The organism is Streptomyces sp. NBC_00670, assembly GCF_036226765.1.
Classification (GTDB): domain Bacteria; phylum Actinomycetota; class Actinomycetes; order Streptomycetales; family Streptomycetaceae; genus Streptomyces.
The window spans coordinates 7,068,847-7,298,196 of sequence record NZ_CP109017.1 but is presented as its reverse complement, the minus strand read 5'-3'; the positions used below and the strand labels follow the sequence as shown (position 1 = coordinate 7,298,196).

The window sequence follows — 229,350 nt, the reverse complement described above, 5'->3', positions numbered from 1 at the left end:
GGTGGATCGCCTCGGCGAGGGCCTGCGGGAGGGGGTTGGCGGCGGTTCCGAAACGGGTCTGGAAGCCGCGCCAGCCGTTCCTTACGGCGTCCGGGGGCGCCCCGAGCCGCCGCCAGAAGCCGATCCAGGGCTCGGCGTCGAGGGCTTCGAGTTCGATGGGGATGCCGTCGAGAGAGACTAGGTGGTGGGGGCTTGTCGCGCAGTTCCCCGCGCCCCCGAGAGGAGCGCGGGGAACTGCGCGATCAGCCACGGAGCCACCCGCACCCGCCGTACGACCCCGGTCCCCCGAGCTATTGGGCGCCCCCGCCGTCGCCGCCGCCAGGTACTGGGCGACGGACATCAGCGCACCGTGTGCCACCGATGTGCGCACCGCGCGGATCCCCGCGCCCCTCGCCCTCGCGAGCAGCGCCGCCGTCACGCCCTGGGCGGCGAGGACGCCCGCCGTCGTGGACGCGTAGTCCACGGCCAGCGGTACCGGCTCGCCGGTCGCGCGGCCGTGGACGTGCATGAGGCCGCAGGCCGCCTGGACGGCGCGTTCCTCGGACAGGGCGAGGTCCAGCGGGCCGGCCCAGTCGACGGCGCAGGTGACGGCGGCGGTGTCCCGGTCGCCGACCAGGGCGAGCAGGTGTTCGGCGACCCGTGCGGCCACGGGCGGTCCGGTGACGGCGGGGGGCGTCATCGGACGTGGCCACCGTCCGTCAGGGGGCGGCGGGCCCGTACCGAGTACATGACGCTGGAGGCGGCCCGGAAGGAGGGGTCGCTCATCAGCGCGCGCACGCGGTCCAGTTGGGCCTCCGTCATGCCCACCGCCAGCAGTCTGTCCCGCAGGTGGTAGGTGTGGTGGAGCTGCAACCGCAGGCCGGGCGAGTCGGCGGTGCGCAGTTCGAGGCGCGGCCTGGGGTCGATGTCGACGAGTCCGGCCGCGCGCATCGCGGCGGGGACGCGCCGGCCCCACTCGGGGTCCCCGCCGCCGGCCCGCATGACGGCGCACTTGGCGGCGAGGAACGTCTCGTACAGCCGCGCCGACTCCTCGTCGGGGGTGAGCAGCGGCGGCTCGTACGACGTGTCGAACTCCTCGATCAGCAGCCGGCCGCCCGGTTTCAGGGCGCGCACCAACGTGTCCAGGACGGCGAGCCGTTCGGGTACGTGCTGGAGGACGAGGCGGGCGACGACGAGGTCGAAGGCGGCCTCCGGGAGCGGGTCGGTGACCACGTCGTGGCGCAGGACGGTGAGACCGGGCCGTTGCGGAATGTGGTGCGGTTTGACGTCGGTGGCGACGACCTCGCCGTCCGGTGCCACGCGGTCGGCGAGCCAGCGGGCGACGCTGCCGCCGCCGGAGCCGATCTCCAGGCAGCGCCAGCCGCGCGTGACGCCGGTATCGGCGAGCCGGGCGAAGGTGGCGGCGTCGTAGGCGTCGGCGAGGCAGCGGTGCTGTTCGCGGCTGTGCACGCTGTCGTTGTCGAAGACGTAGCCGGGGTCCTCGACCGGGTGTGCGAGCATGCGGTGGTTTCTTCCCTTCCTCGGTGCGGGTCCCTTGTCAGGAGACCTCGTCGCGGCCTGGTTCACGTCCAGCGGCCCGAGCCGCTGGTTGCGGCCGTGCCCGTGAGCTGCCGCAGCAGTGCCGTGCGGCGGACCTTGCCGGTGTCGGTGCGCGGGACCTGCTCCCAGCCGAGGGCGACGGGTTCGGCGAGGGGCGGCAGTCCGTGCGTCGCGGTGCGCCAGCCGTCCTCGTCGAGGCGGCCGTCGGGCGTGACGACGACGGGCAGGGGCGGGCCGTCGGTGCCGGTCAGGACGACGCACTCCAGCGCCCATGGCAGCCGCTCCTCCAGCAGGTCCTCGGTTTCGAGGCAGCTCAGCGCGGGCCCGTGGTCGACCTCGCGGTCGAGCAGTTCGACGCTGCCGTCGCGCCGGACGACGCCGATGTCGCCGGTGTTCCACCAGGCGCCGAGCTGTTTGGCGGACCAGCGGGCCTCCTCGCCGACGTAGCCGAGGGCGCGGGCCCCGGTGCGGGCGAGGACGAGTCCGGGGCGGCCCCGGGGCACCGGCCGGAAGGTGTCCGGGTCGACCACTCGCAGCCGCGTCTTGACCGGTACCGGCCGGCCGAGGTTGCGGCTGCCGGGGCCGCGCCCCTCGTCGGTGCTCGCCCGGGTGTGGAACCGGAAGGTGAGCGGCCCGGTCTCGGTCTGGCCCCAGCCCTGCATCCACAGCGGGGCCCGGTGCCGGCTGGCCGTGAGGTAGGCCCGGACGGTGGGCGGATGCACGGCGTCGTAGGTGCTGGTGAACAGGCGGGTGTCACGGAACGGGTTGTCGAGCCGCTCGGTGAGGGGCCGGAAGCGGACGTAGGTGGCGGGCATCGCCTCGACGACGGTGGGCGGGTGGGCGCGCAGCAGCGGATCGGCGAGGTCGGGGTCCTGGCCGGTGACGACGACGATCTCCGCGGGGGCCAGGCAGAGCGCGCTCGCGGTCCAGCAGAACGTCCGCCCGTGGGCGAAGGAGTTGGCGTTGAGCAGCGTGTCGTCGCGCCGGACGCCGATGCGGGGGTAGCGGACGCTCTCGAAGCGGGCCAGTTCGCCGATGATCGTGCGGGTGGAGTGGAGGACGAGTTTGGGCACGCCGGTGGTGCCGGAGGTGTGGTTGATGACGAGCGGCCGGTCGTCGCCCCGGCGGACGGGGGCGGGCACGGGGTGGCCGCGTACGTCGTCGGGGCCGAGCGTGCCCGGCACGTCGGCGTCGGGGTCCAGGACGAGGGTGGTGGTGGCCGCGGCGGTCGGGTCGGTGTCCTCGCGGCGGGCGCGTTCGAGGACCCGGGCGGAGGTGACGAGGAGGGCCGGACAGAGCCGGGCGAGCAGGGTGACGAGCGCCTGTCCGGACAGACGTGCGGACAGTTGCGCGGGGACGGCGCCGATGCGGACGGCGGCGCAGGCGAGCAGGTCGTAGTCCCAGTGGTTCTCCTTGACGATCGCCACCCGGTCCCCGGGCCGGACCCCGGCGGCGGCCAGTTGTCCGGCCGTCTCCCGTACGAGTGCGGCGAGTTGGGGCACGGTCCAGTGGGTGCCGCGGTCGGGGGCGAGGTCGAAGGGGCGGTCCAGGTGGACGGTGGTGCGGTGGCCGTGTGCGGCGCACTCGTCGAACAGGACGCCCATGTCATGCGGTTTCACGGGCCTCGCTCCTGGGGGCGGGGACGGCCTGGCGGGCCGTGCGGACGGTGGTGGGGGCGGGGCGCAGCCGGCTCAGCACGCGGGAGGCGGCGAGCGCCCCGGAGCGGACGGCGGCCTCACTGGCGGGGCGCAGCATGACCCAGTCGCCGGCGTACTCCACCGGGCGCGCGGGGCGGGCCAGGAAGCCGGACCGGCGGCGCAGCGCCTCGGGCGTGGCCTCGGGCAGGCCATGGGCGAAGGTGTGCACGAAGTGGCGGCGGGTTGCTTCGCGCAGGCCGGGGAGGTAGCGGGTGGCGGCGTCCACGAGCCGGTCGGTGGTCTCCCGTTCGGAGGCGCCGCGCAGTTCGGGGATGCGGCGCGGGTCGGCCATGAGGGTCAGTAGGCCCTTGCCGGCGGGGGCGCGGCCGGGGTGTTTGGCGTGGTCGACGAGGATGCCGGAGAGCGTGTCGTCCTCGGCGTCCGGGGTGAGGAGTGCGTACAGCGGCGTGGGCGAGGCGGGGGCGAGCGGCCGGTCGAGCAGGCAGCTCACCTTGAGGGTGGGGGTGAAGGTGCAGGCGGTCAGGTGGGCGCGTTCGTCCTCGGGGGCGGTGGCGTGCAGCCGGGCGGCCACGGGTGCGGGGACGCACAGGACGGCGGCGCGGGCGGTGACGGTGCCGTCGGGGCCGTTCAGCCGGACCCGGTCGCCCTCGGTGACGACCTCGTGCACGGGGCGGGCGGTGGCGACGTCGAGGCCGTCGGCGAGCCGGCGGGCGAGGAGGTCCATGCCGTCGTGGTAGGTGCGCCAGGTGGAGACGGGGCCCACCGAGTGCATCAGGCCGATCAGGGGGGCGGCGGCGGAGCGGGCGGTGTCCCAGCCGAAGAAGCAGCCGGCGACGGGCTGGAGCAGATAGTCGTGCAGGTCGCGGTGGTAGCGGCGCGCGAACCGGGCGACGGTGTGGCCGCCCGCCGGGGTGCGCTCGGGGTGGTCGCCCTCGAAGGCGCGGCGGTGCAGTGCCGTCCAGGCGAGGAAGCGGGCGAGGTCGGCGCGGGCGCGCGGGGAGAGTCCGGCGCCGGTCAGGAGGGCGGAGGGGTCGGCGACGCCGGGGTGGGCGCGGCCGTCCCGCCACACGCCGATGGCCCGGCCGATGCGCGGCACCTCCCGTTCGGTGACACCGAGCCGGGCGAGCAGTTCCCAGGTGGCGCGGTAGCCGCGGGTGGGGATCTGTTCGGCGCCCTCGTCGATGACGTAGCCGTCGTGGCGGAAGGAGTGCATCCGGCCGCCCACGTACGGCCGTTCCTCGAAGACGCGGACCTGGAGCCCGGCCCGCCGCAGTTCGTGCGCGGTGGTCAGGCCCGCGACGCCCGCGCCGACGACGGCGACGTCGAGATCGGGGCTCATGCGACGGCCTCCGCGCCGGCCAGGAGGTTGGCGGCGATCAGCAGGAGGAATCCGACGCGGTGGGTGCGGAAGCCGATCCGGCGGGCCCGCATGATGTCCCCGGTGCGGAAGCCGACGAGGTACTGGCGGGTGCGCAGGGCGGTCACGGGCAGCATCAGCAGCACGAACCACCAGGGGGCCAGGCCGGTGGCCGAGGCCGCCGCGCCGAGCAGGAACTCGGCGGCGGACAGCGCCCCGACGAAGACGGCGTTGCCCCTGGGGGAGGTCAGCGCGGCCACGGTGGGGCGGCCCACGGCACGGTCGCCGGGGATGTCGTTGGTGTTGGAGTAGACCCCGAACATCAGCGGCCCGAAGCCGAACAGGACGGCCTGCACGAACAGGAACCCGGAGAAGTGCCCGGCGGCGAGCCCGTAGGTGGCCATCACCATGCCGACGCCCAGTCCGCAGATGAACGCCTCCTGGAAGCCGTGGTAGCTGATCTTCAGGCCGTAGGAGTACTGGAGCGAGACCACGAACAGGGCGGCGAGCAGCACCAGGGTCCAGATGGGCCGGTGCGGGGCGGCCAGGCCGGCCGCGGCCCACAGGACGGCGCCGACGACCGCGGTGACCAGGGCGAAGCGCAGTGCCTGGCGCACCGTCAGCGTTCCGGCGACCAGTGGTTTGCGGCGTTTGTTGCGCAGGGGGTCGTCCGGGCCGTAGTTGGCGATGTCGCTGCCGTCGCGGTAGCCGGTGACGTCGTCGAGCGCGACCATCGACATGATGACGAAGACCGAGCCGAGCAGGAACAGGCCCGAGGCCGTGAGCTCCCCGGCGGTGAGCCGGCCGGCCGGCAGCAGGAGCGCCGACAGGGCCACGGCGATGGCCGGGTAGTAGTCGTAGACGTCGAGCTTGCCCAGCCGGGCGTAGGCGCGGAGCCGGCCCTCGGCGGGCGGGACGGCGGCCTGGAACTCATTGATGTCTGCATCATTGGCCGGAGAATCACCGACGCGTACATCCTTGGCCGGAGAATCACGGATATCCGAATCGTTGGCCGGGGAATCACTGATGCGGTAATCACTGGTCACAGAATTCACTCCGGGTACATGCGGTCGCGGGCTGAACGGTGTTTCACAGAATTCCGTCCGGAATGCCGACAAGCACTTTATGGCCGGGGCGGGACGGCTTCGCACCGAGGCCCGGAGGTGTTCCTCCCAACGAGTGACGCCGGCCGCCCCCGGAGCCGTTCCCGACGCTCCACGAGGCCGCCGCAGGGCTTGGACGATCCACCAAGGCACACCAGTTGAAGAGGGAAGACGCCCGAAGGGCAAAGGTTCCCCTCTCGCACACACGAGCGACCTCACGCCACCCCCCGCTCACTCGTACGGGCTATCCGTTGTCGGGCGAGTTCGGCAGGCGAATGCCTGGGTAATTCTGCGTTCGTACGATTCACCCCCCATGCCGCACGGCGGCGGCGGAGGAATTGGGGCGCCACATCGAAACGGTCCCGAATTCCCTCCCCGCCGTGCGGCGAGAAGGAGAGAGATGTCCCTCAACCCCGTCCAGAAGAAGCGACTGGAACAGCGCTTCGACCTGTACGACACCAACGAGGACGGACGCGTCGACCGCAAGGACCTCGAGGAGGAGGCCAAGCGCATCGTGCGGGCCTTCGGGGAGCACGAGAGTGCGCCCCGGGCCCAGGCCCTGCTGCACGCCTACCCGCAGATGTTCGACTACCTGGTCGCGCGGGCCGGCCTCGGCCCGGGGTCGTCCATGACCAAGGAGCAGTTCGTCAACGTCGCCGGTCAGGAGATGATCCAGCACGGGGCGGCCGGCTTCGGCAGGGTGTTGCGACCCAGCATCCGCGCGATGGTCGACCTGTGCGACCTCGACGGCGACGGACAGGTCAACCCCGTCGAGTTCGGCAAGTGGCTCGAGGCCATCAGCGGCGACATCGACGCCGAGGAGGCCTTCCGCGCGATCGACGCCAACGGCGACGGGCAGCTCACCGTCGACGAACTGGTGACGGCGGTCGGCAACTACCACGAGGGCAAGCAGGACGCTCCCCTCCTCGGCGTCTGACCGGGGCCGGAGAGCGGGCGGGCCGGACACCTCCGGGCCCCGCGGCGCGCCTACGAGGCCGTCGCCTGCTGTGGGCCCGGGGCTGTCTGGCGGCCCTGGCGCTCGGCGAAGGGCTGCCGGGCGCCTGGGCGCTGTTCCTGCCGCACCGCTTCTACGACGCCTTTCCGCTGCCGGGCCACCCCTGGGTGGCGCTGTTCCCGCCCTACAACGAGCATCTGGTACGCGACTTCGGCGGGGCGGTGCTCGCGCTGGCGGTGGTGCTCGGCTGGGCCGCGTGCGTTCCGCATCCGTGGCTCGTGCGGGGCGCGGCGGCGGGGCTGCTCGTCTTCTCCGCTCCTCATCTCGCCTATCACAGCGCACACCTCGGCCGCTCCCACGTCACCGAGGTGCCCGCGCAGGTGGCCTCGCTCGTGCTGCCCCTCGTCCTCGCGGGGATCGCGCTGGCGGCGACGGCACCGCCACGACTCCGTACGGGCCGGCGCACGCCCGCCCGTACGGAGCTGCGCACGGTCATCCGTGCGCCTCATCAAGAAGGCCGACGACGAACCACGGAAGAAAGAGGATCCACCATGTCCCCCACCCTCCAGGAAGAGCGACTCCAGCGGCGCTTCGAGCTGTGGGACCGCGACGGCGACGGCCGGATCGACCGCGGCGACTGGGAGCACGAGGCCCGCCGCATCCTCGCGTCGTTCGACGAGTCACCCACGTCGGACAAGGGCCACGCCCTCCTCGAGGCCTACCTCGGTATGTGGAACTACCTCGCCGGGCACGCCCAGCTCGGCCCGAACGGCTCCCTCGACCGGCAGAAGTTCCAGGACCTGGCCGACCGGCAGATCCTCGCCCGGGGGCAGTCGGGGTTCGACGAGGTGGTGCGGCCCACCATCACCGCGATCCTGAGCCTGTGCGACACGGACGGTGACGGGAAGGTCAGCCCCAAGGAGTTCCGCTCCTGGATCAGGGCCATCGGTGCCGACCAGTCCACCGCCGACACGGCGTTCCAGGCCATCGACGTCAACCGTGACGGACAGCTCAGCGTCGAGGAGCTGGTGCACGCCGTGCACAGGTACCACGCGGGCGAACTCGACGTCGCCCTGCTCTGACGGCGGCGCCGCCGACGCGCATCGGGAACGGTCCCTTCCCCGCCGGGGGAGGGGGCCGTCCCCTGCCCCGTGCCCTTCCGGGGGCCGTCCCTGCCCCGTGCCCTTCCGGGGGCCGTCCCCTGCCCCGTGCCTTTCCCCCGTACGGAGAACATCCGCCGCCGACCCCGAGGACCCATGGACTTCACCGCAGCCGGCCCCGCCGCCGGCCCGGCACCGGACCGCACCCGCCCGGTGCCGTTCTTCGGTCAGGCCGCCTCGTTCGAGGACGCCTGGCCCGACATTCGCGCCCGTGTCACCGAGGTGATCGACGACGGCAAGTACTCGCACGGGCAGCAGGTCGGCAGATGGGAGGCGGCGCTCGCCGAGTGGACCGGCGCCCGCCACTGTGTGGCCGTCAACAGCGGAACCGACGCGCTCGTGCTGCTGCTGCGGGCCTGCGGGCTCGCTCCGGGCGACGAGGTGGTCGTGCCCGCGTTCAGCTTCATCGCCACCGCCTCGTCCGTCGTACTGGCCGGGGGCCGGCCGGTCTTCGCCGACATCGACCCGGTGACGTACACGCTCGATCCCAACTCCGCGGCGGACGCCGTCACCGGGCGCACCACGATGCTCATGCCCGTGCACCTGTTCTGCCAGCTCGCCGACATGGACGCGCTGACCGGGGTGGCCGAGCGGCACGGGCTGACGCTGGTCGAGGACAGCGCGGAGGCGATCGGCATGCGCTGGAACGGCGTCCACGCGGGGCTGCTGGGGGCGGGCGGGGTGCTGTCCTTCTTCCCCACCAAGACGCTCGGCGCGCTGGGGGACGCGGGCGCGATCCTCACCGACGACGCGCGGATCGCCGAGGCGGCCTCCGCCCTGCGCCACCACGGGCGCACCGGCCGCACCCTCGCGCACTTCCCGGGCATCTCCCGGGCCACCGAACTCAACGGCGTCAACAGCAAGATGGACGATCTCCAGGCCGCCGTCCTGCTCGGCAAACTCCCCCGGCTCGCGGCCGCCGTCCGCCGCCGGGCCGAGCTGGCGGCGGCGTACACCGAGCGGCTGCGTGACGTGCCGGGGCTGCTGCGGCTGCCGACCGTGGCCGCGCGCGAGGCGGACACCAACCCCGTGTTCTACGTGTACCTGGTGGAGGCCGAGCGGCGGGACGCGCTCGCCGCGTACCTCGCCGACCACGGCGTGGGCACCGAGACGTACTACCCGGTGCCGTTGCATCTCCAGCCGTGCTTCGCCGCACTCGGCTACAAGCAGGGGCAGTTCCCGCACGCCGAGGCCGCGTGCGCGCGCACCCTCGCGCTGCCGTTCCACCCGGACCTGACGACGGCCGACATCGACACGGTGTGCGCGCTGGTCCGCCACTTCTTCACCGGGAGGGCCGCATGACCGTGACCCGCGGGAGGACGATCCCGTTCTTCGCGCCCGATCTGTTCGAGGAGGACCGTGAGGTGCTGCTCGACCTCGTGCGGCGTACCGGTACGGTCGCCGGGCAGCGGTTCATCCTCGGCGAGCGGACCGCCGCCTTCGAGGAGGCGCTGAGCGGGACACTGGACGGCGCCGAGGTGGTCGCCTGCTCCAGCGGCACCTCCGGGCTCGGTCTGATCCTCACCGCGATGGGGGTGGGCCCCGGGGACGAGGTGGTCGTCCCGGCCTACGGCTGCGCCCCGCTCGGCAACACGGTGGCCAACCTGGGGGCCACTCCCGTCTTCGCGGACATCGACCCGGTGACGATGGTGGTGGACCCGGCGGAGGTGGAACGGGCGATCGGCCCGCGTACGAAGGCGGTGATGCCGGCGCACATGTTCTCGGTGATGGCGGACATGCCACGCATGCGGGAGATCGCGCGGCGGCACGGCGTACGGCTGGTGGAGGACTCGGCGGTCGCGCAGGGCGGGATGCTCGACGGGCGGCCGGCGGGGACGTGGGGCGAGGCGGGGGTGTTCTCCTTCGTCCAGGTGAAGACGTTCGGCACCGCGGGAGAGGGCGGTGCCGTGGTCACGCACGACCCCGAACTGGCGCGCGTGGTGCGGGCGTTGCGCAACCACGGTCAGGAGGGGCCGCGGTTCGTGCATCAGCGGGTGGGGCTCAACAGCCGGTTCGACGAGCTGCAGGCGGCGTTCCAGCTGCACCGGCTGCCCGGACTGGCCGCACGGCTGGAGCGCCGGGCCCGTATCGCCGCGTACTACACCGAGCGGTTCGCGCCGCTCGCGGAGCGGGGCGTCGTGCCCCCGCCGCCGGGACGCAACGGCCGCTGCTACTACGTCTATTCGGTGCTGGCGGACGAGCGGGACGCGCTCAAGGGGCATCTGGCCGCGCACGGGGTGGCCAGTCACGTCTACTACCCGCTGCCGCTCCCCCACCAGCCGGCCTTCGCCCGCTTCGCGCCGCCCGGCCGGGAGTGGCCGCACGCGCTGGCGGCGAGCCGCCGCCAGCTGGCCCTTCCCATCAACCCGCACCTCACGGACGCGGAGACCGAGCACATCGCCGACGCGGTGTGTGCCTTCGCGACGGGGCGGCGAGCGGCATGAGTCACGTCGTTTGCCCCCGGCCGGCGGGTTCACAGCACATGCGTCGTGCCGTCGCGCAGCCGGCCGCGGGTGTCGAGCAGCAGGGGCGCCCAGCCGGGCAGCCGCTCCACGGGCAGGACGCCGTGGTCCTGGAGCAGGATGGTCAGATCGGCCTCGGCCGCCGCTTGCCGCAGCCGCGTGGCGCGGGGGACGGGCTCGCCGTCGACGGTCCAGGCGTCGGCGAGCGGGTCGTGGTAGCGCACGTGTGCGCCGGCCCGGCGCAGCAGCCGGGTCAGGGGCGTCGCCGGGGTGCAGCGCAGATCGCGGCTGTCCCGCTTGTAGGTGACGCCCACCAGCAGCAGCCGTGCGCCGCCCAGTTCCTTGCCCGCGTCACGCAGCAGTTCGCCGGCCCGGTGTACGACGTGTGCGGGCATGGCGGCGTTGACCTGCTGGGCCAGTTCGACCAGATGCAGCGGGCGGCCGGCGGTGCGGGCCCAGTGGGTGAGGTAGGCGGGGTCGACGGGGATGCAGTGGCCGCCGACGCCCGGGCCGGGGCGGAACTGCTGGTAGCCGAAGGGTTTGCTGGCGGCGCAGTCCAGGGCGTCCCACACGTCGACGCCCAACGCGCGCCCGGCGACGGCGAGTTCGTTGACGAGGGCGATGTTGACGCTGCGGTAGACGTTCTCCAGCAGTTTCGCGAGTTCCGCCTCGCGGGCGGAGCCGGCCTCGACGACGCGGTCGCACAGCCGCCGGAAGAAGCCGGCCGCGGCGGCCGTACAGCTCGCCGTGCAGCCGCCGACGACGCGCGGGGTGTTGCGGATGCCGAAGCGGCCGTTGCCCGGGTCGATGCGCTCCGGGGAGAAGGCCAGGGAGAAGTCCGTTCCGGCGGTGAGGCCGGAGGCCTCCTCCAGGAGAGCGCGCACGACACCGTCCGTGGTGCCCGGATAGGAGGTGGACTCCAGTACGACGAGGGTGCCGGGTTTGAGATGGGCGCCGACGGCGGAGGCGGCCCGCCGCACATGCGACAGATCGGGCGCGCCGGCGTCGTCCAGCGGTGTCGGGACGCAGATGACCGCGGCGGTGGCCTCGGCGAGTAAGCCCGCGTCGGTCGTGGCGGTGAATCCGGCGGCCGCCATCCGTGCGAGATCGGCGTCCGTCACGTCCGGCACATGGGAACGGCCGGATTCGAGAGCGGCGGTCACGACGGAATTCTCGTCGAGGCCGACCACATGCATTCCGGCCGCACACGCCTCACGCGCCAGCGGCAGCCCCGTGTACCCCAACCCGACGACCGCGACAGTCTCCACCGCATTACTCCCTCTGCTCACCCCGGACCGAACCTCTCCTCGACCACTTTAAGCAGGTCAGCGCGGTCACATGCCCATCAGGAAAGCATGTCACCCGGAATAGTGAAAAGAGTACGGAGTGAGGTCATATTGTCTTCCCAACCTGCCCGGAAATGTTTCGTCGCCTTATTCGGTGTCCGGAATCCCACCATTCTCCGGCGCATTCATCTGTTCATGAAACCCGGCGCGAAGGCCGGTCGAAAGGGGTGGCACCGTCATGCTGCGCACACTGCTCCTCGGGCTCGGACGCGCCGGGGCGGGACTTCATCTGCCGGTCCTCGCCCGCGCGCGGGCCACGCATCCGGGGCTCTTCGCCGGGCGGCCCGTCGTCGGCGTCGATCCGGGCCCCCGGCCGGTGCCCGGCGGCGGTCCGCCCGGGCCCGGCGCGGACCGGCTGGTGGTCGCGGAGTCGTTGCAGCGCGCCCGCCGCCATCTCGACCCGGCCGTCACCGTGGTCCATCTGTGCACCCCGCCGGCCGTGCGGGGCGCGCTCCTCGAGGAGGCCGCGCAGCTCGGCTACCGGCGGTTCGTGGTGGAGAAGCCCCTCGCCGCCGACCGTACGGCGCTGCGCCGGGTGCTGGAGGTCGTGGACCGCCACGGGCTGCGTGTCGAGGTCGTCTCCCCGTGGCTGCACAGCGCGCTCACCGACCGGCTCGCCACGCTCCTCGCCACCGTCGGTGAGGTCCGCTCGGTGACCGTGACGCAGGACAAGGCCCGCTTCCGCCGCTCGCTGACCGGGGGCAGTCACACGCACGCCTTCGAGGTGGAGGTCCCGCACGCGCTGGGCGTGCTGCTGCGGCTCCTGGGCGACGCCGAGGTGCGCGAGGCCTCCTGGACCGATCTGCGGCTGGGCGAGCGGGTCGTGCCGCACATGGGCGGCGCCCGGCTGACCCTGCGCCACGGCGGCGGGGCGTTCGGCCGCGTCCACTGCGACCTCACCTCGCCGGTGCGGCGGCGGCGCATCACCGTGGACGCGGCCGACGGCGTACGGCTCGTCGGCCACTACCCCGTCGCGCAGGACGACGACGTGGCCCGGCTCGACCTGTGGCGCGACGGGCGCCGGACGCGGGAACTGTTCGAGGACGACGCGCTGCACCGGTGCCTGGTCGCCGCCTACCACCGGTTCGCCGGGGACGATCCGCCCGGCGCGGCCGGCGGCCTGGAGGTGCACGCGCGCACCGTCGAACTCCTCGACGACGCACGGCGCTCGGCCGCGGGCGACGCCCTGCCTCCGCTGCCCGCTCCCCTCTCCCCGGAGGCCCGCCATGCCGGCTGACCCCCGCCCGGCCCCGGGCCCCCTCACGACGGCCCCCGCCGCCCCGCCGCCCGGCATCCGCTACGCCGGCATCGGCGACGAGGCCGCCTTGGACCTCGCCGGACAGCTCGCCGCCCTGCGCGAACTGGGCTGGACGGCGCTGGAGTTGCGCAGTGCCGACGGGCGTGCCCTCGCCGATCTCGACGACCGCGCGTTCGGACGGCTCGCCGAACGGATCGCGGCCACCGGCACGGAGGTGGTCTGCGTCGATTCACGGATCGCCGACTACAACCGGCCCGTCACCGGCCCGTTCGCGCGCGACACCGACGAGCTGCGGGTGCTCGCCCGCCGCTGCGCCGCCCTCGGCACCCGGTACGTACGGGTGATGTCGTACCCCAACGACGGTCTGGGCGAGGCGGAGTGGGCCCGCCGGGTACGGCACCGGATGACCGTGCTGGCCCGGCAGGCCGAGGACGCCGGGCTCGTCCTGCTGCACGAGAACTGCGCCGGCTGGGCCGGCACCCGCGCCGAACGGATGCTGGACCTGCTGCACCACGTCGACAGCCCGGCGCTGCGACTGCTGTTCGACATCGGCAACGGCGTGCCGTACGGCTACGGTTCGGCGGCCCTGCTGGACGCGGTCGCCGCCCATGTCGAGCACGTCCACGTCAAGGACGCCGTACGCACCCGGACGGGCGAGGTGGCCTACGTGCTGCCCGGGCACGGCCACGCCGAGGTGCGCGAGTGCCTCACCGCGCTGCTGCGGCGCGGCTGGCGGGGCACCTGGTCCATCGAGCCGCACACCCATCTGCGCCCGCACGACGGCACCGACGCGCGCGGCGACAGCGGTGCGGCGGCGTTCGTCGCCCACGGGCGAGAACTGGAGCGGCTGGTGGCCCGCGAGGTCGCGCCCGCCGTCCACGGGGGCCGACATGGCTGACGCCTCCCGTCCCCCGAGGGCCCGGCTCACCGCCGAGGACCACGCCCTGCTGCTGCGCCTCCTCGGCATCCCGACCGCCGGCCCGCTGGAGACCGGCGACACCGGCGCCGCACGGCTGTGGGAGGCCGGGCGCGCGTACGCGGCGGCGGCGCGGCGGTTCGGCATGTCGGTGGTCCGGCACTCGGCACCGCCCGGGACCGTACTGCTGCGGGACGACGTGCCCCTGCCGGTCCGGGAGGCCGCCGCGGACCCCGCCTTCCTGGTCTGCCAGCCGAGCCTCGTGCTGCGCCTCGGGCCGCCCCGCGTGCCGCGCGCGGCGACCGTCATGTTCAACGTCCACCTCGACACGGTGGCCGGCTGGTGGCCGCCCTCGTTCGACGGCGCCCGGTTCGGCGGGCGCGGGGCGATCGACGCCAAGGGACCGGCGGTCGCCCTGCTGGCCGGCATCCGGGCGGCGCGTGCGGCGGAGCCGGCGGTGGGCGGGCGCATCGGGGTCCTCGTCCAGGCGGTGGCGGGCGAGGAGGGCGGTGCGATGGGCACGTTCGGCACCCGGCCGCTGGTCGAGCAGGGCTTCGTCGGACGGCTCAACGTGTTCTGCGAGCCCACCGGGCACCGGTACCTGACGCGGTCGACGGCCGGCATGACCGCGTGTGTGCGGGTGCGCGGCGAGGACGCGGTCGACGACCGCCCGGAGGCGGGCCACAACGCCACCGTGCTGCTCGGCTTCCTCGCCCACCACCTGGCGACGGTACTGCCGGCCCGTACCCCCGGCACGCGCGTCTGCGTGGCCGGACTGCACACCGGGGAGCGGCACAACAAGGTGTACGGGAACGGGCAGTTGCTGCTCAACCTCGCCTACGCCGACCGGGAGCACGGGCGGGCGGCCGAGGCCGCGCTGCGCCAGACGCTCCGCGAGGGCCTTGCCGCCTTCCGCACCACCGCGCGCGGTCGCCCCCACCTGGCCAGGACCGCCGACGACGCCGACGCGATCACCTCGCTGCGGTGGCTCAAACGCGGGCTGCCCACGCTCACCGGCCCCACCGGTGACGCCGGCTGGGCCGAGCGGCTGCTCACGGAGGAGTGCGGGCTGTCGCCATGGCCCGCCGACGAGCCCGCCTTCACGTGCGACGCCCTGTGGATGGGCGGCGTGCCCGACACGTACACCGCCGTCCTCGGGCCCGGCGGTCTGGACACCAACCGGGCGCACGCGGCGGGCGAGTACGCCGACCTCACCGAACTCGACCGGTACGCCGACGAGGTGGCCCGCATCCTCGTCGCCTTCGCCCGCGGGACGCGGTACGAGGAGCAGCCGCCGCCCACGGCGGCCGGGGTGCCCCGCAACCGTACGCCCGTCGATCCGACGACCAACGACCCCCGCCCGCACACGCGTTGAAAGGCAGGACGCCATGACCACCTCCCGTTCCGGGACCACCGCCGTCACCCCGAAACCACGCCCGGCCGAGGTGTCCCCCGCGCCACCCGCGCGGGCCCCGTCGTACGGCGGCCACGTCCGCGTCCCGTACGACGGTCTGCGGGACTTCGTCGCCGGGGTGTTCCGCGCCCGGGGGCTGCCCCCGGGCCGGGCCCGGGGGGCCGCCGGGGCGCTGTGCCACGGTGACCTCACCGGCTTCACCACGCACGGTGTCACCAACCTGGCCCGGCTCTACCTCCCCCTGCTGGACGGCGGCCGCTGCGATCCGCGCGCCGAGCCGGAGCTGCTCGCCGACAGCGGCGCCGCCGTGCTGCTCGACGCGCGGAGCGCGCTGGGGCTGTGGTCGGCGACCGAGGCGATGGAGCTGGCGGTCGAGCGCGCCAGGACGCACGGCGTCGGGCTGGTCTCGGTGCGCGGCGGCACCCACTTCGGATGCGCGGGCCACCACGCGCTGCGCGCCGTGGAACACGGCATGATCGGCCTGGCCTCGTCCAACTGCGGACGGCAGCGCCTGGCCCCGCCGCTGGGCGGCGCCGCCCCGATGCTGGGCACCAATCCGCTGGCGCTGGCGGCACCCGGAGGCGCGCACCCGCCGTTCGTGCTCGACATGAGCACGACCGTCGTACCGACCGGCCGTATCCGCGCCGCCGCCCGTGCGGGCGAGCCCGTCCCGGACGGCTGGCTGGAGGACGCCGACGGCGCCCCGGTCACCGACCCGGCGGCGTACGACCGGGGCGAGGCCCGGCTGCGCTGGCTGGGCGGCTCCCCGGAGACGGGCGGCCACAAGGGCTACGGCCTGGGGCTCCTCGTGGAGGTACTCTCCGCGCTGCTGCCCGGCGCCGGCCTCGGCCCGCACCGCGACACCTCGCCCCAGCCCGACGACGACGTCGGTCATCTGCTCCTGGCGGTGGCCCCCGGCCGCCTGCGCCCCGAGACCGACTTCCTGGAGGCGGCCACCGGCCTGTTCGGCGCACTCCTGGACTGCTCACCGACACGCCCCGGCGAGCCGGTCACCTACCCGGGCCACCGCGAATGGCGACGCTCCCGGCACCGCCTCGCACACGGCGTCCCGCTCACCACGCCCCTGCACCGCGAACTGCGGGAGGTGGCGAGCCGGTTGGGCGCCCCCTTCCCCGCACCACTGCCGGACACGACCGCTCCCGCCGACACGTCCGGAGGCCCGGCATGACACCACCACGTTGCCCTCTCCGGGTCGGAATGATCGGTCTCGGGGTCATCTCCCGGTTCTACCTCGCCGCGTTCGAGCGCTCCCCGGACGTGGAGCTCGTCGCCGTCTGTGATCGCGATCCCGGTGCCTTCGCGGGGCTGCCCGCGCATCTCGAGCGGCACCCGGACCATCGCCGGCTGCTGCGGGAGGCCGAGGTGGACGCCGTCGTCGTCAATGTGCCCAATGACGCGCACTTCCCGGTCTGCCGGGACGCGCTCGCGGTGGGGCGCGCGGTGTGTGTGGAGAAGCCGCTGGCGACCGCGGTGGCCGACGCGCGGACGCTGGACCGGTATGCCCGGGAGCGCGGGGTGCCGTTGTTCACCTCGTTCCACCGGCGCTACAACGACCCCGTCCGCGCCCTGCTGCGCCGGCTGCCGAAGGGCGTGCCGGTGGAGTCGGTCACCGTGCGCTACAAGGAGACGATCGAGGAGCACGCGGGCCGTGACCGCTGGTATCTGGACCCCGGCCGCTGCGGGGGCGGCGCTCTCGCGGACAACGGGCCCAACGCCCTCGATCTCGTCCGCCTCTTCCTCGGCGAGGACATACGCGTGGAGGGCGTGGGCCTGGACCGCGACGCGCGCGGCGTCGACCGTGCCGCGCGCCTCTCGCTGCGGGCGCCCGTGAGCGGCGCGCGGGCGCGGGTCGAGCTCGACTGGTCCTACCCCGGCGAGCGCAAGACGGTCGAGGTGCGGCTTGCCGACGGCCGGGGGGACGTGGCCGACATGCTCGCCGGGCACAGCGAGTTCAAGGGGTCGTTGTGGCACGAATACGTCGGCGTGCTGCGGGACTTCGTACGCGTGGTGCGGGGGGACGGGGGCCCGGAGCCCGGGCCCCCGCCGGACGGACTGGCCGTCGCCGAACTGGTCGCCGCCTGCTACGCGGCGGCGGACGGCGACCGGCACCGAGAGGAGACCCACGCGTGAACCCCGCGGAGGACGGCGCCAAGCGCGTCGTGCACGGCCCCCTGGTGAAGGTCCTCACCCACCGCCTCGACCGGCGCGGCATGTCGCTGGAGCCGTACGCCAGCCGGTGTGTGCGGCGGGGCGAGGTGCACGAGCTGGTCACCACCGACCACACGGACACCTCGGCCGGTGCCCGGGTGGACCGGGTGGGTTTCCTGGGCTTCGTCGAACTGGCCTGCGCCGGTGTGCTGGACCGCGGGGACACGGTCCTGGCCGGGGGCCTGCCGATCGGCACGGTGCTGGGTTTCGACGCCTGCCACTTCCCCAACCACTACAACATCCTCATCCGCGCCCCCCGGCCGGTGACGGGCCTCGAACTGTCGCTGGCCCCGGAGACGGAGATCCGGTTCGAGTGCGCCTCGCCGCGCGCGCCGGGGGCGGCCGCGGACGGGCTCAGCGCGCTCCTCGGCTGAGGCCGGTGTCGACGAGGGCGGCGAAGGAACGGTCGCCGCCGTAGTCGAGTTCGTGGCGTTCGAGCACCCGGGAGCCCGGCATCAGGTCGAGGAAGTGGCTCAGGGGCCGCAGCCGCGAGAACCGGCCGACGGGGACGGCCGCGTGCTCGTACTCGATGAGCAGGAGCTGCCGGGTGCCGAGGGACAACGTGCGGAAGAGGGCGGCCAGTTCGGCGTCGTCGAGGAGGTGCATGAGCACCCATACGCACACCGTCACATCGGCCGGGCGGCCCACCAGCCGGTCGACCTCGTCCAGGGTCAGGTCCTGGGCGCGGAGCCGGTGAAGCGTCACGTTGTCGAGTCCCGCGCAGGCCGCGCGGGCCGACTTCAGCATGCCCGGTGTCATGTCGAGCGCCGCGACCCGCCCGGCCGCCGCCGCGAGGGTGGGGGTGAGCCGGCCGATGCCGCAGCCGATCTCGATCACCGAGCCGACGCCGTCGGGCAGTTCCTGCCCCGCGCGCTTCAGCAGCCGGGCGAGGGTCCGCCGGGTCTCGTCGGTGACCGCCTCGCCGAGCTCGGGCGGCTGCTGCGCGCGCATCACCCGCGCGAGCCCGTCGCGCCGCGCACGCGCGTGCCATTCCTGGGCGATCTCTTCCGGGGAGGGGGGCGTGGTGTACGTCATGTGGAGATCAACGACGTTCACCCCGAAAAGGAACCGGACGGCACCCTCGGCAACGTCCTTGACGTGCACACCTCTTGACCGACCGATTGGTTCAGTCCAATAGTGGGAACACGCGCTCACTCCCCTGAGAGCGCTCTCAACACGGCACTCTCCACCCCACACTCACTCCCCAGGAGCCCGTCGTGCTCTCCCGTCGTGCCCTTCTCACCGCCGCGGTGGCCACCGCCGCCGCGCTCCCCCTCGCGACCGCCGGCACCGCCAGCGCCGCCGCCAACCTCCCCCTCGTCCTGGCCAACAACTCCGGCAGTTCCGCGCAGGTGTACGCCTACGTCACCGGCGCCGACACCTCCGGCTGGCCCGGCTTCGTCACCGCCGACGGCGTCTTCCACCGGCTGGCGGACGTCTCCGCCGTGCAGACCCCGACACCCGACTACTCCATCGCCCTCGGCGGTTCCGGCTCCTCGCCCGTCCGGCTGACGCTGCGCGACTACGTCATCGGCGGCCGGGTCTGGTTCTCCGTCGGGAAGAAGATCCAGTTCTTCGTCAACCCGGCGAGCCTCAACGGCGGCAGGCCCGGCCTCGTGCAGCCCGGCTTCACCAGCAACGACCCCAACTGGACCACCAACTGGGGCTTCGCCGAGTTCACGTACAACTCGGCCAACCTGTACGCCAACATCAGCTACGTGGACATGGTCGCCCTGCCGATCTCGATGTCCACCACCGGCGCCGCCGGCAACCAGTCGGTGCCCGCGCTGCCCTCGACCGCGCTGGCCAACATCGCCTCGGGCCTGCGGTCGCAGCACTCGGCGGACGGGGCCCCGTGGGACCGGCTGATCGCCACCGACTCCTCCGGCGCGGTCCTGCGCGTCCTGGCGCCCTCGCACGCCCCGGCGGACTTCGGCTCGTACTGGAACCCGTATCTGACCCGCGTCTGGGACTACTTCCGCAACAACACCCTCACCATCGACGGCCAGGGCTCGATCGGCGCCTACTCGGGGCGGGTCAGCGGTGACGTCCTGACCTTCTCCGGGCTCAACACCAACGGGGTGCCGTTCACCAAGCCCTCCGCCGCCGACATCTTCGGCTGCGCGAGCGGCCCGCTGTACAACTCCGGGTCCGACGCGCGCGGTGCCGTCGCGGCCCGGCTCGCCGCCGCCCTCAACCGCTCCGACCTGCTGGTCTCCGGCGGCGCCAACCAGCCGAGCGGGGTGCGGCCCGACCAGTACTACACGGAGTCGATCACCAACCACTACGCCCGGCTGGTGCACAAGTACTCGACCGTCGGCTACGCCTTCCCGTACGACGACGTCGGCCCCACCGGCAGCGCCCCGGTCGACGGGCACCTCCAGGACCCGGCGCCCACCTCCTGGACCCTCACCCTCGGCGCCGGCTCCGGGGGCTCGGGCGGGGGCGGGGACAACGGCGGGGGCGGCGGCACCAGCGCGTACGCCACCGTCCAGGCGGAGAACTACAGCTCCCAGAGCGGCACGCAGACCGAGAGCTGCTCCGACAGCGGGGGCGGCCAGGACGTGGGGTACCTCGCGGCCGGTGACTGGCTGAAGTACGCCTCCCTGGACTTCGGCGGCTCCTCCCCCACGCAGTTCGTGGCGCGGGTCGCCTCGGGGGTCGGTGCCGGGGTGAGCGGGGCGATCCGGGTGCGGGTGGACAGCGCGACCGGGCCGCAGATCGCGGAGATCGACCTCGGTGACACCGGCGGCTGGCAGAGCTGGCGCACGATCCCGGCCAACGTCACCCGCTCGGTGACCGGCGTGCACGACGTCTACCTCACCTTCGCGGAGAGCAGCACGGAGTTCGTCAACGTCAACTGGTTCACGTTCACCAAGTGAGGTGAGCCGGCCGGGGAAACGGCGGCCGGCCGGTTCCCGCGCACACCTGCCGTGTGCGGGGAGCCGGCCGGCCGTCGTGTGCCCGCCGCGCCGGTCAGGCGGGCAGCGTCCACTTCTGGGCGGCGCTGCCGTTGCACTCGTAGAGCTGGAGCTGGGTGCCCTCGGTGGTGGACGAGTTGGGCACGTCCAGGCAGAGCCCGGAGTTGCCGTTGATCAACTGGCCCGAGGAAGTGGCCCGCCACTGCTGGGCGTTGGTCCCGTTGCAGGTGTACAGCTGCACCTTGGTGCCGTTGGTGGTGCCGCTGCCCGCGGCGTCCAGGCAGCCGCCCTTGACGCGCAGCGTGCTGTCGGCCGCCACCGTCACCGTCTGGGCGTCACTGCCGTTGCAGCCGTAGAGCTGGATCGGCGTGCCGTTGGCCGTGGCGCCTCCCTTGTCGTCCAGGCAGAGCCCGGAGCCGACGCCCGCGGTGACGGCTCCGGAGCGGGCGGCCGGGGCCGCCGGCAGGGTCCACTTCTGGGCGGCCGTGCCGTTGCAGTCGTGGATCTGGAGGTGGGTGCCCTCGGTGGTGGCGGAGTCCGGATCGTCCAGGCACAGCTTGGAATTGGCGTTCACCAGAGCCCCGTCGGAGCCCGCGGACCAGACCTGCGCGCCGGTGCCGTTGCAGGTCCACAGCCGCACCGCGGTGCCGTTGGTGGTGCCGCTGTTCGCCACGTCCAGGCACTTGCCGAGCGCCCGCAGGGTGCCGTCACCGGCGACCGTCCAGTCCTGGGCGTAGGTGCTGTCGCAGCCCCAGAGCTGTACGGCGGTGCCGTCCGCGGTGCCCGAGTGGTCGACGTCGACGCACAGGCCGGAGCCGACACCGGCGGTGAGGGCACCGGCCCGCGGGCCGGGCGGGGCGACGACGGAGCCGTGGTAGGAGGGCGGTGCCGCGCTCGCCGCGCTCGCCCAGGAGGTGTTGGCGGTGGTGCCGAGCCGGTAGGTGAGGGTGCCTCCTTCGCTGAGGGCGTTCGTGGGCGCGTACGCGTTGTTCCACGCCGCGCCGTCGAAGGTCGCGGACTGCACGTAGGGCGCGTTGTCCGCGGCGCCGTCACCATTGATCGTCAGCGTCCTGCCCGAGGGCAGGGTGACGACGGCCTGCGGGAACAGCGGGGAGCCGAGGGCCAGGTCGTCGGTGCCGGGGGTCATCGGGAACATGCCGAGCGCCGACCAGACGTACCACGCGCTCATCGCGCCGAGGTCGTCGTTGCCGTCGGCGAGACCGGCGGGGCTGTTGGCCCAGATCTGGTCCTGGACGGAGCGCACGGTGGCCTGCGTCTTGTACGGCTCGCCGATGTAGTCGTACTCCCAGGGCAGTTCGATGCTGGGCTCGTTGCCGACCCAGGCGTAGCCGTTCGCGCCGGTGTAGCTGCGCAGCACGGTGTCGAGGTAGTCGCTCATCACGGCGTTGCCGCCCTTGGCAGCGGCCAGCCCGGCCACGTCGAAGGGGACCATCCCGGTGTAGATCCAGGAGTCGGCCTCGACCATGTCGGTGCCACTGGTCGGATCGAAGCCGCCGGTCCAGGTGCCGTCGGCGTTGCGCGGCTGGACGAAACCGGAGGCCGGGTTGAGCGTGCCGCGCCAGTCCTGCGCGCGGTTGGCGTACGTGCGCTGGTGGGCGGTGTCGCCGAGCGCGCCGGCGAACGCGGAGAGTGCGAAGTCGGCGGTGTCGTACTCCAGCGTGGTGGCCACAGGGCCGTAGAAGTTGCAGCAGCCGTAGCTGCCGTCGTGCGGCATGTAGCCGGGGGTGTTGAGGTAGTTCAGGCCCGGCCGGTCGTTGTTGGTGGTGCTGGCCTGCTTGACCAGGCCCTCCAGCGCGGCGGAGGTGTCGAAGTCGCGGGCGCCGAAGGCGTGGTAGTCGGCGATGATGGCGGCCGCCGGGTCGCCGACCATGACGTAGGACTCGCCGTTGTTCTCCGACCACTTGGGGAAGATCCCGGTCTGCCGGTAGTCGTCGACCATCGACTGGGCGGTGTCCGAGGCGACTTGGGGACTGACCAGCGCCTCCAGCTGCGCCTGGGAGCGGTAGATGTCCCAGCCGGAGTAGTTGGCGTAGGCGGCGTCGTGACCGGAGTCGACGGTGTGTGTCCTGCCGTCGAAGCCGTAGTACTGCCCATTGGTGTCACTGATGACGTTCGGGTGCAGCAGCGAGTGGTAGAGCGCGGTGTAGAACATGGTCTGCTGGTCGGTGGTGCCGCCGGAGATGCCGATCTTTCCGAGCGCGCCGTTCCACGCCGTGTGGGCGGCGTTCCGGGTGGCGTCGAAGTCCCAGCCCGGCGCCTCGGCGGTGCGGTTGGCGACGGCGCCCGCCACGGAGACGTAGGAGACGCCGACCTTGGCACGGAGGGTCTGGCTCCCGGAAGTGTCGAAGGTGACGCGGGAGTTGGCGCCGGAGGTGCTCTGCGCGGTGAACGGCCGGTCGAAGACCACGTCGAAGTAGACGGTGTAGGTGTTGCCGGCACCGCAGAACTTGCCGCTGGTGACCTGGCCGCTCACCTCGGTGCTGGAGACGGCGGTGAACTTGGTGTTCGAGCCGCCGTTCTGGCTGCTGCCGAGCTTGAACAGCAGGTTGGCCTGGGTGGTGGAGGGAAAGGTGAAGCGGGCCATGCCACTGCGGGTGGTGGCGGTCAGCTCGGTGGTCACCTTGTTGTCCAGGGCCACCTTGTACGAGCCGGCCGTCGCGGACTCGGCGGAGTGCGCGAAGGAGTCCCGGGCGCCGTAGTCGACCGCGCCCACGGTGGGCAGCACCGGTATGTCACCGGCGGCGCCGCAGCCCGGCCCGGCGATGTGGGTGAGGCTGAAGCCGGTGATCGAGGAGTCCTTGTACTCGTAGCCGCCGCCGGGCGGCCGCGAGGGGGTGTCCGGGCTCCACTGGACCATGCCGAACGGGACGTCGGCGCCGGGGAAGTCGTTGGCGTCGTTGGACGTCCCGATGAACGGGTTGACCAGGCTCGCGGGGTCCGTGACGGCCGCCGCCCCCGCCGTCGCCGTCTCGGCGGACACGGCCAAGGACTGGGCGGGCACCGCGAACGTGGCGACCAGGGCCAGGCCGGCGCCCGCGCCGGTCAGGGCGACCAGGCGCCGCCCTCGCGGTGGACGCGGACGCGGTGCGCGGCGCCCGGCACCGGTCAAGAGGGATCTCATGAACCGCCTCCTGTGGAGAGGGATGAGGGGTGGGGGGTGGCCGTGCGGGCCGGGTGGGGAGCCCTTCTGACAACGTTGTCGAAGCGGCGTCCGCCGGGTCGGCGGGCACGGGTGCGGGGGCAGGCGCCGGACTCTCGGGCCGCACGGGGGTGCGGGTCCGGGGCGGGACGAATGCCGGGAAGAAGCGCTTTGCCACGCTAGGAGTTGATCATGCCCATGTCAACACGCTGGACGCTTGCGGCTCCGCGGGGACGCGGCATGCGCGGGTAGCGTGGTTCGAGCGGGGGTGACTCGACCGGAGCGGCGGCAGCCGCGGTCCCGGCACCGCACGAGGAGGTACCCATGGCAGGCAAGAGGACGGTGCACGTCCGCCGGGTCTACGAGGACCCCGAGCGGGGCGACGGCGCCCGCGTCCTGGTCGACCGGATCTGGCCCCGGGGTATGAGCAAGGAGCGGGCCCGGCTGGACGAGTGGTGCAAACAGGTGGCCCCGTCCACGGAACTGCGCAAGTGGTACGGCCACGACCCGGACCGCTTCGAGGAGTTCGGCCACCGCTACCGGGCGGAACTGAAGGACGACCCCGAGCGGGCGGACGCCCTGGCCCACCTGCGCGACCTGGCCAGGGACCGGCCGCTGACGCTGCTGACGGCGACGAAGGACCCCGCGATCAGCGAGGCAGAGGTACTGGCGGGGCTGCTGCGGAAGTGAGGGCGGGCCGCGGGGACGGCCTCGCCTCCGGTGAGCGGCCCCGGGCCCGGCGAGCGGGCCCGGGACTCGCCCGGGGGCGGCGGCTCAGCCGGACGCGGACACCGCGAGCGGCCGGAGTCCCCTGCGGCGCAGCACGTGGGTCACCAGCAGGATGACGGCCTCGGTGGCGCGCGCGGTGGTGATGTCGCCGAGGTCCTCGATCCGGTCGGCCTTCCAGCCCAGGTCTCCCAGGAGCCGGGCCGCGGTGTCCTTGGCGTCCTGGTCGTCGCCGGAGAGGTAGGCGGTGGGCGAGGTGGCCAGGGACTCGGGCGCGGTCATCACCATGTAGAGCATGGTGTTGAGGGTCTTGACGACACGCGTGGCGGGCAGCGCCCGCTGGAGCCGCTCCCCGAGGCTGCCGTCCGGGTACATCAGCTCGCCGGGGAGGCCGTCCGGGCCGTGCCGGGTGGCGTTGGAGACGTCGACGAGGATCTTCCCGGCGAGTTCGTCCCGCAGTTCCCCCAGCCGGGCGAGGGCGGTGTCGCCGGGCGTGGCGTTGATGACGACGTCGCCGGTGGCGGCGGCGGTGCGCTGGTCGGTGAACCGGATACGGGGTCCGAACTCCTCCGCTCCGCCCGGGAGTTCGGCGGCGGGGTCGCGGCGGCCGACGACGATGTCGTGACCGGCGAGGGCGAACGTGCGGGCCAGGTTGGTGCCGACGCGTCCGGCGCCGAGGATGCCGAGGGTGGTCATGCGCGGTGCTTCCTTGTCCGTTGGGGGGTCTGTCGTCGGGTCACTTGACGGGGGCCAGCGCGTCGGCGACGGCCCGGTGGACGCCCGGCGCGGCGGCCAGGAAGTCGCGGTGCGCGGGTGTCCAGGGGGCGCCGTGGAGGTCGGTCACGACACCGCCGGCCTCGGCGACGAGGAGGGCGCCGGACACCAGGCCGGAGCGCACGTCGGAGTGCTGCCAGAAGGCCTCCATGCGGCCGGCGGCGACATGGATGAGCTGGAGGGTGGCCGGGACGGAGACCCGGACCACCAGTCCGGCCGTCAGCAGGGCCGTGACCGACTCGCCGATCCGGCGGAAGGTCTCCTGGTCCTCGCCGGGCTTGGCCTGTCCGGTGCCGACGAGGGCGGCGCCCACGTCCGTCTTGGCGGAGACACGCAGGGGCTCGCCGTTGAGGTGGGCGCCGTTGCCCGCGAGCGCGGTGTAGGTGTCGCCGGTGAGCGGCAGGTGAACGACCGTCAGCACGGGGCGGTTGTCGCTCACCAGGGTGGCGGTGACCGCCCAGTCGGGCATGCCGTGGACGTGGTTGATGTTGCCCTCGGCCGGGTCGACGACCCACCACTCGCCGTCCGGCAGCGCCCCGCCCTCGAGCTCGTCCTCGGCCCACTGCGAGCCCGGGCGGGCGTCGAGGAGGGGCTGCTTCAGGACAGCGAGGACGGCGTCGTCGTTGGCCTGGAGCTCGTCGATGATCTCCTTCAGGCTGAGGGCGCGCGCGTGGGTGGTGTAGCGGTCGCGCAGGGTGGTGCCGGCCGTCTCGACGGCGGTGCGGACCTCGCCCAGCAGCACCTCGTCGATACCGGCGGTCTTGATCGCGGACATGGCGAACTCCTGTACGTCGAAGGGGAATTGAGGCGGCCCTTCGACGATGGGCCCCGATGAGGGGCCCCGACGGAGGAACCGCCGCCGTCGCCCTCACTCGCTCGGGCGAAGCGGCCTGCACACGACGTTAGGGAGCCTGCGGATTAACCACAAATGCATGTTCGTCATCTCTATGCTTACCCACATGCAATTGGACCTGAATCTGCTCACCGCCCTCGACGCGCTCCTGGAGGAGGGGAGCGTCGCCGGGGCCGCCGCCCGGTTGCATGTGACGGCTCCCGCGATGAGCCGTACGCTCGGCCGGATCCGCAAGGCGACCGGCGACCCGGTCCTCGTCCGCTCGGGGCACACGATGGTCCCGACCGCGCACGCACTGGCGCTGCGTGAGGAGGTGCACGACCTGGTGCACCGCGCCCACGCCGTGCTGTCCACCCGTCGGGAGCTCGAACTGGACACGCTGGAGCGGGTGTTCACCGTGCGCTGGCACGACGCGCTCACCGCTGCGTGCGGCCCGGCCCTGGTGGCCGCGGTGCACCGGCAGGCGCCGGGGGTGCGGCTGCGGCTGGTGGCGGAGGCCGCCTCCGACACCCCCGAGCTGCGGCGCGGAGAGGTGGACCTGGCGTCCGGGACCGCTCCGTCGGCGCTGCCCGACGTCCAGAGCCTGCTCCTCGGCGAGGACCGGCTCGTCGTCGCGCTGCGCACCGGCCACCCGCTCACCGCGCGGCCGCTGACCGTCGAGCGATACGCCGCGGCCGAGCATTTGACCGTCTCCCGCCGCGGCCGGCTGCACGACCCGGTCGACGCGGCGATGGAGGCCCTCGGGCTGCGGCGGACGGTCGTCGCGGCGGCCCCGAGCGCGGCGACGGCCCTGCAACTGGTCCGGGAGACCGATCTCCTCGTCGCCGTTCCCGGCACCATCTCCCGTACCGCGCTCGACACGCTGGGGCTGACGACGCTCGCGCTGCCCGTGGCGATGCCGCCGATCCCGGTGCACCTCATGTGGCACCGGCGCCACGACAACGACCGGGCCCACCGCTGGCTGCGCGAACAGGCGTGCGCGGCGGTGGGGGCGGTGCTGGGGCCGCCGGCCGGGACTCCTTCCGGACCGCCGTCCGAGACACCGTCCGGGGCGCCGTCCCGGTAGCCGTCCAAGTGGCCCGCGAGCGCATCACGGCCGTCCCGCGGGGTACCCACCGCCTCTGTGACACAGGAGTGAGGAGGGTCCCATGGGCATACTCAGCAAGGCTGCCGTGACCACCTCGGTGACCAAGCCGGTGCTGACCGCGAAGACCGTCACCCGGGTCGGAACCCGGGCCGGGAAGTCCGTTTCGGCCTGGTCGCTCGGGCTGGTCGGAGCCGTGGGCGGTGAGGACGCCGTCGATGTGCTCACCCGGCAGCACCGGCAGATCAAGCTCGGCTTCCTGCGGGCCGCGCTGCCCGGGCCGCCGCGCCGCCGCAACTTCGACCGGCTGATGCGGCTGCTGGCCATTCACGAGGCCGCCGAGGAGGCGCACGTCCATCCGCTCGCGCGGCGGGTGCTGCGCCACGGCCGCGAGCTGACCGCCCGCCGGCGCCACGAGGAGAAGGAGGCCAAGCGGCTCCTCGTGGCGCTGTGGCGCACCGGCCCGGACGGCCCCGGCTATCTGCGGCGCCTCAACGAGGCCCGGCGCGCGGTCACCCGGCACGCGGCGCGCGAGGAACGCGAGGAGTTCGCCGCGCTGCGGCGGGCGGTGCGTCCGTCGCGGCTGCGGATGCTGGGCAGCGAGGTGAAACTGGCGCAGGTCTACGCGCCGACGCGGCCCCACCGGTGGGTCAACAACGAGGTCATGAACAAGCTGGCGGCGCCGGTTCTCGGTCCGGTGGACCGGGTGCGGGACGCCGTGCGGCACCGGGTGATGTCCTGACGGCGCAGCCGTTCAGGACGGGGCGGGGCGCCTTATAGCTCGGGGGTTTCTGTGCGTCGGCGGCTGCGGGAGCGTCGTGGTCGCCCGCGCAGTTCCCCGCGCCCCTCAAGGAGCGCGCGGCTCGCCGCGCGCTCCTTGAGGGGCGCGGGGAACTGCGCGACCAGCCACGACGCGACCCGCAGCCGCCGGACAACGCTTATCCCCGAGCTATGAGGCGCCCTTGACCACGGCCGCGGTAGCCACCGCGAGCCCCGTCGCCGCGAGGCCGCCGAGCAGCGCACGCCGGTGCTGGGAGAGCCACAGCACGGGGTCCCGCCCGTGCGCCTGTGCGTCGAAGCCGCCGTGCGCCCCCCGGTCCTCCGTCGCGTCGGAGGGCCCGTCGATGTTGGCGCCCCACCGCGGCAGGTCCTCGTCGGTCTGCTGGCCCTTGACGACCTTGCGCCCGAGGTAGCGGTCCATGAACGCGGGGGCGAGGCGTTCGCCGAGGATGGTGTAGGCGGTGGACAGGCCCACCCACAGGTTGCGCCGCGGGTGCTCGGCGAGGAAGACGATGCCCTTGGCCGGGAGCTCCGGCTGGAACACGGGCGGCACCGGCTGGGGGTGCTTCGGCATCCGGGTGAGGTTCCAGTTGAACTGCGGGGTGTTGAGGCCGGGCAGCTGGATCATGCAGACCCTGACCTTGCTCCGCTCGTGGATCAGCTCGGTCATGACCGACTCCGTGAACCCCTTCACCGCGTGCTTGGCTCCGCAGTACGCGGACTGCAGCGGGATGGAGCGGTAGGCCATGGCCGAGCCGACGTTGACGACGACGCCCCGGTCACGGGGCCGCATGTACTCCAGCGCGGCCCGGGTGCCGTTGACCTGGCCCAGATAGGTGACCTGGGTCATCCGCTCGTACTCCTCGGGAGAGGTGTCCCAGAAGAAGGCGAGCGAGCCGGCGAAGGCCACGTTGACCCAGACGTCGATCTCGCCCAGTTCCCGCTCGACCCGCTCGGCGGCGCGCCGCACCGCCTGGTGGTCGGCGACGTCGGTGGGGACGGCCAGCGCGCTGCCTCCGGCGTCCTCGATGTCCTTCACCGCGCCGTCCAGACCGGCCCGGCCGCGGGCGAGCACTGCCACGTCGTACCCCCGGGCCGCGAACTCGCGCACGGTGGCGCGGCCGACTCCGGCGGTCCCGCCGGTCACCACCGCAAGCTTTCGCCCTGTCCTGCTCGGCATGAGTGCTCTCTCTCCCTCGCTCCTCGGCGCCCGGCCGGGATCCCCCGCCGGGGGATGCGGGGTACCCCCGGAGAGGGGGTGGGCAAACGGTCCGCGGGGGCGAAGGTGTGAACCCGCTGGGCCGACTCCACGACGAGACGGGGTAGCGCGAACCGCGCCCTCGTCGAAACGGGTACCGGAGGCAGCGTGACCCCTACGCGAACAGACGGCTTCGCCCCCTTGCGCTCCTACGCCCTCCTCGGCGACCTCCGCGCCACCGCCCTCGTCGCCTCGGACGGCGCGGTGGACTGGTTGGCCGTGCCGGCCCTGGACGCCCCGCCCGTGTGCGCCGCGCTGCTGGACCCGTCCGGCGGCGGCCGCGTCACGCTCGCCCCCACCGTGCCGTACGAGGTCACCCGCCGTTACGCGGAGGGCACCATGGTCCTGGAGACGACCTTCACGACCCGGGACGGTGTGGTCACGGTCACCGACGCCCTGAACCTGGGAGCGCTCGGTCAACTGCCGTGGACGGAACTGGCCCGGGTGGTCACCGCGGAGTCCGGCCGGGTGCCGATGGCGTGGCGGGTCGCCCCCGGGCACCGGTTGAACGCCCGCAGCAGCCCCTGGGCGCGCTTCGAAGGGGGCGTGCCCCTCCTCACGGTCGGTGACCAGGAGCTCGCCGTCGTCACCGAGGGGCTGGGCGAGCCGGTGGCCGACGGCCGGGCCGTCCACGGCACGGCGGAACTGGAGGCCGGCGCCACCGCGCTGCTCGCCCTGGCCGCGACGGACGCCGAGCCGGTGCACGTCCCGACGCCCGAGGACGTCCGGCTGCGCGTCGAGCGCACCGCCGCCGCGTGGCGGCAGTGGTCGGGCACCGTGCGGTACGACGGCCGGTGGCGGGACGCCGTCCTGCGCAGCGCCCTCACCCTGAAGGCACTGACCTCGCGCGTGACCGGCGCGATCGCCGGGGCGGCCACCACCTCGCTGCCGGAGCGGATCGGCGGGCCGCTCAACTACGACTACCGCTTCGCCTGGATCCGCGACGGTTCCTACGCGCTCGACGCGCTGTCCCGCCTGGGCCTGCCGGAGGAACTGCACGCCGGTGTCTCCTGGCTGCTGGACGCGGTCGCCCAGGAGGCACCCGGCCTGCGCCCGCTGTACGCGCTCAGCGGGCGGCCGGTGTCCGCCGAGATGACGGAGGTGTCCTGGGCGCCCGGCTACCGCGACTCCTCCCCGGTGCACGTGGGCAACGCCGCCGCCGCACAGCTCCAGCTGGGCTCCTACGGAGACCTGTTCGACGCGGTCCACCGTTACTGCGCCCGGGGCGGCCGTCTCGACGGCGCCACGAACACCCTGCTCGGCGGGATGGCGGACCGGGTCTGCGATCTGTGGCGGTCGCCCGACTCCGGTTTCTGGGAGCTGGGCGAACGGCGGCAGTACACGAGCAGCAAACTCGGCTGCTGGACGGCGCTGGACCGGGCCGTACGCCTTGCCGACCGCGGTCGTATGAGCAGTCCGCACGTGCCGCGCTGGCGTCAGGAGCGGGACGCCGTACGGGACTGGATCGACCGCTGCTGCTGGTCGGAGGCGAAGCAGTCGTACACCTTCTACGCGGGGACGGACGAGCTCGACGCGGCCACGCTGCTCGCCGCGCGCACCGGCTTCTGTGCCGGGGACGACCCCCGGCTGTCCGCCACGGTCCGGGCCGTCCGCGCCGAGCTGGGCGCCGGTGGCTGTCTGCTGTACCGCTACAGCGGACAGCGGGAGAAGGAGGGTGCCTTCCTCGCCTGCTCGGGCTGGCTCGTCGAGGCCCTGCATCGCACGGGCCGTACGGAGGAGGCCGCCGAGTTGCTCGACGACTTCACCGCCAGGGCCAACGACGTGGGTCTGTGCACCGAACAGACCGACCCCGCCACCGGCGCCCTCCTGGGCAACTTCCCCCAGGCCCTCACCCACCTGGCAGTGATCGCGGCGGCAACGGCCCTCGGCTCCGCGTGAGGGGCGCGTGGTGGCTGTGCCCGGCATGCGGCTGTGCCGCGCGGGCGCGCCCGTGGGGTTCGTTCACGTCGGGATGCCCGACTTCTCCGGCGCCGCCTCCGCCGGCGCCGGAACGGCCCGCCGCCGCTCGCGCAGCGTGACGGCCGCCCCCGCCCCCGCGATCAGCACCGACACGGCGACGAGGACACCCCCCGGCACCTTCAGCATGGACAGCCCCGACCCCGTCAACAGCACCACCAGGATCCATCGCAGCGCCGGCCCCGTGACCCGGGTCGACAGCAGGGCGCCCACGACGACTCCGGGTATCGCCCCGATCAGCAGGGTCGCCGCGAGGCCCAGGTCCGCGTCCCCGCTCACCAGGTGGCCGAGGGCGGCCGCGGCCACCACGGGGATGGCCTGCACCAGGTCCGTGCCGACGAGATGGTTCGCCTTGAGCCGGGGGTGCGCCAGCATCAGCATCACGATGATGAGGGAGCCGGAGCCGACCGAGGTCATGCCGACGACGGCCCCGCCGACCAGCCCGATCGCGAGGGTCGCGAGCGGCCGTACGGACACCTCACCGCCATCGGCCGGGGCGGCACCGCGCCGCCGGTCCAGCCACATGCGGACGAGCATGCCGACGACCGCGAGCAGCAGCGCCACGCCGATGACGTACTTGACGCGCCGCTGCAGCGCGTCGCCGTCGCCGAGCGTGCGGAGCAGGAAGACACCGCCGAACGCGGCGGGCACGGCGGTGGGCAGCAGCCAGCGCACGAGGTCCCAGCGCACCGTGCCGGCGCGCTGGTGCACGACCGCGCCGAACGGCTTCATGAACACCGAGGCGGCGAGGTCGCTGCCGATGGCCGCGGTGGGGTTGACCCCGAAGACCATCACCATGATCGGCGTCATGAGCGCACCGCCGCCCATACCGGTGAGTCCGACGGCGAGGCCGACGAGCGCCCCGGAGAGGATGATCGGCCCGGAGAAATCCATGGGCCGCACCCTAACCAGTTTTCCTATGGGAAACGTATGGAATCCAGCCCTTGGACAGCGGGGCGGCTGCCGGGACGACACCGGCCCGGCCCCCTGAGCCCCGGGGCCGGGCCGGCGTGACGGTGGCGTGCCGCCCGCGCGCTACTCGTTGTCGAACACGGCCTTCTGGACCTTGTTGGGACCGTCGAACTCGTCCGTCCCCGCGTGGGACAGTTTGTCGACGAGAGCGTCGTCGGCGCCGTTGTTCTTGGCCAGCTTCACCAGGTCCTCGCGGCTCGCGGGGTAGTCGGCGCCCTTGAGGGCCTTCTGCAGGTCGATGGGGCTGATGCTCGCCATGGTGGGGCTCCTCCTCGGAGATTTCCTGCGGGAATCCGCAGCCCCGGTCAAGTCACCGCACGGCACGGGCATAAACAGCCTACGTCCCGATTTGCCCGGCCCGCCCGGGGTACTTCCGCGGCAACGGAAATGGCCAGTGGAAGGGATCAGGGCATGCTGTCTCATGCGCTCGAGCGTGGCGTCCTCGTCATCACCGTGCACCGCGATCCCGGCCCCGCCGGACGCGCCGCGCTCGCCGCGGAGATCGGCGCCCTGGTCCACGCGTACCGGCCGATGCCCGTCGTGGTGGTCCTCGAGGAGGCCGCCACGGGCGGCGCGGCGGTCGCCTCGGTACTGCGCGCCCACCGCCTGTGCAGCAACCTCGGTGTCCTGATGTCCGTGGCCACTCACAGCGCCCCCGCGCGCCGCCAGCTCGAGGCCGGCGCGGACACCGGCGGCTGCCGGCTGGTCGTGCACGCGCGCACGGACACCGCGATCGACGCGGCGTTCATCGCCGCCGCGTGACGCAGGCCGCCTGCGGCCCGGGCCCGCCGTTCGGACCGTCCGCGTCCGCGGTGGGCCCGAACGGCGGGTCCTAGCCGCGGGCGCCCACGCTCTTTCCGTGCTCCTGGACGGCGTGGCCGGGGCGGGGTGTGCGGTCCGGGCGGTGCGTGGCGGCTCCCGCGCTGAGCGCGGACGTGAGGGCGATGACGATCAGCGCGACGGCGACGCAGGCCGCGATGAGCAGCCGTCGCCTGCGGCGCGCGGTGCGCGGGCGCGGCGGGGCGGCGGGGACTGGGGGGACCGCGGAGACGGGCGGGCGCGGGGGGCGGCGGGCGGCGGTGAGGTCTCCGAAGGTGTCCAGCTCGGCCGCGAGGTGGGGATCCTGGGTCAGGAGTTGCCGCTCGATCTCGGCCAGCTCACGTTCGTAGTCCATGAGGCGCTCCTTGAGGTGCGGCGCTGCGACGGTCGCGCCGCGCGGCGGCGGCTGCGGTCGGCCGGGTGCGGCACGGCGGGACCGGCGTGCGGCGACGCGGACCGGGCCGTACGGCCCCTCGCCGGTGAAGTACCCGGACTGGGTGAGCCGACGCCGGGCGACGGCGATTTCCCGGCCGGCCGTGTCCCGGCGGCTCACCGCCCGTACCGCGCCGCCCGCCCCGCACCGCGGACCGTCCGCCGTGCGGTGTCACGAATCGGGGGTGAGCCTGGTCTTCCTGGTGCAGACAGTCATCGCCCGTGCGGCCGTCCGGCTCCGCACCCGCGCAAGTCCCCCGAGAGGATCGCAGTCATGAAGGTCGTAGTGATCGGCGGAACCGGCCTCATCGGCTCCCAGCTCGTCGACATGCTCCGCGAGCAGGGCCACGAGGCGGTGCCGGCCGCGCCCGGCACCGGCGTGAACACGCTGACGGGTGAGGGCCTGGCCGAGGCGCTGCGAGGCGCCCAGGTCGTCGTCGACGTCTCCAACTCGCCCTCGTTCGAGGACCGGGCGGTCATGGACTTCTTCCGCACCTCGACCACCAACCTCCTCAAGGCCGAGGCGGAGGCCGGTACCGGCCACCACGTCGCGCTCTCCGTCGTCGGCACCGAGCGCCTCCAGGAGAGCGGTTACTTCCGGGCCAAGCAGGTGCAGGAGGACCTGATCAAGGACTCCGGCATCCCCTGCTCGATCGTCCACGCCACCCAGTTCTTCGAGTTCCTGAACGGCATCGCCGACTCGGTGACCGAGGGCGACACCGTGCGCCTCTCGCCCGTCGGCATCCAGCCGATGCACTCCTCCGACGTGGCCGCCGCCGTGGCCCGTACGGCGGTGGGCGCGCCGGTCGGCGGTGTGGTGGAGGTCGCCGGGCCCGAGGTGTTCCGGCTCGACGGGATCGTCCGCGAGACCCTCGCCGCGGGCGGCGACCCCCGTACCGTCGTCACGGTCCCGAACGCCCCGTACTGGGGCACCGTGCTGGAGGACACCACCCTCCTGCCCGGCCCGGACGCGCGGCTGGGCGATGTCCGGTTCGCCGACTGGCTCGCCGAGCGGAAGTAGCCGCCCGTCGGCGCCGGGGCCCGATCGGCACACGGGCCCCGGCGCCACGGGCTCCGCCCGCGGCCGACGGCTCAGGACTCCTGCTGCCAGCCGGTCCCGGCCGGACAGACGGGGTTCGTCGCCCCGGACAGGAAGCGCAGGAAGTGCTTCAGCGCGGGCGTCCAGGTCGCGAAGTCGTGGCCGCCGGGGCCCGTGCAGTAGCGGTGCGGCACCCCGCCCGCCGTGAGGTCCCCGTCGAGCGCGGTGTTCCAGGCGTACGGGTCCTCGGCCCGTCCGCTGTAGAGCAGCAGCTTCCCGCCGTACGAGCCGTAGGTGGCCGGGCTGGTCTCGGCGACCTGGGCCGGGTTGAACGACGCCCAGGCGGACCGCGGCCCGAAGACCAGCTCGGTGCGCTGCGACGGGGTGGGGTTGCCGGGCAGCAGGTACTTCCAGTAGTTCCCGGCGTCGGTGCCCGAGCCGTGCCACCAGAAGCGGGCCCCGTAGGCGGTGGTGGCCAGGCCCACGGTGCCCTGGTGGTCGGTGCGGCGCAGATCGGTGCCGCCGGAGAAGGAGCCCACGGCGTCGAACAGTCCGGGGTACTGGGCGGCGTACTTCAGGGCGCCGAACCCGCCCATGGACATCCCCGCGACCGCGCGCCGGCCCGACGTGGCCAGGTGGTCGTCGATCCAGGGCAGCAGCTGGTGGATGTGGAAGGTCTCCCACAGCGGCGCGAAGTTGCCGTACGTGTAGCCGGCCCAGTCGGCGTAGAAGCCCGCCTTGCCGCCCTCGGGCATCACCACGATGCCGTGGTACCCGGCGTCCGTCACGCTCCGCACGACGTCGCCGTCGCCGGTGGACCACTGCGTGTAGTCGCCCGCGCCACCGTTGAGGAGGTAGAGCACGTCGTACGAGCCCGCCGGGTCGTAGTCGTCGGGGAGCAGGACGCGCGCGCGGACCGGTTCGCGCACCGGGTCGATCTCCGGTGCGCCGGGGCCGCGCGGCGTGTAGAGCGCGTCGGTGGTGAACTCCGCCTCGCACAGCGGCCCATCGCCCACCTGCGTCCAGGACCCGAGGTCCAGTCCGTCCGACTCACCGGTGGCGAGCGCCGGGCAGGCGGCGTCCGCCGCGGCGGGTGCGGCGGGTGCCTGGAGCAGTGCGAGGCCGAGGGCGACGGCGACGGCCGTCGCCCAGGTTCTGGGAGTGCCGAGCCGGTGTCCGGGCAGTGGCCGCATGGGTTCCCTCTCCCCCGTTCGTCCCGTCCGTCGGTCCACCCGGTATAGCACGACGGAACGGGACTCCCGGAGGGGCCGGAGGAAACTTCTCCCGCCCCAACTCCCGTGCACTGATCGCCATTTACGGCACCAGCACGATCCGTCCCCCCGCGGCCCCGTCCGCCTGGCGCTGCCAGGCGTGGCCGGCGTCGGCCAGCGGGACGGTCTCGTGGGCGACGGAGAGCTGTCCGTCCGCCGCCCGGGCGGCGACCTCGGCGATCGCCTCGGCACGTTGCCCCGCGGTCAGTTCGTTGTTGGTGTAGCCGAGCACCCGCAGCGACCTGCTGCGCAGGGTGGCGGAGTCCAGCGGGCTGGTCTCGCCGGCCGAGCTGCCGAGGTTGACCAGCCGACCGCCGGGACCGAGGGCCCGGGCCGCGGCCGCCGCCGGGACGCCGAACAGCGGGTCGAGCACGAGGTCCACCGGACCGTCGGCCGCCTCGGCGAAGCGGGCGGCCAGTGCGGCGACGTCGTCGGTGTCCAGGGCGACGACGACGTCGGCGCCGGCCCTTCGGGCGCGCTCGCGGGCCGCCGGGGAGCGGGCCCCGGCCACCACCCGGCGGGCGCCGGCGGCGCGGGCGAGCCGGACCGCCGCCTCGCCCACCACGCCGCCGGCGCCCAGCACGATCACCCGCTCGCCCGGGGCGAGTTCACCGCGCCAGGTGAGCGCCATGTGCGCGGCGACGGCCGACAGTCCGAGCGCGGCGAGGGCCACCGGGTCGGCGCCGTCGGGGAGTGGGACGACGTTCTCGGCGCGGGCCACCGCGAGTTCGGCCATGCTGCCGTCGCCCGGTGCCATTCCGGCCGGGGTGGCGAACCACACCGGGCGGCCCTCGACGGTGCCGACGCCCTGGACGCCGGGCACGTACGGCGTGGCGGGCCGGCCGAAGTAGGAGGTCCCGGTGGCGCACAGCAGGTCCAGCGGGGTGATCGGGGCGGCGAGCACCTCGACGAGAACCTGCCCGGGCCCGCACACGGGCGCCTCCCGGTCGGCCACGACGGGCGGGCGGCCGGGCTCGCGCAGCTCCGCGGCCCTCATGTGGCGATGTCCGGGTAGGGCAGCGACATGTGCGCCAGTCTCCTCGCGTACTCGGTCTGGAAGCCCATCGGCGGGTGGTCCCGCTCGAACAGGCCGATGAACAGGGTGAGGGTGAGGAAGGGGTGCGCGCCCATCTCGAAGAGCGTGACGTAGTCGTGGGTGGCCAGCGCCTCCCGTTCGGCGTCGTCGAACCGCAGCCAGGTGGAGGACTCGCCGGTGACGCAGTTGAGGATGCGGTTGGCGTACTCCTCTTCCCACTCGGTCACCGTGGCGCGCGGGTCCTCGCGGTAGCGCTCGACCAGTTCCGGGTCGCGGTCGATGGTGAACAGGAACTTGTTCAGCAGGTACTTGCTCACGGCCGGCCGCCCTTCGGGTACCAGGTGAAGTACGCCTCCATCGTGTGGAAGAGGTCATAGGTGTCGACGTAGTCCGCCTTCAGCCCCTCCCCCGCCACGCCCATCATCAGCATGAAGTCCATGAAGCCGTGGGTGGCGTTGCCGGGCAGATGGAGGCTGTCGAGGGTGACCTCGGACAGGCAGCCCTCGATGTCGCCCGACCCGATCCACCGGACCGCCTTGCGGTCGAACTCCGGGTCGGGTCCGGTGGGCCCGAACTGCCGGGGACCGCCGAGCTCCAGGGAGAGGTGCCCGGTGCCGATCACCGCGACCCGCATGTCGGCGGGCCAGGACTCGACCAGCGCCCGGATGGCGCGCCCGAGCTGCACGAACCGTTCGGGGCGCGGCAGCGGCGGCGCGAAGATGTTGGTGTAGATGGGGACGATGGGCAGGTCGTTCTGCGGGCGCAGCGTGATGATCGGGCAGGTGATGGAGTGGTCGATCCGCAGCTCGTTGGAGAAGGCCAGGTCGAAGCCGGAGTCGAGGCCGCCGCGCAGGATGTGCGCGGAGAGGTCCTCCTGGCCCTGGAGGACCATCCTCGGCAGGCCGAACTCGCGTTCCTCGTTGTAGAAGTTGGCGTCGTAGACGGGCGCCTTGCCGACCAGGAACTGGGGCATGTTGTCCAGCCAGAGCTGATGGAAGTGGTCCGAGCCCACCATCACCAGCACGTCCGGGCGTGCTTGTGTCAGGGTCTCGCGGAACGCCTCCACCTTGCGTACCCACTCGTCCGCGAAGGGCGGGCGGTCGTCGCCGGTGGAGGTGCTGGCGCGGTAGTAGAAGGGGTGGTGGGTGGACGCGATGACCGCGACCAGTTCAGCCATGCGGACCTCCGTGGGTGGGGCCGGCGGGCGGCTCGGGGGTGTAGGGGTCGGGCGGTACGGAGCGGTTGTTGAGGTCGACGGAGAGGAACATGTCGTTGGCCACCGGGTGCCGCAGTTCCTCGGCGAGCTGTCCGATCAGTCCGGCGGCGCGGGCCAGCAGGGCGAAGCCGCGCAGCAGCTCCAGCGGCAGCCCGAGGTCTGCGAGGGCGGCTCCGCAGACCCCGGCGCCGTTCAACGGCAGGGTACGGCCGAGCACCTGCGGATGGACCCGGCCGATCGCGGTGAAGAGGGCGAGGTGCGGTCCGAGGAGGCCCTCCTCCGCCGCGAGGGCGAGCAGCCGGGGGGTGCGCGGGTCGCCGTCCTTGTGCACGTGGTGGCCGAGCCCCGGGACGAACCGGCCGCTCGCCCGCCGGGCCCGTACGGTCTCCAGCGCCACCGCGTCCCAGCCGGCGTCGTCCGTCGGCAGCCCGCCGTCGAGGCCGGTCAGCACGTCGTGCAGGAAGCGGCCGCAGTCCTCGGTGACGCCGAGGAAGCGGGAGCCGCCGCCGAGGAGCCCGGCCGCGAGGGCGCCCTGCACCGAGTCGGGCGCGGAGAGGTAGGTCAGCCGGGTCACCATCGCGGTGGGGGTGAAGCCGTGGTCGGCGAGGGCGGCGAGCACGGCCTCGAAGACGCGGGTCTCGCCGGGGGTCGGCCGCCGCTGGGTGGCCAGCCAGAAGGCCAGTTCGCCGAATCCGACCTCGCCCATGATCTCGCGGGCCAGGTCGTGGCCGAGCAGAGTGATCGACTCGCGGGAGGAGGCGCCGAGGGCCGTGGGGTAGACGGGGGGTGCGGGGTGCACCGGAGACGCGGGGGGTGCGGGGGGTGCGGGGCGTTCGTCAGCCATCGCCGTCCTCCTGGGAAGTCGGTGAAGTCCCCTCGGCCCGGGGGGCCTTGAGCCAGGCGCGGATCTCGGCGCCGTGCTCGTCGGGTTCGGGCGGGGGCAGCCGGTAGGCGGCCGGGGTCTCGGAGAAGCGGATGGGATGCCGGGTGGTCGGCACGGCGCGCTCCCCCTCGCCGACCTCCACGACCGGCTCCAGGCCGAAGCGCTCGGCCATCGCGAAGCCGCCGTCGATGGTGTTGATCGGCCCGCACGGCACCCCGGCCGCCACCAGCAGTTCGAACCACTCCAGGGCACCGCGGGTGCGCAGTCGCTCGACGAGGAGCGGCCGGAGTTCGTCGCGGCGTTCGGTGCGGTCGGCGTTGCGGGCGAAGCGGGGGTCCTCGGCGGTCTCCGGGATGCCGAGCACCTCACAGAGCTTGCGGAACTGGCCGTCGTTGGCGGCGGTGACGATGAGGTCGTTGTCGGCCGTGGGGAGCGGCTCGTAGGGGAAGACGCTGGGGTGCGCGTTGCCCATCCGGTACGGGACGACGCCGCCGGCGGCGTAGGCGGAGCTGTGGTTGACCAGTCCGGTGAGCGCCGACGACAGCAGGTTGACCTCGACGTGCTGGCCGGTGCCGGTGGCGTCGCGGTGGCGCAGGGCGGCGAGGATGCCGATGACGGCGTGGTTGCCGGCCATCACGTCGAAGACGGAGATCCCGGCCCGGTACGGCGGCCCGTCCGGGTCGCCGGTGAGGCTCATCAGCCCGGAGATGGCCTGCACCATGAGGTCGTAGCCGGGTACGTGCTTGCCGGCGCCGGTGCCGAAGCCGCTGATGGAGGCGTAGACGATGCCGGGGTTGGCGTCCCGTACGGAGTCGAAGTCGAGGGCGTAGCGGGTGAGGCCGCCGGGCTTGAAGTTCTCGATCAGGACGTCCGCGCGGCGGGCGAGTTCCCGGGCCGCTTCGGCGTCGTCGGGATCGCGCAGGTCGAGGGTGAGGGCGCGCTTGCCGCGGTTGACGCCCAGGTAGTACGTGGAGACGCCGTCCCGCACCGGGGGCATCCAGGTCCGGGTGTCGTCGCCGCGCGGCCCCTCGACCTTGATGACGTCGGCGCCCATGTCCGCGAGCAGCATGGTGGCGTAGGGACCCGCGAGGATCCGGGAGAAGTCGGCGACCAGCAGCCCCGAAAGGGGGCCGCCGCCCTGGGCGGTCCGGCCGGGCCCGGTGTCGTCTGCCATCAGGACCGCCTCCATGATTGACCGCTGTACGGACGAGTGTCCGCTCACCGATTCTGGCACGACCAACGGCACGCACGTCAAGAGGCGGCTCCGCTGAGGGGCGCGAGGAACGGGGCGTTCAGCCGTCCACACGGCGCACCCGCGCGACCACAGTCATCCCCGGCGCGGTGGGCGCACTCCCAGCCGCCCCACGTCACCGCACGAGATGAGGAGCCGTCTCCAGACGCGCGAAATCCGCGCTGATCTCGCCGGCCGCCTGCAACAGCAGCGGCAGATGGTGGTCGAGCAGCCGCTCGACGGAGGTCTCCGCGGCATGCGCGTTGACGTTCAGCGCGGCGATCACCCGGCCCGAACCGTCCCGCAACGGCACGGCCACCGAGCGGATGCCCAGGGTGAGCTGCTCGTCGGTGAGCGCCCACCCGCGCGCCCTCACCTCGCGCAGCTCGGCGTCGCGCTCGGCGCGGCCCGGCTGCCAGCGCGGAGTGAGCCCGGACCGGCTGGGCTCGGCCAGGACGCCGTCCAGCCGCTCCGGGTCGAGCGCGGCGAGCAGCACCTTGCCGAGCGAGGTCTGCAGGGCAGGGAAACGCGTGCCGATCTGGACGGCGAGGGCGACGATCTTCGGCACCGACACGCGCGCCACGTAGACGATGTCCGAGCCGTCGAGCTGGGCCGCGGACACGGACTCGCCGGTCCCCGCCGACAGCCGCTCCATGTGCGGACGGGCCACGTCCCACAACCCCATGGACCGCACATAGGCGACCCCCAGTTCCAGCACACGCGGGGTGAGCGCGAACCCTTGCGCGTCCGCCCTCACGTACCCCAGTTCCTGGAGGGTGAGCAGGATCCGGCGCACGGTGGGCCGGGCCAGACCGGTCGCCGTCGCGAGTTCGCTCAGCCCCATGACGGGCCGGTGCGGCGCGAAGGCGGTGATCACCTCCAGGCCGCGGGCCAGCGCCTCGATGAAATCCGGTCCGGTGCCCTCGCGCGGCATGACGTCTCCTCGGGGACGGTCTGACGGGACGCGCCACCCTACTGCACATATGCACGTGCACGACCGCCAGGCGGACACCCGATGCGGCCGGGAGCGTCCCCCCTGTGGCGCCACACAACGGCGATGCAGCCACTGATCAGAGGGCACAGAGCCGCCATACGACAAGCCCGGCCCCACTCCGCCCAGCCGTCATCGACGGAGGAACCGGTCGGCATGCGGACGCAGCACTCGGCGATGCTCCGTCCGGGCCCTCGAACCGAGGACGCACGGACGCTTGACAGGGCTCTGCCTGCTGCCCAGAGTGACATTCATCAACTGGTGACCGCGTGGCGGACGCTCGTCCGCCGATGTCGGTCGCGCCCGCGGTGTGAGGAGTCCACGGATGAGCGAGTCGAGCGAGTTCCAGCCGGGACGACCGGTGGTCCTGCGGGGCGGGACGGTGCTGCCGATGGACGCGTCGCGCCGGGTGCTCACGGGCGCCGACGTGCTGATCGTCGACGACCGGATCGCCGCCGTCGGGCCCGGCCTCGACGTTCCCGAGGGCACCGCCGTCATCGACGCCACGGACGGCATCGTCATGCCCGGCATGATCGACACCCACCGCCACATGTGGCAGACCGCGATGCGCGGCTACGGCGCCGACTGGACGCTCACCCAGTACTTCGTCTGGTACTACCTGGAGTCCGGCAGGCTCTTCCGCCCCGAGGACGTGCACGCCGGCAATCTGCTCGCCGCGATCGAGGCGATCGACGCCGGTGTCACCACGGTCGTGGACTGGTCGCACGGCCTGCAGACCGTCGACCACGCCGACGCCGCCGTCGACGCCCTGCGCTCGGTGCCCGGCCGGGCCGTCCTCGCCTACGGCAACATCCAGCAGCCGCCCGCCGAGTGGACGGCCACCCCGGAGTTCCGCGCCTTCGCACGCCGTATCGCCGGGGACGACATGCTCGGCTTCCAGCTCGCCTTCGACGTGACCGGCGACCCCGCCTTCCCGGAGAAGCCGGCCTTCGAGGTGGCCCGCGAGCTCGGTGTGCCGGTGACCACGCACGCCGGAGTGTGGGGCGCGACCGGCGACGACAGCATCCGGCTCATGTACGACCACGGGTTCATGACCCCCGAGACGGTCTATGTGCACGCCGCCTCGCTCTCCGCGGACTCCTACCACCGCATCGCCGCGACCGGCGGCTCCGTCTCCGTCTCGACGGAGAGCGAGCAGAGCGCGGGCCAGGGCTACCCTCCCACCTGGGCGATCCGCGCCCACGGCATTCCGGTGTCGCTGTCCATGGACACCAGCGTCTGGTGGAGCGGCGACCTGTTCTCCGCGATGCGGACCACGCTCGGCGCCGACCGCTCCCGGGAGCACCTCCAGGCGCAGGCGAAGGGCGACACCGTCACGCACGCCGCGCTGCGCGCCGAGGAGGTCGTCTCCTGGGCCACGCGCGGGGGCGCGCACGCGCTCGGCCGTGACGACCTGGGGAGTCTGGAGCCGGGCAGGAAGGCCGATGTCGTCCTGATCAAGAACGACCACTCACCGGTCTCGTTCCCGCTGCTCAATCCCTACGGCCATGTGGCGTTCCAGGCTCAGCGCGGCGATGTGCACACGGTCGTGGTGAACGGCAGGGTCGTCAAGCACGCGCACCGACTGCTGGGCGTCGATCTCGCCGCCGCGCGTCGTGAGATCGACGCCACGGTGGCGCATCTGCGCGAGTCGCTGGGCGAGGAGGGCTGGCAGAAGGGCATGAACCCGGACGTGCCGGAGACGAAGATCCTCGACAACCCGTACACGTATACGGACTACCGCAGCGGCTCCACCCACGGCGGCTGAGCCCGCCCGGCCGCGCGGGACCGGCGTCAGGCCTGCGCGGTCGAGCGGATGACGATCTCCCCGATGTCCACGCCCGCCGGCTGCTCGATCGCGTACCCGATGGCCGAGGCGACGGCCGAGGGCGGCATGGCGATCTCGTCGCGCTGCCGCACCAGTGCCGCCGCGACCTCGGGGCTCGCCGTCTTTCCCACGCCCTCGGTGTCCGTGAAGCCCGGGGAGACGAGGGTGACGCGCAGATCCGGCCCCGACTCCTGGCGCAGCCCCTCGCTCAGGATCTTCACCGCCGTCTTCGTCGCCGCGTAGACGCCCATGGGTGCCTTCACCACATGGGCCGCGGTGGAGGCCACGGTGACGAACTGTCCCGAGCGCTGCCTGCGGAAGACCGGCAGCGCCGCGCCGATGCCGTTCAGCAGGCCCGTGACATGGGTGGCGACCATGGCGTCCCAGTCGTCCTGGCGCAGCTCGTCGAACGGTGAGACCGCCATGGTGCCCGCGTTGGAGACCAGGACGTCCAGCCGGCCGAAGCGGTCGACCGCCGTTTCGGTCAGGCGCACGAGGTCCGCGCGGCGTGTCACGTCGACGACGATGCCGACCGCCTCGCCGCCCTGCGCCGTGATCCGGTCCACCACCGCGTCCAGCCGGTCCTCGCGCCGCGCGCCCAGCACCAGCCGGGCGCCCCGCGCGGCGAGATGGACCGCCGTCGCCTCCCCGATACCGCTGCTGGCGCCCGTGAGCGCGATGACCTTGCCCTTGATTCCCGACATGATGCGTCCTTCGGTAGAGGCGCAGGCCAGTCGTTGGCCTACAGTGGAAGTGGAGGCGTCCCCACTTCTCTCGAAGGCTAAGTGGGGACGCCTCCACTTAGCAAGCCGGGACATCGGGAAGGGACCACGAAGGCAGATGACCGAGGAAGCGGCACGTCCACTGCGCGCCGACGCGCGGCGCAACCGGGAGAAGATCCTCGCGGCGGCCGTGCGCGTCTTCGCGGCGGAGGGACTCGACGCCCATCTGGAGCGCATCGCCAAGGAGGCGGGGGTGGGCAGCGCCACGCTGTACCGCAACTTCCCGACCCGGGAGGCGCTGGTCGAGGCCGTCTACCGCAACGAGGTGGCTCAGCTCTGCGACGCGGCCCCCGCCCTGCTGACCGAGAAACCGCCCCTGGAGGCGCTGCACGCCTGGACCCGTCTCTTCCTCGACTACGTGACGGTCAAGTACGGCGTGATCGACGCGCTGCGCGCCATCGCCGCGTCGGGGAACGGCAACCCGTACGGCCACAGCCGGGAGTTGATCTGGGGCGCGCTCGGCACCCTCATGGACGCGTGCGTGGCCGCCGGGGCGATCCGCGCCGACATCGGCCCGGACGACATGGGCACCGCCCTGGAGGGCATCGCCCTCACCTCGGCGAGCCCCGACAAGCGCGCACAGGCGGAGCGTCTGCTGGACCTGGTCCTGGACGGCCTGCGCACCCACGCCTGATCCGGCCGCCGTACGCCTGCGATGGTGGAGAGCCGCCCCCCGAGTGCGCCCCGCCGGTCCCTCGGCGGAGGCGCAACCCCGCCTCCACCGGCGGCCCCACTCCGCCTCCGCCGACGGGGGCCCAACCCCGCCTCCCCCGGCGGGGCCCAACTGCGCCCCCGCCACGCCCCGTTGACGCCCTCCCTGCTCAGCATTACCGTCTGAGAGCGCTCTCTGTGCCGGGCGTCCCCCCAGGACGCCTTCCTGAAAGCGCTCTCCCCCCTTTCACCTCCACTCCGCTCTCACCCCACCTCCCCCGGCACCACCGTCGCGGCACGCGACCGCACGGCGCACGCCTCGACGGCCGGGACCGGGGTCCCCCCACCGAGCAGGGAGGTCCCATGACCCCCATGTCCAGACGCGGCCCGCTGCGCCGGCCCGCCGTGGCACTCGCCATGGTCCTCGGCGCCGCCCTCACTCCCCTCACCTCGACCACGGCCACCGCCGCGGACACCGCCACGACGGCGACCATCTGCAACACCTACTGCGACGCCCGCGACCCCGCCTCCTCCCCCGGCGACCGGGCGCCCGTCACCGCGAGCATCTACGGCCGCTCCCTCGTCCTGCACTTCGACGACAGCGACGCGATGGGCTGGGCCTCCCTGGAGAACGGCAGCCCCGGCGACGAGGTCTGGCTCGACCGCTCCCTCGACGGCGGCCGCACCTGGAACTCCGGCAGCAGACTCGGCGACACCACCGTGCCCGCCGGACAACGCGGGTGGCGCACCCTGATGTACAACGTCGACGACTGGAACAACCACGGCGTCGGCGCGCTGCGTGCCTGCGGCAAGGCCGGGGACCGCGGCGAGATCGCCTGCACCGCCTGGGCCCGCACCACCTGGAACGCCGGCGAGCGGCGCACCGCCGCGGCCACCGGTCTGATGAGCCTGTACAACTACGGCACCGGCCTGTTCGACACCACCGGCTGGTGGAACTCGGCCAACGCCCTGACCGCCGTCATCGACAACATCCGCGTGACGGGCATGGGCAGTTACCGCTACGCGATCGCCCGCACCTACGACCAGAACATAGGCGCGCAGGGCGGACAGTTCCGCAACGACTACATCGACGACACCGGCTGGTGGGGTCTGGCCTGGGTCGCCGCGTACGATCTCACGGGCGACAGCCGGTATCTGAACACCGCCCGGGCCGACGCCGACCACATGGCCGCCTACTGGGACGGCACCTGCGGCGGCGGGGTGTGGTGGAGCACCGCGCGCACCTACAAGAACGCCATCGCCAACTCCCTGTACATCCAGCTCAACGCGGCCCTGCACAACCGCGTGTCCGGCGACACGACGTACCTGTCCCGCGCCACGTCCGGGTGGAGCTGGTTCCAGGGGACCGGCATGATCAACGGCTCGCAGCTGGTCAACGACGGCGTCAACCTCTCCACCTGCCGCAACAACGGCGACACCGTCTGGTCGTACAACCAGGGCGTCCTGCTCGGCGCACTGGCCGAGCTCTACAAGGCCACCGGCGACTCCGGGACCCTGACCGCCGCCCGTCGGATCGCCGACGCGGCGACCACCACGTCCTCGCTGCACACGGGTGACGGCATCCTGCGCGACCCGTGCGAGAGCGGCGACTGCGGCGGCGACGGCCCGTCCTTCAAGGGCGCGGACGTACGCGGCCTGGCCCGGCTCAACTCCGTGCTCTCCGACCACCCGTACACGTCCTATCTGCGCCGTCAGGCGGACCGCGCCCACGCCGCCGACCGCAACGCCCTCGACCAGTACGGGCTGCGCTGGTCGGGCCCGCTGGACACGGTGGACGCCGCACGCCAGCAGAGCGCCCTCGACCTGCTCAACGCGGCGTCATGAGCGGCGACATGAACGACTTCACGTGCGGCTTCACGAGCGGTGTCGCGACGTACCCGCGCCGGACGACAACGTTGTCCGGAGGCACGGCACGACCCCTTCCCCTCCTTCTCTCCCTCCTGCTGATGCTCACCGGGGCCCTGGCCGGCGTCGTCGCCCTGCCCACGCCCTCCCGGGCGGCGACGGGCCAGGTCTGCGCGCTGGCGTGCGACACGTTGGACCCCTCTCGCGCGCGGAAGGAGACCTTCCCGGTCGCCGACCGCACGATCAACGGACGGGTGCTGCGGCTGCACGTCTCCGACCCGGACGACATGGCGTGGGCGAGCATCGACAACGGCACACCGGGCGACGCCGTCTGGCTGGACCGCTCCTGGGACCGGGGCGCCACCTGGGAGGGGCTGCTGGGCAGGGCGAGCATCCCCGGCACCTGGACCGGCACGCGCACCCTCATGTACAACCTCACCGACCCGGTGGGGCACCGCCGGGGCTGGATCCGCGCCTGCGGTGACGCGGCCGGGGCCGGCTGCACCGACTGGGTGTACCCCACGGTGTGCGACGGCACCCACTGCGACGGCGCGAACCCCGCCACCGCGGCGGGCGACGAGCGTCCGGTGCCGTCCACCACACTCTTCGGACGCACCATCAGCCTCCACGTGGACCAGCGGGACGCGATGGCCTGGGGCGTCATCGAGAACGGCGGCCAGGGCGACGAGATCTGGCTCGACCGTTCCTGGGACGAGGGCGCCACCTGGTCCGAGGGTTCCTCCCTGGGCCGCACGAGTGTGGCCTCCGGCGCCACGTCGACCCGTACGGCCATGTTCGCCACCCGGGATCCACGCGGTCTGCTGTACGGCGGCGCGGTCCGCGCCTGTGGCCGCGAGGCCGGGCACCAGGAGGGCAGTTGCACGGCGTGGGCCCGCCCCGCACCGACCAGGGCCCGTGCGGCGGCCGACGCGCTGATGGCGTCGTACCAGACGAACGAGGGCTGGTGGCGCAGCAGTTGGTGGAACTCGGCGGCCACGCTCACCGCGCTCGTCGACTTCGCGAAGCGGACCGGGACGCACGACTACGACTGGGCCGTCGCCCGCACCTTCGAGCAGAACCGGGGCGTCTTCCCCGCCGGCGGCCGCAGTTCCGATCCGATCGAGGGCCACTTCATCAGCCGCGCCGTCGACGACGCCGCATGGTGGGCGATCGCCTGGCTGGACGCCTACGACTACACCCACGAACAGCGCTACCTGGACGAGGCGGTGACGATCACCTCGTACATCCACACCTTCTGGGACACCGGCACGTGCGGCGGCGGCGTCTGGTGGAACCGTGAGCGCACGTACAAGAACGCGGTGACCAACGGGCTCTACCTGTGGCTCACCACCTCACTGCACCAGCGACTGGCCGGCGACACGACGTGGGGCGCCCGGGCGACCACGGCGGCGGACTGGTACCTGAACAGCGGTCTGATCAACTCCTCGGGGCTCGTCAACGACGGTCTCACCAACGGCTGCGCCAACAACGGCCAGACGGTGTGGAGTTACAACCAGGGCCTGGCCATCGGAGCGTTCACGCAACTGTGGCGGTCGACCGGGAACGACCGCTATCTGAGTACGGCCGAGCGGCTGGCCGACGCGGCCCTGTCGTCCTCGTCACTGACCCGCGACGGCGTCCTGACCGAGTCCTGCGACACCGGTACCAGCACCTGCGACGACAACCAGAAGCAGTTCAAGGGCGTCTTCGTCCGGCACCTCGCCGACCTCGCCGACGCCACGGGCTCGTCCGCCTACCGCGGCTACCTCAAGAAGCAGGCCGACACGGTCTGGACGTCCGACCGCGACGCCCTCAACCGTCTGGGCCAGCGCTGGTCGGGCAGCACCCCGAACAGCAGGGACTGGCGCACGCAGGCGAGCGCCCTGGAGGCGCTGACGGCGGCCGACAATCTCTGAATCCCCGCCTCCCACGTGCCGGGCGACACCAGCCGTCGCCCGGCACCGGCATGCCGGGCCGGCCGCCAACGCCCCGGCCCCACGACGTGTCCACCGCGGGGTGTGCTTCGATGTGCGCGACCCGTGTGATCCGTCCGTGCGTCAGGGGCGGGTGGGTCGCACGGGATTCCGAGACGTTCGGTGGAGACATGACCGAGGACGAGTTCGACGCCTTCTACGCGGCCGCGTTCCCCCGTCTGACCGGGCAGCTCTACGCCTTCACCGGAGACCTGGGCGAGGCGCAGGACGTGGTGCAGGAGGCGTTCGTGCGGGCCTGGGACCGGCGTCGGGGGCTCCTGGCCGACGAGGCGCCGGAGGCGTGGATACGCACGGTGGCCATGCGGCTCGCGGTCAGCCGCTGGCGGCGGGCGAAGCGCTGGGTGGAGCTGATGCGCCACAGTCCGCCGCCCGAACCGGAGCCGGGTCCGGGGCCCGAACGTGCCGCCCTGGTGGCCGCGTTGCGGCAGCTGCCGGAGAGTCAGCGGATGGCGATCGTCCTTCACCATCTGTGCGACCTCAGTGTCGAACAGGTAGCCTCCGAGACCGGTGCGCCCGTGGGAACGGTCAAGGCCCGGCTGTCGCGCGGGCGGGCGGCGCTGGCCCGGCGGCTGGCGGTGGACGAGGCCGAGGAGCCGGCCAGGAGGGAGAGCGGCCGTGTCGGATGAGCTGGCCACCGCGCTGCGCGAGCTGGCGACCGCACACGAGACCGCGGCCCCCGTGCCGCCCGCCGAGATCCGCGTCCGGGCGCGGCGCCGGCTGCTGCGCCGCCGGACGACGGCCGCGTTCGGCACCGCGGCCACGGCCGCGTGCGCGCTGACGGCGGTGGTGTTCGCCGTGCACCCGCAGGACCCCGGGCCGCGCCACCACCGGCAGACCGCGGCGTCCGCCGCCTCGCCCCGGCCCACGGCGGCACCGGTGCCGCGGCAGGTGGACGGCTCCCTCGACCTCCACGGGCACACACTGCTCTCCGGGAACCGGGTGATGCGGGTCGACTCCGCCTCCCTCGGCGCGTTCCCGGCCGGCGGCACGCTGACGGTCACCGCCAAGCGCCAACCGCTGCTGCTCCCGGACGACGCCGCCGCCAAGGACCGCTACGCGTACAAGGTGCCGTACGTGGTGGAGCTGCGCACGGCCGACAACACGCAGGTCTACGCCGGCGGCCTCGCCTCCGCCAAGGTCGTCGGCTCGCTCGGCTCCGGGACGGGATGGCTGGGGCTCGACGCCGGGGACGCGAAGTGGTTCTACGACCGCGCCCGCGTCGGGGACCGCATCGAGGTCACCTCCACCGCCGTGCCGAGTACCCGGCCGCCGTCGACCACGCCCGGGACGGCTCGGCGGTTGCCCACCGGGTAGTCCCGCGGCCCGCGCACCGAGCGCTGCCCGTATACCGAGACGGCGTTGCCGCACACCGATACATGGCATTTACATGCATCGTATGCAGAGCTCCCAGTCGTCCCCCACACCGGCCACCGGTTCCCCCACGGGCACGGGCGGCGGCCCGGCCCCGGCCGACCGTGCCGCCCGCCGTGCCGTCACCGTCTTCCCGCTCCTCGTCATCGCCGCGGGCGTGGCCGGTCTGCTCTTCCCCGGCACGTTCTCGGGGTACGGCACCGATGTGCCCTACCTCCTGGGCGTGGTCATGTTCTGCATGGGGCTCACGATGTCGCTCGACGACTTCCGGGGCGTCGCCCGGCGCCCCTGGGTGGTGCTGCTCGGCCTGGCCGCCCACTACGTGATCATGCCAGGGCTCGGCTGGCTCCTCGCCCACCTGCTGCACCTGTCGCCCGCGCTGGCCGCCGGTGTCATCCTCGTCGGCTGCGCGCCGAGCGGGACCGCGTCCAACGTGGTGACGTATCTGGCGCGGGGCGACGTGGCCCTGTCCGTCTCGGTGGCCACCGTCTCCACCGTCCTCGCGCCGCTGCTGACCCCGCCGCTGACGCTGCTGCTGGCGGGCGAGTACCTGCCGGTGGACGCGGGGTCGATGGTGACCGACATCCTCAAGACGGTGCTGCTGCCCGTCCTCGCGGGGCTGGTGGTGCGACTGGTCGCCGGGCGCCGGGTCGAGCGGGTGCTGGGCGCGATGCCGTGGCTGTCCTCGCTCGCCATCGCCGCGATCGTCGCCGTGGTGGTGGCGGGCAGCGCGGACACGCTGAAGTCGGCGGCGGGGACCGTCCTGCTGGCGGTCGTACTGCACAACGGCTGCGGGCTGGCCCTCGGTTACTGCTGCGGCCGGCTCACCCGCCTCGGCCGCCCCGCCGCCCGCGCGATGGCCTTCGAGGTCGGCATGCAGAACTCCGGCCTCGCCGCGTCCCTGGCCACCGCCCACTTCACCCCCCTCGCCGCCCTCCCCGCCGCGGTCTTCTCCGTCTGGCACAACATCTCCGGCGCCCTGACAGCGGCCTGGATGGCCCGCCGCACCCCGAGGGATGCGGAGGCCGCCTCCTGACAGGGAACCGACGGCACGCCCCTTCAGGGGCGCGGGGAACTGCGCGAAACACCCCACCGGCGGCCGGCCGTCGACGCACCCGCAACCCCACCCCCACCCACCGGTGCGACAATGGGGGCCGCCAAGACGGCCCCCGCCAACGCCCACACCGAAGGGACGCGCGCGTGCAAGACGCCGACGACCGCACGGCCCAGTCCGACCCGTCCGCCCCGTCCGCCCGGTCCAAGCGGTCGGACGCCCGCCGCAACGCCCAGAGCCTCCTGGACGCGGCCGCCGCGGCCTTCGTCGCCTCCGGCGTGGAGGCCCCGGTACGGGACATCGCCGCCAGGGCGGGCGTCGGCACCGGCACGATCTACCGTCACTTCCCCACCCGCGCGGACCTCATCGTCGCCGTCTACCGGCACCAGATCGAGGCCTGCGCCGAGGCCGGCCCGGCCCTGCTGGCGAGCGCCGCGACCCCGCACGCCGCCCTCGCCCAGTGGATCGACCTCTTCGTCGACTTCCTGGTCACCAAGCACGGCCTCGCCTCCGTACTGCGCTCCGACGACCCCGGTTTCCAGTCGCTGCACGCCCACTTCCTCGACCGTCTGCTCCCCGTCTGCGCCGAGCTGATGGACGCGGCGGCCGCGTCCGGCGAGATCCGCCCCGGCCCGAAGGCGTACGAGCTGATGCGCGGCGTCGGCAACCTCTGCATCGGGGCGGAACACGACCCGGACTACGACGCCCGCCGCCTCGTCGGCATCCTCGTCGCGGGGCTACGGCAGCCCGCCGACGACAGGCCCTAGCCCCGCACCGGCAGCCGCACCACCACGGCGTCGGGGTCCGCGGCGGCCCGGCGGCCGGTGGTGAAGGCGCTCACCGCGAGGACCGCCGCACCGCACCCGGCGATGATCCACCACGCGGCCGTGCGGCTTCCCGCCGCGAGTACCGCGCCGGTCACCGCGATGCCGAGGGCCGCGCCGACCTGGCGGCTGGTGGCGGCGATGGCGGCGGCCACGCCGGCCTGGGCGCGCGACAGGCCGGAGACCGCCGTGTCGGTGATGGGCGCGTTGACGAAGCCGAAGCCCACCCCGAACAGCGCGAACGCCAGGTGCAGCAGCAGGGTGGAGTGCGTGTCGGGCCGGGTGGCCGGGAGGGCCAGCAGGCCGCCCGCGGCCATGCCGGCCCCGGCGAGGAGCAGCGGCAGGCGCGGGCCGCGCCCGGCGACCATCCGCCCGGCCAGCGGCGGGCACAGCAGCGACGGCACCGCCATCGGCAGCAGATGCGTCCCCGCCGCCGGCGCACCGAGCCCCAGGTCCCGTTGCAGATGCAGGGACGCGGCGAACAGGAAGCCGCCGAGCGCGGTGAAGGCGCACACCGCCATCACCGTCGCCCCGGTGAAGGGGGCGTCGCGGAACAGCCGGGGGTCGATCAGCGGCTCCTCGCGTCGCAGTTCGTAGGGGACGAACGCGGCCGACGCGCCCGCCGCGGCGAGCAGGCAGGACAGGATCAGCGGCGAGGTCCAGCCATGGCCCGGCGCCTCGATCACGGCGTACGTCAGCGTGCCGAGCGCTGCGGTCAGCAGGAGCTGTCCGGCAGGGTCCACCCGGCGGGGGCGCGGCGCGCGCGACTCCGGGACGAACACGGCGGCGAGCAGCAGCGCGGCGAGCCCGATGGGCACGTTGAGCCAGAACACCGACCGCCACCCGGCGCTCTGTACCAGCACACCGCCGAGGATCGGCCCGGCCGCCATGCTGATGCCGACCACCCCGCCCCACACGCCGATGGCCCGGGCCCGCTCCTTCGGCCGCGGGTGGGCGTGCGTGAGGATGGCCATGGCGACCGGGGTGAGCATGCAGCCGCCCAGCGCCTGCGCCATGCGGAAGACGATCAGCCAGTTCAGCGAGGGGGCCAGGCTGCACAGGGCGGAGCCGCCGGTGAACAGCACGAGGCCGAGGTGGAGGACGCGGCGTCGGCCCACCCGGTCGGCGGTGGCGCCGGCCAGGATGAGCAGCGAGGCCAGGACGAGGGTGTACGCGTCCAGGGTCCACTGCAGTCCCGCGAGCGAGCAGTGCAGGTCCGCCTGGACGGAGGGCAGGGCGACGTTGAGGATCGTGGTGTCGAGGCTGACCAGCAGCACGCTGAGGCAGCACACGGCCAGGATCACCGTCGGTCGCCCGCGGTCGGTCGCCGGCACGTCGGTGCTCCGTCCGCCGGTCAGTGCTGCGGCCGGTGGGTGGCGTGGGCGTCGGCGAAGTCCCAGACCACCGTGAGCAGTTGCTCGGGGGTCTCGGTCTGCGGCATGTGTCCGGTGCCCCGGAGGAGCCGGAACTCGGCGCCGGGTACGGCCTCGGCGTAGGCGCGCCCGTAGTGGGCGTCGACGACCTGGTCGCTCTCGCCCCAGGCCACCAGCGTCGGGTGGGCGATCTTGGCCAGCCGGTCGGTGAGGGTGGGGTCGGCCATGGTGTGCGGGCCCGAGTAGACCTGGAGTGCGGCCCGGTTGCCGGCCATGACCGCGCGCTGTGCGTCGGTGAGCGCCGAGGGGTCGAAGCGGAACTTCGACGGGTCGTGGAAGGAGAGCCGGGAGAGCTCCACCGGCGTCAGGGGGAAGGTGTCGGCGACGGGGTGGCCGGGGACGGCGATGCCGACGGCGTTGACGAGGGTGACGCTGGTGATCCGGTCGCTGCCCAGGGCCGCCAGTTCGGCGGCGATCCAGCCGCCGATGGAGTTGCCGACGACGGCGACGTCCCGCAGGCCGAGGGTGTCGAGGAGTTCGGCGTAGATCCGGGCCAGGGTGGGGACGTCGGTGAGCCGGTCCGGGCGGGTGGTGCCGTCGAAGCCGGGGTGGACGGGGGTGAACACCCTGGCGGGGCGCTGTGCGGAGAGCAGGCCGGCGAACGGGGTGACGGTGGCCGGGCCGCCGCCTCCGTGCAGCAGGAGGAAGGGGTGGCCCTGCTCACCGTACTGGTCGACGGTGACGTCGACGGTGCCCTGGTCGAGGGTGAGGGTGTGGGTGGTGCGGGTCATGTCGGTGCTCCTTGGTGCGGCGCGGACGAGCCGCGGGAAGGGAGAGGGAGAACTGCGGGAAGGGCGGCGTCGTCAGGCGAAGTCGGTCGCCGGGACCGTGGCGTAACGGCTCATCACGGCGACCGTCGACTCCGGGGTCAGCTCCTGGCCGCCGGCGATCATGTTCCGCAGGTCGCGGAAGTACTGCACGTACAGGTCGGGTGTGAAGGTGTTGAGGAGGACGGCCGGTTCGTCGCCGAGGTTGGCGAAGGTGTGCGGGGCGCCCGGCGGGATCATCGCGAGGGTGCCGGCCGGGGCCTCGTGCGTGGTGTCGCCGACGGTGAAGTGGACGGTGCCGGAGACGACGTAGAAGCCCTCGTCGTGCTGGGCGTGGCGGTGCTGGGGCGGGCCCTCCGTGTGCGGGGCGAGCGTGATCTCACCGATGCCCAGGCGGTGTCCGGTGGTGCTGCCGTCCTCCAGGATGCGCATGCGGGTGGTGCCGAGCTGGATGCTCTCGCCGTCGTCCGGTCCGACGACGGACGGCTGGTTCGTGGCGCTCATGCCGTCCCCTTTCGCGGTTCGTGAGAGTTGACTCTCAGGAGAGTAGAGACGGGAATCCCGTAATGCAAGTGAGCTCTCATAACGAGAGGTAAGCGCTACCATGGGAGCCACCCAACAGGAGGAAGGAGCGCCCGATGACCGCACACACGGGCACAGGTGCAGCCGGCGGCCGCGCCAACCAGCGGCAGCGCACCCGGACGGCGATCGTGACGGCCGCCCGCGAACTGATCGCCGCCGGCACGGAGTTGACGATGCCCCTGGTCGCCCGCGCGGCCCTGGTCTCCGAGGCCACCGCCTACCGCTACTTCCCGGACCTGCCCTCGCTGGTCAGCGAGGCCCTGGCGGGCGCCTGGCCGCCCCCCGCCGAGGCCCTGGCGCCGGTCACGGACAGCACGGACCCGGTCGAACGGGTCGCGTTCGCCACCGAGTTCCTGCTGCGCGGCGTGCTCGCCCGGCAGGGTGCGGTGCGCGCCATGATCGCGGCGACGATCGTCCGGCCGGAGGCCGTGAGCGCCCGCCCGGGCATCCGTTTCGGACTGATCGACCACGCGCTGCTGCCGCTCCGGGACACGCTCGGGGCGAGCGACCCGGAGGCCCTCGCACAGCTGAAACGGGACCTCGCGGTGGCGGTGAGCGCCGAAGCGCTGTTCGTCCTCACCGATCTGTGCGGGCTCGATCCGGAGACCGCCGTCGCCAGCGCCGTACGCACGGCGACCACGCTGACCAGGGCCGCCGTCCCCGCGGACGCGTAGCGACCGGTACCGGGCGAATTTCCGCAACTCACCGATTCCGTCGAGTCACTTGCATGGACATGAACCGGAGGTCCGTGCTCCTATGCCATGTGCACGCTGTGCGGCCGATCATCCGGCGCGGCCCGCCCGGCGTGGACGAGCGGCATGGCCGACAGGAGAAACGGAATTGTCCATGACCAGCACCTCACCGCCGAGAAGACGACTGAGAACCGTACGACGACACACGGGGGTGGCCACCGTTCTCGCGGTCGCCGCCGCCATGACCGTGGCAGGCACCGGCGCGGCGACGGCCAAGGGTGCGCAGAGCCACCGCATCCCGACCGTCACCTCCGGTGACGCCCGTTTCCAGGTCCTCTCACCGACGCTGATCCGTACCGAGTACGCGGCCGACGGGAAGTTCACCGACGACCCGACGTTCAACGCGATCGGGCGCAGCGGGTTCTCCCCGGCCTCGTACACCTCGCGGACCGCCGACGGCTGGCTGACCCTCAGGACCAGCGCGGTCACCCTGCGGTACAAGGTCGGCTCGGGACCGTTCGACGCGAGCAACCTCTCCGTCAACGTGACGGCGGGCGATTCGCCGGTCACCGCCTCTCCCTGGCACCGTCTCACCTGCACCCTCGGCGCGCTGTGCGAGGGAGAGGACCTCCAGCTCAACGGGGTGTCCCTGGCCTCCGACCACCGGGACCACACCGGGGTCGGGTTCGCCGCGGGCTTCGAGGGGACGGGCGCCTCGGCATCGGCTGACATCGATGTCAAGGAGGCCGGGAGCTACCAGTTCGACCTGCGGTACGCCAACTCCGTGGGCGGGGACGGCAAGAACGAGACCCGCACGCTCACCCTGACCGTGGACGGCGGCTCGCCGCAGAAGATCTCGCTGCCCACCACGGGCAGCTGGGACACCTGGAAGCTGGCCACCGCCAAGGTCGACCTCGGCGCGGGCCACCACACGCTCGCCCTCACCCGCACCGCCTCGGACTCGGGTGACGTCAACCTGGACAGCGTGGCGCTGGTCCGCCCCGGCGACTCCTACCCGTCGGTCGCCACCACCGCCATCAGGGACTGCGCGTTCGGGGTGAGCTGCGAGGCGGAGGCCGGGCGGATCGGCGGCTCGGCGGCCGGCGCCACGGACCACACCGGCTACGCGGGCACCGGCTTCGTCGCCGAGCTCAACAAGGGCTCCGGTCTGACCACGCATCTGGTGGGCGTGCCCGCCGACGGCACCTACACCCTGCGGGTGCGCTACGCCAACGGCACCGGCGGCGACGGCCAGCACAAGACCCGTACCGCCTCGGTCACCGCCGGGGACGCGCACGCCACGCTCGAGTTCCCGGCGACGGACAACTGGGACGACTGGCAGACCGCCTCCGTCCCGGTCAAGCTCAGCAAGGGCGAGAACGACGTCACCCTCGGCTGCCCGGACGACGGCAGCTGCCACATCAACGCGGACACCGTCTCCGTGGCCGCCACCGGCGACCCCGCGCCCGCGCCGCATCTCGCGCTCGGCGGGTACCGCCGCGGGCTGGACGGCGTGACCGGCAGCGGCGCCGCCCCCGTCACCACGCCCGGCCTGCTCAACAAGGACGGCTGGTACCTGCTCGACGACACCCCGTCGGCGCTGTACGACACCGCCACCAAGAAGATCCGGCAGCGCCCGGAGCACAAGGGCGGTGCCTACCAGGACGGTTACCTCTTCGGCTACGGGCACGACTACAAGCAGGGCCTCACGGACCTGGCCACGCTCACCGGCCCGCCCGCGCTGCTGCCCCAGTGGGCCTACGGCGTCTGGTACTCGGAGTACATCGACCGTACGGCCGAGGACTACCAGAAGAAGATCCTGCCGGCCTTCCGCTCCGAGGGCGTCCCGCTCGACGTGCTGGTGACCGACACGGACTTCAAGGCGGTCAACGACTGGAACGGCTGGGAGATCGACCAGAAGAAGTTCCCCGACCCGAAGGGCTTCTTCACCGACTGGTCCGACGCCCAGGGGCTGCACAACACGCTCAACGTGCACCCGAGCATCCTCGGCTCCGACCCGCAGTTCGCGAAGGCGCAGGCCACGGCCAAGGGCAAGCTGAAGAAGGGCGGCTGCGGCGGAAGCGCCGGCGCCACGGGCGACTGCTACACCTTCGACTTCGGTGACCCCGACCAGGTCCAGGCCTACCTGGACCTGCACCGGACCATGGACCAGCAGGGCAACGACTTCTGGTGGCTCGACTGGTGCTGCGACGCCTCCCAGTCCTCGCTGCCGGGTGTCACCCCGGACGCCTGGATCAACCAGCAGTACGCGTCCATGACCGCCGAGAACGAGGGCCGCGGCTTCGTGCTCTCCCGTGCCTACGGCTCGCTGCAGGCGGCCGGGTACAGCGGCCAGGCGGGACTGCCGACCGGGCCGTGGGCGGACAAGCGCTCCACCGTCCACTTCACCGGTGACACCTCCTCCACGTGGGGCGTGCTGAAGATGGAGGTCGGCTACACCCCGGGCGAGTCCGCCGCGACCGGGATGGCGTCGATCACCCACGACATCGGCGGCCACAACGACACGACGGGGCTGACCGGTTCGGAGCAGTACACCGACAACGGGCAGACGCGCACCACGCACAAGCTGCCCGACGACCTGTACGCGCGGTGGGTGCAGTTCGGCACCTTCCAGCCCATCGACCGGCTGCACAGCAACCACAGCGACCGGCTGCCCTGGCAGTACGGCACGGCGGCGCGCAAGTCGGCCGACGCGTTCCTCAACCTGCGCGAGGACCTGGTGCCGTACACCTACTCGCTCGCCGAGGAGGCCAACCGCACCGGTGTGCCGATCGTCCGGCCCACCTACCTGGAGTACCCGGACGAGGCGAAGGCGTACGCCACCGCCGGCAGCGAGTACTTCTACGGCTCCGACGTGCTGGTCGCCCCGGTCACCGACCCGGGCAACTCGGCCACGACGTCGGTCTGGTTCCCGCCGGGGCAGTGGACCGACTACTTCACCGGCAAGACGTACACCGGCGGGACGACGCAGGACGTCACCACCACGCTGGACACCATGCCGGTGTTCATCAGGGCAGGTGGCATCATGCCGACCCGGACGCACGACGTGTCGTCCAACGACCACAACCCGCTGACCGACGTGACGCTGACCGTCGCGGCCGGGAAGTCGGGGTCGTACCGGCTGTACGAGGACGACGGGGTCGGTACGGGGCGGCACCACAGCGCCACGACGACCGTGCGGTACCGGGTGAAGGGTGCGCAGCACTCCGTGTCGATCGGCGGGGTGAAGGGGTCCTTCCGCGGTCAGGTGAAGAAGCGGGAGTGGACGGTTTCGCTGGTCGGGCTCGGTGACCGTGTGCCGACGAAGGTGTCGGCGAACGGGAAGCGGCTGTCGCCGAAGTCGTACCACCTGGACCGGGACACGGGGGCGTTGACCGTGACGTTGCCGAGTCGTTCGGTGCACGCGCCGGTGACGGTTTCGTTCCGGTAGCGGTACCAAGGGCGGCGGGGGCGTGCTTGCGCCCCCGCCGCCCCGTTTTCAGGGGCGCGGGGCTGTGCTGATGTGCGGCTCCGCCGCGTGGGCGCGACCAGCCACGGCGCACCCGCACCCGGCACACCACCCCGCCCACGTACTCTGTCCCCGTGCCCGACTCCGCCCTCCACCGCGTCGCCGTGCTCGTGCTCGAAGGGGCGAAGCCGCTCGACGTCGGGATTCCGGCGCAGGTGTTCACGACCCGCGCGAGCATGCCGTACGAGGTGCGGGTGTGCGGCGCGGCGCCCGGGCTCGTGACCGGGGGCGACGGGCTGTCGTACCACGTGGCGCACGGGCTCGACGCGCTCGCGTGGGCCGAGATCGTGTTCGTGCCGGGGTACCGGTTCCCGGACCGGGAGGACCCGCCGCCCGCCGTCGTCGAGGCGCTGGTCGCCGCGCACGACCGGGGCGCGCGGCTCGCCGCGATCTCCACCGGCGCCTTCGCGCTCGCCGCCACCGGGCTGCTGGACGGCCGGCGCGCCACCACGCACTGGCACTACACCCGCGCGCTCGCGGCGAAGCACCCGGCCGTGCGGGTCGACGAGAACGTGCTCTTCGTCGACGAGGGCAGCGTGCTCACCTCCGCCGGCGCCGCCTCCGGCATCGACCTGTGTCTGCATCTGCTCCGCGGCGACCTCGGGGTGGCCGCGTCGAACCATGCCGCCCGGCGGCTGGTCGCCGCGCCCTACCGCAGCGGCGGGCAGGCGCAGTACGTGCCGCGCAGCGTGCCGGAGCCGCTGGGCGAGCGGTTCGCCGCGACCCGGGAGTGGGCGCTGCGCCGGCTGGACGAGCACCTCACCCTGGGGACGCTGGCCCGGCACGCGGAGGTGTCGCCGCGGACGTTCTCGCGGCGGTTCGCCGAGGACACCGGGTACACGCCGATGCAGTGGGTCATGCGGGCCCGCATCGACGTGGCGCGTGAGCTGCTGGAGCGCTCGCAGCGCAGCGTCGAGCAGATCGCCGGTGACGTCGGCCTGGGCACCGGGGCCAATCTCCGGCTGCACTTCCAGCGCATCCTCGGCACCACGCCGAGTGAGTACCGGCGGACCTTCGCGAAGGGCGAGTAGACCACGCGCCCCGGCGCCGGCGGACTGGCACGATCCTTGCGGACCGTGGCGATCGTGCCGCTGTCCCGCGCCCCCGGGGCGCGCGAGTCTGGTGGCGAACCACGGAGAGGACCTGACACTCATGACTCGCATCGCCATCAACGGATTCGGCCGCATCGGGCGCAATGTGCTGCGCGCCCTGCTGGAGCGCGGCGGCGACCTGGAGGTCGTCGCCGTCAACGACCTGACCGAGCCCGCCACGCTCGCCCGGCTGCTCGCCTTCGACACCACCGCGGGCCGGCTCGGCCGTCCGGTGAGCGTCGACGGCGACACGCTCGTGGTGGACGGCCGGCGCATCAAGGTGCTCGCCGAGCGGGAGCCGGCGAAGCTGCCCTGGTCCGAACTGGACGTCGACCTGGTGCTGGAGGCCACCGGCCGCTTCACCTCGGCCGAGGCGGCCCGCGTCCACCTGACCGCCGGTGCGCGCAAGGTGCTCGTCAGCGCCCCCTCGGCGGGCGCCGACGTGACGCTCGCGTACGGCGTCAACACCGAGGCCTACGACGCGGCGGCGCACACCGTCGTCTCCAACGCCTCGTGCACCACCAACGCGCTCGCCCCGCTGGCCTCCGTCCTCGACGAACTCGCGGGCATAGAGCACGGGTTCATGACCACCGTGCACGCCTACACGCAGGAGCAGAACCTCCAGGACGGCCCGCACCGCGACGCCCGCCGGGCCCGCGCCGCCGGGGTGAACATCGTGCCGACCACCACGGGTGCGGCCAAGGCGATCGGCCTGGTGCTGCCGAGGCTGGACGGCAAGCTGTCGGGCGACTCGATCCGCGTGCCCGTGCCGGTGGGCTCGATCGTCGAGCTCAACACCACCGTCGCCCGTGACGTCACCCGTGACGAGGTGCTCGCGGCGTACCGGGCCGCGGCCGAGGGGCCGCTCGCCGGGATCCTCGAGTACTCGGAGGACCCGCTGGTCTCCGCCGACATCACCGGCAACCCGGCCTCGGCCATCTTCGACTCGGCCCTCACCCGCGTCGACGGCCGCCACATCAAGGTCGTCGCCTGGTACGACAACGAGTGGGGCTTCTCCAACCGCGTGATCGACACGCTGCAGTTGCTCGCCGCCGGCTGAGTCCGCGGCACGGACAACGGGGACCGGTCGCCCACGGCGGCCGGCCCCCGCCGCGTTCCCGGTCCCGCCGCGCGTGCCGCGCCGCGGGACCACCGCGTTCCGGGCCTGCCGGGGGTGGGGTTGTCCGCAGGAGGGGGTGCGGGCAGCAGGCGTGTGGGCGGCCCCCGCGGTCCCTAGCTTCTGAGGTGACGGACCGACGGAGTGGGGCTCTCACCGAGGGGGACGTGTGACGAAGCGAGTACGAGGCCGACTGCGCCGTGGAGCTGCGACGGGAGCGGTGCTGTGCGCGGTGCTGGCCGCGCCGGCCGCGCCCGCGGCGGCCGGGAACGGGACGGGCGGGAGCGGGACGGGCCGGTGTCACCACCCGGCGGCGCTCCGGGCGCTGGGCCGGCTGACCGGCGAGGACGGGATGACGGGCGCCGCCGTGCGGGTGGAGACGCCCGGGTGCCCGGCCTGGAGCGCGGCCCTCGGCAGGGCCGACGTACGGACCGGCCGCCCGATGCGCGCCGGTGACCGGATCCGCATCGGCAGCACCACCAAGACGTTCACCGCCACCGTGCTGCTCCAGCTCGTGGCGGAACACCGGGTCGGCCTGGACGACACGGTCGAGGACCATCTGCCCGGTCTGATCGCCCGCCACGGCTACGACGGCGGGCGGATCACCGTGCGGCAGCTCCTGCGGCACACCAGCGGCCTGCCCGACCACACCGACGCGCTGGACTGGGAGCACCCGGAGCGATGGCGGGCGCACGACTTCACCGCCAGGGAACTGGTGGCGCTCGCGCTGGAGCGGCCGCGTCCGGAGCGGGCCTGGTCGTACTCGACGACGAACTACGTCCTCCTCGGCATGATCATCGAGAAGGTCACCGGGAGGCCGGCCGCCCGCGAGGTCGAACGGCGGATCATCGCGCCGCTCGGCCTGCGCGACACCTACTGGCCCGGCACCGCACGCACGATCGAGGGCCCCCACCCGCGCGGCTACGAGTGGCGCACACGGGGCGGCCGGAAGGTACTGAGCGACGTCACGGAGCTCAACACGACCGTCGCGGGCGCGGGCGGCGCGCTGGTGTCCGCCGGGGCCGGGCGCGAGGCGGCGGGTCGCGGACCTGGCGCTGTGGCTGGCGCCGCTGCTGCTGCTCGCGGGGGCCACCGGGCGCGCGGAGCGGGAGCTCACCACGCGGCTCGCGGCGCTGCCCGTCGACTCCCCCCACCTCGCCCGTCCGCCCGGCGCCGCAGGCCGTCCGCCCGTCCGGGGCGGCGCGGTGTGGCGCGAGGTGGCGCATGTACTGGTCGTCGGTCCCCTGTGGGGCGCCCTCGGCCCGGTGGCCGTGCTCCATCTCCTGGCCCCTCCCCTGCTCCTCGCGTCGGCGCCCTGGTGGTACGGGTGGTCCGTGGGCAGGCCGGTGCACGCCGGGCTGTGGCGGTTCGAAGTGCCCTCCGCGGGCTGGGCGTTGGTGGCCTGCGTGGCCGCACCGCTGCTCGCCCTGCCGGTGCTGGCGCTGCTGCGCGGCCTCGCCGTGGCCCGTGCGCACACCGTCCGGTTCCTGCTCGGGCTCACCGAGGAGGCGCGCCGTGCGGCCGAACGGGAGGCGGCACGTGCCGCGGCGGTGCGCGCGCACCACGCCGACCACCGGCGCATCGAGCGCGATCTGCACGACGGGGCCCAGGCCCGCATGGTGGCCGTCTCCCTGAGCCTGGGCCGGGCACGCCGGAGGTTCCCGGCGGACCAGGAGGCGGCCCGCGTCCTTGTCGACCAGGCGTACGAGGAGTCCCGGCGCGCCCTGGCCGACCTGCGCGCGGTGGTCCGGGGGCTCCATCCGCCCGTGCTCGCCGACCGCGGCCTGGACGCCGCCGTCAGCTCGCTGGCCGCCGCCTCGGACGTCCCGGTGGACGTCCGCGTAGAGCTGGCGCGGCGGGCGCCGGGGCCGGTGGAGTCCCCCGCGTACTTCGTGATCGCCGAGTGTCTGGCGAACGTCGGCAAGCACGCCGGGGCGGAGCGTGTGCGCGTGCGCGTGGACGAGCGCGGGGACCGGATCGTCGTGCACGTGGACGACGACGGCGTCGGAGGCGCCGTCCCCTCCGCGGGCGGCGGTCTGGCCGGCTTGGCGGACCGGGTGCGCGCGGTGGGCGGGCGGCTCAGGGTGCACAGCCCGGCGGGGGGTCCCACGAGGGTGGAGGCGGAGCTGCCGTGCGGGTGGTGATCGCGGAGGATCTGGTGCTGCTGCGCGCCGGGCTGCACAGCCTGCTGTGCGAGGAGGGCTTCGAGGTGGTGGCCGCGGTGGGCGACGGCCCGGCCCTGGTGTCCGCGGTGAGGGCGCTGCGGCCCGACCTGGCCCTGGTGGACGTGCGCATGCCGCCCACACACACCGACGAGGGAGTACGGGCGGCGCTGGCCGCCCGGCAGGCGGTTCCCGGCACGGCGGTCGTGATCCTCTCCCAGTACGTGGAGGAGCGCTACGCCACCGAACTGCTGCGCCGCGGTGAGGGCGTGGGCTACCTCCTGAAGGACCGCGTCTCGGCCGTGGAGGAGTTCCGGGACGCCCTGCTCCGGGTGGCCGCGGGCGGTACGGCCCTGGATCCCGAGGTGGTCGCGCAGCTCCTGGGCCGGCGGCCCGGTGGCGGGAGCGGCACGCCGCCGGGCCCGCTGGACCGGCTCAGCGAGCGGGAGCGCGAGGTGCTGTCACTCATGGCGGAGGGCCGCACCAACACCGCCATCGCCCACGCGCTGTTCGTGACCGGCAGCGCCGTGGAGAAGCACGTCGCCGCCATCTTCGGCAAGCTCCGCCTGCCCTCGGCCGCCTCGGGCCACCACCGCCGGGTGCTGGCGGTGCTGGCCCATCTGGGCCGGATGCCGGAGCCTCAGAGCGCCGCGCCGGTGAACGGCGGGGTCAGGTAGGGTCCTTCGGCCGCCTTGCGGCGCTGCATCCGGGTCAGCCGCACCGCGAAGTGCACCGCGGCGGCCGCGGCGGCGATGTTGAGCGTGTCGGCGACCATGTACTGCGTCACCGCGGACCGGATGTCCGTCCACTGCTCGGCGTCGTCGTACTTGGTCCCGGCCACCCGGTTGAAGAGGATGCCGAACGCGAACAGGGCCCACCACAGGTGCACCGGCCACAGGCGTTCGCGGTACGGCGACTGACCGGACGGCAGCGGGGTGGCGGCCCGCCACATGTCGGTGGCGACGCGGTGGGGCAGCCAGATGTTGGCGAACGGGATGAACCAGGCGGCGATGGCCCACCCGGTCCCGTGCCGGAAGCGGTCGGGGGCCAGCGGGCCGGTCAGGCGGCGCATGTGGAAGAACCAGGTGACGAAGGCGATCGCGCAGGGCAGATAGGCGATGACCTGGTACCGGGCGACCGCGTCGTAGAAGTCGGAGGCGTCGTCCAGCTCCCGCTGCGACGCCGTGAGGAAACCGGTGTCCCCGCCCATCACGCCCCGCAGCCGTACCCCGGCGAAGATGCTCACCAGATCGGTGACGGCGACGAGGGCGAGTCCCGCGACGGCCACGGCGAGCAGCACGGAGGACGCCCTGCCCGGCGCCACCCGCGGCACGGACGCCGCGGCCCAGGCGCGCTCCCCCGGTTCCGCGGGCGGTCCCGCCGGTCTCTGGTGCGGCTCACTGGATGCGGACATGACGGCGGCGCCCCCCACGGACGAGAACGGAAGAAATGGCTCGCGGATGATCACGCGGCCGGTGAACGATATGCCGGTCGGGCACGTCTCGTCCATGTCAATGCGGGCGTCAATACCGGCATCTCTACCGGCCTCACCGGCGCGGACCTTTCCCGCCGGGGGATTTTGCAGAGTCTGCACTTTTGCATATCATGCAAGTATGTCGGAGAAGGGCGCCGCCGAGGGCGGACTGCGGGAGCGGAAGAAGCGGGCCACCCGTGCCGCGCTGGCCGAGGCCGCGATCCGTCTCGCCGCCGAGCACGGTGTGGACAAGGTGACCGTCGAGGCGATCAGCGCGGCGGCCGGCGTCTCCGTGCGGACGTTCTTCAACTACTTCGACTCGCGCGACGACGCGTTCGTGGTCATCGACACCGAGGCGAGCACGCGTGTGTGCGCCGCGCTGCTCGCGGCGCCCGCCGCGCTCTCCCCGCTGGAGGCGCTGCGCGACGCGCTGGCGGCCGAGCTGGCGGAGGCCGAGCAGGAGCACGAGCTGTGGTGGCTGCACGCCGAGGTCCTGCGTTCCGCACCGCATCTGCTGGTGCGCAGCCTCGGGGCCCACATGGCCGACGAGACGGCGCTGGCGGAGGCGGTGGCCGCACGGATCGGCTCCGCCGCCACCGGTTCGCCCGCCGCCTCGACCGACGGCTCGCCCACCGACGAGGCGCGGCGTGCGGCCCTGGAGCTGTACCCGCGACTGCTGGCGGCCCTCGCGCACACGGCGGTCCGGGTCGGCGTGGAGCACTGGTGCTCCCGCCGCGACGGGGCCTCGTTCGCCGAGGTGTTCCAGCAGGTGTTCACGCTGCTCGCGGCGGGCCTCCCGGCGCCGCAGCGGTAACCCCCGGCGGCGGCGCGCGGTCGGCCCTCCCCCGCCGCCCCCTTCCGAGTTCACCCCGTGATCGCCGTCGGCACCCGCCGACCCCGCCCATCCCTGTCGAAAGAGAAACCGTGACCGCACCACCGGCGCCCGATCAGGCGTCCCCGGCCTCCATGACGAACCGCCAGATACTCCAGGCCATGTCCGGCCTGATGGCGGGCATGTTCGTCGCCATCCTGGCGGGGACCGTGGTGTCCAACGCCCTGCCCACCATCATCGCGGACCTGGGCGCGAGCCAGTCCTCCTACACCTGGGTCGTCACGGCGGAGCTGCTGGCGATGACCGCGACCGTGCCCCTGTGGGGCAAGTTGTCGGACCTCTACAACAAGAAGCTGCTGTTGCAACTGTCGCTGAGCATGTTCGTCCTCGGCTCGCTGCTCGCGGGCTTCTCGCACGGCGTGGGACTGCTCATCTTCAGCCGGGTCGTCCAGGGCATCGGCGCGGGCGGTCTGACGGCGCTGGCCCAGGTGGTCATGGCCTCCGTCATCCCGCCGCGCCGGCTGGGCAAGTACGCGGGCATCTTCGGTGCCGTCTTCGCGGTCGGCACGGTGGCCGGGCCGCTGGTGGGCGGTGTCCTGGTGGACACCTCGTGGCTGGGCTGGCGCTGGTGCTTCTTCATCGGCGTGCCGTTCGCGCTGCTGGCCATCGCGCTGCTCCAGCGCACCCTGCACCTGCCCACGGCCAAGCGCGAGGTGAGAATCGACTTCCTGGGCGCGTTCCTGATCGTGGCGGGCGTGTGCGCGCTGCTGATCTGGGTGTCGCTCGCGGGCAACCAGTTCGACTGGGCGTCCTGGCAGACCGCCGCGCTCACCGGCGGCGGTGTCGTCCTGCTGGCCGCCGCGGTGTTCGTGGAGTCCCGCACCGCCGAGCCCGTCATCCCGCTGGACATCTTCCGCAACCGCACGGTCGCGCTGACCACCGTGGCCAGCCTTTTGGTGGGTGTCGCCATGTTCGGCGGCACCGTGTTCCTCTCGCAGTACTTCCAGGTCTCGCTCGGCAAGTCGCCCACGGTGGCGGGGCTGATGAGCCTGCCGATGATCCTCGGTCTGCTGGTGTCGTCCACGGTGGCCGGTCAGGTGATCAGCCGGACCGGGAAGTGGAAGCGGTACCTGGTGGCGGGCGCCGTCACCATGACCGTCGGTCTGGGGCTGCTCTCGACCATCGGCGCGGACACCTCGTTCGCCCTGCTCAGCCTGTTCATGGCGGTGCTCGGCATCGGTGTCGGCATGCTGATGCAGAACCTGGTGCTGGCCGCCCAGAACGACGTGCCCGCGGCCGAACTCGGCGCGGCGACCTCCGTGTTGTCGTTCTTCCGCAGCATGGGCGGCACCATCGGCACCAGTGTCCTCGGCGCGATCCTCGCCCACCGGGTGGCCGCCGAGACGGCCAAGGGGCTGCGCGAGGCGGGCATCACCCCGACGGGCGGGAGCACGGGCGGCAGTGTGCCGGACATGCACACCCTGCCGGCCCCCCTGCGCTCCGTCGTCGAGCACGCCTACGGGGTGGCCACGGCCGATCTGTTCCTGTTCGCCACGCCGTGCGCCCTGCTCGCGCTCGTCACCGTCGTCTTCCTCAAGGAGAAGCCGCTGAAGACCACGAGCGGGATGGAACGCCTCGCCGAGGAGTCCGCGGCGGCCGACGTCGATGCCCCGGCGGGGGCCGACACCTCCCTGACCGCCGCCGCCCCGGCCGCGGCCGTCGTCGAACTGCCCCGGCAGCGGACCTCCGACGCCCCCGCCCCGGCCCGGCCCGAGAGCGACCCGGACCCCACGGGGCAGCGCGCCTGACGCCGCCTCGCCCCCACCCTCACACCACCGTCACCGCCACGCCCGCGTCGCCGATGTCCGCCAGGACGGCCGCGGGCGCGGCGGCGTCGGTGACGAGGCGGTCGATGTCGCGCAGCGGGCAGATCTTGGCGAAGGTGACCCGGCCGATCTTCGAGTGGTCCGCCACCACGACCGTACGGTCGCTGCTGGCGAGGAACGCCCTGTCGGTCGCCGCCTCCAACTGGTCGTGGGTCGTGCAGCCATGGGCCGCGCCGATGCCGTCCACGCCGAGGAAGGTGACGTCGGTGTGGTGGTCGGCGAGCGTCTTCTCCGCGATGGGGCCGACGAGTTCGTAGCTCTCGGTCCGGGCGGAGCCGCCCACGACGACCAGCGTGACGCCCTTGTGCGGCACCATCTCGGCGGCGATGTTGACCGCGTTGGTGACGATGGTGACCCGGCCGCGCGCGGCCAGTACCCGCGCGATCTCGGTGACGGTGGTGCCGCCGGTCATCCCGACGACCGCGCCCTCCGGGACCAGTTCGGCCGCGGCCCGCGCGATGGCCTGCTTCTCGGCGCGGCGGTGCCCGCTGCGGTGCGGGACCGGGAGCTCGGGTCCGGCACCGCGCAGCGCCGCGCCGCCCAGTACCGCTCCCCCGTGCGTCCGGCGCAGCAGGTTCTGCCGGCTGAGCTGTTGCAGATCGCGCCGGATGGTGGCTCCCGAGACCTTGAGCAGCCGGGACAGCTCGGTGACATCCATGGCCCCACGCGCGGAAACATGCTCAAGTATGCGCGCATGACGCTCGGTCTTCAGCATGCGAGGAAGCATAGACCGCCCCGCGCCGCCCGGACATCCACCTTTCTTCCTGGTACGACCACGGATCGCACCGGCCCGGGCACCCGTCGCGAAGTGCGCACCGCCATGACCATGTGCGCAAAGTGCGCATGTTCGATCTGTTGACATGGCGAAAGCTGCTCGCTTTACTCCATGCAACGCCCTGGGTCGAGCACCCGGCGTCAGAGGTACGCCCAGCCGGTAGCACGGCCCCGCGCCGTAAGTCCGGACTGAGTCGCCAGGACTTCCGCGCGGAGCCGGGGTCCGAGGCGGGGACGTACCCCCCATCCTCTGGAGCGCAGAGATGCCCCACACCTCTCACCCACGGTCCCGCAGGCGCGCCCTGGTCGGGGCGGCCGCCGCGGCCGCCCTGTGTCCGCTGCTCGCGTGCACCACGGCGGACGCCTCCACCACCGCGTCCGTCACCCTGCCCCCGGTGCACGCGAACTTCGACTACCAGATCGGCGAGCCCTACACCCCGCCCGCCGGGGTGAAGGTGGTCTCCCGCGACCACACCGCCTCCCCGGCGAAGGGCCTGTACAACATCTGCTACGTCAACGCGTTCCAGGCCCAGCCGGGGACCGAGGACGAGTGGGGCGACCTGCTGCTGCGGGACGGCAGCGGCAAGGTGGTGTACGACGAGGACTGGGGCGAGGCGATGCTCGACATCCGCACCGCCGACAAGCGGCAGCGGATCGCCGACCGCGTCGACTCCTGGATCGACTCCTGCGCCGACAAGGGCTTCGACGCCGTCGAGCCGGACAACCTGGACACCTTCGACCGCACGAACCTGCTCAGCGAGTCCAACGCCAAGGCGTTCATCAAGCTGCTCTCCACCCACGCGCACGACAAGGGGCTGGCGATCGGGCAGAAGAACACCGCCGAGCTCGCCTCCGCGCACAAGGAGATGGGCACGGACTTCGCCGTCGCCGAGGAGTGCGCGGAATGGAACGAGTGCGGTGACTACGCCGACGCGTACGACGACCACGTCGTCGTCATCGAGTACGCGAAGGCCAACCTCAAGAAGGCGTGCTCCCAGTTCGGCGACCGGCTGAGCATCGTCCTGCGCGACGTGGACGTCTCCGCCCCCGGCAGCGACGGCTACGTCCGCGAGACCTGCTGACGGACCCGTCCCGCGGCGGGCGCCCGCAACGGCGTACCGCCGCCCCGGTCCGGCGCACCGTGCTCCGCCGATCGCGGTGCGCCGGCCCGGCACCCCCGACGCACCACCTCTCGCTCCGCCCCACCCCGCCCCACCTCACGACTTCTCGCCCCGCACCGCGCAGTACCCCCACACCGCCGCCGTGCCGGTATCTCCTTCCCGCGATGTCCCGCCCGTCCCCCGGCGTCCGTGACACCCGTCCGACGCCCGTACGACGCCCGTGGCATCCACCCGTTCCGCACCTCCCCGGGAGCGCCCATGGCCGCACCACACCGTCCGTCCGGCAGTCACGCCGGCCCGTCCCGCCGTACACTCCTGCGCCGGGGCGGCCACCTCGCGCTCGGCACCGCCGCCGGCGCCGCCCTGGCCGGCTGCGGGTCGGGCACGGACGACGGGGTCGGCGCCGACGGCCGGGTCACCGTCGAGCTGTGGCACGGGCAGTCGGACACCGGGCGGGCCGCGATCGAGAAGCTGGTGGCGGAGTTCAACCGCACCCACCCCAAAATCCGGGTCGACCCCGGCGGCGGGGTGCTGTCCGACGCCATGCTCCAGAAGATCACCGCGGCCCTCGCCGCCGGCTCCTTCCCCGACGTGGCCTACATCTTCGGCTCCGACCTGGCGAGCGTCGCCCGCAGCCCCTCGGTGGTGGACCTCACCGACACCTTCCACGACGGCCCCGTGCCGTGGAAGAGCTTCTGGGCCCCGGCCCGGGCGGCCGTCACCCTCAACGGACAGATACGGGCCGCGCCCGCGCTGCTCGACGCGCTCGCCGTGGTGTGCAACAAGAAGCTGTTCCGCGACGCCGGACTGGAGCTGCCCGAGGCGGGCTGGAGCTGGGACGACTTCGTGGAGACCGCCCGCAAGCTCACCGACAAGGGCCGCGGTGTCTTCGGCACCGGCTGGCCCGGCGTCGGCGACGAGGACACCGTGTGGCGGCTGTGGCCGATGATCTGGGACCTGGGCGGTGACGTCGTCGCCGAGGACGGCAAGCACATCGGCTTCGCCGACACCGGGGTCAGGGCCCTGGAGACGGTCGCCGCGCTCGCCCGCGACAACAGCGTCTACATCGACCCCAAGCCCGGCAGCGAGCAGATGTACCAGGTCTTCGCCTCCGGCCGGATGGGCATGGTGCCCACCGGACCGTGGCAGCTGCCCGACATCCGCCAGGCGAAGATCGACTACCACGTGGTGCCGCTGCCCACGTACAGCGGCAAGCCGGTGACCATCTCGGGACCCGACACCTGGACCGTCTTCGACAACGGCCCGGCCCGGGTCGAGGCGGCCCGCACGTTCGTCACCTGGCTCTCCGAGCCCGCGCAGGACGTGCGGTGGGACATCAACGCCGGCAGCCTCCCGCTGACCCGCTCCACCGAGGCGCTGCCCGCCTGGCAGGCCCGCGAGAAGAAGGTCGAGGGACTGCACGTGTTCACCTCGGCCCTCGACTCGGCCCGGGCCCGCCCGGTGCACGCGGCCTACCCGCAGATCTCCCAGGCGCTCGGCCAGGCGATCGTCGCCGTACTCCTCGGCCGCAGCTCCCCGGCCCAGGCGCTGCGCTCCTGCGCGGACGAAGCCAACGCCGCCCTGCTCATCCCGCGTTGAGAGGACCACCATGCCCCGTCTACCCACTCCCCTCACCCTCGCGGACCACGGCAAGGAGCAGGGAAACCGCACGGACCCGGACGCCCCGCACACCGCCGCACCCGCCGAATCCGGCGCGGTACGGCGCCGCCGGCGCCGGGAGTCCGCCACCGCCTGGGCGTACATCTCGCCCTCGGTCCTGGTCATCCTCGGGCTGAGCGTCGTCCCGGTGATCTGGTCGCTGCTGCTGTCGTTCCAGGCCGACGACCTGGTGACCCCCAGCCGCTGGGTCGGCCTGGACAACTACCGCGCACTCGCGCAGGACCCGCACTTCGCCGAGGCGGTCCGCAGCACCCTGCTCTACACGGTGCTGTACGTGCCGCTCTCCATCGGCCTGGGCCTGTTCCTCGCCCTCGCGCTGAACCGGCGGATCCGCCTTGTGGGTCTGTACCGCACGCTCGTCTTCGTGCCGTTCGTGGTCTCGGCCACCGCGCAGGGCGTGCTGTTCTCCTTCATCCTCGACCCGGAGTTCGGTGCGGCCAACTCCGTGCTGCACACGTTCGGCATCTCGCCCCAGGGCTTCCTGACCGACCCCGGGCAGGCGCTGTACGCGCTCATCGCGATCTCGCTGTGGAGCGGCACCGGCTTCTGCGTGGTGGTGCTCCTGGCCGCCCTCCAGGACGTGCCGGCCTCGCTGGTCGAGGCGGCCCGCCTCGACGGTGCCGGGCGCCGCCATCTGCTGCGCCATGTCACCCTCCCCGCGATCACCCCGGTCCTGGTCTTCCTGCTGCTGTGGCAGACCATCAACGCCTTGCAGGTCTTCGACCTGGTGTACGTGACGACGAAGGGCGGGCCGCTGGGCTCCACCTCGGTCATCGTCTACTTCATCTGGGAGCAGGCCTTCAAGAACTTCACCGCCGGTTACGGCGCCGCGGCCGCCTACACCCTGGCGCTCGCCCTGATCGTCCTCGGCGTGCTGCCCCGGCTGGTCCGGGCGCTGCGGGCACGCACCGGCCGCGGCATCGAAGGAGCCACCCGATGACGGCCACGTCCTCCGCCCCCTCCCTTTCCTCCTCCCCACCCGCCCCGCGGGTGGCCGGGGCCGACGGCGGCCCCGGCCGGCGCCGCCGTCGGCTGCCGTTCAGCGCCTGGCACCTGCTCCTCGCGCCGCTGTGCCTGCTGTTCGCCGTGCCGCTGATCTGGCTGGCGCTCAGCTCCGTGATGAGCGACGCGGAGATCAACCGCTTCCCGCCCGCCCTGTGGCCCTCGGGCATCCATCTGGACGGCTACCGGTACGTCATCGGCAACGCGATGTTCCCGCGCTGGTTCGCCAACTCGCTGATCGTGTCGGTGACCGCGGTGGTGTCCAACCTGCTCCTCGGCTCGCTGGGCGGCTACGCGTTCGCCCGGATGCGGTTCGCGGGCTCCCGGCTGCTGCTCGGGCTGATGCTGGCCACCATGGCGATCCCGTTCCAGCTCACGATGATCCCCACCTTCCTGGTGATGAAGCGGCTGGGCCTGATCGACACCCTGGGCGCGCTGATCGTGCCCTCGCTGGTGACGCCGTTCGCCGTGTTCCTGCTGCGGCAGTTCTTCCTGTCCCTGCCCAGGGAGCTGGAGGAGGCGGCCTGGCTCGACGGCTGCTCACGGCTGCGGGTGCTCTTCCGGATCGTGCTGCCGCTGTCCCGTCCGGCCCTGAGCACGGTGGCGGTGCTGACGTTCCTCACCACCTGGAACGACCTCACCTGGCCGCTCATCGCCATCAACCACGACACCCAGTACACGTTGCAGCTCGGCCTGACGACCTTCCAGGGGCAGCACCACACCCACTGGTCCGCGGTCATGGCGGGCAACGTGCTCACCGTGCTTCCGGTGCTGCTCGCCTTCCTCGCCGCGCAGAAGACCTTCATCCAGTCCATCACCTCCAGCGGCCTGAAGGGATGAGCCCGCGCGAGCGACGGCTCCCCGGCCCGCCGCACCTCTGTGACCTGCCCTTCTCCGGCGGCATCGATCCCGCCGCCGGGACCACCCAGAACGGGGCCCGCTCCGGCGGCGCCCGCTACGGAGAAGAACTCTGATGTCCCTCACCACCCCCAAGATCGCGTTCATCGGCGCGGGCAGCGTCGTGTTCACCCAGGGGCTCCTGGCCGACCTGCTGGCCTTCCCCGAACTGCGCGGCGCGCACATCGCCCTGCACGACATCGACCCCGAACGGCTCGACACCGCGCGCGGCGCCGCCCAGTTCATCGCGGACGAGCGCACCGGCCGGGACGGCGACGGCCCCCGGCCGCGGATCACCGCCCACGCCGAGCGGCGCGCGGCGCTCTCCGACGCGGACTTCGTCATCAACATCGTCCAGGTCGGCATGCGGGAGTCCACCCGCACCGACTTCGAGATCCCGGCCCGCTACGGGCTGCGTCAGACCATCGGCGACACCCTCGGCATCGGCGGCATCTTCCGCGCGCTGCGCACCTTCCCGCTGCTGAAGTCGCTCGCCGAGGACATCGCCGAGGTGTGCCCCGACGCCTGGCTGCTCAACTACACCAACCCGATGACGATGAACATCCAGTACCTCGCCCAGGCCACCGGGATGACACGTGTCGTGGGCCTGTGCCACTCGGTGTACTGGACCGTCCGCGACCTGTCCGACCTGCTCGGCGTCCCCCACGAGGAGGTCACCTACCGGGCGGCCGGCGTCAACCACCAGGCGTGGCTGCTGCGCCTGGAGCACCAGGGCGCGGACCTGTACCCGCGCCTCGACGCGCTGATCGCCGAGGACCCCCAGCTGCGGCGCCGGGTACGGGTGGACATGTACCGGCGGCTCGGTTACTACCCGACCGAGACCAGCGAGCACTCCTCGGAGTACGTGCCCTGGTATCTGCACCACGACAGCGAGATCGAGCGGCTGCGGCTGCCGGTCGGCGCGTACCTGGACATCGTGGACGAGAACGTGGCCGCCTACGAGCAGACCCGCGACGCCCTGGCCAAGGGCGAACCGCTCACCGTCGAGGGCACCATGGAGTACGCCCCGCAGATCATCCACAGCATCACCACGGGCACCCCGCGCACGGTGTACGGCAACGTCCCGAACCGGGGGCTGATCGACAACCTGCCCGCCTCCGGGACCGTCGAGGTGCCCTGCCTGGTGGACGGCGGGGGTGTCCAGCCGACGCGGGTGGGGGCGCTGCCCGCCCAGTGCGCCGCGCTGAACCGTACGTACTTGAGCATGAACGACCTGGTCGTGCGGGCCGCCCTGGAGGACGACCCGCGCTCGATCCGCCAGGCCGCCATGACCGACCCGGCGACCGCGGCCACGCTGCCCGTGGAGCGCATCTGGGACCTGTGCGACGACATGGTCCGGGCCCACGCCGACCTGCTGCAGCCCTCGCTGCGCGCGACGCTCGGCCACTGAGAACCTGACGCCCGGCCACCGAGGAACGCAACGGGCCCGCCGTCGCCCTTCAGGGGCGGTGGCGGGCCCGTTCGGTGTTGGCCGCTCTGCTGAGGTTGTTGTACAGCCGCCGCAGGTGTTTCGCCGCGGCGCACGGCACCCGGTCCTGAGCGCACTGCCGGCACGCCCCGAGGTGGTTCTCATAGTCCAGCCGTGCCCGCTCAAGGGCATTCTGCGATGGGTTCATATGACAATTTGATCTTGTTACTCCGAGTACGACTCTCAACTACCCCTCAAATATCCCGAGTTGAAGCCTCTCCGACACTCCCGGGTCACTTTCCCCACAGCCACCGCCGGGCGTGCACACAGCCGTGCCCGATTAGGCTGCGTCCATGAGCTCCAGGGACCACCTCTCCGCCATGTTCGCGCTGGACGACCGGGTCGCCGTGGTGACCGGCGGGAGCTCCGGCATCGGGCGCGCGATCGCCGGGGCGCTGGCGCGGGCGGGGGCCCGGGTGGTGGTCGTGGCGCGGGACGGGGCGAAGCTGGCCGGCACCGTGGAGGAGCTGGCGGCCGACGGCTGCCGGGCGGCCTGGGTGAGCGCCGATCTGGGTGAGCGCGCCGGGGTGCGCACGGCCGCCGAGGAGGCCGCCGGGATCTTCGGTGAGCCGGACATCCTCGTCAACTGCGCGGGGGTGAACCTGCGGCCCCCGATGAGCGAGCTGGACACGGAGGTGTGGGACACCACCATGGCGGTGAACCTGGAGGCGCCCTTCCTGCTCGGGCAGCGGTTCGGGCCGGGCATGGCCGAGCGCGGCTTCGGGCGGATCATCCACGTCACCTCGCAGCAGGCGCACCGGGCGTTCGTGCAGAGTGGTGCCTACGGGGTCTCCAAGGGGGCGCTGGAGTCGCTGGCCCGCTCGCAGGCCGAGGCGTGGTCGCGGTACGGCGTCACGTGCAACACGCTCGTGCCGGGCTTCGTAATGACCCCGCTGAACGCGCGGCTGTCGTCCGACCCGGAGAAGGTCGAGGCGCTCGCCGCACGCACGATGACCGGACGCAACGGTCTGGCCGAGGACTTCGCGGGCGCGGCCGTCTTCCTCGCCGGCCCCTCCTCCGCCTACGTCACCGGGCAGTCGCTCTTCGTCGACGGCGGGTTCTCGGTCCACTGAGCGGCCGGGGGCGCCGCCTCTTTGCCCGACCTTTTCCCGGGACTGACGTTCCGCTCCACCCGATTGATGGTGTTCATGACACGTGTCTGGTAGGCATGCTGTCCATGACGTCACGTCACTTACGGGGATCCAGGGGGAAACTGGCGGCGGCGACAGTGGTACTCGCGCTGTCCCTCGCGGCCTGCGGCGACGACGGCGGGGGCGGCGAGTCGAAGTCGTCCGGCGGCCAGGAGAAGATCACCGTGGCCGCACTGCCTCTCACCGACGCCGCCGCGCTGTATCTCGCCCGCGACCGCGGGCTGTTCGGCAAGGAAGGGCTGGACGTCACCATCCAGCCGGTGCAGCAGAGCATCCAGGCCCTGCCCGCGCTGAAGAACGGCCAGGTCGACGTGATCGCCGGCGCCAACTACGTCACCTTCCTCCAGGCCGACGAGAAGGGCACCCTCGATCTGCGCATCGTCAGCGAGGGCGTGCGGGTGGCGCCGCACATGATGGACGTCCTGGTGCCGGAGGACTCGGACATCAAGAGCGCCGCCGATCTGAAGGGCAGGAAGGTCGCGGTCAACATCCTCAACAACATCCAGTCGCTGACCCTCGACGCCATCCTCGACAAGCAGGGCCTCGGCCACCCCGTCTACCGGCAGATCGCCTTCCCGCAGATGGGTCCCGCGCTGCAACGGCATCAGGTCGACGCCGTGCACGCGGTCGAGCCCTTCGACAGCGCCATCCAGGAACAGGTCAAGGCGCGCGTGCTGATCGACGGCGGGACGGCGCCCGTCTCCTCGCTGCCCATCAGCGGCTACGTCTCCACCAAGAAGTACGCCGACGGGCACGCCAAGGCCGCCGCCGCGTTCCAGCGGGCGATCCGCGCCGCCTCGAGGATCGCCGCCGAGGACCCCGACGCCGTACGCGCCGAACTGCCCAAGTACACCAAGGTCACCGCGGCCCAGGCCGGGTCCATGGCACTGCCCGCCTACGCCACCGCCACCGATCCCGCGCAACTGCGCCGGCTCACCGCGCTGATGTCGAAGCAGGGCCTGCTGAAGAAGCCGCTCGACCCGGCGACCCTGCTGGTCAAGTGAGCCGGGCCCGGCGGTACGGACTCGGCATGAGCCGGGCCCGGCGGTACGGACTCGGTCTGCTCGGTGTGCTGCTCGCCTTCGGGGTCTGCGAGGTGCTGGGCCGCGTCGGGATCGTGGGCCGCGCCTACCTCCCGCCGGCCTCGGAGGTCGTGGCGCGGGCCGTCCGGCTGGCGGGCGACCCCGTCTTCCTGGACGGCGTCGGTGCCACGCTGCGGGCCTGGGCGTACGGGCTCGGCCTGGCCTGCGCGATCGCCGTCCCGCTGGGGCTGCTGCTGGGCAGCCTGCCGCTGGTCGGCGCCGCCGTGCGGACCCTGGTGGAGTTCCTGCGCCCACTGCCGTCCGTGGCGCTGATCCCGCTCGTCTCCCTGCTGCTGGGCACGGGCACCCGTACCGAGGTCGCGCTGATCACCTACGCGTGCCTGTGGCCGATCCTGTTCAACACGGTGTACGGCCTCGCCGAGGCGGACCCGCTCGCCAAGGACACCCTGCGCGCCTTCGGCTTCGGGCGGTTCGCGGTGCTGCTGCGCGTGGAGCTGCCCGGGACGGCGCCGTTCGTCGCGGCGGGGGTGCGCATCTCGGCGGCGGTCGCGCTCATCCTGGCGGTGGCGACGGAGTTGCTGTCCGGGTTCGGGCAGGGACTCGGCATCTTCATCGCCCAGGCCCAGCTCGCCACCGACGGCACCCGTGACGTCCTGGCCGGGGTCGTCTGGGCGGGCGCGCTGGGCCTCGTCCTCAACGGCGTCCTGGTGTGGGCGGAGCGCCGGCTGTTCCCGTGGACGCCGGACCACCGCCGGGCGGCGGACGCGTGAGCGGCGGGGGCGGGGCGCGCGGTCTCCTGCTCCGGCTGGGGGTGCCCGTCCTCGCCGCGGCCGTCTGGCAGGCGGTCACCGCGGCCCACCGCAGCGTCTACTTCCCGCCGCCGGTGCGTATCGTCCGGCACGCCTACGACCTGTGGTTCTCCGGTCCCGTCCGGCACGTGTTCCTGACCCGCGCCGCCGTCGACGACGTCCTCCCGAGCCTCGGCCGGCTGGCCGCCGGGTTCCTGCTGGCGGCCGTCGCGGGGATCGCGCTCGGCATGGCGGTCGGCCGCTCACCGCGGGTCTACGCGCTGTGCGACCCGGTGCTGCAGTTCGCGCGGGCGGTCCCGCCCCCGGCCCTGGTGCCCGTGTTCGTCGTCGTGTTCGACTTCGGTACGCCGATGCAGCTCGCGTCGATCGCGTTCAGCGCCCTCTGGCCGGTGCTGGTCAACACGGCGGAGGGCGCGCGCGCCACGGACCCGCTGCGGCTCGACGTGGCCGCGGTGCTGCGGCTGACGCCGCTGGAGCGGCTGTGGTTCCTGCTGCTGCCCTCCGCGCTGCCGCGGATCTTCGCGGGGCTGCGGCTGAGCCTGTCGCTCTGCCTCATCCTCATGGTCTTCTCGGAGCTGCTGCCGGGCACCGCGAACGGCATCGGCTTCGCCCTCACCGACGCACAGTCGCGCTCGGACCTGCTCACCGTGTGGGCGGTGCTGCTCCTGCTCGGCGTGCTCGGTCACCTGCTCAACACCGGCCTGCTGGCGGCGGAGGGACGGCTCCTCGGCGGCAGGGAGAGGAACGGGGGAAGAGGCGTATGAACATCTCGGACGGGCGCGATGAGGGCACGCCGGAGGGAAGCACCGTGCGGGAGGCCGTCACGGGCTTCCTGCGCGACACCGGCATGACGACCGTCTTCGGCAACCCCGGCTCGACGGAACTGCGCATGTTCCGCTACTGGCCCGAGGACTTCGCCTACGTGCTGGGGCTCCAGGAGTCCACGGCGGTCGCCATGGCCGCGGGCCACGCCCTGGGCACCGGGCGCGCCGCCTTCGTCAGCCTGCACTCGGCCGGTGGCGTCGGACACGCGCTCGGCGCCGTGTTCAACGCCTACCGCGACCGCGTCCCACTGGTGATCGTCGCGGGCCAGCAGTCGCGCTCCCTGCTCCGACTCCGGCCGTTCCTGGGCGCGGACGAACCGGCCCGCTTCCCGCGCCCGTACGTCAAGTTCTCCCGTCAGCCCGAGCGGGCCGCCGACGTGCCCGCCGCGCTGGCCGAGGCCCACCGCATCGCGATGACGCCGCCGCGCGGGCCGGTGTTCGTCTCCGTCCCCGAGGACGACTGGGACCGGCCCGCGGAACCCGTCCTCCCGCGCACGGTGCACAGCGGCTTCACCGCGGACCCGGACGCGCTGTCCGCGCTGGCCGCCCGCCTCGCCGGGTGCGCCCGCCCCGCGCTGGTCGTCGGTCCGGGCGTGGACGACGAGGGGGCGCTGCCCGAGGCCGTCGCGCTGGCCGAGCGGACCCGGGCGGCGGTGTGGATCAGCCCACTCTCCGGCCGCTCCGGCTTCCCCGAACGGCACCCGCTCTTCCAGGGGTTCCTGCCGCCGGTCCCCGGTCGACTGGCGGACCGCCTCGCCGGGTACGACGTGGTGGTCGCGCTCGGGGCGCCGGTGTTCACGTACCACGTGGCCGGGGACGGCCCGCCGCTGCGGCCGGGGACCGAGCTGTTCCACCTGGACTGCGATCCGGCGCAGGCGGCCTGGCTGCCGACCGGCACCAGCCTCGTCACCACGCTCAGGCCGGCCCTGACCCACCTCACCACGCTGCTGGAACCCGCCGACCGGGAACCGCCCCCGCCCCGCCCGGTGCCCGGCCCCGCCACGCCGGGGGACGCGCTCACCGCGGAGTACGTCTTCGACGCGCTGCGCGTCCGGCTGCCCCGGGACCGGGTCCTCGTCGAGGAGACGCCCAGTCACCGGGACGCGCTCCACGCGCGCGTGCCCGTCGAGGCCCCCGGAGGATTTCTCACCACCGGCAGCGGGGCCCTCGGCTGGGGGCTGCCGCTCGCCGTGGGCCGCGCGCTGGCGGACCGGCGGCGGGTGGTGTGCGTACTCGGCGACGGGTCCGCGCTCTACTCGGTCCAGGCGCTGTGGACCGCCGCCCGCCACCGGGCGCCCGTCAGCTACGTCGTCCTGGACAACGGCGGTTACGCGGCCGTGCGCGGCCTGGGCCGCCGTATCGGCATCGCCCCGGTGCCCGGTACGGAGATCGGGGGCGTCGACTTCCCGGCCCTGGCCGCGGCCTTCGGCTGCCCGGCGGAGTACGCGGAGCACCCCGCCGACCTGCCGGCCGCCCTGGACCGGGTGCTCGCGGCGGACGACGGGGGCGGCGCTCGCGGGACGGGTGACGAGGGCGGCCCGCGCCTGCTGCACCTACGGGTCGCCGACACCGGCGAGGCGCTCTACACCGACCCCTGGGCCGGGTGAGAACCCGGCATGCTGCGTCTCGACTCCCTCGGCCGGCGCTACGGCGACCACCATGTGCTGCGTGACCTCACCCTCACCGTGCCCGACGGGCAACTCCTGTGCGTGGTGGGCCCGTCGGGCTGCGGCAAGTCCACGCTGCTGCGCACCCTCGCCGGGCTGCTGCCCGCGACGGAGGGCACGATCAGTCTCGACGGGGAGCCGGTCACCGGGGTCCCCGACCGGCTGGCGGTCGTCTTCCAGGACTACGGCCGCTCGCTGCTGCCCTGGCTGACGGTCCTGGACAACGTCGCCCTGCCGCTGCGCCGCCGCGGCCTGCGCCGCGCCGAGCGGCGCGCCGAGGCCACGCGGATGCTGGAACGGGTCGGCCTGTCCGGCACCGCCCGGCGCCACCCCTGGCAGCTCTCCGGCGGTATGCAGCAACGCGTGGCGCTGGCCCGGGCGTTGGTGTGCCGTCCGGCCCTGCTGCTCCTGGACGAGCCCTTCGGCTCGCTGGACGCGCAGACCCGGGAGGATCTGGAGGATCTGCTCCTTCAGGTGCACCGCGCCGACGGCACGACGACGGTCCTGGTCACCCACGACATCGACGAGAGCGTCTACGTCGGCGACCGGGTGGTCGTCCTCTCCCCCGGCCCCGCCGCCCACGTCGTCCTCGACCTCCCGGTCGAACTCCCCGACGAGCGCGACCAGATCGCCACCCGCGGCTCCGACGCGTTCGTCGCCCTGCGCGCGAAGGTCGGCCGCGCGGTGCGCGCGGGGTCCGGCGACTGAGCGCGGCACGCCCGCCGGGGATGTGCACACCGGGGGTACGACGCCCGGACGGCGCCGTACCCCCGGCTCGGACCGCGACCGTCAGCCCAGTGCGAACTTCTGCGCGGCCGAGCCGTTGCAGTCGTAGATCTGCAGCCGCGTGCCGTTGGCCGTGGCGCCGCTGGGCGAGTCCAGGCACCGCCCGGACTGCGGGTTCAGCAGCGAACCGTCCGCCTGCTGCACCCACTTCTGGCCGCCCACCCCGTTGCAGTCCCACAACTCGACCTTGGCACCGTTGGCCGTGCCGTTGTTCTCGATGTCCAGACACCGGCCCAGAGTGCGCAGCGAGGTGTCGGAGGCGTGGTACCAGTGCTGGTCGACGGCCCAGGTCTGGCAGTCCCAGAGCTGTACGGCGGTGCCGTTCACCCCGGTGTCGTCGGCGGCGACGTCCACGCACTTGCTGCCCGGACCGGCCACCGGCGAACCGGCGTTGACCGAGAACTTCTGCGCGGCCGAGCCGTTGCAGTCGTAGATCTGCAGCCGGGTGCCGTTGCCGGTGGCACCGCTGGGCGAGTCCAGGCAGCGCCCGGACTGCGGGTTGCGCAGCGAACCGTCCGCCTGCCGCACCCACTTCTGGCCGCCCACCCCGTTGCAGTCCCACAGCTCCAGCTTCGCGCCGTTCGCCGTGCCGTTGTTCTCGATGTCCAGGCACCGGCCGAGCGTGGAGAGGGAGCCGTCGGGGTTGTGGGTCCAGTGCTGGTCCTCCGCATAGGACTGGCAGTCCCACAGCTGCACGGCGGCGCCGTTGACCCCGGTGTCGTCGGCGGCCACGTCGACGCACTTGCCGCCGGGGCCGGTGATCGTGCCCTGGGGGCCGTTGGGCACGTTGGTCTGGCCGGAGTAGCCGACGGAGACGATGTTCGCCTGGACCGCGTTCTCGACGGCGTCGGTCGGGTAGCCCGAGACCATCGCGCCCTCGAAGAACGTGCCCATGTTCCAGTTGCTGTTGTCGCCGCCGGTGCCCAGGATGATGCCGCCCTCCTGGTGCATGGGCTGGTAGCCGCCCCGGGTGGGCAGTGCGCCGTCCCACCAGGTGGTCAGCCCGCCGGTCTGCGAGTTGCCGCCCTTGAGCGCGTACCGGGTCTGCCCGTTGTTCTTCAGCACGGCCGTGACGTACGTGCTGTTGTTGCCGCGGTTGGCGGTGTTGGAGCCGTTGTCGCCCTGGAACATGCCGTTCTCCAGGTCGGCCTCGACCCACGGCCCGGAGCCGGTGCAGGGGGCGAAGTAGCAGGTGGTGGCGATGGACACGGCGTCCATGTGGCCGTTGCCCGTGTCGGCCGGGGTGCTCTCGGCGTTGCCGTAGTCGAAGCAGCAGGCGGAGCCGACGTGGGTGCCGCTGGCCACCATGTAGACGCCCTCGGGCTGTCCGTCGACGGCGACGCCGGAGGCGGCGCCGGTGGAGCGGTAGCCGACGCCGGGCGAGGTGAAGATGCCGTACACCTTGTGGCCGCCGGCGGTGACGGCGAGTTCGCTCGCGTCGGCGCCGCGGTCCGCGCCCATGCCGGCGGTGCCCGCGGGGCCGGGGTTGAGGTCGTTGTGGCGCGAGGTCTGGTCGTAGATCCTGGTGATACGGCAGCTGGTGCCGCCGCAGAAGGTGTCCTGGCGCCCGGCGTCCGCGTAACCGCCCGGTGCCAGCAGCCCGATGTCGGTGGCGGCGCCGTCCGAGACGCGGGTGACCCGGTACAGAGGGCCGTCGTAGGAGGAGAACAGGGCGCGCACGGTGCTGTGCGCGGCGACGCAGGGGGTGCCGGCGTCGCCGTAGAGGTCGCACGGCAGCGAACCGGCGGCCTGGGCCGTCCCGGGGAGGGCGACCAGGGCGCCCAGGGCGAGTCCGAGGACGGCGAGGAGGGACAGCAGCCGCCCCCGCACTCTGGTTCTGAGCATGACAATAGGTCTCGTTCCGTGCACGGCGCACTCCTCGGCGGAAGGTGGGGGCGGAGCTTCCAACGGGTGGGCGTGCAGGCCGAATTCACGCGCCTGCGGCCGTTGCGGAACGTACGCGCGGCGATCGTTCTCGTCAAGATTTGTTGCTTTGAGCTTGTACAGACTTTTGCATGTGTCTCGATTTGTTGAGCACGGTTCGTTGAGCACGGTTCGTTGAGCACGGCGTACGGGGCACCGCGCTCCGGCGGCTCCCTTCCGGTCGGGAGCGGCCGGAGCGCGGCCGGGCTCAGCCCTGCTGCCGTACGGTCGCGCGCCTGCGGCGCAGCAGCGTCACCGCGAAGCCGCCGCCCACCGCGAGCAGCGCGCCCCCGGCGGCCGCCGCGAGCGGGGCGGCCGGCCCCTGGGTGCCGCCGGCACCGGCGTGCGCCGCGCCCTGGGGCATCTCGGGCGTCTGCGGCGTGGTGGGCAGTGTCCCCATGTCCTGGGCGTCGGCGACCTGGCCGGTCAGCCAGCCGATCAGCTCGGCGACCCCGGCGAGCTGGGAGTTCATGCCGGAGGCCGCCGCCGCGCGCAGCTCCGGGTGCGTGGCGCGCACCTGCGGTCCGGAGTACTCGACGGCGGCGGCGGAGTGCAGGGAGACCATCCGGCGCGCGAACTCGGTGTCGAACTTCTCGCCCTTGTCGACCTTGCGCAGGTCGTCCGTCATCCGCGTCATGCCCTGCCGCAGGGCGGTCATCGCCTTGCGGGCATCGGCCGGGGCCTTCTCCATGGCCTGTTCCGTCGTCATGCCGTACCAGTCGTGCAGCCACTTCTCGCACTGCTCCGCCCGCTGCTCCTGGTCGGTGACCATGGCCTTCGCCCGGTCGCGGACGGCGGTGTCGGCGCCGCGCTCGACCTCGAGCTCCGCCATGTCGACGACGGTCCGGTACTGGGCGACGATCTGGGCGAGGAACGTCGTCTCGAGGTTCCGGGCGTCCAGTGACGCGAGCGTCCGGCCGAGTTCGTAGGCCATCGGGTCCGCGGGCATCGGCGCACGGTCCTCGGTGTCACCGCCGCGCGGGGCCGGGCCGCCGTGCGGGGCCGCGACGACGGTGGCGGCGGGCGCGCTCCACGCCGCCGTTCCACCCGTGAGGACCAGGGACGCCGTACACGCCGCCACCACCGTGACGCGCCGGGCAAGGGATATCGCCACTTCCATGAACCTTCCGCCGGGCCGGCGCGGGGGCGACTCCCCCGCGCGGGCGGGATGGGGAACGGACCGGCAACCGGTCCGGAGCCGCGTCCTGCGCCCGCGGCGGGCCGAGAAGGCCCGCAGCGCGGGGTGACGCGCTCGTCACCGAACGTAGGTGGAGCGTCCGGGCCCCGCCCGCCCACGGCACCCATTCGGATTTCTTCTCCCGTCCGTGTCACATCCCGCGGGGCTGTCCGGTCAGAGTTGCGTAACCGGCTACTCGACCAGGAGTTCACCATGGAATCGCGGCTCGACTACTTCGGCAGTGCGCTCGGCGGCAAGGTGCTGAAGCACATCAACTCGGCGGGGAAGGCGGCCTCGGACGCCGGGCTGCCGGCCACCACCCAGGAGCTGGTGAAGATCCGCGCCAGCCAGATCAACGGGTGCGGGTTCTGCACCGACATGCACACCAAGGACGCCGCTGCCGCCGGGGAGACCTCGGTGCGGCTCAACCTGGTGGCCGCCTGGCGCGAGGCCACGGTGTTCACCGAGGCGGAGCGGGCCGCGCTGGAGCTGGCGGAGCAGGGCACGCGTCTCGCCGACGCCTCCGGGGGCGTCACCGACGACGCCTGGGCCAATGCGGCGAAGCACTACGACGAGGAGCAGCTGGTGGCGCTGATCTCGCTCATCGCCGTCATCAACGCCTACAACCGCATCAACGTGATCAACCAGCAGCCGGCCGGCGGCTACCAGCCCGGCCAGTTCGGCTGAGCAAGCACTCACGCGCGTGGGAGCCGCCCCGGGTCCGGGGGCGGCTCCCACGCGTGTACCGGCGGGGGCGGCGATAGCATGGGCGCCCCCGCCGCCGGAAGGGACGAGCATGCAGACCGAGGCCGAGCCCGACTCCCTGGACCGGGCGACCCGGCAGTTCCTCGCGGCGCGGCCGCGGTTGTTCGGCATCGCCTACCGCATGCTCGGCAGCTCGACCGAGGCGGAGGACATCCTCCAGGACGCCTGGGTGCGCTGGCAGAACACCGACCGTACGGGCGTCCGCGAACCGGCGGCGTTCCTGACCACCGTCACCACCCGGCTCGCCATCAACCGGGCCACTTCCGCCCAGGCGCGGCGGGAGACCTACATCGGTCCGTGGCTGCCCGAACCGCTCGACACCCGGGCGGACCCGCAGGTGGGCGCGGAGCGCGCCGAGGCCGTCGAGCTGGCGGTGCTCTTCCTGCTGGAGAAGCTGAACCCGGTCGAGCGGGCCGCGTACGTGCTCCGGGAGGCCTTCGACTACCCGCACCGGCAGGTCGCGGAGATCCTTCGGACCAGCGAGGCCAACGCCCGCCAGCTGGTGAGCCGGGCGCGCAGGCACCTGGCCGCCGAACGCCGGGAGCGGGTGAGCCCGGCGGAGCACCGGCGGCTGCTCGAGGTGTTCCTGGCCGCGGCACGGACGGGCGACCTGGCGGCCCTGGAACAGGTCCTCACCGCCGACGTCGTGCACTACTCCGACGGCGGCGGCATCCGCAACGCGGCACGCATCCCGATCGTCGGGCGGACCCACGTGTCGAAGGTCCTGGTGGCCTTCGCCCCGCGCTTCTGGCCCGACGCCGAGGTGCGGTGGGTCGAGGCCAACGGGCGTCCGGCCGTGCTCGTCTCGTCCGAGGGGACGGCGAAGGCGCTGCTGTCGATCGACGCCTCCGCGGACGGCATCGACCGCCTCCTGTGGATCCTCAACCCGGAGAAACTGGCGCCGTACGTGGCCTCGCTGGACGGCTGAGGGGCGAATGGACCGGGCCCCCCGCCCGCCGCCGGCGCGGCGGGCGAGGGGCCCGGTCGGTGCCGGTGGGCCGTCACTGCCCGGCGGTCACGTCACCCTCGTAGACCAGGGCCGTGCGGTGGTTGTACTGGATGGTGTACATCTTCTTGGCGCCGGTCACGACCTTGCCGCTGGAGGGGAAGTAGTCGTCGGTGGGCTCGGCCCGCGCGGTGGCCACGTAGGCCTGGCCGGGCGGCACCTGGTAGGCGCTGAGCGGGGCCTGTGTGGAGGGCGAGAGGCCGTCGGGGTACTCGTCGGCGTCCGGGTAGCTCGACCCGTACACCGCCACCGGCGAGGTGCCGGCCGCGCCGACCAGCGTCACGTCGTGGGCGGGGGTCGTGTTGCAGCCGTGCGGGTTGTGGAACCACACCTTCTCGCCGCTGAACCAGATGGCCGTCCAGTCGCCCTCGCGCCCGGCGACGACGAACTGCTGACCGGCCTGTGCGGTGCTGCCCCAGTCGTTGACGCGGTCGGTGCCGACGCCGTCGGCGTGCAGGGCCTGGTCGCCGAAGAGCGGGGCGGTGTCGCTGGGCGCGGTGCGCAGGTACACGAAGTTCGACGGCTGGGTGCGCTCGGTGCACTCCGGCGTGTTCCCCGTGGGGTCGTCGGACGGGCACACCCGCACGGTCTGCTCGTTGTCCGCGTACCCGGGGGTGATCGTCACGGCCGTGCCGACCGGGCCGACCCCGTGCCTGCCGCCGACCGGGGCCTTGACCAGGCGCATGAAGCGCTGCCAGTCCCAGGACGGGCCCGGGTCCCAGTGCATGCCGGAGACGAGGGCGGAGCTGGGCCCGGCCACGTTGTCGTGGCCGATGATGTGCTGCCGGTCCAGCGGGATGTCGAAGCGGTCGGCCAGGTAGCGGACGAGGGCGGCGCTGGTCTCGTACTCGGTCTGGGTGTACCAGGTGCCCCCGGAGGCGGCGTACCCCTCGTGCTCGATGCCGAGGGAGTGCATGTTGACCGAGTAGTTGCCCGCGTGGAAGGAGAGGTCCTTGGTGGGCACCATCTGGGTGACCGCGCCGTCCGAGGAGCGGATGACGTAGTGCGCCGAACCGCCGCCCGGCTGCTGGAAGGTGTTGATGGCCGACTCGTAGGACGACTCGGTGTCGTGGAGGACGATGGAGTCGATCCGGATGCCGTTGGCGGGCCGGTTCGAGACCTGGCCGTTGGCCGGTGCCGCCGCGACGAAGGAGCAGTCGAGCTCCGCCGGGCACTCGGTGTCGTCGGCGGCCGTCTTCTTCAGGTCCAGCGCGGCCAGTTGGCCGGTGGCGGGCTTGACGTCCGGCGCGGCGGACAGCCGTACGCGCTGGCCGTCCCCGGTGGTCTCGGCGGCGCCGCCGCGGATCGTGGCGAAGACCCGGTCGGCGAAGGCGCGGGCGGCACGCTCGTCCTGGGAGCCGCTGTAACGGGCCACGGCGGCATACCACTTGCCGGGATCGGACGGGGTGTCACCGACGGTGGCCCTGGCGTAGGAGGCGAGCAGGGCGGCGCCGCCGCGGATGTTGGCGTCCTCGTCGTCGCGCAGCGCGCCGGACGACATGCCCGTCAGACCGGCCGCCGCGTCCAGGGTGTGCAGGGCGGGGTCGGCGGCCAGCTTCTCGACGTCGGCGCGGCCGGCCGCGCCCGCCTCGCCCGCGGCCATCATCTTCGGCGTCACGTCGGTGAGATGCATGAGGCCGTAGCCGCCGCTGGTGCTGTGCTCGCCCTCGGGCGCGTCCCACGCGGACTCGTGGTAGGCGACGGCGAGCAGCACGGGCAGGGGTACGTGGTACTCCGCCGCGGCCCGCGCGAAGGCGCTCTGCCGGGTGGCGTCCGCGCTCTGCGCCGGTGCGTTGGCCGAGGCCCCCGAGGACTTCGAGGACGACGCGAGGGCGAGGGGCGGGGCGGTGGCGAGTCCCGTGGCGGCCAGCAGTCCGGCCGTGACGGTCAGGGGCAGCCGCCAACGCGGCTTGCGCTCATGCACTGCGGTACCTGGCTTCCGTGTGCTCGTGGGGGTCGGCACGCCGTCGCAGCCGCACCGCGCGCACCGTGAACACGGGGGTGGAGCAGGGTTGTTGGCGTGCGCCAGGGACTGTACACGGTCGGCCGCCGTCCCTGCCGCCCCGCACGGCACACCCGTGCGGGGGCCGCGGCGTCAGTCCGCGTCCGCCAGGGAGAGCAGTGCCTCGGCGACCGTCTCGGGTGACGGTGTCAATGGCTGCTCGGTCCAGATGGTCTTGCCGTCGGGCGTGAACCGGCTGCCCCACCGCTCGGCCAGCACACTCACCAACTGCAGCCCCCGGCCGCCCTCGTCGGTCTCCGAGGCGCGCCGGATGCGCGGCATGGTGAGGCTGGCGTCGGACACCTCGCACACCAGGGCGCCGGTGCGCAGCAGCCGGAAGCCGATGGGTCCCCTGGCGTGCCGGACCACGTTCCCGACGAGTTCACTCGCGAGCAGTTCCGTCGTCACGGACAGGTCGTCCAGATGCCAGGTCGCCAGCTGCTCCCGTACGTGCCGGCGCGCCTCGCCCGCCGCCCGGGGACCGTCGGGCAGCCGCCAGGACGCCACGTCCGCCCGGGGCAGCGCGTGCAGGGAGGCCACGAGGAGCGCGGCGTCGTCCGTGGCGGGCTGCCCGCCGGGCAGGAGCCGGGCGACGAGATGGTCGGCGAGCCGGTCGAGGTCGGTGCGGTCGGCGGCGGCCACCAGCCGGGCGAGCGCGGCCATGCCCTCGTCGATGTCCCGCTGCGCCGACTCGACCAGGCCGTCGGTGTAGAGGAGCAGCAGACTGTCGGGCGGCAGTGTCAGCTCCGCCGTCTCGAAAGGCGGCCGGGCGCCGCCCAGCGGCGGGTTGTCGGGGACGTCCGGGTAGGCGGTACGGCCGTCCGCGTGGACCACCAGCGGGGGCGGATGACCGGCCCGGACGACGGTGCAGGTGCCGGTGGTGGCGTCGTACAGCGTGTAGAGGCAGGTGGCGTAGGCGTCGGGGCCGATCTCCGCGACGATGTCGTTGAGGTGGCCCATCAGTTCGTCCGGCGGCAGTTCGAGGGCGGCCAGGGTGTGCGTCGCGGTGCGCAGCCGGCCCATCGTGGCCGCCTCGGACAGTCCGTGCCCCATCACGTCCCCGCACACCAGGGCGACCCGCCCCGCCGAGAGCGGGATGAGGTCGTACCAGTCGCCGCCCACGTCCGAGCCCTGTCCGGCCGGCACGTAGCGGGCCGTGGCGGTCGCCTCGCGCAGCCGGGGCAGGTGCCGGGGCAGCAGATCGCGCTGGAGCTCGCGGGAGCGGGTGAGTTCGGCGTCGGACAGCCGGGCCCGCTCCAGCGCCTGGGCCACCAGGGCGCTGACGGCGAGGAGCAGGGTGCGTTCCTCGGGGGTGAGGCGGCGCTCGGTGTCGAAGGCCATGACGCAGACGCCGAAGGTGCGCCCCGAGGCCGTGAGCGGCAGGAACGCCCAGGCCTGTTTGGTGCTGGGCGGCCGGTCGTCGCCGGGGTTGTCCGCCAGCCACTCCTCGCGGGACGCGTAGAACAGGGGCTCGTCGCGCAGGAGCGCCCGTTCGGCGGGCAGGTGGCCGGTCATGGTCATGCCCCGGGTGCCGCCCATGTCGTCCAGGAAGGACCGGGGGTAGCCCACGGAGCCGATGTGTGCGAGGCGGTCGCCCTCCCGGACGAGGACGAGCAGGCCGTGGGCCGCGAAGGGCGGCAGTACGCGCTCGGCCACCGCGGTGACCACGTCCTGGGACGTGCGGGCGGCGGCCAGCGCGGTGGTCAGCTCGACGGTGCTGCGGGCCCGTTCGGCGGAGTCGCGGATGGCGGCCACCTCGTCGGCCTGGCGGCGCCGCCACGCGCCCGCCTCCATGACGTGCAGGACGGCGCCGCCGGGCGCGGGCAGCACCCGCACGTGGTGGCAGCGGCCGGTGGCGGGCAGGACGGTGTCGAAACCGGCGGCGCGCCCGCGGGCGACGGCGAGGCGGCACCGTTCCTCGGCCTCCGGCGTCTGCCAGGGACCGGGCTCCTGCCACAGGACCCGGCCGACGGCGGTGGGCCCGTCCGGGTGACCGAGCAGGGCACGGGCTGCGGGGTTGGCGGCGGTGACCCGCCAGGCGGTGTCGACGCGGAGGAGGGCGTCCTCGGCGTCCCAGAGGGCGCGGGCGAGTTCCCGCGCGTCGGCGGGGGCGGGGGCCGTGGGCTCCGCGGGGCTCGTCCCCGGCGTGCGGGCCGGTGGGTCGGGCAGGGGCCGGGCGGTGAGCCGGTCCTGGACCCAGTCGGCGACCCGGCGCAGGAACCGCCAGTCCTCGGCCGAGGGCTCCCGGCGGCGGCCGGTCAGCAGGGTGAGGGCGCCGACACGTCCTTCCGCGCCGTGCAGCGGGACGGCGATTCGGCCGGCCGCGCCGGCCGGCGGCAGCACGGCGTCGGCGGGCCGGCTGCCGGGCGGGTCCCAGGCGCGCCCGTCGCAGCCCACCGCCCGCGCCGTCGCGGAGGCGCTGTCAGCGGGCAGCACCTCCCAGGCCCGTACGGACACCGCGGGCAGACCCGCCGAGGACACGAGGTGGAGCTCTCCCCCGCTCCCGCGCACATGAACGCATCCGCCCAGGGCGCCCAGCTCCGCCATCGCGTGCTGCAGGGCGAGCCGGAGCACGTCACTGTCGGTGACACTGTCGTCGGCGGCGTGCAGGAAATCCAGACGACCGATCACCAGGCCAATATAGGCGCGACGGGCGTTGCGGACCTTTCGGGCATGTCGGCGGCCGACGGAACCGAAGCGGTCAGCGCCCTAGAACAGCCGGTCCTGTTCGACGCGGACCGTCCGGCGTCCGGCGGGCCGGGGCGCCGGGGGCCGGGCCGGGGCCTCGTCGCCGAACAGGGGCGCGGTGCCGTACGCGTCGGGCTCGGCCGGCACGGGGGTGGGCCCGGTGCCCACGTTCAAGCACAGCGGTGCCTCCCGGTCGAAGTCGCCGGGCGTCATGGCAGTCCACTCCCGGTCCTGACGCTCGCTCACCGCGCTCCTTCACCCCGCCCGATTCCTCACCCCATCGTTCCCTGCCCGGCCGGGTTTCCATGCACCGCCCCCGACACTCCGGAAGCTACCCGACACCACGACACGAAAGGCACCGAAAGTTTCGCACATACGGCACCGGATGCCACCTGACACCCCACGGCATTAAGTCTGACTTTCGAGGCCACCCCCTCATCGATGAGCGTGACCAGCACGTACTCCCCTCCCCGCAACCGCGAAACTCTCGAAGGTTTCGTCAACGCACCCGAAACTATTGACAGTTGACAAGGTCAGGCCAACACTGTTCGCCGTTGAGAGCCCCACGGGCCGTGCCGGCGCCGCCCACCCCCCACTCCAGCCGATCCGCAGGAGGACGCAACCGACATGAACGCGCTCGTCCATCCCAGAGGCCGCGCAGGCGGCCGCCTCACCCTGCTCGTCAGGGCAGCCTGGGCCGTGGCCCTGGCCGCCGTGGCCTCGCTGATGCTGTCCGGCACCGCGAGTGCCGACACGATCACCTCGAACCAGACCGGTACCAGCGGCGGTTACTTCTACTCGTTCTGGACCGACAGCCAGGGCACCGTCTCCATGAACACCGGGTCCGGCGGCAACTACAGCACCTCCTGGCGGAACACCGGGAACTTCGTCGCGGGCAAGGGCTGGAGCAACGGCAGCCGCAGGGCCGTCAGTTACTCGGGCAGCTTCAACCCGTCCGGCAACGCCTACCTGTCGCTCTACGGCTGGTCGTCGAACCCGCTCGTCGAGTACTACATCGTCGACAACTGGGGCACCTACCGGCCCACCGGCAACTACAAGGGCACGGTCACGAGCGACGGCGGCACGTACGACATCTACGAGACGACCCGCACCAACGCCCCCTCCATCGAGGGCGACAACAAGACGTTCAACCAGTACTGGAGCGTCCGGCAGTCCAAGCGCACCGGCGGCACCATCACCACCGGCAACCACTTCGACGCGTGGGCGAGCCATGGCATGCCGCTCGGCACCCTCAACCACTACATGATCCTGGCGACCGAGGGCTACCAGAGCAGCGGCAACTCCAACATCACGGTGGGTGACAGCGGTTCCGGCGGTGGCGGAGGCGGCGGAGGCGGGGGCGGAGGTGGTGGTGGCGGGAACGGCGGCTGCACCGCCACCCTCTCCGCCGGCGAAAAGTGGGGCGACCGCTACAACCTCAACGTCTCCGTCAGCGGCTCCAGCAACTGGACGGTCACGATGAACGTGCCCTCCCCCGAGAAGATCCTCTCCACCTGGAACATCAGCGCCAGTTACCCCAGCGCGCAGGTGCTCACCGCGAAGCCCAACGGCAGCGGCAACAACTGGGGCGTCACCCTCCAGACCAACGGCACCTGGACCTGGCCCACCGTCAGCTGCTCGGCGAGCTGACCTCGACCGGAACGGAGAGGAGGTCCCCATGAGAACCACGGCACCACTGAGCACCACGGCACCACCGGCGCTGCGTTCCCTGGTCGCCAGGCTGGCGGTCCTCGCGCTGGCCGTGGCGGGCACGGCGGTGATCGACGCGGCCCCGTCGCAGGCCGCCACCTGCAACGGGTACGTCGGACTCACCTTCGACGACGGCCCGTCCAACGACCACACCCCGGCCGTGCTGGGCGCCCTGAAGCAGAACGGGCTGCGGGCCACCATGTTCAACGAGGGCCAGTACGCCGCCTCGTACCCCTCCCAGGTGGCGGCCGAGGTCAACGCGGGCATGTGGGTGGGCAACCACAGCTACACCCACCCGCATCTGGTCCAGCAGAGCCAGTCGGCGATCGACTCGGAGGTGTCACGGACCCAGCAGGCCATCGCCAACGCCGGCGGCGGCACGCCGAAGCTGTTCCGGCCGCCGTACGGGGAGACCAACTCCACGCTGAAGGCGGTCGAGGCCAAGTACGGGCTGACCGAGGTCATCTGGGACGTCGACTCGCAGGACTGGAACGGCGCAAGCACCGACGCGATCGTGCAGGCGGTGAACCGGCTCGGCAACGGGCAGGTCATCCTCATGCACGAGTGGCCCGCCAACACCCTCGCGGCGATCCCGCGCATCGCGCAGACGCTGGCCTCCAAGGGGCTGTGCTCCGGCATGATCTCCCCCTCCACCGGCCGTGCGGTCGCCCCTGACGGGGGCGGTTCGGGCGGCGGCGGGGGCGGCGGTGGCGGCGGCGGGAACGGTGGCTGCACCGCCACCCTCTCCGCCGGCCAGACGTGGGGCGACCGCTACAACCTCAACGTCTCCGTCAGCGGCTCCAGCAACTGGACGGTCACGATGAACGTGCCCTCCCCCGAGAAGATCCTCTCCACCTGGAACATCAGCGCCAGTTACCCCAGCGCGCAGGTGCTCACCGCGAAACCGAACGGCAGCGGCAACAACTGGGGCGTCACCGTGCAGACCAACGGCAGCTGGACCTGGCCGACGGTCTCCTGCACCACGTCCTGACCCCGTAGGGCTCCGCGCGGCGATGCCGCGCGGAGCCCCACGCACCCCCGCCGACCTCCGAAAACGTCCCTCACTACACTGGAGGACCACACACCCGCCCCGCTCAGGACATTCATGACCTCCCCGCACCACCCGACGCCCCCGTCCTCTCCGCTGTCCGAGGCCCGGCCCGACATCCGGCTCGTCGTCACCGACATGGACGGCACCCTGCTGGACGGCGAGGGCCGCATACCCGAGGACTTCTGGCCGCTGCTGCGCCGGATGGAACGGCGCGGCATCGTCTTCTGTCCCGCCAGCGGACGCCAGTACGCCACCCTGCGGGAGCAGTTCCGGCGGGCCGCCGCCGACACGGTCTTCATCGCCGAGAACGGCACCTATGTCGTCCAGGACGGCCGTGAGCTCAGCTCCGACGTGCTGGACCGCGACGTCGTCACCGAGGTCGTCGGCGCGATGCGGGAACTGCCCGCGCAGGGAGTCGACGTCGGCACGGTGGTGTGCGGCAAGAAGTCCGCCTACGTCGAGCGCGCCGACGCCGCCTTCCTCGCCGAGGTACGGAAGTACTACGCGCGCCTGGAGCAGGTCGAGGACGTCACCGCCGTCGACGACGACCTCATCAAGCTCGCCTTCTACGACTTCGGCCGCGCCGAGGAGGGCACCGCGCCCGCGCTGAAGCCGTACGGACTCACCCACCAGGTCGTCCTGTCCGGCGAGCACTGGATCGACGTGATGAACCCGACCGCGAACAAGGGCGCCGCCGTACGCGGTCTCCAGCGGCGCCTCGGCATCACGCCGGAGCAGACGGTGGTCTTCGGGGACTACCTCAACGACGCGGAGATGCTCGACACGGCCACCTGGTCCTTCGCCATGGCCAACGCCCACCCGGAGATCAAGCTCCGCGCCCGCCACCACGCGCCCGCGCACACCGAGCACGGCGTGCTCACCACGCTCGCGGCCCTGCTGGGCCCGGCCTGACGCACACCACCGGCGGCGTCCCGCCACGCGAGTGAGCCGGCCGGATTGCGCGAGGCCGCTCGGGGGAACCCGCCGTCCTCCGGGGCGACGTACGCGTGGACCGCCCCGGCGGACCGGTGCGGGAAGGAGTCGGCGGGTGCACGTCGTGACCGACTGGCTCAGCGGGCTGTCCGGCCCCGTGATCTACCTCGTGGTCGCGGGTCTGGTGTTCGCCGAGGACGCGCTGTTCTTCGGCTTCGTCCTGCCGGGCGAGACCGCGGTGGTCATCGGCGGGGTGCTGGCGCGGCAGGGCGCCGTGGACGTGTGGTTGCTGGCCGCCGTGGTGGTACTGGCCGCGGTGACGGGTGACAGCGTCGGGTACGAGATCGGACGCCGGCTCGGGCCGCGCCTCATGAACAGCGGGCCGCTGCGGCGTCACTCCGAGGGCGTGGACAGGGCGAGCGACCTGATGCGCCGGCGCGGTCCGGCGGCGGTGTTCCTCGGCCGGTTCGTCGCGCTGTTCCGCGCGCTGATGCCGGCGTTGGCCGGGGCCTCGCGGATGCCGTACCGGCGGTTCCTGCTGTTCAACGCGTTGGGCGGGCTGGTGTGGGGGGTCGGGTTCACGCTGCTGGGGTACGGGGCGGGCGCCGCGTACCAGCACGCCGAGAGCCTGGTCGGGCGGGCCGCCGCCCTCGTGGTCGCGGTGCTCGTGGTGGTGCTGCTCGTGGTGTGGCGGGTGCGGCGGCGCCGGCGTTCCCACGACGAGGCTCCGGCCCGGCCTCCGGTCACCGACCGGTCCGGACGCGGCTGAGCCGGGCGGTTCGCCGGTGAGCGAGGTGGTGGCCCGCCGCCGGCGTGGTACGGCGGCGGGCCACCGGTCGGTGGGCCGGTCGGGGAGTCAGCCGAGGCCGAGGGCCGACATCGTCTGCTCGGCCATCGCGCGCTCGCCGCGGGCGTTGGGGTGGACGGGGACGACGTTGGTGCCGAAGAGGAGGGGCTCGATCCAGCGGGTGCCGCTCGACGCGCAGGCGTCGTGCCCGTCGGAGGTCTTGGAGAAGTCGACGAAGGTGGCGCCGGTCTCCCGGGCGGCCCGCCCGATGACCTCGTTGAGGTGGGCCTGGATGCCGCGCAGGTACGGCACGTCGCCGGAGGCGATGGGCATCTTGAGGAAGCAGGAACTGTCGGCGGTGGCCGGCATGATCCAGGGGTAGCCGAGCGCGGCGACCCGGGCGTTGGGTGCCTTGGCGCGCACCTTCTGGAGGGCGGCCTTGACGGCGGGGTAGGTGGTGTCGTCGATCTGGTCGTCGAACGTGCTGCCGTACAGCGTCTTGCAGGGGCTGCCGTGTCCGGCCGTGACGATGCCGGCGGTGCCGCAGGCCAGCATGGCGCCGATGAAGGTGTCGTTGTCGTTGCCGCCGATGGTGAGGGTGACCAGGCGGGTGTCGCTCTTGACCGCGTCGAGCTGCGCGGGGACGCCGGGGTACTGGGCCTCGGTGAAATCGCCGGTCTCGGCGGCGCCGCAGGTGACGTCGGTGAGGTCGGCGCCGGTGCGTTCGGCGATGACGTGCGGGTAGTTCAGCGTGGAGCGCAGGCAGAGCAGGGGTGCCGAGAGGTCGGCGGGCAGCACGCCGGAACCGGCGCTGTAGCTGTCGCCGAGGGCGACGTACGGCAGGGGCGCGGCGGCGTGGGCGCCGCTGGGGGCGGCCAGGCCGAGGGCCAGTGCGCTCGCGGCGGTGGCGGCGGCCGTCAGGGCACGGCGGAGTGCACGTCTGGGCATTCTGCTCTCTCCTCGGAGTCGGGCAGGCCGGATCCGGGCACGGCGGTGCCCGGCGGCGTACGGGTGGGGAACTCGGCGGCTCAAGAGAGGCCGGCGGCGGCAGGGCGCGGGGACGCCGGGCACGCCGTCGGCGAGGACGGGTGACGGGGGGAGCGGGGAGGTGCCACTCGGTTACCGAACGGTTCTACCGAGAAGTAATGTGCGCCTTGTTCGACTCGGCGTCAACAACATCGACACGACTTCTTGAAACCGGCATCAAGAGGCGTACGGCCGCAGGACCCGGCGCCCGGCCGCATCCTGACGTCGCCTCATGACATACGCCCGGCACCACCGGGGCCGCACACGGTGGCGCGCGGCGGACGCCGTCCGCTCCGCCCGCCGTTTCGGCGTACCGGACCACGGGGACCCGCCGAACGGCCCGGCCGCGTACGGCGCCGGGGACAGCCCAGGGCCCGGAAGGCAGGTGACCGCGATGCCGTGGCACGGCGGAACCGTCATCGAGGAACTGACCAGCGACCACCGCGAGGTGGAGCGGCTCTTCGCGCGGATCGAGGAACTGCCCCCGTCGAGCCCGGAACGCCGGGTCTGCGCGGACCGGGCCGTGAGCCGGCTGATGCGGCACTCCTCCGCAGAGGAGGCGTTCCTGTACCCGGCGGTGCGCGAGCACGTCCCGGACGGGGACGCCCTGGCGGACAAGGAGATCGCCGACCACGCCGCCGTCGAGCGGCTCGCCGCCGCCCTCGACGGCCTGCCCGCGGGCCACCCGGACCTCGACCGGGCGCTGACGGAACTGATCCGCGAGGTCCGCGCCCATGTGGCCGACGAGGAGAACCGGCTGTTCCCGCTGCTCGCCGCCGAGGTCTCCGAGGAGCAGTTGGTCTTCCTCGGGGACAAGGTGCGGATCACCCTGACGAGGGCGCCGTTGCGCCCCCACCCGTCGGCACCGCACTCCCCCGCCGCGCACAAGGTGCTCGGCCCCGTGCTCCGGATCGCCGACCGGCTCCGGGACGCCGTCCCGGGCCAGGGACGGCGTCCGCCGGGAGAGGCGTAGGAGGCCCGGCGCGGGGCACTTCAACCGGGATGACCGGCGCGCGTGCGCCCCCGCGGTGGTCCGCGGGCGCCCGCGGACCGGTGACGACGGACCGACGGGGCGGAGGCGACCGGCAGTGACCGGAGGACCGGAGGAAGCGACGGGAAGCGCGGAGGACGGACCGGCAAGACCGACGGACGGCCTCGCGGAAGCGGCGGGCGGTGCCGCGAGAACGGCGGGGAGCCCCGCCAAAGCCTCGGGCGGGCGCGGAGGGCGAGCGGGCGGTGCCCGGTGAGGCCGGTGCCGCGCCGCCTCGGGCCGGTGCTTGACCGCGCGAAGCCGGTGCTTGACCGCGCCAAGCCGGTACTGCGTCGCCCGCACCCCGTGCTGCGCCGCACCGGGATCGTCCTCGCCCATGTCGTCGGCATGGCCGCGGCGGCACTCGCGGCCGTGTGGCTGGCCGTGCGCATCACGCCGCTCCAGTCGGTGACGGTGGCGGGCCAGACCGTCCGGGTGGGGGCCGCGCCCCTGGGGCTGAGCCTGTCCGGGCCCGGTGAGCTCGATCTGTTCGGCCGGCCGATCCCGACGAAGGTGCACTTCGACGGGCCGATCCGGCCGCGGCTCCAGCTCACGCACATCGCCACCGACTCCCAGGTCGACCATCTGCTCCAGTCCGGCGACCACAGCCAGCTCGCACTGCATCTCAAGGGCAGGCTGGCCTCGGGCTGGCTCGGCTACGGCCTGTGGGAGACGGCCGTCGCCGTCGGCCTGGTCCTGCTGCTGCTCGCCGCCTGGACGGGACTGCGCCGCATGCCGTGGCGCCGCACCGTACGGATGCTGGCGGCCGGCGTCGCGGTGGTGTGCGCGCTCAACGCCGTCGGCTTCTACCTGCTGGCCTCCTCCACCCCCGACGCCCTGCGCAAGGTGCGGTCGCTCGCGGACCTGGTGGGCCGCAGCCCGGTCACCGCGGTGCCGCGCGCCGAGGGCCCGGTGCTCGGCGACGTACGGGCCGTGGTCCTCGGGGACTCCACCGCGGCCGGCACGGGCAACCGGCCGCTGCCGGACCCCGGCGCGCTGGACACGGCGTGCAAGCGCAGCGCCGACGCGTACGCGCGAGTGCTCGCGGAGAACAATCGCTGGAAGGTGCTCAACCTCGCCTGCTCCGGCGCCACGGTCCGCGACGGGCTGCTCGGGGTGCAGATACTCGGCGACCGGGTGGCACCGCCGCAGCTCGCCGAGGCGCAGCGGGCCACGGACGCCTCGCTGGTCATCGTCAGCGTCGGGGCCAACGACGTCGGCTGGGCGGACCTCGTCCGGCTCTGCGCCGCCTCGCCGAGCTGCGACGACAAGGCCTCGGACGCCTTCTTCCAACGCCGGATCTCCCGGTTCACGCTGGACTACGAGAAGCTGCTCAGCCAGCTCTCCGACCTGCCCCAGCATCCGAAGGTACTGGTCAACGAGTACTACGACCCCTTCGGCGAGGACCTCGGCTGTCTCAAGGACGAAGGGCTCACCGAGGAGAAGGCCAAGGTGCTGCGCTCCCGCCTCGCGGCCCTCAACTCGGTGCTGCGCAAGGGCGCCGAGAGCGCGGGCGCGACCGCCGTTCGGCCGCTGTTCACCGGGCACGGGCTGTGCACGAAGCAGCCGTTCGTGCAGGGGACGACGGACCGGGCGCCGCTGCACCCGACGGCGGCCGGCGAGCTGGCGATCGCGCTCGCCGACCAGCGGGCGCTGGGCAAGGACTGAGCGTCAGAAGTCGAACTGGTCGATGTTGTCCTTGTCGAAGACCTGCGGCTTGCCGAGGTTGATCACGCCGTCCTCGCCGATGGTGTACTCGCCCATGCCGCCGGCCTTGAAGCTCTCCCCCTTGTCGCCGGTGATCTGCCCCGAGGCCAGCGCGATGGCCGCGCGGGCGGTGAGCTCGCCGAGCTTGGCCGGGTCCCACAGCTCGAACGCCTCGACCGTGCCGTCCTCGACGTACTTGCGCATCTCGTTGGGTGTGCCGAGACCGGTGATCTTCACCTTGCCCTTGTACGTGGCGGACCCGGACACCACGCGCGCCGCGGCCTCGATGCCGATGGTGGTCGGGGAGATGATGCCCTTGAGGCCGGGGTACTTCTGGAGCAGGCGCTGCGCCTCCTGGACGGACTTGTCCGGGTCGTCGTCGCCGTAGGCGATCTCGACCAGCTTCATGTCCTTGTAGGCGGGCTTCTTCAGCTCGTCCTTCATGTAGTCGATCCAGGAGTTCTGGTTCTCCGCGGTCCTGGACGCGGACAGGATCGCGATCTCGCCCTGGTTGCCGATCTGTTCGGCCATCAGCTGCACCTCGGTACGGCCGAGGTCCTCCGCGGAGGCCTGGGAGACGAAGACGTCACGGCACTCGGGGTTGGTGTCCGAGTCGTAGGTGACGACCACGACGCCCTGCTTCATCGCGCTCTTCAACTCGGTGCACAGTTTGGCCGGATCCTGCGCGGAGACGGCCAGGGCGTCGACCTCCTGCTGGGCGAGCATCTTGATGTACGCGTTCTGCCCGGCGATGTCGGTGGCGCTGCTGGAGCCGAAGTCCTCGTAGGCGGAGCCGAGTTCCTCGACGGCCGACTTGGCGCCGAGGTCGGCGTTGGTGAAGTACAGGTTGTTGTCCCGCTGTTTGGGCAGGAAGGCCACTGTCAGGCCCGTCTTGACGGTGGCGTCGGGGTCCGCCGACCGCGCACCCGAGGCGCTGTCGTCCTCGTTGCCCCCGCAGGCGGTGAGCGCCGCGCTGAGCGAGGCGGCGGCGGCCAGGGCGACACAGGTACGACGGGCGTTCGGCGAGCGCATGACGCAAGTCCTTTACAGGGCTGAGTAGTTACACCGCGCTGACGACAGCGTGAATGGTTTCAACGCGATTGTCCGGACGGTAGACAGCCCACATGATCCACGTCAACGGATCTTGGATGAATACTGGTCAGTTGCCGTCACAACTTGATCACACAACACCCGCACTGTGATGAATCGTTCAATCGGTATCAGGCGCCGCCGCCCGACGGGCGACGAGCAACGCGATGTCGTCCGCGTTCCCCGCCGGATCCGCGACAGCGGTCAGCAGATGATCGGCGAGCGGCTCCAACGCCCCCTCCCCCACCGGCCCCGCCCCCACTGGCCCCGCCCCCAGCACCCGCACCAACGCGTCCTTGCCCTCCTGGATGTCCGCCGTCCGTGACTCCACCAGCCCGTCGGTGCACAGCACCATCGTCGCCCCCGCCCCGAACGGAATCCGGGTACTGGGGCACTCCTCCCCCGGGAAGATCCCCAACGGCATCCCCCCGGCCACGGGGTACCAGGCGCACCGCCCGTCCGCGTGCCGCACCAGCGGCCCGAGGTGCCCGGCGCGGACGATCTCCGCCTCGTCGGCCCCCGGGTCGAGCACGGCGAGGGTGCAGGTGGCGAACCGATCGGTGCCCAGTTCCGCGAGGAACCGCCCGGCCCGGCTCAGCGCGGCCCGCGCCGAGTGCCCCTCGGCGAGATAGGCCCGCAGGGCCGTGCGCAACTGCCCCATGACGGCGGCGGCGTGCACGTCGTGCCCCTGGACGTCGCCGATGACCAGGGCGGTACGGCCGCCGGACAGCGGCAGCGCGTCGTACCAGTCGCCGCCGACCTCGTGGGCGAACGGCGCGGGGCGGTAGCGGGCGGCGAGGGTGAGGACGGGCGTCTGCGGCAGCCGGGCCGGGAGCATGCTGGTCTGGAGCCCGGCGGCCATCTCCCGGGTGCGGTCGTAGAGGAGCGCGCGCTGGAGCGACTGGGCGATGGTGCCGCTGAGCGCGAGCAGCACGGTGCGCACCCGTGGCGGGAAACCGCCGCCCTCGGAGGCCAGGCCGACCGCGCCGAAGGTCCGGCCCTGCGCGGTCAGCGGCAGGACGGCGTAGCCGACGCGCTCGTCCGCGGGCAGCAGGCGGCGCAGCTGCGGGTAGCCCTCGAGCAGGGCGGCGTGGTCGTCGAGGAAGGCGGGCCGGCCGGTGCGGATCGCCTCGCTCAGCGGCAGCGGGTCCTCCAGCCGGCTCATCCGCAGCGCGCGGACCACCGGGGCCGGGAAGCCCCGGGAGGCCAGCAGCAGCACATGGCCGTGGTCCTCGCAGCAGACGGCGACGCTCTTGACCGTGGCCGGACCGAGCAGCCCCGCCCGGACGAGGGCCTCGGTGACCTCCTCGACGGTGGCGGCCCGGGTGAGCGCGGTGGTGAGCTCCTGCACCATGTCGGCGTGGCGGGCGCCGGTGGGGTCCGCGGCGTGGGACTCGCGGGCCTCCACGTCGGGCCGGGCGTCCCGGACGACGCCGACCACGCGCAGCACGCGTCCGTCGGTGTCGCGCAGCACCCGGCCCTGGGCGTGGGTCCAGCGGGCGTCGTCGTCCGGGTGCCGGAGCCGGAAGTAGAGGCTGAAGTCGGTCTGCCGGTCCAGTACCCGCCGGGCCTCGGCGAACAGCCGGGGCATGTCCTGGGCCAGCACCCGGGCGGCCAGCGACTCCGGGTGCTCCTCGCACTCCTCGCGGGTCATGCCGAGCACGGCCAGCGCCGTGGGGTCGCAGCACAGCCGGCCGGCCGCCGGTTCCCAGACGACGCCGCCGACCCCGACGAGCGCGGGCACTCCGGCGACATCGGCCCCGGCGGTGTCGCCGACGCCGCTTCCACCTTCGACTCCCATTCCGGACATCTCTGCCATTCTCCGCCTATGGCGCGGGTGGGCACCTCGGCGCACGGTCCGGCGCACGCCCGGGGGTGCCCGCCGGCCGGCCCCCTGCATGTCACCGGGGGCGCTCCGCCACGACTGTGCTAGCGTGGACGCTGTTGCAGTTTTGGTTACCAGAGGCTTCGAGTGCTCTTCCGACCTTTCGTCGACGAGCACTTTTTTCGTTTCCGGGGCCTTCGGACGTCATTTCGTCCGAGGTCTTCCGAATCTTCGGTCGGGTACATCGTCGCTGCGGCGCCGGATCCGCACACGCGGTTCCGGGCACTGCCCCAAAGGAGATTCAACATGGCATCTGGCACCGTGAAGTGGTTCAACTCGGAAAAGGGTTTCGGCTTCATCGAGCAGGACGGTGGCGGCGCCGACGTGTTCGCCCACTACTCGAACATCGCCACCTCCGGCTTCCGTGAGCTTCAGGAGGGCCAGAAGGTGACCTTCGACGTCACGCAGGGCCAGAAGGGCCCGCAGGCCGAGAACATCGTTCCTGCCTGACGCCGACGCGTTCTGCACGGCTGGGACCCGCACTCTCGGGGTGCGGGTCCCAGCCCGTTGTATGTACTCCCCCAGTTCCATTCCGTCGGACGTCCGTCCGACGTCTCTTCGGCTCATTCTTGCGATTCCCCCACGGCCGGTCACCGGCCGTTCGACGGCGCTTCCGGTGCCGCGGGAATTCCTCGATACGTGCCGCATCGAGGAAGGCCCCCGCATGAATCGTCCCGCCCGTACCGACAATCGTTCCGCCCGCAGCCGCCGTCCCCGTCCGCAGCGGGCGAGTGGTCAGGGCTCCGCGTCCCCGCAGCGCTCGGGGGGCCAGGGTTCCGGCTCCGGCCGTGGTGGCCGGGGCGGCCGTGCGGCCGCCGCGCACGGAGAGTTCGCGCTGCCGACGACGATCACACCGGCGCTGCCGCCGGTCGAGGCGTTCGCCGAGCTCGGCCTGCCGGCGCGGCTGCTGGCCACCCTCACCGCCCAGGGCGTGTCCGCGCCCTTCCCGATCCAGGCCGCGACGCTGCCGAACTCGCTGGCCGGACGGGACGTACTGGGCCGCGGGCGGACGGGGTCGGGCAAGACCCTCGCCTTCGGGCTCGCCCTGCTGGCCCGTACCCACGGGCAGCGGGCCGAGCCGCGGCATCCGCTGGCCCTCGTCCTCGTCCCCACCCGCGAGCTGGCCCAGCAGGTCACGGCCGCCCTCACCCCGTACTCCCGTGCGCTCGGGCTGCGGCTCACCACGGTGGTCGGCGGCGTGTCGCTCGGCCGGCAGGCGAGCGCGCTGCGCGCCGGCGCGGAGGTCGTCGTCGCCACGCCCGGGCGGCTCAAGGACCTCATCGACCGTGACGACTGCCGGCTGGACAGTGTCGCCCTCACCGTCCTGGACGAGGCCGACCAGATGACCGACATGGGATTCATGCCCCAGGTCACCGCGCTGCTCGACCGGACCCGTCCGGACGGGCAGCGGCTGCTGTTCTCCGCGACGCTCGACCGCAACGTCGACCGGCTCGTGCGGCGGTATCTGCACGACCCGGTGGTCCACTCGGTGGACCCGGCGGCGGGTGCGGTGACCACGATGGAGCACCATCTGCTGCACGTGGACGACGAGGACAAGCACGCGACGACGGCGCGGATCGCCGCGCGCGACGGGCGCGTGATCATGTTCCTCGACACCAAGCACGCGGCGGACCGGCTGGCCAAGAAGCTGCTGGCGGTCGGGGTGCGGGCGGCGGCGCTGCACGGGGGCAAGTCCCAGTCGCAGCGGACGCGGACGCTGGCGCAGTTCAAGGACGGGCACGTGACCGCGCTGATCGCGACGAACGTCGCGGCGCGCGGTATCCACGTCGACGACCTGGATCTCGTCGTCAACGTGGACCCGCCGGGCGACCACAAGGACTATCTGCACCGGGGTGGTCGTACGGCGCGGGCGGGTGAGTCCGGCACGGTGGTCACGCTGGTGCTGCCGCATCAGCGGCGGGAGATGTCGCGGCTGATGGCGGACGCGGGAATCACGCCGCGGACGACGCGGGTGTCCGCGGGTGAGCCCGCGGAACTGGAGCGGATCACGGGGGCGCGGGAGCCGTCGGGTGTGCCGGTCGTCGTCGCGGCGCCGGCCCCGGCGCCGGAACGCCGGCGGGGCCCGTCCCCCCGCCGCGGCCGCCGCGCGGGCGGCTCCGCGGGCAACCGACGCGGCTGACGTCCGCGCGGCGCGCGGCGCGCGGCGCAACAGAGCTCGGGGGCGCGTGCGGTTCGGCGACCGCGGGACCGTCGTGGCCGCTCGCGCAGTTCCCCGCGCCCCTGAGGGGGCGCGGGACTGCCGCAGGGCACCGTGAAGTGCCCAGGACAGTCCCGTCGCCCGGCTCAGCCACACCCCCAGGGGCCAGCCCCCACCCCCCAGGGGCGCGGGGAACTGCGCGACCAGCCCCCACCGGGCCGCACCATCCCACTCAAGCGTCCGCCCCCCCGGGGCTCGGCACTGCCGCAGGGCACCGCCGGGCCGCACCCCGGTGCGATGGGGGCGCGCGCCGGTGTCAGGGGTGGGCCGCCGTGTCTTCCGGGGTGTCCAGTGACTCGTGGGGGCGCGGGTCCCCCGCATCCGTGTCGCGGCGGTTCGCGGGGGCGCGCCGGCGCCCCGTGATCCGCAGCGCGACCGGTTCCGTGAAGCGGGCCGTGAGCGGGCCGACGACGACCAGGATGAGTACGTACGCCGTGGCCAGCGGCCCGAGCGACGGTTCGATGCCGGCCGTCACCGCGAGCCCGGCGATGACGATGGAGAACTCGCCGCGGGCGACGAGCGTGCCGCCCGCCCGCCAGCGCGCCCCCGCCGAGACCCCGGCCCGCTTCGCGGCCCAGTACCCCGTGGCGATCTTCGTCAGCGCGGTGACCACGGCCAGCGCGAGCGCCGGAAGCAGCACCGGCGGAATGCTGGTGGGGTCGGTGTGCAGGCCGAAGAAGACGAAGAAGACGGCCGCGAAGAGGTCCCGCAGCGGCGCGAGCAGATGGTGCGCGCCCTCGGCGACCTCGCCGGAGAGCGCGATGCCCACGAGGAACGCGCCGACCGCCGCCGACACCTGCAACTGCTGCGCCAGCCCGGCGATCACCAGCGTGAGCCCGAGCACCACAAGGAGCAGCTTCTCCGGGTCGTCGCTGGAGACGAACCGGGAGACCAGCCGCCCGTACCGCACGGCGAGGACGAGAACCAGCCCGGCGACGCCGAGCGCGATGGCCAGGGTGAGGCTGCCGGCCGCGAGCCCCGACCCGGCGAGCAGCGCGGTGACGATGGGCAGGTAGACGGCCATCGAGAGGTCCTCGAGGACGAGGATGCTCAGGATCGTCGGTGTCTCGCGGTTGCCGAGCCGCCCGAGGTCGCCGAGGACCTTGGCGATGACGCCGGAGGAGGAGACCCAGGTGACCCCGGCGAGCACCACCGCCGCCACCGGCCCCCAGCCGAGCAGCAGGGCCGCGACGGCGCCCGGGAGGGCGTTCAGCGCGGCGTCGACGAGCCCGGCGGGGTACTGCGTCTTGAGGTTGGAGACCAGGTCACTGGCCGTGTATTCGAGGCCGAGCATGAGCAGCAGCAGGATGACGCCGATCTCGGCGCCGATCGCCACGAACTCCTCGCTCGCGCCGAGCGGCAGCAGCCCGCCCTGCCCGAAGGCGAGGCCGGCCAGCAGATAGAGCGGGATGGGCGAGAACTGGAAGCGGGCGGCGAACCGGCCGAGCAGGCCGAGGCCGAGGATGATGCTGCCGAACTCGATGAGGAAGACGGGGGAAGAGTGCACAGGCGCTCACTCCCGTCCGAGTATGACCGCGGCGGCGTCGACGCCCTCGCGGGTGCCGATCATGATGAGGATGTCCCCGCCCGCCAGCCGGAAGTCCGGGGTGGGCGAGGGGATCGCCTCGGCCAGGCGCAGGACGGCGACGATGGAGACGCCGGTCTCGGTGCGCATCCGGGTGTCGCCCAGCAGCCGCCCGTTCCAGTGCGAGGTGGCGGCGAGTTCGATGCGCTCGGCGACCAGTCCGAGTTCGGTCGTGGAGAGCAGGCTGGGGCTCTGGTGGGCGGGCCGCAGGGCATCGATGAGCGCCTCCGCCTCGCCCGCGGTGAGCCGCGCCGACAGGGCGCAGGCGTCGGGGTCGTCCGTGCGGTAGGCGCTCAGCGTCCGGGCGCCGTCGCGGTGGGCCACCACCGAGAGCCGCCGCCTCTCCCTCGTCGTCAGGTCGTACCGCACGCCGATTCCCGGCAACGGCGTACTGCTCAGGCGTGGAGCGCTCACCACTGACCCCCTCCATGTTTTTGAGATCTCTTGGGGCAATCTTGATCAACAGTCTACCTATCGCGATCAAGTTGCGGAGTACATGCACATATCGGGCACCCCCGAAGGGGCCCGGTGACACGGCGAGGCCCCGGAGCGACGCTCCGGGGCCTGGGAAGTGGTCGTACGCCGTCGGGTCACTCCGGCGCGGTCACGCGGGCCCCCTCGGAAGAGGTCTCCTCCAGGTGGAGCTCCGGCGGTTCCCGGCGCAGTCCGCGGGTGAGGACGCACAGGTAGACGATGCCGAGGACCAGCCAGCCCAGGCCGAGCAGGACGGCGGTGTGGCTGAGCTTGGTGAGCAGGTAGACGTCGGTCGCAGCGCCGAGGACCGGGAGTACGGCGTGGGTGAGCACGGACCGGTGGTTGCCGGAACGCCGGTGTCGCACCCAGGCCGTCAGGACGCAGACGTTGACCAGGGTGAAGGCCAGGAAGGCGCCGAAGTTGATGAACGAGGTGGCCGTCTCCAGCGAGAGCTGGGTGGCGAAGAGGCCGATCACCGCGATGAGCAGCAGGTTGAACAGCGGGGTGCGCAGCCTCGGGTGCAGCGTGCCGAAGGTGCGGCGGGGCAGGACGCCGTCGCGCCCCATGACGTACATCAGCCGGCTGGTGCTGGCCTGGATGGCGACGCAGGAGGCCATGCCGCCGATGAGGGTGATGGCGTTGAGGACGTTGGCGAAGCCCTTGCCGCCGGCCTGGATCGCCACCTCGTAGCCCGCGGTGGACTCGTCGCCGAAGACGGCGCCGGGGTGCACCCACTGCAGCAGCAGCGAGAGGACGAAGAAGATGCCGCCGCCGACGATCACCGTGAGCAGGATGCCGCGCGGGACGTTGCGCTGGGGGTCGCGCACCTCCTCGCTGAGGGTGCTGATGGCGTCGAAGCCGAGGAAGGAGTACGCGGCGATCGCGGCGGCGGCGGTGACGGTGCCGACGGAGGCCGCCGGGTTCCACAGCGCGTGCGCCCCGTCGGAGGCGGAGGAGCCGCCCAGGGTGTGCACGCAGACCACGACGAGCGCCAGCAGGCCGAGGCTGGTCAGCCCGAGCAGCACCTTGTTGACGCGGTCGGCCAGCACGATGCCCAGCGCGTTGACGAGGGTGGTGACGGCGATGACGACGACCAGCCAGGCCCAGGTCGGCAGCGCCGGGAACTGCACGTTCAGGTAGAGGGCCTGGATCAGCCAGGCGACCATGGGCAGGAAGAGGTAGTCGAGGAGCAGGGCCCAGCCCGCGAGGAAGCCGATGCGGGAGCCGAGGAGCTTGCGGGCGTAGGTGTAGACCGAGCCGGAGGCGGGGTAGTCGCGGGCCAGCTTGCCGTAGCTGAGCGCGGTGAGCGTCATGGCCACGGTGGCGACGAGGTAGGCGGTGGGCGCCACGCCGCCGGAGGTGCCCGCGATGACGCCGAACGTCGACACCACGATGGCCGGTGCCATGTAGGCCAGGCCGAAGACGACGAGGGACAGCAGGCCGAGCTTGGGCACCAGGCGACCGGACGTCGTCCCGGTCTCGGGGGTGGTGGTCATGAGGCTTCGTGCCGTTCCGTGAGGGGTGAGCCGCCGTGGCCGGCTCCCCAGGTGCTGGGTTCAATCCTGCCGGAGTAGAGCGGCAGGTCGAGTGCGGCGTCGCCGGGCCGGAACTGCTGCCAGGGACGGTTGAGCCCCGCGGTGCCGTACTGGCGGACGCGGGCGGTCTCGCCGAGGTCGATGACGTCGGTCAGGACGCAGTCGTCGGCGCCGGGGGCGTGGGCGCGGACGCGGCCCTCGGGGTCCACCAGGAGGCTGCGCCCCACCCCGGTGGGGGTGGCGGCGTTGACGCTGGCGACGAACACCTGGTTGGTGAGGGCGTTGGCGCGGGCCAGGACGGTCTCCTGCTCGCGGTCGCTGGTGGGCGTCTGGACGACGTTGAGGATCAGCTCGGCGCCCAGGTGGGCCAGGTTGCGGGTGATCTCCGGGAACCAGGCGTCGTAGCAGATGGTCAGGCCGACGCGGCCGTACTCCCCCATCCGGAAGACGACGAATTCGGTGCCGGGCGTGACCCTCTCGTAGGGGCGCCAGGGGCAGATCTTGCGGTACGCGGCCACCCGGCGGCCCTCGGGCGAGTACACCGGGGCGGTGTTGTAGACGTTCCCGTCCGCCCCCCGCTCGTACAGGCTGCCCGGGGCGAGCCAGACACCGAGGTCCCCGGCGAGCTCGCCGAGCCGCCGGTCGAGGGGGCCGTCGAGCGGCTGGGCCAGTTCCTCGGGGGCCGGTCCGTCCTCGCCGGGGACGGTGCCGGGGGCGGCGGTGGCGAGGTGGAGCTCGGGATAGACGTACAGGCGTACTGCCGGCCGCTGCCGCGCCAGTCGCTCCAGGCCGGAGGCGAACGTGTCGAGGTTCCCGGCCGGGGGCGCGGGGGCCTGGACGAGCGCGAGAGGGAGGGGTGAGGCCATGGGGGACTGCCTTCCGTGATTCGTTAAACGAAGTTTGATTAACGAACACGGAGGCGTCAAGAGGTCGTGTTCGAGGCCGTGAGAGGATGACCGCATGCCGCGCCCCCGCAACCAGACCGCCCGACGCGCACAACTGGTGCAGGCCGCGACACAGGCCGTACTCGAACGCGGCGTGACGAACGCGCGGCTGCGCGACATAGCGGCGCAGGCGGGGCTGACCCCGGCCTCGGTCCTGTACTACTACCCGGACATCAACGACCTGCTGGTCGCCGTGTTCGAACAGGGCACCGACACCTACGTCCTGCGGCGCCGGGCCGCCGTGGAGGCGTGCGACACCGCGTGGGCGCGGCTCTCGGCGTGCGTCGCGTCCGGCATCCCGTTCCCCGGCGAGGCCGAGACGACGAGCCGGCTGCTGTACGAACTGCTGCCCGTCGCCTTCCGGGTGGAGGCCGCCGCCGCGCGCAACACCGCCTTCCTCGCCCAGCAGACCGGCCTGTACCAGCGGGTACTGGAGGAGGGCGCGGCCTCCGGCGACTTCCGCCTCGCGGCCCCCGCCGACTTCCTCGCCCGGTCCTTCGTCGCCCTGGAGGACGGGTACGGCATCGACGTCCTCTCCGGGGTCGCGACGGCCGAGGAGGTCGAACAGCGGCTGCTGCGCCATGCGCGACTGATGACGGGAACGCCCGACCCGGGCGAGTGACGCCCCCCGGGCGGCGCTGCCGCTCAACTCGCCGCGCGGAAAACGGAGTTGGCCGCTCCGGCACTCGACACAGGCCTCCACCTGCACCTCTCGCCCCACGACGCCCGCCTCGCGCGGCGTCCCAGAACGTGACCCACCCGTTCGAAGGATGGGTAAGGGTAGGCTAACCTTCGCCGTGTGACTTCAGGTGACGCGCCCGCCGCGGGCTTCCCTTCGCGCGGCCATGAACTGACGGCCCGAGAGATGACCGTGGCCTACGACGGCATCGACGTCGTCCACGCCGCGGGCCTCACCCTGCGCCCCGGCGAGGTGACCGCGCTGGTGGGCCCCAACGGAAGCGGCAAGTCCACGCTCCTGCGCACGCTGGCCCGCCTCCAGCGGCCCCGCACCGGCACGCTCGCCCTGGACGCCCCGGACGAGGACGCGCCCTCCGACGGACTCGCTCTCAGCGCACGGGAGTTCGCCCGCCGGGTCGCCCTGCTCACCCAGGGCCGGCCCACCCCGAGCGGCCTCACCGTCCGCGACGTCGTCACCTTCGGCCGCTACCCCTACCGGGGGCGCTGGGGCCGCCCCGACCCCGGCGGCGCGGCCGCCGTCGACCGCGCGCTCGCCCTGACCGGCGTCACCGCGCTCGCCGACCGCGGCGCCGACCACCTCTCCGGCGGACAGCTCCAGCGCGTCTGGCTCGCGAGCTGTCTCGCCCAGGAGACCGGCGTCCTCCTGCTCGACGAGCCCACCACCTACCTCGACCTGCGCTACCAGGTCGAACTCCTCGACCTGATCCGCGATCTGGCCGACGACCACGGCATCGCCGTCGGCGTGGTCCTGCACGACCTCGACCAGGCCGCCGCCGTCGCCGACCGGATCACCCTGCTCGGCGCGGGCCGCGTCCTCGCCGACGGCACCCCCGAGGACGTCCTCACCCCCGACCTGCTGACCCGCACCTACGGCATCCGCATCGAGGTCGGCACCGACCCGCTCACCGGCCGGCTGCGCACCCGCGCGCTCGGCCGCCACCACACCCGCAGTGAAAGGCTCCACGCCCCGTCATGAGACGCTCCCTCGCCCTCGCCGCCTCCGGCACCCTCGCGGCCCTCGTCCTGACCGCCTGCGGCACCACCGAACCCGCCGCCGACACCAAGGCGAAGACCACCGAGAAGATCTCGCTCACCGACGCGAGCGGCACCAAGGTCACCCTCGACGGCCCGGCCAAGCGGGTCGTCGGCACCGAGTGGAACGCCGTCGAGAGCCTGGTCTCGCTCGGGGTGAACCCCGTCGGCGCCGCCGACGTCAAGGGGTACAAGGCCTACGACTCCGCCGTCCCGCTGAGGAACAGCCCCAAGGACATCGGCACCCGCGGCGAACCCAGCACCGACACCATCGCCTCGCTCCACCCCGACCTCGTCGTCGCCACCACCGACCTGTCCTCCTCCGTCCTCAAGCAGCTCCGCAAGGTCGCCCCCGTCCTCACGCTGCGCTCCGCCGACGCCGCCGACCCGATCGGGCAGATGGAGGACAACCTCGACCTCGTCGCCAGGGCCACCGGCACCACGGACAGGGCCGCCGAGGTGAGGAAGGCGTTCGACGCGAAGGTCGCCGAGGGCAAGAAGGCGCTGGCCGACGCGGGGCTCGACGGGGCGAAGTACGCCTTCGCCGACGGGTACGTCGTCTCGAACCAGGTGACGATCCGTCCGTACACCAGCGGCTCCCTCATCGGCGCGGTCAGCGAGGAGATCGGCCTGAAGAACGCCTGGACCGTCAAGGGCGACAAGAACTACGGCCTCGCGAGCACGGACGTGGAGGGGCTGACCGGCCTCGGTGACGTGCGGTTCGCGTACCTCTCCAACGACAGCGACGGCGACGACCCGTTCGCGGACGGTCTGGCGAAGAACTCCGTGTGGAAGTCGCTGAAGTTCGTCAAGGACGACCACGTGAGCCGGCTGCCCGACGGCATCTGGATGTTCGGCGGCCCGGAGTCGATGGAGGCGTACATCGACGCCGTCGTCGACGCGCTGACGAAGTAGCGCCGTGACCGTCACCGCGACTCCCCCCGTCACCCGCCCGCCGGCCACCGCCGTACCCCGGACCGCCGGTGCGGCGGCGGTGACCGCCGCGCTCGCCCTCCTGGTCGTGGCATTCGCCGTCGTCGACCTCACCCAGGGCACGGCCGCGGTCGGCCCGGCCGAGGTGTGGAAGGCGCTGACCGGCCGCGCCGACGCCGCTGACGCCTCCGTCGTCGTCGCCTCCCGGCTGCCGCGGGCCGCCGCCGGACTGCTCGTCGGCGCCGCCCTCGGCATGGCGGGTGCCGCGCTCCAGGCGGTCAGCCGCAATGTGCTGGCCGCGCCCGACACCCTTGCCGTGAACGCCGGTTCGTACCTCGCGCTCGGTGTGGTCACCGTCAGCGGCGTCTGTCTGCCGCTGGTCGCCTCCTCGGGCGTGGCGTTCGTCGGCGGACTCGCCGCGGCGGCCGTCGTGCTCGGCCTGTCCGGACCGGGCGGGGGCACCGTCCGGCTGGTCCTGGCCGGCAGCGCCCTCGCCCTCGGACTGACCTCCGTCACCCAGGGGTTGCTGCTGCTGTTCCCGCAGCGCACCGAGGGCCTCTACCAGTGGAACCAGGGCAGCATCAGCCAGAACGGCTTCGACGGCGTGCTCCAGATGCTGCCGGTGGCGCTGCTCGGTGCCGTGGGACTGCTCCTGGTGGCCCGCCGGGTCGACGCCCTCGCGCTCGGCGACGACGCCGCGCGCGGGCTCGGCGTTCCGGTGCGGGGCACGCGGGTCACGGTGGTCGTGCTCGCCGCGCTGCTCTCGGCGGCCGCGGTGACGCTCGCCGGACCCATCGGGTTCGTCGGGCTGTGCGCCCCGGCGCTCGTCCGGCCGCTGGCCCGCCGCTACCGGGCCTTCACCCGGGCCCGGGCGCTCCTGCCGGTCGCCGGGCTGGCCGGGGCGGGGCTCGTCCTCGGCTCGGACGTGCTGCTGCGGGCCGTCGTCTCCGCGCAGCTCGCGGTGGCCGTGCCGACGGGGGTCGTCACCGCCGTCGTCGGCGCGGTGTTCCTGGTCGGGATGGCGCTGCGGGTCAAGGACACCGCCTCGGCGGGCGCGCCGGACCGGCTCCGGATCCCGAGCCGGACGGTGTTCGCCGCGACGGTGGCCGGGCTCGCGGTCGTCCTCGTCGTGGTGGTGGTCGCCGCCGTGCTCCTCGGTGACTCCAAGCTGCTTCTCGGCGATGTCGTCAACTGGGCGCAGGGCAGGGCGGGGCGCACGGTCTCCTACGTCCTGGACACCCGGGTCCCGCGCGTGCTCGCCGCGCTCCTCGCGGGGGCGGCACTGGCGCTGTCCGGCACGCTGGTGCAGGCCGTCACCCGCAATCCGCTCGCCGAGCCCGGCGTCCTCGGCGTCACCGGCGGGGCCGCGCTCGGCGCCGTCGCGCTGGTCACCTCGGTGCCGGCGGCGGGGGCGTGGGGGGTGGCCGGGGCGGCGTTCGCGGGGGCGGCCGTCACGGCGGTCGTCGTCTTCGGGCTCGCCGCGCGGGGCGGGTTCCCGCAGAACCGGCTGGTGCTCGTCGGCGTCGGCGTGTCCGCCGGGACGACGGCGCTGATCAGCCTGCTCATCGTGCTGACCGACCCGTTCAACGCGACGAAGGCGCTGACCTGGCTGTCCGGCTCGACGTACGGCCGCACGCTGCCGGACGCGCTGCCGGTGGCGGCGGTGCTGGTGCTGGGGCTCGTGGTGGCCGTGGCCCGGCGGGCCGAGCTGGACCTCGTCTCGATCGACGACGACACGCCCGGGCTCCTGGGCCTGCGTCTCGGGCCGGCCCGACTGGGGTTCCTCGCGCTCGCCGTGCTGCTGAGCGCGACGGCGGTCGCCGCGGCGGGCACGATCGGCTTCGTCGGCCTGGTCGCCCCCCACGCCGCGCGCTCCCTGGTGGGCCGTCGCCACGTACGCGTCGTGCCGGTCGCGGTACTGCTGGGCGCGGCCCTGGTCTGCGTGGCGGACGTCCTGGGCCGCACGGTGATCGCTCCGGCGCAGCTCGGGGCGGGGCTCATGACAGCGGTGGTCGGGACGCCGTACTTCCTGTATTTGCTGGTACGGGGGCGACGGTGACCGCCGGGTCCGGGTGCGCGGGAGGGGGTGGGGGTTCGGTGCGTGGGCGGGCGCGGGTGGGATGTGGCCGGTCGCGCAGTTCCCCGCGCCCCTGTCAGGGGCGCGGGGAACTGCGCAATCTTTTAGCGGGGGTCCGGGGGCTTGTCCCCGGGGACGGGAAGGGGAAGGGGCGGCGGGGGCGAAAACATGCCGTGGCCCCACCCCCTCCTCCCTCAGCTGTCGTAATCCACCGTCAGTGACTCCGTCACCGGATGGCTCTGGCACGTCAGGACGTACCCCGCCTCCACCTCCCCCGGCTCCAGCGCGTAGTTGCGCCGCATGTCGACCGAACCCGCCGTCACCCGCGCCCGGCACGTCCCGCACACACCGCCCTTGCAGGCGAACGGAAGGTCCGGGCGCACCCGCGCCGCGGAGTCCAGCACCGTCACCCCCCGCGGCAGTACGGACGTCGTCGCCCGCCCGTCGAGCACGACGGTGACCCGGCTGACGGGCCCGTCGACGGGCATCTCCTCGTGCCGCACGGCCCGCACCGGCTCGTCGTCCGCGTAGAACAACTCCTGGTGCACCCGCTCCCCCGCCACGCCCAGCCCGGCCAGCACCGACCGGGCATCGCGCACCATCCCGTGCGGCCCGCACAACCACCAGTGCCCCACGCCCTCCACCTCCACCAGCGCCCCGACCAGCGTGCCGAGCCGCTCCGCGTCCAGCCGCCCCGAGAACAGCTCGGCCTCACGCGGCTCCCGCGAGAGCACATGGGCGAGCTGGAACCGGGTGGGGTGCAGATCCTTCAGGTCGGCCAGTTCGTCCGCGAACATCACCGAACCGGTACGGCGGTTGCCGTACAGGAGCGTGACGCGGGAGCGGTCGTCGGCGGCGAGGACCGACTCCGCGATGGACAGCATCGGCGTGATACCGGACCCGGCGGCGATCAGCACATGGTGGGCGGGGACGGTGAGGTCGGGGGTGAAGGCCCCGGTGGGACCCATCGCCTCGACCGTGTCGCCGGGCCGGACCTCATGGACCAGCCAGGAGGAGAAGAACCCGCCGGGCACCTCGCGCACGCCGATGCGCGGCGGAGCGCCGACGGGGGCGCAGATGGAGTACGAGCGCCGCTCGTCCCGCCCGTCGATCCGGCGCCGCAGGGTGAGGGACTGTCCGGGCGCGAAGGCGAACTCCTCGGCCAGTTCCCCGGGGATGTCGAAGCCCACGGCGACCGCGTCCTCGCACAGGCGCTCCACGGAGGCGACCCGCAACGGGTGGAAGGCGGGCCGTCGGCGGGGACGGCGGGCCGTGGCGGTCGGGCCGGGCGCGCCCTCGGTGAGCACGTCGTCCATCAGATCTCCTTGAAGTGCTCGAACGGCTCCCGGCAGTCGAGGCAGCGCCACAGCGCCTTGCACGAGGTGGAGCCGAACCGGGAGGTCTCCTCGGTGCGCGCCGAGCCGCAGCGGGGGCAGGGCACCGCGCGCCGCGTCGGGGACAGGGTGAGCGGGACGGGGCCGCCCGTGGGCCGGGGCGCGGGGCCGGGCGGGGCGATGCCGTGCGCGGCGAGCTTGCGGCGGCCCTCGGGGGTGATCCAGTCGGTGGTCCAGGGCGGGTCGAGGACCGTACGGACCCGCACGCGCGCGTGTCCGGCGGCGCGCAGCCGGGCGGCGACCTCGGCCCGCATCTCGGCCATCGCGGGGCAGCCGGAGTAGGTGGGGGTGAGATCGGCGACGACCGTGCCGTCCTCCCCCACGCGCACGTCCCGCAGGACGCCGAGGTCGGCGAGGGTGAGCATGGGCAGCTCGGGGTCCGGCACCCGGGCGGCGATCCGCCGGGCGTCGGCCGCGGTCGTGCCCTGCGAGGGGAGGGTCCGCACGGTCACCACGCGGCTTCCGGGTGGGCGCGGGCCACGCTCTGCAGTTCGGCGAGGAGCGGGGCGAGGTGCGCGGTGTGCGTGCCGTCGCGGCCGGCGCCGGGGAGGGCGGGCGCGTCGGGCATCGGCAGTCCCGCCGCCGCGGTGACCTGTGCGAGCACGGCGGTGACCTCCTCGCGTACGTCACAGGCGGCGAAGAGTTCGTCCAGGTAGGGCGCGACCGCGTCCAGCGCGGCGCGCATCCGGCGGTGGGACTCCTCGGTGCCGTCCCCGAGCCGGACGGCCCACTCGGCGGCGTACTGCCGGTGGTAGGCCAGCTCCCTGGTGCCCTTGGCGGCGACGGCCGCGAGGACCGGGTCGGGCGAGGCGGTGAGCCGCTCGAACTCGGCGAGCCGCCAGCTGGAGAGCGCCAGCAGCCGCACGACCGTGAACGCGAAGTCCCCGTTCGGGAGTTCGGCCAGGCGGACGTTGCGGAAGTCGGCGGCGTCCCGGAAGTAGGCGTAGGCGTCCTCACCGCGGCCGGTGCCGTCCGCCTGGCCGCAGCGCGCGTACAGCAGGCGGGCCTGGCCGAGCAGGTCGAGGCCGATGTTGGCGAGCGCGACCTCCTCCTCCAGTTCCGGGGCGCGGGTGGTCCACTCGGCGAGCCGCTGGGCCGAGACCAGCGCGTCGTCGGCGAGCGCCAGGCAGTGGGCGGCCAGTGCGGCGGTGTCGAGGCCGGCGGGCACGGCGGTGTCCACGCCGTGCAGCGGGTCCTCGAAGCCGGTGCCGAAGGCCCAGCGGGTGTCGCCCTCGGCGCCCTCGTCCTGTCCGCCCGCCAGGGACAGATAGACGTGGTCGTCGCTCATGCCCTGCTCCTAGATGTGGGGGACGTCGTCGGGGATGTCGTAGAAGGTGGGGTGGCGGTAGACCTTGTCGGCGCTCGGGGCGAAGAACGGGTCCCGTTCGTCGCGGGTGGAGGCGGTGATGAGGTCGCTGCGCACCACCCAGATGCTGACGCCCTCGTTGCGCCGGGTGTAGAGGTCGCGGGCGTGGGTGAGGGCCATGCGGTCGTCCGCCGCGTGCAGCGAGCCGACGTGCACGTGGTTCAGGCCGCGCTTGCCGCGCACGAACACCTCGTACAGCGGCCAGTCGCCCCTGGGGGTCGTGGTGTCGCTCATGCCGCCGCTCCTTCGCGGGTCCGGGCCGCCTCCTTGGCGGCGTGGGCCGCGGCCGCCTCGCGCACCCAGGCGCCCTCCTCGTGGGCGGTGCGGCGCCGCTCCATGCGCTGGGCGTTGCACGGGCCGTCGCCCTTGATGACGCGCGTCAGCTCGGCGAAGTCGGGGGTGCCGAAGTCGTACCGGCCGCGCTCCTCGTTCCAGCGCAGTTCGGGGTCGGGCAGAATGACGCCGAGGGCGTCGGCCTGCGGGACCGTCATGTCGACGAACCGCTGCCGCAGTTCGTCGTTGCTGTGCCGCTTGATCTTCCAGGCCATGGACTGCGCGGAGTTGGGCGAGTTCTCGTCGGGCGGGCCGAACATCATCAGCGAGGGCCACCACCAGCGGTTCACCGCGTCCTGGACCATCTCCCGCTGGGCGTCGGTGCCGCGCGTCATCGTGCGCAGCAGTTCGTAGCCCTGCCGCTGGTGGAACGACTCCTCCTTGCAGACGCGGACCATGGCGCGCGCGTAGGGGCCGTAGGAGCTGCGGCAGAGCGGGACCTGGTTGCAGATCGCCGCGCCGTCCACGAACCAGCCGATGACGCCGACGTCGGCGAAGGTGAGCGTGGGGTAGTTGAAGATCGACGAGTACTTCTGGCGCCCTTCGAGCAGTCGCTGGTTCAGGTCGGCCCGGTCGACGCCGAGGGTCTCGGCGGCCGAGTAGAGATAGAGGCCGTGCCCGGCCTCGTCCTGGACCTTGGCGAGCAGGATCGCCTTGCGGCGCAGCGAGGGTGCGCGGGTGATCCACTCGGCCTCGGGCTGCATGCCGATGATCTCCGAGTGCGCGTGCTGGGCGATCTGCCGGACCAGCGTCCTGCGGTAGCCGTCCGGCATCCAGTCGCGCGGTTCGATGCGCTGGTCGCGCGCGATCGTCGCGTCGAACCTCTCCGGGAGGTCCGCCGGCCCGGTGCCGGTGCCGCCGCCCGGCGCCGGCCCTCCGGTTTCCGTCCTGGTCATCTGCCCGCCTTCCACCGCGTGTGCCCCCCCCCGTGTCGCCCGGGATCCACACCTGCGCCAACCGACCGTTCGTTCGGTCCATAGTACGGTGCGCGCCCCGGTTCCTGGCAAGAGCGGAGGGGCGGACCGCGCCCCTTGACACCCTCGGACATGGCTGGATTACATGGTCGTGCCGCACGGTACCGAATGGTCGGTCGGGGCGTCGAGCAGGCGCTTGGCGGCCTCGGGCGGCACGGAGTGGGTGGCGGTACGGTGACGCGAAACGTACAGGCGGGGCCGGACCCCGCACGGACGATGTTCGAGGCGGACGAGGCCTCCCGGCGGCTCGGCATCGAGGTCGTCGAGTACGGCGAGGGCAGCGCCGTCCTGCGCATGACGGTGACGGCGTCGATGGTCAACGGACACGGCATCGCGCACGGCGGCTATCTGTTCCTCCTCGCCGACACCGCCTTCGCGTGCGCCTGCAACAGCCACGGCCCCGTGACCGTCGCGGCCGGGGCCGGCATCGACTTCGTCGCCCCGGCCCACGAGGGCGACGTCCTGGTGGCCACCGCGCGGGAGCGCACCCGCTACGGCCGCAGCGGTCTGTACGACGTGAGCGTCCTGCGCGGCGAGGAGATGATCGCGGAGTTCCGCGGCCGCAGCCGCACGGTCGGGAGCACACGGGCGCCCGCCCCGCAGGACACCGGGGCCGGCGTCCGGACGGAGGAGGCACCATGAGCAGCGAGACCACGGCTCCGGCGGCCGCCGGGCCCCGGCGCGGCCTGCCGCTCCCGGCGGAGCTGCGGGACGAGGCCGAGCGCATGTCCCGGGAGGAGCTCCGCGACCTCCAGCTCACGCGGCTGCGGGCCACCCTGCGCCGCGCGTACGACCACGTGGAGCTGTACCGCAGGAAGTTCGACGCGGCCGGTGTCACCCCCGAGGACTGCCGCACCCTGGAGGACATCGCACGGTTCCCGTTCACCACCAAGGCCGATCTGCGGGACACGTACCCCTTCGGGATGTTCGCCGTCCCCATGTCCGAGGTCCGCCGCGTCCACGCCTCCAGCGGCACCACCGGGCGCCCCACGGTGGTCGGCTACACCGAGCACGACCTCTCCGTCTGGGCGGACCTCGTCGCCCGCTCGATCCGCGCCGCCGGGGGCCGCGCGGGGCACAAGGTGCACGTCTCCTACGGGTACGGCCTGTTCACCGGCGGTCTCGGCGCGCACTACGGCGCCGAGCGGGCCGGCTGCACGGTGATCCCCGCCTCGGGCGGGATGACCGCGCGCCAGGTGCAGATCATCCAGGACTTCCGGCCCGAGATCATCATGATCACCCCGTCCTACATGCTCACCCTGCTCGACGAGTTCGAACGCCAGGGCATCGATCCGCGCTCCACCTCCCTGCGCGTGGGCATCTTCGGCGCCGAGCCCTGGACCGAGGAGATGCGCCGCGAGATCGAGGAGCGGCTCGATCTGCACGCCGTGGACATCTACGGGCTGTCGGAGGTGATGGGTCCCGGTGTCGCACAGGAGTGCGTGGAGACCAAGGACGGGCTGCATGTGTGGGAGGACCACTTCCTGCCGGAGGTCGTCGACCCGGTGACGGACGGGGTCATGCCCGAGGGCGAGGGCGGCGAGCTGATCCTCACCTCGCTCACGCGGGAGGCGATGCCCGTCGTCCGCTACCGGACGCGGGATCTGACCCGGCTGCTGCCGGGGACGGCGCGTCCGGCCTTCCGCCGCATCGAGAAGATCACCGGGCGGTGTGACGACATGCTCATCCTGCGCGGTGTGAACGTGTTTCCCAGCCAGATCGAGGAGATCGTGCTGCGCACGCCCGGGGTCGCGCCGCACTTTCAGCTCCTGCTGAGCCGGCGGGGGCGGCTGGATCATATGGCGGTGCGGGTGGAGGCGCGGCCGGAGAGCGCTGCGGAGGAGCGCGAGGCGGCGGCGGAGGTGATCGCCCGGGGGATCAAGGACGGGGTCGGGTTGTCGGCGGAGGTGACCGTCGTGGAACCGGAGACGTTGGAGCGGTCGGTGGGGAAGATTCGTCGGGTGCGGGATCTCCGCGAGGGCTGAGCGTTCCGCGCGGTTCCCCGCGCCCCTGGAAGGGGTACTCGGGGGTGCATGATCGACAGCTCCGCCACTGTGGTCGTTCGGCCGTACGGGAATCCGTTGCCGCTCGGGTTCTTCTCCTTCGGGATCGGTATGGCGTTGCTCGCCGGGATCGGGCTGGGGGTGATCACCGGGGAGCAGGTGCGGAGCACCGGGATTCTGCTCGCCGTGTTCGTCTTTCCGTTGGAGTTCCTCGCGGCGGTCATGGCGTTCCTGACCCGGGACACCGGCGCGGCGGGTGCGCTCGGGCTGTTCGCCACGTCGTGGGCCGCGCTCGGCGCGCTGCACATCGTCGCGCCCGCGCAGACGACCAGTACCGCGGTCGGCATCTATCTGAGCGCGTTCGCGCTGATGCTCCTACCGCTCGCGGTGGCCGGGTTCCTGGGGAAGCGGCTGCTGGGCATCGTGCTCAGTGTGTCGATCGTGCGGGCCGGGCTCGCCGCCGCGTACCAGCTCGGGGCGCCGCACGCCCTCGTACTGGCGAACGCCGCGGCGGCGCTGCTGCTGGTCGGCCTGGCGTTCTACGCCGGCTCGGCGTTTCTGCTGGAGGACCTGCGCCAGCGGACCGTGCTGCCGGTGCTGCGACGCGGGGCGGCGCGCGGGGCCATCGAGGAGGATCTCGCGGGGCAGCATGCGCGGCTGCCGAACGAGCCCGGGGTTCGCAAGCAGTTGTGAGCGGCCGGTGGCTACGCGGCGCCGGTGTCCCCGACGGAGTCGTCGGTGAGGGCGATCGAGGCGATCGTGCGCTTGCCCACCGGCTCCCGGTGCACCTCGAAGCTCTGGCAGACGGCCATCACTATCTCCAGACCGTGCTGGCCCACCCGGCCCGGATCGGCGGCCTTGGCCACCGGCAGCACCGGGGCGCTGTCCCAGACCGTGATGTCCACCCGGTCGGCGTTCAGCCCCAGGTCGACCAGGCAGGGCCCTGTCGCGTACTTGCAGGCGTTCGTCATCAGTTCGCTGACCACCAGCTGTGCCGTGCCCATCGCGCGTTCCGTCACCGGGAAGCCGTGGTCGGACTGGAGCCGGGTCAGGAAGTCCCGGACCAGGTCACGCGCCCGCGCGATGTCGCCGGGTCTGCCTTCGTAGGCCGCCGACACCCGCAGGGGCCCGTCGTCCAGCAGTTGGTCCTCGTTCCGGGCAGCCCCGTCCATCCGATCCGCCCTCTTCCTGAGCTCTGACCGTCGTTCCAGAAGCCGTCTACCCACAAAGTCGCCGGACACCAAGATTCTCGAAACCGTGATCCCACGTTCACCGGCGTGCGGGACCGGCCGCCGCGGTGGAGGCTGAGACGCATGCGGGACAAGGGCGCGGCCCCCGGGGGCGACGGCCGGAGCGGGGTGGAGCCGGCTCTCGACGAGCTGTACGCCACGCCGCCGTCCGGCTTCGTCGCCCGGCGCACGGAGCTGGCCACCGCCGCACGGGCCGACGGCCGCGCCGAGGACGCCCGTACGCTCCGTGCCGCGCGCCGCCCGACCCTGGGGGCCTGGGCGGCCAACCTGCTGCTGCGCGCCGAGCCGGAGGAGAGCCGGCGGTTCCTGGAGCTGGGGCGGTCGCTGCGCGAGGCGTACCGGACGCTGGACGCCGCCGGGCTCAAGGAGCTGTCCGCGCGGCGCCGGAGCGTGGTCGCCGCGCTGTCCGGGCAGGCCGTCCGGCACGCCGAGGAGGCCGGTCACCGGCTGTCGGACGCGGTACGGCAGGACGTCGAGGAGACCCTGCGCGCGGTGCTCGCCGACCCGGACGCGGCCGAGCGGTGGGCCGGCGGCCGGCTGGAGCGGGGGCTCGCCCCGCCGTCGGACTTCCCCGCCGGCGGGACGCGGGCGGACCGCCCGGCCCCTGAGCGGCCGTCCCCGAAGCGCACGTCCGCCAAGAAGGCGCCGGTACGGGACGAGCTCGCCGAGCGGCACCGGGCCCGGGAGCAGCGGCTCGCCCGGGCCCGGGAGGCCGCGCGGCAGGCCGAGGAGCGGCTGGGCGACCGGCGGGCGGAGGAGGCGGACAGCGGCGCGGAGCTGGAGCGGGCCGGGGAGCGCGTCGACGCGGCCCGGGAACAGGTGTCCGAGGCCGAGCGGGCGCTGCGCGAGGCGCGCGAGGAGCTGGAGCGGGCCGAGCGGGAGCGGCGGGACGCGGAGGAGGCACACGGGGCGGCGGCCGACGCCCTCGCCGACGCGGAACGGGCGGCGCGCCGCGCCTACCGGGAGCTGGAACGGTCCGGCCGTTCCAGCTCCCGGTAGGCGCCGGCGGCGTCGCCTACCGGATTGGCCGAGGTCGGCCGGACGCGCGCTGCCGGGATCGCCCTGCCCGGGCCCCGCGGGCGCTTTCGGGGCGCGGGAAGCCCTGTCCCCGGGCCCCGCAGGGGCCTAGGGGGCGCGGGGAACCGCGCGCCCGGCCCCGCGGCACCCGCACGGAACGACGTACGGGCGCGCCCACCCGGAGGCGACCGGGGCCGCGAAGCCGGCGGGCGCTCCCCCGCCCGCCGCGCCCGGCGCGCGTGCCGCCGCGGGAGATGCCAGCGTGGTCGGCAGCGGGGGCCCCGTCCGGCGCGCCGCCCGGCGGGGCGGGACAGAACGGGAACGGAGCGGGTGGTCATGGCACGTGCGATCTGGACCGGGGTGATCACCTTCGGGCTGGTCACCGTGCCGGTCGGGCTGTTCACCGCGACCGAGGACCACACCGTCCACTTCCACCAGTTGCAGCGCGGCACCGCCGACCGGGTCCGCAACAAGCGGGTCAACGAGCGCACCGGCGAGGACGTCGACACCAAGGACATCGTCAAGGGGTACGAGGTGGAGCGCGGCGAGTACGTCGTCGTGGAGCCCGACGAACTCGAGGAGATCGCCCCCGGCCGCTCCCGGACCGTCGACATCACCGACTTCGTGGAGCTGGCCGAGATCGCACCGGTCTACTTCGCCCGTACGTACTACGTCGCCCCGCGCGGCGAGCAGTACCTGAAGGTGTACGAGCTGCTGCGGGCGGCGCTGGAGCGGACCGGTCGGGTGGGCATCGCCACCTTCGTCATGCGCGGCAGGCAGTATCTGACGGCGCTGCGCGCGGAGGAGCGGGTCCTGGTGCTGCAGACGCTGCACTGGGCGGACGAGGTGCGCGACCCGGGTGCGGAACTGCCCGAGCTGCCGGCCGAGCGGGCGGGCGCGGGCAAGGAACTGGACATGGCCGCGCAGCTGATCGACACGCTCAGTGCGCCGTGGGACCCGGCGCGCTACCACGACACGTACCAGGAGAAGGTGCGGGAGCTGGTGCGGGCCAAGGCGGAGGGCCAGGAGGTCGCGGCCACGGAGGAGGCGCCGGAGGCCACGAACGTCCTCGACCTGATGACGGCCCTCCAGAGCAGCATCGACCGCGCGGGCGGGGGCGCCCGCGAGGAGGGCCGGGGCGCTCCGAAGGAGAAGCATCTAAGGACCCCGTCGAAGGACGGACGCGGGCGCGGCCCGTCCAAGGAGGAGCGCCGGCGGGCCCCGTCGCCGAGGGGCGACCGTGGGCGGGCCGCCACGAAGGGCGAGCTGCGCCGGCTCAGCAAGGCCGAGCTGTACCGGCGGGCCACCGACCAGGGCGTCGAGGGGCGCTCGCGGATGAGCCGGGACGAACTCGTCGAGGCACTGGCCGGTGCCGGGCGGCGGCGGAAGAAGACCGCGGCCGCCTGACGGAGCGGAGACCGCGGCCGCCCGACGGAGCGGAGACCGCGGCCGCCCGACGGGCCGGGACGCCGGGGACCCGGTTCCCCTCCCGGTCAGAACCTCGGCACCTGTGCCTGGCTCTCGACCATCTCCGCCGCCTCCTCCGGCGTCGCCACCGACGGCGGGGAGCCGGCCAGCGGGCGGCGGGCCGTCTCCTTCATGCACGCCACCGAGATCACGCCGACGAGCGCCGCCGCCACCGCGTAGAACGCGGGCATCAGCTCGCTGCCGGTGACGGAGATCAGCGCGGTGATCACCAGCGGGGTCGTCCCGCCGAACAGCGACGCGGAGAGGTTGTAGCCGATGGAGAGGGAGCCGTAGCGCACCTGGGTCGGGAAGAGGGCCGGCAGGGCCGCGGACATCGTGCCGAGCAGGCACACCAGCGACAGGCCCAGCATCAGCATGCCGCCGGAGACCGCCGCCAGGCTGCCCTGCTGGACCAGCAGGAAGGACGGGACCGACAGCACGAGGAAGCCGAGCATCCCGGTCATCAGCACCGGCTTCCGGCCGACCCGGTCGGAGAGCTTGCCGACCTGGTTGATGACCAGCATCAGCACCACCATGGTGACGATGAGGATCAGCAGGCCGTGCGTCTCGGAGTAGCCCATCTCGTCGGAGAGGTACGTCGGCATGTACGACAGCAGCATGTAGTCGCAGATGTTGTAGGCGCCGACGAGGCAGATGCACAGGATGAGCGTGGGCCAGTACTCGCGGAAGATCTTCGCGATGTCGCCCTTCGCGGTCGACTCGACCGTGGAGGCCGCTTCGGAGGCGCGGTGGGCGGAGGAGTCCTCCAGCTTCTGGAAGGCGGGCGTCTCGTCCAGCTTGAGCCGCAGGTAGAGGCCGATCAGTCCGATGGGGCCGGCCACCAGGAACGGCACGCGCCAGCCCCAGGAGTGCATGCCGTCGCTGCCGAGGACGGCCGTCAGGATCGTCACCAGGCCGGACGCGCCGACGTAGCCGGCCAGGGTGCCGAGCTCCAGGAAGCTGCCGAAGTAGCCGCGGCGGCGGTCGGGGGCGTACTCGGCGATGAACGTGGAGGCGCCGCCGTACTCGCCACCGGTGGAGAAGCCCTGCACCAGGCGGAAGAGGATGAGCAGGGCGGGGGACCAGAAGCCGATGGCGGCGTACGACGGGATCAGGCCGATGGCGAACGTGCCGATCGCCATCATGATCATGGTGAGGGCGAGGACCTTCTTGCGGCCGATCTTGTCGCCCATCGGGCCGAACACCATGCCGCCGAGGGGGCGGACCAGGAAGGAGACGGCGAAGGTCGCGAAGGAGGAGAGAAGCTGGACGGTGTCGTTCCCGGACGGGAAGAACACCTCACCGATGGTGACGGCGAGGTAGCTGTAGATGCCGAAGTCGAACCATTCCATGGCGTTGCCGAGGGAGGCGGCCTTGACCGCCCGGCGGACCGCCGACTCGTCGGTGACGGTGATGTCGGTACGCCGGAGCGGGGGGTTCCGGCGCCGTTTCACCGCCCTGAACAGTCTGCGGTGGCGCCTCAAGGCCTCGCTGTCGGCATCGATCGTGGAGAGATCGGTCTCGCTGTCCGCCATGGAGGGCTCCTATCTGCCGGTCGCGCGGGCGTGCACGGCATCACCTACTCGCTCCTGGCTCGGGCAAACCGGCCACTCTCCGTGGCGGAAAACACGCGCTCTGATCAGCTTGGCCGAAGTTGCGCCGACCCGCACGCGCGCGGCCGCGCGCCGTCAGGGGCGCGGGGAACTGCGCGACCAGCCGCCACGGACCCGCATCCGCCGACGAACCCCACCCACCCGAGCTCTCGGGCGCCCCGCTCCCGGTGGCTCAAAACCCGAGGGGCTCGGGGCAGCGCCCGAGCCCCTCTGCCGCAACGACAGCGGCGACCGTTCAGGTCGCTCACACCGTGCCGGACGCCGCGATCGTGACCTTGCCCTTGGGGGCGCCGGACTGGCTGCCCAGGGCCTCGATCTGGTCGACCAGTTCCGTGCCCTCGACGACCTCGCCGAAGACGACGTGCTTGCCGTCCAGCCAGGACGTCACGACCGTCGTGATGAAGAACTGCGAGCCGTTGGTGTTCGGGCCGGCGTTGGCCATGGAGAGCAGGTACGGCTTGGTGTGCTTGTTCTTGAAGTTCTCGTCGGCGAACTTCTCGCCGTAGATGCTCTTGCCGCCCGTGCCGTTGCCCCGGGTGAAGTCACCGCCCTGGAGCATGAACTGCGGAATGATGCGGTGGAAGGACGAGCCGGCGTAGCCGAACCCGTGCTCACCGGTGGCCAGCTCGCGGAAGTTCTTCGCGGTCTTCGGCACGTCCTCGTCGTACAGCTTGAAGACGATGCGCCCCGCGGGCTGGTCGTTGATGGTGATGTCGAAATACACGTTGGATCCCATGGGAGGATCATGGCATGTCGGCCGGGGCCGCAGCAGCCCGGCCCCACAAAAGCCGCCCACCGGGGCACAGGGGACGTACCCGACCGCATCAGTCGATGCTTCCCGGACGCCCCTCGGGAGTCAGTGGGCCGTGGTGGGGCGGGAGTTGGGCGGGGCTGACCCGCTCCCCCAGCACCTCCGTCATGAACTGCACCAGCCACCGCTGCGAGGGGCTCCGTGAGGACTCGTGGCGGGCGTACAGCGCCACCTCGATCGGCTCCGTCTCGAACGGCAGTCGGACGAGCCGCAGCCGGTGGGAGGCGGTGAAGACCTCGCCCACGTACTCGGGGACGACGGCGATCAGATCCGTCTGCTCCAGCAAATAGGGGAGCATCGAGAACCGGGTGGCGTCGACGACGACCCGGTCCAGGAGCCCGTGCGCGGCCAGCAGGGCACGCGGGGCCACATGCCCGCTGGGGCCGAACACCGTCGCGTGGTCCTCGGCGGCCAGTTCCGGCATGGTCAGCGACGCGCCCCGGACGCGGGGATGGTCGGCGGCCACCATGGCGACGTACCGCTCGTGGAAGAGCGGGATGCGCACGGTGCGGTGCGAGGTCAGCACCGGCGTGGCGATGAACGCGTCCAGCTCGCCCCGGCGCAGCTGGTGCTCGACGTCGTCCACGTCGAGCGGCCGCACGCTGAAGGAGACCCGGGGCGCGCGCCGACGGGCCGCCGCGAGGAGCCGGGGCAGCAGCGTGGCCTCGCCGAGGTCGGAGAGCGCGAGGGTGAAGCGGCCCGCCATGGCCTCGGGGTCCGCCACCTCCTCGGTCTGGGGGCGAATCGCCCCGTCGAGATCGGCCAGCGCCCGTTGCAGCGGCCCGTACAGCCGGCGGGCGCCCGCGGTCGGGGTCAGACCGCGTCCGGTGCGCCGGAACAGCTCGTCGCCGAAGTGCCGGCGCAGCTTGGCCAGGTTGTAGCTGACGGTCGGCTGGGTGACGTGCAGGGTGTCCGCGGTGACCGTGACGCTGCCCGTTTCGTACAGCAGGACGAAGACGCGGGCGAGGTTGAGGTCGAAGCTCCCGGTGGTGGTCACCATATCGACGCACTCTATATCGGCGGACGGAAACATCTATTGGTGCTCATGTCACGGGCTGCTTAGCGTGTCCCGCATCACTCCCGAAGTGACCGGAAAGGAACGTCCGTGCCGTCCGTGCGTCGTGTCTCCCACGAGTTCCTGCAACGCCAGGGGCTCACCACCGTCTTCGGCAACCCCGGCTCCAACGAGCTGCCCTTTCTCGCCGGGCTCCCCGAGGGGTTCCGCTATGTGCTCGGGCTGCACGAGGGCGCGGTGGTCGGGATGGCCGACGGCTACGCCCAGGCGACCGGCCGGCCCGTGCTGGTCAATCTGCACGCCGCCTCCGGCTCGGGGAACGCGATGGGCGCGCTGACGAACGCCGCCGCCTCCCGCACCCCGCTGGTCGTGGTGGCCGGGCAGCAGGTGCGCCCGGCCATCGGTCCGGAGGCCAACCTGGCCAACGTCGACGCGCCCGCGCTGATGAAACCCCTGGTCGGCTGGGCGGCGGAGCCGGCCTGTGCGCAGGACGTGCCGCGCGCGCTGGCGCAGGCCGTCTTCGAGGCCGGGCTCCAGCGGCGGCCGACGTATCTCTCCGTGCCGTACGACGACTGGGACGCCGAGGCGGACGAGAACGGCCCCGCGGTCCTCGACCGCCGGGTGGAGCGGGCCTCGGCGCCCGGCGGGGAACAGGCCCGCCGGCTCGCCGAGCGGGTGGCGGCGGCCGAGCGGCCGGCGCTGGTGCTGGGCGGCGACATCGATGCGGCCGGTCTCTTCGACGACGCCGTCCGGCTGGCCGAGCACCTGGGCGCCCCGGTGTGGGCGGCCCCGTCGCTCTTCCGGCTGCCGTTCCCCAACCGCCATCCGCTCTTCCGGGGTGTGCTGCCCGCCGGGATCGCGCCGGTCTGCGAGGCCTTCGAGGGCCATGACCTGGTGCTCGTCCTCGGCGCGCCGGTGTTCCGCTACCACGAGTACCTGCCCGGCCGGTATCTGCCCGAGGGCACCCGGCTGCTCCAGGTGACCGAGGACGCGGCCGCCGCCGCCCGCGCCCCGATGGGCGAGGCACTGGTCGCCGACCCCGGCGCAGTGATCGAACTGCTGGTCAGGACGCTCGACTCCCCCGGCGCCCCGCAGGAGCGGTTCCGGCCCGCACCCGAGCCGCGCACCGCCGGGGACGGGCTGCTGCACCCGGAGCAGGTCTTCGCCGCGCTCCGCGACGAACTGCCCGGTGACACCGCGTACGTCGTGGAGTCGACGTCGACCAACTCCTCCTGGTGGCGCCAGATGGACCTGCGCCGGCCCGGCTCCTACTACTTCCCGGCGGCCGGCGGGCTCGGCTTCGGGCTGCCCGGCGCGGTCGGCGTCGCGATGGCGCAGCCGGACCGCCCGGTCGTCGGCGTCGTCGGGGACGGCTCGGCCAACTACGGCATCACCGCCCTGTGGACGGCCGCGCAGCACCGGGTGCCGCTCACCGTCGTCCTGCTGCGGAACGGGACGTACGGGGCGCTGCGCTGGTTCGGCGAGCTGCTCGGCGTGCCGGACGCGCCGGGGCTCGACATCCCCGGTCTGGACTTCACCCGGATCGCCGAGGGCTACGGGGTGCGGGCCCAGCAGGTCGGCGGGGTGGAGGAGCTGCGTGCGGCCCTCGCCGAACGGCCCGACCACCCCAGGCTCCTCCAGGTCGACACGGCCCTGACGACACCCGACTGACCTCCGCGAACCCACCATCCGCGATCGCACCGGCAGAAAGAGACAAGCCATGACATTCCTGGACAGCGCCGTCTGGGCGGGCAAGTTCCTCAGCGACGGCTGGGAGGACTCCCCGCGCGAGCGGCCGGTCGTCGAACCCGCGACCGGCGACCACCTCGGCACGGTGGGCCTGGCCTCCGCCGACGATGTGAAGCGGGCCGCCGTACGGGCCGCCGAGGCGCAGCGCGCGTGGGCGGCGACCGCCCCGCAGGCACGGGCGGCCGTGCTGCGCCGCGCGGGCGAGCTGTTCACCGAGCACGCCGCGGAGATCGCGGACTGGCTGGTGCGGGAGGCCGGTTCGGTGCGGTCCAAGGCGGACTTCGAGGTGGGGCTCGCGCTCGGCGAGTGCTTCGAGTGCGCGGCGCTGCCCACGCATCCGCAGGGCGAGGTGCTCACCTCCGAGGAGGCGCGCTGGTCGCTGGCCCGCCGCCGTCCGGCGGGTGTGGTGAGCGTGATCGCGCCGTTCAACTTCCCGCTCATCCTGGGACTGCGCTCGGTGGCGCCCGCGCTCGCCCTCGGCAACGCGGTGCTGCTGAAGCCGGACCCGCGTACGGCGGTGAGCGGCGGTGTCGTCCTCGCCCGGATCTTCGAGGAGGCCGGGCTCCCGGCCGGCGTACTGCATCTGCTGCCGGGCGACGGGGCGGTCGGCCAGGCGGTGGTGGAGGCGCCGGAGGTGCGGGTCGTCTCCTTCACCGGGTCCACGCCGGTCGGGCGGGCGATCGGCGAACGGGCGGGCCGGCTGCTGAAGCGGGCCCATCTGGAGCTGGGCGGCAACAACGCCCTGGTCGTGCTCCCGGGGGCCGACGTGGCGAAGGCCGCGTCGGCGGGCGCGTTCGGTTCGTATCTGCACCAGGGACAGATCTGCATGACGACCGGCCGCCACATCGTGCACGAGTCCCTGGTGGAGGAGTACACCGCCGCGCTCGCCGCGAAGGCGGAGGCGCTGCCGGTCGGTGACCCGGCCCGGGAGGAGGTGGCGCTCGGCCCGCTCATCGACCGGCGCCAGCTGGAGCGGGTGCACGGCATCGTCACCGACAGCGTCGCCGCGGGCGCGCGGGTCGCGGCGGGCGGCGAGATCGTGGGCGCCGGCTACCGGGCCACGGTGCTGACCGGGGTGAGCACCGACATGCCTGCCTGGCGCGAGGAGATCTTCGGCCCCGTGGCCCCGGTCCTGTCCTTCTCGACGCTCGAGGAGGCGGCGCGGATCGTCGACGACTGCGAGTACGGGCTGTCCGTCGGCATCCTCGGGGACGTCGGCACGGCGATGAAGCTCGCCGACCGCATCGAGTCCGGCAAGGTCCACATCAACGAGCAGACCGTCGCCGACGAGCCCCAGGCACCGTTCGGCGGAGTCAAGGCGTCCGGCACCGGGTCCCGCTTCGGCGGGGCGTCGGCCAACGTCGAGGCGTTCACCGAGACCCAGTGGATCACCGTACGGCCGGACATCGCCGACTACCCGTTCTGAGCCCGCCGCCCCCGTCCCCATGGGGGTCCCCACCCTGCCGTCGAACGGGGTCCCACCGACGTCTCCCGGGGCCCCGCCCCGCCCCACTCCCCCGCTCCCACACCCGCTCCTGGGAGGTACCTCACCATGGCATCCGCCACCTCGTCGCCCGCCCCGGCCCCCGCCGGCCGAGCCGGCGTCTGGACGGTCGTCCTGTGCTGGATCACCGTGCTCCTGGAGGGCTACGACCTCGTGGTCCTCGGCGCGATCATCCCGACCCTGCTCAAGACCCACCACCTGGGCATGACGGCGGGCGACGCGACCACCATCGCGACGCTCTCCCTCGTCGGCGTGGCCATCGGCGCGGTCTGCGTCGGCCCGCTCGCCGACCGGCTCGGCCGCCGGCTGCTGCTCATCGGCTCCGTGGTGCTGTTCTCGCTTTTCACGCTGCTGGTGCCGCTGGCCGGTTCGGTCACCGTGTTCGCCGTGCTGCGGCTCGTCGCCGGTCTCGGCCTCGGCGCGTGCATGCCGGTGTCGCTGACGATGATGGCCGAGCACATGCCGGCCGAGAAGCGGGCGCGGGCCAGCACGCTGACGATGACCGGCTACCACACCGGCGCCGTGATCACCTCGCTGCTCGCGCTGCGGGTGACCGACAACTGGCAGGTCCTGTTCTACGTCCTCGGTGGAGCCGGTTTCGTCATCGCGGCCGTCCAGTGGTTCCGGCTGCCGGAGTCCGCGGCCTTCGTGCGGGCCAGGGAGGACACCGGGGCGCGGCGGGTACCGTTCACCGAGCTGCTCGAGCCCGCATACCTCCGCGCCGGGATCGGGGTGTGGGTGGCGTCCTTCATGGGGCTGCTGCTGGTCTACGGCCTCAACACCTGGCTGCCCAAGCTGATGAACGACGCCGGCTATCCCGTCCCCACGGCCGTCACACAGCTCCTGGTGCTGAACGTCGGCGGTGTCGTCGGACTGGTCCTGGGCGGCTTCGTGGCCGACCGGCGCGGCATCAAGGGGACCACGCTGGGCTGGTTCGGCGTCTCGGTGCTGATGCTGGCCTGTCTGAGCGTCAGGATGCACAGCGATCTGCTGCTCGACACCGTCGTCTTCCTGACCGGCGTGTTCGTCTTCTCGGCGCAGGTGCTGGTCTATGCCTACGTGACCCACTTCTATCCGGCCGCCGTGCGCGGCACCGCGCTGGGGTCGGCGTCCGGCATCGGGCGGATCGGGTCGATCGTCGGCCCCTCGATCACCGGTGCCCTGGTGACGGCCGGGATCGGGCATCCGTGGGGCTTCTACTTCTTCGCCGTGGTCGCGGTCCTCGGGTTCCTCGCGGTGCTCACGCTGCCGCGCGGGGCGGCGGCGGAGGGTGCGGAGGGTGCGCCCGGGCGCGTCGGAGTCTCTCCGGTCGACGGCCTAACAGCGAAGTAGATTTGCCTAAAGCTTTTAGGTAAATGCATACTCGCGGTGGACGTCGTCGACGCGAGGGAAATCGTCATGGTGCGAGCGGGGCTGACCCCGGAACGACTGGCCCTGGCGGGCGCGGAACTGGCCGACGAGGTGGGGTTCGACCAGGTCACGGTCTCCGCGCTGGCCAGGCGGTTCGACGTCAAGGTCGCCAGCCTGTACTCCCACGTGAAGAACTCGCACGACCTCAAGGCGCGCATCGCGCTGGTCGCCCTGGAGGAGCTCGCCGACCGCGGTGCCGCCGCCCTCGCCGGACGCGCCGGCAAGGACGCGCTCACCGCCCTGGCGAACGTCTACCGCGACTACGCCCGGGAGCACCCCGGCCGCTACGACGCGGCGCGGTTCCGGCTCGACCCGGAGGCCGCCGCCGCGAGCGCGGGCCGCCGGCATTCGGCCATGTCCCGGGCGGTGCTGCGCGGCTACGACCTCACCGAGCCGGACCAGACCCACGCGGTCCGGCTGCTGGGCAGCGTCTTCCACGGCTACGTCAGCCTGGAGGCGGCCGGCGGGTTCAGCCACAGCGCCCCGGACTCGCAGGAGAGCTGGTCGCGGATCCTCGACGCCCTCGACGCCCTGCTGCGGAACTGGCCCCCGGCGTGAACGGGCCTCCCGCCGCCCCCCGTACCCCCTCGAGACGTTGAGGCAGCACATCCCATGACCGACTGGATCACCACACCTCTCACCACCGAAATCGTGCACGGCGCGCTGGAGCTGGAGCACACCACGCAGGGCGTGCTCCCGCACCGGCTGCCCGCCCGGGCCCGCGCCCAGGTCGCCGACGGCCAGCTGGCCATGGCCGAGTCCCAGCCCTCCGGCGTACGGCTGGCCTTCCGCACCCGGGCCACCACGGTCGAACTGGACACGCTCCCCACCAAGCGGGAGTACGCCGGCGTCCCGCCCCGGCCGGACGGCGTCTACGACCTGGTCGTCGACGGCAAGCTGTCCGGGCAGGCGACCGTGACCGGCGGGAACACCCTGGTCATCGACATGGCCGTCGGAACCTTCGCCTCCCGGCCCGGCGCGCCGGGCACCGCGCGCTTCACGGAGCTGCCGGCCGGGCCGAAAGACGTGGAGATCTGGCTGCCGCACAACGAGACCACCGAGCTCCTCGCCCTGCGCACCGACGCCCCCGTCGAGCCGCTGCCGGACCGGGGCCGCCGGGTGTGGCTGCACCACGGCAGCTCGATCAGCCACGGCTCGGACGCGGCGAGCCCCAGCACCACCTGGCCCGCGCTCGCCGCCTCGCTCGGCGGGGTCGAGCTGATCAACCTGGGGCTCGGAGGCGGCGCGCTGCTGGACCCGTTCACCGCCCGGGCCATGCGGGACACCCCCGCCGATCTGCTCAGCGTCAAGATCGGCATCAATCTGGTCAACGCCGATCTCATGCGGCTGCGGGCCTTCACGCCGGCCGTCCACGGCTTCCTCGACACGCTCCGCGAGGGGCACCCGACGACACCGCTGCTGGTGATCTCGCCGATCCTGTGCCCCATCCACGAGGACACGCCCGGCCCCAGCGTCCCGGACTTCTCCGACATCGCCTCCGGCCGGCTGCGGTTCCGGGCGACCGGGGACCCGGCCGAGGGCGCGGCCGGGAAGCTGACGCTGAACGTCATCCGCGAGGAGCTGGCCCGGATCGTGGCACAGCGGGCGGCCGACGATCCGCATCTGTACCACCTGGACGGCCGAGACCTCTACGGCGAGGCCGACGCCGCCGAGCTGCCGCTCCCGGACGCGCTCCACCCGGACGCCACCGCCCATCGCCGTATGGGCGAACGCTTCGCCGGTTCGGTCTTCGCGAAGGACGGGGCCTTCGCGGCCGGGGACGCGCTCGTGGGCGGCGGCGCCTGACACGCGGCCCGCGGGCTCAGCCCGCGTGCAGGGTGCCTTCCTCCAGGGTGAAGTGCTGCGGCGCGGAGCAGCCGATCGACGGTGTGATCAGCAGGCTGACGTCGATCGGCGCGGGTTCGCTGCTCGACGTGGAGAACTGGCAGACGGCGCCCTTGCCGGTGAGCGGGTACCAGAACCAGCCGTCCGGCGCGCCGACCGCCGCGCTGTCGGACTCCTGCCAGGCGCCGCCGTCGCGGGTGTAGACCCGCAGCTGTACGGAGGCGGCGTACTCGTCCGCCGTGGAGCGCACGGCCGTCAGGGTGATCTTGTAGTCGTCGCCGAGGACCGAGGAGGCGAGCTGCCGGGTCCCGGCGGCGGCCGGGGAGGCGGCGCTCGACGCGCCGGCGCCGGCCAGTCCCAGGACGGCCGCGCCGGCGGCGGCGAGCGCCGCGGCGGTGCCCCGGCGGAGGGGCCTGCGGGTCGTGTTCGTGTGCATGTGTTCCCCCGTGCGTGTGTGCGCGTGTGTCCTTGTGCCGTCCGGAACGTGTGTCCGGAACGTGCGTGCGGTACGCGGGGCGGGACGGCGGTGCGGATTGCACCTTTCCGTCCCTGGATCCGCGCTTACCCACTGAGACATCCCGCGTTGCCCGAAGGTTGTACGGCGGACGGGGGCGCCGCCACGGCCTCCTGGGGCCCGCTCAGGCCGCGTGCTGGTACGCCGGGTACGTCAGATATCCCTTGTCGCCGCCCATGTAGTAGGTGGCCTCGTCGGCCGGGGCGAGCGGGGCGCCGGTGCGCAGGCGTTCCACCAGGTCCGGGTTGGCGAGGAAGCCGCGGCCGAAGCTGATGAGGTCGGCACCGAGCCCGAGCCAGTGGTCGGCCTCGGCGCGACCGGTCTGCCGGGCGCCCATGGGGGTCACCGGGTTCATGACGAGCGTCCCGGGCCAGGCCCGGCGCAGCCCGCGCAGCACCTCCTCCTCGGCGGTGGCCTCCAGGTGGATGTAGGCCGGTTCCAGGCGGGCGAGTTCGGTCAGCAGCGCGGCGTAGAGCCCGGGGACGTCCTCCTCCTCGACACCCCAGAAGGTGCCGCCCGGGGAGAGCCGGATGCCGGTCCGTGCGGCGCCGACGGCGTCGACGGTGGCGGCCACGGCCTCGACGGCGAACCGGATGCGGTGGGCGGTGGAGCCGCCGTAGCGGTCGGTGCGCAGGTTGGCGTTGGAGGAGAGGAACTGGGAGATCAGATAGCCGTTGGCGCCGTGCAGTTCGACGCCGTCGAAGCCGGCGTCCACGGCGCGGCGGGCGGCCTCGGCGTAGGACAGCGCGTGCTCGGCCACCTCGTCGGTCTCCAGGGCGCGGGGCACCGGCGCGGGCTGGGGGCCCGTCGGGGTGAACACCTCGCCGGTGGCGGCGACGGCGGAGGGGCCCACGGGCCGGCTGCCGGTGGTGTCGGGGTGGGAGACCCGGCCGCCGTGCATCAGCTGGGCGAAGATCCGGCCGCCGTTAGTGTGCACGGCGGCCGTCACCTGCCGCCAGGAGTCGGCCTGCGCATCGGTGTGCAGTCCCGGGGTGCCCGGGTTGGACTGTCCGACCAGGCTGGGGTGCACGCCCTCGGAGACGATGAGTCCGGCGGTCGCGCGCTGGGCGTAGTACGTGGCCATCGAGGGGGTGGCCAGGCCGCCGGCCGCGGCGCGGACGCGGCTCATGGGTGCCATCACCGTCCGGTTGGGCAGGGCGAGTCCGCCGAGTCGGTAGGCGTCGAAGAGGCTGGTCATGCGAGGCTCCGTGGTGCTCCGTGGTGCCCGGATCTCGGGCACGGCGCTACGCTAAAACCTGACATTGACGTCAGAGGCAAGGGCTGTGTCACAGGTCACAGCGGGAGGGACGGCATGCGCATCGGGGAGCTCGCGTCACGGGCCGGGGTCAGCGTCCGGTCGGTGCGCTACTACGAGGAGCAGGGGCTGCTGACGAGCGTGCGCAGCGCGAGCGGGCAGCGGCACTACACGGAGGAGGAGGTCGAGCGGGTCGCGTTCATCCAGCGGATGTACACCGCGGGGCTCTCCAGCCGGACCGTCGCCGAACTGCTGCCGTGCGTGGACGCGCCCAGCACGGACAACTCCGACGCGGCGCTGGAGCGGATGGCGCAGGAGCGGGAACGGCTGTCCCGGCACATCGAGGAGCTGGTGGAGACCCGGGACGCGCTGGACAGGCTGGTGGCGGTGGCCAGGGCGCACCGGGAGACCCTGCGGTCGCCGGTGGCCGGCTGATCCACCGGGCGGACCGGCGGGGGCCGACGGCGGCGTGGGAGCATGGGCCGCGTGACCAGCGACCGCCGTATCGGCCCCCCGCACCTCGGCAGTGAGCGCGACACGCTGCGCACGTTCCTCGACTACCACCGGGCGACGCTCGCCATGAAGTGCGAGGGGCTCACCGACGAGGAGCTGCGGCGGCGTTCCTCGCCGCCCTCGGCGCTGACGCTGCTCGGCCTGGTGCGGCACCTGGCGGAGGTCGAACGGGCCTGGTTCCGGAGGGTGTTCGAGGACCACGAGGCGCCGATGGTGTGGTCCGACACCGTCGACTTCCAGGCGGCGTACGACGCGAGCGCGTCGACGCGCGCGGAGGCGTTCGCGGCCTGGGAGGCGGAGGTGGAGGTCTCCCGCCGGATCGAGCGGGAGGCCGCGTCGCTGGAGCTGGCCGGGTACCAGCCGCGCTGGGGCGAGCGGGTGTCGCTGCGGATGGTGCTGGTCCACGTCCTGCTGGAGTACGCGCGTCACAACGGCCACGCGGACTTCCTGCGGGAAGGGATCGACGGGACGGTGGGGGCCTGATCCGCACAGGTCTCCGATCCGCACGGGGCCCGATCCGCAAGGGGTCCGGTCCGCAAAGAGCCTGGTCCGCACATGCGAAAGCCCCGCCCCGGTTTCCCGGGACGGGGCTTCACTGGAGCGCCGGGCAGGCCTTGCACCTGCATCTCCCCGCAGGAAGCGGGGCGTCTTTCCTTGGACCACCAACGCGTGCACTCCGGCCGGTCGTTCACTCCCGGCGGCGTGTTGTGATGATCGTACCGCACGCCCGCCCACCGCGCGAACCGGCGGATCGCCGCTCCCCGGGCGGAACTTGTGGGCCCCGCCGGTAGTTTCTACAGTGCTGTCGAAATCAACGGCAGCCGGTCCGTCGGACGGGCGGGCCGGACCGTTCACCACGTAGGAGTGCGCATGGCCCTGTGGGACCGCTTCAAGGAGTCCGCGTCGACGATGCAGACGCAGCTCATGGCGAAGAAGAACGACCTGAAGAGCGGTGCCTTCCGCGACGCCAGCATGGCGATGTGCGCGCTGGTCGCCGCCGCCGACGGCACGGTGGACCCGTCCGAGCGGCAGCGTGTCGCCCAGCTCATCGCCACCAACGAGGTGCTGCAGAACTTCCCCGCCGACGATCTGCGCCGCCGCTTCGAGGACAACCTGAACAAGCTCACCGCCGACTTCGCCTTCGGCAAGGTCAGCGTGCTCCAGGAGATCGCCAAGGCCAAGAAGAAGCCCGCCGAGGCGCGGGCCGTCATCCAGATCGGCATCGTCATCGGCGGCGCCGACGGCGACTTCGACAAGACCGAGCAGGCCGTGGTGCGCGAGGCGTGCTTCTCCCTGGACCTGCCGCCGCACGAGTTCGACCTCTGAGCCCGGCGTTCGCGGTGTCCCCGTAGGGGTTCCTACAGAGGCGTGGCCGCGTGCAGCAGGGCGACCAGGGTGACGGCGGAGCCCGCGGAGGACATCGCCGACGCCACCGTGCCGGCCGCGGCCGCCCAGGCCGCCAGCCCGGCCGCGGTGAACGTGGGCGGCCAGCGCCGCGCGGCGGGCGCCGGCTCCAACAGGGCCGCCACCCTGCGGGGCACGGGTCCGACGGCCGCGAAGGACACCAGGGCGGCGGCCGGAGCGGCGGGCGTACCGGAGAGCAGCCCGGCCCGGGCCACCGCCCGGGCCGTCACCCGCCGGTCCCCCACCCGGGAGGCGGCCTCCTCGTCGGCCCACCGCTCCACGCCGTACGCCACGGACGTACGCAGCGGCCGCAGGAACGGGTTGGCCCGTGCGGCCAGTCCCGCCAGCAGCAGGTAGCGGTGGTGGCGGCCGTCGAGATGCGCCCGCTCGTGCGCGAACAGCGCCCGGCGCTCCAGGGGTTCGAGGGCGGCGAGCATCCCGGTGGAGACCAGGACGCGACCGCGCCGCGAGCCCCGCGCGGGCAGGGTGTGGGCGTACGGCACGGGGTCCGGCAGGACGGCCACCGCGGTGCCGCGCACTCCGCGCAGCGCCCGTGCCGTCCGGCGCCGTACCCGGTGGTGGCGGAGCAGCAGGGCCGCGCAGGCCACGACCGCGCCGCCGAGCGCGCCGATGGCCGCCTTGCCGACCACCGCGTCCCGCGGCACCGCCGCCCGCACCTCGGGCGCCGCCCAGGCGTCCGGGAGCGGGTTGCCGGGCAGCTGCGCGGTCCCGACGATCGCCAGCAGCGCCAGGCAGAGCGTGCTGCACACCGCCAGGACGACGCCGACACCGGTCAGCAGCCGGGTGGCCGCGCGCGGGTGGAGATGGTGCTCGGCGAGCCGGGCGATCGGCCAGGCGGTCAGCGGCAGTACGAGCGGCAGGAGGACGAAGACGCCCACGGCTCAGCGCCCCCGCCCTTCCGGGGATGCGCCCGAGGGCTCCCCCGGAGGCTCCTCCGGCGCGGTGTCGCCCTCGGTCCGCCGCAGCAGGGTGCGCAGCAGCCGTTCGTCCTGGGCCGTGAGCCCGGAGACGAAGCTCGCCAGGACCGCCTCGCGGTCGCTCTCGCCGTCCAGGACCCGGCGCATGCGGTGGGCGGCCAGCCCCGCCTCGTCCGAGGCCGCGGTCCAGGTGAAGGAGCGGCCCACCCGCTCCCGGGTCACCGCGTGCTTGCCCTGGAGCCTGGTGAGGATGGTGATGACCGTGGTGTAGGCGAGTGTGGCGCCCAGCCGTTCGCGCACCCATCCCGCCGTCACCGGTCCGGGCGCCGTGCGCAGCGCCGCCAGCACCTGCGCCTCCAACTGGCCCTGGGCGCGCCGCCGGGCGGGCTCCCTGCGCTCCTCGTCCACCGCACCCACTCCCTCACGACCCGCCCCGGCGCCCGTTCTCGCGCCCCGGCGGGGAGGCTCATCGTAGTGAACCGGCCGGGCCGGGTGGAGAGCGCCGTCCGCGCTCCCTGGTCGTACGGGCGGGCGCCGTGGTAACGCTGAACCGCCCGCGTCCGCGCGGGCCCCGACCACACCGGAACACCGCAGCGGAGGCCGCCATGACCGACACCGGGTTCAGCGCGAGCGAGATAGACACCGGCACACCGCACTCGGCCCGTATGTACGACTGGTTCCTCGACGGCAAGGACCACTACCCGGCCGACGTGGAAGCCGCCCGGAAGATCGTCGAGTTGCTGCCGGACGTCAAGGAGACCGCCTGGTCCAACCGGGAGTTCATGCACCGGGCCGCCCGTTTCCTGGCCCACCGGGGGGTGCGTCAGTTCCTGGACGTCGGCACGGGGATACCGACGGAGCCCAACCTGCACCAGATCGTGCAGGGCATCGCGCCCGACGCGCGGGTGGTCTACGTCGACAACGATCCCATCGTGTTACGGCACGCCGAGGCGCTGCTGCACAGCACGCCGGAGGGCAGCACCGCCTATCTGCACGCCGATGTGCGGGAACCGGAGAAGATCCTGGAGCGGGCGAGGGAGCACCTGGACTTCGACCGGCCGGTCGGCCTGTCGCTGATCGCGCTGCTGCCGTTCGTGGCCGACGGGCACGACCCCTACGAGATCGTGGCGACGCTCACCGCACCGCTGGCGGCGGGCAGTTTCCTCGTACTGTCGCATGTCACCGGGGAGTTCCAGCCGGAGATCTGGGACCGCGTGGACGCGATCTACCGGGCGGGCGGGACACCGGTCCGGGCGCGGTCCCGGGCCGAGGTGGCCCGCTTCTTCGACGGCTTCGAACTGTGCGACCCCGGCGTGGAGTTGGCCACCCGCTGGCGCCCGGACCCGGACCTGCCCCCGCGCCGGGACCAGCCGCTGTACGTGGGGGTCGGCCGCAAGCCGTGAGAACGGCGGGGGCTCAGCGCGCGGCGGGGAGCGGCAGGGCGTCCTGGTAGCCGTTGACCGGCCGGGGCACCTTCGTCACCGTACGGGCGTCCAGGGCGACCGCGGCCGAGGAGGTGCCCAGGGTGCCGTCCCGGTGCCAGGTCCCGGTCACCGTCACCCAGGTGTCGGCGGGCGGGGCGGTGCGCGCGTGGACGCGCACCTTCACCGACTGCGCGTCGGCCGCGCAGCAGGAGATGATGATGCGGGTCAGATCCCACTTCCCCGCGGCGACCGGGGCGACGAGGCCGGTCATCTCCACGGTGCGGCCCTCGACGGCCCGGGTGCGGTCCTGGCGCACGCGGCGGGTGAAGTCGGTGAGGGTGAGCGGCAGCGGCGAGGTGGCGGGCAGCGGATCGAAGTGGTCCTGCGCCGAGACCTGCTTGGGCGGCTGCCGGGCGGCGGTGTAGGCGCCGAGGGCGGGCGGCGCCCAGAACAGCAGGCTCAGCGCGGGCAGGAACAGCAGCCAGGCGACCCGGGGGACGGCGGAGTGGTCGTGCCCGTGCGCCCGCCCGTCCGTCGGCTCCCCCGCTGTGCGGCGCGACCACGCCTCGGCCACCCCGAGGACGAGCAGCAGCACGCCCGAGGCGATGAGCAGCGGGCGCATCCCCGGCCGTACGTACCGCAGGCACAGGTCGGTGAAGAGCGAGGTGTGCAGCAGGCCGAGGCCGCTGAGGACGAGCAGGGTGACCTGCAGGGGCCGTTTCACAGGAGTACGCCTCCGATCAGCGCGCCGGACGCGACGGCGACGACCGTCGTGGCGGCGGAGAAGCGGACCGCGAAGGCCCGGCCGAACGTGCCCGCCTGGAGGGCGATCAGCTTGAGGTCGACCATCGGGCCGACCACCATGAACACCAGCCGTGCCACCGGCGGGAACCCGGTGAGCGAGGCGGCGAGGAACGCGTCGGCCTCGGAGCACACCGCGAGCAGGATCGCGAGCGCGGCGAGGAACAGCACCGACAGCCAGGGCGAGCCGGTGAACGCGTCGAGCAGGGAGCGCGGGACGGTCACGTTGAAGGTGGCCGCGGCCATCGCGCCGAGCACGAGGAAGCCGCCCGCGTGCAGGAAGTCGTGCTGGAAACCGCGCCGGAACTCCGTGAAACGGCTGTGCCCGGGCTGGTGCCCGGTGTGCCGCGTGGCCGGGCGCAGCCACTGAGTGCGGCCCAGCAGGAGCCACAGCCAGCCCATGACGGCGGCGGTGACGAGGGAGGCCAGCAGCCGGGCGAGCACCATGAGGGGGCTGCCGGGGAAGGCGATCGCGGTGGCGGTGAGGACCACCGGGTTGATCGCGGGGGCGGAGAGCAGGAACGTGAACGCGGCGGCCGGGGTGACGCCCCGGCCGATCAGGCTGTTCGCGACCGGCACCGACGCGCATTCGCAGCCCGGCAGCACCACCCCGGCGACGCCCGCGACCGGCACGGCGAGCGCGGGCCGCTTCGGCAGCAGCCGCCCGAACACCCGGGCCGGTACGAAGGCGTTGATGGCGCCGGACAGGGCGGTGCCGAGCAGCAGGAACGGCAGGGCCTGCACGGTGATGGCCAGGCAGACGGTCCGCCACGCCTGTACGGCGGGCGCGTCCACGCCCCGCACGGCGACGAACAGCGCCGTGCCGGGGAGGACGGCCGCCGCGAGGAGCCACAGCGCCCAGTAGCGGGGCAGACCGCGGCCGGGGGCGTCGTCGTCCGGCCCGGGCGGGGCGGGCGACGGCCCCGCCACCGCGGTCCGTTCGTCTGTCGTCTGCACGTCGGCTCCGGATGTTCGCAACGCCGGGAGAGCGGGGAGGCACGGGAAGGCCCCTGGGGAAGCGCTCCGGGAAGAACATAGCGGGAGCCGGCGGCGGACCCTCAACACCCCCCTGCGGCAAGGGGTCGCGTGCTCGTCGACCACGGCTCGTCCGGTGCCGTGCGTGCCGTCGGAGGCGGCTCGTCCGGTGGCGGGCGAGCCGCGCGTGCCGTCAGACGCGGCTCGTCCGGTACCGGGCGCGCTCCGCCCGGCCGTACTGCGGCGGGAAGGGGTGCTCCGCGCCCAGCGCGCGGGCGGCCTGGCGCGGCCAGTACGGGTTGAGCAGCAGCTCGCGGCCGAGCGCCACCGCGTCCGCCTCTCCGCCCGCGAGGATCTTCTCGGCCTGCTCGGGCTCGGTGATCAGCCCGACGGCGGCGGTCGGCAGCCCCGTCTCCCGGCGCACCCGGGCCGCGAACGGGACCTGGTAGCCGGGCTCGGCGGGGATGCGGGCGTGCGGGAGGGTGCCGCCGCTGGAGACGTGCAGCAGGTCCACGCCGTGCTCCTTCAGCAGCGCGGCCAGCCGTACGGTGTCGTCCGCCGTCCAGCCCTCCGGCTCGGCCCAGTCGGTGGCCGACACCCGGAAGAAGACCGCGGTCTCCTCGGGGACGGCGGCGCGGACGGCGTCGGCGATCTGCACGGCGAGGCGGGCGCGGTTCTCGAAGGAGCCGCCGTAGCCGTCCGTGCGGTGGTTGGAGAGCGGCGAGAGGAATTCGTGCACGAGGTAGCCGTGCGCGGCGTGCACCTCCAGGACCCGGTAGCCGGCGGCGACGGACCGGCGGGCGGCGGCCACGAAGGCGTCGACGACGCCGCGGATCTCCTCGGCGGTCAGCTCGTGCGGCACCGGTTGGCCCTCGTCGAAGGCGAGCGCGCTCGGCGCGACCGGCTGCCAGCCGAGGGTGTCACGTGTCAGCGGAGCGCCGCCGCGGAACTCCTTGTCGGTGCTGGCCTTGCGGCCGGCGTGCGCGAGCTGGATGCCCGGCACGACGCCGTGCTCGTCGAGGAAGGACGTGATGCGGCGGTGCGCCTCGACCTGGGTGTCGTTCCAGATGCCCAGGTCGTAGGGCGTGATGCGGCCCTCGGGCACCACCGCGGTCGCCTCGACCAGGATCAGCCCGGGTCCGCCGACCGCGCGGGCGCCGTAGTGCTGCAGGTGCCAGTCGGTGGGGGCGCCGGTGGCCGCCCCCTCCGCGGGCGCGCTGTACTGGCACATCGGGGCCATCCAGACCCGGTTGGGCAGGGTGACACCGCGGAGGGTGTACGGCGTGAACAGGCTGCTGGACAAGGGTGCTGCTCCTCTGTGACACATGTGCGGTACTTCGACGGACATTAAATGCATGTGCCATCGAATTGCCAATCGACTGCCGCACGGTCACGCGGGGGCGGGCAGGCCCGTCAGGGCGTCTCCGGTGCCCGGCCCTGCTCGAAGCTGGCGTAGTAGGCGGCGGCCATGTCCTCGTCGCCGTGTCCCTGCGCGGCGGCGCGCTCCATACGGGCGGCGCTCGCGGCGGCGACGTCGAGGCGGACGCCGTTCCGCTCGCCCGCCCGCACGATGAGACGGGCGTCCTTGGCGGCGGTCGTCACGGCGAACTGTGCGGGCGTGAGCCGGCCGTCCAGCACGAGCCCCGCCTTGGCGCGGAGGTAGGGCAGGTCGAGGCCACCGCCGGCGATGGCGTCGAAGAAGTGCTGCGGGTCGACGCCGAGTGCCTGGGCCAGGGCGAGAACCTCGCCGGCGGCGCTGGTCGCCGCGAGGACCCAGCTGTTGGCGACCAGCTTCAGCCGGGTGGCGGAGCCGGCGGCGCCGTCCTCGCCGGTCCACACGGTACGGGAGCCGATGGCGTCGAACACGGGGGTGACGGCGGGTCGGTGCGCGCTGGGGCCGGCCGCGAGGACGAGGAGCCGGCCGTCCTCGGCCGGCCGGCGGGTGCCGAGGACGGGGGCGTCGAAGAAGACGAGGTCGTGGGTGCGGGCGAGGGCGGCGAGGTCGTCGATGGCCTCGATGCCGGCGGTGGTCGACTGCACCCAGGCGGTGCGGGGGCGCAGGCCGCTCGCGGCCTGCCGCATGACGTCGAGGGTGGCGGGGCCGTCGTAGAGCATGGTGAGGACGACGTCGGCGCCGGTGACGGCCTCGGCGGGCGTGCCGGCGACGGTGACGCCGTCCGCGGCGAGGGGCTCCGCCTTGTCCCGCGTACGGTTCCAGGCCCGGACGGCGAGCCCGGCCCGCGCGAGGTTGCGGGCCATGGGGGCGCCCATGATGCCGGTGCCGAGAAGGGCGACGGTGATGGTCATTGGCATGCGCTTTCTGGTGGGCGGGGTGAGGTGTGTGTGCGACTGCACGGTACGACGGGGACGCCGGGGGCGGGTGGCGGGGACGCCGGGGGTGGGTGTGGTGCGTGGGCGGGTGCGGGTCGGATGTGGCTGGTCGCGCCCACGCGGCGGAGCCGCGAATCGACACAGCCCCGCGCCCCTGAGGTGGGCCGGGGTGGCCCGGGGCTGAGGGGGCTCCGCCCCCAGGGTTTTCCGGGGGCCCAGGGGGCGGAGACTCCCTCGCCGTGCCACGGGTACCCGGTCCCGGCGAGACGAGCCGCCTCCCGGGAAAGGACACCCGTTCCATGCGACACGACGAGATGATCGGCAAGGTGCAGGCGCTCGCCCAGCTCCCCGACCGGGGATCCGCCGAGCGCGCGACGCACGCCGTACTGCGGACGCTCGGCGAGCGTCTGCCGGCCGGCCTGGCCGGCCACCTGGCCGCGCAGCTGACCCCCGAGCTAGCCGCCCCCGTCCGGGCGGCCACCGCGTCCGCGGCGGCCGACGGCCGCCCGAGCGGCATCGGCGAACGCTTCGGCCTGCCCGTCTTCGCCGGCCGCATCGCCGGCCGGGCGGGCACGGACGAGGACGCGGCGCTCCGCGAGGCCGCCGCCGTCCTGGAGGTGCTGGACGCCGCGCTCGCCCCGGAGCTGATGACGAAGGTCGGCGAGGAACTGCCGTCCGACATCCGCGAGTTGCTGCCCTCCGGCCGCAGCACCGAGGACACCGGCGGCACCGGCGACAACGGCCCCGGCTGAGAATCCCCGCCACGGTGGGTACCCGGGGCGCCGGAACCCCAGCCCACACCCCCGCCCCCCGGGAGACCACCGTGACGCTCAACCCGAAGATCAAGGACCGCAGGAGCCCCCTCACCCCGGCCGGCCGGGGCAAGGGCGCCTGGCTGGCGACCCTGGAGGCCGGGGCCCACGCACTGCAGTCGGCCGCCCCGCTGAAGGACTTCGACGTGTACGTCGTCGGCTTCCACTGCGCCAAGGGCGAGCCCGGCCACCAGATGGAGGCCCACCACTACTGCAAGGTCGTCAACGACGACCTGCTGCAGTGCGTGCTGTTCGACGGCAACACCCGGGACGCCCAGCTGATCGGCATCGAGTACATCGTCTCCGAACACCTCTTCGAGACGCTGCCCGAGGAGGAGCGTCCGTACTGGCATCCGCACAACTTCGAACTGCTCTCCGGGCAGCTGGTCGCCCCGGGGCTGCCCGAGAAGGCCGAGAAGGCGTTCATGAAGCGGCTGCTCAACTCCTACGGCAAGACGTGGCACACCTGGCACACCGCCGGGCTGGACGGCCCCGGGACCGGACTGCCGTACGGGGACCCGAAGCTGATGTGGTCGTTCAACCGCGACGGCGAGTGCGACGAGACGCTGAAGCGGGACCGGGACGAGGCCATGGGCCTGGACACGGACGCCCGCCGGGCGGACCGCCAGAGCTTCCTCGACGGAGCCCGCCCCCAGCACGGCGTCGACGCGATGCGGGACGACTTCCCCGGTGCCACCCCGATTCCCGGCGTGGTGGACGTCCGGGACACCACCGCCCCGACCGACCCCGGCCGGCCCTCGTGACCGTGGTGACGACGCCACTTGCACCATGCAAAGATGGGTGCCGATTCGCCACAGCCGTCGATCACGAGACGTCCGCCATGAAACAGCTTCCGGTGATCTGGTTCGTCCTGCACGTGGTGTGCGCCGTGTGCAAGGCCCAGGCCGCTCACCTCGAGTTCACCCCACCGGGACTGAGCCCGGCCCGATGGCCGCGGTGGGACACCGCGATGCGGCAGCGGTACGCGGCCCGGCGCGACGCAGACCGGTGGTGGCTGGTCGCGGAGAGCGAGGCCTACACCAACGGCTGCGGGGAGAACGTCACGGCCGAGGACGTCGCCCGCTACCAGAGCGCCTTCGTCTTCCCGCGCACCTTCGCCCAGGTGCACGACGCCGGGCTGAAGGGCGACGCGGGATTCTGCGCGGCGTGCGACGTGCCGTACTGCGCCCGGCACTGGAAGCCGGACTCCGGGGGCGGCACGGCATGCCCCCTGGGCCACCCCCGCTGACCCGCACGCCTGCGCCGCGGCCCCCTTCTCACCCGCACCGCCTACACCGCGGCGCCCCCGCCCACCCGCCGCAGCCGCCACACGTGGTCCTCGCGGTATCCCTCCGCCCCGTCCGGGGACGTGCTCGGCCTGCGCAGCGTCTCCTTCGTCTCGAGCACCCACTCCTCCTCCGGCAGCGCCAGCCGCGCGAGGAGCCCGTCGAGCGTGGGGAACTCCGCCTCGAACGGCGGTTCGTCCTGCCAGGACGGCCAGCCGCCGTGCAGCACGATCAGCAGGGTGCCGCCGGGGGCGACCGCGCCGGCGGCCCGGTGCAGGACCCCGTCCTGGTCGAGGGCGACCGGGGACTGGAGATATTCCACGTTGATCAGGTCGAAGGTGCCCTCGGGGAAGGTGCGGCCCAGTTCGTGCCGCTCCCACGTGGTGCGCTCGCCGACGCCCGCCTCGGCGGCGTGCGCGGCGGCGCGTTCCAGGGCGGTGGGTGAGATGTCCACGCCGGTGACCTGCCAGCCGCGGGAGGCGAGCCAGACGGCGTCGCCGCCCTCGCCGCAGCCGAGGTCCAGGGCCCGGCCGGGCCGGAGCCCTTCCACCTCGCGGACGAGCGGACCGTTGGGGCGGCCGCTCCAGACCCGCCCGCTGTCCCGGTAGCGGGCCTCCCAGAACGCGGCCGGATCGCTGCTGGGGGTGGGGTGCATGAGCCCTCCTGAAGACGTCCCGGCGCCGAGGGGTTCGGCACCTGTGGGGAAGCGTGCGCCCGCCGGGCACGCCGGGCAAACATCTTTGCCGTTCCGGCAAGGACGACTTCCCCGGTCCCCGGCCGGGCCACGGCCGCCGGGCGGGGTGGGCCTCGGGGCGGTGCGCAGTGTAGACATGGGGCATGGTCCGACTGCCGGGTCGATCTCGGACTCAGCCGCCCCGCCGCGACGGCGCTTCGCATGCCGGTCGCGCGGACGGGCATGCTCCGCTCCCGCGCACCGGTTCCCGCCGGCGCCGACCGCTCGCCGGGCTGTGGGCCGCCGCCGGCGGCCGCAGCGTCGCCCGGCAGGTGTTCGTCCTTCAGGCCGTGATCGTGCTGCTCCTGGTCGTCGCCGCGGTCGTCGCACTGGTGCTGCAGGTGCGCCACGACAGCACCGGCGAGGCCCGCAACCGCTCGCTCGCCGTCGCCGAGACGTTCGCCAACGCGCCCGGGACCCTGGACGCGCTGCACAGCGCGGACCCCACCGAGGTGCTGCAGCCCAGGGCGGAGGCGGTGCGCAAGAAGGCGCACGTGGACTTCGTCGTCGTCATGAACACCGACGCGATCCGCTACACGCACCCCAAGCCGGACCGCATCGGGAAGAAGTTCGTCGGCACGGTCGCCCCCGCACTGGCCGGGCACCCCGTCACCGAGGAGATCGACGGCACGATCGGCCGCCTCGTGCAGGCCGTCGTCCCCGTCACGGCCCCCGACGGCTCGGTGCAGGGCCTGGTGTCGGCCGGCGTCACCACCGAGAACATCGGCGGCGCCGCCGACCGGCAACTCCCCCTCCTGCTCGGCGCCGCGGGCATCGCGATGGCCCTGGCCACGGGGGGCACGGCACTGGTGAGCCGCCGGTTGCAGCACCAGACGCACGGTCTGGGCCCGGCCGAGATGACCCGGATGTACGAGCACCACGACGCGGTGCTGCACGCCGTGCGCGAGGGCGTGATCATCGTGGACGGCGGCGGCCGGCTGCTGCTCGCCAACGACGAGGCGCACCGGCTGCTCGACCTGCCGGGCGCGGCCGAGGGCCGGCAGGTCCGCGAGCTGGGCCTCGCCCCGGACATGGCCGAGCTGCTGGCGTCCCAGCGGGTGGCCACGGACGAGGTCCATCTGGTGGAGGACCGGCTGCTGGCGGTCAACCAGCGGCCCACCCAGCTGCGCGGCGGCCCCTTCGGCAGCGTCGCCACCCTGCGCGACACCACGGAACTGCGGGCACTGTCCGGCCGGGCCGAGGTGGCGCGCGAACGGCTGCGGCTGCTGTACGACGCCGGGGTCGGGATCGGCGCCACCCTGGACGTCACCCGGACCGCCGAGGAGCTGGCCGAGACGGCCGTGCCCCGGTTCGCGGACTTCGTCACCGTGGACCTCTCCCCCGAGGTGCTGGAGGGTCAGGAGCCGAAGGCGGGCAGCACCCTGCGCCGCTCGGCGCTCAGCGGCGTCCGCAAGGACCCACCGCTGTACCCGGTGGGCGAGCGCATCACGTTCGTCGCGAGCTCCCCGCAGGCGCGCAGCCTGAACACCGGCACGGCGCTGCTGATACCGGATCTGTCCCGGGCCCCCGACTGGCAGGCGCAGGATCCGCAGCGGTCGGCGCAGGTGATGGACCACGGCATCCACTCGCTGATCACCGTGCCGCTGCGGGTGGGCCCGCTGGTGATGGGGGTGGTCAACTTCTGGCGCGCGGAGCAGCCGGAGCCGTTCGACCAGGAGGAGCTGGTCCTCGCCGAGGAGCTGGTCGCGCGGGCCGCGGTCTCCATCGACAACGCGCGCCGCTACACGCGCGAGCACACGATGGCGGTGACGCTGCAACGCAGTCTGCTGCCGCGCAACTTCCCCGAGCAGAGCGCCCTGGACCTCGCCTACCGCTATCTGCCGGCGCAGGCGGGGGTGGGCGGTGACTGGTTCGACGTGCTGCCGCTGTCCGGCGCGCGGGTCGCGGTCGTCGTCGGGGACGTCGTCGGCCACGGGCTGCACGCCGCCGCCACGATGGGCCGACTGCGCACGGCGGTGCGCAACTTCTCCGCGCTCGATCTTCCGCCGGACGAGATCCTCGCCTACTTGGACGAGCTGGTCGACCGCATCGACCAGGACGAGGCGGAGGACGACACGGGCGCGATCACCGGCGCCACCTGCCTCTACGCCATCTACGACCCGGTCACGCGGGTGTGCACCATGGCCCGGGCCGGGCATCCGCCGCCGGCCGTGGCCGCCCCGGACAGCGAGGTGTTCTTCCCGGAGGTGCCGGCCGGTCCCCCGCTCGGGCTCGGCGGGTTGCCCTTCGAGACGGCCGAGGTGGAACTGGCCGAGGGCAGCCGGCTGGTGCTGTACACGGACGGCCTGGTGGAGAGCCGGGAGCGGGACATCGACGTCGGCCTCGAGGCGCTGCGCGGGGCGCTCGCGGCCACCGGCGAGGAATCCGTGGACGCGACCTGCCGGTCGGTGCTCGGAACGCTGCTGCCGGCCGGCCAGAACGACGACGTGGCCCTGATCGTGGCCCGCACCCGGGCGCTGGGCGCGGAGAACGTGGCCGAGTGGGAGGTGCCGTCCGATCCGGCGGCGGTCGGTGTGGTCCGCGCGCAGGTGACGCGGCGGCTGGCCGAGTGGGGGCTGGAGGAGCTGGTCTTCACCACGGAGCTGATCCTGAGCGAGCTGGTGACCAACGCGATCCGTTACGGCAGCGGGCCGATCCGGGTGCGGATGCTGCGCGAGCGGAGTCTGATCTGCGAGGTGTTCGACGCGAGCGGGACGTCGCCGCATCTGCGGTACGCGGCGACGACGGACGAGGGCGGGCGGGGGCTGTTCCTGGTCGCGCAGCTGGCGGCGCGGTGGGGGACGCGGTACGTGCGGGAGGGCAAGGTGATCTGGGCGGAGCAGGGTCTGGGGTGAGCGGGCGCCCGGGGCGTGGCCGGATTCGCCCCTCGCGGGCGTTCAGCTTTGGTTGCGGGACCGACGGCATACACTCCGGGGCCTGCGCGTATACGGTCCCGGCCATGTCGACCACCGTTTCCCGTGCTCCTGTTCCGGTCACCGTCGCCCTGGCGTGTGTGGGCGTGTTCGTCTCCTATCTGCCGGTCGTCGGGGTCTCCGCGGCGATCGGGGAGTTGCAGCAGGCGCTCGACGCCTCCACCACCTCGCTCCAGTGGATCACCGACGCCTTCATCCTGCCGACCGCCGCCCTGCTGCTGACGTGGGGTGTCGTCGGCGACCTCTACGGGCGCAAGAAGGTCTACCTGGCCGGGCTCGGACTGTTCTCGCTCGGCTGTCTGCTCTGTCTCACGGCGCAGGGCGTCGTCCAGGTCTGTGTCGGCCAGGCGCTGACCGGGGTGGGCACCGCCGCTCTCCTCCCGTCGACGCTCGGGCTGCTCAGCCATGTCTGCCCGGACCACAGGGTCCGGGCGCGGGCGATCGCCGCGTGGACGGCGTCCCTCGGCCTCGGCCTGACTCTGGGCCCGGTCATCAACGGCGCCATCCTGGAGTACGCGAGCTGGCGGTGGATCTTCCTGCCGTCCGTGGCGGCGGGCGTCCTCGCGCTGCTGGCCGGCGCCCTGCTCCTGACGGACTCCCGCGCGGAGCGCGAGCGCCATCTGGACGTCCCCGGGCAGCTCCTGGCCGCAGTCGCCATCACCGGGCTGGTGTACGGCGTCATCGAGGCCGGCCCGCACGGCTGGGGTTCGGCCGAGGTGGTGACCGCGTTCGTGGTCGCGGCCGTCGCCGCCGCGGCCTTCGTCCGGGTGGAGCTGCGCTCGCCCTGCCCGATGCTCGACATGCGGCTGTTCCGGTCCGCCGCGTTCTCCGGGGCCGCGGTCGTGATGGCGGTGACGCTGTTCGCGCAGGTGGGCCTGGTCTTCGCGCTGAGCGAGTACTTCAGCCTCGTGCACCACGCCTCGGTGTGGGACATCGGGCTGCGGCTGCTCGCGCTCAACGGCTTCACCGTCGTGCTCGGCCCCCTGGTCGGCCGGCTGATGAACCGGACCACGCCCGGCCTGGTACTGGTCACCGGTCTGGTCGTGGGCGGCATCGGGGCGCTGCTGGTGAACCTCTTCCACGCCGACACCGGCACCGGCACCGCCGCGCTGGTCATCGCGGTCCTGGGCATCGGCATCGCGCTGGCGATGGCGCCGATCACCACGATCGCCATGGACAGCCTGCCGCGCCGGCTGGCGAGCACGGCCGGTGCGGCCAACAGCGCGCTGCGTCAGATCGGCAGCGCGCTGGGACCGGCCGTCTTCGGTGTCGTCCTGACCAACCGCACCCTGGCCGCCCTGCCCGGTCACCTCGCGGAGTCCGGACTGAACCCGGCGGACCAGGGCCGGGTGGACGGCACCGTGTCGCACGTCGGCATCCAGGCGGGGGCGTTCCTGCGCCTCGACACCCCGGAGTCGACCGGCCGGGCGCTGGGCGCCTACGGGGCGAGTTTCACCGACGCGCTGCACACCTGCGCGCTCATCGGCGGCATCGGGATGCTGGCGGCGGCCGTCCTCGCCCTGGCCACCGTCGGCATCCGCCGGCACCGGACCGCGCAGGGCACCGAGTGGGAGGCGGAGGCCGCGGCGGCGAGCCGCGGCTCGGCGGTCCCCGCCGGGGGCGACGCGTAGCGGCACGGTACGGCCGGGCGGGCGGCTCCCGCCCGGCCACCGGCGTCAGTACGCGACGGGCCAGCCGCTGCTCCAGTTCAGGAGGTTGATGCCGAGCTTGGGCGTGCCGTTGTCGTTGCCGTCGTAGTAGTGGTAGACGATCAGGTCGCCGTCGACGTCGTTCATGATCGACTGTCCGCCGGGGCCGATGTACCGGCCGTGCGACTCCAGGACGGGCGTACCGCCGTTGTTCGTCATGGCGACGCCGTTCTTGTCGTAGTACGGGCCGGTGACGCTCGTGGCGCGGCCGACCTTCACCTTGTACGTCGAGCCGGTGCCCGCGCAGCACGTGTCGTAGGAGGCGAAGAGGTAGTAGTACCCGTTGCGCTTGACGACGTAGGGGGCCTCGACGGCCTTGGTCCCGGTGGGGCGGGCGGCGAGCGAGCGGCGGGTGGTGTCGGTGGAGAGCTGCTTGCCGGTCGACGGGTCGATCCGGATCATCTTGATGCCGGTCCACCAACTGCCGAAGGACAGCCACCACGTGCCGTCGTCGTCGACGAACAGGTTGGGGTCGATGGCGTTGTAGTCGCTGGACGTGGTGGAGGTGTAGACGATCCCGTAGTCGCTCCACGAGCCCGGCAGCCCGGTGCTCGAACCGGCGAGCCCGATGGCGGACTTGTTGGAGCCGAAGGTCGAGACGGCGTAATACATCAGGTACTTGCCGCCGTGGTACGAGATGTCGGGCGCCCAGGCCTCGCTCGCGTACGACGACCACCAGGACGGCTTGGTCGTGAAGGCGTCACTGCCGGCGGTGAACGCGATGCGGTCGGTGGAGGTCTTGTAACCGAGGCCGCCGCCGGTGGCGTAGAGCAGATAGCGGCCGGCGGAGGTGCGGATCATCGTGGGGTCGTGGACGACGGTGTCGCCGGTGACCGTGCCGGGGTTGGGGTAGGCCTGGGCGGCGCTCGGCACGAGGGCGAGCAGGACCGCGGCCGGAAGGGCGAGAGTTGCGGTGCGTCGGGAGGTGCGGCTCACGCGGGCTCTCCTTGAGTGGTGGGGGAACTCGGGGATGGAGCGGTTCGCGAGCGCGATCGCACGGCCCCTCCGCGCCCGGCCCCACTGTTGTTCGTGATACCGAACGCCGATCGCAGGCTCGGACAGACCGTAGGGTCGCGCCCCGTGTGCGTCAATGGGGCGTGCGTCTCGGAAAAAATGTGGGTGGTCGATGTCGATCCGGCGGTGGCCCGTTCGTCGGTGGGGTGACGGACACGCACAGGAACACGGTGAGGCGCCCGGCCGGGCGCCCCACCCGCACCGGGAGAAACCGTGAAGTACATGCTGCTGGTCTGCGGTGACGACACCGCCGACGCCACCGGAACGGCCCCCGTCGGCCCCTGGGCCGAGGAGCCCGGCGGCCAGGGGGTGCGGCTGCACGGCAACCGGCTGCGGCCGCCGGCGGACGCCGTCACCGTACGGGTGCGGGAGGGCGAAGTGCTGCGCACCGACGGGCCGTTCGCGGAGACCAAGGAGTACGTCGCCGGGACCGACTTCGTCGAGGCCGCCGACCTCGACCGACGCCGCCGGGGTCCCCGTCGGCCTGGAGGACCGGGACCGCACCGCCTGGGACCGGTCCGCGATCGACGAGGGCACCGCCCTGCTGGAGACGGCGCTGCGGCGCGGGCGATCGCGGCCCGTACCAGATCCAGGCCGCGATCGCGGCCTGCCACGCGACGGCGGCCACGGCGGCGGAGACGGACTGGGCGGACGTCGCCGCGCTGTACGGCGAACTGGTCCGCCATGTGCCGTCCCCGGTGGTCCGGCTCAACCGGGCCTTCACGGTGGGCATGGCCCGGGGACCGGAGGCGGGCCTCGCGCTGCTCGCGGAACCGGAGGCGGAGGGTTCGCTCGACGGCTACCACCTGCTGCCCGCGACGCGGGCGGATCTACTCCGCCGCGCGGGTCGCCGCGGCGAGGCCGCGGTGGCGTACGGGCGGGCGCTCGACGCCGTCGCCAACGAGGCGGAACGGATCTTCCTGCGGAAGCGGCTGGAGGGGTGCGGGTAGGGGTGGATCCGGTACGTGTTCGGGTGCGGGCCCGTCGTGGTTGCTCGCGCCCACGCGGCGAAGCCGCACATCAACACAGCCCCGCGCCCCTGAAAGCCTGGGGGCACCCCCTGGCTTCAGGGGCGCGGGGAACTGCGCGAGAAGCCCCACCGGCCGTCAGCCGACAACACCCCCCGCCGCTCCGCGCATCAGGCGGCGGTCTCCAGCCGTCCCGCCAGGTCGCGCCCGTCGGCCTTGAAGGCGGGCGGGAAGGTGAGCTTGAGGCCCTGCTCCTGGCCCTGCACGGTGAGGACGGTCTTGGCGCCCAGGCCGAGCAGCGCCGAGCTCGCCGGGGCGGCGGCGACGTACTCGCGCGGCAGCGACATCAGCAGCCTGCCGGGCCGGCCGCTGCCCTGGACGGCCTCCACGAACAGCAGTCGCCGGTCGGTGAGCACCCAGTACATGGGGCGCGGCTGCGCGATGGCGATGACGGCCCCGGCGGTGAGGGCGCCAACCACCGCCGTGGTGAGCACCCGGCGCTTGGCGGAGACCGAGCCGACCTTGGCGAGCGAGGCGAGTTCGACCTGCTCGCCCTGGGTCAGCAAGGGGCCCACGGCGTCGAGGAGTTGCTTCGTGCGTCTGTTGTTCATGACCGTCCGTACGAGAAATGACGAGAGGGGACGCGGAGTTCACGAGTAACCCGCGCCTGACCTGCGGCTTTCCGCAGGGTGCAGGAGAGGAGCGTACGGGCGGGCGCACACAGCGGGCGCAAAGACGGAGTCAGCGATCCGCAAGGAAACGGGCCGGGTTCGGTCAAGTGGGGCGGAAACGGTGGTTCCGGCTCACGCCTCCGGCTCAACCTCAGGCTCACACCTCCGACTCGGGCCAGCCGAGGAGCCGGGCGCCGATCACCGCGGTCTGCAGGGTGTAACGGTGCACGGGGTCGGCGGGGTTGGCGCCGGTGAGTTTGTGGATGCGGTCGAGCCGGTAGGTGAACGCGCGGACGCTGAGGCTGAGCCGGCGCGCGGCCTCCGCGGCGACGCAGCCGGAGTCGAAGTACGCGGTGAGCGTGTCGAGGAGCGGCCGGGCGCCGCCGCGCGCGCCCTCCAGCGGGCCGAGGGTGTGCCGCACCAGGTCGGCCATGGCCTGCCGGTCGCGGGCCAGTACCGGGTAGACGAGCAGATCGGCGGCGTGCAGTACGGGTTCGCGCAGGTCCAGGCGCTCGGCGAGGTCGAGGGCGTTGAGCGCCTCCTCGTAGGAGTGCACCACTCCCCCGGCGCCGGGGTGGGCCCGGCCGAGGCCGACCTGGCCGCCCTCCAGACACGCGTACGCCTGCTTGGCGAAGTACGCGAGGACGTCGCTCTCGTCGCCCGGGGCGATGCAGATGAGCCGGCCGCCCTTGGTGGTGAGCAGGATGCGCCGCTCCCCGAAGCGGGCGACGAGGGCGGTCTCGACCTGCCGGGTGGCCGGGTGGGTGTCGTCCACGGCGTGGTCCCCGACGGCGACCGCGACGGCGTGGGCGCGGGAGAAGAGCAGACCGAAGCGCTCGGCCCGCTCCGAGAGCCGGCCGAGGTCGCTGCGGCCGTAGAGCAGGTCGTCGATGAACTCCCGGCGGGCCGCCTCCTCCTGGCGCATCGCGAGCTTCTGGGCGCGTTCGTGCCCCTCGGCGAAGGCGTCCACCGCGTGCTCGACGACCGCGAGCAGACGGTCGGTGCCGGTGGCGGGCAGGGTGGGCCAGAGTTCGCGGGTGACCGCGAGGTGCCGGCGAACCAGGGCACGCAGCCCGTACCCGGCCACCGCCGCGCGCTCGCCCCGCGCCCGCAGCGCCTCCAGTTCGTCCCGGGTGAGGCGCCGGCCGCTGGCGCAGACCTCCGCCAGGATCCGCGTGTACTCCTCGAGCTGCTCCTCGCCGGCCCCGGCCCCCGTCACATCCGCCCCCGCTCTCAGTTCCCTCGCCCCCTGTCCATACGTCAGGACAGGGTAAGCGGGCCGGCTGACAGCGGCGGGGCGCAGGGGTCTCACGCGCACGTTCCTCTCCTGAACGGGGGTGGCGGGGCGGGGCGGCGTCCGCACGCAGCCGGCCCGGGTGCGGACACCTGCCGGTGCGCGGCACCCGGGCCGTCCCCCGTGCTCCCCTGCGGTCATCATGCCCGCGGAATTCCGGGGTCCGCATTGCCGGACCCCGGCAGGATTTTCCCCGTCAACATGCCGACGGGTCGCACCCAGAGGCGACGGAGCAACACCACCCCGCGTCAGCGGCCCCGGCGGGCGGCCCACGTGCACGCCGCGGCCGCCGCCGACGTCACGACGGCCACCGCCCCCACCCGCGCCGCGCGCACGCGCAACCCCGGCGTCGGCCGCCCCGTGGCCGCCCGTCGCTCGGGGCGCCGGGAACCCGCCCGCGCGTCCCCGTCCCGCGCCGCCTTCATCACCTCGGCCAGGTGCAACGCCTGCCGCCCCGTCCGCGCGTCCTTGATCTGCGTCTTGCAGGAGAAGCCGTCCGCCACCACCAGACAGTCCTCGTCGGCGTCGCGGACCGCGGGCAGCAGGGCCTGTTCGCCGCAGTCCATGGAGATGTCGTACTTGCCGCCCTCGAAGCCCCAGGACCCGGCGAGCCCGCAGCAGCCGCCCTTGAGGTTCTCCACCTCCAGGCCCATCTTCTCCAGCAGTTGCTGGTCGGGGCTCATGCCACCCGTGGCGCGCTGGTGGCAGTGGCCCCAGAGCAGGGCCTTGCCCTCCAGCCGGGGCGGCGTGACGTCGAACTTCTGGAAGAACTCGGCGAAGTGGTACGCGTTGCGGGTGAGCCGGCGGGCGTCGTCGTCGTGCGGGAGCAGCTTGGGCAGTTCGTCCTTGAACACGGCCAGACAGCTCGGTTCCATGCCGACGATGGGCGTGCCCGCCCGCAGATGGGGCCGCAGTACGTCGAGCACCCGGTGCAGATAGCGTTCGGCGGCGTCCAGGAACCCGTAGTCGTACAGCGGACGTCCGCAGCAGACGTGCTGCTCGGGCATGACGACCCGCCACCCCGCGGCCTCGATCGCCTCGACGCAGGCCACGCCCACCCCGGTGTGGAAGTGGTTGTTGAACGTGTCGGGGAAGAGGACGACGGGCCGGCCGCCCGGGTTGGCCGTGCCACCGCGCCGGGCGAACCACTCCTGGAGCGTCATCGGGGCGAAGCGCGGCAGGGGGCGCTTGCCGTCGATGCCCGCGACCAGCTTGGCCAGGCGGGCGAGGCCCGGGGTGTGGGTGACGAGGTTGGCGACCTCGGGGACGCGGGAGGCGATCCGGGCGGCCTGGTCGATGAACCCGAAGGCGTAGGCGTACCGGGGACGTTGGCGGCGGGCGGACTTGTAGTGGTGGTGCAGGAACTCCGCCTTGTACGTGGGCATGTCCACGTTGACGGGGCAGTCGTTGGTGCAGCCCTTGCAGGCGAGGCAGAGGTCGAGGGCGTCCTTGACCTCCTCGGACTGCCAGCCGTCGGTGACGACGTCGCCTTCGAGCATCTCGTACAGCAGCCGGGCGCGGCCCCGGGTGGAGTGCTTCTCCTCGCGGGTCACCTGGAAGCTGGGGCACATCGTGTTCTCCGCCTGCGGCACCCGGCACTTGCCGATGCCGACGCAGCGCACGGTGGCGTGCGCGAAGTCGCCGCCGTCGTCCGGGTAGGCGAACTTCACCTGGGGACGCGGCGGGTTGTAGTCGGTGCCGAGCTTGAGGTTCTCGTCCATCCGGTAGGGGTCGACGACCTTGCCCGGGTTCATCTTCCAGCCCGGGTCCCAGATGGTCTTGAACTCCCTCATGGCTTGGACGAGTTCGGGCCCGTACTGCTTTTCCAGGAGTTCGGCGCGCTGCTGACCGTCGCCGTGCTCGCCGGAGACGGAACCGCCCATCGACGCCACCAGGTCGCCGGCCTCCTCCATGAAGGCGCGGTAGGTGGCCAGGCCGTCGGCGGTGCGCAGGTCGAAGCTGAGCCGGCAGTGGATGCAGCCCTGGCCGAAGTGGCCGTACATGGCGCCGGTGATGCCGTGCCGGTCCATGACCTCGCGCAGCTTGCGCACGTACTCGGCGATGCGGGTGGGCGGCACCGCGGAGTCCTCCCAGCCGGGCCAGTGGTCCTGGCCGTCGGGCGGGAAGGCGGTGGAGCCGAGGCCGCTCTCGCGGATGGCCCACAGGTGCTCGCTGGTGCCGCCCTCCTGGGTGCTCTTGGCGATCCGGACGCGGTCGCGGTCGTAGCCCTTCTCACCGGTGAGCCAGGCGACGAAGCGGTCCGCCTGGGCGACGGAGTCCTCGGTGGTGTCCGCGCCGAACTGGACGACGAGCCAGGCCCCGCCCTCGGAATGCGGCAGCTCCTTGATGTCCTCGGCGTTCATGTTCTTCAGCTGCTGGTCCTTGATCAGCTGATGGTCGAGTCCTTCGAGGCCGATCGGTTCGAAGCCCTCGATGATCTCGGTGCAGTGCTCGGACGCCCCGGCCAGGTCGTCGTACTCCACGACCACGGTGGTGCGCTGGAGCAGGGCGGGGGTGAGCATGAGGACGGCCCGGAGCGCGGTGGCGCAGGTGCTCTCGGTGCCGACCAGGGCGCGGGCGACGTTGAAGCCGCGTTCGGGCAGGAGTTCGTCGAGGTTGTAGCCGGAGACCCGGCGCGGCACCTCCTCCACGGAGTGGAACCCGGCCCGGATGGCGTCGGCGTACTTGTCGCGCAGAGCGCGCAGGGCGGCGTAGATCTCGCCCTTGCGGCCGCCCGCGGCGATGATCTCGTCGAGTTGGTCCTCCTCGTTCACGCCGACCCAGAAGCGTGCGCCGTCGTAGGTGACGACCTCCAGGGCGTGCACGTTGTCGCTGGTGCGCGGTCCGGGGCCGTAGAGCTGCGACTGGACGGAGTGGATGCCGCAGGAGTTGTTGCCGATGTTGCCGCCGATGACGCACCGCGAGTGCGAGGAGGGGTCGGGTCCGAAGACCAGGTCGTACTTCCCGGTGTGCCGGTTGAGTTCCTCGTTGATGACGCCCGGCTCGCAGGTGACCAGCCGCTTGTCGGGGTCGATCTCGCCGATGGCGGTGAGGTACTTGGAGTGGTCGATGACGACGGCCTCGTTGACCGTCTCGCCGGACAGGCTGGTGCCGCCGCCGCGGTTGAGGACGGGGGCGCCGAAGCGGTGGCAGATCTTGTGCGCGGCGACGACGTCGTCCAGGGTGCGCGGGACGACGACGCCGATCGGCACCTGGCGGAAGTTGGAGGCGTCCTGGGCGTACAGGCCGAGGGAAGCGGTGTCGAAGCGGACCTCGCCGTCGACCGCCTTGCGCAGCGCGCGCTCCAGTCTGCCCACGTCGACGGTCTCCCGGCCCCGGGGCGCGCCAGCGATGTCCGGGTGGGTCTTCGCGGGGACGTCGCGCGTCGAGCGGCGTGCTGTGGTCGCCATCTGGTGTCAGCTCTCCTTTGCCTGCCCGGTCACGCCGGGCGCGTTCCGTACACGCGGTAGGGCTCCGCGTCGGCCCACTTGACGTCGAGGCCGAGCCCGGGGCGGGCGGGGTCGGGGCGCAGGGCGCCGCCGGCCGGGGACAGGGTGCCGTCGAGGAGCAGGCTCTCGACGCGCACGTGGTCGTGGAAGTACTCCAGGTGCCGCAGCCGGCGCACCGCGCAGAAGACGTGGGCGGAGACGGCAGGGGCGCAGTGGGCGGACAGGTCGAGGTGTTCGGCGGCCGAGAGGCCGGCGATCTCCAGCACCCCGGTGATGCCGCCACAGCGGGTGACGTCGGCCTGGAGGCAGTCCACCGCGCGGCCGTTCACGAGGTTGACGAAGTCCTGCGGGGTGTAGGCGTATTCGCCCGCGGCGATCTCCAGCCGGGCCGGTCCCCGCTCGCGCAGCAGGCGCAGGCCCTCCAGGTCGGCGGAGCTGACGGGCTCCTCGAACCAGCGCACGTCCCACTCCTCGTGGAACCGGTGCGCCCAGTACAGGGCCTGTTTGCGCCCCAGTGCGCCGTTGGCGTCGGTGAAGACCTCCGCCTCGTCGCCGACCGCCCGGCGGACCGCGGTCAGCCGCCGGGGGTCCTGCTCCGGGTCGCGGGAGGTCTTCAACTTCACCCGGGGGATGCCCTGTTCGACCCAGCCGCCGAGCTGGTCGGTGAGCCGGTCGAGGGAGTAGTTGGTGAAGCCGCCGCTCCCGTAGACCGGCACCCGGTCGTGGTAGGCGGGCAGGAGGTGGACGAGCGGCAGGTCCAGCAGCCGCGCCTTGAGGTCCCACAGCGCCACGTCGACGGCGGAGAGCGCCATGGCACCGACGCCGGGGCGGCCCGCGTTGCGCATCCGCACGCCCATCTCGTGCCACAGCGCGGCCGGTGCGACGGCGGAGCCGCCCCGCACCACCGGGGCCAGCTTGGACTCGACGAACGAGGCGACCGAGGTGTCCCCGTAGGTGTAGCCGATGCCGGTGCGGCCGCCGGCGTGCACCCGGACCAGGACCATGGTGGTGGAGTCCCAGTCCAGGGTGCCGTCCTGCTCGCTGCCGTCGGGGCCGTCGACGGGCACCTCGAAGGCGTGCACGTCGACGGCGTCGACCGGGCGGTCGGCCGGTGAGCCGGTGCCGGGGGCCGGGTCACTCCCCGTCATGGTGGCGTCCGGGCAGGTGCTCGGCGACCTCGGAGAGCTTCTGCCGCATGCCCTTGGCGGCGATGCCGACCTTCTCCGGGTCGTGCACGGCGGCCTTCGCGGCCTTCTTGCCCTGGGCGAGCATGATGTGCGGCGGGATCGGCGCGATCTCCTGGTCGACCTTGAACTCCAGGACCACCGGCCGGTCACTGGCCAGCGCCTCGTCCCAGGCCTTGCCGATCTTCTTCGGCTGGTCGCAGTAGATGCCCTTGAGGCCGAGGAGTTCGGCGTACTGGGCGTAGGGGACGTCCGGGATGTACTGCGAGCCCGGGAACTTGGGGTCCCCGGCCATGGCGCGCTGCTCCCAGGTGACCTGGTTGAGGTCCTGGTTGTTGAAGATGCAGAAGATGAACGGCGCGGGCCCGGCGAGCCGGTCCAGGTACCGCTTGATGGTGATCATCTCGTTCATGCCGTTCATCTGGAACGCGCCGTCCCCGACGAAGGCGATCACCGGCCGGTCCGGGTAGGCGAACCGGGCCGCGATGGCGTACGGCGTGCCGGGGCCCATCGTCGCCAGGGTGCCGGAGAGCGAGGCCTGCATGCCCTTGCGGAGCTTGAGGTGGCGGGCCCACCAGTTGGTGCCGGAGCCGGAGTCGGCGGTCAGGATGCAGTTCTCGGGCAGGCGCGGCGAGAGTTCACTGGCGACCGCCTCGGGGTTGATCTTCCCTTCGAAGTGCTGGCCGGCCCGCTTCTCGCACAGGTCGTTCCACTCCTTGACGTCCTTCTCGATCTCCTGGCGCCAACTGCGGTCCTCCTTGCGCCGCAGAAGCGGCAGCAGGGCCTTGAGCGTCTCCTTGGAGTCACCGACGAGATGGGCGTCCATCGGGTAGCGGATGCCGATCATGCGTCCGTCGATGTCGATCTCGACGCCCTTGGCCTGGCCCTCGTCGGGCAGCCACTCCGCGTACGGGAAGCTGGTGCCGACCATGAACAGGGTGTCGCAGTTCTGGATCATCTTGTCGCTGGCCTTGGTGCCGAGCAGGCCGATGGGGCCGGTGACGAACGGGATGTCGTCGGGCAGCACCTCGCGGCCGAGCAGCGCCTTGGCGACGCCGGCGCCGAGCAGTTCGGCCGCCTCCACGACCTCGCTCGCGGCCTTGGCGGCACCCTGGCCGATGATCATGGCGACCTTCTCGCCCGTGTTGAGGATGTCGGCCGCCTTGCGCAGCTCCCCCTCGTCGGGCAGCATCCGCGGCTGGCTCCAGCCGACGCTGGAGAAGACCGCGCCGTGCATCTTCGGCGGCGAGGGCTGGGCGTCCTCCTCCTGGATGTCGTCCGGGACGATGATGGTGGCCACCGAGCGGGTGGTGAGGGCGGTCTTGAACGCCCGGTCGATCACGTGCCGGGCCTGACCCGGGTGCGTGATCATCTGGCAGTACTCGGAGACGTCCGCGAACAGCGTCTCCAGCGCGATCTCCTGCTGGTAGTGGGAGCCCAGGGAGAGCCGCTTCTGCTGGCCGACGACGGCGACGACCGGCTGGTGGTCCAGCTTGGCGTCGTAGAGACCGTTGAGGAGGTGGACGGCGCCGGGGCCCGAGGTGGCGGCGCAGCAGCCCACCTCGCCGGTGAACTTGGCGTGCGCGCAGGCCATGAACGCGGCCATCTCCTCGTGGCGCGTCTGGATGAACTCGGGGTGCCCCTCCGCCCGGTCGAACGCGCCGAGCAGGCCGTTGATGCCGTCGCCGGGATAACCGTAGACCCGCTCGATCCCCCATTCCCGCAGCCGTTGCAAGACGAAATCGGCGACCAATGCCATGTCGTACTCCTTCGGGCACACCTGGTTTCACACGTCACGCGTGGTTCGTCACCTGTGGGTGACCCGCCCGTGCGCCCGGTAAACGGCGGATTCGGGACGGCCACCCCGTCGGGCGCGGTCGGGTGGCCGCGCACCGGTTCCCGGGTTCTTTGGTCTGTGCAAAAATTTCGGAACCCCACGTAACCGGCGGCTCCGCGGAGCGGCGGCCGAGGGCGGGGGTGTACGAGGCAGGGAGCAGCGGATCGTGACCCTTCAGGGGCCGGGGGGCGAGGGTTCCCCGGAGAACGAGGACGGCGGGGCCGCCATACCGGAAGGGGTGTGGACGCGCTTCGCCCACGACGACGAGCGGGCGATCGCGGAATCGGCGCCGCGCGAGCCGTCGGCCCTGGAGCGGGCGGAGGGCGCGCGGGTCGGGACCCACGCCGGCCGCGACGGCTCCGGCGGCGCGGCTGCGGTCACCGGCGGCCCCGACGGGGGCGGGTGGGAACCGGCCGATGCCGTCGGCGAGTTGTGGCAGCCGGAGGAGTGGCGGGCCGGCCCGGCCTGGCGCGACCTCGACGCGCGGGCCAGGCGCCGCCGGATCGCCCGGCTGCTCGGTGCGGCCACCGCGGTCGTCCTGCTGTGGACGGTCGCCTCCCGCGCCCCCGTCGGCCCGCGCGACGGCTACCGGCCCGACGGCTCCCGGGTGGAGCAGTCCGAGAACGCCCCCCTCTGGGTCCCGGCGACACCGGGGCCCACCCCGCGGGTCTCCCCGAGCGGCACTCCTCCCACCCGCCACCTGGGGTGACGCGCCCGGTCGGCGGGCGGGGCGCGAGGTACGGCGCGGCTGGTGGAGGGACGGCGCAGGTCCGCGTGTTGCGGAGGGGACGCAGCGGGTACTCCCGGCGCACAGTCACGCGGGAGGTCGAATGAGGGTGCGCTCACTGTTCCGCGGCATCGCGCCGCTCACCGTGGCCGCTTCGGTGCTGCTGACGGGCGGCTGCGCGGGAAGCGAGGGCGCGCAGAAGCCGCCCTACTCGGCGCCGGGCGCCAACGCCGACCTCGGGCCGTTGGCGATCCGCTACGTCCACGCGGCCCATCCGGGGGGCGGCTCCTGGCGGGCCGGCTCGGACGTGCCGGTGTATCTGTACGTGCGCAACGAGGGCGACGCGAAGGACACCCTCGTCTCGGCGAAGAGCGACCGGGCCGGGTCGGTGGCCCTGGTCGACGGCGCGGGGCACGAGCTGCCGGACGGGATCACGGTGGCCCCGCACACGACCGGGATGCTGTACGCCGGGAAGCCGCACCTGGAGCTGCGGAACATCGGCGAACGGCTGCGGGCGGGCGACTTCCTGAAGCTCACCCTGACCTTCCGGAAGGCCGGCTCGACGACCCTGACGGTGCCCACGCAGGTGATCGAACCGTCCACGCTGCCGCCGAGCAGCCCGGAGCCCACACCGCCCAGGACCACGCCACCACCGACGACCGCGCCGCCGCACACCACCACGCCGCCGCCCACGACCACCGCGCCGCCGGCCTCACCGACGCCGTCCTCCTGACGGCCGGGACGCCACCGGCGTTCGGTTGTCAGGCCGGCAGGGCCTCGTCCAGTCCGAGGTGGTCGAGCAGCCGCGCCCGGTGCAGATCGGCGACCGGCGCCACCAGGTCCGGATGGCGGAGCAGCGCCGCCGCGCGGACGTCCCGGGTGTCCGGCGCGAGAAGGCGGCGGAAGTCGAGCGGGAGCCCGCCCGCGTGCTCCCCCGCCGTGACCGCGGCGACCGCCCCCTCGGCGAGCGCCGGGTCGCTGAGCAGGCAGGTGGCCCAGCTCGCCACCACCTCGTCCACCCAGGTGCGCCAGGCGAGGCCGAGCCCCTCCTCGTCCTCGTCGAGGGGTTCCGCACCCGTGACCCAGTCGAGCCGGGCGGAGCCCCCGGAGCCGGCCATCGCGGCCAGCTCGGCGTCGACGGCGGTCGGGTAGCACAGCCACGCGGCGACGGTCACCGCCTGCCGGGCCTGGACCTCGGCGAGGGCGGAGTCCAGCGCGCTGCCCGCCGACGGGTAGGTGAGCGTCAGCCACTGCGAGGTCGCGGCGATGAGCGGGGAGAGGTCTGCGGACACGACGGGGCCGTTCCGATCGCGGAGGCGGAGGGGAGGACGCGGGAAAGATATCCCCGCCGTCCCGCCCCGCGATATGGCGCGGACCACGCCCCGGACGTGGCCTCGGCCACGTCACCGTGCGTGCCACGGCGGCCACGGTGGAGCCGCGCGCCGGGGGGACCCGAGCGCCGGTCTCAGCGCGCCCCCGCCCCCTGCTCCGCCCGGTACAGGTCCTTCGACGTCCGGATCAGCTCGCTCCGCTCCTGCGTCGAGCCCACCATCGGCTGCGAGCCGTGCAACGGCACCTGCGCGCTCTCGGGCAGGAACTTCACGGTCACCAGCCCGATGACACCGGCGAGGATCAGGTAGTACGCGGGCATCATGTCGTTCCCCGTGGCGTTGATCAGCGCCTCGGTGACCAGCGGCGTCGTCCCGCCGAACGCGGACACGGCGACGTTGAAGCCGATGCCCATGGCCGCGTAGCGCACGGCGGTCGGGAACAGCGCGGGCAGCGTCGCGGCGCTCGGCGCGGCGAACCCGGCGAGCAGCGTGGACAGGATCAGGACGCCGCCGATCGGCGCCCACGTCCCCTCCCTCTTGATCAGCAGGAACGACGGGACGGCGAGGACGATCATCGCGGCGGCCGCGACGGCGTAGACGGGCCGCCGCCCGACCCGGTCGCTGAGCCGGCCGAGGAAGGTGATCAGCAGGACGATCCACACCATGCCGATCAGCACGAGCACGTCGGCGGAGCCGCTGGAGCGGTTCAGGGTCTCGGTCTGGTAGGTCGGCAGGAAGCCGGTGACCATGTAGTTGGTGACGTTGTAGAGGAGCACCAGGCCCATGCAGATCAGCAGGGGCCGCCAGTGTTCCTTGACGATGGTCTTGAACTCCGTGCCCGCCGACTCCTGGGCGAGGCTCTTCTCGTGCTCGTCGAGCTGCTGCTGGAAGGCCGGGGACTCCTCCAGCTTGAGCCGCATGTACAGGCCGATCACGCCGAGCGGCCCGGCGATCAGGAACGGGATGCGCCAGCCCCAGGCGAGCATCTCGGCATCGGTGAGCGCCAGGTTCAGCACGGTGACCAGCGCGGAGCCGAGCGCGTAGCCGACGAAGGTGCCGAAGTCGAGCCAGCTGGAGAGGAAGCCCCGGCGGCGGTCCGGCGAGTACTCGGCGACGAAGGTGGTGGCGCCGCCGTACTCGCCGCCGGTGGAGAAGCCCTGTAGCATCCGGGCGAGCAGCAGCAGGACGGGCGCGGCGATGCCGATGGTGGAGTAGCTGGGGATGAGCCCGATGACGAACGTGCCGATCGCCATCATGATCATGGTGGTGGCGAGCACCTTCTGCCGGCCGACGCGGTCGCCGAGCGGGCCGAAGACGAGGCCGCCGAGCGGGCGTACGACGAAGGCGGCCGCGAACGTGGCGAAGGACGAGATCAGCTGGGCGCCGGGCGAGGCGCCGGGGAAGAACACCTTGCCGAGGGTGGCGGCGAGGTAGCTGTAGACGCCGAAGTCGAACCACTCCATGCAGTTGCCGAGCGCCGAGGCGCCGACGGCCCGCTTGAGCAGGGGTGCCTCGACGACCTGGACGTCCTCGGCGCTGAAGGCCCGCCGGTTGCGGCGGAGCCTGGAGGTCAGCTCCTCCCGGACCTGCCGCGGCAGCGCCGCGACGGTTCCCGGCAGCTTGGTCCGGTTCCGGGGAGGGGACTGTCCGTCAGGCCTCGCGTCACTCACGCTGCTGCCTTTCCACTACGTGCCCTGCAGGTACCGTTCTGCTCGCTTCGGCGGTTTCATTCCCGTACCGCCGGGCGAACGCGGCGCCGCGGTGATCACCGGGCGCACCCCGAGCGCCTGCCCGGTCTCCCGCCGGACACACGGCGCGGGGCCGCACGAAGAGCCGCGGCCCCGGTGCGGCCGGGTTCACCGTCCCGCCTCCAGGAGCTGCTGGAAGCGGGTCATGCAGGGCAGGCAGTGGTGGTCCGTCTCGTCCCGGGACGGTCCCGAGCCGTCCGGGACGTCCGCTCCGCACAGGCTGGTGCCCCGCTGCCCGGTCACCACGTGCCACACCGGTCTTCCGCTGCCGGGTTCCGGACCGACGCGCATCTCGTGCATGGTCACCACCTCCTGGGACGACGCACCTTCCAGGAGACCCCGCCGGGCGGCCCGGGGCCGCGATCAAGGCCGCCGTCCGGGTGATCCGGGCAGCGCGCGCCGCCCGTCACCGGGAGTCCGGCGAGGGCGGCCGGGCCTCTTTCGTCCGGCCGTGGGCGGTTCGCGGGGCGGGCGGCGGGAACTCCCGCAGGGGGAGAGCGAAACCGGTGCCCCGGTGACCGGAGGAGAGGCGGACCGCGCATGCCCGTGCAGCACCATGGTGACGACGGCCACGAGAGCCGGGACCTGGAGATCAATCCGGTCTTCAGCCGGGAGCCCCTGCGCGTGCCCCGGTACGCGCTGCCGGACGGCGAGATGGAGCCGGACACCGCCTACCAGGTGATCCACGACGAGCTGATGCTCGACGGCAACGCCCGGCAGAACCTGGCGACGTTCGTGTCGACCTGGGCGGAGCCCCAGGCCCGGCGGCTGATGGACGAGTGCGCCGAGAAGAACATGATCGACAAGGACGAGTACCCGCAGACCGCCGAACTCGAGACGCGCTGCGTGCACATGCTCGCCCGGCTGTGGCACGCCGAGCACCCCCACCGGGCGATGGGCTGCTCGACGACCGGGTCGAGCGAGGCGGCGATGCTCGGCGGCCTGGCGCTGAAGCGGCGCTGGCAGCGGCGGCGCCGGGCCGAGGGGAAGCCGGCCGACCGGCCCAACCTGGTCATGGGCATCAACGTGCAGATCTGCTGGGAGAAGTTCGCCGACTACTTCGAGGTGGAGCCCCGGTACGTGCCGATGGAGGGCGACCGGTTCCACCTCACGCCGGAGAAGGCGGTCGAACTGTGCGACGAGAACACCATCGGTGTCGTCGCGGTCCTCGGCTCCACCTTCGACGGTTCCTACGAGCCGGTCGCCGACATCGCCGCCGCCCTGGACGAGTTGCAGTCCCGTACCGGACTGGACATTCCCATCCATGTCGACGGCGCCTCCGGCGGCATGATCGCCCCGTTCCTCGACCCGGATCTTGAGTGGGACTTCCGGCTGCCGCGGGTCGCCTCCATCAACACCTCCGGCCACAAGTACGGCCTGGTCATGCCCGGCGTCGGCTGGGCGCTGTGGCGGAACGAGGAGGCCCTCCCGGACGACCTGGTGTTCCACGTGAACTACCTCGGCGGCGACATGCCGACGTTCGCGCTCAACTTCTCCCGGCCGGGCGCCCAGATCGTCGCCCAGTACTACAATTTTCTGCGCCTGGGCTTCGAGGGCTACCGGCGGGTGCAGCAGACCTGCCGTGACGTCGCGACGGGGCTCGCGCGCGAGATCGCCGGGCTCGGTCCGTTCGACCTGCTCACCGACGGCAGCGACATCCCGGTGTTCGCGTTCCGGATGCGGGACGGCGTCGAGCACTTCAGCGTCTTCGACGTCTCCGCCGGGCTGCGCGAACGCGGCTGGCTGGTGCCCGCGTACACCTTCCCGAAGGACCGTACCGATCTGGCGGTGCTGCGGATCGTGGTGCGCAACGGGTTCAGCCACGACCTGGCCGACCTGCTGATGCAGGACCTGCGCCGGGTCCTGGCGCGGCTGGACAAGCAGCACGAGCCGCACCGCGACGCCGACGACGCGGGCGGCTTCGCCCACGGCGCGGAGACCAAGAACCCCCGCACCCCGGGCCGCCACTGACCCGATGCGACGGGTCCGACCCGAGCCGAAGGAGGAGACCGATGTGCCGTCTGTTCGGCCTCAGCAGCGCGCCCCGGCGCACCCGCGCCACGTTCTGGCTGCTGGACGCCCCCGACAGCCTCAGCGAACAGAGCCACGACGATCCCGACGGCACCGGCCTCGGGTACTTCACCGCCGACGGCACCCCCGAGGTGCACAAGGCGCCGCTGGCCGCCTACGAGGACCGGGCGTTCACGCAGGAGGCCCGGAACGTGGAGTCGGAGACCTTCCTCGCCCACGTCCGGTTCGCCTCGACCGGCAGCCTGGACATCCGCAACACCCACCCCTTCGAGCAGGACGGGCGGCTGTTCGCCCACAACGGCGTGGTCGAGGGCCTGGACCGGCTCGACGAGCATCTGGGCGAGGACCGTGCGCTCGTCAGGGGCGACACCGACTCCGAGCGGTGCTTCGCCCTGGTCACCCGGGAGATCCGCCGCAACGGCGGCGACGTCGCCGCGGGCATCGAGAGCGCTGTCGGCTGGATCGCGGAGAACCTGCCCGTCTACGCCCTCAACCTGATCCTCACCACGCCGCACGAGCTGTGGGCGCTGCGCTACCCCGAGACCCACCGGCTCTACACGCTGCGCCGGCACGCCGGCGGCCACCACGGCACCCGGCACCTCGACCACAGCGGCAGCGACGGCCATCTGCGCGTCCACTCCGCGCACCTGGCGGACTCCCCCGCCGTGGTCGTCGCCAGCGAACGCATGGACGACAACCCGCAGTGGCGGCTGATGGAGCCGGGCGAACTGCTGCACGTCGGCCCCGATCTGCATGCCACGCACCATGTCGTGCTGCCGGATCCACCGGCGCACCGGCTCACCCTGGCGGACCTCCGCCCCGACGCGGCCGCCTCGCAGAAGGCCGCCTGAGACGAGACCTGGAGGAACCATGTGGAAGCGCAGGAAAGGTGCCCGGCCGGCCAGGATCCTCCCGCTGGAGCTGTGCGATCTGTGCGCGGCGACCTTCCCGCAGGAAGAGGCCAAGCGCGGCTACGTGCCGGACTCGTCGTCCGTGCACCCGACGAACGACGGCTACGACGGGCTGCGGGCCCTGACGGCCTGCGGCGACGACCACTTCGAGGTGCTGCGCAAGCAGTACTTGCGGCGGCCCTACGTGGAGGAGGAGCTGTGGGCCGCCAAGATAACGCGCGTACTGACCACCGGTCCGCCGACGCTCACCATGGACCAGCTCGGCTGCCGCACCGGGCTGCACGAGCCGGAGCTGCGCCGGGCCATCGCCTGGCACAACGAGCGGATGCGGCGGTACGCCGCGGAGGAGTAACCGGCCCAGGGGCCGTGGCCGCCCCGGACCCGCCGTGCCGGGCGGGGTCCGGGGCGGCCGGTCGTCACCCCTCCTGCTCGACGCGTCACCCCTTCTGTTCGACGCGCACCCAGTCCACCTCCGCCTGCACGTTCCCGGCCGCGATCCGGTCCACGCTGGACTGCGGCAGCCCCCAGTAGGGGCTGGTCACCTTGTTCCAGCCGGCCGGGTACGCGCCGCCGAGCGCCAGGTTGAGGATGACGTACTGGTTGTGGTCGAAGACCCACTTGCCGCGCGTCGATTCCAGGACGTTGCGGGTGGTCTCCTGCACGAGGCGGTCGTCGACAAGGAAACGCATGGCGGTCGGGGTCCACTCGACCGCGTAGGCGTGCCACTGGTCGGCGGTGCCGCCGTTCGGATACGTCTGCCGGGCGCCGATGTTGCCGTCGGCCGAGTAGCCCGGGCCGTGCAGGGCGGAGCTGGTCCAGTCGCCGTAGCCGATGTTCTCCATGATGTCGGTCTCGCCGGAGGCCGGCCAGGAGACCGAGGGGTCGTCGACGTTGCTGCCGAGCAGCCAGAACGCGGGCCAGAAGCCGTCGCCGACGGGCAGCTTCATACGGGCGCTGACCTTGCCGTAGGTGAAGTCGAACGTGGTGTTGGTGTCGATGCGTCCGGAGGTGAAGTCGTAGGTGCCGCCGCCCGCCTTGGTGCAGCCCTTGCAGTACTTGGCGCGCAGCACCAGGTTGCCGTTCTCGGTGCGGATGTTGTCGGGGGAGTCGACGTAGGCCTGCGACTCGCCGTTGACCGGGCCCATCTCGGTGCCGGTGCGCACCACCCGCCACTTGGAGCGGTCCAGGGAGGAGGTGGTGAAGTCGTCGAAGAACGTGGTGCGGTAGCCGCCCGACTGCTCCGCGGGCAGCGCCGGGTAGGCGGCCGAGGCGCTGCCGCCGGTGCCCCAGACCTGGAACTCGTAGAGGGAGTAGCCGAACTGGGCGGTGGCGGGCGCCGGGTTGTAGAAGGAGCGGCGTTCCACGCCGAGCATGCGGACGTAGCGTCCGGTGACCGGCTGCGGCAGCTTCACGGTGTCGTGCAGTCCGACCGCGTCGCCGGGCGACGTGACGTTGGCGCGGCGGGCGGCGACGTCGGCGGCGGCGGGCTGGTACACCGTGCGCCAGGTGCGGTTGTCGTCGGAGACCTGGATCCGGTAGTCGACGGCGTAGGCGGCCTCCCAGTACAGGTCGACGGTGTCGATGGTGGAGGTGGCGCCGAGGTCGACGGAGACCCAGCGGTCGGCGTTCCAGTCGCTGGACCAGCGGGTGGCGTCGTCCTTGAGGTTGGCGGGGATGCCGCCGTCGGTGACGTAGGAGGGCGAATTGCCCGCGTGCTGGTAGAAGTTGGAGTACGCGGGGTGGTGCAGGGCGAGGTTGGTGCGGGCGGTGGAGGCGGGCGCGGGCTCGCCGCCGTAGACCTTGAACGAGTAGAGCGAGTAGCCGTACGGGGTGGCACGTTCGATGCCGCGCATGCGCACGTAGCGGCCGGTGACCTCCTGCGGGTAGGTGTGCGCGGTGACGGTGCCGCCGGTGCCGGCGGTCTCGGTGTAGAAGGGCGTCCAGTCGGTGCCGTTCTTCGACACCTCCAGGGCGTATCTCTTGCCGTAGGCGGCCTCCCAGTCGAGGACGACGGTGTCGATGCGCAGGGTGGTGCCGAGGTCGAGGCGGATCCAGGCGTCGTCGGCGAAGTCGCTGGACCAGCGGGTGGAGGGGTTGCCGTCGAAGGCGAGGCCGGGGGCGGTGCCGGCGTTCTCGCTGCCGGAGGCGGTGGCTGCGGAGGGGGTGGCGGCGTAGGCGGCCGCGGCGCGGTCGGTGTCCCAGTTGGCGGTCGCGGCGGCCTGGTGGGCGGGGGCGGCGAGGGCCGGTGCGGGGGACAGCAGGGCCGCCGCGGCGAGGGTGGCGAGGGCGGTGAGCAGGGTGCGGGGGGTGCGAGAGGAACGCATGCGGGTTCTCCCTCGGGGAGGTGGGGGCGCCGGTGATACACGGTCACGGCTTAATTTAGGACGTGAGTTAAACCCCGCTACGCGTACACGTCAAGAGCCGCGGCAACACCTGCGACACACACTTGTTGAAGACACGGTGAAGGACGCCGGTCCGGTGACGATCGTCGCGAAAGCGGGCAACCGGCGCCAGAACAGGGCTATGTGACGCTGCCTCGCCCGCCGGCGAGAAAACTTGCCGCCCGGCTCTTGACGCACGGAACACGCCAGATGAAGCATGCACGGCACGAGAGCGCTCTCAACTCCCCCTCGTCGTTCAGTTCCTTAAGCCATCGGACCCTATCCCGGCAGGAGAGCCGCCCCATGCGCCCTTCGTCCTCTCCGGACGCCACGCCCCCTTCCGATCCCACCCCCTCCCCCGCGTCCTCCGGCCCGCGCGAGATGGGCCGCAGGGCCGTCCTCGGGGCCGCCGCCGCGGTGGCCGCGACACCGGCCCTGCTCGCCCTGTCCACGCCCGCGTCCGCCGCGCCCGCCGGCCACCGGCGCCCGCACCCGCGGCCCCGCCCGCGCTCCCGCCGGCTCGCGGCCGGCGGCGACCTGGGCCCGAACGTGCTGGTCTTCGACCCCTCGACGCCCGACATCCAGGCCAAGCTGGACGAGGTGTTCCAGAAGCAGGAGAAGGCGCAGTTCGACACCGGCCGCTATGCTCTGCTGTTCAAGCCCGGCACGTACCACGGGCTCAACGCGCAGATCGGTTTCTACACCTCCATCGCCGGTCTCGGCCTCTCCCCCGACGACACCACCATCAACGGTGACGTGACGGTCGACGCCGGCTGGTTCGACGGCAACGCCACGCAGAACTTCTGGCGTTCGGCGGAGAACCTCGCCCTCGTCCCGGTGAGCGGCACCAACCGGTGGGCCGTGGCTCAGGCGGCCCCCTTCCGGCGCATGCACGTCCGCGGCGGCCTGGACCTGGAGCCCACCGGGTACGGCTGGGCGAGCGGCGGCTACATCGCCGACTCGCGGATCGACGGCCAGGTGGGACCGTACTCCCAGCAGCAGTGGTACACCCGGGACAGCGCGATCGGCAGCTGGCTCAACGGCGTCTGGAACATGGTGTTCTCGGGCGTCGAGGGCGCCCCCGCCCAGAGCTTCCCCGACCCGCCGTACACCACGCTCGACACGACCCCCGTCTCCCGCGAGAAGCCGTTCCTGTACCTCAGCGGAGCTGAGTACCGCGTCTTCCTGCCGGAGAAGCGGACCAACGCCCGCGGTGTCACCTGGGGCAACGGCACCCCCCGCGGCACCTCGCTGCCGCTGTCGCAGTTCTACGTCGCCCACCCCGGCGACAGTGCGGCCACCCTCAACCAGGCGCTCGCACAGGGCCTCCACCTGCTGCTCACGCCCGGCATCTACCACGTGGACCAGCCGATCCGGGTGGACCGCGCCAACACCGTCGTCCTGGGCCTCGGGTACGCCACGCTCATCCCGACGGGCGGCGCCACCGCCGTGAAGGTGGCCGACGTCGACGGCGTACGCCTCGCGGGCTTCCTCATCGACGCGGGCCCGGTCAACTCGGCCACCCTGCTGGAGGTCGGGCCGAACGGGGCGTCGAAGGACCACTCCGCCAACCCGACCACCGTGCAGGACGTGTTCGTGCGCATCGGCGGCGCGGGCGCGGGCAGGGCCACCACCAGCATGGTGATCAACAGCCGGCACACCATCGTCGACCACACCTGGATCTGGCGCGCCGACCACGGCACGGGGGTCGGCTGGGAGACCAACCGGGCCGACTACGGGCTCGTCGTCAACGGTGACGACGTGCTGGCCACGGGTCTGTTCGTGGAGCACTTCAACAAGTACGACGTGCAGTGGAACGGGCAGCGCGGGCGCACGATCTTCTTCCAGAACGAGAAGGCGTACGACGCCCCGAACCAGGCCGCGATCCAGAACGGCTCGATCAAGGGGTACGCCGCCTACAAGGTCGGCGACCGGGTCACCAGTCACGAGGGCTGGGGGCTCGGCAGTTACTGCTACTACAACGTCGACCCCACCATCGTGCAGCACCACGGCTTCGCCGCCCCGAACACGCCGGGGGTGAAGTTCCACGACCTGCTGGTGGTCTCGCTCGGCGGTGCGGGACAGTACGAGCGGGTCATCAACGACACGGGTTCGCCCACGTCGGGGACGTCCACGGTGCCGTCCACGATCGTGTCGTACCCGTGAACCCGCTGAGCGGATGAGGAACTGCCGGTGGCCGTCACGGCGGGCCCAGCGCCCCGCCGCTGGTACAGGTCACTCCTGAGCACCGGGCCGCCCGTCGGCCACCGGCAGCCCCAACAGAGCATTGCACACTGCAAATTGACGTGCCAAGCGACTACGGTGATTCGTCACCGGGCCGCTGTCCGTCCCGGGGCTCGGGCCAGGGCGGCGGCGGGGTGCCGAAGCGCACGTCGACGCGCTCGAAGCCCTTGAACGCCTCGGTCCTGGCGTACGCCCGGTAGGCGCGGCGGTCGCCCCTGGTCAGCCGCACCCGGTCGGTGAACGGCGTGAGCAGGCTGCGCGGCCACAGCCGCAGCACGCGCACCGCGCTCACCTCCGCCGTCATCAGGAAGACCAGGGCGCCGAGGTAGATCCACGCCAGCAGGCCGAGGACGATCCCGAACATGCCGTACGTGGCGGTCGCGCCGCGCAGCACGTCCTGGACGTAGTACGAACCGGCCCACTGCAAGGCCTGCCAGGCGCAGGCCCCGCCGAGCGCCGCGCCGTGCATGTGCCGCAGCGGCAGCTTGCAGTGCGTCAGAACCCGGTAACTGAGCTGGAGCAGCGCCGCGTTGAGGACGACGGCGGCGATGCCGGCGCTCACCCGGATGCCGGTGGCGGGATGGGTGCCGAAGACGTTGACGGCGGAGACGGCGGTGGACAGCAGCGTCGTCAGACACAGGCCGAGCGCCAGTACCGACAGGAACAGGGCGCCCTTGAGCCGGGAGCGGAACGGATCGGGGCGGGCGTGCCGCGGCACCGCCCAGATCTTGTTCAGCGCGTGCTGCGCGCCCTGGGCGACGCCGAGCGCGCCGTAGAGGCTGCCCGCGACGCCGACGGCGAGGGCGAGGCCGTTGCCGTGGAAGGAGTGGATGTTCTCGCCGATCTGGTCGCCGAGGACGGGGAACTCACCGAGCGCGGAGTCGAGGACGCTCTGCTGGAGCCCCGGGTTGTTGCTGAGCAGGGTGCCGAGGACGGCGACGAGGATCAGCAGGATCGGGAAGAGGGAGAGGAAGGTGTAGTAGGCGAGGAGGGCGGCGAGATAGGTGGCCTGGTCGTCGAAGAACTTGTAGACCACGGCGAGCGGCAGCCCCACCCAGCGGTGGCGTCGCTGGTACTCGTCGAACCGGGCCACCGCTCGCATGGGTGTCACACTCCGTCACCGCCGGGGGAATCGCTGCGTGCCCATCCTCTCCTTCCCCGCGGGGCGGGACGGGAGAGGGCGCGCGGGGAAGTCGGCGCCGGTGCGCGGGGCTCGCTCGTCTATGCGCCGCTGCTCGCGCGGACCACGAGGCGGTGCGGGATCACCACGTCCAGGGGCGGCACCGCCGTGGCCGGGCTGTAGACGCGGTCGGCGAGGCATTGCAGGGCCCGCTCGGCGATCTGCCCTTTGTCCGGAGCCACCGTCGTCAGCGGCGGGTTGGCGTAGCGGCCGTCCTCGATGTCGTCGAAGCCGGCGAAGGCCACGTCACCCGGGATGTCCAGTCCTCGTGCGTGCGCCACGTGCATCGCGCCGAGGGCGAGTTCGTCGGTGAACGCGAAGACGGCGTCCGGCCGGGCGCCGGCGTCCAGCAGGGCGGTCATCGCCCGTGCGCCGTCCTCGCGGTGCAGCGTCGTCACGGGCTGTTCGAGAGCGGGATCCGGGACGAGCCCGGCGCGCCGGAAGGCGTTGCGGTAACCCTCGAGACGCTGCCGGGCCGTCTCGTTGCGCAGGTGCGGTTGGGGGCCGATCGCCGCGATGCGCCGGCGCCCGGCTTCGAGCAGATGCGTGGTGGCCTCGTCGGCCGCGAGGACGTTGTCGACGGCGACACGGTCGGCGAGCCCGTGCGGCCGTCGTTCGCCCAGGAGGACGACGGGCACGTTCCGGGAGCGGCCGGTCACCTCCTCGGGGCCGAGTGCCCAGGGGCTGATGATGAGGCCGTCCACCAGACGGTCGCCGCCGCCGTCCAGCAGTCTGCTCTCGGCCTCCGGGTCGCCGAAGGTCTGGTCGATGACGACGGTCCACGCGCGCTGCTGGGCGGCCTGGACGATCAGGCCGGCGAGCGCGCCGAAGTACGGTGAGTGCAGCTCGGGAATGGCCAGCCCGATCAGGCCGGTCCGGCCGGCGCGCAGATTGCGGGCGGCGACGTTCGGCCGGTAGCCCAGCTCGTCCAGCGCGGCCTGGACGCGTGCGCGGGTCTCCTCCGCCACGGAGGCCGAGCCGCTGACGACGTTGGAGACCGTGCGCGTCGACACTCCCGCGAGGGCGGCGACATCCTTCAGACGACTGCTCACGACCGACATCCTCGCACGCCCCGGTGACATCGGAGAAGATCTTTCCGCCCCCTATTGCAACGTCGCAATCAACGTCGCACCATGGGCGGACGAGCACAGCGCGAGGAGGCGCCCCATGAACGTGTCCGTCACCCCCGGCTCCCCGGTGTTCCCGGGCATCGACGCCGCCGCCCTGGACATCGACGTGTCCGCGGACGTGGCGGCCCTCTACTCGGACGGCATCACCGCGCGCAAGGGCGCCTTCACGCCCGAGTGGGCGGACCGCCTGGGCGAGGACGTGGCCAAGGCGTTCGAGGAGGCCCGCTCGCGGCCCGGCGGCGCGGTGGGACGCGGACCGAACCGGTACTACGTCGAGATCCACCCGGAGCAGATCAGGGGCTTCGTGGAACTGGTCGACCATCCCTGGGTGCGTTCCGTCTGCACCGCGACGCTCGGCCCCGACTACCGCGTCGTGGAGCTCGGCTTCGACGTCCCGCTGGAGGGTGCCGTCAACCAGCCCTGGCATCGTGACTTCCCCATGCCCGAGGAGACCCGCTGCGAGCGCCGCCTCACCTCGCTGGCCTTCAACGTGACCACGGTGGACACCGAGGAGGACATGGGCCCCTTCGAGATCGCCCCGGGCACCCAGTGGGACGACAGCGAGGAGTTCGCGCACGGCATGTTCCCGCCCAAGAAGGACTATGACCGGTATCTGGAGCGGGCCGTGCGCAAGTACCCGCGGCGCGGTGACATCTCCGCGCGCACGGCGCTGACCATTCACCGGGGCACCGCCAACCACTCCGCGAAGTCCCGCCCGGTGCTGGTCCTCGGCGTCGACGGACCGGAGGCGACCAACGGCGACCGGCACGACGCGGCCGTCACCCGCGCCTACTGGGACGCGCTTCCCGAGCGGGTGCGCCGGCACCTCGACTGCGCGGTCGTGGACGAACTGACGCCGGTGACGCAGCTGCACACCATCGAGGGCCTGGTCATGGGCGACGCCTGACACGGCCGCGGTGCCGCGCCCGGCGGGTGACCGGGCGCGGCACCGGGCGGGTACGGCGGGCTCAGGAAGCCGCCGCGGTGTAGGCGCCCGCGGCCTCCTTGCCGTAGTACGGGTGGTACTCGTGGTCGCCGACGCTGATGCTGATGTTCCCGATCTGCATGCCGCCGCCGCTGCCCGCGTCGAAAGCGGCCAGGAAGGGGCCGCCGCTGGAGCCGCCCGTCTGCACGCAGTCGATGCCCCAGACGCCGCCGCCGGCGTGTCCGCCCTGGAAGACCCCGGTGCCGGCGCACCAGTTCATCTGCTCACCGCCCCCCTCGGCCGCGGAGCCGCCGTAACCGAAGGACCGCACGTACTGTCCGGTCGCCTGGTCGAAGCCGATGCCCTGGCCGCCGACCGTGTCCACCAGTCTGCGGCCGTTCACGGTGCCGACGGTGACGAAGGCCGCGTCCCACGCCGCGTCGGAGTCGCCGATGCGCTGCGGCTCCCAGTGCAGCGAGGTCGCGGCGAAGGTGCCGAAGGGGCGGTTGCCGTGGTCGTAGCCGGGGATGAAGACCCAGTTCGTGTACGCGGTGCCGTCCGTGTCCACGACACAGTGCCCCGCCGTGGCCACCACGGACTTGTTGCCGCTGTTCACCGCGTCCCCACTGCACGCGTACGTGCCGCCGTTCTTGGGGTTGCTGAAGAACACCTTGCCCGCGGTGGTGGAGATCAGGCCGCCGCCGGTCCAGCGCTGCGGTGCGCTCGCCGCGAGGTGCGGCGCGGTGTCGGCGGCGGCCGGGACGGGGCCGCTCAGTGGCTGCGCGGCGGGGACCGAGCTCGGGTGCGCCCCACGGCGCTCGGGGGCGCGGGCGGGGTCGTGCCGTGCCGCGGTGGCCGGGGCGGTCGCGTCGAGGTCGACGGCGTGGGCCAGACGTTCGGGCGTCCAGAACTCCAGGGCGGCGCGCTGCTGTTCAGCCCCGACCCGGGCGGCGGAGGCGGGGGCGGTCCGTGCGGAAGCGGTGGGGGCGGCGCCCAGCGCCAGTGAGCCGAGGACGGCTCCCAGTGCGACGAGTCGTGCCGTGCGGCGGCGTGTTGACAACGTTGTCCTCCTCTGGTCCGACGGCCGGAGCCGGTGGGGATCGGAAGCGCATCGCGGAGGGATGCGGGGAGTCGGCGGGCCCGTCCGGCGGCAGGGAGCGTGCGAGTGGGGCTGCGTACGGACGGGCGGGGCCGATGAAGAGGAGCATGGACAGGGGACGTGCCCATGTCAACATCAGGTCCGGACCAGTATCACCATTGGCCGATTTCCGATCCCTGGGGCCGGAAGCGAGATCCCGGTCCGCTCGTGGACCCGGGGCTTTTGCCCCGCCCCCGTGTCACGAGGCGGGAGGCTTTTCCCCGCCCGGGTGCCGTACGACTTCCAGGAGGTCGTCGCGGTCGGCCAGCGTCTCCAGGGAGAGCGTGCGGTAGCCGTGGGTGTCGAAGAGGACCGTGATGCGGTCACCCTCCTCGCTGAGGACCGTGCCCTCGCCCCACCGCTCGTGCCGCACCTGGGCGCCGACCGGGTACTGGGCCGCGGCGGGGTGGGACGCGGGCGGCTCCTCGGCGTCGGTTCCCTCCCGCTCGGCCGCCTCGCAGACGTCGCAGTCGCCGCACGGCGCCTGGTACTCCTCGCCGAAGTAGCCGAGCAGGAAGCGGCGTCGGCACCCGGTGGTCTCGGCGTAGGCGCGGGCCATGGCGACGCGGGACCTGTCGGTGCGCCGGTGGGCCTCGGCCGTCTCCTCGGCCCGGGCCACGGCGGCGTCGGGCGGGGTGCCGGGGTCGGGGACCACCTCGCCGTCGGCGCCGGTGGTGACCGTGCCGGCCTCCTCGAGGAGGTTCACGGCGGTGGTGACGCGGTTCCTGGACAGCCCCGTGTCCGCGCGCAGTTCGCCCAGGTCCGCGGGGTCCCCGCCGTGCTCGTGGACGGCGTCGGCGACCTCGGCGAGGGTGTCGTGGCCGGGGGCGCGGCCGGCGAAGTACGTCTGCATGCCGGTGTCCTGCGGCCGGTAGTGCAGCGCGGCCAGGGCGGGCCGTCCGTCGCGGCCGCAGCGGCCGATCTCCTGGTAGTACGCGTCCAGGGACCCCGGCAGCGCCGCGTGCAGCACGAACCGCACGTCCTCCTTGTCGATGCCCATGCCGAAGGCGGAGGTCGCCACGACGACGTCGGCCTCGCCGGAGAGGAACGCGTCGTGGATACGGGCGCGTTCGGCGGCCTTCAGCCCGGCGTGGTACGCCTCGGCACTCAGGCCGAGCGCGGCCAGCTCCTCAGCGCAGCGCTCGGTGTCCTTGCGGGTGGCGGCGTAGACGAGCCCGGGCTTGGGCTGGGCGGCGGCCTGTTCGACGACGGCCCGGCGGCGGTCGTCCTCGTCCCGGTGGCGGGTGACCTCCAGCCGGATGTTGGGCCGGTCGAAGTCGGTGACCAGTTCGCGCGGCCGCTCCATGCCGAGGCGTTCGACGATCTCGCGGCGCACGGGCGGCGCGGCGGTCGCCGTGAGCGCCAGCAGCGGCGGCCGGCCGATCCGCCGCGCGGCCCGCTCCAGGCGCAGGTAGTCGGGGCGGAAGTCGTGGCCCCAGGAGGTGACGCACTGGGCCTCGTCGACGACGAGGAGCGCGGGGCGGACGGCGGCGAGCCGGTCGAGGACGTCGTCCTTGGCGAGCTGCTCCGGGGAGACGTAGACGAAGCGGGCCTCGCCCCGTTCGACCGCCTGCCAGGCCTCCTCGGTCCGCGCGGCGGTGAGGTCGGAGTTGACGGCGACGGCGCCGGTGCCCGCCGGCAGTCCCGCGATCTGGTCGCGCTGCAGCGCCAGCAGCGGCGAGACGACCACGACCGGGCCGTCCAGGAGGACGCCGGGCACCTGGTAGATCGCGGACTTCCCGGAGCCGGTCGGCATCACGACGAGGGTGTCGGTACCGGCCAGCACCGCCTCCATGGCGGTGAGCTGGGCGGGGTGGAGGCGGTCCCAGCCGAAGACGTCCGCGGCGGTGGCGCGCAGGCGGGCGGTGTCGTCGTCCGCCCGCGGTGGTCCGTTCCGGCCCATGGCCCGCTCCCTGGTGTCGCGCGTGCTTCGGCTCCGTGAGGGGGGTGGGGTACCCGGGGCGGCGCTCACCAGTCGTCCGCCCGGCCACCCGCCGCGCGGGTCAGCAGGGCGGCCGTGGTGTGCGGGTCGGCGTGCGGGAAGGCGTGGGCGCCGGGGAGGAGGACGGGCGTGCCGTGCGGGGCGCGGTCGGCCAGGGTGCGGATCCAGTCGGGCGGACTGAGCGCGTCGTGCTCGCCACCGGCCACGGTGACCGGGTGGGTGACCGTGGGCAGGGTGTCCTCGGGGGCGTCGGCCTGGGCCGAGCGGAGGTACCGCACGAGGCGGGGGACGCCGGCCCGGGCGTAGGAGGGCAGCAGCGTGGGCAGCACGGCGGGCGACTCCCACCAGGCGGTACGGGCGAACGCGCGCGCAAGCGGCAGCGGGCGCCTGAGCGCGGGCGGGAAGGTGGGGGCCAGCAGCACCAGGGCGTGCACCCGCTCCGGAGCCAGCGTGGCCGCGCGGAGCGCGACCTGGGCGCCGGTGGAGTGCCCGGCGAGCACGACGGGCGGCCCGGCGGTGCCGGTCAGCCACCGGGCCACCGTGGCGGCGAGCGGTGCCAGGGCCGAGGGGCAGACGGGGCCCCCGGGGTCGTCGTAGCCGGGGAGGTCCAGCAGCCGTACGGGGCCGTGGGCGGCGCAGCGGCGGGTGGTGCGCAGGAGGTAGCCGGGGGCGCCGAGGCCGGGGACGAGCACGATCAGTCGGCCGTCCGGACCCGGTCGGCCGGAGCCGAGGAGGTTCACGTCGGGTGTTGCTCGCCTACGGGGCTGCCACGAATGGTGCGTGGGCGGCTGCGGGGAGGTCGTGGCTGGTCGCGCCCGCGCGGCGGAGCCGCAGAGGGACACGCCCCGCGCCTCTGCCCTTGCGCGCCGCTTCGTCGACATTCCGCGACGGGTACCCCGCCTCCGGGCAGAAAAAAGAGCCCCGGCCGGACGGGGGAGGCCGGCCGGGGCTCGTTCAGGGTGACATACGGAGGGCGGTCGCCTCGCGGCGAATGGCTCCATGGGGCTTCAGCCGAACGATCTTCCCCATGGGCGGAGGGTGAGGCCCGGGGACACTGTTCCCTCCGCAGTCACGTAGGTAGGAACGGCCGTGGACGCGGGTTTGTTCCACCGCTTGCCACCCTGGGAGGTGAGCTGAACCACAGCACCTTGTGCGGGCGCGAGGCCGGGTGAAGACGCGGCTCCCCCGCACACCGTTTCGCCCCGTCCCCGCGCCGTCGCTTAGGTTGGTGGGCGAATGTGCGGGTGAGAAGGCGAGAGGGCGGATGTCAGGCGTGCCGGGCGGTGCCTACGAGCGCATGCTGTCGCTGGCGGTGGCGGCGCTGCACGAGCGCGATCCCGACCAGATGTGGCCCCTGGTGGCCGGGACACTGCCCGGGCTGTGCGGTGGCGAATCCCTGATCTACAAGCTCGGCGAGTGGGACGGCACGGAAGGGGAGATCGGCCTCCCGGCCGCCCTGCCGCCCGAGTCGCTCGGCGTGGACGCCCTGACACTGCTGCGCGAGGGGTACCCCTTCGCGCAGCACTACGGGACCGGCGCGGACCGGACGCCGGTGACCGCGCACCGGGCCGCCGGGCGTGCCTGGTCCGCCTCGCCGACGGCGGACATGCTCGGCCGGGTCATGGACGCCGACCACGTCCTGGGCATTCCCCTGCCCCGGCCGGCCGCCCCCGTCACCGGCTGCCTCCTCTACCGCCCGGGCGCGGACTTCACCGAGGACGAGCTGCGGCTCGCGGAGCAGATCCAGCCCCTGCTCGCGGCGGTCGAGGAGCAGCGCAGACTGCTGGGCCGCTGGCGCGCGACCACGGTCGGGGGCGAGCAGCCCACGGACGCCGGACGGCCGTCACGCGCCGCCGCGTACGAGAACCGGACCGCCGCCCACGAGGACCGCTCCCCCGCCCTCGAGGACCTGACCGCCGAGTGCCGCCTCACCCCCCGCGAGGTCACCGTCCTGCTGCTGCTCGCCGAGGCGCTGACCGCGGACGCGATCGGCCGCCGGCTCGGCATCTCCCCCCGTACCGTGCACAAGCACGTCGAGAACCTGTACCGCAAGCTCGGCACCCGGGACCGCGTCGACACCGTCCTCAGGGCGCAGCGCCTCGGTCTGCTGCCGGTGCCCGCCCCCGGCGCCTGAGGCCCCGAACCGCCCGCGTTGCCTCGTCCCCCGACTCTGCCAGGCCCCGCCGTCCGGCGCCCATACGCACTTCTACGCATGGCGCACGGCGTCCGCGCCGGTCATGGTGGTGCCCTTGCCAGGACCCGCTACGGGGGGCGGGTCCTGGACGAAGTCATGTCCGGGGGGGGGCCGCCGGCGGTGACTCATGTCGGCCCCGCGGCCGGGCCGCACACCCGCTCAGCCCTCACACGCCTCACGCCCCGCGCGCCTCACTCGTGCTGTCCCGTTCGATCAGGCGTGGCACCGGCACCTGCACCGTCCGCGCCGGGCCGCCGTCCAGCAGGGCCATCAGCTCGCCCGCGGCGGTGCGGCCGAAGCCGACGGTGTCGCGGGACAGGGCCGACAGCCAGGGCTTGACCAGTCGGCAGAGGGCGGAGTCCTCCCAGGACACCACCGAGAGGTCCGCCGGCACGGCGAAGCCCCGTTCCGTGGCGGCGGCGAGCCCGGCGACGGCCATCACGTCGTTGTCGTAGACGAGCGCGGTCGGGGGCGCCGCGGCGGCCAGCACGCGGCGGGTGGCGGCGGCGCTCTCCGCGTCGGAGTAGTCGGTGGTGACGGAGTGGACCTCGGCCGCCGGGCCGTGCCGCGCGGCCTCGGTGCGCAGGGCCCGCATCCGGCGCTCGGTGTGGGCGAGCTGGGGCAGCCCGGCGATGTGCACGATGCGCCGGTGCCCGAGCGCGTACAGCCGGTCCACCAGCGCGGCCATCGCGCCCGCGTCGTCGGCCCACACCGTGGAGGTGCCCGGCCGGCGGGCGTCGGGGCCGCCGCCGATCACCACGGCGGGCAGGCCGAGTTCGCCGAGGAGGTCGGGCCGGGGGTCGTCGGCGCGCGGGTCGACCACCAGCACGCCGTCCACCCGGTGCTCGGCCCACCAGCGGCGGTAGACCGCGCACTCGTCCTCGACGCTCTCCACCACCTGGAACAGCAGCCCGAGATGACGCTCGGCCAGGACCTCCTGGATGCCCGAGATGAGCTGCAGGAAGAACGAGTCGACGCCGAGTGTGTCGGCGGGGCGGGCCACGACGAAGCCGACGGTGGCCGCGCCCTCCCCGGAGAGCTGACGGGCGGCCGTACTGGGCCGCCAGCCGAGCTGCTCCGCGACCCGGCGCACCCGTTCGCGGGTGACCTCCGAGACTCCGGGGCGTCCGTTGAGCGCGAAGGAGACCGCGCTCTCGGAGACCCCCGCGCGCCGCGCGATGTCCTTCATCGTCGGCCGGCGCGCCGGTGACCGTCTGGCCGGCATCGGTGCCACTCCCTCTCGCCCGGGTCGGAGAACTTTTCGGAGAACGGTTCGGAGAACCTGCCGCGCAACATACAACACCCCGGCGGAACTAATGCGCTTCAGCGATCAAGGCTAAAGCGCATTAGCGATCTCCCGCAAGGGCGCACCCGCAAACCGCTGACCTGCGTGGACGGGCTACTAATGCATTTAGCTCGGCCTAATCCATTGACGCGGCTCGGCGGTGCGCGGCAGGGTCGCTGCCGTCACCTTTTCCGACACCGCAAGGGAGCCGTGTCACCGTGCCCCTCTCCCGCAGAGCCCTCGCCGCCGCTGCCGCCGTCGCCGTCGTCCTGCCGCTGAGTGCCTGCGGCTCCGGGGACGACTCAGGCGGTTCGACCGACGCCTCCGGAAAGGTCGAGGGCGACATCACGTTCCAGACCTGGAACCTCCGGGCCAACTTCAAGTCGTACTTCGAGGGACTGATCTCCGACTTCGAGAAGAAGTACCCGGGCACCCATGTGAAGTGGGTGGACCAGCCCGCCGAGGGCTACGCCGACAAGATCAGCGCGGACGCGGCCGGCGGCACCCTGCCCGATGTCGTCAACGTCTCCCCCGACCTGGTCGCCCCGCTCGCCAAGGCCGGTCTCGCGCTCGACCTGGACAAGGCCGCGTCGAAGTACAAGAAGGAGTACCTGTCCGGCGCCTGGGCGAGCCACCAGATCCCGGGCATGAACGGCACGTACGCCTTCCCCTGGTACCTCAACACCGGCCCGCTCTTCTACAACAAGGCGCTGTTCGAGAAGGCCGGCCTCGACCCGGACCAGCCGCCGAAGACGTACGACGAACTCTTCGCCGACGCGCTGAAGATCTCCGACAAGACCGACGGCAAGGTCGCCACCCTCGCCAACGTGCCCACCATCGAGGACTTCGGCCGGTACGGGGTCCCGCTGATGAACAAGGAGGGCACCGGGTTCACCTTCAACGACGCCAAGGGAGTCGAACTCCTCACCAAGTACAAGGAGCTGTACGACGCCAAGGCCCTCGACTCGCAGGCCCTGACCGCCACCCCCGAGTCGTCGGGCCGGAAGTTCCTCACCGAGGCCGTCGCCATGAACCCCGGCAGCGCCCTGGACCTCGGCAACTTCAAGAAGCAGGCGCCGCACTTGTACAAGAACATCGGCATCACCGACCAGATCACCAGCACCGGCCACGTCAACATGTACGTGATGGGCGTGATGGTGAACTCGAAGACCGAGCACACGCCGGCCTCGGTGGCCTTCGCGCACTACGTCACCGACGCCGAGCACCAGATGTCGTTCGCCAAGAAGGTCGCCATCTTCCCCAGCACCGCGGGCTCCCTGGAGGACCCGTACTTCACCAAGGAGGACGGCACCGACGTAACGCGGGTGCGGGTGGCCTCCGCCAAGTCGCTGAAGACCGCGGTGAACTACACGCCGGTGCTGTTCAGCGACCAGATGAAGACGGAGCTGGGCAACTCGGTGGCCAGGGCGCTGCAGGGCAAGCAGAGCCCCAAGGAGGCACTGGACGACGCCGTGAAGGCCTGCGACCGGCTGCTCCAGCAGCAGGGCTGAGGCACCCGATGGCCACCTCCACCGTCATCCGCCCCCGGCGCCCGGACCGCCGTCCGGGTCCGCTGGGGCGCCTGGGCCGGCTGGCCCGCCCCGGCGGTCCGGACGGCCGGACACCGCGCCCGGCGGTCCGGGTGCGGCGCCAACTGGCCACCAGCCCCTGGCTGTTCGCCGCACCCGGGCTGCTCGTCACCGCCGTCTTCATCCTGTACCCGTTCGTCTCCACGGTGCTCAACTCCTTCACCGACCGCCGCACCCTGGTCCCCGGACACTTCGTCGGGCTCGCCAACTTCCGTGAGCTGCTGCACGACGACATGTTCTGGATCGGGCTGCGCAACAGCACGCTGTACGTCCTCGGTGTCGTACCGGCACTGGTGATCCTGCCGTTGCTGCTCGCGCTGCTGGTCCAGCGGAACATCCCCGGCATCGCCTTCTTCCGGTCCGCCTTCTACACCCCGGTCGTCGCCTCGATCGTCGTGGTGGGGCTGATCTGGGTGTGGCTGCTGGACGAGCGCGGACTGGTCAACTCGCTCCTCGAAACGGTCGGGGTGGGCAAGGTCGGCTTCCTCAGCGACCAGTGGCTGCTGCTGCTCAGCGCGATGACGGTCACCGTGTGGAAGGGCCTCGGCTACTACATGATCATCTATCTCGCGGCGCTCGCCAACGTGCCGCGCGAACTGCACGAGGCCGCCGCGGTGGACGGCGCGGGCGCGGTGCGCCGCTTCCTCACCGTCACGGTGCCTGCCCTGCGCTCCACGATGGTGCTGGTGGGCGCGCTCTCCTCGGTCGCCGCCTTCAAGGTGTTCTCCGAGGTGTATCTGATGGCGGGCCCCAACGGCGGCCCGGCGGGCGAGGACACCACCCTGGTCATGCTGGTGCAGCGCACCGGCACGGGCCTCACCGGCCGGGTCGGCTACGCCTCCGCCCTCTCACTGGTCGTCTTCGTCGTCGCCGTCGTCCTGATGCTGCTGGTGCTGCGCGCCGACCGGAGGGAGGAGACATGAGCACCGTCGAGAAGCCGCCCGCCCCGGTCCGTGAGCGCCGCCGGATCACCGACGAGCACGGCCGCCGGGTCCGCGGCTGGGAACTGGCCCTGCGCTACGTGCTGCTGCTCGCCGTACTGGCGCTGACCATCGGCCCGTTCCTGTGGCAGCTGTCCACGTCCCTCAAGGGGCCGACGGAGGACATCTTCACCTCCCCGCCGAAGTTTTTGCCCGGCGATCCCACCCTGCACAACTACGCGCGGGTCGCGGACACCATCCCGGTCTGGGACTACGTCCTGAACTCCCTGAAGGTGGCCGCCGCCAACGTCGTCACCAACTGCGTCGGTTCGGCGCTCGCGGGCTACGCGCTGGCCCGGCTGCGCTACCGGGGCCGACGGGCCGCCACGCTGGTGTTCATCCTGGCCATGCTCGTGCCCGCGGAGGGCATCATCATCGCCCAGTTCACGACCATGCGGGAACTCAACCTGAACAACACGCTCCTCGGCGTCGTCCTGCCCGGCTCCATCGGTGCGCTCAACGTGCTGCTGATGCGCAACGCCTTCCTCAACCTGCCGTTCGAGATCGAGGAGGCGGCATACGTCGACGGCGCCAACGTCTGGCAGCGGTTCTGGCGGGTGGCGCTGCCCTCGGTGCGGGGCACCCTGGCCGTCGTCGCGATCTTCGCGTTCATGTTCTCCTGGGACGACTTCCTCTGGCCGCTCATCGTGCTCAGCGATCCGTCCAAGTTCACCCTGACCATCGGCCTGAACTATCTGCACGGCACCTTCGCCAACGACGAACGCCTCGTCGCGGCCGGCACCATCATCGCCGTGGCCCCGCTGATCGTCCTGTTCGCCTGTCTCCAGCGGTACTTCTTCCGCGGCGTCGGCGAGGGCGCCGTCAAGGGCTGACCTCCCACCTCCGCGCACTCCTTCCGCCTCCCCCGCGTCCAAGGACACGTATGCCTGTGCCTGCTGCCGTGCGCTTCGGCGTCAACTACACCCCGAGTGAAGGGTGGTTCCACCACTGGCTCGACTTCGACCTGGACTCCGTACGGGCGGACCTGGACTCCGTCGCGGCGCTCGGCGCCGACCACATCCGGGTGTTCCCGCTCTGGCCCTACTTCCAGCCCAACCGCACCCTGATCCGCCCCCGTGCCGTCGAGGACCTGGTACGGCTGGTGGACGCGGCCACCGAGCGCGGACTCGACGTCAACGTGGACGGTTTGCAGGGGCACTTGAGCAGCTTCGACTACCTCCCGGCCTGGACCCGCACCTGGCACCGGCGCAACCTGTTCACCGACCCCGAGGTGCTCGACGGCCAGGCGGCCTATCTGCGCACCCTCGCCGCCGCCCTCGCCGGCCGGCCGGGCTTCCTCGGCATGACGCTGGGCAACGAGGTCAACCAGTTCTCCGCCGGACCGCACCCCGACCCGGACCGCGCCACCTCCGAGCAGATCGACGCCTGGCTGACGCGCATGCTCGCCGCCTGCGCGGAGGGCGCCCCCGGGGCGCTGCATCTGCACGCCGAGTACGACGCCACCTGGTACCAGGACGACATGCCGTTCACCCCCGCCCAGGCGGCCCGGCACGGCGCCATGACCGCCGTGCACTCCTGGGTCTTCGACGGCACCGCCCAGCGCCACGGCCGCGCCTCGGTGCCCACCGAGCACCACGCCGCCTATCTCATCGAGCTGAGCAAGGCGTGGGCCGACGACGTGCGGCGGCCGGTGTGGCTCCAGGAGGTCGGCGCACCCGCCCCGCTCGTCCCCGCCGAGCACGCGGCGGCCTTCACGGAGGCGACGATCGCCGCCGCCCTGGACTGCCCCGGGCTGTGGGGCGTCACCTGGTGGTGCTCGCACGACGTCTCCCGGGACCTCGCCGACTTCCCCGAACTCGAGTACGGGCTCGGCCTGTTGACCAACGACCGGCGGCCGAAGCCGAGCGCGGAGGTGTTCGCCCGCGCGGTCCGGGAGCACACGTACGCCCCGAAGCCGCGCACCACGGCCCTGGTCGTCCCGGCCGATCCCGCCGCCCGTTCCCGGTGCGCGCCGGGCGGTGCCGTGTTCGAGGCGTTCTTCCGGCTGACCGCCGACGGCGCCCGCCCGACCACCGTGCTCGACAGCCGTGCGGACGACGCGGACCATCTCGCCGCGCGCGGCATCACCGAGGTCGTCACGCCCGACGAGGTGCTCCCCCAGCCGTAGAGCCCCATGAGGTACTCCCCCACCCCCGAGGAGGAACCGCCCGTGACCCCCACCAGACGCACCGTCCTGCTCACCGGTGCCGCCACCGCGACCACCGCCCTGCTGCCACTACCGTCGGTCCCGGCAGCCGCCGACGCCCCCATGGCCTCCGGTACCCTCCCCGCCGCCACCCCGCCCCTCGCCTCGTACTGGTTCCCGGACTCGCTGCCCTCCGGCGAGCCCGGCGCCGGGATCACCTGGCGGAGCCTCCGCGACTGGAGCGCCGACGACGACCCCGACCTGGCGTTCAACGCCTCCACCGTGCCGCTCGCGCCCCGTTTCACCCCCGCCCCGGTCAACGGCACCGCCCGCGCCGGGCAGGCCCGCATCCAGTCCCTGGTCTCCTTCGGGCCCACCTCGGGCAACCCCTCGCAGGGCTCCGCCACCGCCGACACTTACGCGCTCACCCACTGGGCGTACCTCGACGAGCTGGTGTTCTGGGGCGGCTCGGCGGGCGAGGGGCTGATCCTCGCGCCGAACGCGCCGATCGTGGACGCCGCCCACCGCCACGGCGTGCGCGTCCTCGGCAACGTCTTCCTGCCGCCCGTCGCCTACGGCGGACAACTGCGGTGGACCCGCGACCTGGTGCGGACGGATGCCGACGGGCACCACCCGCTCGCCGAGCGACTGGTCGCGGTGGCCGCCGCGTACGGCTTCGACGGCTGGTTCGTCAACGCCGAGACCGGCGGCGGGGACGCCGCGCTCGGTGCCGCCATGCTCGGCTTCGTCACGGAGTTGAAGGCCCGCGCGGCGGCCCGGGGGCAGCGGGTGACCTGGTACGACGCCATGACGGTGAACGGCTCGGTGAGCTGGCAGGGGACACTGAACAGCAGCAACGAGGCGTTTTTCGAGACGGCCGACGACATGTTCGTGGACTTCCGCTGGTCGGCGTCCTCCCTCGCCTCCTCCGGGCAGCTCGCCGAGCGGCTGGGCCGGGACCGCTACGAGTTGTGGGCCGGGGTGGACGTCGAGTCCAGCGGCTGGAACCGCTCGGTGAACTGGGACGCGATCGTCCCGTCGGACGCCCCGCACGTCACCTCGCTCGGCTTCTACCGGCCCGAGTGGACCCGCAACCACCTGCCCGCCGGGCACACCCCGGCAGACTTCCACGCCGCCGACGACCGCTTCTGGACCGGCCGTTCCCTCGACCCGGCCCACCCGGACACCACGGACCCCTGGCGTGCCCCGGCGCTGTCCGTCGCCGACCGCTCGACGGTGACCTCGGTGCCGTTCGCGAGCACCTTCAACACCGGGCATGGACTGCGCTGGTACGAGGAGGGCCGGGTCGCCTCGGACGCGCCCTGGAACCACCTGGGGCTCCAGGACCGGCTGCCGTCCCGGCGCTGGGTGGTGCGCACCGACGGGCAGCGCCCCGCGGTCGCCTTCGACTTCGCGGACGCCTGGCGGGGCGGCAGCAGCGTCCTGGTCTCCGGGACGCTCACCGCGCCCGTCACCCTCGATCTGTACGCGACGCGGCTGCCGCTGCGCGGCGGCACGGTCGTCGAGCTGACCTACCGGGACGACGGCGGGGCGGCGACCGGTGTGGAGCTGGCGGTGGCCACCGCCGAGCCGGCGGCCGGGGCGGCACCCCCGTACACGTATCTGCCGGTACGGCACCACCGGCGGGCCGCGGGCGGCTGGCGGACCGCCACCGTACGGCTGCCCGGGCACTCCGGGACGGTGCACGCGCTCGGCGTCCGGCTCACCGCGGCCGACGGGTCACCGCTCGTCTGGCGGCTGGGCGGCCTCGCCGTACGGCACGGTGACCGGCCCGCCGCCCGGCCCAAGCCGCCCACCGGACTGCGGATCACCGCGGCCTCGGGCGGCGACCTGCGGTTCGCCTGGCGGCCGGCGCGCGGGCAGGTGCGGCAGTACGCCCTGCACCGGGTGCTGCCCGACGGCACCCGGCGGTTCCTCGGCGGCACCTGCCAGCACGCGTTCTTCGTGCCCGGGCTCGCACCGGCGGAGGGGGAGCGGAGGGCACGGTTCGAGGTGCGTACGGTGGGGGAGGTCTACACCACATCGTCCCCGGCCCACGTCACCCACACCTGGTGACCCGCACTTGTTTGTCCAGACCCATGGAGAGCAACACGCATGCATGACGACCGCAGCCTCGTGGAAGCCCGCCTCAAGCGTGTCCTCGAGGAACGCATCCGTCCCGCCGTGTATCCCGAGTCCGTACCGCTCGAGGTGGCGGTGTGGCACGCGCCCGGCGAGCCGGTACCGGTGGCCGAAGGGCTCGCCGCCGAGCCGGAGCCGATCGAGGTGGGCGCCCGCTGGGGGGCGCCCTGGGGCACCAGCTGGTTCCGGGTGACCGGCACCGTCCCCGAGGCGTGGGCCGGGCGGACCGTGGAGGCCCTGCTCGACCTCGGCTTCGACGAGAACATGCCCGGCTTCCAGTGCGAGGGCCTGGTGTACCGGCCCGACGGCACGCCGGTGAAGGGGCTCAACCCCCGCAACCAGTGGGTGCGCGTCGGTGCGCCCGTCGCCGGCGGCGAGGAGGTGCGCCTGCACGTCGAGGCCGCCTCCAACCCCGTCATCCTCGACTACCACCCCTTCCTGCCCACGCGGCTCGGCGACAAGGAGACGGCGGGCAGCGAGCCGCAGTACACGCTGACCCGGATGGATCTCGCCGTCTTCGACGAGACGGTGTGGCAGCTGGTGCTCGACCTGGAGGTGCTCGGCGAGCTGATGGCCGAGCTGCCGGTGGAGTCCGCCCGCCGCTGGGACATCCTGCGCGCGGTCGAGAAGGCCCTGGACGCCGTCGACCTCCAGGACGTGAACGGCACGGCCGGGCGGGCCCGGGAGCGGCTCACCGAGGTGCTCTCCTCCCCCGCCGTGCCCTCCGCGCACCGCATCAGCGCGGTCGGCCACGCGCACATCGACTCGGCGTGGCTGTGGCCCCTGCGCGAGACGGTGCGCAAGGTGGCCCGTACGACGGCCAACATGACCTCGCTCCTGGAGGAGGAGCCGGACTTCGTCTTCGCCATGTCGCAGGCGCAGCAGTGGGCCTGGGTGAAGGAGCACCGGCCCGAGGTGTGGGCACGGGTGAAGAAGGCGGTGGCGGACGGCCGGTTCGTGCCGGCCGGCGGGATGTGGGTGGAGTCGGACACCAACATGCCCGGTTCGGAGGCGATGGCCCGGCAGTTCGTGCACGGCAAGCGGTTCTTCCTCGACGAGTTCGGCATCGAGAACGAGGAGGCGTGGCTGCCGGACACCTTCGGCTTCGCCGCCGGGCTGCCGCAGATCATCAAGGCGGCCGGGTCGAAATGGCTGCTCACGCAGAAGATCTCCTGGTCGCGGACGAACAAGTTCCCCCACCACACCTTCCAGTGGGAGGGCATCGACGGCACCCGGATCTTCACCCACTTCCCGCCCGTCGACACCTACAACTGCTCGATGCGCGGCAGCGAGATCGCCCACGCGGCCCGCAACTTCAAGGACAAGGGGGCCGCCCGGCACTCGCTCGCCCCCACCGGCTGGGGTGACGGGGGCGGCGGCACCACCCGCGAGATGGTCGCCAAGGCGGCCCGGATGCGGAACCTGGAGGGCTCGGCGACCGTCGCCTGGGAGACGCCGGAGACGTTCTTCCGCAAGGCGGAGGCCGAGTACTCCGAACCCCCCGTGTGGGTGGGCGAGTTGTACCTGGAGCTGCACCGGGCGACGCTCACCAGCCAGGCGCGCACCAAGCAGGGCAACCGGCGCAGCGAGCACCTGCTGCGCGAGGCGGAACTGTGGGCGGCGACGGCGGCCGTGCGCACCGGATGCGCCTACCCCCACGAGGAGTTGGACCGGATCTGGAAGACGGTGCTGCTGCACCAGTTCCACGACATCCTGCCCGGCTCGTCCATCGCCTGGGTGCATCGCGAGGCACGCGCCACGTACGAGCGGCTGGAGCGCGAGCTGACCGCGATCATCGAGGCGGCGCAGACGGCACTGGCCGGCAGCGGTGACGCGGAGCTGGTGTTCAACGCGGCCCCGCACGCCCGCCGCGGCATCCCGGCGGGCGGCGCCGGCGCGGTCACCGCCGACGGGAGCACGGCGCTTCAGCCGCGCGCCGAGGGCGGGTTCGTGCTGGACAACGGGCTGCTGCGGATCGAGGTGGACGCGCGCGGCCTGGTGCCCTCCGTGTACGACCTGGCGGCGGACCGGGAGACGGTCGCCCCGGGCCGGCCGGCCAACCTGCTGCAGCTGCACCCCGACTTCCCCAACATGTGGGACGCGTGGGACGTGGACGAGTTCTACCGCAACACGGTCACCGACCTGACCGACGTGGAGGAGGTGAGCGCGGGCGCGGACGGGGCGTCCGTGCGGGTCGTACGGTCCTTCGGCGGCTCCCGGGTCGTCCAGGTGCTGTCGCTGGCGCCGGGCGAGCGGCGCCTGGTGGTGGACACGGAGGTGGACTGGCACGAGACGGAGAAGTTCCTCAAGCTGGCCTTCCCGCTCGACGTGCACGCCGAACGGTACGCGTCCGAGACGCAGTTCGGGCACTTCCACCGGCCGACGCACACCAACACCAGCTGGGAGGCGGCCAAGTTCGAGGCGTGCAACCACCGGTTCGTGCACGTGGCGGAGCCCGGGTGGGGCGTGGCGGTCGTCACCGACTCGACGTACGGGCACGACGTGTCCCGTGCGGTACGGCGGGACGGCGGGCGCGGTGCCACCACCACGGTCCGCGTGTCGCTGCTGCGCGCCCCGCGCTTTCCCGACCCGGAGACCGACCAGGGTGTGCACCGCTTCCGGCACGCGCTGGTGCCGGGCGCGGAGATCGGGGACGCGGTGCGCGAGGGCTGGCGGGTCAACCTGCCGGAGCGGCGGGTGACGGGCGCGGGTCCGGTGGCGCCGCTGGTGTCGGTCGCGGAGGACGCGGTGGTCGTCACCGCGGTCAAGCTGGCCGACGACGGCAGCGGTGACGTGGTGGTCCGCTTCCACGAGGCCCACGGCGGCCGCGCCACGGCGACGCTCACGCCGGACTTCGAGGTGGCGTCGGCGACGGTCACCGACCTGCTGGAGCGGGCGCTGCCGGACGCGCCGGCGCCGCGGTCGGAGGACGGCCGGCTCGTCCTGCCGCTGGGGCCGTTCGAGCTGGTGACGCTGCGGCTGAAGCGGGCGTAAGGAGGGGCGAGCGCGGTCCCCGCGCCCGTGACGGGGCGCGGGGACCGTGCCCCGTCACGTCCCCTCGCCCCACAGCCCCGCGCTGTCACACACCTTCGCCCCCATGTTCCGCTCCATCATCCGCAGCGCCGCCCGCGCGAGGTCCTCGTGGATGTGGGCGACCGCGTCACGCGGAACGACCACCTCCAGATGACGGATGTGCGCGTCCAGCGCCGAATACAGCACGCACTGCTCGGTGACCTGGCCGCAGAGCACGAGCCGGTCGATGCCCTGCTGGTTCAGCAGATAGCCGAGCGGGGTCTCGAAGAAGATCGAGTGGCGGGCCTTGACGACGAAGAGCGAGGCGTCGTCGGGCCGCACCGGCTCGACGAGGTCGGCGTGCGGCCCGGCGAGCGCCTTGTCGAGGAGTTCGCCGTGGTGCGAGCGCCACTCGCCGAAGTTGTCGTTGACGTAGATCACGGGCGCACCGGCGGCGCGGGCCCGGTCGAGCAGTCCGGCGACGACCGGCACGACCGTCTTCACCGACGGCAGGAGCAGGTCGGCGTCGTCGTGATCGTAGGTGTTGATCATGTCGATGACGACGAGTGCGGTGGTGCCCATGCGCACCAGTCTCCCTCCGCCGCGCCCCCACGTCTCGTCGGCCTCCGCCGGGCGCCGGGGTCGCCCGGCCCGCGCCCGGTGTGCCCGCCCCGCCCCGGGGGCCCCGGCTCAGTGCCCGGAGCCGTAGTGGCCGCCGAGCTGGTCGCGGTAGCGGGGGTCGCCGAGGTGCTTGTCCTCGTCGAACTCGGGGGCGGCCTTGATCTGCTCCTTGGTGCGGCCGACGTGCACGGTGCGGTCCTCGTTGCGGATGCTCGTGACCACGCCCGCGGGCAGCAGCACCTTCTTCCCGAAGATCCAGACGCCGGTGTCGACCACGAGGTACTGCGAGTCGACGTCGGCGGAGTGCTTGTCGACCTTGCCGATGTGGCCGTCGGTCGCCTCGACGCGGTAGCCGGACAGATCGTCGTCCGGGGTGTGCCCGGCCGTGGGGGCGTACTGCCAGATGCCTTCTGTCACCGTGACCTCCGTGGGGTGTCGGCTGTGCGGGCGCGCGGCCGGTGTGCGACCGCGCCGCCGGGCCGACTGCCCCGGAACGGGGGTTCCATTCCCCCAGGTGGGCGTCCCGGAGGGGCGGCGGGCCCGGTCAGCGGGCGGCGCCCACGGGGGCGTCGAGGAGCTGGCGCAGGGGGCCCGGCGGGAGCAGGTCCCACAGGTGGCGCAGGTCGTGCCGGGCCGCCGCGGCGAGGGGGTCGCCCTCGTGGTCCCGGCCGTCGAGGAAGTCGCGCAGGGCGAGGTCGCCGCCCCGGGCCATGGTGTACGGCGGCACGGAGTGGCGGGTGAGGACCAGCGCGCCGGGTTCCTCGGCCCCGGTGGAACGCGCGAACCAGCGGCGTACGTCGTGGAAGTGGCGTTCCTGGAGGCTGCCGACGTCGATCACCGCGGGGTCGGCGGGGGCGGGGGTGCCGTGCGTCAGGGTGAGCGGTACGGGTGCCCGGTCGTGCGGGCGGTCGTGCACGAGGACGTGCGCCGCCGCGTACCGCAGGGTCTGCTCCGCGTGGACGGCGCCGCCCTTGCCGTCCAGCCTGTCGAGGACGAGGGCGCGCCGGTCGGGCGGGAGTGCGGCCACGAGGTCGGTGAGCGCGCCCAGCACCGGGGGTGGCGCCGAGGTGCCGTAGACGCTGTGGTCGACCGGGCCCACGAAGGACAGCAGGCGTCGCAGGCAGTGGCCGAGCAGTGCGGTCTGCTCGGCCACGGTCTCCTCGGCGAGCGCGTTGAGCCGGCCGCCCAGGGTGCCGGCGAGGACCACCTGGACGTGGCAGCCGCGGTGGCCGGCGGCGGCGAGCCGGGCGGCCATGCGGACGGCCGGCAGCACGTAACTCAGCGCCCGCAGCGGGACCTGCGTGCTGGCGCCGTAGACCACCCGCAGGACCAGCGGGGCGCGGGCCGCCGCCCCGGCCGCCCGCAGCAGCGGCCGCACCCCGTGCCGGGGCAGGCCCTGGACGTAGCCGGTGCGCCGGGCCTCCGGCCCGATCACCGCGTTCAGCACCCGGGGTCGGGTCCGGTTGAGTTCGGCGGTCTCCTCGGCCGACGGGGCGAGGGCGGGGCCGGGGGTGTCGCGCAGCAGGCGCCGGGCGTCCCCCTCGGCCAGCGGTCTGGCCTCGTTGTCGTGTCCCAGGACCGGAACCCCCCGCAGGATCGCGGCGAGGAGGTTCTCCTGTTTCTTCCCCAGGGGCGGCGCCGCCCCTTCGGACACATCGAGCATGGCACCGTACATTTCTTCGAGCGGTCCTGACGGACCATCAGTTGCTGCGCCGGATTCTGCCACGCCCGTCGCCCGCCGCAGTGCCAGACTGGTACGTGAAGCCGGTGCGCCTGCCGATCTACGGGGGAAGTGGTGTCCGTGTACCGCTATGCCGTCAGCTATTTGCGCGGCCGGGACGAGGCCTGGGTCGCCCGTTTCCTGTACGAGCTGCGCAGACGGCTGGACGCCTCCAAGGGCCCGCGGTTCACCCGTGTCCCGGCGCCGGCCCCGCAGGACGCGCGGCACACGCCGCCTGCCGAGTCGCCCGGCGTGGCCACCGCCGACGTCGTGCTGGCCCTGTGCAGCCCCGCCTACTTCAGCGAGGGCCCCGCCGACCAGGACTGGGCGGTCCTCGCGCACCGCCAGACGCTGGGCCAGGCCCGTACCGGCACCGCGCCCCGCACGGCGCTGCCGCTGCTGTGGGAGCCGGTCCCGCAGCGGCTGCCGGAACCGGTGGCGGCGGCCGACGTCTTCACGGCCGGACAGCCGCCGGAGTACCGCTCGCTGGGGCTCGCCCTGCTCACGATGCAGGCGCCCCGGTACCGCGCGGCCCTGGACGAGGTCCTCGCGACGATCGTCGCACACATGAACGAGGCGGTCAGGAGCGGTACGACGGCGCCCGCACTGCGGGACCGGTCGGCGGGTGAGCCGCCCCGCGCCCTCGCCGTGGACGACGCCGTGTTCACCGAGGAGTTCCGCAAACACCTGGCACCGGCCGTGCCCGCGCCCCGGATCCCGCGCACCCTGGTGGCGGGCGACGGCACGGACGAGACCGTGCCCGCCGAACTGCTGCCCGAACTGGGCCGGCGGCTGCTCCTGGTCGGGCCGCTGGGCGCGGGCCACAGCACCGAACTGGCCCGGCTGGCCGGGCAGGCCCTGGACGCCGTCCCGCACACCGCGGCCGGCGCCGACCGGGCGCCCTGGGGCTGCCGGATCCCGTTCGTGCTCTCCGCGCGCTCGGGGGCGCTCCCGGACCTGGACGGGCTGGTGCCGGCCCTCGCCCCGGGCGCCGCCGCCCGGGAGCCCGCCGGCTGGGCGGCCCGCCAACTGCGCGCCGGGCACGCCTTCGTGGCCGTCGACGACCTCGACGCGGTGCCCTCACGCAACCGCACCGCCGTCTGGGAGTCCCTGCTGCGCCTGCTGCGCGCCCACCCCGAGGCCCCGTGCGTCATCGCCACCAACGGGGCCACCGTGCCCTGGGAGCGGCTGGGTTCGGAGTTCCGCACCGTCCGGCTGCGCGCGCTGGCCCCCGCGGGCGTCCGGGCCCTGCTCGACACCCTCGCCGACGGCGAGCGGCGGCTGTCGGGCGCGCTGACCCGGCGGCTGGACGAGGACCCGGTGCTGTCCGGCGTCGCGGGGCGCCCGGCGGCCACCGCGGCGATCTGGCGGGCCTCCCGCGCGCACACCCCGCCGGGGCCTCCCCCGCGCCACCAGCTGCTGCGGGCCGGGATCTCCGCCGGGTGGCGCCGGGCCCGGCCGGAGCCCGGCGGGGTGCCCCCGGTCCGGGAGGACGGGGCGGCGGTGCCCGACAGCGTGCTGCGCACGGCCTGCGGCAGCCTGGCCGTCGCCACCCTCGACATGGACGGCGCCCGTATCCCGCTGCGCACGGCGCTGGACGCGCTGCGCGATCGCGGCACCCGCGCGGCCGGTGCCGCTCCGGCGCCCGACCGGCTCCTCGCCGCCCTCGCGGACCGTACGGGCACGCTCTACCAACCCGGGCCCGACACGGTCGCCTTCTCCGACCCGGCGGTCCGTACGTTCCTGGCGGCCCACCACCTCGCCGGCGTCGAACCCGCGGACGCCGCACGCCTGCTGGCCCGCTCCGGCTCCTCCGAACTGGAGGCTCTGCTGGGCGAATTGCGGGCGGCGCGGGACCGCAAGGAGCCGCGCGGCATCCTGACCGACGGCCACCGCCCGCTCCGCCGGCTGCCCGCGGCACGGCCGGTGGCACCCGCCCCGGCGCGGCGTGCCGTCGTCCGCTCGGCCGGGGAACTGCGGGCGCTGACCGGGGCCGGATGTCCCGAACTGTGGTGCGAGGGAGCGGTGGAGGGCCTGGACGAGATGCTGCCGCACCTGCCCGGACTGCGCACCCTGGTCCTCGCCGACGACCCCGCCCGCACCGCGCTCCCCCCGCTGGACGCCTGCCCCTCCCTGCGCGCCCTGCGGGTGGTGCGCTGCCCGGCCCTGACCGACCTCTCGGCCCTCGTCTCCTCCACGGTCATGTTCCTCACCGTCGACCCGTGGCCGGAGGGTCCGATACCGGAGGGTCTGTACGACATGCCGTGGCTCAGCCAGGTCGATCTGGTGTCACCGGGAGCGCGCCCGTCCGCGCGCGCCGGGGCGCACGCCGCCCCCCGGCCGGGCGGTGTGCCCAGGCAGGGGGCGGTGTTCCCCGGCGTGCGGGTGGTGCGCCCGGGCCGGGCCCGCGGAGGCAATCTTCAGCACTGACAGGGGTGTCGGCTACCCTCGTCGAGGGAGCGTTCGCGGCAGTCCGGACCAGGGGGAACCAGTGGGCTACGTCAAGCTTTTCGACCCCGACGAGCCCGGCGGGACCCCGCACGACAGCCCGTTACCCCTCCTGCCGCCGCGCGGCGTGGCCCGGCCGGACGACGAGGTCTACCTCTTCGACGAGCGTACGGTCCTCGCGGTCAACATCGCCCTGGCGACCGGCCGTCCGCTGCTGGTGCTGGGCCCGCCCGGCTCGGGCAAGTCCACGCTCGCGCCCAACGTGGCCCGGCTGATGGGCCTGCGCTACTACGCCGAGGTCGTCACCGCCCGTACCGAACCGCACGACCTGCTCTGGCGCGAGGAGGCCTTCCGGCAGCTCAACGACGCCTACTCGGGGAAGCTGGCCGCCCCCGACTCGCCGGCGTACTTCCGTCCCGGCGTGCTGTGGAAGGCCCTGGACCCCTCCGTCGACCCGGCCTTCGACGCTCCCACCGACGGTGCCGATCCCGGTGCCGAGCCGGACCCGGCGCTGCGCGGGCGCCCGGCCGTGGTGCTGATCGACGAGATCGACAAGGCCGACCCGGACGTGCCGGACGCGCTCCTCGACCCGCTGAACAACCTGCGCTTCGAGGGCCCCGGCCGCCGCCTGGTGACGGCAGCCGAGGGGATCGACGCACCGCTCGTGGTCATCACCAGCAACGAGGAGCGGGAGCTGTCCGCCGCCTTCCGGCGCCGCTGCATCCCGCTGGTCCTGGAGCCGCCGGACCGCGAACACCTGCTGCGGGTCGCCCAGTTGCACATGGGTGCCGCCTACGACCCGCTGCTCGCCGACGAGTTGGCCGAGATGTTCGACGCCGAGTCCTCCGCCGCGCGGCCGGTGGCGAGCACCGCGGAGTTCCTCGACACCCTGCGGGCCTGTCAGCAGCTGGGGCTCACCGCCGACTCCCCGGAGTGGCGTGCGGTGGCGGGTCTCGCCATGGTCAAGGGCTCCCCCGACGTCCTGCCGTACGCATGAGCCGTCGCCGGACCCAGGTGGGGGATCTGCTGCGGGCTGCCCGTCTGCTGGGCGTCCAGGACGCGGACGGCGTGGCGCGGCTCGCCGAGGCGATGGGGCTGCCGGCGGGGACCGCACCGGGCGCCGACTCGCACGTGGGCGGGCGCCCGGGACGCAGGCCGGCGGCGGCCGACGGGCCGCACGCTGCCGAGGACGGCGGCCGGGGCGGTGCGCGCCGCCCGGTGCGTGCGCTGCACGCCGACGGGGTGTCACGGACGGGGGGTACGGAGCGTCCGGCGGCCCCGTCCCGCCGGGCCGGACCGACACCGCTGAACGGAGCCGGCGAGGAGGCGGGGACGGGGACCGGCGCCACGGCCGCCGTAACCGCGCGCCGGTCCGGACCCGCCGGTTCCGCCCCCGAGCCGTACCCCGCTCCCCCTCGGGCCACCGGCGCCTCCCTGCTCATGCTCCGGGCACCGCTCCCCCCGCCGGACCCCACCGGGCCCGACGGCGAGCCCGCCCTGCGGGACCTCGCCGACCCGGGGGACGTGCCGGGGCCCGACGACCCCCCGGACATCCTCGACGTCCCCTGGGTCACCGCCCCGCCCCGGCCGGCCCCGCCGTGGGATCCGCGGACCGAGCGCGCCGTCTTCCTCGCCGTGGCCAGCACGTACCGCGGCGGGCACACCGTCGACCACGACCGGCTTCTGGAGCTGGTGGTCCGCAGCCTGGCCGGCGGTCCCCTCGGCCGTCCCCGGGTCCCCTACCGGCAGCGGGCGACCACCAGGGCCGGGGTGCACCTGCTGCTCGACCGGGGCGAGTCGATGCGGCCCTTCCGCGACGACCAGGCCTGGCTCGCCGCCCTCGCCGCCCGGGTGGTGCCACCCGACCGGCTGACCGTGCTCGACTTCCGGCTCCGACGGGGCGCGAGCCGCGACGGCGGCCGCACCTGGGAGCCGCACCCCGTCCCGCCGCACGGACAGCCGGTGCTGCTGATGTCCGACCTCGGCAGGCTGCGGCCGCCGCTACCGGGACGCAACCACGCCACCCCGGCCCAGTGGCTGCCGTATCTGCGCCGGCTGTGCCGCGCGGGCACGCCCGTCGTCTGTCTCACCCCGCACCCCGTACGGGAGTACCCCGCCGCCATCCGGCAGTTGGTCACGCTGTTCACCCTGGACCGCGGCATCCCGGTGCGGACGGGGCGGTCCGGCCTCCGGGGCGGCCGGCGCAGATCGGGGCGCGGGTCGTGACGGCGGCGCCCGAGCGCAGCACCGCCTTCCGGCTCATCGCCGAGCAGCGCCGCGACCAGCCCGACGTGGTGCTGCTGGCGCGCTCGCTGTGCCTGGCGGCGCAGGCCGAACCGTACTTCGTGCGCGGCGCCCGGCTGCGGTTCCTGCCGCGCAGCGGCATCGGCCTCGAGGCGAGGCTGTGGTTCTCGCCGCTGGTGGAGGCGGCCGACAGCCGGGCGCTGGTGCTGCACCCGGAGGTCGGCGCCGAGCTGCGGCAGGAGCTGTCCGCGCGGGACCTGAGCCTGCTCGGCTCGGTCCGCGAGTACACCCGCACCGCCCACCGCGGCGCCCCGCCCCTCGTCCGCGCGTTCGAGGAGCTGCTGTGGCGGGCGACGATCGGGCCGCGGCCGGCCGAGGCGGAGGTCGAGGAGGCGCTGGCACCGCTGTTCCGGCAGGTACTCGCCGACGGCGGCGGGGCGGCCGACGCCAGCCGCTGGGTGCTGCGTTTCCTGCCCCGGCTCCCCGAGGACGTGCACGGCTCCTGGCCGGCCTGGCGGCTGCAGGTGATGGCGGCGGAGCGGCTGGGCATGGAGCCGCCCACCGGCGTGGCCGCCCGCACCGGCGCCGACCGGGTGCGGGCGGTGCGGTCCCTCGTCCACAGCGAGGTCGACATCGGCGTACGGCCGGTGGCGGACGGCCTGGTCCTGACCCGGCCGCCGGAGCCCGATGCCCTGGTCTGCCCGGCGAGCGGCGCCGCCCGGGTCCGGCTGCGGCTGCGCGGCGCGCTGCCGGGAGCCGGCTGGCACGAGCTGGACCTGTACGACGACGAGCGGGCAGCGCTGCGCCTCGGCGTGATCGCCGAGGCCCGCCCCGACGGCACGGTGCTGCACGCGCAGGCGGAGCTGGGCTCCACCCTGGTCTGCGTCCGGGCGGCCGGGCGCGGGGCCACGGCGGTCACCGCCGACGGGCACACCGCCCTGTCGGTCGACGACGGCGAGACCGTACTGCCGCTCGAACTGCCGGGCGCACCAGAGCTGTTGGCCGTGGCGGACGCGGGCCCCGCCGCCACCGCCGCGGTGACGGACAGCGGACTGCACGTGGTGTCGACGGCGCTGGACGGCTCCGCCGACGCCGTACTGCACCGCCTCCCGGCGGCCATGGCGGAGCCGACGGCGCTGGGCTGGTCGCGGCTGGCCCGGCAGACCGTGCTGTGCCTGGCGTCGGGGACCGACGTGGTCCTCGCGGCCGACGGCGACCCGCGCCGCGACCTGGCGACGCTCACGCACTCCGCCCGGGTGGTGGGCCTGTGGTGCTCGGTCCGGGCGGGGGTGGTGGCGGTGGCCGACGCGCGCGGCGACCTCGTCGTCCACCGCCCGGCCTCCGGCACCGGCACGCCGACGACGCTGTGGGGCACCGGGCAGCCGGTCACCGCGCTGAGCGGCGACCCCGCCTCGGGCGCGGTGGTGTGGGCCACGGCGGACGGCCGGGTGCACACCTGGCGGCCGCACGGGGAGGACGACGGGACCGGCGGGCACGGCCCGGAGGACGACTCCGTCGTCCTGGCGGTGCTGCCGGCCCCGGCGACCTCGCTCGCGGTGTCGCCCGCGACCGGGCTGGTCGTCGCGGCGGACGGCGGGCCCCGGCTGCTGCGGCTGCCGTGGCCGGACGGCGGGCCGGTCACGGGAGCGCCGGTGCCCTTCTCGGTCCAGGAGGTGTGCCCCGCGCCGGGCGGACGGCTGCTGCTGACGGGGCACGGCGGCGAGGTCGAGATCCGGTCCGAGGACGGCCGCACCCATCTGTTCACCCCCGCCCCCGTGCCCCCCGCCCCGGACGGCACCGGCCCGGCGTGGCTGCGGGACGGCGTGGGGGTCGCACTGCTCGCGGACAACCCCCTGCTGCCGGTGCGGGCCCGCCGCTGGGGCGTGGGCCACGTCTGTCTGCCCGCCTCCCGCGAGCCGGGGGCGCCGGAGACCACCGCACTGGTCGAGGAGGCGCGGGCGCAGGGGCTGCGCGTGCTCGCCGATCTGCACCCGCCGGACGACACCGCCGCGCACGGGGCGCTGCTGCGGCGGGCGTACGACCTGCTGGAGGAGCGGTTCGACGGCCTGCGGCTGCGCGACGCCGCCCGCTGGCCCGAGGCCCTGCTGATCCGCCTGCGCCATCTGCTGGACGCGTTCCCCGAGGCGGCGTTGGTGGGGAGGGCGGAGGGGAGCGGTCCGGAGGCGAACGGTCCTGGCGCCGCGGACACCCACTGCCACCTGGTGGTCGGCGCCCCGCCCGCGACCCCGGCGGACGCCTCTCACCCGGTACCCCCCTGGGCACTGCCGCCCGACGCCCCGTACGCCGAGGCCCGCCTGCTGCTGGCCCTGCCCGGATGCCACGAGGTCCCGCTCGCGGTGCTGGACGCTCAGACGCCCGAGGCGACGGCACTGCGAACCCTCCTGGCCGCGCGGGCCACCCAACTGGCCCTGCGCGGTGAGACGTTCGCACCACATCCGACCGGAGACCCGCGGCTCACCGCCGTCCTGCGCACCCATGCCGGGCAGACGGTGCTGTGCCTCACCAACACGGCGGACACCCCCGTCGTCGCCCGGCTCCCCCGGCCGGCCCCGGAGCCGCCGACCGAACTGATCGAGATCGCCCACGACGCACCGGCCCCCCACCCGGCCGCCACCGCCGAACCCGAGACCGTGCACGCGGTCGCCGACGATGTCTTCACCCTCACCGTCGGACCGGGCCGCACCCGCTGGTTCCGGCTCCGACCCGCTGAGGGCCCCCGGTCGACGGAGGCGACCGACCCCTTCGGCCCACCCGTCCCCTGACGACACGCGCCGCGAGCCGCCGGCCGCCGTCGTCGCCCCGTCCCCAGTTCAGCGAGGAGCACCATGCCCGGTCCCCATGTCTTCCTCAGCCGCAGCGAGCCCCTGGACTGCCCGTGCAGTTGCTGGCCCGCACGGCGTGCCATGGAGGAACTGCTGCGCGCGGAGGGCTGCGCCCCGGTCGTCGTGGACCGGGAGTCACTGGTGCCCGGGCAGGAGTGGATGGAGGCGATATCCGACGGCATGGGCAGCGCGCACGGCATGCTGCTCATCGTCTCGGTGCACGCCCTGAAGTCCGAACACGTGCAGAACGAGCTCGCCATGGCGGAGCTGCGCAACCGCACCGACGGCTTCCCGGTGATCCTGCTGATGCTCCCGGAGGTGGACCTGAAGGCGCTGGAGCGCAGCGGGCTCAATTCCCTCAATCCGACCCGCCGGCAGACCGTCGAGTGGCCGGAACGCGGCGATCTGGAGGCCGTACGGCGGGACATCGCACCGCAGTTGGAGCTGATGCGGGCCGGGCTGAACGACTCCCGGGTGCACCACCAGGTGGTACGGCATCTGCGCGAGGTGCCCGACCGCAGCCTGGACCGGGCCAGCGCGACTCTGGGGGTGCCGCTGGCCGGGCTGTCGCCGCTGAAGCAGCACCGGCTCGCCTCCGGGCTGCTCGCCGAGCGGCCGAGTGAACAGGAGGCGGACGCCGACCCGTTGCGGGCGGCCCTGACCGAACTCCTGCCGCTGCCCGGGCCCGGGGACTCCCGGGAGCTGATCGAGCTGAGCGTGACCCACGCCCGGGTGCCGGGCACGGAGGCCGCCCGAATGCGCGAGACGCTGTGCGGTACGGGCCCCCGGGTGGCGGTGCTGCCCGCCCGCTCCACCGACACCGCGCGCCGTTACGTCCACCGGGCGACCGAACAGCCGCTGGCCTGGGACCACTTCGTGGTGCCGATCACCGCGGGCACGGGTGTGCTGGACGGCCTGGTGGAGGGCATCCGGGACCTGCTGGAGGACGTCGACGTCTACGACGAGGAGACCCTGCGCGAGCACGAGCGGGACTTCGGCCCGGTGGTGGTGATCGTCCCGCATCCGCCGGACAGCGACCTGGTGCGCGCACTGGACGCCGAGTTCCCGGTGGGCGTGCTGTTCCTGTTCGTCGTCGACGGTGACCTGCTGGGCACGGCCGGCGCCCACACCCGCCTGGACGGCCTGCCGGCCTGGCGCGAGGAGGAGATGAACCGCACGGTCCGCCGCTTCGTCCGCAAGTACGCGACGTCACGCCAGAATTGACGCGCGTCGACCGGGCGGAGACGGCGCGTTGCGCGGGACAGTCGGCGGACCACTCCCGCACGGCCCGCGGGCCCTCCCCGGACAGCCCGCGGGCCCCGGCCGGTCGGCCGGGGCCCGCGGAACCTACAACTCCGATACCGCTCACGGCATCAGATCGGCGGCATCTCCAGGTCGAAGTCGATCCGCCGGCGGTTCACCATCGCGCGGCAGGTGGGATGGCGGGGCCCGAGCTTGCGCTCCGTGGCCTCCCCGGCCTCCCGCAGGGCGGTCTCCGCCTCCTCGTCCCCGGCGAGGACCCGCTCCAGCGCGGTGTTGTACCGCGCGCACAGCACCCGCGGATGGTCCGGGCCGTACAGCTCGGCATAGGCCTCGTGGACCTTCTCGTCCTCCGCCGTCGCCTCCCGGTGCCGCCCCAGCGCGGAGAGCGCCCCGGCCCGGTTGGCCCGGCAGGCGACGGTGGCGGGGTGCTGCTCACCCAGCCGCGCGACCAACTGCCGCAACGTGTCGTCACCGAGCTTCAACGCCTCCGTCGCCTCGCCCTGGTGACACAGGATCGCCACCAGGTTGGTGGCCGCGGCCAGCGTGAAGGGGTGGTCGGCGCCGAGCCGGCTCTGGTAGAGCTGCACGCTGCGCTTGCCCAGTTCGAGTGCCTCGGCCCGGCGTTCGGGGTTGGTCTCGGACAGGGCGAGCAGGTCGCAGGCGAGGTTGGCGCCGCACGACATGGTGTCGGGGTGGAGTTCGCCGTACCGCTTCTGGAACGAGTTGAGCGTCGTGCGGGTCAGCGCCTCGGCGGCGGTGTGGTTCCCGAGCCTGCGCTGGGTCACCGCGAGCGAGGCGTCGGTGCGCAGAACGTCGTTCGACTCGTCTTGTAGGTCGGCGAACTGCCTGCGCAGGGCGGTCAGTTCGTCCAGGGACGCCTGGTACTCGCCCATCTCGCGCAGGTCCAGCGCCACACCGCTGCGCGCGTTCAGGGTGCGCCGGTTCCGCTGGCCCAGAACGGTCCGACTCCGTTCGTGGATCTCCCTCGCGAGGGCGAGTCCCTCCGCGGGCCGTCCCGCCAGGTTGAGCGACACGGCCAGGTTGTTGCCGGCGCGCAGGGTGGCCTCGTTCTCCTCGCCGAAATCGGGGTGATTCCGGCAGAGGTCGTAGGTCTCCTGGTCGGACTCGTAGGCCTCCCGGTAGCGGCCGAGACCCCGCAGGTCGGCCCCGTAGTTGCGGGCCGTCACCAGGGTGTGGCCGTTGTCCCGGCCCAGTTGTTCCCGCTGTCGCCGCAGCGTGTCCTCGTCGAGGTCGTACGCCTCCTGGAACAGTCCCAGCGAGCGCAGGGGGTTGGCCGCCTGGGCGGCCACCCGGAGGGTGAGGGGGTGGTCCCGGCCCAGGGTCTCCGACTCCGTCCAGGCCTTGAGGGCGCGGCGGCCCAGGGCGGCGGCGGCCCGGTGGTCACCGATGAGCCACTGGTTGCGGACCTGCCGGATCACCCACTCGCACACGCGCGGGTCGGTGCTGGAGACGGCACCCGAGGGGTCCAGGTGGGGCAGCAGTTCGGCCATGCGCTGGCGCACCTGCGGGCTCTCCTCCGGGAGCGCGGCCGAGGGAAGGGCGCCCGCCAGCACCAGTTGGGCGCGGTGGCGGATCTGCTCGTACCGTGCCGGGTCCTCCTCCAGCCACTCCCGTACGGCGGCCTGGAGCAGTCGGTGCACCTGGATGAAGCGGTTGCGCTGGTCCACCGTGGCCAGGGCGTACCGGCCGAGGTCGCGGATCAGGTAACCCATCACCATCGGGTCGAACACCGAGGTGTCCCCGGTGACTTCGGCCAGGTAGTTGCGCATGCCGTCGCTGTAGAGCAGGGAATGCGCGATGGGTTCGGGCGAGAGGAAGGAGCAGAGTTCGAGCAGGCGTACGGCCGCGGGGCGGTTCTGGGCGAGCCGGTCGACGGAGAGCCGCCAGACCGCGGTGAGCGACTGCTGCGGGCCGCCTCCGGTGCCCTCGTCGCGGCTGAGGACCGCGCTGACGCGGCTGCCGACGAGGTCCAGGTAGGTGTCCAGCGGCATGCCGGTCTGGCGCAGCCACGCCGCCGCCATCTCCATGGCCATCGGGAAGTCGCCGAGGGTGTCGGCGATCCGGTTGGCGTCCTGGACCTCCAGCCCGTCCACCCGGCGGCGCAGCAGGGCGACGCTCTCCGACCGGTTGAAGGCGTCGATCTCCATGGAGCTCTGGCCCTGTCCGATGGGCGAGCGGCGCGCGGTGACGATGACGTGTCCGGGGCCGTCGGCGGGGATGTACTGCTCCACGGAGGCGTCGGCCAGGTCCGGGCCCTGGCTCTCGATGTTGTCGAACACCAGGAGCCACCGGCCGGCCAGTCCGGTCCTGAGAGCGGCGAGAGTGGCCTGGACGAGCTCGTCGACCGACTCGCCGCGCAGCCCCAGTTCGGTGCCGAGTTCCGCGAGCAACGGCGGGATGGTTTCGGGCTGTTCGGCCGGGATCCAGTGGACCACGTCGTACTGTGCGCCGTAGCGGTGCACGTACTCCTGGGCGATCTGGGTCTTGCCGATGCCGCCGAGGCCGTACAGGAAGACCCTGCCCACGGGAGTGTCCTGCCGCAGCGCCTCCGTCCCCAGTTCGTTCCGCAGCCGGTCCAGGTGCAGGTCGCGTCCGGTGAAGGAGTTGTTGCGCGGAGGGACGTTGAACGCCTTCGGGACCAGGCCCGGATAGGCGGGGCCCTCGGGGGCGACCTCGGCGGGCGGGTCCAGTTCGAGGAGGGCGAAGACCTGGTTGAGCGCCTGTGCGGCGGCCACGTCGACCAGGACGAACCCGGGCAGTCCTCGCAGGGCCGGCTCCGGGGTGTACTCCCGGGTGCGCAGGCCGAGGATGCGCGGCCCTTCGGGTGCGGCGGCCAGGGCCCGGATCTCGTCCGCGACGGGGGTGGTCGCGAAGTCGGGCGAGAGGAGCGCGATGACCACGTCGGCGCTGTCGGCGGGGCGCACCGCCAGCGGGACGGACGGGCTGCTGGCCCGCAGGGTCACGGCGATCCCGGCCGCCTGCATCTGGGCGGCGAGCCACTCCGCCCAGGCGCCGTCACGTACCGCGAAGTCCAGCCGGACCCGGGGCACGAGCCCGCCGCCGGGCATCCGTACGCGCTGGAAGCGGGCGAGCATCTGCCTGCGCGTCTGCTCGTCGGGGGCCTGCAACGCGGTGATCGCGCCGTCGGTGACGGCGGCGGTGAGGCGTTCGTAGGCGGCGAGGAGGGAGGCCGGCTGCCGGGGGGTGTCGGCGACGGTGGCCAGGACCTCCTCGTAGGCGAAGTAGGAGCGGTAGGGGATCTCGACCGCGCCCCAGTAGCTGTCGGGGTCGGCGGCGCGCGGGGTGTCCTTGAGGAACTCCTGGAAACGCCGGCGGGCGTGGTCGCGGCTGGCCTCGAGCTTCTCCTGCTCGGCGTAGTCGACCCGCATGGGCACCGGGATGATCTTCACGTGCGGGGCGCCGCGCTTGACGTCCCGGGCGATGTCCGCGCCGCCGTCCACCGACTGGGTGTTGAGGGTGAAGCAGTTGACGAGGACGTCCGGGAGCATCATGGTCGTGATGCCGGAGGTGTCGCCGAAGCCGGTGCGGCTGTCGATCAGGACGTAGTCGTAGTTGCGGCGCATGTCCTCGCGCAGTGCGTGGAGGAAGGCCGCCCCGTCGCGGCGTTCGTAGAAGCCGCGCCAGTCGTAGGTGTTGATCGTCTCCGAGTACTCCTCGGTCTGCTTGCCCGAGGAGACGAAGTCGATGTAGCCGCCGTCGGGGAAGGTGGACGTCAGCGTCGTGGCGTAGCGCTCGACGCGGGCGTACTCCCGCAGGTCCTCGTCGGTCGTGCGCGGAACGCGCAGCTCGAACTTGCGGACGAGGTCGATCAGGCCCTCGGTGGAGGCGAGGTCGGGGTCCCCCAGGAAGGGGGTGAAGTAGCGGTGCAGGCCCGGTGCTTCGAGGTCCCAGTCCATGACGAGCACACGTTTGCCGTTGCTGGCCAGGATCCACGCCACGTTCGCCAGGGACATCGTGCGGCCGGTGCCGCCCTTGAACGAGTAGAAGGTGACGATGGTGCCGGACTCCGCGGTGCCGGCGTCACCCGAGTCGAACTTCATGAGGAGCGCCTTCCGAGCAGGGGAAAGGGGGCGAGGCCGGTGGCCGGCGCGGCCGGGGCCCGGTCGGCCTCCACGGACTTCATGGCGTCGTTCTGCAGGCGGATGAGGGCCTTGCGGAGCGCGGAGGTGAAACGGTCGGCGTCGGGCAGGCTCCACCGCTGGTATTCGGCGAAGCTGCGCCGCAGCAGCGGGAGCATGCGGTCGACGGCCTCGTCGAGTTCGGCGGCCTGGGCGGCGGACTCCGTGTCGTCCTCGCTGCGCGGCTCCAGCACGGTGGTGGACCGGCCGGGGCGGCCGTCGACCGCGGCGAACAGCCGTTGTTTCTCGCGGACCCTGGCGACCCAGGCGTCCACCAGGAGCACCACCAGCCGGTCGGGGTCCTCGCCGACCCGGTCGACGGCGCTGTCGTCCAGTGTGAGGACGTCCGGGGCGAAGTCGAGGGCCGTGGCGACGTCCGTGACGAGGGAGGCGAGTGCGCCCTTGTCGTCGGGGGCGTAGGGCGACCAGTCCAGGGCGCGGTTGCCGTAGAACTGTTGTGCGTGCCGGTCGGCGGGCAGGTCCTGGCGGGGCATGGCGGCCATGACGAAGTCGACCGTTCTGCGGCCCGTCCGGGTGACGGGGCGGACCCCGGCACCGGCCGACGCGGCACGGAAGCCGTGCACCTCCGGCAGCCGTTCGGCGTGGGCGGCGATGCGCTCCGCCAGCGCCTGGAGCACACCCGTGTACTCCTCCTGGTACCGCGTCCGCAGACGCAGCAGGTGCAGCACTCCGTCCCGCCGGTAGGCCTCCGAGGGCACCTTCAGGGGTGGGTAGGGCAGGGCGGTGGGGGGCGCGTGGTCCGGTTCCGGTTCCCAGAGGACGGGAACGACGGCGTCGGCGCGGCGGCCGGTCCGGGACCAGTGCACGTCGAGCCGCTGCTGGAAGTAGTTCCACTCGGCGGCGCAGTAAGACTGACTGAAGTAGCGCGGTGAGAGCAGGGGGACCAGGACCGTGGAACGGCTCAGGGCGTCGAGGGGCACGTCGAGGGAGTGCGGATCCCCGCGGGTGCCCACCGTTTCGGGGGGCCGCCCGATACGAGCTCCCACCGCCGCGCTCAGATCACGGAAGAATGCCGCGACCCACTCTTCGTCGACCCTACGGACATGACTCAGGTAGAAGTGGCTCACGGTGACTCCAGTTGCATGGCACGTTCCCAGGGCGTGGGCGACCTTGGGGTGTGCCAGGCGGTGGATGAGGAGCTGCCGCCAACCCCACTGCCGCCGGTCACACCGAATCGGTTGTTCATCGAAATACGGGCTAGATAAGAAGAAATGCTGCCACTTACGCACAATAAGGGGTGTCCGTCGCGCTCTCGCGGCACCACCCCGCCGTAGGTTCCGCCCATGCCCCCCTCCTCATCTCCTTGGCTGACGCCTTCTCATCGGTCCCGACAGCGCCGTGACGGCCGGTCTCCGCCGGTGTCGGCGGGGCCGCACCCCGCCGTTTCTCCGGCACCGGGGGCTCGGCCGGGCTCGCCCGGACGAGTGAATCGCCCAGTGGACCTCCGCCCGGGTGAACGACCGGAAATCCGTTCACGGGGAAGCCGCACCGCGCGGCCTCGTCACTCATGTGTTCCACGAACCGTGCACCCAGGGGCGTCAGGGCCGGTCGGCCCTCCAGCGTCGCCAGCGCACCGGCCACGCGCACGCCGTGTCGGTGCAGCCGTGCCCCGGCCTCCCGCGCGGCCGCGCCCCGCAGTCCCTCGGCCCTGCGCCGCCAGAACTCGAGCACCGCGAGGTGGGCATAGGTCCCGGTCAGCACGGCGCCGAGGGGCCGAAGGTCCGGGCGCCAGCCGACCCGGTGACGGCTGCGGTCGTGCGGGGCGACGAGGTCGGCCAGGTCGGCCAGGGCCGCGAAAGCGATGTGCGCCGTCTCGTGCACCACGGTCTCCGCCAGACGCGCGGGATCGCGCTCGGGGGCGGCGGCGACCGCCCCGTAGGCCTCCCGTGCCGAGGAACTGCGGCCGTGCCGGTCGTGGCCCGGACGCAGCGGGACCACGGCCGACCAGAGCGCGGCGCAGGCGGCCGCCCGTTCGGGGACAGTGTCGGTGAGCAGTTGCCACGACTCCCCCAACGAGGCGCGCCAAAAGGCGAGTTGGCGGGGTGTCTGACGGCCCTGCACCGGGTGTCCGTGGGCGTCCCGGTAGACATCGCTGTCCTCCAACACGACGGACAGCGGGGGTTCGGTACCGCGCGCGGCGACGTCGACCCGGCGCGGGGCGAGCAAGGGACCTGCGGTGGCGGACCATTCGTCCTGGGGCGCGTCCAGCGTGAGCGTGTGTCCCGGCAGTTCGACGTGCCGGCCGTCGAGCGGGACCGTCCGAGTCCCCCGCGGGACGCGCACGGTGCCGAATGTGGGCAGCCACAGCAGTCCGTCCGGCGCCCGGAGCGTCAGGCGCGGGCGCAGGCCGGTGCGTAACGCGGCCGCGGCTCCGAAGGAGCCGAACCGGGCGAGGTCCACGGCGAGCCCCGTCGCGGGACCGGCGCCCGCCAGGGCGCGCAGGCAGCGGGCGAGCCAGACGCCCAGATGCGGATGGAGCAGGAACCCTTCGAAGGCGGCCACGTCGGCCGCGCGGGCCCGGGTGCACATCTCCCAGCCTTCGGCCGCCCCGGACTCCCGCCACAGGCCGGGCAGTTCGCGCCGGGCCACGTCCGCCACACTCTTCAGCATCAGCAGCCGTCTGCTGACCTGTCCGTCCCGCAGGACGGTGAGCGCGGAGGCGGTGGGGCGGCAGCCCGCGAGGGCCGCGAAGTCCTCCGCCGCCATGCGCAGGGCCCGGGGATCGCTCACGACGCCCTCCCCAGCAGAGCGGCGGCGTCGGCCGTCACCCGGTCACGGATGTGCGTGATGAGCACCCGTAGATCGGCCGAGTAGACACTGGGGTTGGCGAAACCCGTACGGGGATGGAAGCGGTGGGTCCGCAGTCCCCCGCCGCAGATCCGTACGACGGAACAGCCCAGGCATTCCTCGGCGAGTGCCTCCGGCCCCTCGTCCCGTGCGTCCACGACGGCCGGGCAACGGGCCACCGCGTCGAAGTCGTGGTCGAACACGTTCATACCGGTGGCGGCGGCTCCCTCGTACGCGGCCTTGAGCGAATCGGGTAACTCGACCGATCCGTCGCTCTCCACGACGATGACGTCGGAGGCGGCCAGTCCCACGCTGGAGGAGCGTACTTCACCGCCGAGAGAAAGATCCATGATGTTCTCGAAGAGACGGATCCCGGTCTCGCGGCGCGGTGCGGAGTACCAGCGTTCGAAGATCTCGACGAGCCAGCGCGCGTAGGGCGTGCGCCGTGGATCGTGCCCGGGGGGCGGATACTCCCAAGTGGCGTGCGGCAACAGGAAGTCGACTCGCCGCGGAGCGTGGACGAGGAGCGCCTCGTAGACGGATCCGGGATCGTTGGCGAGGTCGACGGTGCAGAGAAGGCCGCGGTAGAGGGCGCGGTTCTCCGGCCTCTTCAGCAGTTCCAGCCCCCTCTGAACGGCCGCGTGACTGCTCCGTCCGTTCCTGGAACGCCGGTGGCGGTCGTTGGCCTCCCGGTCGCCGTCGAGACTGACTCCGACCGATACCCCGTACCGGCGGAACAGCTCCAACCAGTGCGGACTGAGCAGTGTTCCATTGCTCTGCAGAGAGATATCACAGTGGGCGACGCCCCGTAGTTCACTCCTGAGCACTGACAGCAGATGTTCGATTCGACGCCGGCCGGCGAGGAGTGGTTCGCCGCCGTGCAGCACGATCCTGACCGAATCCAGGCCGTGGTTCCGCGCGTGCTCCGCTATTCTCTCGGCGAGCCGGTTCGCCGTCTCCTCCGCCATGACCCGTGGCTTGCTGCGCCAGCTGGTGTCGCGCAACTCGTAGACGTAGCAGTGATCACAGGCCAAGTTGCACGGCTGAGCGCATTTCAGAACCCACTCCTGGAAGGGCCGTACCTCCGTCACGTGCCACCCCTGCTCTCCGCGTCCGGCGGACGCCGTCCGCGCGGTCAGATCGCCGAGTCGAACGCGGCCACCACGGGGAACGTACCGTCGACGACATCTCTCAACACCCGCCGCAGGGACTCCCCGAGCGCACTGTCGGGCAGGTCGTCAAGGTCCACGGCCGTCGAACCGGACAGGTTCACCACGTCGAACTCCACGTCGCTCGCTGACGTCTTCATCGCCCCCCGTGCTCGCTCTCGTCGCCGGCTCCTGCGCGGGCCGAGCGGTTGCGGACATGTGTCAACCCGCAACGGGCACTGCGGCGTGCCGCGTTGCGGGCGGAGTGGTGCGGTTCTGTATTCAGGGAAGCACACTGATCAGGTTCCGGCCAGATCGCACCGTACGATCCCGAGGCCGCCCGCGCGACAACGGCCGGTCCGCCACGGTGGTTGGCTGATTCGTGCCCCGTACAGCCTTGGCGGCCACGGCGGGCCCCGCATCAACTCCCCTACTTGATCACGGCGTTGGCCAGGATGATGACCAGTCCGATGACCAGGTCGGCCGCCCCGGCGCGCAGACACGCGCCCCTGCCCCGGCCCGCGCTCCACGCCGTCCACACGCCCCAGCCGGTGAGCAGCAGCGCGTTGAGCACCAGCGCCGTGTCGACCGCCGTCTCCTCCCGCCACAGCGGGGGCACGGCGAACAGCAGCAGGACGACGGTGGGAGCGGCCGCGGCGACCACGGGCCACTCCGCTGCCATCGCCCGCAGCCCGGCACGGGCGCCCCTGCCGCCGGACGAGGCACGGTGGGCGACGACATGGGCGTAGCCGTGCGCCGCCGCGGAGGCCACGGCGGTGAGCAGCACCCACAGCGCGTCGGAGCCGGGGTCGGGCGCCTCGCCGGGGCTGTCCAGCGCGGCCGCCATGGCACCGGCCATGACGAGTCCGTACACGCCGCTGAACAGCGTGACCTCCGTGGGCCGGCGGGGCCGTACCCGTCGTACGGCCTCGGCGGCGGGCGTGCGGGGGCGGGGCTCACGGTCCGGCATGGCACCATGCTGGTCCGGCGGCTCGCGGGGAGACGGCAGTACGCGCCGGTCGGCGCGGTACGTGGCGCCGTTCGGAGCACGCGGAGCCGTGCCCCGGACGCCGCACCCGTCGGCGGGGCGCCCCGGTCCGTCAGGCGTCCGGCAGTGCGGCCAGCCACTCCGTGAGCAGCCGGTTGACCTCCTCCGGACGCTCCTGCTGGATCCAGTGGCCGCAGCCCTCCAGCAGGTGCGAGGAGACCAGCCCGGGCAGGGTGTGCGGGAACGCCTCGATCGCGTCGCTCATCCAGGTGGTGGACGCGTCCAGCGCCCCGCCCGCGAAGAAGGACGGCTGGGTGAGGGCGGCGCCGTGGTGGGCGGTGAGGTCGGCCCAGTCGCGGTCCATGTTCCGGTAGCGGTTGAGCGCCCCGGTCAGCCCGGTCCGCTCGAACTCGCCCGCGTAGACGTCGAGTTCGTCCTCGGTGAGCCAGGACGGCAGCCGCCCGGCGGGGAACCGGTCGCGCATCCTCCCGCCGCGCGAGACGAAGTGCGGGTCGGGTGCGCCGGGGGCGGGCATCGTGTCGGCGGACAGCGCGGCGTAGACGCCGGCCAGCCAGCCCCGCACGTCGGGCTCGATCTCCGCCTCGGCGCGGCCGGGCTCCTGGAAGTAGGAGACGTAGAACTCGTCCTCGCCGCCGATCCGTGCGAAGACCTCGGTGGGCCGGGGACCGCCGAACGGGGCGTAGGGGACGCTGAGCATCGCGACGGCGCGGAACACCTCGGGCCGCAGCAGTGCGCAGCCGGCGGCGATGTTCGCGCCCCAGTCGTGCCCGACGACCACCGCCGTCCGCTCGCCCAGGGCCTCCACGACCGCGACGCAGTCCTCGACCAGCTCACGCATGCGGTACGCCTCCACCGCCGCGGGCCGCGAGGAGCGCCCGTAGCCGCGTACGTCGAGGGCCGCGACGCGGTACCCGGCGGCGGCGAGGGCGGGGAGCTGGTGGCGCCAGGAGTACCAGGACTCCGGGAAGCCGTGCACGAGCAGGACCAGCGGCCCGCTGCCCTGCTCGGCCAGATGGATCCGCCCGGCGGGCGCGGGCACCAGGCGGTGGGTGAGGGCGGTGGCGGTGGTGGCGGGCGAAGGTGGCACGGGGTCTCCCGGGGGCTCGGCGGAACGGCGGGCGTACGGACGGGTCGGGACTCGGCGGAACCGCGCGCGTACGGACGGGTCGGCGCGCGGGACGATCCTGCGGCACGCGCGGCGGCGCCGACCACGCGTTTTGCCGTTCCGGCAACTCCGGTCCCCTCCCGTCCCGCCGCTCGGGGTGCGTGCCGCCGCGACGGAGTGAGGTCGCGGCGCTTCCCGTTTCCCGCCCGTGGGGGCGGGAACCTCAGGGCTTCTCCGTCCCTGTCCTCGCGGAAGGAGCATCGGTTGGACCCGGTGGATCTCGCGGACCTCGCGGACCGGACCGTGCTCGCCTGGGTCGCCGTCTGCGCGGCCCCCGTGCTGCTGTGCGCGGCGGGGCTGCCGTGCTGGCGCTGGCGGTGGCCGCTCGTGCCGGTGCTGTGCCGCGAGGCCGGGGTCGTGTGCGCGGTGTTCGTGGTCTGGCAGATCCCCACCCGGATGGCGGCCGGGGACCTCGCCACGGCCACCGCGCGGGCGGTGCGCGTCCACTCCTGGGAGGAGTCGCTCGGCCTGCCCGACGAGGTCTCCTGGCAGCGGGCCGTGCTCCCCCGCCCATGGCTGGTGCAGGCCGCCAACTGGTACTACGCGGTGCTGCACTTCGGCGCCATGGCCGCGGTGCTGGTGTGGCTGTTCTGGCGGCACCGCACCGCCTACCGTCGGCTGCGGACCTGCGTGGTGCTGGTGACCGTCGCCTCGCTGCTCCTGCAACTGATCGCCGTGGCCCCGCCGCGCCTGGTGCCGCGGCTCGGTTTCGTGGACACCGCGGCCGTGTACGGGCAGTCCGTGTACGGGGGCGGCCCGGGGAGCGTCGTCGCCGACGAACTCGCGGCGGTGCCCTCCGTGCATGTGGCGTGGGCGGTGCTCGTCGCGGCGGCCGTCGTCCTGGCGGGGCGCGGGCGGGCGCGCTGGGCGGCCGTCGCGCATCCGGTCCTCACCCTGGTGGTGGTGGTCGTCACCGGCAACCACTTCTGGTTCGACGCGGCGGCGGCCGTCCTCGTCGTCGCGGTGTGCGCCGGGGTGCAGTGGGCCGCGGTGCGCCACCTCGCGCCCCGGGTGCGCGGTACGGGGCGGCGCTCCCGGCCCGCTCCGGTCGTGTCCGCGGGCGCCGCCGCCGCGGAGCCGGACCCCGGCCACGGGCCCCGGCGGACCACCGCCTCACCGGGGAGACGGTGACGGACCGCGTACGACGCGACCGAGACGATCGGTCCGGTCCGGTCCGGTCCGGTTCGGTTACGACACGACCGGTCCGGGACGGTGTCCGTCCCGGACCGGTCGCGAGGTGGCCGCGCGGGCCGCCGGCAGCCGCCCCTTCAGCTGCTCTTGCCGCGGCCCGACAGGGCGTCGCGGACCCGGTCGACCATGCCGGCGCCGGGGGCCAGCAGCTTGTTGGCCGGCGGCTTGTCCGGGGAGGCGGGGTGCGGCCGGGTCGGGGCCGTCTTCTTGGCCGTACGGACCTTCTCGCCGAGCTTCTCGAGGTCCTCCGCGTCGGCCGCCTGGCGCAGCCGCGGGAAGAGGTTGTTCTCCTCGTCGGCGACATGCTCGCGGATCTCGCTCATCAGGGAGGTCATCAACTGGTCGAAGCGGGGGTCGTCGGCCTGACAGCCCTCCAGCTCCTTCATGGTGCGCTCGGCCGTGCTGTGGTCCTCGATCTCCTTGTCGGCGAGGGAGTCGCCGTCGGGGAGGTACTTGCGCACCGCAGGGTAGAGGTGCATCTCCTCGGCCACGGAATGGCGCACGAGTTCGATCGTGGCCTGGTCGGCCAGCTCCTTGCGGCGGCTGTCCCCGGCCGGAAGTGCCTCGAATTTGGCGAACATCTCCTCCACTTCGCGATGGTCGGTGGTCAGTTCGTGAATGACGTCTCCGCCGTGTCCCACGGGTGGCTCCTTGCTGCGAACGGTTGCGACGGCGGCAACGGGTCGTGGACGCCGCTGCGCACATCGCCGGTAGGACCCCCGGGTTCCCGTAACCGCGCGCTCTATGGCACCCGAAACGGTGCCCCTCCGGCGCATCGGCCACCCCGGCAGGTGCCGGGCGGCCGATGCGGGGTAGCCGGAGCGGGGAGCGCACGCGAAAAGGCGGGCGCACACCGAGCGAAGGCACGGCGGCCGTGGTGGCCGGCCGGGCCGGGAGGGAACGTCATGCCCGGAGTCATGGAGCGCATCAAGCGGTTCGCCAGGAGCCCGCAGGGCCGGCGCACCATCGACCAGGCGCGCCGCGCCGCCGCCGACCCCCGGCGCCGCGCCCAGGCCCAGCGCCTGCTGAGCAAGTGGCGGGCACGCCGCTGACCGGCCCGCCGGCGCACCGGAGCAACCGGCAGACGGGCCGCCCTCGGCTCACCAGGGCAGCGGGCCCTCGGCGGTGAAGTAGCCGCCCGTGGGACCGTCCGCCCCCACCCGCGCCATCCGTACGATGATCTCGGCGCCCTCCTCCACGGTCTGGATCCCGGTGTTGCCGTTGAGGTCCGTCTTGGTGAAGCCGGGCTCGACCGCGTTGATCCGCATCTCCGGGAACGCCTTGGCGAACTGCACGGTGACCGTGTTGACGGCCGTCTTCGAGGCCGGGTAGGCGACGCCCGGGTAGCCGTACGCCGGTGTGCCCGGGGTGGTCATGCCGGTCAGCGAGGCGAGGCCGCTGCTGACGTTGACGATCACCGGGGCGGGTGAGCGGCGCAGCAGGGGCAGGAAGGCGTGGGTGACGCGGACCGTGCCGAAGACGTTCGTCTCGAACACCTCCCGCATCATGTCCGCCGTGACGTCCGCGGCGCCGATGACGCTGTTGCCGGGGCCGCGGCCCTCGATGCCGGCGTTGTTGATCAGTACGTCCAGGCCGGAGCCGTCCGCCTCGACGGCCTCGGCCGCCGCCGCGACGGAGGCGTCGTCGGTGACGTCGAGGACGAGCAGGCGGGCGCCGACCGCGTCGGCCGCCCGGCGCCCGCGTGCGGCGTCCCGGCTGCCGAGGTAGACGGTGTGTCCCGCGTCGGTGAGGCGGCGAGCGGTCTCCAGGCCGAGGCCCTTGTTGGCCCCGGTGATCAGTGTCGTGGTCATGGGTCCAGGCTGCGCCGGTGAAGCGGGGGCAGCCAGGAGTCCCCGCTTCATGGGACCAGCAGTACCAGGTAGCCGGGCGGCGGGCGCGGCACACTGGGGGTCATGGCGACAGCGGAATTCGGCTGTACGGTACGCCGCTGGCGGGACCGGGTGTCCCCGGAGGCGGCCGGGCTGCCCGCCGGCGGGCAACGGCGGGCGGCGGGGCTGCGTCGCGAGGAGCTGGCCATGCTGGCCGGCATCTCCGTCGACTACGTCACCCGGCTCGAACAGGGGCGGGCGTCCAACCCTTCGCCCCAGGTCGTCGAGGCGCTGGCGCGGGCGCTGCGGCTGTCGGGCACCGAGCGGGCGCATCTGTTCCGGCTGGCCGGGCTGCTGGCGCCGGGCGGGGACACCGTGCCCACGCATGTGACGCCCAGTGTGCAGCGGCTGCTCGACCGGCTGGCGGGGACGCCGGCCGCGGTGTTCGACGCGTCCTGGACGCTGCTGTTCGCCAATCCGCCGTACGCGGCGCTGATGGGCGATCCGTCCGGGTGGCGGGGCAATGAACGCAACAGTGTGTGGCGGCACTTCGTCGGGCCGGGCAGCCGGGCGCGGCACACGCCGGAGTCCCTGCGGGCGTTCGAGCGGGCGCTCGTCGCCGATCTGCGGGCGACCGTCGCCCGCTATCCGGAGGATTCGCGGTTGCGGCGGCTGGTGGGTGAACTGCGGGCGCGCAGTGGGCGGTTCGGGGAGTTGTGGGAGTCGGGGGCGGTGGGTGCGCACGAGGCGGCGCGCAAGGTCATCGAGCATCCTCAGGTGGGGGATGTGACGCTGGACTGCGACGTGCTCGCGGTGTCCGGCAGTGATCTGCGGATCATGGTGTACACGGCGGAGCCGGGGAGCGAGGACGCGGACCGGCTGGCGCTGTTGACGGTTCTGGGTACGCAGACGCTGACGCGGTGAGGTGTGTGGGCGCGGTGTGTTATTTCGCCCCCGCGGCGGAGCCGCGCATTGACACAGCCCCGCGCCCCTGGTCAGGCGCCGGTGCCCGTCCCCGTGCCCAACCCCCGTGTCGTGTACGCGCATTCCGTGTACACGTACCCCGGGCGCAGCTTGGCCGTGTCCGACGACGGCGTCGTGGTCGTCGCGTCGGACCGCGACTTGTGGACGAAGTACGTCGTGCCGACCGGCAGTGAGATCGTGCGCTGCGGGTAGTCGCGCCCGCTCTTGCCGCACGGTTCGAAGCCGGGGCTCAGCGTGCTGCCCCAGTCGTACTCGGAGCAGCTGCCGCAGCCCTTGAGCGTGAAGCTGCCGGTGACCGGGCCCGTGTAGAGGACCGTGATGTCGTCGGGACTGTCGTTCTTGACCGTGACGGAGATGCTGCCGCCGGAGGCCGTCGTGGGCAGCCGCTTGCCCGCCGCCGGGACGGTCTGCGCGACCTCCGCGGCGATGGCTATCTTCTGGGCGCGGGCCCGGTTCTTGTGGTGCTTGTTGTTCTTGACGAAGTCGTTCATGCTGTCGAGCGCCGCGTCGAAGTCCTTGTCCTTGTACTGGTCGACGCCGCAGTCGTACGCACCCTCGTCGGCGCCGCGGCCGGCCCGGTCGGCGTCCTTCGCCAGGGCCTGGCCGACGCCCGCCTTCTCCCCCGGCAGATCGGTGATCTGCGCGGACAGACCCTCGAGCCGGGAGACCGCCGTGCACGGCTCGTCGCCGTCCACCTCCTTGACGGCCTTGCCGACCGCCGACTTCACGGCCGGTTCCACCTTGGCCGCCTGCTCGGACTGCGGGAACGTGGTCAGCAGGTCCCCGAAGAGGCCGGGCCACTCGGCGTCGCCCGAGGTCAGGCCGTCCGACGCGCAGCTGTAGAGGGAGGTGGCCAGCCGGTCGTCCGGCCAGTGGGCCAGCGAGCCGAGCCGCTCGCGGTCGACCGTGCGCGGCACGGTGCGCAGATACTTCAGTGCCGGTACGGCGTCGCAGTACCGGCGCCGCTCGTAGGAGGCGCCGACCGTCGTGTAGAAGTCGTGCAGCCGGTCCGGCACGCGGGCGGCGGCGCGGGAGCCGGCGTGGTCCGTGGCGAGGGCGTCGTAGGCCTTCAGGGCCCGGCGGTAGTCGGGCTCGGCCTTGTCGAACGGCTGCTCGGAGGCCGCCTCGACGAGGTGGTCGGCGCCGTCCAGCCGGTCGAGCAGCATCTGCTCGGTGGCCTCGTCGCGGGCGCCGTCGTACAGCACCGCACCGCCCGCCGGGACGGCGAGCAGCAGTACCCCGAGCGCGAGGGCCACCAGGGTCCGCGGCGGCCACCGCAGCCGGGTCCGCAGGCCCACGGCGGCGCCGTGGACGGCGGCGGCGAGGAGGAGGGCGGCGTAGAGGGCGAGGGCGAGCGACGGGACGCCGTCCGGGTCGGCGGGCAGCGCGACGAGGAGCAGGACGGCGGTCGCGACCCAGCACACCAGGGTGAGCAGCGGGCGCCGTACGAGCGCGTACCCGAGGCCGAGGCCGCTGAGGTTCAGCAGCCCCACGGCGGCGGCCCGCCCGCCGTCCGCGGGGGCGGGCGGCGGGGCGGAGGGCATGGGCGGAACGTGGAGCCCGCCGCCGGCAGGACCGTACGGCGATCCGCCCGGACCGTACGGCGACCCGGCCGGACTGCCGTACGGAGCACCGGCCGGACCGGCCGAAGCACCCGACGGACCGTACGGCGACCCCGTCGGACCGGCCGGCTCGGGACGGCCGCCCTCGAGCGGAACGGGGCGGCTCCAGCCGGTGTCGGTCTGACCCCCGGCCGCCCCGAACCCGCCTCCGGCCGCGCCGGACCCGCTCACGGCCGCGCCGGACCCGTTCCCGGCCGCGCCTGGCGCGCTCCCGGCCGGACCCGGCGGTCCCCACGCCGGACCGGGCCGGCCCCCGGCGGCCTCATCCCGCGGTTCGCCGGCCGCGGGCGGCCGGTCGCCGCCCTCGTCGTAGCCGTCTCTGGACGTGCCGTTCTCATCCCCGGACATGCCGTTCCCCCCACTCAACCCCACCCGCGCACACGTGGATTGCAGTGTACGGTCGGTCGACCGGTCGTGAACAGCGAGTATCCGGCGCCCGCACCTCGTGGCACGAGGTCCGCGGGTCCGAACCCGGGTCCGAACCCGGACGTGCCGAACGGCGCCGAGCGGGTACCCGCGACTCCGTGCCGGAAGTGAGCCGGACGGTGGTCCCCGCGGGAGCGCACACGCGCGTGCGGCGCCCGCGCGACGGCGGTCCGGGACCGGGAGACGAACACGTGGAACGGTGAAGTCATGTCTGAAGCCGACGGTGTGGGACCCGCTCGTGTCGTGGTCGGTACGAGCGATTCCCTCAGCAGCCGGACGGCCCTGTACCGGGCCGCCGAGGAAGCCCGGCGCAGGGACGCCGAACTGTGGGCCGTGCTCGCCTGGGACACACCCGGCGGCGAGCTCACCGCACACCGCCCGGCCGGCACGGAACCACTGCTCGACGAGTGGCGGCGGCCGGCCCGGCGCGCCCTGCTGACGGTGCTGCACGAGACCTTCGGCACCGCGGGGCCCGGCGTGCCAATGCGGGCCGTCCTCGGCCGGGGTCCGGCGGGCCGGACCCTGGTGCACATCGCCGACCGCGCCGGTGACCTGTTGGTCGTCGGCGCCGGACGGCGCGGCCGCCTGCGTCGGCTGCTGTCGCCCTCCGTGAGCCGGTACTGCATCGCCCACGCCGCCTGCCCGGTCCTCGCGGTGCCGCCCTCACCGCTGGCGGCCGACTGGAAGGCCGCGCACCGGCGCAACGCGCTGCGGCTGCCGCTCGACACCCGTCATCTCACCGACGAGACGCAGGCGAAGGTCCCGCCCGAGCGGTGACGGAGCCGGGGCGGGTCCCCGGCGGACGAAGCCGGGACGCGGGCGGCCACGGCGGTCGGGACGGTCGACGCGGTCGGGACGGTCGACGTGATCGGGAGCGTCGGCGGATTGATCGTCCGACCGGTGGGGAACCCGGCAGCGGGCGCCTCCCCCGCGCTCGCCACCGTTGCCGATCCGTCTGAGAGGGCCATCCCATGAGTCTGTTGCGAGTGCTCGGCCGTCCGATGCTGGCCTCCATGTTCATCGCGGGCGGACTGGACTCCGTCCGCCACCCGGAGCGGGTGGCGGGAGCCGCGGAGCCCGTGGTCCGGCCCGTGTCCGACCGTGTGCCGGTGGTGCCCGACAGCACCGAGCAGGCCGTACGGCTCAGCGGTGCCGTACAGGTCGCGGCCGGCGTGCTGCTGGGCCTCGGCCGCATGCCCCGGCTCTCCGCGCTGGCCCTCGCGGGCACGCTCGTGCCGACGACGCTGGCGGGCCACCGGTTCTGGGAGGCGGAGGACGACGCCGACCGCGTCCAGCAGCGCATCCACTTCCTCAAGAACGTCTCGATGCTGGGCGGGCTCCTCGTCGCCGCCGACGACACCGGGGGCCTGCCCTCGCTCCTGTGGCGCGGCCGCCACACCGCGAAGGAGCTGCGGCGCGAGGCGAAGCTCGTGCGCCGCTCGGCCCGGATGGGCGCGCTCCCGGCGGCCGCGGCGGGCAGCGTACGGGCCAACGCGAAGGGCCTGAAGGCCAAGCTCCCCGGCTGAGACGGCGCGGACGGCGCAGACGGCTGGTTCTGATTCTCCTGAGACTGCTGTGAACATCCTGTGTCCCGGCTCCGTATAGAGCCCGAGGGCTGTTCCCGCCCTGTCCGGTAGCAAGTCGAGGAGGATGTCGTGACCGGAGGGACCCGCAGGAGACCGAAGGCCGCACGGCGCAGTACGGCGGCGGCGATCGCGCTGATGCTCGGCGGGGCCGGTCTGATCGCGGTCAACACGTACGCCTCGGCCACCGAGACGGGCTCGTCGGAGACCTCCCAGCAGCTGCCGGCCGGTGCGGCGGGGAGCACGATCGACTGTCCCGAGGTCGCCGACCACCTGCCCGAGCTGTCGGAGAAGGCCCGGGCGGGCGTGAGCGGTGAACTGGCCGCGATGGACACCCAGATCACCGACGCCTACCAGCGGCTGACCGCGATGGGCACGGCGGCCGGGGCCGGCGCCGGGGAGAAGGTCAAGGACGAAGTCCTCGATCCGCTGGCCGAGTCGAGGACGGAGAGCATCGGCCGGATCAGCGACTCGATCGACAGGAGCACCGGTCAACGGCCGTCGGGTCTGGACGACCTGGCGGCCTGCGAGGTGAAGACGGACCCGGGCAGCACGGCGGGCACCGGCGACGGTGGCGGTGACGCCCCGTCCGGCACCGACGGAAAGAACGAGAACGGCCCGGACGCCTCGGACTTCGTCGACATCCGCACCGTGAAGCCGAACGTGAGCGGCCCCGTGGCGGGGGCCGGCGTCGCCCGCGGCTCGTTCACCGTCGACTGCGGGGTGAACGAGAACAAGAACTACAACACCGACAACGTCATCGCGGCGCCCGGCGTGACCAACGGTGCCCACCATCTGCACGACTACGTCGGCAACCAGGACGTCAACGCCTTCTCGAACAACGACACGTTCGCGGCGGCGGACACCTCCTGCGAGGACCAGGGCGACAAGTCGGCGTACTACTGGCCGGTGGTCCGCGTTCAGGACGGCACGCAGGACTTCGACCAGAACAGCGACGGCGGCGGCAAGGAGGGCAACGTCGGCAAGATCCTCACCGCCAAGCAGGTCGAGATCACCTACGTCGGCAGCAGGACCGGCAAGGTCGTCGCGATGCCGAAGTTCCTGCGCATCATCACCGGTGACGCCAAGGCCTTCACCAACGGCCCGGCCAACGCCAACGCGCACTTCAGCTGCACCGGCTTCGAGGACAAGGTCCAGCTGACGGACAAGTACCCGATCTGCCCCGAAGGCAGTGACGTGGTCCGCTCGTTCGCCTTCCAGAGCTGCTGGGACGGCCAGAACATCGACAGCGCCAACCACCGTACGCATGTCGCGTTCGCCGACGCGGACGGCACCTGCGCCAACGGCTTCAAGGCCATTCCGCGGCTGACGATGCGCCTGGTGTACGAGGTCCCCGCCCCGGCGATCGAGAACGGCCGGGTGACGAACGCCTACGCGGTCGACGGGTTCCCGGAGCAGTTGCACAAGCCGATCAACGACCACGACGACTTCATCAACATCATGGACGAGAAGTTGATGGACGAGATGGTCGACTGCCTCAACGCGGGCCGGACCTGCGGCGCCGGCACCCCGCCCGCGACCGAGCCCGGCGACGACAAGGGCGGTGAACAGGGCGGCGACGCCGGCAACGGCGGTGGCAAGGGCGACGACAACGGCGCGCAGGACGGGAAGGACGCCGGAAAGGACGCCGGGAAGGGCACCCAGGACGACACCAAGGGCTCCGGCGACGACGCCGTGAAGGGCGACGGCGACACCGGCGTCGACACCCCGAAGACCGAGTCGACCGTCGCGTCCGACGCCCAGCGGTCGGAGGCCAGCGAGGCACCCGCCGGCTCCACTGCGCCCTCCGCGGGCTCCCGGGCCGGGGGCGACGACGACCAGGACGCCGTGGGCTCCAACCCCGCGCCCCAGGCCGAGGGTTCGCGGGGCAGCCTCGCCGAGACCGGGTCGCAGCTGTGGCCCGCCGCGGCCGGTGCTTTGATGCTCTGCGCCGGTCTGGTCGTCCTGCTGCGCTCGCGGCGGTACACCGCACGCCGCTGAGCAGCGGCACCGGCCGGAACCGGCGGGGGCGCGCACGGCATCGCGCGCTCCCGCCGGTTCCGGCTTAAGCCGGAACCGGCGGGGGCGCGCACGGCATCGCGCGCTCCCGCCGGTTCCGGCTTAAGCCGGCGATCTTGGGCACACGTCCGGAGAGAGTGATCTTCGGAGTGTGATCCACGAGGGGGGACCGCCGTCCATGACCACCACACCTGTGCGCCCGATACGTGTGCGGCGCCGCGGCCGCGGCTTCGACCTGCGGCGGACCTCGCTGTTCTTCGTCCTGCTCGCCCTGGTCGTGGTGGTGCTGGGGCTCGCCGCGCGGACGGCCGCCCGGGCCGCCGCGGACCGGCCGGTCCTGGCGGTGGCGCTGTGTCTGGTCGCGCTGCCGTCCGCCGCGTTCGCCCTGCGCCACGGCCGCCGCCGCTTCTCCGCCCGCCGGGCCGCGCGCCGCGCGGTCACCGCCTTCGACGCCGCGACGACGACGGCCCTCGACTCCCTGACGGAACCGGCCCCCGCGGCCCCCGTCACCGCCGGATCCCAGCCGGCCGAGCCCGCACCCACCGGCCTCACGCTCACCGAACCCCCGCTCGCCGCCCCCGAGTTCGGGCCGGAGCAGCCACCCACGCCCCGCACCGAACTCGACCCCGATCCCGTGCAGTACACCGCCGTCGACTACGACCTCCTCGACCCCGACGCGTTCGAGCAGGCCGTCGCCGCGCTGTGCGAGCGCGACGGGTGCACGGAGGTGGAGGTGGTCGGCGGCGCCGGGGACCTCGGCGCGGACGTGGTGGGGATCGCCCCCGACGGCCGGCGCCTCGTCGTCCAGTGCAAGCGGTACGGCGGCACCCACAAGGTCGGCTCGCAGGACCTGCAACGCTTCGGCGGCACGTGCTTCACCGTGCACGGGGCCGAGGTCGCCGCCGTGGTGACCACGAGCGACTTCACCGCGCCCGCCGTCGAGTACGCCGAGCAGTGCGGCATCCTCTGCGTCGACCGGGACACCCTGCAAGCCTGGAGTGACGGCACCGGTCCCGAGCCCTGGCGCCTGGACCACCGCCCGCACCCCGACGACCACCAGTGACGGCGGCCGACGACCACCGGAAAGGCAGACCTCACCATGACCGAGCAGGAGAAGACCGCGGACACCTCGATGCGCGCCATGACCTACGACCGCTTCGGCGACAACGGGGTGCTGTCCGAGACCCGGCAGCCCCGCCCCAAGGTGGGCCCCAGCGAGGTGCTCGTGCGGGTGCGCTGCGCCTCGGTCAACCCCGTCGACTGGAAGCTCATGGCCGGCGGCCTGAAGGACCTGATGGACACCGTCTTCCCGGTGGTGCCCGGCTGGGACGTGGCCGGGGTCATCGAGCAGGTCGGCATCGACGTGCCCGAGTTCGCGGTCGGCGACGAGGTGGTGGCGTACGCGCGGAAGGACTACGTGCACGGCGGGACCTTCGCCGAGTTCGTCACCGTCCCCGTGCGCGCCCTGGCCCGGCGGCCGGCGTCGCTGTCGTGGGAGCAGTCGGGCGGGCTGCCGCTCGCGGGGCTCACCGCGTACCAGACGCTGACCCGGCTGGGCACCGGCAAGGGCAGCACCGTGCTGATCCACAACGCGGCCGGCGGCGTGGGCACGATGGGCGTGCAGATCGCGGTGGCGCTGGGCGCCCGGGTGATCGGCACGGCGTCGCCGAAGCGGCACGACACGCTGCGCGAGCTGGGCGCCGAGCCGGTGGCGTACGGCGACGGGCTCGCCGACCGGGTGCGGGAGCTGGCGCCGGACGGGGTGGACGTGGTGGCCGACTTCGTGGGCGGGGTCCTGGACGTCACCCGGGCGGTCCTGGCCGAGGGCGGGCGGCACGCGTCCATCGCCGACAACAGCGTCATCGAGGCGGGCGGGCAGTGGATGTGGGTCCGGCCCAGCGGCGCTGACCTGGCCGAACTGGGCCGGCTGGCGGACGAGGGGAAGCTGACGGTGCCCGTCGCCGCGACGTACCCGCTGGAGGAGTTGCCGGACGCCTTCGCGCGCAGCCAGGAGGGGCACACCCACGGCAAGATCGTCGTCACCGTCTGACTCTCCCGGTCCCCGGGCGGCCTCGCGCGCCGTACTTCCGACGTGCCGGGACGTGTCAGGTGGCGCAGCCTGGTTACGCGGTTGCCACGGCACCGCGCGCGGCCCCGGGCGGCGCGCGGGCCGCGACCGCGTCCCGCCGCGACGGAAGGCTTCCCACGCCATGGACGGTCCGCACCACGAGACAGGCACCGGCGACCGGGCCCGCGACGGCGCCCGCCCCACCGGGCACGAGGCGCCGGGCGGCGGTGCCGTCGGCACCCTGCCGGACGACTGCCGGTCCACGACGACGCTCCGCGTGAACGGCGTGTCGCACACGCTGACCGTCGACAACCGGCGTGTCCTGCTGGACCTGCTGCGCGAGGACCTCGACCTCGTCGGCGCGAAGAAGGGCTGCGACCACGGCCAGTGCGGTGCCTGCACGGTGCTGCTCGACGGGCGCCGGGTCAACAGCTGTCTGCTGCCCGCCGTGGCCCTGGACGGCCGCGAGGTCACCACCGTCGAGGGGCTCCCGGCGCTCGCCCCGCCCGAGGACCGTGCCGACGGTGCCGACGGCGGCGGCCCGCTCCACCCGTTGCAGCGGGCCTTCCTGGACCGGGACGCCTTCCAGTGCGGCTACTGCACCCCGGGCCAGCTCTGCTCCGCCGTCGGCGCGATCGGCGAGGCCGTGGCGGGCCATCCCTCGCACGTCACCGATCCGGCCGCCCCGTCCGGCGAGCCGGTGCCGCTCACGCGCGCGGAGATCCGCGAGCGGCTCAGCGGCAATCTGTGCCGCTGCGGCGCCTATCCGCACATCGTCGAGGCCGTGGAGGACGTACTGCCGTGAAACCCTTCGCCTATGTGCGGGCCGGCAGCGTCGAGGAGGCCGTCGACGCCCATGCCGCGCACCCCGGTGCCCGTTACCTCGGGGGCGGCACCAATCTGATGGACCTGATGAAGCTGGACGTGGAACGGCCCGGCACCCTGATCGACGTCAGCCGGCTGCCGCTGGACGACGTGCGGGAGCTGCCCGACGGGGGGCTGTGGGCCGGGGCCACCGTCCGCAACAGCGACCTGGCGGCGCACCCCGCCGTCCGCGACCGCTACCCGGCGCTCTCCCAGGCGCTGCTCTCCGGCGCCTCCGGGCAACTGCGCAACGTCGCCACCACCGGCGGCAATCTGCTCCAGCGCACGCGCTGCCCGTACTTCCAGGACGTCACCAAGCCCTGCAACAAGCGGGAGCCGGGCAGCGGGTGCGGCGCCCTGGAGGGCGTGCACCGCGACCACGCGGTCCTCGGGTACTCCGAGCGGTGCATCGCCACGCACCCCTCGGACATGGCGGTGGCGCTGGCCGCGCTGGACGCCGAGGTGGAGCTGTACGGCGCGGACGGGAAGCGGAAGGTGCCGGTGGCCGAGTTCCACCGGCTGCCCGGCGAGCACCCGGAGCGGGACACCGAGATCCGCCCCGGGGAGCTGATCACCGGGGTGGTGCTGCCCGCGGCCACGGCCGGGCTGCCCTCCGCGTACCGCAAGGCCCGCGACCGTGCCTCGTACGCCTTCGCGCTCGCCTCGGTGGCAGCCGTCCTGGAGGTGGCCGACGGTGTCGTGCACCGGGCCGGGATCGCGTTCGGCGGGGTGGCGCACCGGCCGTGGCGGGCGCGGCGGGCCGAGGAGGCACTGCTGGGCGCCGCGCCGACGGCGGACGCGTTCGAGCACGCCGTCGATCTGGAGCTGGCGGCGGCCCGGCCGCTGGGCGACAACGCCTACAAGGTGCCGCTGACCCGGGGCGTGACCCTGGACGTCCTCACCCGACTGGCGCCCCGCACCCCGGCACCCGTCTGAGCCCTTCACCCCGCTTCTCACCCGCAGCCCCCGGGCATGTCAGGAGGACCCCATGGTTTCCGTCGCCCCCACCGGCTCCGCCGTCGGCGCCCCGGCCGAGCGCCGCGAAGGGCGGGAGAAGGTCACGGGCCGGGCCCGGTACGCCGCCGAGCACCCGCTGCCCGGCCGGGCGTACGGGTGGCCGGTGGCCGCGTCGGTCGCGCGCGGCCGGGTGCGCTCCCTGGACGCCTCGGCCGCCCTGGAGCTGCCGGGGGTGCTCGCGGTCCTCACCCCCGACGACGCGCCCCGGCCGGCCGAACCGGACGATCCGACGCTGAAGGTGCTCCAGGACGACCGGGTGCCGCACCACGGCTGGTTCGTCGCGCTCGTGGTCGGCGAGAGTCTGGAGGCGGCCAGGGCCGGTGCCGCCGCCGTCCGGGTGGAGTACGCGGCCGAGGAGCACGACGTGACGCTCACCGCCGACCACCCGGCGGCGTACACCCCCGAGCAGGCGAACGGCGGGCATCCCGGTCGCCGTCAACAGGGCGATCCCGAGGGCTCGTTCGCCTCGGCCGCCACTCGCGTGGACGTCTCCTACCGGGTACCGCCACTGCACAACCACCCGATGGAGCCGCACACCTCCACCGCCCGCTGGGACGGGGACCGGCTGCTGGTGCACGCCTCCACCCAGGGCGCCACGGCCGTACGGTCCACGCTGGCCGCGCTGTTCGAGCTGCCGGAGGAGCGGATCACCGTCACCGCGGAGCACGTGGGCGGCGGCTTCGGCTCCAAGGGCACCCCGCGTCCGGACGTGGTGCTGGCGGCGATGGCCGCGCGGCACACGGGGCGCCCGGTCACCGTCGCGCTCCCCCGCCGCTCGATGCCCGCCGTGGTGGGCCACCGTGCGCCCACCCTGCACCGGCTGCGGCTGGGCACGGGGCCGGACGGTCGACTGGCCGCGCTGCTGCACGAGGTGACGACGTACACCTCGCGCGTCAAGGAGTTCGTGGAGCAGGCCGCGGTCCCCGCCCGGGTGATGTACGCCGCGCCGCACATGCTCACCGAGCACCGGGTGGTCCCGCTCGACGTGCCCACGCCGTCCTGGATGCGCGCCCCCGGCGAGGCGCCCGGGATGTACGCGCTGGAGTCCGCGATGGACGAGCTCGCCACGGCGCTCGGCCGGGACCCGATCGAGCTGCGGATCGCCAACGAACCGGACGTCGAGCCGGACAGCGGCAAGCCGTTCAGCAGCCGGCACCTGGTGGAGTGCCTGCGTGAGGGGGCCCGCCGCTTCGGCTGGTCCGGCCGCGATCCGCGCCCCGGCGCCCGCCGCGAGGGCCCGCTCCTCGTGGGCACGGGCGTGGCCGCCGCCACCTATCCGGTGCTGGTGCAGCCCTCCGCCGCCGGCGCCGAGGCCCGGCCCGACGGCACCTTCGTCGTGCGGATCAACGCCACCGACATCGGCACCGGCGCCCGGACGATCCTGGCCCAGATCGCCGCCGACGCGCTCGGGGTGCCGCTGGAGAGGGTGCGCAGCGAGGTCGGCAGCACGGAACTGCCGCCCGCCTCACTGGCCGGTGGTTCCTCCGGCAGCTCCTCGTGGGGCTGGGCGGTGCACCAGGCGTGCACCGAGCTGGCGGAACGGCTCGCGGAGCACGCGGGGCGGGTCCCGGAGGGCGGGCTGAGCGCGTCCGTCGACACCACCGGGTCGGCGGACGCCGACAGCCCCTACGCGCGGCACGCGTTCGGCGCGCACTTCGCCGAGGTCACCGTGGACACGGTCACCGGGGAGACCCGGGTGCGCCGGCTGCTCGGGGTGTTCGCGGCCGGGCGGATCCTCAACGCCCGTACGGCGCGCTCGCAGTTCATCGGCGGGATGACGATGGGGATGGGCATGGCGCTGACCGAGGACAGCACGATGGACGCCGCGTTCGGCGACTTCGTCGAGTGCGACCTGGCCTCGTACCACGTGCCCGCCCACGCCGACGTGCCGGACGTCGAGGCGCACTGGCTGGACGAGGACGATCCGCACACCAACCCGATGGGCAGCAAGGGGATCGGCGAGATCGGCATCGTCGGCTCGGCGGCGGCCGTCGGCAACGCGGTCCACCACGCCACCGGCGTCCGCTTCCGCGAACTGCCGCTCACGCCCGACCGGGTGCTGACGGGGCTGCGGGCCGCCCGGCACTGACGAGCCGGCGGACGCCGGTGGCTCACGGCCCGTCAGGGCGTCGGGATGCCCGCCGGGCGGGCGGGGCGGCCCAGTTCGACCGGTACGCCCGGCGAGTACAGCACGCTCACCGGCTCCCCCAGCTCGGCGGGCAGCCCGGCCGCCGCCACCAGGTTCTCCTCGCAGCGCACCAGCTCGGCGCGGTGCAGCGGCCAGCGCGGATGCGCGTTGGGCAGGAACCCGGTGTCGCCGAAGAAGGCGTTGTGCATCCCCCACCGGGCGGTCAGGAAGTGCTCCAGACCGGTCGGCTCGGCGATCGGCTCGCCCCGCCGCACCACCAGCCGGCAGTACGCGCCCCGGGGCCCGGGCCACCACCGGGTGCTGCTGTAGCCGATCAGGTCACCCCGGTGGCGTACGGCCATCCGGGACCACACGTACGGCAGCCGGAACCCGGCCCGGCCCATCACGACGGGAATCAGCCGGGCGGCGTCCATCGAGCGGAACACCACCCCGCGCCGTCCGTGCGCGTCGACGGAGTAGAGCCGCACGTTGGTCTCCGGGAACGAGCCGAGGTACGGCACCCCGGGCGAGCGCAGCCAGCCGACCCGGTGCATCCGGAACGCCACCAGGCCGGCATACGTCCGCCCCTCGTACACGTCCGGCACGGTCCCGGCGGGGAGCAGCGGGGCGACGGCGTCCGGGTCGAGCGCCCAGTGGACGAAGGCGAGGTCCAGCCACTCCTGGGTGAGCAGCGGCCACGTGAGGGCGGCGGGCGCGTCGGGGGTGACGGGCTCGGGGGCGGGCCGCCGGGACACCGGTCCGGCGGGTCCGGGTCCGGCGGGCACGGGCGGCTGCGGGGTCGTCGGCATGGCGCCAGCATGTCAGGGGCGGGCGTACGCCGTCGGGGTGACCCGCGCGGGGGCTCACTCGCCGCCGCGGTCCGAGCCGGGCCAGTGGTACGGCAGGTCGTCCGGGACGCCGGGGAAGTGCGGGGCGTAGAAGTCGGGGTCCTTGCGGACGAGGGCGGAGCGGTGGCTGACGTGCAGGGCGGGATCGCCCAGCCAGGGCGGCAGTTCACCGGCCTCGGCCAGCTCCGCCTGCTCCCGCACCGCGGCGCCGGGCCGGTGGGCGGCGAAGTCGGCGA

Annotated in this window: 198 protein-coding genes and 1 pseudogene (2 of these 199 cut by a window edge); 110 read left to right on the top strand and 89 right to left on the bottom strand. The window is 73.3% G+C overall.

What is annotated here, in order from left to right; translation table 11 throughout:
• The 5 genes from OIE12_RS32070 to OIE12_RS32050 form a co-directional block, all read right to left on the bottom strand.
• Positions 1-679, bottom strand: partial view of a CoA transferase gene (locus tag OIE12_RS32070; protein ID WP_329141455.1) — the start only. The gene continues 1,091 nt to the left of window position 1, outside the view; the window shows 679 of its 1,770 coding nt (coding positions 1-679); its start codon is at positions 677-679; its stop codon lies off the left edge, out of view.
• Positions 676-1,500, bottom strand: coding sequence for a class I SAM-dependent methyltransferase (locus tag OIE12_RS32065; protein WP_329141454.1), 825 nt, complete (start codon positions 1,498-1,500; stop codon positions 676-678). Before OIE12_RS32065 ends, OIE12_RS32070 begins: the two co-directional genes overlap by 4 nt.
• Before the next feature lie 62 nt (positions 1,501-1,562).
• On the bottom strand, positions 1,563-3,143 hold the full coding sequence (locus OIE12_RS32060) for an AMP-binding protein (protein WP_443054082.1): 1,581 nt from the start codon (positions 3,141-3,143) through the stop codon (positions 1,563-1,565).
• Position 3,144: 1 nt separating this feature from the next.
• A complete protein-coding gene (locus OIE12_RS32055) occupies positions 3,145-4,536 on the bottom strand; it encodes an NAD(P)/FAD-dependent oxidoreductase (RefSeq protein WP_329141452.1) in 1,392 nt (463 codons plus the stop codon).
• Positions 4,533-5,492: a UbiA family prenyltransferase gene (locus OIE12_RS32050; RefSeq protein ID WP_329142354.1), complete on the bottom strand. Its 960-nt coding sequence runs from the start codon at positions 5,490-5,492 to the stop codon at positions 4,533-4,535. Before OIE12_RS32050 ends, OIE12_RS32055 begins: the two co-directional genes overlap by 4 nt.
• Before the next feature lie 565 nt (positions 5,493-6,057).
• On the opposite strand from OIE12_RS32050, the gene OIE12_RS32045 reads away from it, so the two are divergent.
• The 4 genes from OIE12_RS32045 to OIE12_RS32030 all read left to right on the top strand — a co-directional run bounded on the left by OIE12_RS32045 (position 6,058) and on the right by OIE12_RS32030 (position 10,216).
• The gene (locus tag OIE12_RS32045) at positions 6,058-6,594 is read left to right on the top strand and encodes an EF-hand domain-containing protein (RefSeq protein WP_329141451.1); all 537 of its coding nucleotides are present in this window, start codon (positions 6,058-6,060) and stop codon (positions 6,592-6,594) included.
• Between the two features lie 185 nt (positions 6,595-6,779).
• On the top strand, positions 6,780-7,694 hold the full coding sequence (locus tag OIE12_RS32040) for an EF-hand domain-containing protein (RefSeq protein WP_329141450.1): 915 nt from the start codon (positions 6,780-6,782) through the stop codon (positions 7,692-7,694).
• Positions 7,695-7,868: 174 nt separating this feature from the next.
• Positions 7,869-9,074: a DegT/DnrJ/EryC1/StrS family aminotransferase gene (locus OIE12_RS32035; RefSeq protein ID WP_329141449.1), complete on the top strand. Its 1,206-nt coding sequence runs from the start codon at positions 7,869-7,871 to the stop codon at positions 9,072-9,074.
• Positions 9,071-10,216, top strand: coding sequence for a DegT/DnrJ/EryC1/StrS family aminotransferase (locus tag OIE12_RS32030; protein ID WP_329141448.1), 1,146 nt, complete (start codon positions 9,071-9,073; stop codon positions 10,214-10,216). The genes OIE12_RS32035 and OIE12_RS32030 overlap by 4 nt, the downstream gene beginning before the upstream one ends.
• 29 nt (positions 10,217-10,245) lie before the next feature.
• Here OIE12_RS32030 and OIE12_RS32025 read toward each other — a convergent pair whose 3' ends face one another.
• On the bottom strand, positions 10,246-11,502 hold the full coding sequence (locus OIE12_RS32025) for a nucleotide sugar dehydrogenase (protein WP_329141447.1): 1,257 nt from the start codon (positions 11,500-11,502) through the stop codon (positions 10,246-10,248).
• 256 nt (positions 11,503-11,758) lie between these two features.
• Here OIE12_RS32025 and OIE12_RS32020 point away from each other — a divergent pair, with 256 nt between their 5' ends.
• The 6 genes from OIE12_RS32020 to OIE12_RS31995 are packed head-to-tail and all read left to right on the top strand — an operon-like array spanning position 11,759 to position 17,771.
• Entirely contained in the window at positions 11,759-12,817 is a 1,059-nt protein-coding gene (locus tag OIE12_RS32020) for a hypothetical protein (RefSeq protein WP_329141446.1), read from the top strand.
• The gene (locus tag OIE12_RS32015; protein WP_329141445.1) at positions 12,807-13,736 is read left to right on the top strand and encodes a sugar phosphate isomerase/epimerase family protein; all 930 of its coding nucleotides are present in this window, start codon (positions 12,807-12,809) and stop codon (positions 13,734-13,736) included. Before OIE12_RS32020 ends, OIE12_RS32015 begins: the two co-directional genes overlap by 11 nt.
• Positions 13,729-15,129: a M20/M25/M40 family metallo-hydrolase gene (locus OIE12_RS32010; protein ID WP_329141444.1), complete on the top strand. Its 1,401-nt coding sequence runs from the start codon at positions 13,729-13,731 to the stop codon at positions 15,127-15,129. Before OIE12_RS32015 ends, OIE12_RS32010 begins: the two co-directional genes overlap by 8 nt.
• A 13-nt stretch (positions 15,130-15,142) precedes the next feature.
• A complete protein-coding gene (locus OIE12_RS32005; RefSeq protein ID WP_329141443.1) occupies positions 15,143-16,357 on the top strand; it encodes an Ldh family oxidoreductase in 1,215 nt (404 codons plus the stop codon).
• Positions 16,358-16,386: 29 nt separating this feature from the next.
• A complete protein-coding gene (locus OIE12_RS32000) occupies positions 16,387-17,319 on the top strand; it encodes a Gfo/Idh/MocA family protein (protein WP_329141442.1) in 933 nt (310 codons plus the stop codon).
• The gene (locus OIE12_RS31995) at positions 17,316-17,771 is read left to right on the top strand and encodes a DUF6917 domain-containing protein (RefSeq protein ID WP_329141441.1); all 456 of its coding nucleotides are present in this window, start codon (positions 17,316-17,318) and stop codon (positions 17,769-17,771) included. The genes OIE12_RS32000 and OIE12_RS31995 overlap by 4 nt, the downstream gene beginning before the upstream one ends.
• Here the strand turns inward: OIE12_RS31995 and OIE12_RS31990 are convergent.
• Positions 17,752-18,432, bottom strand: coding sequence for a methyltransferase domain-containing protein (locus tag OIE12_RS31990; RefSeq protein ID WP_329141440.1), 681 nt, complete (start codon positions 18,430-18,432; stop codon positions 17,752-17,754). The genes OIE12_RS31995 and OIE12_RS31990 overlap by 20 nt on opposite strands.
• Positions 18,433-18,614: 182 nt before the next feature.
• Here OIE12_RS31990 and OIE12_RS31985 point away from each other — a divergent pair, with 182 nt between their 5' ends.
• A complete protein-coding gene (locus OIE12_RS31985) occupies positions 18,615-20,279 on the top strand; it encodes a beta-1,3-glucanase family protein (RefSeq protein ID WP_329141439.1) in 1,665 nt (554 codons plus the stop codon).
• Between the two features lie 94 nt (positions 20,280-20,373).
• Here the strand turns inward: OIE12_RS31985 and OIE12_RS31980 are convergent, their stop codons facing one another.
• The gene (locus OIE12_RS31980; RefSeq protein WP_329141438.1) at positions 20,374-23,460 is read right to left on the bottom strand and encodes a lectin; all 3,087 of its coding nucleotides are present in this window, start codon (positions 23,458-23,460) and stop codon (positions 20,374-20,376) included.
• Positions 23,461-23,802: 342 nt separating this feature from the next.
• Between OIE12_RS31980 and OIE12_RS31975 the strand changes: the two genes are divergently transcribed.
• On the top strand, positions 23,803-24,168 hold the full coding sequence (locus tag OIE12_RS31975) for a DUF488 domain-containing protein (RefSeq protein ID WP_329141437.1): 366 nt from the start codon (positions 23,803-23,805) through the stop codon (positions 24,166-24,168).
• 84 nt (positions 24,169-24,252) lie between these two features.
• On the opposite strand, the gene OIE12_RS31970 is transcribed toward OIE12_RS31975, so the two are convergent.
• A complete protein-coding gene (locus OIE12_RS31970) occupies positions 24,253-24,900 on the bottom strand; it encodes an NADPH-dependent F420 reductase (protein WP_329141436.1) in 648 nt (215 codons plus the stop codon).
• A gap of 40 nt (positions 24,901-24,940) precedes the next feature.
• On the bottom strand, positions 24,941-25,753 hold the full coding sequence (locus OIE12_RS31965) for an inositol monophosphatase family protein (RefSeq protein ID WP_329141435.1): 813 nt from the start codon (positions 25,751-25,753) through the stop codon (positions 24,941-24,943).
• A 184-nt stretch (positions 25,754-25,937) separates the two neighbouring features.
• Between OIE12_RS31965 and OIE12_RS31960 the strand changes: the two genes are divergently transcribed.
• Both OIE12_RS31960 and OIE12_RS31955 read left to right on the top strand, forming a co-directional pair.
• A complete protein-coding gene (locus tag OIE12_RS31960; RefSeq protein ID WP_329141434.1) occupies positions 25,938-26,897 on the top strand; it encodes a LysR family transcriptional regulator in 960 nt (319 codons plus the stop codon).
• Positions 26,898-26,979: 82 nt separating this feature from the next.
• The gene (locus OIE12_RS31955) at positions 26,980-27,657 is read left to right on the top strand and encodes a hemerythrin domain-containing protein (protein ID WP_329141433.1); all 678 of its coding nucleotides are present in this window, start codon (positions 26,980-26,982) and stop codon (positions 27,655-27,657) included.
• A gap of 207 nt (positions 27,658-27,864) precedes the next feature.
• On the opposite strand, the gene OIE12_RS31950 is transcribed toward OIE12_RS31955, so the two are convergent.
• Positions 27,865-28,875 carry an SDR family oxidoreductase gene (locus OIE12_RS31950; RefSeq protein ID WP_329141432.1) on the bottom strand — a complete coding sequence of 337 codons (1,011 nt, stop codon included), beginning with the start codon at positions 28,873-28,875 and terminating at the stop codon, positions 27,865-27,867.
• 186 nt (positions 28,876-29,061) lie between these two features.
• Here OIE12_RS31950 and OIE12_RS31945 point away from each other — a divergent pair, with 186 nt between their 5' ends.
• The gene (locus OIE12_RS31945) at positions 29,062-30,852 is read left to right on the top strand and encodes a glycoside hydrolase family 15 protein (protein ID WP_329141431.1); all 1,791 of its coding nucleotides are present in this window, start codon (positions 29,062-29,064) and stop codon (positions 30,850-30,852) included.
• 63 nt (positions 30,853-30,915) lie between these two features.
• On the opposite strand, the gene OIE12_RS31940 is transcribed toward OIE12_RS31945, so the two are convergent.
• A complete protein-coding gene (locus tag OIE12_RS31940) occupies positions 30,916-31,824 on the bottom strand; it encodes a sulfite exporter TauE/SafE family protein (protein ID WP_329141430.1) in 909 nt (302 codons plus the stop codon).
• 141 nt (positions 31,825-31,965) lie between these two features.
• Complete coding sequence (locus OIE12_RS31935) at positions 31,966-32,160, bottom strand: DUF2795 domain-containing protein (protein ID WP_329141429.1); 195 nt, start codon at positions 32,158-32,160, stop codon at positions 31,966-31,968.
• A 153-nt stretch (positions 32,161-32,313) separates the two neighbouring features.
• On the opposite strand from OIE12_RS31935, the gene OIE12_RS31930 reads away from it, so the two are divergent.
• Positions 32,314-32,664 carry a hypothetical protein gene (locus tag OIE12_RS31930; RefSeq protein ID WP_329141428.1) on the top strand — a complete coding sequence of 117 codons (351 nt, stop codon included), beginning with the start codon at positions 32,314-32,316 and terminating at the stop codon, positions 32,662-32,664.
• Positions 32,665-32,734: 70 nt separating this feature from the next.
• On the opposite strand, the gene OIE12_RS31925 is transcribed toward OIE12_RS31930, so the two are convergent.
• On the bottom strand, positions 32,735-33,274 hold the full coding sequence (locus OIE12_RS31925; RefSeq protein ID WP_329141427.1) for a hypothetical protein: 540 nt from the start codon (positions 33,272-33,274) through the stop codon (positions 32,735-32,737).
• A 153-nt stretch (positions 33,275-33,427) separates the two neighbouring features.
• Here OIE12_RS31925 and OIE12_RS31920 point away from each other — a divergent pair, with 153 nt between their 5' ends.
• A complete protein-coding gene (locus OIE12_RS31920; protein ID WP_329141426.1) occupies positions 33,428-34,174 on the top strand; it encodes an SDR family oxidoreductase in 747 nt (248 codons plus the stop codon).
• Between the two features lie 71 nt (positions 34,175-34,245).
• Here OIE12_RS31920 and OIE12_RS31915 read toward each other — a convergent pair whose 3' ends face one another.
• The 7 genes from OIE12_RS31915 to OIE12_RS31885 form a co-directional block, all read right to left on the bottom strand.
• Positions 34,246-35,385, bottom strand: a complete 1,140-nt coding sequence (locus OIE12_RS31915) for an alpha/beta hydrolase (protein ID WP_329141425.1) — start codon at positions 35,383-35,385, stop codon at positions 34,246-34,248.
• 121 nt (positions 35,386-35,506) lie between these two features.
• The gene (locus OIE12_RS31910; RefSeq protein WP_329141424.1) at positions 35,507-36,460 is read right to left on the bottom strand and encodes a quinone oxidoreductase family protein; all 954 of its coding nucleotides are present in this window, start codon (positions 36,458-36,460) and stop codon (positions 35,507-35,509) included.
• Positions 36,457-36,816 carry a hypothetical protein gene (locus OIE12_RS31905; protein ID WP_329141423.1) on the bottom strand — a complete coding sequence of 120 codons (360 nt, stop codon included), beginning with the start codon at positions 36,814-36,816 and terminating at the stop codon, positions 36,457-36,459. Before OIE12_RS31905 ends, OIE12_RS31910 begins: the two co-directional genes overlap by 4 nt.
• The gene (locus tag OIE12_RS31900) at positions 36,813-37,676 is read right to left on the bottom strand and encodes an extradiol ring-cleavage dioxygenase (RefSeq protein ID WP_329141422.1); all 864 of its coding nucleotides are present in this window, start codon (positions 37,674-37,676) and stop codon (positions 36,813-36,815) included. Before OIE12_RS31900 ends, OIE12_RS31905 begins: the two co-directional genes overlap by 4 nt.
• Positions 37,669-38,559 (bottom strand): citryl-CoA lyase, encoded by an 891-nt coding sequence (locus OIE12_RS31895; protein WP_329141421.1) that lies wholly within the window; start codon positions 38,557-38,559, stop codon positions 37,669-37,671. The genes OIE12_RS31900 and OIE12_RS31895 overlap by 8 nt, the downstream gene beginning before the upstream one ends.
• The gene (locus OIE12_RS31890) at positions 38,552-39,772 is read right to left on the bottom strand and encodes a CaiB/BaiF CoA transferase family protein (protein WP_329141420.1); all 1,221 of its coding nucleotides are present in this window, start codon (positions 39,770-39,772) and stop codon (positions 38,552-38,554) included. The genes OIE12_RS31895 and OIE12_RS31890 overlap by 8 nt, the downstream gene beginning before the upstream one ends.
• A 193-nt stretch (positions 39,773-39,965) precedes the next feature.
• Positions 39,966-40,763, bottom strand: coding sequence for an IclR family transcriptional regulator domain-containing protein (locus OIE12_RS31885; RefSeq protein ID WP_329141419.1), 798 nt, complete (start codon positions 40,761-40,763; stop codon positions 39,966-39,968).
• 382 nt (positions 40,764-41,145) lie between these two features.
• On the opposite strand from OIE12_RS31885, the gene OIE12_RS31880 reads away from it, so the two are divergent.
• Positions 41,146-42,588, top strand: coding sequence for an amidohydrolase family protein (locus tag OIE12_RS31880; RefSeq protein WP_329141418.1), 1,443 nt, complete (start codon positions 41,146-41,148; stop codon positions 42,586-42,588).
• A gap of 26 nt (positions 42,589-42,614) precedes the next feature.
• Here the strand turns inward: OIE12_RS31880 and OIE12_RS31875 are convergent, their stop codons facing one another.
• Entirely contained in the window at positions 42,615-43,352 is a 738-nt protein-coding gene (locus OIE12_RS31875) for an SDR family oxidoreductase (protein WP_329141417.1), read from the bottom strand.
• Between the two features lie 136 nt (positions 43,353-43,488).
• Here OIE12_RS31875 and OIE12_RS31870 point away from each other — a divergent pair, with 136 nt between their 5' ends.
• The 7 genes from OIE12_RS31870 to OIE12_RS31840 all read left to right on the top strand — a co-directional run bounded on the left by OIE12_RS31870 (position 43,489) and on the right by OIE12_RS31840 (position 51,133).
• The gene (locus OIE12_RS31870) at positions 43,489-44,064 is read left to right on the top strand and encodes a TetR/AcrR family transcriptional regulator (RefSeq protein WP_329141416.1); all 576 of its coding nucleotides are present in this window, start codon (positions 43,489-43,491) and stop codon (positions 44,062-44,064) included.
• Positions 44,065-44,453: 389 nt separating this feature from the next.
• A complete protein-coding gene (locus tag OIE12_RS31865) occupies positions 44,454-45,926 on the top strand; it encodes a glycoside hydrolase family 76 protein (protein ID WP_443054081.1) in 1,473 nt (490 codons plus the stop codon).
• A gap of 122 nt (positions 45,927-46,048) precedes the next feature.
• Positions 46,049-47,863, top strand: coding sequence for a glycoside hydrolase family 76 protein (locus OIE12_RS31860; protein WP_329142352.1), 1,815 nt, complete (start codon positions 46,049-46,051; stop codon positions 47,861-47,863).
• A gap of 188 nt (positions 47,864-48,051) precedes the next feature.
• Positions 48,052-48,567, top strand: a complete 516-nt coding sequence (locus tag OIE12_RS31855) for a SigE family RNA polymerase sigma factor (RefSeq protein WP_329141414.1) — start codon at positions 48,052-48,054, stop codon at positions 48,565-48,567.
• On the top strand, positions 48,557-49,255 hold the full coding sequence (locus OIE12_RS31850) for a hypothetical protein (RefSeq protein WP_329141413.1): 699 nt from the start codon (positions 48,557-48,559) through the stop codon (positions 49,253-49,255). The genes OIE12_RS31855 and OIE12_RS31850 overlap by 11 nt, the downstream gene beginning before the upstream one ends.
• Positions 49,256-49,328: 73 nt before the next feature.
• Complete coding sequence (locus tag OIE12_RS31845; RefSeq protein ID WP_443053985.1) at positions 49,329-50,348, top strand: bile acid:sodium symporter family protein; 1,020 nt, start codon at positions 49,329-49,331, stop codon at positions 50,346-50,348.
• A 164-nt stretch (positions 50,349-50,512) separates the two neighbouring features.
• Positions 50,513-51,133 carry a TetR/AcrR family transcriptional regulator gene (locus OIE12_RS31840; RefSeq protein ID WP_329141411.1) on the top strand — a complete coding sequence of 207 codons (621 nt, stop codon included), beginning with the start codon at positions 50,513-50,515 and terminating at the stop codon, positions 51,131-51,133.
• Here the strand turns inward: OIE12_RS31840 and OIE12_RS31835 are convergent.
• The 3 genes from OIE12_RS31835 to OIE12_RS31825 form a co-directional block, all read right to left on the bottom strand.
• Positions 51,130-52,524, bottom strand: a complete 1,395-nt coding sequence (locus OIE12_RS31835) for a DHA2 family efflux MFS transporter permease subunit (protein ID WP_329141409.1) — start codon at positions 52,522-52,524, stop codon at positions 51,130-51,132. The genes OIE12_RS31840 and OIE12_RS31835 overlap by 4 nt on opposite strands.
• A gap of 20 nt (positions 52,525-52,544) precedes the next feature.
• The gene (locus OIE12_RS31830; protein ID WP_329141406.1) at positions 52,545-53,354 is read right to left on the bottom strand and encodes an alpha/beta fold hydrolase; all 810 of its coding nucleotides are present in this window, start codon (positions 53,352-53,354) and stop codon (positions 52,545-52,547) included.
• A 72-nt stretch (positions 53,355-53,426) separates the two neighbouring features.
• A complete protein-coding gene (locus OIE12_RS31825; protein WP_329141405.1) occupies positions 53,427-53,894 on the bottom strand; it encodes a cupin domain-containing protein in 468 nt (155 codons plus the stop codon).
• Between the two features lie 134 nt (positions 53,895-54,028).
• On the opposite strand from OIE12_RS31825, the gene OIE12_RS31820 reads away from it, so the two are divergent.
• The 7 genes and pseudogenes from OIE12_RS31820 (at position 54,029) to OIE12_RS31790 (ending at position 63,240) form a co-directional block, all read left to right on the top strand.
• Positions 54,029-54,646, top strand: a complete 618-nt coding sequence (locus OIE12_RS31820) for a TetR/AcrR family transcriptional regulator (RefSeq protein WP_329141403.1) — start codon at positions 54,029-54,031, stop codon at positions 54,644-54,646.
• A 259-nt stretch (positions 54,647-54,905) separates the two neighbouring features.
• Positions 54,906-58,115, top strand: a complete 3,210-nt coding sequence (locus OIE12_RS31815) for a TIM-barrel domain-containing protein (protein ID WP_329142350.1) — start codon at positions 54,906-54,908, stop codon at positions 58,113-58,115.
• A 152-nt stretch (positions 58,116-58,267) separates the two neighbouring features.
• The gene (locus OIE12_RS31810) at positions 58,268-59,224 is read left to right on the top strand and encodes a GlxA family transcriptional regulator (protein WP_329141401.1); all 957 of its coding nucleotides are present in this window, start codon (positions 58,268-58,270) and stop codon (positions 59,222-59,224) included.
• Between the two features lie 121 nt (positions 59,225-59,345).
• Positions 59,346-60,344 (top strand): type I glyceraldehyde-3-phosphate dehydrogenase, encoded by a 999-nt coding sequence (gap, locus tag OIE12_RS31805; protein ID WP_329141400.1) that lies wholly within the window; start codon positions 59,346-59,348, stop codon positions 60,342-60,344.
• A 409-nt stretch (positions 60,345-60,753) separates the two neighbouring features.
• Positions 60,754-61,362 (top strand): annotated as a pseudogene (locus OIE12_RS31800) (serine hydrolase domain-containing protein); the annotation flags it as partial.
• An 88-nt stretch (positions 61,363-61,450) separates the two neighbouring features.
• The gene (locus tag OIE12_RS31795; protein ID WP_329142348.1) at positions 61,451-62,545 is read left to right on the top strand and encodes a sensor histidine kinase; all 1,095 of its coding nucleotides are present in this window, start codon (positions 61,451-61,453) and stop codon (positions 62,543-62,545) included.
• Positions 62,533-63,240 (top strand): response regulator transcription factor, encoded by a 708-nt coding sequence (locus OIE12_RS31790; protein WP_329142347.1) that lies wholly within the window; start codon positions 62,533-62,535, stop codon positions 63,238-63,240. The genes OIE12_RS31795 and OIE12_RS31790 overlap by 13 nt, the downstream gene beginning before the upstream one ends.
• On the opposite strand, the gene OIE12_RS31785 is transcribed toward OIE12_RS31790, so the two are convergent.
• Entirely contained in the window at positions 63,204-63,977 is a 774-nt protein-coding gene (locus OIE12_RS31785) for a DUF4328 domain-containing protein (RefSeq protein WP_329141398.1), read from the bottom strand. The two genes, OIE12_RS31790 and OIE12_RS31785, sit on opposite strands and share 37 nt — an antisense overlap.
• A 199-nt stretch (positions 63,978-64,176) precedes the next feature.
• On the opposite strand from OIE12_RS31785, the gene OIE12_RS31780 reads away from it, so the two are divergent.
• Both OIE12_RS31780 and OIE12_RS31775 read left to right on the top strand, forming a co-directional pair.
• Positions 64,177-64,851 carry a TetR/AcrR family transcriptional regulator gene (locus tag OIE12_RS31780; protein ID WP_329141396.1) on the top strand — a complete coding sequence of 225 codons (675 nt, stop codon included), beginning with the start codon at positions 64,177-64,179 and terminating at the stop codon, positions 64,849-64,851.
• A 152-nt stretch (positions 64,852-65,003) separates the two neighbouring features.
• A complete protein-coding gene (locus OIE12_RS31775; RefSeq protein WP_329142344.1) occupies positions 65,004-66,677 on the top strand; it encodes an MDR family MFS transporter in 1,674 nt (557 codons plus the stop codon).
• A gap of 19 nt (positions 66,678-66,696) precedes the next feature.
• Here OIE12_RS31775 and OIE12_RS31770 read toward each other — a convergent pair whose 3' ends face one another.
• Positions 66,697-67,470, bottom strand: a complete 774-nt coding sequence (locus OIE12_RS31770) for a DeoR/GlpR family DNA-binding transcription regulator (protein WP_033225193.1) — start codon at positions 67,468-67,470, stop codon at positions 66,697-66,699.
• Positions 67,471-67,792: 322 nt separating this feature from the next.
• Here OIE12_RS31770 and OIE12_RS31765 point away from each other — a divergent pair, with 322 nt between their 5' ends.
• From OIE12_RS31765 to OIE12_RS31740, 6 genes are all read left to right on the top strand, one after another.
• Positions 67,793-68,611, top strand: a complete 819-nt coding sequence (locus OIE12_RS31765) for an endo alpha-1,4 polygalactosaminidase (RefSeq protein ID WP_329141392.1) — start codon at positions 67,793-67,795, stop codon at positions 68,609-68,611.
• Between the two features lie 297 nt (positions 68,612-68,908).
• Entirely contained in the window at positions 68,909-70,249 is a 1,341-nt protein-coding gene (locus OIE12_RS31760; RefSeq protein ID WP_329141390.1) for an ABC transporter substrate-binding protein, read from the top strand.
• A gap of 10 nt (positions 70,250-70,259) precedes the next feature.
• The gene (locus OIE12_RS31755; protein ID WP_329141388.1) at positions 70,260-71,270 is read left to right on the top strand and encodes a carbohydrate ABC transporter permease; all 1,011 of its coding nucleotides are present in this window, start codon (positions 70,260-70,262) and stop codon (positions 71,268-71,270) included.
• Positions 71,267-72,172: a carbohydrate ABC transporter permease gene (locus OIE12_RS31750; protein WP_329141386.1), complete on the top strand. Its 906-nt coding sequence runs from the start codon at positions 71,267-71,269 to the stop codon at positions 72,170-72,172. Before OIE12_RS31755 ends, OIE12_RS31750 begins: the two co-directional genes overlap by 4 nt.
• Positions 72,169-72,306 carry a hypothetical protein gene (locus tag OIE12_RS31745; RefSeq protein ID WP_329141384.1) on the top strand — a complete coding sequence of 46 codons (138 nt, stop codon included), beginning with the start codon at positions 72,169-72,171 and terminating at the stop codon, positions 72,304-72,306. The genes OIE12_RS31750 and OIE12_RS31745 overlap by 4 nt, the downstream gene beginning before the upstream one ends.
• Positions 72,306-73,640, top strand: a complete 1,335-nt coding sequence (locus OIE12_RS31740) for an alpha-glucosidase/alpha-galactosidase (RefSeq protein WP_329141382.1) — start codon at positions 72,306-72,308, stop codon at positions 73,638-73,640. Before OIE12_RS31745 ends, OIE12_RS31740 begins: the two co-directional genes overlap by 1 nt.
• Positions 73,641-73,689: 49 nt before the next feature.
• Here the strand turns inward: OIE12_RS31740 and OIE12_RS31735 are convergent, their stop codons facing one another.
• Entirely contained in the window at positions 73,690-73,866 is a 177-nt protein-coding gene (locus tag OIE12_RS31735) for a hypothetical protein (RefSeq protein ID WP_329141380.1), read from the bottom strand.
• A 145-nt stretch (positions 73,867-74,011) separates the two neighbouring features.
• Between OIE12_RS31735 and OIE12_RS31730 the strand changes: the two genes are divergently transcribed.
• The 6 genes from OIE12_RS31730 to OIE12_RS31705 all read left to right on the top strand — a co-directional run bounded on the left by OIE12_RS31730 (position 74,012) and on the right by OIE12_RS31705 (position 79,920).
• The gene (locus OIE12_RS31730; protein ID WP_329141378.1) at positions 74,012-74,791 is read left to right on the top strand and encodes an SDR family NAD(P)-dependent oxidoreductase; all 780 of its coding nucleotides are present in this window, start codon (positions 74,012-74,014) and stop codon (positions 74,789-74,791) included.
• Between the two features lie 155 nt (positions 74,792-74,946).
• Positions 74,947-75,873 (top strand): ABC transporter substrate-binding protein, encoded by a 927-nt coding sequence (locus OIE12_RS31725; RefSeq protein ID WP_329141376.1) that lies wholly within the window; start codon positions 74,947-74,949, stop codon positions 75,871-75,873.
• Between the two features lie 26 nt (positions 75,874-75,899).
• Entirely contained in the window at positions 75,900-76,682 is a 783-nt protein-coding gene (locus tag OIE12_RS31720) for an ABC transporter permease (protein WP_329141374.1), read from the top strand.
• Positions 76,646-77,485 (top strand): ABC transporter permease, encoded by an 840-nt coding sequence (locus OIE12_RS31715; protein ID WP_329141372.1) that lies wholly within the window; start codon positions 76,646-76,648, stop codon positions 77,483-77,485. The genes OIE12_RS31720 and OIE12_RS31715 overlap by 37 nt, the downstream gene beginning before the upstream one ends.
• On the top strand, positions 77,482-79,152 hold the full coding sequence (gene mdlC / locus OIE12_RS31710; protein ID WP_329141370.1) for a benzoylformate decarboxylase: 1,671 nt from the start codon (positions 77,482-77,484) through the stop codon (positions 79,150-79,152). The genes OIE12_RS31715 and mdlC (OIE12_RS31710) overlap by 4 nt, the downstream gene beginning before the upstream one ends.
• 9 nt (positions 79,153-79,161) lie before the next feature.
• Entirely contained in the window at positions 79,162-79,920 is a 759-nt protein-coding gene (locus OIE12_RS31705; protein ID WP_329141368.1) for an ABC transporter ATP-binding protein, read from the top strand.
• 81 nt (positions 79,921-80,001) lie between these two features.
• On the opposite strand, the gene OIE12_RS31700 is transcribed toward OIE12_RS31705, so the two are convergent.
• Both OIE12_RS31700 and OIE12_RS31695 read right to left on the bottom strand, forming a co-directional pair.
• Entirely contained in the window at positions 80,002-81,843 is a 1,842-nt protein-coding gene (locus OIE12_RS31700) for an arabinofuranosidase catalytic domain-containing protein (RefSeq protein ID WP_329141366.1), read from the bottom strand.
• Between the two features lie 286 nt (positions 81,844-82,129).
• Positions 82,130-83,035: a DUF305 domain-containing protein gene (locus tag OIE12_RS31695; RefSeq protein ID WP_329141364.1), complete on the bottom strand. Its 906-nt coding sequence runs from the start codon at positions 83,033-83,035 to the stop codon at positions 82,130-82,132.
• Between the two features lie 276 nt (positions 83,036-83,311).
• Here OIE12_RS31695 and OIE12_RS31690 point away from each other — a divergent pair, with 276 nt between their 5' ends.
• Together OIE12_RS31690 and OIE12_RS31685 are read left to right on the top strand one after the other, a co-directional pair.
• The gene (locus OIE12_RS31690) at positions 83,312-83,785 is read left to right on the top strand and encodes a carboxymuconolactone decarboxylase family protein (RefSeq protein WP_329141362.1); all 474 of its coding nucleotides are present in this window, start codon (positions 83,312-83,314) and stop codon (positions 83,783-83,785) included.
• 109 nt (positions 83,786-83,894) lie between these two features.
• Entirely contained in the window at positions 83,895-84,791 is an 897-nt protein-coding gene (locus tag OIE12_RS31685; protein ID WP_329141360.1) for an RNA polymerase sigma-70 factor, read from the top strand.
• 73 nt (positions 84,792-84,864) lie between these two features.
• Here the strand turns inward: OIE12_RS31685 and OIE12_RS31680 are convergent, their stop codons facing one another.
• From OIE12_RS31680 to OIE12_RS31670, 3 genes are all read right to left on the bottom strand, one after another.
• Entirely contained in the window at positions 84,865-86,793 is a 1,929-nt protein-coding gene (locus OIE12_RS31680; RefSeq protein ID WP_329141358.1) for an N-acetylmuramoyl-L-alanine amidase, read from the bottom strand.
• A 171-nt stretch (positions 86,794-86,964) separates the two neighbouring features.
• A complete protein-coding gene (locus tag OIE12_RS31675; RefSeq protein ID WP_329141356.1) occupies positions 86,965-89,502 on the bottom strand; it encodes an ATP-binding SpoIIE family protein phosphatase in 2,538 nt (845 codons plus the stop codon).
• 78 nt (positions 89,503-89,580) lie between these two features.
• Positions 89,581-89,805: a hypothetical protein gene (locus OIE12_RS31670; protein ID WP_329141354.1), complete on the bottom strand. Its 225-nt coding sequence runs from the start codon at positions 89,803-89,805 to the stop codon at positions 89,581-89,583.
• 381 nt (positions 89,806-90,186) lie between these two features.
• Between OIE12_RS31670 and OIE12_RS31665 the strand changes: the two genes are divergently transcribed.
• From OIE12_RS31665 to OIE12_RS31650, 4 genes are all read left to right on the top strand, one after another.
• Complete coding sequence (locus tag OIE12_RS31665; protein WP_329141352.1) at positions 90,187-91,209, top strand: glycoside hydrolase family 11 protein; 1,023 nt, start codon at positions 90,187-90,189, stop codon at positions 91,207-91,209.
• A 28-nt stretch (positions 91,210-91,237) separates the two neighbouring features.
• On the top strand, positions 91,238-92,260 hold the full coding sequence (locus OIE12_RS31660; RefSeq protein WP_329141350.1) for a polysaccharide deacetylase family protein: 1,023 nt from the start codon (positions 91,238-91,240) through the stop codon (positions 92,258-92,260).
• Positions 92,261-92,374: 114 nt separating this feature from the next.
• Positions 92,375-93,232, top strand: coding sequence for a Cof-type HAD-IIB family hydrolase (locus OIE12_RS31655; RefSeq protein ID WP_329141348.1), 858 nt, complete (start codon positions 92,375-92,377; stop codon positions 93,230-93,232).
• A 136-nt stretch (positions 93,233-93,368) separates the two neighbouring features.
• Positions 93,369-94,022, top strand: a complete 654-nt coding sequence (locus tag OIE12_RS31650) for a DedA family protein (RefSeq protein WP_329141346.1) — start codon at positions 93,369-93,371, stop codon at positions 94,020-94,022.
• Between the two features lie 87 nt (positions 94,023-94,109).
• Here OIE12_RS31650 and OIE12_RS31645 read toward each other — a convergent pair whose 3' ends face one another.
• Complete coding sequence (locus OIE12_RS31645; RefSeq protein WP_329141344.1) at positions 94,110-94,988, bottom strand: SGNH/GDSL hydrolase family protein; 879 nt, start codon at positions 94,986-94,988, stop codon at positions 94,110-94,112.
• A gap of 472 nt (positions 94,989-95,460) precedes the next feature.
• On the opposite strand from OIE12_RS31645, the gene OIE12_RS31640 reads away from it, so the two are divergent.
• Complete coding sequence (locus OIE12_RS31640; protein ID WP_329142342.1) at positions 95,461-96,039, top strand: hemerythrin domain-containing protein; 579 nt, start codon at positions 95,461-95,463, stop codon at positions 96,037-96,039.
• 300 nt (positions 96,040-96,339) lie between these two features.
• Entirely contained in the window at positions 96,340-97,764 is a 1,425-nt protein-coding gene (locus tag OIE12_RS31635; protein WP_329141342.1) for an SGNH/GDSL hydrolase family protein, read from the top strand.
• Positions 97,765-97,767: 3 nt separating this feature from the next.
• Here OIE12_RS31635 and rhaS read toward each other — a convergent pair whose 3' ends face one another.
• Both rhaS and OIE12_RS31625 read right to left on the bottom strand, forming a co-directional pair.
• Entirely contained in the window at positions 97,768-98,835 is a 1,068-nt protein-coding gene (rhaS, locus tag OIE12_RS31630; protein ID WP_329141339.1) for a rhamnose ABC transporter substrate-binding protein, read from the bottom strand.
• Between the two features lie 178 nt (positions 98,836-99,013).
• Positions 99,014-100,702: a SpoIIE family protein phosphatase gene (locus tag OIE12_RS31625; RefSeq protein ID WP_329141337.1), complete on the bottom strand. Its 1,689-nt coding sequence runs from the start codon at positions 100,700-100,702 to the stop codon at positions 99,014-99,016.
• 321 nt (positions 100,703-101,023) lie between these two features.
• Here OIE12_RS31625 and OIE12_RS31620 point away from each other — a divergent pair, with 321 nt between their 5' ends.
• Both OIE12_RS31620 and OIE12_RS31615 read left to right on the top strand, forming a co-directional pair.
• Positions 101,024-101,227 carry a cold-shock protein gene (locus tag OIE12_RS31620; RefSeq protein WP_030379203.1) on the top strand — a complete coding sequence of 68 codons (204 nt, stop codon included), beginning with the start codon at positions 101,024-101,026 and terminating at the stop codon, positions 101,225-101,227.
• Between the two features lie 214 nt (positions 101,228-101,441).
• The gene (locus OIE12_RS31615; RefSeq protein WP_329141334.1) at positions 101,442-102,917 is read left to right on the top strand and encodes a DEAD/DEAH box helicase; all 1,476 of its coding nucleotides are present in this window, start codon (positions 101,442-101,444) and stop codon (positions 102,915-102,917) included.
• A 334-nt stretch (positions 102,918-103,251) separates the two neighbouring features.
• Here the strand turns inward: OIE12_RS31615 and OIE12_RS31610 are convergent, their stop codons facing one another.
• The 4 genes from OIE12_RS31610 to OIE12_RS31595 all read right to left on the bottom strand — a co-directional run bounded on the left by OIE12_RS31610 (position 103,252) and on the right by OIE12_RS31595 (position 107,455).
• Entirely contained in the window at positions 103,252-104,502 is a 1,251-nt protein-coding gene (locus OIE12_RS31610; protein ID WP_329141332.1) for a cation:proton antiporter, read from the bottom strand.
• Positions 104,503-104,508: 6 nt separating this feature from the next.
• Positions 104,509-104,994, bottom strand: a complete 486-nt coding sequence (locus OIE12_RS31605; protein ID WP_329141330.1) for a cation:proton antiporter regulatory subunit — start codon at positions 104,992-104,994, stop codon at positions 104,509-104,511.
• Positions 104,995-105,170: 176 nt separating this feature from the next.
• Complete coding sequence (locus OIE12_RS31600) at positions 105,171-106,550, bottom strand: APC family permease (RefSeq protein ID WP_329141328.1); 1,380 nt, start codon at positions 106,548-106,550, stop codon at positions 105,171-105,173.
• The gene (locus OIE12_RS31595; protein WP_329141326.1) at positions 106,547-107,455 is read right to left on the bottom strand and encodes a carbon-nitrogen hydrolase family protein; all 909 of its coding nucleotides are present in this window, start codon (positions 107,453-107,455) and stop codon (positions 106,547-106,549) included. The genes OIE12_RS31600 and OIE12_RS31595 overlap by 4 nt, the downstream gene beginning before the upstream one ends.
• A gap of 94 nt (positions 107,456-107,549) precedes the next feature.
• Between OIE12_RS31595 and OIE12_RS31590 the strand changes: the two genes are divergently transcribed.
• The 4 genes from OIE12_RS31590 to OIE12_RS31575 all read left to right on the top strand — a co-directional run bounded on the left by OIE12_RS31590 (position 107,550) and on the right by OIE12_RS31575 (position 112,256).
• Entirely contained in the window at positions 107,550-108,155 is a 606-nt protein-coding gene (locus tag OIE12_RS31590) for a TetR/AcrR family transcriptional regulator (RefSeq protein WP_329141324.1), read from the top strand.
• Between the two features lie 243 nt (positions 108,156-108,398).
• Positions 108,399-109,208 carry an ABC transporter ATP-binding protein gene (locus OIE12_RS31585; protein ID WP_329142340.1) on the top strand — a complete coding sequence of 270 codons (810 nt, stop codon included), beginning with the start codon at positions 108,399-108,401 and terminating at the stop codon, positions 109,206-109,208.
• A complete protein-coding gene (locus OIE12_RS31580; RefSeq protein ID WP_329141322.1) occupies positions 109,205-110,179 on the top strand; it encodes an iron-siderophore ABC transporter substrate-binding protein in 975 nt (324 codons plus the stop codon). Before OIE12_RS31585 ends, OIE12_RS31580 begins: the two co-directional genes overlap by 4 nt.
• Before the next feature lie 4 nt (positions 110,180-110,183).
• Entirely contained in the window at positions 110,184-112,256 is a 2,073-nt protein-coding gene (locus OIE12_RS31575; protein ID WP_329141320.1) for an iron ABC transporter permease, read from the top strand.
• Positions 112,257-112,468: 212 nt separating this feature from the next.
• Here OIE12_RS31575 and paaE read toward each other — a convergent pair whose 3' ends face one another.
• The 5 genes from paaE to paaA are packed head-to-tail and all read right to left on the bottom strand — an operon-like array spanning position 112,469 to position 116,263.
• Positions 112,469-113,590 carry a 1,2-phenylacetyl-CoA epoxidase subunit PaaE gene (gene paaE, locus OIE12_RS31570; RefSeq protein WP_329141318.1) on the bottom strand — a complete coding sequence of 374 codons (1,122 nt, stop codon included), beginning with the start codon at positions 113,588-113,590 and terminating at the stop codon, positions 112,469-112,471.
• The gene (gene paaD, locus OIE12_RS31565) at positions 113,590-114,120 is read right to left on the bottom strand and encodes a 1,2-phenylacetyl-CoA epoxidase subunit PaaD (RefSeq protein ID WP_329141316.1); all 531 of its coding nucleotides are present in this window, start codon (positions 114,118-114,120) and stop codon (positions 113,590-113,592) included. The genes paaE and paaD overlap by 1 nt, the downstream gene beginning before the upstream one ends.
• Positions 114,117-114,956, bottom strand: a complete 840-nt coding sequence (gene paaC, locus OIE12_RS31560; protein WP_329141314.1) for a 1,2-phenylacetyl-CoA epoxidase subunit PaaC — start codon at positions 114,954-114,956, stop codon at positions 114,117-114,119. Before paaC ends, paaD begins: the two co-directional genes overlap by 4 nt.
• A 9-nt stretch (positions 114,957-114,965) precedes the next feature.
• On the bottom strand, positions 114,966-115,268 hold the full coding sequence (gene paaB / locus OIE12_RS31555) for a 1,2-phenylacetyl-CoA epoxidase subunit PaaB (RefSeq protein WP_329141313.1): 303 nt from the start codon (positions 115,266-115,268) through the stop codon (positions 114,966-114,968).
• On the bottom strand, positions 115,265-116,263 hold the full coding sequence (gene paaA, locus OIE12_RS31550; RefSeq protein WP_329141311.1) for a 1,2-phenylacetyl-CoA epoxidase subunit PaaA: 999 nt from the start codon (positions 116,261-116,263) through the stop codon (positions 115,265-115,267). Before paaA ends, paaB begins: the two co-directional genes overlap by 4 nt.
• 294 nt (positions 116,264-116,557) lie before the next feature.
• Here paaA and paaI point away from each other — a divergent pair, with 294 nt between their 5' ends.
• The 3 genes from paaI to OIE12_RS31535 are packed head-to-tail and all read left to right on the top strand — an operon-like array spanning position 116,558 to position 119,037.
• Positions 116,558-116,983: a hydroxyphenylacetyl-CoA thioesterase PaaI gene (paaI, locus tag OIE12_RS31545; RefSeq protein ID WP_329142338.1), complete on the top strand. Its 426-nt coding sequence runs from the start codon at positions 116,558-116,560 to the stop codon at positions 116,981-116,983.
• The gene (paaK, locus tag OIE12_RS31540) at positions 116,980-118,326 is read left to right on the top strand and encodes a phenylacetate--CoA ligase PaaK (protein WP_329141309.1); all 1,347 of its coding nucleotides are present in this window, start codon (positions 116,980-116,982) and stop codon (positions 118,324-118,326) included. The genes paaI and paaK overlap by 4 nt, the downstream gene beginning before the upstream one ends.
• Before the next feature lie 48 nt (positions 118,327-118,374).
• The gene (locus tag OIE12_RS31535; RefSeq protein WP_329141308.1) at positions 118,375-119,037 is read left to right on the top strand and encodes a hypothetical protein; all 663 of its coding nucleotides are present in this window, start codon (positions 118,375-118,377) and stop codon (positions 119,035-119,037) included.
• A gap of 11 nt (positions 119,038-119,048) precedes the next feature.
• Here OIE12_RS31535 and OIE12_RS31530 read toward each other — a convergent pair whose 3' ends face one another.
• On the bottom strand, positions 119,049-119,516 hold the full coding sequence (locus OIE12_RS31530) for an ATP-binding protein (protein ID WP_329141306.1): 468 nt from the start codon (positions 119,514-119,516) through the stop codon (positions 119,049-119,051).
• 141 nt (positions 119,517-119,657) lie between these two features.
• Here OIE12_RS31530 and OIE12_RS31525 point away from each other — a divergent pair, with 141 nt between their 5' ends.
• The gene (locus OIE12_RS31525) at positions 119,658-120,593 is read left to right on the top strand and encodes a hypothetical protein (RefSeq protein ID WP_329141304.1); all 936 of its coding nucleotides are present in this window, start codon (positions 119,658-119,660) and stop codon (positions 120,591-120,593) included.
• A 354-nt stretch (positions 120,594-120,947) separates the two neighbouring features.
• Positions 120,948-122,018: a non-homologous end joining protein Ku gene (ku, locus tag OIE12_RS31520; RefSeq protein WP_329141302.1), complete on the top strand. Its 1,071-nt coding sequence runs from the start codon at positions 120,948-120,950 to the stop codon at positions 122,016-122,018.
• Positions 122,019-122,104: 86 nt separating this feature from the next.
• On the opposite strand, the gene proP is transcribed toward ku, so the two are convergent.
• From proP to OIE12_RS31505, 3 genes are all read right to left on the bottom strand, one after another.
• Positions 122,105-123,613, bottom strand: a complete 1,509-nt coding sequence (gene proP / locus OIE12_RS31515; protein WP_329141300.1) for a glycine betaine/L-proline transporter ProP — start codon at positions 123,611-123,613, stop codon at positions 122,105-122,107.
• A 322-nt stretch (positions 123,614-123,935) separates the two neighbouring features.
• Entirely contained in the window at positions 123,936-124,427 is a 492-nt protein-coding gene (locus OIE12_RS31510) for a peptidylprolyl isomerase (RefSeq protein ID WP_329141298.1), read from the bottom strand.
• Between the two features lie 88 nt (positions 124,428-124,515).
• Positions 124,516-125,502, bottom strand: coding sequence for a LysR family transcriptional regulator (locus OIE12_RS31505; protein WP_329141296.1), 987 nt, complete (start codon positions 125,500-125,502; stop codon positions 124,516-124,518).
• 105 nt (positions 125,503-125,607) lie between these two features.
• Here OIE12_RS31505 and mdlC (OIE12_RS31500) point away from each other — a divergent pair, with 105 nt between their 5' ends.
• The 5 genes from mdlC (OIE12_RS31500) (at position 125,608) to OIE12_RS31480 (ending at position 131,986) form a co-directional block, all read left to right on the top strand.
• On the top strand, positions 125,608-127,188 hold the full coding sequence (gene mdlC, locus OIE12_RS31500; protein ID WP_329141294.1) for a benzoylformate decarboxylase: 1,581 nt from the start codon (positions 125,608-125,610) through the stop codon (positions 127,186-127,188).
• Positions 127,189-127,237: 49 nt separating this feature from the next.
• Positions 127,238-128,692, top strand: coding sequence for a benzaldehyde dehydrogenase (locus OIE12_RS31495; RefSeq protein ID WP_329141292.1), 1,455 nt, complete (start codon positions 127,238-127,240; stop codon positions 128,690-128,692).
• A gap of 126 nt (positions 128,693-128,818) precedes the next feature.
• On the top strand, positions 128,819-130,102 hold the full coding sequence (locus OIE12_RS31490) for an MFS transporter (protein ID WP_329141290.1): 1,284 nt from the start codon (positions 128,819-128,821) through the stop codon (positions 130,100-130,102).
• Between the two features lie 66 nt (positions 130,103-130,168).
• The gene (locus OIE12_RS31485; protein ID WP_329141288.1) at positions 130,169-130,738 is read left to right on the top strand and encodes a TetR/AcrR family transcriptional regulator; all 570 of its coding nucleotides are present in this window, start codon (positions 130,169-130,171) and stop codon (positions 130,736-130,738) included.
• Positions 130,739-130,792: 54 nt separating this feature from the next.
• Entirely contained in the window at positions 130,793-131,986 is a 1,194-nt protein-coding gene (locus tag OIE12_RS31480; RefSeq protein ID WP_329141286.1) for an SGNH/GDSL hydrolase family protein, read from the top strand.
• A gap of 16 nt (positions 131,987-132,002) precedes the next feature.
• Here OIE12_RS31480 and OIE12_RS31475 read toward each other — a convergent pair whose 3' ends face one another.
• On the bottom strand, positions 132,003-132,461 hold the full coding sequence (locus OIE12_RS31475; protein ID WP_329141284.1) for a hypothetical protein: 459 nt from the start codon (positions 132,459-132,461) through the stop codon (positions 132,003-132,005).
• Between the two features lie 202 nt (positions 132,462-132,663).
• Entirely contained in the window at positions 132,664-133,737 is a 1,074-nt protein-coding gene (locus OIE12_RS31470) for an alkene reductase (RefSeq protein ID WP_329141282.1), read from the bottom strand.
• A 114-nt stretch (positions 133,738-133,851) separates the two neighbouring features.
• Here OIE12_RS31470 and OIE12_RS31465 point away from each other — a divergent pair, with 114 nt between their 5' ends.
• The 3 genes from OIE12_RS31465 to OIE12_RS31455 all read left to right on the top strand — a co-directional run bounded on the left by OIE12_RS31465 (position 133,852) and on the right by OIE12_RS31455 (position 135,633).
• Positions 133,852-134,229: a MerR family transcriptional regulator gene (locus OIE12_RS31465; protein WP_329141280.1), complete on the top strand. Its 378-nt coding sequence runs from the start codon at positions 133,852-133,854 to the stop codon at positions 134,227-134,229.
• 51 nt (positions 134,230-134,280) lie between these two features.
• Positions 134,281-134,790, top strand: a complete 510-nt coding sequence (locus OIE12_RS31460; protein ID WP_329141278.1) for a DinB family protein — start codon at positions 134,281-134,283, stop codon at positions 134,788-134,790.
• A 387-nt stretch (positions 134,791-135,177) separates the two neighbouring features.
• On the top strand, positions 135,178-135,633 hold the full coding sequence (locus OIE12_RS31455) for a tellurite resistance TerB family protein (protein WP_329141276.1): 456 nt from the start codon (positions 135,178-135,180) through the stop codon (positions 135,631-135,633).
• Positions 135,634-135,665: 32 nt separating this feature from the next.
• Here OIE12_RS31455 and OIE12_RS31450 read toward each other — a convergent pair whose 3' ends face one another.
• Together OIE12_RS31450 and OIE12_RS31445 are read right to left on the bottom strand one after the other, a co-directional pair.
• A complete protein-coding gene (locus tag OIE12_RS31450; protein ID WP_329141274.1) occupies positions 135,666-136,610 on the bottom strand; it encodes a M48 family metalloprotease in 945 nt (314 codons plus the stop codon).
• 3 nt (positions 136,611-136,613) lie between these two features.
• On the bottom strand, positions 136,614-137,057 hold the full coding sequence (locus tag OIE12_RS31445) for a BlaI/MecI/CopY family transcriptional regulator (RefSeq protein ID WP_329141272.1): 444 nt from the start codon (positions 137,055-137,057) through the stop codon (positions 136,614-136,616).
• A gap of 197 nt (positions 137,058-137,254) precedes the next feature.
• Between OIE12_RS31445 and OIE12_RS31440 the strand changes: the two genes are divergently transcribed.
• Entirely contained in the window at positions 137,255-138,052 is a 798-nt protein-coding gene (locus OIE12_RS31440) for an SAM-dependent methyltransferase (RefSeq protein WP_329141270.1), read from the top strand.
• A gap of 13 nt (positions 138,053-138,065) precedes the next feature.
• Here OIE12_RS31440 and OIE12_RS31435 read toward each other — a convergent pair whose 3' ends face one another.
• The 4 genes from OIE12_RS31435 to OIE12_RS31420 all read right to left on the bottom strand — a co-directional run bounded on the left by OIE12_RS31435 (position 138,066) and on the right by OIE12_RS31420 (position 142,162).
• Entirely contained in the window at positions 138,066-138,797 is a 732-nt protein-coding gene (locus tag OIE12_RS31435) for a TIGR03943 family putative permease subunit (protein ID WP_329141269.1), read from the bottom strand.
• Complete coding sequence (locus tag OIE12_RS31430; RefSeq protein WP_443053983.1) at positions 138,794-139,831, bottom strand: permease; 1,038 nt, start codon at positions 139,829-139,831, stop codon at positions 138,794-138,796. Before OIE12_RS31430 ends, OIE12_RS31435 begins: the two co-directional genes overlap by 4 nt.
• A gap of 211 nt (positions 139,832-140,042) precedes the next feature.
• Entirely contained in the window at positions 140,043-141,176 is a 1,134-nt protein-coding gene (locus OIE12_RS31425) for an NADH:flavin oxidoreductase/NADH oxidase (protein ID WP_329141267.1), read from the bottom strand.
• Positions 141,177-141,262: 86 nt separating this feature from the next.
• A complete protein-coding gene (locus OIE12_RS31420; protein ID WP_329141265.1) occupies positions 141,263-142,162 on the bottom strand; it encodes an NAD(P)-dependent oxidoreductase in 900 nt (299 codons plus the stop codon).
• Positions 142,163-142,479: 317 nt separating this feature from the next.
• Here OIE12_RS31420 and OIE12_RS31415 point away from each other — a divergent pair, with 317 nt between their 5' ends.
• The 3 genes from OIE12_RS31415 (at position 142,480) to OIE12_RS31405 (ending at position 144,241) form a co-directional block, all read left to right on the top strand.
• Positions 142,480-142,932, top strand: a complete 453-nt coding sequence (locus tag OIE12_RS31415) for a DUF2267 domain-containing protein (RefSeq protein WP_329141263.1) — start codon at positions 142,480-142,482, stop codon at positions 142,930-142,932.
• Between the two features lie 71 nt (positions 142,933-143,003).
• Positions 143,004-143,756, top strand: a complete 753-nt coding sequence (locus tag OIE12_RS31410; protein WP_329141261.1) for an OBAP family protein — start codon at positions 143,004-143,006, stop codon at positions 143,754-143,756.
• Between the two features lie 77 nt (positions 143,757-143,833).
• Entirely contained in the window at positions 143,834-144,241 is a 408-nt protein-coding gene (locus tag OIE12_RS31405) for a hypothetical protein (RefSeq protein ID WP_329141259.1), read from the top strand.
• Positions 144,242-144,282: 41 nt separating this feature from the next.
• On the opposite strand, the gene OIE12_RS31400 is transcribed toward OIE12_RS31405, so the two are convergent.
• A complete protein-coding gene (locus OIE12_RS31400; protein ID WP_329141257.1) occupies positions 144,283-144,933 on the bottom strand; it encodes a class I SAM-dependent methyltransferase in 651 nt (216 codons plus the stop codon).
• Between the two features lie 182 nt (positions 144,934-145,115).
• On the opposite strand from OIE12_RS31400, the gene OIE12_RS31395 reads away from it, so the two are divergent.
• Together OIE12_RS31395 and OIE12_RS31390 are read left to right on the top strand one after the other, a co-directional pair.
• The gene (locus OIE12_RS31395; RefSeq protein ID WP_329141256.1) at positions 145,116-147,866 is read left to right on the top strand and encodes a SpoIIE family protein phosphatase; all 2,751 of its coding nucleotides are present in this window, start codon (positions 145,116-145,118) and stop codon (positions 147,864-147,866) included.
• A gap of 104 nt (positions 147,867-147,970) precedes the next feature.
• Positions 147,971-149,575 (top strand): MFS transporter, encoded by a 1,605-nt coding sequence (locus OIE12_RS31390; RefSeq protein WP_329141254.1) that lies wholly within the window; start codon positions 147,971-147,973, stop codon positions 149,573-149,575.
• 45 nt (positions 149,576-149,620) lie between these two features.
• Here OIE12_RS31390 and OIE12_RS31385 read toward each other — a convergent pair whose 3' ends face one another.
• Positions 149,621-150,589 carry an arabinan endo-1,5-alpha-L-arabinosidase gene (locus OIE12_RS31385; protein WP_329141252.1) on the bottom strand — a complete coding sequence of 323 codons (969 nt, stop codon included), beginning with the start codon at positions 150,587-150,589 and terminating at the stop codon, positions 149,621-149,623.
• Between the two features lie 809 nt (positions 150,590-151,398).
• Here OIE12_RS31385 and OIE12_RS31380 point away from each other — a divergent pair.
• A complete protein-coding gene (locus tag OIE12_RS31380; RefSeq protein WP_329141249.1) occupies positions 151,399-151,617 on the top strand; it encodes a hypothetical protein in 219 nt (72 codons plus the stop codon).
• Positions 151,618-151,805: 188 nt separating this feature from the next.
• Here the strand turns inward: OIE12_RS31380 and OIE12_RS31375 are convergent, their stop codons facing one another.
• From OIE12_RS31375 to OIE12_RS31355, 5 genes are all read right to left on the bottom strand, one after another.
• Entirely contained in the window at positions 151,806-152,246 is a 441-nt protein-coding gene (locus OIE12_RS31375) for a hypothetical protein (protein WP_329141246.1), read from the bottom strand.
• A gap of 217 nt (positions 152,247-152,463) precedes the next feature.
• Entirely contained in the window at positions 152,464-153,525 is a 1,062-nt protein-coding gene (locus OIE12_RS31370) for a PucR family transcriptional regulator (RefSeq protein WP_329141244.1), read from the bottom strand.
• Positions 153,526-153,848: 323 nt separating this feature from the next.
• Entirely contained in the window at positions 153,849-157,010 is a 3,162-nt protein-coding gene (locus OIE12_RS31365; protein WP_329141241.1) for an FAD-binding and (Fe-S)-binding domain-containing protein, read from the bottom strand.
• A 29-nt stretch (positions 157,011-157,039) separates the two neighbouring features.
• Positions 157,040-158,197, bottom strand: coding sequence for an enolase C-terminal domain-like protein (locus OIE12_RS31360; RefSeq protein WP_329141239.1), 1,158 nt, complete (start codon positions 158,195-158,197; stop codon positions 157,040-157,042).
• Positions 158,184-159,992 (bottom strand): thiamine pyrophosphate-requiring protein, encoded by a 1,809-nt coding sequence (locus OIE12_RS31355; protein ID WP_329141237.1) that lies wholly within the window; start codon positions 159,990-159,992, stop codon positions 158,184-158,186. Before OIE12_RS31355 ends, OIE12_RS31360 begins: the two co-directional genes overlap by 14 nt.
• A gap of 244 nt (positions 159,993-160,236) precedes the next feature.
• Here OIE12_RS31355 and OIE12_RS31350 point away from each other — a divergent pair, with 244 nt between their 5' ends.
• Together OIE12_RS31350 and OIE12_RS31345 are read left to right on the top strand one after the other, a co-directional pair.
• Positions 160,237-160,779, top strand: coding sequence for a hypothetical protein (locus OIE12_RS31350; protein ID WP_329141235.1), 543 nt, complete (start codon positions 160,237-160,239; stop codon positions 160,777-160,779).
• A 121-nt stretch (positions 160,780-160,900) separates the two neighbouring features.
• Positions 160,901-161,530 carry a copper chaperone PCu(A)C gene (locus OIE12_RS31345; protein WP_329141233.1) on the top strand — a complete coding sequence of 210 codons (630 nt, stop codon included), beginning with the start codon at positions 160,901-160,903 and terminating at the stop codon, positions 161,528-161,530.
• A 28-nt stretch (positions 161,531-161,558) separates the two neighbouring features.
• Here the strand turns inward: OIE12_RS31345 and OIE12_RS31340 are convergent, their stop codons facing one another.
• From OIE12_RS31340 to OIE12_RS31330, 3 genes are all read right to left on the bottom strand, one after another.
• Positions 161,559-162,089, bottom strand: a complete 531-nt coding sequence (locus OIE12_RS31340) for a hypothetical protein (RefSeq protein ID WP_329141232.1) — start codon at positions 162,087-162,089, stop codon at positions 161,559-161,561.
• Positions 162,090-162,262: 173 nt separating this feature from the next.
• The gene (locus OIE12_RS31335) at positions 162,263-163,798 is read right to left on the bottom strand and encodes an MFS transporter (RefSeq protein ID WP_329141230.1); all 1,536 of its coding nucleotides are present in this window, start codon (positions 163,796-163,798) and stop codon (positions 162,263-162,265) included.
• A gap of 186 nt (positions 163,799-163,984) precedes the next feature.
• Positions 163,985-164,176: a hypothetical protein gene (locus OIE12_RS31330; RefSeq protein ID WP_329141228.1), complete on the bottom strand. Its 192-nt coding sequence runs from the start codon at positions 164,174-164,176 to the stop codon at positions 163,985-163,987.
• 240 nt (positions 164,177-164,416) lie between these two features.
• Between OIE12_RS31330 and OIE12_RS31325 the strand changes: the two genes are divergently transcribed.
• The 3 genes from OIE12_RS31325 to OIE12_RS31315 are packed head-to-tail and all read left to right on the top strand — an operon-like array spanning position 164,417 to position 167,170.
• Positions 164,417-165,847, top strand: a complete 1,431-nt coding sequence (locus tag OIE12_RS31325) for a glutamate decarboxylase (protein WP_329141226.1) — start codon at positions 164,417-164,419, stop codon at positions 165,845-165,847.
• A gap of 41 nt (positions 165,848-165,888) precedes the next feature.
• Positions 165,889-166,758: a class II glutamine amidotransferase gene (locus tag OIE12_RS31320; RefSeq protein WP_329141224.1), complete on the top strand. Its 870-nt coding sequence runs from the start codon at positions 165,889-165,891 to the stop codon at positions 166,756-166,758.
• Positions 166,759-166,777: 19 nt separating this feature from the next.
• Positions 166,778-167,170: a hypothetical protein gene (locus OIE12_RS31315; protein ID WP_329141222.1), complete on the top strand. Its 393-nt coding sequence runs from the start codon at positions 166,778-166,780 to the stop codon at positions 167,168-167,170.
• An 85-nt stretch (positions 167,171-167,255) separates the two neighbouring features.
• Here the strand turns inward: OIE12_RS31315 and OIE12_RS31310 are convergent, their stop codons facing one another.
• Positions 167,256-169,142: a discoidin domain-containing protein gene (locus OIE12_RS31310; RefSeq protein ID WP_329141220.1), complete on the bottom strand. Its 1,887-nt coding sequence runs from the start codon at positions 169,140-169,142 to the stop codon at positions 167,256-167,258.
• Positions 169,143-169,502: 360 nt separating this feature from the next.
• Here OIE12_RS31310 and OIE12_RS31305 point away from each other — a divergent pair, with 360 nt between their 5' ends.
• Entirely contained in the window at positions 169,503-171,365 is a 1,863-nt protein-coding gene (locus tag OIE12_RS31305; protein ID WP_329141218.1) for a coagulation factor 5/8 type domain-containing protein, read from the top strand.
• Positions 171,366-171,516: 151 nt separating this feature from the next.
• Here OIE12_RS31305 and OIE12_RS31300 read toward each other — a convergent pair whose 3' ends face one another.
• Together OIE12_RS31300 and OIE12_RS31295 are read right to left on the bottom strand one after the other, a co-directional pair.
• Positions 171,517-172,545 (bottom strand): YihY/virulence factor BrkB family protein, encoded by a 1,029-nt coding sequence (locus OIE12_RS31300; RefSeq protein ID WP_329141216.1) that lies wholly within the window; start codon positions 172,543-172,545, stop codon positions 171,517-171,519.
• A 119-nt stretch (positions 172,546-172,664) separates the two neighbouring features.
• Positions 172,665-173,675, bottom strand: a complete 1,011-nt coding sequence (locus OIE12_RS31295; RefSeq protein WP_329141214.1) for a LacI family DNA-binding transcriptional regulator — start codon at positions 173,673-173,675, stop codon at positions 172,665-172,667.
• A 115-nt stretch (positions 173,676-173,790) separates the two neighbouring features.
• Between OIE12_RS31295 and OIE12_RS31290 the strand changes: the two genes are divergently transcribed.
• The gene (locus tag OIE12_RS31290) at positions 173,791-174,660 is read left to right on the top strand and encodes a phytanoyl-CoA dioxygenase family protein (RefSeq protein WP_329141212.1); all 870 of its coding nucleotides are present in this window, start codon (positions 173,791-173,793) and stop codon (positions 174,658-174,660) included.
• A 61-nt stretch (positions 174,661-174,721) separates the two neighbouring features.
• Here the strand turns inward: OIE12_RS31290 and OIE12_RS31285 are convergent, their stop codons facing one another.
• From OIE12_RS31285 to OIE12_RS31275, 3 genes are all read right to left on the bottom strand, one after another.
• Positions 174,722-175,738 carry a trypsin-like serine peptidase gene (locus tag OIE12_RS31285; RefSeq protein ID WP_329141210.1) on the bottom strand — a complete coding sequence of 339 codons (1,017 nt, stop codon included), beginning with the start codon at positions 175,736-175,738 and terminating at the stop codon, positions 174,722-174,724.
• Between the two features lie 277 nt (positions 175,739-176,015).
• A complete protein-coding gene (locus OIE12_RS31280; RefSeq protein WP_329141209.1) occupies positions 176,016-177,719 on the bottom strand; it encodes a RecQ family ATP-dependent DNA helicase in 1,704 nt (567 codons plus the stop codon).
• Between the two features lie 65 nt (positions 177,720-177,784).
• Entirely contained in the window at positions 177,785-178,498 is a 714-nt protein-coding gene (locus OIE12_RS31275) for an alpha/beta fold hydrolase (RefSeq protein ID WP_329141207.1), read from the bottom strand.
• Between the two features lie 524 nt (positions 178,499-179,022).
• Between OIE12_RS31275 and OIE12_RS31270 the strand changes: the two genes are divergently transcribed.
• Positions 179,023-179,892 carry a helix-turn-helix transcriptional regulator gene (locus OIE12_RS31270; RefSeq protein WP_329141205.1) on the top strand — a complete coding sequence of 290 codons (870 nt, stop codon included), beginning with the start codon at positions 179,023-179,025 and terminating at the stop codon, positions 179,890-179,892.
• A gap of 235 nt (positions 179,893-180,127) precedes the next feature.
• Here OIE12_RS31270 and OIE12_RS31265 read toward each other — a convergent pair whose 3' ends face one another.
• Complete coding sequence (locus OIE12_RS31265; protein ID WP_329141204.1) at positions 180,128-181,177, bottom strand: LacI family DNA-binding transcriptional regulator; 1,050 nt, start codon at positions 181,175-181,177, stop codon at positions 180,128-180,130.
• A gap of 278 nt (positions 181,178-181,455) precedes the next feature.
• Between OIE12_RS31265 and OIE12_RS31260 the strand changes: the two genes are divergently transcribed.
• The 6 genes from OIE12_RS31260 to OIE12_RS31235 all read left to right on the top strand — a co-directional run bounded on the left by OIE12_RS31260 (position 181,456) and on the right by OIE12_RS31235 (position 191,088).
• On the top strand, positions 181,456-182,748 hold the full coding sequence (locus tag OIE12_RS31260) for an ABC transporter substrate-binding protein (RefSeq protein WP_329141202.1): 1,293 nt from the start codon (positions 181,456-181,458) through the stop codon (positions 182,746-182,748).
• Between the two features lie 8 nt (positions 182,749-182,756).
• Positions 182,757-183,749 carry a carbohydrate ABC transporter permease gene (locus tag OIE12_RS31255; RefSeq protein WP_329141200.1) on the top strand — a complete coding sequence of 331 codons (993 nt, stop codon included), beginning with the start codon at positions 182,757-182,759 and terminating at the stop codon, positions 183,747-183,749.
• Positions 183,746-184,639 (top strand): carbohydrate ABC transporter permease, encoded by an 894-nt coding sequence (locus tag OIE12_RS31250; protein WP_329141198.1) that lies wholly within the window; start codon positions 183,746-183,748, stop codon positions 184,637-184,639. Before OIE12_RS31255 ends, OIE12_RS31250 begins: the two co-directional genes overlap by 4 nt.
• A gap of 68 nt (positions 184,640-184,707) precedes the next feature.
• Positions 184,708-185,934 carry a glycoside hydrolase 5 family protein gene (locus tag OIE12_RS31245; protein ID WP_329142335.1) on the top strand — a complete coding sequence of 409 codons (1,227 nt, stop codon included), beginning with the start codon at positions 184,708-184,710 and terminating at the stop codon, positions 185,932-185,934.
• 42 nt (positions 185,935-185,976) lie between these two features.
• On the top strand, positions 185,977-188,028 hold the full coding sequence (locus OIE12_RS31240) for an endo-beta-N-acetylglucosaminidase (protein ID WP_329141196.1): 2,052 nt from the start codon (positions 185,977-185,979) through the stop codon (positions 188,026-188,028).
• 39 nt (positions 188,029-188,067) lie between these two features.
• Positions 188,068-191,088: an alpha-mannosidase gene (locus OIE12_RS31235; protein WP_329141194.1), complete on the top strand. Its 3,021-nt coding sequence runs from the start codon at positions 188,068-188,070 to the stop codon at positions 191,086-191,088.
• Positions 191,089-191,142: 54 nt separating this feature from the next.
• Here the strand turns inward: OIE12_RS31235 and OIE12_RS31230 are convergent, their stop codons facing one another.
• The 3 genes from OIE12_RS31230 to OIE12_RS31220 all read right to left on the bottom strand — a co-directional run bounded on the left by OIE12_RS31230 (position 191,143) and on the right by OIE12_RS31220 (position 193,390).
• Positions 191,143-191,688 carry an isochorismatase family cysteine hydrolase gene (locus tag OIE12_RS31230; RefSeq protein ID WP_329141192.1) on the bottom strand — a complete coding sequence of 182 codons (546 nt, stop codon included), beginning with the start codon at positions 191,686-191,688 and terminating at the stop codon, positions 191,143-191,145.
• Between the two features lie 108 nt (positions 191,689-191,796).
• Positions 191,797-192,144 carry a PRC-barrel domain containing protein gene (locus OIE12_RS31225; protein WP_329141190.1) on the bottom strand — a complete coding sequence of 116 codons (348 nt, stop codon included), beginning with the start codon at positions 192,142-192,144 and terminating at the stop codon, positions 191,797-191,799.
• 127 nt (positions 192,145-192,271) lie between these two features.
• On the bottom strand, positions 192,272-193,390 hold the full coding sequence (locus OIE12_RS31220; RefSeq protein ID WP_329141188.1) for a hypothetical protein: 1,119 nt from the start codon (positions 193,388-193,390) through the stop codon (positions 192,272-192,274).
• 138 nt (positions 193,391-193,528) lie between these two features.
• Between OIE12_RS31220 and OIE12_RS31215 the strand changes: the two genes are divergently transcribed.
• The 5 genes from OIE12_RS31215 to OIE12_RS31195 all read left to right on the top strand — a co-directional run bounded on the left by OIE12_RS31215 (position 193,529) and on the right by OIE12_RS31195 (position 202,206).
• A complete protein-coding gene (locus OIE12_RS31215) occupies positions 193,529-195,877 on the top strand; it encodes a large ATP-binding protein (protein WP_329141187.1) in 2,349 nt (782 codons plus the stop codon).
• A 61-nt stretch (positions 195,878-195,938) separates the two neighbouring features.
• Positions 195,939-196,892, top strand: coding sequence for an AAA family ATPase (locus OIE12_RS31210; RefSeq protein ID WP_329141185.1), 954 nt, complete (start codon positions 195,939-195,941; stop codon positions 196,890-196,892).
• Entirely contained in the window at positions 196,889-198,121 is a 1,233-nt protein-coding gene (locus OIE12_RS31205) for a hypothetical protein (RefSeq protein WP_329141182.1), read from the top strand. The genes OIE12_RS31210 and OIE12_RS31205 overlap by 4 nt, the downstream gene beginning before the upstream one ends.
• Positions 198,118-200,922 carry a hypothetical protein gene (locus OIE12_RS31200; RefSeq protein ID WP_329141180.1) on the top strand — a complete coding sequence of 935 codons (2,805 nt, stop codon included), beginning with the start codon at positions 198,118-198,120 and terminating at the stop codon, positions 200,920-200,922. Before OIE12_RS31205 ends, OIE12_RS31200 begins: the two co-directional genes overlap by 4 nt.
• A gap of 63 nt (positions 200,923-200,985) precedes the next feature.
• The gene (locus OIE12_RS31195; RefSeq protein WP_329141177.1) at positions 200,986-202,206 is read left to right on the top strand and encodes a toll/interleukin-1 receptor domain-containing protein; all 1,221 of its coding nucleotides are present in this window, start codon (positions 200,986-200,988) and stop codon (positions 202,204-202,206) included.
• Positions 202,207-202,355: 149 nt separating this feature from the next.
• Here OIE12_RS31195 and fxsT read toward each other — a convergent pair whose 3' ends face one another.
• The 7 genes from fxsT to OIE12_RS31160 form a co-directional block, all read right to left on the bottom strand.
• Positions 202,356-206,327, bottom strand: coding sequence for an FxSxx-COOH system tetratricopeptide repeat protein (gene fxsT, locus OIE12_RS31190; RefSeq protein WP_329141175.1), 3,972 nt, complete (start codon positions 206,325-206,327; stop codon positions 202,356-202,358).
• A complete protein-coding gene (locus OIE12_RS31185) occupies positions 206,324-207,493 on the bottom strand; it encodes a TIR-like protein FxsC (RefSeq protein WP_329141173.1) in 1,170 nt (389 codons plus the stop codon). Before OIE12_RS31185 ends, fxsT begins: the two co-directional genes overlap by 4 nt.
• 154 nt (positions 207,494-207,647) lie before the next feature.
• Positions 207,648-209,156, bottom strand: coding sequence for an aKG-HExxH-type peptide beta-hydroxylase (locus tag OIE12_RS31180; RefSeq protein ID WP_329141171.1), 1,509 nt, complete (start codon positions 209,154-209,156; stop codon positions 207,648-207,650).
• Complete coding sequence (locus OIE12_RS31175) at positions 209,153-210,304, bottom strand: FxsB family cyclophane-forming radical SAM/SPASM peptide maturase (protein WP_329141169.1); 1,152 nt, start codon at positions 210,302-210,304, stop codon at positions 209,153-209,155. Before OIE12_RS31175 ends, OIE12_RS31180 begins: the two co-directional genes overlap by 4 nt.
• Positions 210,305-210,348: 44 nt before the next feature.
• Positions 210,349-210,522 carry an FxSxx-COOH cyclophane-containing RiPP peptide gene (gene fxsA / locus OIE12_RS31170; RefSeq protein ID WP_329141167.1) on the bottom strand — a complete coding sequence of 58 codons (174 nt, stop codon included), beginning with the start codon at positions 210,520-210,522 and terminating at the stop codon, positions 210,349-210,351.
• 269 nt (positions 210,523-210,791) lie between these two features.
• Positions 210,792-211,331 (bottom strand): hypothetical protein, encoded by a 540-nt coding sequence (locus OIE12_RS31165; protein WP_329141165.1) that lies wholly within the window; start codon positions 211,329-211,331, stop codon positions 210,792-210,794.
• 130 nt (positions 211,332-211,461) lie between these two features.
• On the bottom strand, positions 211,462-212,457 hold the full coding sequence (locus OIE12_RS31160) for an alpha/beta fold hydrolase (RefSeq protein ID WP_329141163.1): 996 nt from the start codon (positions 212,455-212,457) through the stop codon (positions 211,462-211,464).
• A 291-nt stretch (positions 212,458-212,748) separates the two neighbouring features.
• Between OIE12_RS31160 and OIE12_RS31155 the strand changes: the two genes are divergently transcribed.
• The gene (locus OIE12_RS31155) at positions 212,749-213,666 is read left to right on the top strand and encodes a phosphatase PAP2 family protein (RefSeq protein WP_329142333.1); all 918 of its coding nucleotides are present in this window, start codon (positions 212,749-212,751) and stop codon (positions 213,664-213,666) included.
• Positions 213,667-213,803: 137 nt separating this feature from the next.
• On the opposite strand, the gene OIE12_RS31150 is transcribed toward OIE12_RS31155, so the two are convergent.
• Entirely contained in the window at positions 213,804-214,367 is a 564-nt protein-coding gene (locus tag OIE12_RS31150; protein WP_329141161.1) for a hemerythrin domain-containing protein, read from the bottom strand.
• A gap of 264 nt (positions 214,368-214,631) precedes the next feature.
• Between OIE12_RS31150 and OIE12_RS31145 the strand changes: the two genes are divergently transcribed.
• A complete protein-coding gene (locus OIE12_RS31145; RefSeq protein ID WP_329141159.1) occupies positions 214,632-214,778 on the top strand; it encodes a hypothetical protein in 147 nt (48 codons plus the stop codon).
• Positions 214,779-214,826: 48 nt separating this feature from the next.
• On the opposite strand, the gene OIE12_RS31140 is transcribed toward OIE12_RS31145, so the two are convergent.
• Entirely contained in the window at positions 214,827-215,537 is a 711-nt protein-coding gene (locus OIE12_RS31140; protein WP_329141157.1) for an SDR family NAD(P)-dependent oxidoreductase, read from the bottom strand.
• Between the two features lie 102 nt (positions 215,538-215,639).
• Here OIE12_RS31140 and OIE12_RS31135 point away from each other — a divergent pair, with 102 nt between their 5' ends.
• Positions 215,640-216,479 carry a helix-turn-helix transcriptional regulator gene (locus tag OIE12_RS31135; RefSeq protein ID WP_329141154.1) on the top strand — a complete coding sequence of 280 codons (840 nt, stop codon included), beginning with the start codon at positions 215,640-215,642 and terminating at the stop codon, positions 216,477-216,479.
• A gap of 71 nt (positions 216,480-216,550) precedes the next feature.
• Here OIE12_RS31135 and OIE12_RS31130 read toward each other — a convergent pair whose 3' ends face one another.
• Entirely contained in the window at positions 216,551-218,083 is a 1,533-nt protein-coding gene (locus OIE12_RS31130; RefSeq protein ID WP_329141152.1) for a hypothetical protein, read from the bottom strand.
• Between the two features lie 711 nt (positions 218,084-218,794).
• Here OIE12_RS31130 and OIE12_RS31125 point away from each other — a divergent pair.
• From OIE12_RS31125 to OIE12_RS31090, 8 genes are all read left to right on the top strand, one after another.
• Positions 218,795-219,364: a universal stress protein gene (locus OIE12_RS31125; RefSeq protein WP_329141149.1), complete on the top strand. Its 570-nt coding sequence runs from the start codon at positions 218,795-218,797 to the stop codon at positions 219,362-219,364.
• A 194-nt stretch (positions 219,365-219,558) separates the two neighbouring features.
• The gene (locus tag OIE12_RS31120; RefSeq protein ID WP_329141147.1) at positions 219,559-220,113 is read left to right on the top strand and encodes a DoxX family protein; all 555 of its coding nucleotides are present in this window, start codon (positions 219,559-219,561) and stop codon (positions 220,111-220,113) included.
• A 129-nt stretch (positions 220,114-220,242) separates the two neighbouring features.
• On the top strand, positions 220,243-222,171 hold the full coding sequence (locus OIE12_RS31115; RefSeq protein WP_329141145.1) for a DUF1996 domain-containing protein: 1,929 nt from the start codon (positions 220,243-220,245) through the stop codon (positions 222,169-222,171).
• 196 nt (positions 222,172-222,367) lie between these two features.
• The gene (locus OIE12_RS31110) at positions 222,368-223,252 is read left to right on the top strand and encodes a restriction endonuclease (protein ID WP_329141142.1); all 885 of its coding nucleotides are present in this window, start codon (positions 222,368-222,370) and stop codon (positions 223,250-223,252) included.
• Positions 223,253-223,321: 69 nt separating this feature from the next.
• Positions 223,322-224,239, top strand: a complete 918-nt coding sequence (locus tag OIE12_RS31105; RefSeq protein WP_329142331.1) for an NADP-dependent oxidoreductase — start codon at positions 223,322-223,324, stop codon at positions 224,237-224,239.
• A gap of 160 nt (positions 224,240-224,399) precedes the next feature.
• Entirely contained in the window at positions 224,400-225,062 is a 663-nt protein-coding gene (locus OIE12_RS31100; protein ID WP_329141140.1) for a (2Fe-2S)-binding protein, read from the top strand.
• Entirely contained in the window at positions 225,059-226,057 is a 999-nt protein-coding gene (locus OIE12_RS31095) for an FAD binding domain-containing protein (protein WP_329141138.1), read from the top strand. Before OIE12_RS31100 ends, OIE12_RS31095 begins: the two co-directional genes overlap by 4 nt.
• A gap of 52 nt (positions 226,058-226,109) precedes the next feature.
• The gene (locus OIE12_RS31090) at positions 226,110-228,227 is read left to right on the top strand and encodes a xanthine dehydrogenase family protein molybdopterin-binding subunit (RefSeq protein ID WP_329141136.1); all 2,118 of its coding nucleotides are present in this window, start codon (positions 226,110-226,112) and stop codon (positions 228,225-228,227) included.
• A 32-nt stretch (positions 228,228-228,259) separates the two neighbouring features.
• Here OIE12_RS31090 and OIE12_RS31085 read toward each other — a convergent pair whose 3' ends face one another.
• Positions 228,260-229,075 carry a YqjF family protein gene (locus OIE12_RS31085; protein WP_329141135.1) on the bottom strand — a complete coding sequence of 272 codons (816 nt, stop codon included), beginning with the start codon at positions 229,073-229,075 and terminating at the stop codon, positions 228,260-228,262.
• A 54-nt stretch (positions 229,076-229,129) separates the two neighbouring features.
• Positions 229,130-229,350, bottom strand: partial view of an MSMEG_6728 family protein gene (locus OIE12_RS31080; protein WP_329141133.1) — the 3' end only. Its footprint extends 250 nt past the window's final position; 221 of the gene's 471 nt are visible here — the last part of the coding sequence; the start codon falls outside the window, past its right edge; it ends in the stop codon at positions 229,130-229,132.

Bases quoted from the DNA above. Each gene is read 5' to 3' on its own strand.
- OIE12_RS32065 (WP_329141454.1), bottom strand. From the start codon at position 1,500: ATGCTCGCACACCCGGTCGAGGACCCCGGCTACGTCTTCGACAACGAC.
- OIE12_RS32060 (WP_443054082.1), bottom strand. From the start codon at position 3,143: ATGGGCGTCCTGTTCGACGAGTGCGCCGCACACGGCCACCGCACCACC.
- OIE12_RS32055 (WP_329141452.1), bottom strand. From the start codon at position 4,536: ATGAGCCCCGATCTCGACGTCGCCGTCGTCGGCGCGGGCGTCGCGGGC.
- OIE12_RS32045 (WP_329141451.1), top strand. From the start codon at position 6,058: ATGTCCCTCAACCCCGTCCAGAAGAAGCGACTGGAACAGCGCTTCGAC.
- OIE12_RS32035 (WP_329141449.1), top strand. From the start codon at position 7,869: ATGGACTTCACCGCAGCCGGCCCCGCCGCCGGCCCGGCACCGGACCGC.
- OIE12_RS32030 (WP_329141448.1), top strand. From the start codon at position 9,071: ATGACCGTGACCCGCGGGAGGACGATCCCGTTCTTCGCGCCCGATCTG.
- OIE12_RS32020 (WP_329141446.1), top strand. From the start codon at position 11,759: ATGCTGCGCACACTGCTCCTCGGGCTCGGACGCGCCGGGGCGGGACTT.
- OIE12_RS32015 (WP_329141445.1), top strand. From the start codon at position 12,807: ATGCCGGCTGACCCCCGCCCGGCCCCGGGCCCCCTCACGACGGCCCCC.
- OIE12_RS32010 (WP_329141444.1), top strand. From the start codon at position 13,729: ATGGCTGACGCCTCCCGTCCCCCGAGGGCCCGGCTCACCGCCGAGGAC.
- OIE12_RS32005 (WP_329141443.1), top strand. From the start codon at position 15,143: ATGACCACCTCCCGTTCCGGGACCACCGCCGTCACCCCGAAACCACGC.
- OIE12_RS32000 (WP_329141442.1), top strand. From the start codon at position 16,387: ATGATCGGTCTCGGGGTCATCTCCCGGTTCTACCTCGCCGCGTTCGAG.
- OIE12_RS31990 (WP_329141440.1), bottom strand. From the start codon at position 18,432: ATGACGTACACCACGCCCCCCTCCCCGGAAGAGATCGCCCAGGAATGG.
- OIE12_RS31980 (WP_329141438.1), bottom strand. From the start codon at position 23,460: ATGAGATCCCTCTTGACCGGTGCCGGGCGCCGCGCACCGCGTCCGCGT.
- OIE12_RS31975 (WP_329141437.1), top strand. From the start codon at position 23,803: ATGGCAGGCAAGAGGACGGTGCACGTCCGCCGGGTCTACGAGGACCCC.
- OIE12_RS31970 (WP_329141436.1), bottom strand. From the start codon at position 24,900: ATGACCACCCTCGGCATCCTCGGCGCCGGACGCGTCGGCACCAACCTG.
- OIE12_RS31965 (WP_329141435.1), bottom strand. From the start codon at position 25,753: ATGTCCGCGATCAAGACCGCCGGTATCGACGAGGTGCTGCTGGGCGAG.
- OIE12_RS31960 (WP_329141434.1), top strand. From the start codon at position 25,938: ATGCAATTGGACCTGAATCTGCTCACCGCCCTCGACGCGCTCCTGGAG.
- OIE12_RS31955 (WP_329141433.1), top strand. From the start codon at position 26,980: ATGGGCATACTCAGCAAGGCTGCCGTGACCACCTCGGTGACCAAGCCG.
- OIE12_RS31950 (WP_329141432.1), bottom strand. From the start codon at position 28,875: ATGCCGAGCAGGACAGGGCGAAAGCTTGCGGTGGTGACCGGCGGGACC.
- OIE12_RS31940 (WP_329141430.1), bottom strand. From the start codon at position 31,824: ATGGATTTCTCCGGGCCGATCATCCTCTCCGGGGCGCTCGTCGGCCTC.
- OIE12_RS31935 (WP_329141429.1), bottom strand. From the start codon at position 32,160: ATGGCGAGCATCAGCCCCATCGACCTGCAGAAGGCCCTCAAGGGCGCC.
- OIE12_RS31930 (WP_329141428.1), top strand. From the start codon at position 32,314: ATGCTGTCTCATGCGCTCGAGCGTGGCGTCCTCGTCATCACCGTGCAC.
- OIE12_RS31920 (WP_329141426.1), top strand. From the start codon at position 33,428: ATGAAGGTCGTAGTGATCGGCGGAACCGGCCTCATCGGCTCCCAGCTC.
- OIE12_RS31915 (WP_329141425.1), bottom strand. From the start codon at position 35,385: ATGCGGCCACTGCCCGGACACCGGCTCGGCACTCCCAGAACCTGGGCG.
- OIE12_RS31910 (WP_329141424.1), bottom strand. From the start codon at position 36,460: ATGAGGGCCGCGGAGCTGCGCGAGCCCGGCCGCCCGCCCGTCGTGGCC.
- OIE12_RS31900 (WP_329141422.1), bottom strand. From the start codon at position 37,676: ATGGCTGAACTGGTCGCGGTCATCGCGTCCACCCACCACCCCTTCTAC.
- OIE12_RS31895 (WP_329141421.1), bottom strand. From the start codon at position 38,559: ATGGCTGACGAACGCCCCGCACCCCCCGCACCCCCCGCGTCTCCGGTG.
- OIE12_RS31890 (WP_329141420.1), bottom strand. From the start codon at position 39,772: ATGGCAGACGACACCGGGCCCGGCCGGACCGCCCAGGGCGGCGGCCCC.
- OIE12_RS31885 (WP_329141419.1), bottom strand. From the start codon at position 40,763: ATGCCGCGCGAGGGCACCGGACCGGATTTCATCGAGGCGCTGGCCCGC.
- OIE12_RS31880 (WP_329141418.1), top strand. From the start codon at position 41,146: ATGAGCGAGTCGAGCGAGTTCCAGCCGGGACGACCGGTGGTCCTGCGG.
- OIE12_RS31875 (WP_329141417.1), bottom strand. From the start codon at position 43,352: ATGTCGGGAATCAAGGGCAAGGTCATCGCGCTCACGGGCGCCAGCAGC.
- OIE12_RS31870 (WP_329141416.1), top strand. From the start codon at position 43,489: ATGACCGAGGAAGCGGCACGTCCACTGCGCGCCGACGCGCGGCGCAAC.
- OIE12_RS31865 (WP_443054081.1), top strand. From the start codon at position 44,454: ATGTCCAGACGCGGCCCGCTGCGCCGGCCCGCCGTGGCACTCGCCATG.
- OIE12_RS31860 (WP_329142352.1), top strand. From the start codon at position 46,049: ATGCTCACCGGGGCCCTGGCCGGCGTCGTCGCCCTGCCCACGCCCTCC.
- OIE12_RS31855 (WP_329141414.1), top strand. From the start codon at position 48,052: ATGACCGAGGACGAGTTCGACGCCTTCTACGCGGCCGCGTTCCCCCGT.
- OIE12_RS31845 (WP_443053985.1), top strand. From the start codon at position 49,329: ATGCATCGTATGCAGAGCTCCCAGTCGTCCCCCACACCGGCCACCGGT.
- OIE12_RS31830 (WP_329141406.1), bottom strand. From the start codon at position 53,354: ATGACCCGCACCACCCACACCCTCACCCTCGACCAGGGCACCGTCGAC.
- OIE12_RS31825 (WP_329141405.1), bottom strand. From the start codon at position 53,894: ATGAGCGCCACGAACCAGCCGTCCGTCGTCGGACCGGACGACGGCGAG.
- OIE12_RS31820 (WP_329141403.1), top strand. From the start codon at position 54,029: ATGACCGCACACACGGGCACAGGTGCAGCCGGCGGCCGCGCCAACCAG.
- OIE12_RS31815 (WP_329142350.1), top strand. From the start codon at position 54,906: ATGACCGTGGCAGGCACCGGCGCGGCGACGGCCAAGGGTGCGCAGAGC.
- gap (WP_329141400.1), top strand. From the start codon at position 59,346: ATGACTCGCATCGCCATCAACGGATTCGGCCGCATCGGGCGCAATGTG.
- OIE12_RS31785 (WP_329141398.1), bottom strand. From the start codon at position 63,977: ATGTCCGCATCCAGTGAGCCGCACCAGAGACCGGCGGGACCGCCCGCG.
- OIE12_RS31780 (WP_329141396.1), top strand. From the start codon at position 64,177: ATGTCGGAGAAGGGCGCCGCCGAGGGCGGACTGCGGGAGCGGAAGAAG.
- OIE12_RS31775 (WP_329142344.1), top strand. From the start codon at position 65,004: ATGACGAACCGCCAGATACTCCAGGCCATGTCCGGCCTGATGGCGGGC.
- OIE12_RS31770 (WP_033225193.1), bottom strand. From the start codon at position 67,470: ATGCTGAAGACCGAGCGTCATGCGCGCATACTTGAGCATGTTTCCGCG.
- OIE12_RS31765 (WP_329141392.1), top strand. From the start codon at position 67,793: ATGCCCCACACCTCTCACCCACGGTCCCGCAGGCGCGCCCTGGTCGGG.
- OIE12_RS31760 (WP_329141390.1), top strand. From the start codon at position 68,909: ATGGCCGCACCACACCGTCCGTCCGGCAGTCACGCCGGCCCGTCCCGC.
- OIE12_RS31755 (WP_329141388.1), top strand. From the start codon at position 70,260: ATGCCCCGTCTACCCACTCCCCTCACCCTCGCGGACCACGGCAAGGAG.
- OIE12_RS31750 (WP_329141386.1), top strand. From the start codon at position 71,267: ATGACGGCCACGTCCTCCGCCCCCTCCCTTTCCTCCTCCCCACCCGCC.
- OIE12_RS31745 (WP_329141384.1), top strand. From the start codon at position 72,169: ATGAGCCCGCGCGAGCGACGGCTCCCCGGCCCGCCGCACCTCTGTGAC.
- OIE12_RS31740 (WP_329141382.1), top strand. From the start codon at position 72,306: ATGTCCCTCACCACCCCCAAGATCGCGTTCATCGGCGCGGGCAGCGTC.
- OIE12_RS31735 (WP_329141380.1), bottom strand. From the start codon at position 73,866: ATGAACCCATCGCAGAATGCCCTTGAGCGGGCACGGCTGGACTATGAG.
- OIE12_RS31730 (WP_329141378.1), top strand. From the start codon at position 74,012: ATGAGCTCCAGGGACCACCTCTCCGCCATGTTCGCGCTGGACGACCGG.
- OIE12_RS31720 (WP_329141374.1), top strand. From the start codon at position 75,900: ATGAGCCGGGCCCGGCGGTACGGACTCGGTCTGCTCGGTGTGCTGCTC.
- mdlC (WP_329141370.1), top strand. From the start codon at position 77,482: ATGAACATCTCGGACGGGCGCGATGAGGGCACGCCGGAGGGAAGCACC.
- OIE12_RS31705 (WP_329141368.1), top strand. From the start codon at position 79,162: ATGCTGCGTCTCGACTCCCTCGGCCGGCGCTACGGCGACCACCATGTG.
- OIE12_RS31700 (WP_329141366.1), bottom strand. From the start codon at position 81,843: ATGCTCAGAACCAGAGTGCGGGGGCGGCTGCTGTCCCTCCTCGCCGTC.
- OIE12_RS31690 (WP_329141362.1), top strand. From the start codon at position 83,312: ATGGAATCGCGGCTCGACTACTTCGGCAGTGCGCTCGGCGGCAAGGTG.
- OIE12_RS31685 (WP_329141360.1), top strand. From the start codon at position 83,895: ATGCAGACCGAGGCCGAGCCCGACTCCCTGGACCGGGCGACCCGGCAG.
- OIE12_RS31665 (WP_329141352.1), top strand. From the start codon at position 90,187: ATGAACGCGCTCGTCCATCCCAGAGGCCGCGCAGGCGGCCGCCTCACC.
- OIE12_RS31660 (WP_329141350.1), top strand. From the start codon at position 91,238: ATGAGAACCACGGCACCACTGAGCACCACGGCACCACCGGCGCTGCGT.
- OIE12_RS31655 (WP_329141348.1), top strand. From the start codon at position 92,375: ATGACCTCCCCGCACCACCCGACGCCCCCGTCCTCTCCGCTGTCCGAG.
- OIE12_RS31645 (WP_329141344.1), bottom strand. From the start codon at position 94,988: ATGCCCAGACGTGCACTCCGCCGTGCCCTGACGGCCGCCGCCACCGCC.
- OIE12_RS31640 (WP_329142342.1), top strand. From the start codon at position 95,461: ATGCCGTGGCACGGCGGAACCGTCATCGAGGAACTGACCAGCGACCAC.
- rhaS (WP_329141339.1), bottom strand. From the start codon at position 98,835: ATGCGCTCGCCGAACGCCCGTCGTACCTGTGTCGCCCTGGCCGCCGCC.
- OIE12_RS31625 (WP_329141337.1), bottom strand. From the start codon at position 100,702: ATGTCCGGAATGGGAGTCGAAGGTGGAAGCGGCGTCGGCGACACCGCC.
- OIE12_RS31620 (WP_030379203.1), top strand. From the start codon at position 101,024: ATGGCATCTGGCACCGTGAAGTGGTTCAACTCGGAAAAGGGTTTCGGC.
- OIE12_RS31615 (WP_329141334.1), top strand. From the start codon at position 101,442: ATGAATCGTCCCGCCCGTACCGACAATCGTTCCGCCCGCAGCCGCCGT.
- OIE12_RS31600 (WP_329141328.1), bottom strand. From the start codon at position 106,550: ATGACCACCACCCCCGAGACCGGGACGACGTCCGGTCGCCTGGTGCCC.
- OIE12_RS31595 (WP_329141326.1), bottom strand. From the start codon at position 107,455: ATGGCCTCACCCCTCCCTCTCGCGCTCGTCCAGGCCCCCGCGCCCCCG.
- OIE12_RS31590 (WP_329141324.1), top strand. From the start codon at position 107,550: ATGCCGCGCCCCCGCAACCAGACCGCCCGACGCGCACAACTGGTGCAG.
- OIE12_RS31585 (WP_329142340.1), top strand. From the start codon at position 108,399: ATGACCGTGGCCTACGACGGCATCGACGTCGTCCACGCCGCGGGCCTC.
- OIE12_RS31580 (WP_329141322.1), top strand. From the start codon at position 109,205: ATGAGACGCTCCCTCGCCCTCGCCGCCTCCGGCACCCTCGCGGCCCTC.
- paaE (WP_329141318.1), bottom strand. From the start codon at position 113,590: ATGGACGACGTGCTCACCGAGGGCGCGCCCGGCCCGACCGCCACGGCC.
- paaC (WP_329141314.1), bottom strand. From the start codon at position 114,956: ATGAGCGACGACCACGTCTATCTGTCCCTGGCGGGCGGACAGGACGAG.
- paaB (WP_329141313.1), bottom strand. From the start codon at position 115,268: ATGAGCGACACCACGACCCCCAGGGGCGACTGGCCGCTGTACGAGGTG.
- paaA (WP_329141311.1), bottom strand. From the start codon at position 116,263: ATGACCAGGACGGAAACCGGAGGGCCGGCGCCGGGCGGCGGCACCGGC.
- paaI (WP_329142338.1), top strand. From the start codon at position 116,558: ATGTTCGAGGCGGACGAGGCCTCCCGGCGGCTCGGCATCGAGGTCGTC.
- paaK (WP_329141309.1), top strand. From the start codon at position 116,980: ATGAGCAGCGAGACCACGGCTCCGGCGGCCGCCGGGCCCCGGCGCGGC.
- OIE12_RS31535 (WP_329141308.1), top strand. From the start codon at position 118,375: ATGATCGACAGCTCCGCCACTGTGGTCGTTCGGCCGTACGGGAATCCG.
- OIE12_RS31530 (WP_329141306.1), bottom strand. From the start codon at position 119,516: ATGGACGGGGCTGCCCGGAACGAGGACCAACTGCTGGACGACGGGCCC.
- OIE12_RS31525 (WP_329141304.1), top strand. From the start codon at position 119,658: ATGCGGGACAAGGGCGCGGCCCCCGGGGGCGACGGCCGGAGCGGGGTG.
- ku (WP_329141302.1), top strand. From the start codon at position 120,948: ATGGCACGTGCGATCTGGACCGGGGTGATCACCTTCGGGCTGGTCACC.
- proP (WP_329141300.1), bottom strand. From the start codon at position 123,613: ATGGCGGACAGCGAGACCGATCTCTCCACGATCGATGCCGACAGCGAG.
- OIE12_RS31510 (WP_329141298.1), bottom strand. From the start codon at position 124,427: ATGGGATCCAACGTGTATTTCGACATCACCATCAACGACCAGCCCGCG.
- OIE12_RS31505 (WP_329141296.1), bottom strand. From the start codon at position 125,502: ATGGTGACCACCACCGGGAGCTTCGACCTCAACCTCGCCCGCGTCTTC.
- OIE12_RS31495 (WP_329141292.1), top strand. From the start codon at position 127,238: ATGACATTCCTGGACAGCGCCGTCTGGGCGGGCAAGTTCCTCAGCGAC.
- OIE12_RS31490 (WP_329141290.1), top strand. From the start codon at position 128,819: ATGGCATCCGCCACCTCGTCGCCCGCCCCGGCCCCCGCCGGCCGAGCC.
- OIE12_RS31485 (WP_329141288.1), top strand. From the start codon at position 130,169: ATGGTGCGAGCGGGGCTGACCCCGGAACGACTGGCCCTGGCGGGCGCG.
- OIE12_RS31480 (WP_329141286.1), top strand. From the start codon at position 130,793: ATGACCGACTGGATCACCACACCTCTCACCACCGAAATCGTGCACGGC.
- OIE12_RS31475 (WP_329141284.1), bottom strand. From the start codon at position 132,461: ATGCACACGAACACGACCCGCAGGCCCCTCCGCCGGGGCACCGCCGCG.
- OIE12_RS31470 (WP_329141282.1), bottom strand. From the start codon at position 133,737: ATGACCAGCCTCTTCGACGCCTACCGACTCGGCGGACTCGCCCTGCCC.
- OIE12_RS31465 (WP_329141280.1), top strand. From the start codon at position 133,852: ATGCGCATCGGGGAGCTCGCGTCACGGGCCGGGGTCAGCGTCCGGTCG.
- OIE12_RS31455 (WP_329141276.1), top strand. From the start codon at position 135,178: ATGGCCCTGTGGGACCGCTTCAAGGAGTCCGCGTCGACGATGCAGACG.
- OIE12_RS31440 (WP_329141270.1), top strand. From the start codon at position 137,255: ATGACCGACACCGGGTTCAGCGCGAGCGAGATAGACACCGGCACACCG.
- OIE12_RS31425 (WP_329141267.1), bottom strand. From the start codon at position 141,176: ATGTGTCACAGAGGAGCAGCACCCTTGTCCAGCAGCCTGTTCACGCCG.
- OIE12_RS31420 (WP_329141265.1), bottom strand. From the start codon at position 142,162: ATGCCAATGACCATCACCGTCGCCCTTCTCGGCACCGGCATCATGGGC.
- OIE12_RS31415 (WP_329141263.1), top strand. From the start codon at position 142,480: ATGCGACACGACGAGATGATCGGCAAGGTGCAGGCGCTCGCCCAGCTC.
- OIE12_RS31405 (WP_329141259.1), top strand. From the start codon at position 143,834: ATGAAACAGCTTCCGGTGATCTGGTTCGTCCTGCACGTGGTGTGCGCC.
- OIE12_RS31400 (WP_329141257.1), bottom strand. From the start codon at position 144,933: ATGCACCCCACCCCCAGCAGCGATCCGGCCGCGTTCTGGGAGGCCCGC.
- OIE12_RS31395 (WP_329141256.1), top strand. From the start codon at position 145,116: ATGGTCCGACTGCCGGGTCGATCTCGGACTCAGCCGCCCCGCCGCGAC.
- OIE12_RS31390 (WP_329141254.1), top strand. From the start codon at position 147,971: ATGTCGACCACCGTTTCCCGTGCTCCTGTTCCGGTCACCGTCGCCCTG.
- OIE12_RS31380 (WP_329141249.1), top strand. From the start codon at position 151,399: ATGGCCCGGGGACCGGAGGCGGGCCTCGCGCTGCTCGCGGAACCGGAG.
- OIE12_RS31375 (WP_329141246.1), bottom strand. From the start codon at position 152,246: ATGAACAACAGACGCACGAAGCAACTCCTCGACGCCGTGGGCCCCTTG.
- OIE12_RS31365 (WP_329141241.1), bottom strand. From the start codon at position 157,010: ATGGCGACCACAGCACGCCGCTCGACGCGCGACGTCCCCGCGAAGACC.
- OIE12_RS31360 (WP_329141239.1), bottom strand. From the start codon at position 158,197: ATGACGGGGAGTGACCCGGCCCCCGGCACCGGCTCACCGGCCGACCGC.
- OIE12_RS31355 (WP_329141237.1), bottom strand. From the start codon at position 159,992: ATGGCATTGGTCGCCGATTTCGTCTTGCAACGGCTGCGGGAATGGGGG.
- OIE12_RS31345 (WP_329141233.1), top strand. From the start codon at position 160,901: ATGAGGGTGCGCTCACTGTTCCGCGGCATCGCGCCGCTCACCGTGGCC.
- OIE12_RS31330 (WP_329141228.1), bottom strand. From the start codon at position 164,176: ATGCACGAGATGCGCGTCGGTCCGGAACCCGGCAGCGGAAGACCGGTG.
- OIE12_RS31325 (WP_329141226.1), top strand. From the start codon at position 164,417: ATGCCCGTGCAGCACCATGGTGACGACGGCCACGAGAGCCGGGACCTG.
- OIE12_RS31320 (WP_329141224.1), top strand. From the start codon at position 165,889: ATGTGCCGTCTGTTCGGCCTCAGCAGCGCGCCCCGGCGCACCCGCGCC.
- OIE12_RS31315 (WP_329141222.1), top strand. From the start codon at position 166,778: ATGTGGAAGCGCAGGAAAGGTGCCCGGCCGGCCAGGATCCTCCCGCTG.
- OIE12_RS31310 (WP_329141220.1), bottom strand. From the start codon at position 169,142: ATGCGTTCCTCTCGCACCCCCCGCACCCTGCTCACCGCCCTCGCCACC.
- OIE12_RS31305 (WP_329141218.1), top strand. From the start codon at position 169,503: ATGCGCCCTTCGTCCTCTCCGGACGCCACGCCCCCTTCCGATCCCACC.
- OIE12_RS31300 (WP_329141216.1), bottom strand. From the start codon at position 172,545: ATGCGAGCGGTGGCCCGGTTCGACGAGTACCAGCGACGCCACCGCTGG.
- OIE12_RS31290 (WP_329141212.1), top strand. From the start codon at position 173,791: ATGAACGTGTCCGTCACCCCCGGCTCCCCGGTGTTCCCGGGCATCGAC.
- OIE12_RS31280 (WP_329141209.1), bottom strand. From the start codon at position 177,719: ATGGGCCGGAACGGACCACCGCGGGCGGACGACGACACCGCCCGCCTG.
- OIE12_RS31270 (WP_329141205.1), top strand. From the start codon at position 179,023: ATGTCAGGCGTGCCGGGCGGTGCCTACGAGCGCATGCTGTCGCTGGCG.
- OIE12_RS31265 (WP_329141204.1), bottom strand. From the start codon at position 181,177: ATGCCGGCCAGACGGTCACCGGCGCGCCGGCCGACGATGAAGGACATC.
- OIE12_RS31255 (WP_329141200.1), top strand. From the start codon at position 182,757: ATGGCCACCTCCACCGTCATCCGCCCCCGGCGCCCGGACCGCCGTCCG.
- OIE12_RS31250 (WP_329141198.1), top strand. From the start codon at position 183,746: ATGAGCACCGTCGAGAAGCCGCCCGCCCCGGTCCGTGAGCGCCGCCGG.
- OIE12_RS31235 (WP_329141194.1), top strand. From the start codon at position 188,068: ATGCATGACGACCGCAGCCTCGTGGAAGCCCGCCTCAAGCGTGTCCTC.
- OIE12_RS31230 (WP_329141192.1), bottom strand. From the start codon at position 191,688: ATGGGCACCACCGCACTCGTCGTCATCGACATGATCAACACCTACGAT.
- OIE12_RS31220 (WP_329141188.1), bottom strand. From the start codon at position 193,390: ATGCTCGATGTGTCCGAAGGGGCGGCGCCGCCCCTGGGGAAGAAACAG.
- OIE12_RS31205 (WP_329141182.1), top strand. From the start codon at position 196,889: ATGAGCCGTCGCCGGACCCAGGTGGGGGATCTGCTGCGGGCTGCCCGT.
- OIE12_RS31195 (WP_329141177.1), top strand. From the start codon at position 200,986: ATGCCCGGTCCCCATGTCTTCCTCAGCCGCAGCGAGCCCCTGGACTGC.
- fxsT (WP_329141175.1), bottom strand. From the start codon at position 206,327: ATGAAGTTCGACTCGGGTGACGCCGGCACCGCGGAGTCCGGCACCATC.
- fxsA (WP_329141167.1), bottom strand. From the start codon at position 210,522: ATGAAGACGTCAGCGAGCGACGTGGAGTTCGACGTGGTGAACCTGTCC.
- OIE12_RS31165 (WP_329141165.1), bottom strand. From the start codon at position 211,331: ATGCCGGACCGTGAGCCCCGCCCCCGCACGCCCGCCGCCGAGGCCGTA.
- OIE12_RS31145 (WP_329141159.1), top strand. From the start codon at position 214,632: ATGCCCGGAGTCATGGAGCGCATCAAGCGGTTCGCCAGGAGCCCGCAG.
- OIE12_RS31140 (WP_329141157.1), bottom strand. From the start codon at position 215,537: ATGACCACGACACTGATCACCGGGGCCAACAAGGGCCTCGGCCTGGAG.
- OIE12_RS31135 (WP_329141154.1), top strand. From the start codon at position 215,640: ATGGCGACAGCGGAATTCGGCTGTACGGTACGCCGCTGGCGGGACCGG.
- OIE12_RS31130 (WP_329141152.1), bottom strand. From the start codon at position 218,083: ATGCCCTCCGCCCCGCCGCCCGCCCCCGCGGACGGCGGGCGGGCCGCC.
- OIE12_RS31125 (WP_329141149.1), top strand. From the start codon at position 218,795: ATGTCTGAAGCCGACGGTGTGGGACCCGCTCGTGTCGTGGTCGGTACG.
- OIE12_RS31120 (WP_329141147.1), top strand. From the start codon at position 219,559: ATGAGTCTGTTGCGAGTGCTCGGCCGTCCGATGCTGGCCTCCATGTTC.
- OIE12_RS31110 (WP_329141142.1), top strand. From the start codon at position 222,368: ATGACCACCACACCTGTGCGCCCGATACGTGTGCGGCGCCGCGGCCGC.
- OIE12_RS31105 (WP_329142331.1), top strand. From the start codon at position 223,322: ATGCGCGCCATGACCTACGACCGCTTCGGCGACAACGGGGTGCTGTCC.
- OIE12_RS31100 (WP_329141140.1), top strand. From the start codon at position 224,400: ATGGACGGTCCGCACCACGAGACAGGCACCGGCGACCGGGCCCGCGAC.
- OIE12_RS31090 (WP_329141136.1), top strand. From the start codon at position 226,110: ATGGTTTCCGTCGCCCCCACCGGCTCCGCCGTCGGCGCCCCGGCCGAG.
- OIE12_RS31085 (WP_329141135.1), bottom strand. From the start codon at position 229,075: ATGCCGACGACCCCGCAGCCGCCCGTGCCCGCCGGACCCGGACCCGCC.